Annotated in this window: 194 protein-coding genes, 1 tRNA gene, 5 pseudogenes and 1 riboswitch (1 of these 201 cut by a window edge); of the genes and pseudogenes, 77 read left to right on the forward strand and 123 right to left on the reverse strand. The window is 62.2% G+C overall.

Features of this window, described 5'->3' with window-relative positions; translation table 11 throughout:
• Both H7995_RS01915 and H7995_RS01920 read right to left on the reverse strand, forming a co-directional pair.
• On the reverse strand, positions 1-1046 hold the 5' portion of the coding sequence (locus tag H7995_RS01915; protein ID WP_166591110.1) for an MFS transporter. It extends 181 nt beyond the left edge of the window; the window shows 1046 of its 1227 coding nt (coding positions 1-1046); it begins with the start codon at positions 1044-1046; its stop codon lies beyond the left edge, outside the window.
• 293 nt (positions 1047-1339) lie between these two features.
• Positions 1340-1810, reverse strand: coding sequence for a GNAT family N-acetyltransferase (locus H7995_RS01920; protein WP_166591111.1), 471 nt, complete (start codon positions 1808-1810; stop codon positions 1340-1342).
• Between the two features lie 316 nt (positions 1811-2126).
• Here H7995_RS01920 and H7995_RS01925 point away from each other — a divergent pair, with 316 nt between their 5' ends.
• The 4 genes from H7995_RS01925 to H7995_RS01940 all read left to right on the forward strand — a co-directional run bounded on the left by H7995_RS01925 (position 2127) and on the right by H7995_RS01940 (position 6497).
• Positions 2127-3470 carry a GntT/GntP/DsdX family permease gene (locus H7995_RS01925; protein WP_185817883.1) on the forward strand — a complete coding sequence of 448 codons (1344 nt, stop codon included), beginning with the start codon at positions 2127-2129 and terminating at the stop codon, positions 3468-3470.
• A gap of 38 nt (positions 3471-3508) precedes the next feature.
• On the forward strand, positions 3509-4861 hold the full coding sequence (locus H7995_RS01930; RefSeq protein ID WP_166591113.1) for a D-serine ammonia-lyase: 1353 nt from the start codon (positions 3509-3511) through the stop codon (positions 4859-4861).
• Between the two features lie 56 nt (positions 4862-4917).
• Positions 4918-5865, forward strand: a complete 948-nt coding sequence (gene dsdC, locus H7995_RS01935; RefSeq protein WP_166591114.1) for a DNA-binding transcriptional regulator DsdC — start codon at positions 4918-4920, stop codon at positions 5863-5865.
• 134 nt (positions 5866-5999) lie between these two features.
• Entirely contained in the window at positions 6000-6497 is a 498-nt protein-coding gene (locus tag H7995_RS01940; RefSeq protein WP_166591115.1) for a signal peptidase II, read from the forward strand.
• A 2-nt stretch (positions 6498-6499) separates the two neighbouring features.
• Here H7995_RS01940 and H7995_RS01945 read toward each other — a convergent pair whose 3' ends face one another.
• From H7995_RS01945 to soxR, 4 genes are all read right to left on the reverse strand, one after another.
• The gene (locus H7995_RS01945) at positions 6500-6940 is read right to left on the reverse strand and encodes a hypothetical protein (RefSeq protein WP_166591116.1); all 441 of its coding nucleotides are present in this window, start codon (positions 6938-6940) and stop codon (positions 6500-6502) included.
• Between the two features lie 119 nt (positions 6941-7059).
• On the reverse strand, positions 7060-7350 hold the full coding sequence (locus H7995_RS01950) for a hypothetical protein (RefSeq protein WP_166591117.1): 291 nt from the start codon (positions 7348-7350) through the stop codon (positions 7060-7062).
• 275 nt (positions 7351-7625) lie between these two features.
• Positions 7626-9800: a TonB-dependent siderophore receptor gene (locus H7995_RS01955; RefSeq protein ID WP_166591118.1), complete on the reverse strand. Its 2175-nt coding sequence runs from the start codon at positions 9798-9800 to the stop codon at positions 7626-7628.
• Positions 9801-9942: 142 nt separating this feature from the next.
• Complete coding sequence (soxR, locus tag H7995_RS01960) at positions 9943-10407, reverse strand: redox-sensitive transcriptional activator SoxR (protein ID WP_166591119.1); 465 nt, start codon at positions 10405-10407, stop codon at positions 9943-9945.
• 108 nt (positions 10408-10515) lie between these two features.
• Between soxR and H7995_RS01965 the strand changes: the two genes are divergently transcribed.
• Positions 10516-11979 carry an MFS transporter gene (locus H7995_RS01965; protein WP_185817884.1) on the forward strand — a complete coding sequence of 488 codons (1464 nt, stop codon included), beginning with the start codon at positions 10516-10518 and terminating at the stop codon, positions 11977-11979.
• On the opposite strand, the gene H7995_RS01970 is transcribed toward H7995_RS01965, so the two are convergent.
• Positions 11976-12431, reverse strand: coding sequence for a VOC family protein (locus H7995_RS01970; RefSeq protein WP_185817885.1), 456 nt, complete (start codon positions 12429-12431; stop codon positions 11976-11978). The genes H7995_RS01965 and H7995_RS01970 overlap by 4 nt on opposite strands.
• Positions 12432-12561: 130 nt before the next feature.
• Between H7995_RS01970 and H7995_RS01975 the strand changes: the two genes are divergently transcribed.
• Positions 12562-12996 (forward strand): GFA family protein, encoded by a 435-nt coding sequence (locus tag H7995_RS01975; RefSeq protein WP_182340571.1) that lies wholly within the window; start codon positions 12562-12564, stop codon positions 12994-12996.
• On the opposite strand, the gene H7995_RS01980 is transcribed toward H7995_RS01975, so the two are convergent.
• Together H7995_RS01980 and H7995_RS01985 are read right to left on the reverse strand one after the other, a co-directional pair.
• A complete protein-coding gene (locus H7995_RS01980) occupies positions 12952-13518 on the reverse strand; it encodes a P-loop NTPase family protein (RefSeq protein ID WP_185817886.1) in 567 nt (188 codons plus the stop codon). The two genes, H7995_RS01975 and H7995_RS01980, sit on opposite strands and share 45 nt — an antisense overlap.
• A gap of 199 nt (positions 13519-13717) precedes the next feature.
• Entirely contained in the window at positions 13718-15448 is a 1731-nt protein-coding gene (locus H7995_RS01985) for a SulP family inorganic anion transporter (RefSeq protein WP_185817887.1), read from the reverse strand.
• Between the two features lie 468 nt (positions 15449-15916).
• Here H7995_RS01985 and H7995_RS01990 point away from each other — a divergent pair, with 468 nt between their 5' ends.
• The 4 genes from H7995_RS01990 (at position 15917) to H7995_RS02005 (ending at position 22866) form a co-directional block, all read left to right on the forward strand.
• Entirely contained in the window at positions 15917-16993 is a 1077-nt protein-coding gene (locus H7995_RS01990; protein WP_185817888.1) for an efflux RND transporter periplasmic adaptor subunit, read from the forward strand.
• Positions 16990-20199 carry an efflux RND transporter permease subunit gene (locus tag H7995_RS01995; RefSeq protein ID WP_166592830.1) on the forward strand — a complete coding sequence of 1070 codons (3210 nt, stop codon included), beginning with the start codon at positions 16990-16992 and terminating at the stop codon, positions 20197-20199. Before H7995_RS01990 ends, H7995_RS01995 begins: the two co-directional genes overlap by 4 nt.
• A 1-nt stretch (position 20200) precedes the next feature.
• On the forward strand, positions 20201-21634 hold the full coding sequence (locus H7995_RS02000) for an efflux transporter outer membrane subunit (protein ID WP_166592831.1): 1434 nt from the start codon (positions 20201-20203) through the stop codon (positions 21632-21634).
• A gap of 119 nt (positions 21635-21753) precedes the next feature.
• Complete coding sequence (locus H7995_RS02005) at positions 21754-22866, forward strand: hypothetical protein (protein WP_166592832.1); 1113 nt, start codon at positions 21754-21756, stop codon at positions 22864-22866.
• 111 nt (positions 22867-22977) lie between these two features.
• Here the strand turns inward: H7995_RS02005 and H7995_RS02010 are convergent, their stop codons facing one another.
• On the reverse strand, positions 22978-23433 hold the full coding sequence (locus tag H7995_RS02010) for a methyltransferase family protein (RefSeq protein WP_185817889.1): 456 nt from the start codon (positions 23431-23433) through the stop codon (positions 22978-22980).
• Positions 23434-24282: 849 nt separating this feature from the next.
• On the opposite strand from H7995_RS02010, the gene H7995_RS02015 reads away from it, so the two are divergent.
• Complete coding sequence (locus H7995_RS02015; protein WP_185817890.1) at positions 24283-25812, forward strand: GMC family oxidoreductase; 1530 nt, start codon at positions 24283-24285, stop codon at positions 25810-25812.
• A gap of 170 nt (positions 25813-25982) precedes the next feature.
• On the opposite strand, the pseudogene H7995_RS02020 reads toward H7995_RS02015, so the two are convergent.
• Positions 25983-26270, reverse strand: a pseudogene (locus tag H7995_RS02020) (LysR substrate-binding domain-containing protein); the annotation flags it as partial.
• Between the two features lie 63 nt (positions 26271-26333).
• Between H7995_RS02020 and H7995_RS02025 the strand changes: the two are divergent.
• A pseudogene (locus H7995_RS02025) lies at positions 26334-26489 on the forward strand (transposase); the annotation flags it as partial.
• 379 nt (positions 26490-26868) lie between these two features.
• A tRNA-Phe gene (locus tag H7995_RS02030) sits at positions 26869-26944 on the forward strand.
• 160 nt (positions 26945-27104) lie between these two features.
• On the opposite strand, the gene H7995_RS02035 is transcribed toward H7995_RS02030, so the two are convergent.
• Positions 27105-27911: a glycosyltransferase family 2 protein gene (locus H7995_RS02035; RefSeq protein ID WP_185817891.1), complete on the reverse strand. Its 807-nt coding sequence runs from the start codon at positions 27909-27911 to the stop codon at positions 27105-27107.
• Positions 27912-28125: 214 nt separating this feature from the next.
• Between H7995_RS02035 and H7995_RS02040 the strand changes: the two genes are divergently transcribed.
• Entirely contained in the window at positions 28126-28887 is a 762-nt protein-coding gene (locus H7995_RS02040) for an SDR family NAD(P)-dependent oxidoreductase (RefSeq protein WP_185817892.1), read from the forward strand.
• Between the two features lie 244 nt (positions 28888-29131).
• On the opposite strand, the gene H7995_RS02045 is transcribed toward H7995_RS02040, so the two are convergent.
• From H7995_RS02045 to H7995_RS02065, 5 genes are all read right to left on the reverse strand, one after another.
• Positions 29132-30475, reverse strand: coding sequence for an APC family permease (locus H7995_RS02045; RefSeq protein WP_185817893.1), 1344 nt, complete (start codon positions 30473-30475; stop codon positions 29132-29134).
• 148 nt (positions 30476-30623) lie between these two features.
• Positions 30624-31376, reverse strand: coding sequence for an N-formylglutamate amidohydrolase (locus H7995_RS02050; protein ID WP_166592838.1), 753 nt, complete (start codon positions 31374-31376; stop codon positions 30624-30626).
• The gene (locus H7995_RS02055) at positions 31360-32715 is read right to left on the reverse strand and encodes a glutamine synthetase family protein (RefSeq protein WP_185817894.1); all 1356 of its coding nucleotides are present in this window, start codon (positions 32713-32715) and stop codon (positions 31360-31362) included. Before H7995_RS02055 ends, H7995_RS02050 begins: the two co-directional genes overlap by 17 nt.
• Positions 32712-33356 (reverse strand): cysteine hydrolase family protein, encoded by a 645-nt coding sequence (locus H7995_RS02060; protein ID WP_182340555.1) that lies wholly within the window; start codon positions 33354-33356, stop codon positions 32712-32714. Before H7995_RS02060 ends, H7995_RS02055 begins: the two co-directional genes overlap by 4 nt.
• A gap of 2 nt (positions 33357-33358) precedes the next feature.
• The gene (locus tag H7995_RS02065) at positions 33359-34213 is read right to left on the reverse strand and encodes a MurR/RpiR family transcriptional regulator (protein ID WP_166592841.1); all 855 of its coding nucleotides are present in this window, start codon (positions 34211-34213) and stop codon (positions 33359-33361) included.
• A 305-nt stretch (positions 34214-34518) separates the two neighbouring features.
• On the opposite strand from H7995_RS02065, the gene H7995_RS02070 reads away from it, so the two are divergent.
• Positions 34519-35388, forward strand: coding sequence for a sensor domain-containing diguanylate cyclase (locus H7995_RS02070; RefSeq protein WP_166592842.1), 870 nt, complete (start codon positions 34519-34521; stop codon positions 35386-35388).
• A 16-nt stretch (positions 35389-35404) separates the two neighbouring features.
• Here the strand turns inward: H7995_RS02070 and H7995_RS02075 are convergent, their stop codons facing one another.
• Positions 35405-36319 (reverse strand): LysR family transcriptional regulator, encoded by a 915-nt coding sequence (locus tag H7995_RS02075; protein ID WP_185817895.1) that lies wholly within the window; start codon positions 36317-36319, stop codon positions 35405-35407.
• Positions 36320-36512: 193 nt separating this feature from the next.
• On the opposite strand from H7995_RS02075, the gene H7995_RS02080 reads away from it, so the two are divergent.
• From H7995_RS02080 to H7995_RS02095, 4 genes are all read left to right on the forward strand, one after another.
• Positions 36513-37688, forward strand: coding sequence for a M20 aminoacylase family protein (locus tag H7995_RS02080; RefSeq protein WP_182340551.1), 1176 nt, complete (start codon positions 36513-36515; stop codon positions 37686-37688).
• 46 nt (positions 37689-37734) lie between these two features.
• Positions 37735-38514, forward strand: coding sequence for an ABC transporter substrate-binding protein (locus H7995_RS02085; RefSeq protein WP_185817896.1), 780 nt, complete (start codon positions 37735-37737; stop codon positions 38512-38514).
• Positions 38515-38524: 10 nt separating this feature from the next.
• Positions 38525-39379, forward strand: coding sequence for a phytanoyl-CoA dioxygenase family protein (locus tag H7995_RS02090; protein WP_185817897.1), 855 nt, complete (start codon positions 38525-38527; stop codon positions 39377-39379).
• A gap of 76 nt (positions 39380-39455) precedes the next feature.
• A complete protein-coding gene (locus H7995_RS02095) occupies positions 39456-39785 on the forward strand; it encodes a hypothetical protein (RefSeq protein WP_185817898.1) in 330 nt (109 codons plus the stop codon).
• Positions 39786-39828: 43 nt separating this feature from the next.
• Here H7995_RS02095 and H7995_RS02100 read toward each other — a convergent pair whose 3' ends face one another.
• From H7995_RS02100 to H7995_RS02120, 5 genes are all read right to left on the reverse strand, one after another.
• On the reverse strand, positions 39829-40341 hold the full coding sequence (locus H7995_RS02100; protein WP_182340545.1) for a PaaI family thioesterase: 513 nt from the start codon (positions 40339-40341) through the stop codon (positions 39829-39831).
• 110 nt (positions 40342-40451) lie between these two features.
• Positions 40452-41408 (reverse strand): AraC-like ligand-binding domain-containing protein, encoded by a 957-nt coding sequence (locus H7995_RS02105; RefSeq protein ID WP_182340543.1) that lies wholly within the window; start codon positions 41406-41408, stop codon positions 40452-40454.
• A 97-nt stretch (positions 41409-41505) separates the two neighbouring features.
• On the reverse strand, positions 41506-43596 hold the full coding sequence (gene capA / locus H7995_RS02110) for a caprolactamase subunit alpha (protein ID WP_185817899.1): 2091 nt from the start codon (positions 43594-43596) through the stop codon (positions 41506-41508).
• A 38-nt stretch (positions 43597-43634) separates the two neighbouring features.
• Positions 43635-45380 (reverse strand): caprolactamase subunit beta, encoded by a 1746-nt coding sequence (gene capB / locus H7995_RS02115; RefSeq protein ID WP_166593081.1) that lies wholly within the window; start codon positions 45378-45380, stop codon positions 43635-43637.
• A 337-nt stretch (positions 45381-45717) separates the two neighbouring features.
• Entirely contained in the window at positions 45718-46002 is a 285-nt protein-coding gene (locus tag H7995_RS02120) for a hypothetical protein (protein ID WP_166593080.1), read from the reverse strand.
• A gap of 172 nt (positions 46003-46174) precedes the next feature.
• Here H7995_RS02120 and H7995_RS02125 point away from each other — a divergent pair, with 172 nt between their 5' ends.
• Positions 46175-46762, forward strand: a complete 588-nt coding sequence (locus H7995_RS02125) for a LysE family translocator (protein ID WP_182340535.1) — start codon at positions 46175-46177, stop codon at positions 46760-46762.
• 3 nt (positions 46763-46765) lie between these two features.
• Here H7995_RS02125 and H7995_RS02130 read toward each other — a convergent pair whose 3' ends face one another.
• The 4 genes from H7995_RS02130 to H7995_RS02145 all read right to left on the reverse strand — a co-directional run bounded on the left by H7995_RS02130 (position 46766) and on the right by H7995_RS02145 (position 51846).
• Entirely contained in the window at positions 46766-47599 is an 834-nt protein-coding gene (locus H7995_RS02130; RefSeq protein WP_166593078.1) for an AraC family transcriptional regulator, read from the reverse strand.
• 136 nt (positions 47600-47735) lie between these two features.
• A complete protein-coding gene (locus H7995_RS02135) occupies positions 47736-50216 on the reverse strand; it encodes a TonB-dependent siderophore receptor (protein ID WP_206684446.1) in 2481 nt (826 codons plus the stop codon).
• A gap of 112 nt (positions 50217-50328) precedes the next feature.
• Positions 50329-51315, reverse strand: a complete 987-nt coding sequence (locus H7995_RS02140) for a FecR domain-containing protein (RefSeq protein ID WP_185817900.1) — start codon at positions 51313-51315, stop codon at positions 50329-50331.
• Positions 51316-51321: 6 nt separating this feature from the next.
• Positions 51322-51846 carry a sigma-70 family RNA polymerase sigma factor gene (locus H7995_RS02145; protein WP_166593075.1) on the reverse strand — a complete coding sequence of 175 codons (525 nt, stop codon included), beginning with the start codon at positions 51844-51846 and terminating at the stop codon, positions 51322-51324.
• Between the two features lie 360 nt (positions 51847-52206).
• Here H7995_RS02145 and H7995_RS02150 point away from each other — a divergent pair, with 360 nt between their 5' ends.
• The 4 genes from H7995_RS02150 to H7995_RS02165 all read left to right on the forward strand — a co-directional run bounded on the left by H7995_RS02150 (position 52207) and on the right by H7995_RS02165 (position 56727).
• Positions 52207-53361, forward strand: a complete 1155-nt coding sequence (locus tag H7995_RS02150) for an NnrS family protein (RefSeq protein ID WP_185817901.1) — start codon at positions 52207-52209, stop codon at positions 53359-53361.
• 159 nt (positions 53362-53520) lie between these two features.
• Complete coding sequence (locus tag H7995_RS02155; RefSeq protein ID WP_166593072.1) at positions 53521-53982, forward strand: (2Fe-2S)-binding protein; 462 nt, start codon at positions 53521-53523, stop codon at positions 53980-53982.
• 2 nt (positions 53983-53984) lie between these two features.
• Positions 53985-56147, forward strand: a complete 2163-nt coding sequence (locus H7995_RS02160) for a xanthine dehydrogenase family protein molybdopterin-binding subunit (protein WP_185817902.1) — start codon at positions 53985-53987, stop codon at positions 56145-56147.
• Position 56148: 1 nt separating this feature from the next.
• Entirely contained in the window at positions 56149-56727 is a 579-nt protein-coding gene (locus H7995_RS02165; RefSeq protein ID WP_166592217.1) for a hypothetical protein, read from the forward strand.
• A 175-nt stretch (positions 56728-56902) separates the two neighbouring features.
• Here the strand turns inward: H7995_RS02165 and H7995_RS02170 are convergent, their stop codons facing one another.
• Positions 56903-58846, reverse strand: coding sequence for a DNA topoisomerase III (locus H7995_RS02170; RefSeq protein WP_166592216.1), 1944 nt, complete (start codon positions 58844-58846; stop codon positions 56903-56905).
• 256 nt (positions 58847-59102) lie between these two features.
• Here H7995_RS02170 and H7995_RS02175 point away from each other — a divergent pair, with 256 nt between their 5' ends.
• Both H7995_RS02175 and H7995_RS02180 read left to right on the forward strand, forming a co-directional pair.
• Entirely contained in the window at positions 59103-60428 is a 1326-nt protein-coding gene (locus H7995_RS02175; RefSeq protein ID WP_185817903.1) for an OprD family porin, read from the forward strand.
• Positions 60429-60601: 173 nt separating this feature from the next.
• The gene (locus tag H7995_RS02180) at positions 60602-60817 is read left to right on the forward strand and encodes a DUF2790 domain-containing protein (protein WP_185817904.1); all 216 of its coding nucleotides are present in this window, start codon (positions 60602-60604) and stop codon (positions 60815-60817) included.
• Positions 60818-60992: 175 nt separating this feature from the next.
• Here the strand turns inward: H7995_RS02180 and H7995_RS02185 are convergent, their stop codons facing one another.
• From H7995_RS02185 to H7995_RS02200, 4 genes are all read right to left on the reverse strand, one after another.
• On the reverse strand, positions 60993-61325 hold the full coding sequence (locus H7995_RS02185; RefSeq protein ID WP_166592213.1) for a DUF2790 domain-containing protein: 333 nt from the start codon (positions 61323-61325) through the stop codon (positions 60993-60995).
• A 161-nt stretch (positions 61326-61486) separates the two neighbouring features.
• Positions 61487-64636 (reverse strand): CusA/CzcA family heavy metal efflux RND transporter, encoded by a 3150-nt coding sequence (locus H7995_RS02190; RefSeq protein ID WP_185817905.1) that lies wholly within the window; start codon positions 64634-64636, stop codon positions 61487-61489.
• Positions 64637-64662: 26 nt separating this feature from the next.
• Positions 64663-65868 (reverse strand): efflux RND transporter periplasmic adaptor subunit, encoded by a 1206-nt coding sequence (locus H7995_RS02195; protein ID WP_166592211.1) that lies wholly within the window; start codon positions 65866-65868, stop codon positions 64663-64665.
• A gap of 66 nt (positions 65869-65934) precedes the next feature.
• Entirely contained in the window at positions 65935-67110 is a 1176-nt protein-coding gene (locus tag H7995_RS02200) for a TolC family protein (protein WP_185817906.1), read from the reverse strand.
• A gap of 537 nt (positions 67111-67647) precedes the next feature.
• Between H7995_RS02200 and H7995_RS02205 the strand changes: the two genes are divergently transcribed.
• Both H7995_RS02205 and H7995_RS02210 read left to right on the forward strand, forming a co-directional pair.
• Positions 67648-68322: a heavy metal response regulator transcription factor gene (locus tag H7995_RS02205; protein WP_166592209.1), complete on the forward strand. Its 675-nt coding sequence runs from the start codon at positions 67648-67650 to the stop codon at positions 68320-68322.
• Positions 68319-69725: a heavy metal sensor histidine kinase gene (locus H7995_RS02210; protein WP_166592208.1), complete on the forward strand. Its 1407-nt coding sequence runs from the start codon at positions 68319-68321 to the stop codon at positions 69723-69725. The genes H7995_RS02205 and H7995_RS02210 overlap by 4 nt, the downstream gene beginning before the upstream one ends.
• Before the next feature lie 51 nt (positions 69726-69776).
• Here the strand turns inward: H7995_RS02210 and mgtA are convergent, their stop codons facing one another.
• Together mgtA and H7995_RS02220 are read right to left on the reverse strand one after the other, a co-directional pair.
• Positions 69777-72491 carry a magnesium-translocating P-type ATPase gene (gene mgtA / locus H7995_RS02215; RefSeq protein WP_182340513.1) on the reverse strand — a complete coding sequence of 905 codons (2715 nt, stop codon included), beginning with the start codon at positions 72489-72491 and terminating at the stop codon, positions 69777-69779.
• A 922-nt stretch (positions 72492-73413) separates the two neighbouring features.
• A complete protein-coding gene (locus H7995_RS02220) occupies positions 73414-73632 on the reverse strand; it encodes a DUF4287 domain-containing protein (protein WP_166592206.1) in 219 nt (72 codons plus the stop codon).
• A 131-nt stretch (positions 73633-73763) separates the two neighbouring features.
• On the opposite strand from H7995_RS02220, the gene H7995_RS02225 reads away from it, so the two are divergent.
• The 3 genes from H7995_RS02225 (at position 73764) to H7995_RS02235 (ending at position 77837) form a co-directional block, all read left to right on the forward strand.
• Entirely contained in the window at positions 73764-74285 is a 522-nt protein-coding gene (locus tag H7995_RS02225; RefSeq protein WP_166592205.1) for a sigma-70 family RNA polymerase sigma factor, read from the forward strand.
• Positions 74282-75253: a FecR domain-containing protein gene (locus tag H7995_RS02230; RefSeq protein ID WP_182340509.1), complete on the forward strand. Its 972-nt coding sequence runs from the start codon at positions 74282-74284 to the stop codon at positions 75251-75253. The genes H7995_RS02225 and H7995_RS02230 overlap by 4 nt, the downstream gene beginning before the upstream one ends.
• Positions 75254-75359: 106 nt before the next feature.
• Positions 75360-77837, forward strand: a complete 2478-nt coding sequence (locus H7995_RS02235; protein WP_185817907.1) for a TonB-dependent siderophore receptor — start codon at positions 75360-75362, stop codon at positions 77835-77837.
• A gap of 105 nt (positions 77838-77942) precedes the next feature.
• Here H7995_RS02235 and H7995_RS02240 read toward each other — a convergent pair whose 3' ends face one another.
• Complete coding sequence (locus tag H7995_RS02240; RefSeq protein WP_166592202.1) at positions 77943-79565, reverse strand: MFS transporter; 1623 nt, start codon at positions 79563-79565, stop codon at positions 77943-77945.
• Positions 79566-79642: 77 nt separating this feature from the next.
• Complete coding sequence (locus H7995_RS02245; RefSeq protein ID WP_185817908.1) at positions 79643-81295, reverse strand: GMC family oxidoreductase; 1653 nt, start codon at positions 81293-81295, stop codon at positions 79643-79645.
• 134 nt (positions 81296-81429) lie between these two features.
• Here H7995_RS02245 and H7995_RS02250 point away from each other — a divergent pair, with 134 nt between their 5' ends.
• Positions 81430-82347: a LysR family transcriptional regulator gene (locus tag H7995_RS02250; RefSeq protein WP_166592200.1), complete on the forward strand. Its 918-nt coding sequence runs from the start codon at positions 81430-81432 to the stop codon at positions 82345-82347.
• 88 nt (positions 82348-82435) lie between these two features.
• Here H7995_RS02250 and H7995_RS02255 read toward each other — a convergent pair whose 3' ends face one another.
• The gene (locus H7995_RS02255; protein ID WP_185817909.1) at positions 82436-83539 is read right to left on the reverse strand and encodes a DNA alkylation repair protein; all 1104 of its coding nucleotides are present in this window, start codon (positions 83537-83539) and stop codon (positions 82436-82438) included.
• 87 nt (positions 83540-83626) lie between these two features.
• Positions 83627-85438, reverse strand: a complete 1812-nt coding sequence (locus tag H7995_RS02260; RefSeq protein WP_185817910.1) for a monovalent cation:proton antiporter-2 (CPA2) family protein — start codon at positions 85436-85438, stop codon at positions 83627-83629.
• A 208-nt stretch (positions 85439-85646) separates the two neighbouring features.
• On the opposite strand from H7995_RS02260, the gene H7995_RS02265 reads away from it, so the two are divergent.
• The gene (locus H7995_RS02265) at positions 85647-86720 is read left to right on the forward strand and encodes a sensor domain-containing diguanylate cyclase (RefSeq protein ID WP_182340499.1); all 1074 of its coding nucleotides are present in this window, start codon (positions 85647-85649) and stop codon (positions 86718-86720) included.
• 18 nt (positions 86721-86738) lie between these two features.
• Here the strand turns inward: H7995_RS02265 and H7995_RS02270 are convergent, their stop codons facing one another.
• Positions 86739-87548, reverse strand: coding sequence for a dienelactone hydrolase family protein (locus H7995_RS02270; RefSeq protein ID WP_185817911.1), 810 nt, complete (start codon positions 87546-87548; stop codon positions 86739-86741).
• Between the two features lie 222 nt (positions 87549-87770).
• Here H7995_RS02270 and H7995_RS02275 point away from each other — a divergent pair, with 222 nt between their 5' ends.
• The 3 genes from H7995_RS02275 to H7995_RS02285 all read left to right on the forward strand — a co-directional run bounded on the left by H7995_RS02275 (position 87771) and on the right by H7995_RS02285 (position 89481).
• The gene (locus H7995_RS02275) at positions 87771-88523 is read left to right on the forward strand and encodes a hypothetical protein (RefSeq protein ID WP_166592195.1); all 753 of its coding nucleotides are present in this window, start codon (positions 87771-87773) and stop codon (positions 88521-88523) included.
• 20 nt (positions 88524-88543) lie between these two features.
• Positions 88544-89065 (forward strand): hypothetical protein, encoded by a 522-nt coding sequence (locus H7995_RS02280; protein WP_182340495.1) that lies wholly within the window; start codon positions 88544-88546, stop codon positions 89063-89065.
• Positions 89066-89142: 77 nt separating this feature from the next.
• Positions 89143-89481, forward strand: coding sequence for an FKBP-type peptidyl-prolyl cis-trans isomerase (locus H7995_RS02285; RefSeq protein WP_185817912.1), 339 nt, complete (start codon positions 89143-89145; stop codon positions 89479-89481).
• Positions 89482-89488: 7 nt separating this feature from the next.
• Here H7995_RS02285 and H7995_RS02290 read toward each other — a convergent pair whose 3' ends face one another.
• Positions 89489-90595: a cytochrome P450 gene (locus H7995_RS02290; RefSeq protein WP_185817913.1), complete on the reverse strand. Its 1107-nt coding sequence runs from the start codon at positions 90593-90595 to the stop codon at positions 89489-89491.
• A 79-nt stretch (positions 90596-90674) separates the two neighbouring features.
• Between H7995_RS02290 and H7995_RS02295 the strand changes: the two genes are divergently transcribed.
• On the forward strand, positions 90675-91439 hold the full coding sequence (locus H7995_RS02295; protein WP_182340489.1) for an ArsR/SmtB family transcription factor: 765 nt from the start codon (positions 90675-90677) through the stop codon (positions 91437-91439).
• Here the strand turns inward: H7995_RS02295 and H7995_RS02300 are convergent.
• On the reverse strand, positions 91436-92044 hold the full coding sequence (locus H7995_RS02300) for a LysE family translocator (protein ID WP_166592190.1): 609 nt from the start codon (positions 92042-92044) through the stop codon (positions 91436-91438). The two genes, H7995_RS02295 and H7995_RS02300, sit on opposite strands and share 4 nt — an antisense overlap.
• Before the next feature lie 103 nt (positions 92045-92147).
• Between H7995_RS02300 and H7995_RS02305 the strand changes: the two genes are divergently transcribed.
• Entirely contained in the window at positions 92148-93062 is a 915-nt protein-coding gene (locus H7995_RS02305) for a LysR substrate-binding domain-containing protein (RefSeq protein WP_185817914.1), read from the forward strand.
• A 36-nt stretch (positions 93063-93098) separates the two neighbouring features.
• Here H7995_RS02305 and H7995_RS02310 read toward each other — a convergent pair whose 3' ends face one another.
• The 5 genes from H7995_RS02310 to H7995_RS02330 form a co-directional block, all read right to left on the reverse strand.
• Positions 93099-94118, reverse strand: coding sequence for a branched-chain amino acid aminotransferase (locus H7995_RS02310; RefSeq protein ID WP_166592188.1), 1020 nt, complete (start codon positions 94116-94118; stop codon positions 93099-93101).
• Positions 94119-94360: 242 nt separating this feature from the next.
• Positions 94361-95743: a dihydrolipoyl dehydrogenase gene (gene lpdA, locus H7995_RS02315; protein ID WP_185817915.1), complete on the reverse strand. Its 1383-nt coding sequence runs from the start codon at positions 95741-95743 to the stop codon at positions 94361-94363.
• Positions 95744-95746: 3 nt separating this feature from the next.
• Positions 95747-97030 carry a dihydrolipoamide acetyltransferase family protein gene (locus H7995_RS02320; RefSeq protein WP_182340483.1) on the reverse strand — a complete coding sequence of 428 codons (1284 nt, stop codon included), beginning with the start codon at positions 97028-97030 and terminating at the stop codon, positions 95747-95749.
• Positions 97031-98089: an alpha-ketoacid dehydrogenase subunit beta gene (locus H7995_RS02325; protein ID WP_166592185.1), complete on the reverse strand. Its 1059-nt coding sequence runs from the start codon at positions 98087-98089 to the stop codon at positions 97031-97033. It abuts the gene before it with no gap.
• 1 nt (position 98090) lies between these two features.
• Complete coding sequence (locus H7995_RS02330; protein WP_166592184.1) at positions 98091-99326, reverse strand: 3-methyl-2-oxobutanoate dehydrogenase (2-methylpropanoyl-transferring) subunit alpha; 1236 nt, start codon at positions 99324-99326, stop codon at positions 98091-98093.
• A gap of 186 nt (positions 99327-99512) precedes the next feature.
• Between H7995_RS02330 and bkdR the strand changes: the two genes are divergently transcribed.
• A complete protein-coding gene (gene bkdR, locus H7995_RS02335) occupies positions 99513-100001 on the forward strand; it encodes a Bkd operon transcriptional regulator BkdR (RefSeq protein WP_166592183.1) in 489 nt (162 codons plus the stop codon).
• Positions 100002-100115: 114 nt separating this feature from the next.
• On the opposite strand, the gene H7995_RS02340 is transcribed toward bkdR, so the two are convergent.
• Entirely contained in the window at positions 100116-100979 is an 864-nt protein-coding gene (locus H7995_RS02340; protein WP_182340481.1) for an MBL fold metallo-hydrolase, read from the reverse strand.
• Positions 100980-101141: 162 nt separating this feature from the next.
• Between H7995_RS02340 and H7995_RS02345 the strand changes: the two genes are divergently transcribed.
• The 5 genes from H7995_RS02345 (at position 101142) to H7995_RS02365 (ending at position 108284) form a co-directional block, all read left to right on the forward strand.
• The gene (locus H7995_RS02345) at positions 101142-101948 is read left to right on the forward strand and encodes a sulfite exporter TauE/SafE family protein (protein WP_185817916.1); all 807 of its coding nucleotides are present in this window, start codon (positions 101142-101144) and stop codon (positions 101946-101948) included.
• A 333-nt stretch (positions 101949-102281) separates the two neighbouring features.
• Entirely contained in the window at positions 102282-103466 is a 1185-nt protein-coding gene (locus tag H7995_RS02350) for a porin (RefSeq protein WP_182340477.1), read from the forward strand.
• A 154-nt stretch (positions 103467-103620) separates the two neighbouring features.
• Complete coding sequence (nosP, locus tag H7995_RS02355; protein WP_166591695.1) at positions 103621-104784, forward strand: nitric oxide-sensing protein NosP; 1164 nt, start codon at positions 103621-103623, stop codon at positions 104782-104784.
• Entirely contained in the window at positions 104714-107347 is a 2634-nt protein-coding gene (gene nahK / locus H7995_RS02360; protein WP_166591694.1) for a hybrid sensor histidine kinase/response regulator NahK/ErcS', read from the forward strand. The genes nosP and nahK overlap by 71 nt, the downstream gene beginning before the upstream one ends.
• A gap of 190 nt (positions 107348-107537) precedes the next feature.
• Positions 107538-108284 carry an SDR family oxidoreductase gene (locus H7995_RS02365; protein ID WP_185817917.1) on the forward strand — a complete coding sequence of 249 codons (747 nt, stop codon included), beginning with the start codon at positions 107538-107540 and terminating at the stop codon, positions 108282-108284.
• Here H7995_RS02365 and mapR read toward each other — a convergent pair.
• The 3 genes from mapR to H7995_RS02380 all read right to left on the reverse strand — a co-directional run bounded on the left by mapR (position 108281) and on the right by H7995_RS02380 (position 111661).
• A complete protein-coding gene (gene mapR, locus H7995_RS02370; RefSeq protein ID WP_095168749.1) occupies positions 108281-109690 on the reverse strand; it encodes a GntR family transcriptional regulator MpaR in 1410 nt (469 codons plus the stop codon). The two genes, H7995_RS02365 and mapR, sit on opposite strands and share 4 nt — an antisense overlap.
• A gap of 129 nt (positions 109691-109819) precedes the next feature.
• The gene (gene ccoG / locus H7995_RS02375; RefSeq protein WP_166591692.1) at positions 109820-111232 is read right to left on the reverse strand and encodes a cytochrome c oxidase accessory protein CcoG; all 1413 of its coding nucleotides are present in this window, start codon (positions 111230-111232) and stop codon (positions 109820-109822) included.
• Between the two features lie 195 nt (positions 111233-111427).
• Positions 111428-111661 (reverse strand): DUF3203 family protein, encoded by a 234-nt coding sequence (locus H7995_RS02380; protein WP_185817918.1) that lies wholly within the window; start codon positions 111659-111661, stop codon positions 111428-111430.
• A 121-nt stretch (positions 111662-111782) separates the two neighbouring features.
• Between H7995_RS02380 and H7995_RS02385 the strand changes: the two genes are divergently transcribed.
• A complete protein-coding gene (locus H7995_RS02385; RefSeq protein WP_166591690.1) occupies positions 111783-112283 on the forward strand; it encodes an MgtC/SapB family protein in 501 nt (166 codons plus the stop codon).
• 10 nt (positions 112284-112293) lie between these two features.
• On the opposite strand, the gene H7995_RS02390 is transcribed toward H7995_RS02385, so the two are convergent.
• The 6 genes from H7995_RS02390 to H7995_RS02415 form a co-directional block, all read right to left on the reverse strand.
• Entirely contained in the window at positions 112294-112461 is a 168-nt protein-coding gene (locus H7995_RS02390) for a hypothetical protein (RefSeq protein WP_185817919.1), read from the reverse strand.
• 92 nt (positions 112462-112553) lie between these two features.
• Positions 112554-113267 (reverse strand): AAA family ATPase, encoded by a 714-nt coding sequence (locus tag H7995_RS02395; protein ID WP_166591688.1) that lies wholly within the window; start codon positions 113265-113267, stop codon positions 112554-112556.
• Positions 113267-114010 (reverse strand): ABC transporter permease, encoded by a 744-nt coding sequence (locus tag H7995_RS02400; protein WP_166591687.1) that lies wholly within the window; start codon positions 114008-114010, stop codon positions 113267-113269. Before H7995_RS02400 ends, H7995_RS02395 begins: the two co-directional genes overlap by 1 nt.
• An 11-nt stretch (positions 114011-114021) precedes the next feature.
• Positions 114022-115221 (reverse strand): YcaO-like family protein, encoded by a 1200-nt coding sequence (locus H7995_RS02405; RefSeq protein WP_244647571.1) that lies wholly within the window; start codon positions 115219-115221, stop codon positions 114022-114024.
• Positions 115222-116007, reverse strand: coding sequence for a SagB/ThcOx family dehydrogenase (locus H7995_RS02410; RefSeq protein WP_166591686.1), 786 nt, complete (start codon positions 116005-116007; stop codon positions 115222-115224).
• Positions 116004-116861: an McbB family protein gene (locus H7995_RS02415; protein WP_185817920.1), complete on the reverse strand. Its 858-nt coding sequence runs from the start codon at positions 116859-116861 to the stop codon at positions 116004-116006. The genes H7995_RS02410 and H7995_RS02415 overlap by 4 nt, the downstream gene beginning before the upstream one ends.
• A gap of 1020 nt (positions 116862-117881) precedes the next feature.
• Between H7995_RS02415 and H7995_RS02420 the strand changes: the two genes are divergently transcribed.
• The 3 genes from H7995_RS02420 to glgB are packed head-to-tail and all read left to right on the forward strand — an operon-like array spanning position 117882 to position 125506.
• Positions 117882-119876: an alpha-1,4-glucan--maltose-1-phosphate maltosyltransferase gene (locus H7995_RS02420; protein WP_185817921.1), complete on the forward strand. Its 1995-nt coding sequence runs from the start codon at positions 117882-117884 to the stop codon at positions 119874-119876.
• A 60-nt stretch (positions 119877-119936) separates the two neighbouring features.
• Complete coding sequence (gene treS, locus H7995_RS02425; protein ID WP_185817922.1) at positions 119937-123290, forward strand: maltose alpha-D-glucosyltransferase; 3354 nt, start codon at positions 119937-119939, stop codon at positions 123288-123290.
• On the forward strand, positions 123290-125506 hold the full coding sequence (glgB, locus tag H7995_RS02430) for a 1,4-alpha-glucan branching protein GlgB (protein WP_185817923.1): 2217 nt from the start codon (positions 123290-123292) through the stop codon (positions 125504-125506). Before treS ends, glgB begins: the two co-directional genes overlap by 1 nt.
• 205 nt (positions 125507-125711) lie before the next feature.
• On the opposite strand, the gene H7995_RS02435 is transcribed toward glgB, so the two are convergent.
• From H7995_RS02435 to H7995_RS02495, 13 genes are all read right to left on the reverse strand, one after another.
• Positions 125712-126776, reverse strand: a complete 1065-nt coding sequence (locus H7995_RS02435; protein ID WP_166591681.1) for an autotransporter domain-containing protein — start codon at positions 126774-126776, stop codon at positions 125712-125714.
• A 315-nt stretch (positions 126777-127091) separates the two neighbouring features.
• A complete protein-coding gene (locus tag H7995_RS02440; RefSeq protein WP_185817924.1) occupies positions 127092-127892 on the reverse strand; it encodes an endonuclease/exonuclease/phosphatase family protein in 801 nt (266 codons plus the stop codon).
• Between the two features lie 101 nt (positions 127893-127993).
• On the reverse strand, positions 127994-128752 hold the full coding sequence (locus H7995_RS02445) for a PIG-L deacetylase family protein (RefSeq protein WP_166591679.1): 759 nt from the start codon (positions 128750-128752) through the stop codon (positions 127994-127996).
• Between the two features lie 206 nt (positions 128753-128958).
• Positions 128959-131121, reverse strand: a complete 2163-nt coding sequence (gene glgX / locus H7995_RS02450) for a glycogen debranching protein GlgX (protein ID WP_166591678.1) — start codon at positions 131119-131121, stop codon at positions 128959-128961.
• Positions 131122-131193: 72 nt separating this feature from the next.
• Positions 131194-131472 (reverse strand): DUF2934 domain-containing protein, encoded by a 279-nt coding sequence (locus H7995_RS02455; protein WP_166591677.1) that lies wholly within the window; start codon positions 131470-131472, stop codon positions 131194-131196.
• A 21-nt stretch (positions 131473-131493) separates the two neighbouring features.
• Entirely contained in the window at positions 131494-134265 is a 2772-nt protein-coding gene (locus tag H7995_RS02460; RefSeq protein WP_185817925.1) for a malto-oligosyltrehalose synthase, read from the reverse strand.
• The gene (gene malQ / locus H7995_RS02465; protein WP_185817926.1) at positions 134262-136343 is read right to left on the reverse strand and encodes a 4-alpha-glucanotransferase; all 2082 of its coding nucleotides are present in this window, start codon (positions 136341-136343) and stop codon (positions 134262-134264) included. Before malQ ends, H7995_RS02460 begins: the two co-directional genes overlap by 4 nt.
• Positions 136340-138145: a malto-oligosyltrehalose trehalohydrolase gene (gene treZ / locus H7995_RS02470; RefSeq protein ID WP_185817927.1), complete on the reverse strand. Its 1806-nt coding sequence runs from the start codon at positions 138143-138145 to the stop codon at positions 136340-136342. Before treZ ends, malQ begins: the two co-directional genes overlap by 4 nt.
• A 13-nt stretch (positions 138146-138158) precedes the next feature.
• The gene (gene glgA, locus H7995_RS02475) at positions 138159-139727 is read right to left on the reverse strand and encodes a glycogen synthase GlgA (RefSeq protein WP_182340465.1); all 1569 of its coding nucleotides are present in this window, start codon (positions 139725-139727) and stop codon (positions 138159-138161) included.
• Between the two features lie 554 nt (positions 139728-140281).
• Positions 140282-140716: a YqaA family protein gene (locus H7995_RS02480; protein WP_166591672.1), complete on the reverse strand. Its 435-nt coding sequence runs from the start codon at positions 140714-140716 to the stop codon at positions 140282-140284.
• Entirely contained in the window at positions 140716-141165 is a 450-nt protein-coding gene (locus tag H7995_RS02485; protein WP_166591671.1) for a DUF411 domain-containing protein, read from the reverse strand. Before H7995_RS02485 ends, H7995_RS02480 begins: the two co-directional genes overlap by 1 nt.
• Before the next feature lie 35 nt (positions 141166-141200).
• Positions 141201-142049 carry a copper resistance protein B gene (locus H7995_RS02490; RefSeq protein ID WP_166591670.1) on the reverse strand — a complete coding sequence of 283 codons (849 nt, stop codon included), beginning with the start codon at positions 142047-142049 and terminating at the stop codon, positions 141201-141203.
• On the reverse strand, positions 142046-143782 hold the full coding sequence (locus tag H7995_RS02495) for a copper resistance system multicopper oxidase (protein ID WP_185817928.1): 1737 nt from the start codon (positions 143780-143782) through the stop codon (positions 142046-142048). Before H7995_RS02495 ends, H7995_RS02490 begins: the two co-directional genes overlap by 4 nt.
• Positions 143783-144000: 218 nt before the next feature.
• Between H7995_RS02495 and H7995_RS02500 the strand changes: the two genes are divergently transcribed.
• Complete coding sequence (locus H7995_RS02500) at positions 144001-144189, forward strand: hypothetical protein (RefSeq protein ID WP_166591668.1); 189 nt, start codon at positions 144001-144003, stop codon at positions 144187-144189.
• A gap of 16 nt (positions 144190-144205) precedes the next feature.
• Here H7995_RS02500 and H7995_RS02505 read toward each other — a convergent pair whose 3' ends face one another.
• Complete coding sequence (locus H7995_RS02505) at positions 144206-144586, reverse strand: fe2+ zn2+ uptake regulation protein (protein WP_185817929.1); 381 nt, start codon at positions 144584-144586, stop codon at positions 144206-144208.
• 283 nt (positions 144587-144869) lie between these two features.
• Entirely contained in the window at positions 144870-149621 is a 4752-nt protein-coding gene (locus tag H7995_RS02510) for a dermonecrotic toxin domain-containing protein (protein ID WP_185817930.1), read from the reverse strand.
• 206 nt (positions 149622-149827) lie between these two features.
• Between H7995_RS02510 and H7995_RS02515 the strand changes: the two genes are divergently transcribed.
• Complete coding sequence (locus H7995_RS02515) at positions 149828-150859, forward strand: Ldh family oxidoreductase (RefSeq protein ID WP_182340457.1); 1032 nt, start codon at positions 149828-149830, stop codon at positions 150857-150859.
• 170 nt (positions 150860-151029) lie between these two features.
• Here the strand turns inward: H7995_RS02515 and H7995_RS02520 are convergent, their stop codons facing one another.
• Positions 151030-151347, reverse strand: a complete 318-nt coding sequence (locus tag H7995_RS02520) for an ElaB/YgaM/YqjD family protein (RefSeq protein WP_166591664.1) — start codon at positions 151345-151347, stop codon at positions 151030-151032.
• Between the two features lie 164 nt (positions 151348-151511).
• Here H7995_RS02520 and H7995_RS02525 point away from each other — a divergent pair, with 164 nt between their 5' ends.
• A complete protein-coding gene (locus H7995_RS02525; RefSeq protein WP_019690567.1) occupies positions 151512-151763 on the forward strand; it encodes a hypothetical protein in 252 nt (83 codons plus the stop codon).
• On the opposite strand, the gene H7995_RS02530 is transcribed toward H7995_RS02525, so the two are convergent.
• Genes H7995_RS02530 through H7995_RS02540 form a run of 3 tightly spaced genes read right to left on the reverse strand, consistent with a single transcriptional unit; the run spans position 151746 to position 154340 of the window.
• Positions 151746-152300 (reverse strand): GNAT family N-acetyltransferase, encoded by a 555-nt coding sequence (locus H7995_RS02530; protein ID WP_166591663.1) that lies wholly within the window; start codon positions 152298-152300, stop codon positions 151746-151748. The genes H7995_RS02525 and H7995_RS02530 overlap by 18 nt on opposite strands.
• Positions 152301-152338: 38 nt before the next feature.
• Positions 152339-152812, reverse strand: coding sequence for an LEA/WHy family protein (locus H7995_RS02535; protein WP_166591662.1), 474 nt, complete (start codon positions 152810-152812; stop codon positions 152339-152341).
• A gap of 55 nt (positions 152813-152867) precedes the next feature.
• Positions 152868-154340, reverse strand: a complete 1473-nt coding sequence (locus H7995_RS02540; RefSeq protein ID WP_185817931.1) for a solute carrier family 23 protein — start codon at positions 154338-154340, stop codon at positions 152868-152870.
• 392 nt (positions 154341-154732) lie between these two features.
• Here H7995_RS02540 and zapE point away from each other — a divergent pair, with 392 nt between their 5' ends.
• Both zapE and H7995_RS02550 read left to right on the forward strand, forming a co-directional pair.
• The gene (zapE, locus tag H7995_RS02545; protein WP_185817932.1) at positions 154733-155851 is read left to right on the forward strand and encodes a cell division protein ZapE; all 1119 of its coding nucleotides are present in this window, start codon (positions 154733-154735) and stop codon (positions 155849-155851) included.
• Between the two features lie 108 nt (positions 155852-155959).
• Positions 155960-156451, forward strand: a complete 492-nt coding sequence (locus tag H7995_RS02550; protein WP_166589524.1) for a GNAT family N-acetyltransferase — start codon at positions 155960-155962, stop codon at positions 156449-156451.
• 41 nt (positions 156452-156492) lie between these two features.
• Here the strand turns inward: H7995_RS02550 and H7995_RS02555 are convergent, their stop codons facing one another.
• The 3 genes from H7995_RS02555 to H7995_RS02565 all read right to left on the reverse strand — a co-directional run bounded on the left by H7995_RS02555 (position 156493) and on the right by H7995_RS02565 (position 160971).
• Positions 156493-158739 (reverse strand): TonB-dependent siderophore receptor, encoded by a 2247-nt coding sequence (locus H7995_RS02555; protein ID WP_185817933.1) that lies wholly within the window; start codon positions 158737-158739, stop codon positions 156493-156495.
• Positions 158740-158912: 173 nt separating this feature from the next.
• Complete coding sequence (locus H7995_RS02560) at positions 158913-160652, reverse strand: phosphoethanolamine transferase CptA (RefSeq protein ID WP_166589526.1); 1740 nt, start codon at positions 160650-160652, stop codon at positions 158913-158915.
• A gap of 151 nt (positions 160653-160803) precedes the next feature.
• Positions 160804-160971 (reverse strand): DUF6026 family protein, encoded by a 168-nt coding sequence (locus H7995_RS02565; protein WP_166589527.1) that lies wholly within the window; start codon positions 160969-160971, stop codon positions 160804-160806.
• Between the two features lie 172 nt (positions 160972-161143).
• On the opposite strand from H7995_RS02565, the gene gnd reads away from it, so the two are divergent.
• Together gnd and zwf are read left to right on the forward strand one after the other, a co-directional pair.
• Positions 161144-162226: a phosphogluconate dehydrogenase (NAD(+)-dependent, decarboxylating) gene (gene gnd, locus H7995_RS02570; RefSeq protein WP_166589528.1), complete on the forward strand. Its 1083-nt coding sequence runs from the start codon at positions 161144-161146 to the stop codon at positions 162224-162226.
• A complete protein-coding gene (gene zwf, locus H7995_RS02575; protein ID WP_166589529.1) occupies positions 162223-163743 on the forward strand; it encodes a glucose-6-phosphate dehydrogenase in 1521 nt (506 codons plus the stop codon). The genes gnd and zwf overlap by 4 nt, the downstream gene beginning before the upstream one ends.
• 68 nt (positions 163744-163811) lie before the next feature.
• Here the strand turns inward: zwf and nhaB are convergent, their stop codons facing one another.
• The 3 genes from nhaB to H7995_RS02590 all read right to left on the reverse strand — a co-directional run bounded on the left by nhaB (position 163812) and on the right by H7995_RS02590 (position 167280).
• Positions 163812-165314 (reverse strand): sodium/proton antiporter NhaB, encoded by a 1503-nt coding sequence (nhaB, locus tag H7995_RS02580; RefSeq protein WP_166589530.1) that lies wholly within the window; start codon positions 165312-165314, stop codon positions 163812-163814.
• Positions 165315-165408: 94 nt separating this feature from the next.
• Positions 165409-166707 (reverse strand): delta-60 repeat domain-containing protein, encoded by a 1299-nt coding sequence (locus H7995_RS02585; protein WP_185817934.1) that lies wholly within the window; start codon positions 166705-166707, stop codon positions 165409-165411.
• A gap of 306 nt (positions 166708-167013) precedes the next feature.
• Complete coding sequence (locus H7995_RS02590) at positions 167014-167280, reverse strand: hypothetical protein (protein ID WP_166589532.1); 267 nt, start codon at positions 167278-167280, stop codon at positions 167014-167016.
• A 343-nt stretch (positions 167281-167623) separates the two neighbouring features.
• Between H7995_RS02590 and H7995_RS02595 the strand changes: the two genes are divergently transcribed.
• On the forward strand, positions 167624-168949 hold the full coding sequence (locus H7995_RS02595) for a sigma-54 dependent transcriptional regulator (protein ID WP_166589533.1): 1326 nt from the start codon (positions 167624-167626) through the stop codon (positions 168947-168949).
• Positions 168950-169013: 64 nt separating this feature from the next.
• Here the strand turns inward: H7995_RS02595 and H7995_RS02600 are convergent, their stop codons facing one another.
• The 10 genes and pseudogenes from H7995_RS02600 to H7995_RS28795 all read right to left on the reverse strand — a co-directional run.
• Positions 169014-170327, reverse strand: a complete 1314-nt coding sequence (locus H7995_RS02600; protein WP_166589534.1) for a transporter — start codon at positions 170325-170327, stop codon at positions 169014-169016.
• A gap of 46 nt (positions 170328-170373) precedes the next feature.
• Positions 170374-171129, reverse strand: coding sequence for a hypothetical protein (locus H7995_RS02605; protein WP_166589535.1), 756 nt, complete (start codon positions 171127-171129; stop codon positions 170374-170376).
• A 47-nt stretch (positions 171130-171176) separates the two neighbouring features.
• Entirely contained in the window at positions 171177-171857 is a 681-nt protein-coding gene (locus H7995_RS02610; protein WP_166589654.1) for a C39 family peptidase, read from the reverse strand.
• A gap of 64 nt (positions 171858-171921) precedes the next feature.
• Positions 171922-172899 (reverse strand): heme utilization protein, encoded by a 978-nt coding sequence (locus tag H7995_RS02615; protein ID WP_166589536.1) that lies wholly within the window; start codon positions 172897-172899, stop codon positions 171922-171924.
• A 64-nt stretch (positions 172900-172963) separates the two neighbouring features.
• Entirely contained in the window at positions 172964-173542 is a 579-nt protein-coding gene (locus H7995_RS02620; protein ID WP_185817935.1) for an adhesin, read from the reverse strand.
• A 1-nt stretch (position 173543) separates the two neighbouring features.
• Positions 173544-173990 carry a hypothetical protein gene (locus H7995_RS02625; protein ID WP_166589538.1) on the reverse strand — a complete coding sequence of 149 codons (447 nt, stop codon included), beginning with the start codon at positions 173988-173990 and terminating at the stop codon, positions 173544-173546.
• 356 nt (positions 173991-174346) lie between these two features.
• Complete coding sequence (locus H7995_RS02630) at positions 174347-174871, reverse strand: AAA family ATPase (RefSeq protein ID WP_182340442.1); 525 nt, start codon at positions 174869-174871, stop codon at positions 174347-174349.
• Complete coding sequence (pnuC, locus tag H7995_RS02635; RefSeq protein ID WP_185817936.1) at positions 174868-175431, reverse strand: nicotinamide riboside transporter PnuC; 564 nt, start codon at positions 175429-175431, stop codon at positions 174868-174870. Before pnuC ends, H7995_RS02630 begins: the two co-directional genes overlap by 4 nt.
• Before the next feature lie 85 nt (positions 175432-175516).
• Positions 175517-176251 carry a methyl-accepting chemotaxis protein gene (locus H7995_RS28790; protein ID WP_371927826.1) on the reverse strand — a complete coding sequence of 245 codons (735 nt, stop codon included), beginning with the start codon at positions 176249-176251 and terminating at the stop codon, positions 175517-175519.
• A 171-nt stretch (positions 176252-176422) separates the two neighbouring features.
• Positions 176423-177151, reverse strand: a pseudogene (locus H7995_RS28795) (cache domain-containing protein); the annotation flags it as partial.
• A 292-nt stretch (positions 177152-177443) separates the two neighbouring features.
• On the opposite strand from H7995_RS28795, the gene H7995_RS02645 reads away from it, so the two are divergent.
• Entirely contained in the window at positions 177444-178274 is an 831-nt protein-coding gene (locus H7995_RS02645; protein ID WP_166589542.1) for an undecaprenyl-diphosphate phosphatase, read from the forward strand.
• On the forward strand, positions 178271-178675 hold the full coding sequence (locus tag H7995_RS02650) for a DUF1294 domain-containing protein (protein WP_232534530.1): 405 nt from the start codon (positions 178271-178273) through the stop codon (positions 178673-178675). Before H7995_RS02645 ends, H7995_RS02650 begins: the two co-directional genes overlap by 4 nt.
• On the opposite strand, the gene H7995_RS02655 is transcribed toward H7995_RS02650, so the two are convergent.
• Together H7995_RS02655 and H7995_RS02660 are read right to left on the reverse strand one after the other, a co-directional pair.
• Positions 178672-179016 carry an MmcQ/YjbR family DNA-binding protein gene (locus H7995_RS02655; protein ID WP_166589655.1) on the reverse strand — a complete coding sequence of 115 codons (345 nt, stop codon included), beginning with the start codon at positions 179014-179016 and terminating at the stop codon, positions 178672-178674. The genes H7995_RS02650 and H7995_RS02655 overlap by 4 nt on opposite strands.
• An 11-nt stretch (positions 179017-179027) precedes the next feature.
• Positions 179028-179936: a LysR substrate-binding domain-containing protein gene (locus H7995_RS02660; RefSeq protein ID WP_185817937.1), complete on the reverse strand. Its 909-nt coding sequence runs from the start codon at positions 179934-179936 to the stop codon at positions 179028-179030.
• Between the two features lie 127 nt (positions 179937-180063).
• On the opposite strand from H7995_RS02660, the gene H7995_RS02665 reads away from it, so the two are divergent.
• Both H7995_RS02665 and H7995_RS02670 read left to right on the forward strand, forming a co-directional pair.
• A complete protein-coding gene (locus H7995_RS02665; protein WP_185817938.1) occupies positions 180064-180675 on the forward strand; it encodes an FMN-dependent NADH-azoreductase in 612 nt (203 codons plus the stop codon).
• A gap of 188 nt (positions 180676-180863) precedes the next feature.
• A complete protein-coding gene (locus H7995_RS02670; RefSeq protein ID WP_166589545.1) occupies positions 180864-181913 on the forward strand; it encodes an alpha/beta hydrolase family protein in 1050 nt (349 codons plus the stop codon).
• A gap of 8 nt (positions 181914-181921) precedes the next feature.
• On the opposite strand, the gene H7995_RS02675 is transcribed toward H7995_RS02670, so the two are convergent.
• Positions 181922-183112, reverse strand: a complete 1191-nt coding sequence (locus H7995_RS02675; RefSeq protein WP_166589546.1) for an MFS transporter — start codon at positions 183110-183112, stop codon at positions 181922-181924.
• Positions 183113-183327: 215 nt separating this feature from the next.
• Here H7995_RS02675 and H7995_RS02680 point away from each other — a divergent pair, with 215 nt between their 5' ends.
• The 6 genes from H7995_RS02680 to H7995_RS02705 all read left to right on the forward strand — a co-directional run bounded on the left by H7995_RS02680 (position 183328) and on the right by H7995_RS02705 (position 190329).
• The gene (locus H7995_RS02680; protein WP_166589547.1) at positions 183328-184344 is read left to right on the forward strand and encodes an AraC family transcriptional regulator; all 1017 of its coding nucleotides are present in this window, start codon (positions 183328-183330) and stop codon (positions 184342-184344) included.
• 416 nt (positions 184345-184760) lie between these two features.
• Positions 184761-186419 carry an AMP-binding protein gene (locus H7995_RS02685; protein WP_182340434.1) on the forward strand — a complete coding sequence of 553 codons (1659 nt, stop codon included), beginning with the start codon at positions 184761-184763 and terminating at the stop codon, positions 186417-186419.
• Positions 186420-186435: 16 nt separating this feature from the next.
• Entirely contained in the window at positions 186436-187197 is a 762-nt protein-coding gene (locus H7995_RS02690) for an SDR family NAD(P)-dependent oxidoreductase (protein WP_166589549.1), read from the forward strand.
• A 12-nt stretch (positions 187198-187209) separates the two neighbouring features.
• Positions 187210-188403, forward strand: a complete 1194-nt coding sequence (locus H7995_RS02695; RefSeq protein ID WP_166589550.1) for an acetyl-CoA C-acyltransferase — start codon at positions 187210-187212, stop codon at positions 188401-188403.
• Positions 188404-188412: 9 nt separating this feature from the next.
• A complete protein-coding gene (locus H7995_RS02700; protein WP_166589551.1) occupies positions 188413-189540 on the forward strand; it encodes an acyl-CoA dehydrogenase in 1128 nt (375 codons plus the stop codon).
• 15 nt (positions 189541-189555) lie between these two features.
• Positions 189556-190329: an enoyl-CoA hydratase gene (locus H7995_RS02705; protein WP_166589552.1), complete on the forward strand. Its 774-nt coding sequence runs from the start codon at positions 189556-189558 to the stop codon at positions 190327-190329.
• Between the two features lie 96 nt (positions 190330-190425).
• Here the strand turns inward: H7995_RS02705 and H7995_RS02710 are convergent, their stop codons facing one another.
• Positions 190426-191577: an acyl-CoA dehydrogenase family protein gene (locus tag H7995_RS02710; RefSeq protein WP_095171480.1), complete on the reverse strand. Its 1152-nt coding sequence runs from the start codon at positions 191575-191577 to the stop codon at positions 190426-190428.
• Between the two features lie 5 nt (positions 191578-191582).
• Complete coding sequence (locus tag H7995_RS02715) at positions 191583-192689, reverse strand: enoyl-CoA hydratase/isomerase family protein (RefSeq protein ID WP_182340429.1); 1107 nt, start codon at positions 192687-192689, stop codon at positions 191583-191585.
• 484 nt (positions 192690-193173) lie between these two features.
• Between H7995_RS02715 and H7995_RS02720 the strand changes: the two genes are divergently transcribed.
• Positions 193174-193656 (forward strand): Lrp/AsnC family transcriptional regulator, encoded by a 483-nt coding sequence (locus tag H7995_RS02720; protein WP_166589554.1) that lies wholly within the window; start codon positions 193174-193176, stop codon positions 193654-193656.
• Position 193657: 1 nt separating this feature from the next.
• On the opposite strand, the gene H7995_RS02725 is transcribed toward H7995_RS02720, so the two are convergent.
• From H7995_RS02725 to arnC, 9 genes and pseudogenes are all read right to left on the reverse strand, one after another.
• Positions 193658-194365, reverse strand: a complete 708-nt coding sequence (locus tag H7995_RS02725; protein WP_166589555.1) for an HPP family protein — start codon at positions 194363-194365, stop codon at positions 193658-193660.
• A 249-nt stretch (positions 194366-194614) separates the two neighbouring features.
• Complete coding sequence (locus H7995_RS02730) at positions 194615-195136, reverse strand: GNAT family N-acetyltransferase (protein ID WP_166589556.1); 522 nt, start codon at positions 195134-195136, stop codon at positions 194615-194617.
• Positions 195102-196525: pseudogene (locus H7995_RS02735) on the reverse strand (UDP-glucose dehydrogenase family protein). Before H7995_RS02735 ends, H7995_RS02730 begins: the two are co-directional and overlap by 35 nt.
• The gene (arnF, locus tag H7995_RS02740; protein ID WP_166589558.1) at positions 196522-196935 is read right to left on the reverse strand and encodes a 4-amino-4-deoxy-L-arabinose-phosphoundecaprenol flippase subunit ArnF; all 414 of its coding nucleotides are present in this window, start codon (positions 196933-196935) and stop codon (positions 196522-196524) included. Before arnF ends, H7995_RS02735 begins: the two are co-directional and overlap by 4 nt.
• The gene (arnE, locus tag H7995_RS02745) at positions 196932-197276 is read right to left on the reverse strand and encodes a 4-amino-4-deoxy-L-arabinose-phosphoundecaprenol flippase subunit ArnE (protein WP_166589559.1); all 345 of its coding nucleotides are present in this window, start codon (positions 197274-197276) and stop codon (positions 196932-196934) included. Before arnE ends, arnF begins: the two co-directional genes overlap by 4 nt.
• Positions 197273-198919, reverse strand: coding sequence for a lipid IV(A) 4-amino-4-deoxy-L-arabinosyltransferase (arnT, locus tag H7995_RS02750; protein WP_166589560.1), 1647 nt, complete (start codon positions 198917-198919; stop codon positions 197273-197275). Before arnT ends, arnE begins: the two co-directional genes overlap by 4 nt.
• Positions 198916-199800 (reverse strand): 4-deoxy-4-formamido-L-arabinose-phosphoundecaprenol deformylase, encoded by an 885-nt coding sequence (arnD, locus tag H7995_RS02755; protein ID WP_166589561.1) that lies wholly within the window; start codon positions 199798-199800, stop codon positions 198916-198918. Before arnD ends, arnT begins: the two co-directional genes overlap by 4 nt.
• Positions 199800-201791 carry a bifunctional UDP-4-amino-4-deoxy-L-arabinose formyltransferase/UDP-glucuronic acid oxidase ArnA gene (gene arnA, locus H7995_RS02760; protein ID WP_185817939.1) on the reverse strand — a complete coding sequence of 664 codons (1992 nt, stop codon included), beginning with the start codon at positions 201789-201791 and terminating at the stop codon, positions 199800-199802. The genes arnD and arnA overlap by 1 nt, the downstream gene beginning before the upstream one ends.
• On the reverse strand, positions 201788-202807 hold the full coding sequence (arnC, locus tag H7995_RS02765) for an undecaprenyl-phosphate 4-deoxy-4-formamido-L-arabinose transferase (RefSeq protein WP_182340427.1): 1020 nt from the start codon (positions 202805-202807) through the stop codon (positions 201788-201790). Before arnC ends, arnA begins: the two co-directional genes overlap by 4 nt.
• Before the next feature lie 496 nt (positions 202808-203303).
• Here arnC and H7995_RS02770 point away from each other — a divergent pair, with 496 nt between their 5' ends.
• Entirely contained in the window at positions 203304-204194 is an 891-nt protein-coding gene (locus tag H7995_RS02770; RefSeq protein ID WP_185817988.1) for a site-specific integrase, read from the forward strand.
• Between the two features lie 119 nt (positions 204195-204313).
• Here the strand turns inward: H7995_RS02770 and pmrG are convergent, their stop codons facing one another.
• Positions 204314-204988: a lipopolysaccharide core heptose(II)-phosphate phosphatase PmrG gene (pmrG, locus tag H7995_RS02775; protein WP_185817940.1), complete on the reverse strand. Its 675-nt coding sequence runs from the start codon at positions 204986-204988 to the stop codon at positions 204314-204316.
• A 316-nt stretch (positions 204989-205304) separates the two neighbouring features.
• On the opposite strand from pmrG, the gene H7995_RS02780 reads away from it, so the two are divergent.
• On the forward strand, positions 205305-205658 hold the full coding sequence (locus H7995_RS02780) for a DUF1428 domain-containing protein (RefSeq protein ID WP_166589564.1): 354 nt from the start codon (positions 205305-205307) through the stop codon (positions 205656-205658).
• 7 nt (positions 205659-205665) lie between these two features.
• On the opposite strand, the gene H7995_RS02785 is transcribed toward H7995_RS02780, so the two are convergent.
• Both H7995_RS02785 and H7995_RS02790 read right to left on the reverse strand, forming a co-directional pair.
• Positions 205666-205857: a hypothetical protein gene (locus tag H7995_RS02785; protein WP_182340423.1), complete on the reverse strand. Its 192-nt coding sequence runs from the start codon at positions 205855-205857 to the stop codon at positions 205666-205668.
• Between the two features lie 13 nt (positions 205858-205870).
• Positions 205871-206521 carry an MliC family protein gene (locus H7995_RS02790; protein WP_185817941.1) on the reverse strand — a complete coding sequence of 217 codons (651 nt, stop codon included), beginning with the start codon at positions 206519-206521 and terminating at the stop codon, positions 205871-205873.
• Positions 206522-206698: 177 nt separating this feature from the next.
• Here H7995_RS02790 and H7995_RS02795 point away from each other — a divergent pair, with 177 nt between their 5' ends.
• Both H7995_RS02795 and H7995_RS02800 read left to right on the forward strand, forming a co-directional pair.
• Positions 206699-207919: a MalT transcriptional regulator family protein gene (locus tag H7995_RS02795; RefSeq protein ID WP_182340421.1), complete on the forward strand. Its 1221-nt coding sequence runs from the start codon at positions 206699-206701 to the stop codon at positions 207917-207919.
• A 34-nt stretch (positions 207920-207953) separates the two neighbouring features.
• The gene (locus H7995_RS02800) at positions 207954-208580 is read left to right on the forward strand and encodes a Vgb family protein (RefSeq protein WP_166589568.1); all 627 of its coding nucleotides are present in this window, start codon (positions 207954-207956) and stop codon (positions 208578-208580) included.
• Positions 208581-208605: 25 nt separating this feature from the next.
• On the opposite strand, the gene H7995_RS02805 is transcribed toward H7995_RS02800, so the two are convergent.
• Genes H7995_RS02805 through H7995_RS02820 form a run of 4 tightly spaced genes read right to left on the reverse strand, consistent with a single transcriptional unit; the run spans position 208606 to position 211668 of the window.
• Positions 208606-209265 (reverse strand): glycosyltransferase family 2 protein, encoded by a 660-nt coding sequence (locus H7995_RS02805; RefSeq protein WP_185817942.1) that lies wholly within the window; start codon positions 209263-209265, stop codon positions 208606-208608.
• Positions 209262-209861: a class I SAM-dependent methyltransferase gene (locus H7995_RS02810; RefSeq protein ID WP_185817943.1), complete on the reverse strand. Its 600-nt coding sequence runs from the start codon at positions 209859-209861 to the stop codon at positions 209262-209264. Before H7995_RS02810 ends, H7995_RS02805 begins: the two co-directional genes overlap by 4 nt.
• On the reverse strand, positions 209858-210625 hold the full coding sequence (locus H7995_RS02815; protein ID WP_166589571.1) for a PIG-L deacetylase family protein: 768 nt from the start codon (positions 210623-210625) through the stop codon (positions 209858-209860). Before H7995_RS02815 ends, H7995_RS02810 begins: the two co-directional genes overlap by 4 nt.
• Positions 210622-211668, reverse strand: coding sequence for an acyl-CoA dehydrogenase family protein (locus tag H7995_RS02820; RefSeq protein ID WP_185817944.1), 1047 nt, complete (start codon positions 211666-211668; stop codon positions 210622-210624). The genes H7995_RS02815 and H7995_RS02820 overlap by 4 nt, the downstream gene beginning before the upstream one ends.
• A 146-nt stretch (positions 211669-211814) precedes the next feature.
• On the opposite strand from H7995_RS02820, the pseudogene H7995_RS02825 reads away from it, so the two are divergent.
• The 6 genes and pseudogenes from H7995_RS02825 to H7995_RS02850 form a co-directional block, all read left to right on the forward strand.
• Positions 211815-211985: pseudogene (locus H7995_RS02825) on the forward strand (PAS domain-containing protein); the annotation flags it as partial.
• A gap of 306 nt (positions 211986-212291) precedes the next feature.
• A complete protein-coding gene (locus tag H7995_RS02830; protein WP_166589574.1) occupies positions 212292-213662 on the forward strand; it encodes a flavin-containing monooxygenase in 1371 nt (456 codons plus the stop codon).
• On the forward strand, positions 213662-214072 hold the full coding sequence (locus H7995_RS02835) for a RidA family protein (RefSeq protein WP_003182257.1): 411 nt from the start codon (positions 213662-213664) through the stop codon (positions 214070-214072). Before H7995_RS02830 ends, H7995_RS02835 begins: the two co-directional genes overlap by 1 nt.
• A 10-nt stretch (positions 214073-214082) precedes the next feature.
• Entirely contained in the window at positions 214083-214757 is a 675-nt protein-coding gene (locus H7995_RS02840; RefSeq protein ID WP_185817945.1) for a DUF1028 domain-containing protein, read from the forward strand.
• Entirely contained in the window at positions 214750-215919 is a 1170-nt protein-coding gene (argE, locus tag H7995_RS02845) for an acetylornithine deacetylase (RefSeq protein WP_182340409.1), read from the forward strand. The genes H7995_RS02840 and argE overlap by 8 nt, the downstream gene beginning before the upstream one ends.
• Positions 215920-215992: 73 nt before the next feature.
• Entirely contained in the window at positions 215993-217033 is a 1041-nt protein-coding gene (locus tag H7995_RS02850; protein WP_182340407.1) for an ABC transporter substrate-binding protein, read from the forward strand.
• Positions 217034-217187: 154 nt separating this feature from the next.
• Here the strand turns inward: H7995_RS02850 and H7995_RS02855 are convergent, their stop codons facing one another.
• The 11 genes from H7995_RS02855 to H7995_RS02905 all read right to left on the reverse strand — a co-directional run bounded on the left by H7995_RS02855 (position 217188) and on the right by H7995_RS02905 (position 229743).
• Positions 217188-217748 (reverse strand): hypothetical protein, encoded by a 561-nt coding sequence (locus H7995_RS02855; protein ID WP_166589578.1) that lies wholly within the window; start codon positions 217746-217748, stop codon positions 217188-217190.
• 79 nt (positions 217749-217827) lie between these two features.
• Positions 217828-218625 carry an alpha/beta fold hydrolase gene (locus H7995_RS02860; protein WP_166589579.1) on the reverse strand — a complete coding sequence of 266 codons (798 nt, stop codon included), beginning with the start codon at positions 218623-218625 and terminating at the stop codon, positions 217828-217830.
• 91 nt (positions 218626-218716) lie between these two features.
• Positions 218717-219508, reverse strand: a complete 792-nt coding sequence (locus H7995_RS02865; RefSeq protein ID WP_185817946.1) for an ABC transporter ATP-binding protein — start codon at positions 219506-219508, stop codon at positions 218717-218719.
• Complete coding sequence (locus tag H7995_RS02870; protein WP_166589581.1) at positions 219505-220521, reverse strand: FecCD family ABC transporter permease; 1017 nt, start codon at positions 220519-220521, stop codon at positions 219505-219507. The genes H7995_RS02865 and H7995_RS02870 overlap by 4 nt, the downstream gene beginning before the upstream one ends.
• The gene (locus H7995_RS02875) at positions 220518-221531 is read right to left on the reverse strand and encodes an ABC transporter substrate-binding protein (RefSeq protein ID WP_185817947.1); all 1014 of its coding nucleotides are present in this window, start codon (positions 221529-221531) and stop codon (positions 220518-220520) included. The genes H7995_RS02870 and H7995_RS02875 overlap by 4 nt, the downstream gene beginning before the upstream one ends.
• Positions 221532-221676: 145 nt before the next feature.
• Positions 221677-221868: riboswitch (cobalamin riboswitch) on the reverse strand.
• Positions 221869-221980: 112 nt separating this feature from the next.
• Positions 221981-223258, reverse strand: coding sequence for an OmpP1/FadL family transporter (locus H7995_RS02880; protein ID WP_182344715.1), 1278 nt, complete (start codon positions 223256-223258; stop codon positions 221981-221983).
• On the reverse strand, positions 223258-224730 hold the full coding sequence (locus H7995_RS02885) for a DUF1254 domain-containing protein (RefSeq protein WP_232534529.1): 1473 nt from the start codon (positions 224728-224730) through the stop codon (positions 223258-223260). Before H7995_RS02885 ends, H7995_RS02880 begins: the two co-directional genes overlap by 1 nt.
• Complete coding sequence (locus H7995_RS02890) at positions 224723-226159, reverse strand: DUF1254 domain-containing protein (protein WP_185817948.1); 1437 nt, start codon at positions 226157-226159, stop codon at positions 224723-224725. Before H7995_RS02890 ends, H7995_RS02885 begins: the two co-directional genes overlap by 8 nt.
• Before the next feature lie 94 nt (positions 226160-226253).
• The gene (locus H7995_RS02895) at positions 226254-227786 is read right to left on the reverse strand and encodes an arylsulfatase (protein WP_185817949.1); all 1533 of its coding nucleotides are present in this window, start codon (positions 227784-227786) and stop codon (positions 226254-226256) included.
• A 47-nt stretch (positions 227787-227833) separates the two neighbouring features.
• Positions 227834-228895: an MBL fold metallo-hydrolase gene (locus tag H7995_RS02900; protein WP_182340399.1), complete on the reverse strand. Its 1062-nt coding sequence runs from the start codon at positions 228893-228895 to the stop codon at positions 227834-227836.
• Positions 228896-228921: 26 nt separating this feature from the next.
• Positions 228922-229743, reverse strand: coding sequence for an SDR family NAD(P)-dependent oxidoreductase (locus tag H7995_RS02905; RefSeq protein WP_182340397.1), 822 nt, complete (start codon positions 229741-229743; stop codon positions 228922-228924).
• Positions 229744-229833 lie beyond the last annotated feature (90 nt).

The raw sequence follows: 229833 nt of genomic DNA on the forward strand, positions 1-229833 counted from the left end.
AGCGGCATCCCGCGTTCTACATCCTTGGGCGCGACGACAAACATCCAGATACTGGCGCAGGCCGGGAAGGCGCCGAAGGCGAAGCCCCAGAGCGCGATCAGCATCGCAGCGCCGGTCATGCCGGTGGCGAAGTGGGGGAATAGGGCGGTGCTGGTGCCGATCATCAGGGCCACCAGCAGCAGGGTATGACGTACGCTGCGGTTGGCGGCGAAGCCGGCAAAAATATTGCCCATGACCCCGGCCACGCCAAAGAGCAGCAGCAACGAACCAATGGTCGGTCCGTCGAACCCGGCACTGTGTTTGAAGAAGGGGGCGACGTAGGTGTACGCGGCAAAGTGCGCCAGGCCGATCAGCAATACCGCGATCAATCCGACGCGCGCTTGTGGATTGATAAACAGGGCCGGCAGGTCACTGATGCGGATGGCCTTTTCCGGGGTCAGGCGCGGTAGAAGGAAGATCTGCGCCAGTAACACCGGTACCCCCATCAGCGCGGTGATCAGGAAGGTCATGCGCCAGCCCATCAGGCCGCTGAGCCAGGTGCCTACGGGTACGCCGAGGACGGTGGCCAAGGTCACGCCGACCATGATGATCGAGGTGGCCTGTGCTACGCCAACGCCCTTGGGCGCCAGCCTGCCGCTCAGCGCGATCGCCGTCGCCCAGAAGCCGCCGATACTGATACCCAACAGAACACGACCGAACAGCAGCAGGCTGAAGTCGCTGGCGAAGGCCACGACCGAGTTGGCGATGATCATGATCAGCGTCAGGCCGATCAGTAGGTATCGACGGTCCATGGCGCCAATCCCGACCGACAGCAAGGGGGCGGCCAGGGCGGCCATGATGCCGGGCAGGGTCACCATCAGGCCGGCGTGACCGGCACTGATGCCCAGGTCGCTGGCGACATCGTTGAGTACGCCCACCGGGAGAAACTCACTGGTGACCAGGGCGAATGCACCCACGGCGACGGAGAGAATCGCCAACCACTGCTGTTTGACACTTTGTTGGCTATGTTCAGGGATGTCGCGAGGGGCCTGGCTGGCGCTTGGCATGGTGTTGATTCCAGAGGGACATGTCGCCTGAAGCCAGGCGGGGGGGAAAAGGGAGGCGATTATAGGAATCAGTTCTGGTAATTCAACAGGCGTGCCGCTTGATAGTCATCATCAGCGCAATCAATGCGACGTCGTTGGGGGCAGGCCATAAACGGCAGTGCCGGATATGGCCTCAGCGGGTTCGGTCATCTGCCGATGCTGTTTAAAAGTCGGTGCCTCGCACACTGAGCACTGATGACGATGTTAGTGTCTGCGACCACCCCTGTGGCCGCAGAAACCCAGGCGAGCACCCTTTACGCGCCAGTAGCCAATGGCATTCGGTATTCGATAACGCCAGGTTTTTCGGCAATCCAGTCGTATAACCTTTGGGCGGTTTGATTGGTTTGCTGGGTGTGCCAGTAAAGCCGTTCACAGTTTTTTTCCTGCGCTTGCCTTTGCACATACTCGATAAGTTGTTTACCTATCATCTGGCCTCGTGCGCTTGGGCAGACGTAGAGATCTTCCAGGTAGCAGAAGTCATTGCGGCCCCAGGTCGAGCGGTGAAAGACGAAGTTGACGAAACCGTAGAGGCGTTCGCCGTCGCAGGCGACCGCGCAATGCACAGGTTCGGCACTGTCAAAGAAGCGTGCCCAAGTTATCTTGGTCGTCGCCAAACCGACATCTACCTCGTAAAACGCCTGGTACTTGGCCCAAAAATCGCACCACTGCTCGAAGTCCCTTTGTTCTACTGGGCGAATCGATAACGCCTGTTTTACTGCTGTCATGCTCATCCTTAATGGCGGTGGAAACGCTCACGTTAAATGTCGATGCACTAAGCCTTTCCTGCCCGCTTCGGTGCCGACCCCAAGTGGTAACAGCACCCTTGGTAGCGGATTTATATCGCGCCAATGGCCAAACTCGCCCAGCCAATTTTCGATCTGCGGCCAGACCAGTTGGCGTTCGGCTTAGTCCATAGATGACTCCACGTCATCCATCCATTGAACAACCATCCTTTGTAAGCCCCCCGCCCCCTGGCGCTTAATCGCCGCGGACTGCGATCCGCGCGGTCTCATGCGCTCACTACAATAACAAGGGGATGTCATGCACGAAGAGGCGGGTTTACTACTGATTTTGATGGCGGCCATCGGCTTGATTGTCGTGCTGGTGGTCAAGTTTCGCGTTCATTCCTTCCTGGCGCTGATGCTCGCCAGTTTTGTCGTCGGGGCGGGCGCGGGCATGCCGCTGTCGTCCATCGCCGACTCCTTTGAAAAGGGCATGGGCGGCACCCTGGGGTTTCTTGCGGCGGTGATCGGCCTGGGGAGCATCCTGGGCAAGATGCTGGAAGTGTCCGGTGGCGCCGAGCGCATCGCCCGCTCGCTGCTCAGCACCCTGGGTGAGCAACGTGCCTCCTGGGCGATGATGCTGGTGGGCTGTATTGTCGGCATCCCGGTGTTCTTCGAAGTCGGCTTTGTGTTGCTGATTCCGCTGATCTACGTGGTGGCCCGGCAAACCCGCTTGAACATCCTGTATGTCGGCCTGCCCCTGGCGATTTCGTTGATGACCGTGCACTGCATGCTACCCCCGCACCCGGCCGCCATGGCGATCACCCAACTGCTGGGTGCCGACGTCGGCAAGGTGATTGTCTATGGGCTGATCGTCGGCCTGCCGACCGCCATCGTGGCGGGACCGCTGTGGGTCAAGCTGGTGTGCAAACGTCATGAGCCGGCCAGCGGCCAGGGATTCGCCGCGGCGCCCGCCAGCCTCACGGCGACCCAGGCGATGCCGGGCCTGGGGCTGACCCTGCTGGTGATCCTGCTGCCGTTGCTGTTGATGGTCGGCAAGACCCTGGTGACCATGAGCCTGCCCCAGGGCAGCGGCGTCTATCAATTGATGAACTTTCTCGGCAATCCCCTGACCGCGCTGGCCATTGCGGTGGTGTTCGCCTACGGTGCCCTGGGCTTGTACCGCGGGCTGGGCATGGCCGAGCTGCAGCGCCTGACTGAGCAGTCCTTCACGCCGTTGGCCAATATCCTGTTGATCATCGGCGCCGGCGGGGCCTTCAATGGGGTGCTGATCGACAGTGGCGTGGGCAAGGTCCTGGCCAGTACGCTGTCGCAATGGGACCTCAATCCGATCCTGCTGGCCTGGTTCGTCGCCGGCCTGATGCACCTGGCCGTGGGCTCGGCCACCGTCGCGATGATCAGTGCCGCAGGCATGGTCCTGCCGCTGCTGGACGCCATGCCCGGGCAGAACCGCGAAATCGTGGTGATTGCCATTGGCGCCGGCGCCATTGGCTGGACCACGGTGACCGACTCGGCGTTCTGGGTGGTCAAGGAATACCTGGGGGTGTCCCTGGGCGAGGCGCTGAAAAAATTTACTGTTGGAACCTTGCTGGCCTCGGTCGTGGCCCTGGGTATGACGTTATTGGTATCGCAGTGGGTTTGAGCACACCCGCGATGCTGTCCACTGTCTGGAGTAGAACCATGATTCACAATAAATCCCTGGCTGACTGGTGTCAGAGCCACCCCCTGATTGGCCCGTTGACCCGGGTCGAGCCCGTCACCTGGTTCAACCCGGCCCTGGCGCCGACCGCGCAGGCCTTGGGTGACGTGCCGTTGAGCCTGGCCGACGTGGATGACGCCAGCGCCCGGCTCGAGCGGTTCGCCAGCTACATTCAGTCGGCGTTCCCCGAGACCCAGGCGAGCGCTGGCATCATCGAGTCGCCGCTGATTGCGCTGCCGCGCCTGCAGGCCACCCTCTGCGCCGAGGAGCAACTGCCGGTGCAGGGCGCATTGTGGCTGAAGGCCGACAATCTGCTGCCGATTTCCGGTTCGATCAAGGCCCGGGGCGGCATCTATGAGGTGCTCAAGCATGCCGAGGACCTGGCGCTGGCCGGCGGCCTGATTCAGCCGGGTGCTTGCTACAGCACCCTGGACAGCGATGCCGCCCGGGCCTTTTTTGGCCAGTACAGCATCGCCGTCGGCTCCACCGGCAACCTCGGCCTGTCCATCGGCATCATGAGCGCACGCCTGGGGTTCAAGGCCACCGTGCACATGTCCGCCGATGCCCGGCAATGGAAGAAAGACCGCCTGCGTGCCTGCGGGGTGACCGTGGTCGAGTATCAATCGGACTACAGCGTCGCCGTCGAGCAGGGCCGGCAGCAGGCCGAGAGCGATCCCAAGTGCCATTTTGTCGACGACGAGAACTCGATCAATCTGTTCCTTGGTTATGCGGTGGCGGCGCGTCGCCTGCAGCACCAACTGGTGTCCGCGGGGATTACGGTCGACGCGTTACACCCGCTGTTTGTCTATCTGCCGTGCGGTGTCGGCGGCGGCCCTGGTGGCGTCGCCTTTGGCCTGAAGCAGATTTTCGGCGACGCGGTGCACTGCGTGTTTGCCGAGCCGACACACTCGCCGTGCATGTTGCTGGGGGTGTACACCGGGCTGCACGATGAGGTCAGTGTCTATGACTTTGGCATCGACAACCGCACCGCCGCCGATGGCCTGGCAGTGGGGCGACCGTCGGGGTTTGTCGGGCGCTCGATGCAACGCTTGCTCGACGGCTACTACACCCTCAGTGACGAGCAGATGTACCGCCTGCTGGCCCTGCTGCATGCCGAGGAAGGCCTGAAGCTGGAGCCCTCGGCGCTGGCCGGATTGCCCGGGTTCCTGCGGGTGCTGCAAGAGCAACAGGGGTATCGCCAGCGCTTGGGCCTCGACGCGCAGCGCCTGGCCAACGCCACGCACCTGGTGTGGGGCACGGGCGGCAGCATGGTGCCGGCGCAAGAAATGGACGCGTACCTGGAGCAGGGACGTACACTGTTGGCCGCACATTAGCCATTGCACCCGGGGCCGCGCGGCCCCGGGTTTCTCGCCCGCGGAAAAACGCCCCGATGCTGAACCTGCCTCCTCGATTGAGCTCCCGGCTCAACAGTTCCCAGTTCGCCAACCTGCACACCTTTCTGGTCGCCGCCCGGCACCTGAGTTTTGCCCTGGCCGCCGAAGAATTGTGCGTCACGCCCAGCGCCGTCAGCCACCGCATCGCCCGCCTGGAGCAAGCCCTGGACCTGCGCCTGTTCGAGCGCCTGACCCGTCGCGTACGCCTGACCGGGGAGGGCGAGCGCGTGTTCGCGATCCTCGAAGGGGTGATGGAGCAGTTGTCCGAAGCCCTGCAACAATCGCCCCAGGCCGAGCTCTGCGGGTCGGTGGCGCTGTATGCCCGACCTTCGGCTGCGCAATGCTGGCTGGTGCCACGCCTGGCGGACTTTCACCAACGTTACCCGAACATTGCCCTGGACATCCGGGTCGGCAACGACGCCATCGATTTCCGCACGCAAAACGTCGACCTCGCGCTGCTGTACGCCAACGGCGAATTCCCCGGGCTGGCCAGTCATGCCTTGATGAGCGAGACCATCGCGCCGGTTTGCAGCCCGCTGTATGCCGAGCGCCACGGCCTGCTTGAGGCGCCGCACAACCTGCGCCACTGCACGCTGTTGCACGATGCCCTGGCCTGGGACAACGCGGTCTACGATGCCGAGTGGCAACTCTGGGCCCGGCAGCAGGGGCTGCTCGAGGTCTTGCCGCAACGCGGGCTGACGTTCGATCGTTCCGACCTGTGTGTGACGGCGGCCATCAACCACGCGGGCATCGCCATCGGCCGCCAGCGCCTGGTACAGAGCCGCATCGACCAGGGCGAACTGATCCTGCCGTTCGGTGGATTTTCCCAGCCGGGGCGCTACGACTATTTTCTCGTCCACCCCCACCGTGACCCCATGCCCCCACGGGTGCAGGTGCTGATCGACTGGCTCAAGGAAAAGGCCGGCGAAGGCTCGGCGGCTTGAGCTGCCCGCAGCACGGACCGCGCCAGGTTAGTGGTGAATGGACGACACCCGTCAGCTGCGCTATCTTGCCGCCGCTGCCAAAACGGCGGTGCGTGCCTCCCGTGCAGGCATGAGAGTCAGCCCAAGGATTGTTCATGGAACGAGTCACAACGAATCGCTGGTTTGCCGTCATGCTCGGCCTGGTATTTATCGCGTTCGACCAGTGGATCAAGGTGCTGGCGCTGCTGTCGCTGTCGGCGCAGAGCTTCAAGATCGGCGGCAGTTTCGCCTGGCTGGATATCGCCTTGAGCCTCAACCCTGGTGCGTTCCTGAGCCTGGGGGCCGGCCTGGCACCGGCGGTCAAGCAACTGATCTTCATCGTCGGCGTGGGTGCTGTGGTGTGCTGGGCGATCGGCTGGGCCTTGTCGCGTTGGATCAGTTCGCCAGGCAAGGCGCTGGCGGTGTACTGCATTGCACTGGGTGGGGCGTCGAACCTGATCGACCGGGTGTACCGTGACGGACACGTGGTCGATTACCTGGTACTCAACCTGGGGCCGCTGCATACCGGGGTGTTCAACATTGCCGATATCGCCATCATGGTCGGGGCCGCTGTCCTGCTACTGGCTGAATGGCGCAAGCCGCGCCAGGCCTGACGCTAGTCACAGGTCACGCTGACGGCCTTCGCCGCGCGCTGCAGTTCCTGTTTCACGTCCACGGTGATGCGCTGTTCCATGCGGCGCTGTTCGAGGAAGACCTGGTCGCCCCGGGTGTCCACCTGCGCATCGATCGCCGCCGCCTCGGCCTCGATGGCGGCCGCATGGGCGCCGATCACGGCGTTGACCTCGCTTTCATTGCGGGCAGCGTCGAGCGCCTTGATCAGCGCGGCCACCTTGGCTTCCTCCTCCTGGCTGTAGGCATCCAGCGACAAGCCGGCGGCCAATGCCCGCGCCCGAATCTGCACCTCCTTGAGTGCGTGCCGGGCCTCTGCGCACTGCACCTCGCGTTTGTGCTGGTTGACCAGCTGCCACTGGATCAGCGCGTAACTGGTCACGCCGATAAGCGCCACGGTGAGGCCGGCCATCAGCCGGCGGCTCATGGCCGCCTCCAGGCAGATGATGTGAGGAGGGGGATGCACCCATACATCGTATTAATCCATTCGAAGTAGATCAAAGCGTAGCAGCAGAATCGATCCACTCCGTGTGCTGGCCGCCGGTGTCAGCGGGTTTTGCACTCGGCCAGCACCACTTTGCAGGTGCGCGGCGTGCCCCCGGATCGACCGGCGTAGCGTTGACAACTGGCCAGGGATTTTTGCCGCGCCACGCCCAGGGTCGAGCCCCAGGCCAGGCCGCCTTCTCCGACAGTGGGCAGCGCCTTGGCATAGCAGTTGGAGGCCTGGCTGGCGCTCCCATAGGTGGTCCGACTGGTTTTGCTGCTGCATCCGACCGTCAGCAGCAAGGGCAGGGCGAGCAGGCAGGCCGCCCATTTGCCCACTGTGGTTGCGTTCATCTGGCTTCCCCTGAATGGACGTTGGTTGCCGCCGAATACGCCCATGGTTCACATGGCGCTGGCATCGAGTTCTGACAGCGCGGCCGTGCTCATGGCAGTCACCTGGGCAGAGGAGGGTGCTCTGTAAAAGCGTAGCAGCGCGAGGCTGCGTCGACGGCCGCGAGTGGGGAGATGAAGTGCCATGAATCAGTGTGCGACTCAAACATCAAGCAGCGAGCCCGGTGAGATCGGCTCCTTGCTTGTTTGAGCCGTGCGCGTCCCTGCGCCTGGGGCACCTAGAAGCTGTATTTGGCGGTCAACATCATGTTGCGCGGAGTGCCGTAGGTGTCGCCACCGTAGCTGGTGGAGTTGGAGATGGACGAGTAGTACTCGCGGTCGAAGATGTTGTTGGCGTTGAGTTGCAGGTCCAGGTTCTGGTTGACCCGGTAGCCGGCCATCAGGTCGGTAATGGCGTAGCCACCCTGCTCGAGACGGTAGGTGCTGCCATCTTGCAGGGCGACGTCGTTGTACATGCGGCTCTGCCAGGAGACGTTGCCGCCGACCCGCAGTTTTTCCAGCGGGCCCTGGAAGCTGTAGCGGGTGGTGAGCTTGAACAGGTGCTCCGGGGTGTCAGTGTCGTAACGTTGGTTCTCGTTCTGAGGTTTGGCCGCATCCTTGATGGTGTGCAGGCGGGCATAGGTATAGCCGCCGCCCACCTGCCAGTTCTCGGTCAGTGCGCCTTGCAGTTCGAAGTCGATGCCCTGGCTGCGAATCTCGCCGGAGGCCTCATAGCAGGTGGCCTGCGGGCAGTTGGGCACGTACACCTGCACGGCACGGTTTTCCTGGTCGATGCGGAACACTGCCAGGCTCGCATTCAGCGCACCGTCGAAGTATTCGCCCTTGATGCCGACCTCGTAGTTCTTGCCGACGATTGGCTTGACCGGCGTACCGGAGGTGCCCTTGGAACTCTGGGGGGTGAAGATGTCGCTGTAGCTGACGTAGACCGAGTGATGCTCGTCCAGGTCGTAGATCAGGCCGGCGTAGCGGGTGACGTTACGGGTGACCTTGTAGTCGCCGTCGCCATCGCGGTTGTCATAGTCGTACCAGTCCAGGCGGCCGCCGAGGATCAGCTTCAACGGGTCGGCCAGGCTCAGGCGGGTGGTGAGGTACAGGCCGTCCTGGGTGGTGACTTCGCGGCTGTTGTCGGTGTGCACGAAGTCCGGTTTGCCGGCATTGATCGGCCAATTGGTGTCGTACGGGGAGTAATTGTGGGTGGTCATGTCGTAGATGCGCTTGCTGGCACCCACCACCAATTCATGGCTGCGCCCCAGTGCCTCGAACGGACCACTGACAAACGCGTCGACGCCGGCCTGGTTTTCATCGTGGGCGGACTGGTAGACGGTACGGGCCAGGGTGTTGTTGACCCAGCGCGACTGGTAGGACCCGGTGAACAGTGCGTTCTGTTCGGAGTAGTTGGCGTTGAACTGCAACTTCCAGTCATTGGCCAACTGCTGGCGGACTTCGGCGAACAGGGTGTTGATCTCCTGATCCTTGTTCTCCCAGTCAGTGCCGGGGTTGTAGGAGCGCGGCAAGTCCAGATGATGACCATCCAGGCCGATCATCGAGGCGCCCCAGAAGTAGTTGGTCTTGTCCTTCTGGTTGGAGAAGCCGAGGGTCAGGGTGGTGTCGTCGCTCAGGTCCGCTTCGGTGATCGCGTAGAACAGGCCATGCTGTTCGTCGACATCATCGACGAAGCTGTTGGCGTCGCGGTAGGAGGTCACGACCCGGCCGCGCCAGGTGCCGCTGTCGTTGAGCGGGCTGGAGGCATCGACCTCGCCGCGATAGTTGTCCCACGTGCCGGCCGCGCCGGTGAGGGTGACTTTCTGCTCGTCCAGCGGCCGCTTGCGTACCAGGTTGATGGCGGCCGAAGGGTTGCCCGCACCGGTCACCAGGCCGGTGGCCCCGCGTACCACTTCGACCCGATCGAACATCGCCAGGTTTGGCTGGGCGCCGACGATCCAGCCTTGATAGCCGCTCGGGATGCCGTCATACATCAGGTTGTCGATGTCAAAACCGCGCGCCGAGTAGGACTGCCGGCCGGGGCCGCTGGAATAGTCGAGGAACAACCCTGGGGTGGCATTGACCACATCGTTGATGCTGGTCATGGCCTGGTCGTCCATGCGCTGGCGGGTGATCACGGTGACGGCCTGGGGCGTTTCACGCATGGTCAGCGGCAGCTTGGTCGCCGTGGACATGGCGCCAGTGGTGTAGGAACTCGTGCCCTCGGTGGTGCTGCCCAGGTGGGTGCTGGTGATTTCGGTAGCGCCCAGTTCCAGGGTGGTCGGCCTGGAGGTTTGCTGCACCGCGCCGCTGTCATCGGCAAAGGCGGGCGCCAGGCTAGCCATGCAGATGGCCATGGCCAGAAGGTTTCGGGGCGCATTCAAACAGCACGGCGGGGTAACACGCGACATGGGGGGCTCCTGGATTGTTAATGATATAAATAGAGCTATTGAGAATCATTAGCAAATATTCTCTCAGGAATTGCCGCGGTGAAAAAGCCTGTAATGAAAAAAATCTATGGGAGCGTGACAAGTGTGGAGCAGGTTGCCGCATTCAGTCCTGGGCCGGCGGCTCCTGGTCGAGCAGGACCGCACCGCGGCCCTGTTGACCCAGGCGATCAGCGGGGTTGCGCAGCGGGCAGTCATCCATCGACAGGCACCCGCAGCCGATACAGCCGTCGAGTTGATCGCGCAACTGGCTGAGGCTATGAATTCGCACGCTGAGCATGTCCCGCCAGATCGTCGACAGGTGTTTCCAGTCCTGCGCCGTCAAGGTGCGCCCGGCCGGTAATTGGTCCAGTGTCGCCTTGATGGTCGCCAGGGGGATGCCCGCGCGCTGGGCGATCTTGATAATGGCTACCCGGCGCAGTACTTCCCGTGCATAACGCCGCTGGTTGCCGGCGCTGCGCTCGGCGTGGATCAAGCCCTTGGTTTCATAGAAGTGCACGGTGGCCACCGTCACGCCGCAGCGCCGGGACACTTCTCCTACCGAAAGAGGCACGCGAACATCGATCGACATGGCAGCTTTCTCTTGACCTCATCTATGGATGAGGTTTTATAAGGAGGTCGGCTTGTCGTTGCAAGCACCCATTCGCGGTGGCGTGTGGGACCACTGACTGGAGCTGACATGGACACGTGTGAAGGACCCGCTGACGATCATTTGCAATCTGCGCCACAGGCAGGCACTGGCTGGGCCGACCTGCTATCGGGGGCCAATGGCGTGCGCTCGCTCGCACTCGCTGGGGGCGTGGTGCTCCATGCGATCAATGTCTATATCGCCACCACCATCCTGCCCTCGGTGGTCAAGGACATCGGCGGCCTCGACTATTACGCCTGGAACACCACACTCTTCGTCGCGGCGTCGATCCTCGGCTCGGCGCTGTCGGCGCGCTGGCTGACGGGCATGGGACCACGGGGCGCGTACATTGCCGCGACACTGGTGTTTGCCTGCGGTGCGCTGATCTGCGCATTTGCCCCGTCCATGGCCGTCATGCTCACGGGCCGGCTTATCCAGGGGCTGGGTGGCGGATTGTTGTTCGCACTGTCCTACGCCATGATCCGGCTGGCCTTCGCCCAAGCCTTGTGGCCGCGGGCGATGGCCCTGGTCTCCGGCATGTGGGGGGTGGCCACCCTGGTCGGTCCCGCCGTCGGGGGGATCTTTGCGCAACTGGGCGTGTGGCGGGCGGCGTTCTGGTCGTTGATCCCGGTCGCCATACTGTTCGCGGTGCTGGCAGCACGCGTACTGCCCAAACGCAGCGCGGACCAACCGCCGCGCGTGCCATTGCCTTTGGCCCAATTGGTGTTGCTGACGGCGGCGGTGCTCTGCGTGTCGGCCGGCAGCGTGGCGTCGAGGCTGTCCTGGAATATCCTCGGCCTTGGCGCGGCCGCGATCCTCACCGCCCTGCTGATCTACATCGAAAGCCGCACCCGCCAGCGCCTGCTGCCGGCCGGTGCATTTTCCATCACGTCGGCGCTCGGTGTGCTCTACGCAACGATGTCGTTGCTCGCGGTCGCGGTCACCAGTGGCGAGATCTTCGTGCCGCTGTTCCTCCAGGTTCTCCATCAACAGTCGCCACTGATGGCCGGTTACCTGGCGGCACTCATGGCCGCGGGCTGGACGCTGGGTTCGATTGGCAGTTCAGGCGTAAGTGGCCGGGCCGTGGGGCGGGTGATTCTCGCCGGTCCGTTGCTTGGATTCGCCGGCATGGCAGCCCTGGCCGTTCTGCTGCGCAGCGAAAGCAGCGGTGACTGGCAGGCACTCCTGCCGATCTGCCTGGCGCTGGTCATCATCGGCCTGGGCGTCGGCCTGGCCTGGCCCCATCTGCTGACCCGGATATTCCAGGTAGCCCCGGCGGGAGAACAGGACCTGGCGTCGGCGTCGATCACCACGGTGCAATTGTTCGCCACGGCGCTCGGTGCGGCGCTGGCGGGAATGGTGGCGAACCTCGCTGGCCTGACTGATCCCGGAGGCGTCGCGGGCACAGCGAATGCCGCAAGCTGGCTGTTTGGCGTGTTCGCCCTCGCGCCGCTGGTGGGCATCCTGACGGCCCGGCGGGTGGTGCGGGGGTATGCAAAAGCAACGGGCGGCTAGGCAAAGGCCGCCTCGATAAAGGCTTCCAGCGCCTGCTCTTCGAGGATCTCGATAGAAAAGTGGCCAAAGCGCTTGGGCAGCCAGATGATGCGCGTCCCGGAAGGGGACTGCAGGTTGGCGCGAGTCAAGGGTTGGCCATTTTCATCCTCTGGCTGGACCCCGCGGGCCAGCAGGTCGTCATAGGCCTGTTCGATGTCCGGTGTTGAATAGCAGTAGCGATAAATCATTCCCTCGCCCGCGGTGTCCAGCAGCTCCTTCAGGTTCCCCGCCAACGGTTGGACCAACATGAAGCGTTCCTGGCCGATCAGCGCAATCGCGTAACGCACGTGCAGGCCTCCGCGCTCCCAGACCAGAGTCCGGGAGATCCTGGCCTGCAGTATCTGAGTGTAATAATCACAGGCTTGCTTGAGGTCGTTGACCAGTACATCGACATGACTGAATTTCAGTTCCATGGCAGGGCTCTTCCGGTAGGGGGAACCCATCGTAGCCACGTCAGTCGTGGAGTTCGACCGGTGTTTTTTCTGGCCCTCGCCCAGTCCAGCCTGTAGAAATGCCGATTATCGTTGTGCAAAGGAGCTATCCATGACATCCGGGCAATGCCTGTGCGGGGCTGTACGTTTCTCCCTGGAGGTTGAACCGCGCTACTTCTATCGCTGCCATTGCAGCCTGTGCCGCAAGCAAACCGGGGTCGGCCATAACCTCGCCACGCTGGTCAAGGCGGATGAATTTCGTTGGCTCGCAGGACAGGCGCTGATCAGCAGTTGGCAAAAACCCAGCGGCTACAGGAACGACTTTTGCTCTTCATGTGGCTCCACGGTGCCTAATCCTCTGCGCCAGACCCCGTACTTCTGGATTCCCCTGGGGCTGCTGGACGTCGAACTGAGCAGTGTGTGCATCGGCGATTTCTGCACCGATGACGCCATGCCCTGGGATCAGCACCGCTCGCCGAACAGTCACCGCGCGGCGCCGGAATCACTCGGGTTTATTTTGCAGGCATTGCAGGTCGACGCTGATTGATGGCGGCGTTGCCGGCAGGCTGTCGAGAAAGGCGCGGATCTGCCGGGAACCGCGCAAGTGCAGGGTAGGGATCTGCGGGCCGATGGCCTGGCGCACCGCCTCGATGCCGGGACGGTAGCCACAGTCGAAGTTCCACACGAAGTTCAGGAAGGTCAGGAGCGCCCGATCGATTTTCTCGCTACAGCCTGCTGCAAGGTCGGGGCGAGGGCGGTTCATGACGCTGCGCCGGATCACCCGGGTGAGGCAGGTGAGCCGCCCAGTGTCGAGCCAGATGATCAGGTCGGCACCGGGGAGGCGCAGGTCGAAGGTGCGCCGGGCATAGTTGCCTTCACAGACCCAGGCCTCTGGCGCAACCGCGGCCCTGACGCGGGTGCGGAACTGCTCGGCGTCGGGCTCGACCCAACCAGGCTCCCAGAACAGCCTGTCCAAATGCACCACGGGCAGTCCAAGGCGGCTGCCGAGGGCGCGGGCCAGGGTAGATTTGCCGCTACCGGCGTTGCCGAGAATTACAATCCGTTGCATGGTCCCACTGCCTGTCGCGAAAAAAGCCGGCGATTGTGCAGGATTCTGCAGCAACTGGCAGCTAAAAAACGAGGCAGGCGTCAGATCGCCTTTGCCGCTTGGGCCGCTCAAGCATCGCTGGCGAGCGGTGCGCGGATAATGCCGGGGGGGAGGGGGTTGATACAGGCGCCGCGCCCACCCCAGCACACAGCCTTGGCCCCTATTGACTCGTCTGGTAATTCGCAACCGCTTGCTCAAGGTTGAAGAACATTCGTGTGCGGCTCAATTCCGCCAAGGGTGAATGCATCATCATCGCCAGTACCGTTGGGTTCATGCCTACGAACAAGAGTGTCACGCCTTCATCGCGAAGTCGGCGCTCACCATCGGTCAGCATTTTGAGTGCGGTGTATTCCAGGTCGAACACACCACTGAAATCAAGCGCCACAAAGCGTGGTCTCGCCTGGTCGATCAAGGTGCGCATTTTTTGCCCGATCCTCTCAGCATTCGCGAAGAAGATACGGCCTTCGGGGCGCAATAGAAGTAAATCCGAGAAATGCTCATCAAGAGGGTTGGCATCACTCTCTGGACGAAAAACATTAGTGCCTGGCTTGCGAACGATCACATACACCGGTGGGTCGGAAACTTGATGAGCCAAGGCCAGGAGAGAGACGATGATGGCCACGAGGATACCTTGTAATGTGCCAAGCATCATGACGCCCAACGTCGCGACAAGAGCCCAAACAAACTCTGTGCGGCGGACCTTGAGAATTTCTCGAAACTCGGAAGGGGCAACCAGCCCAACTGAATAGACGATCACCACGGCAGCCAATGTGGCGTTGGGCATCAAGCCAATATAGGGGGCCAATAACAGAGCGGCCCCCAACGCCAGAATGGCGGTGATCAATCCCGCCAACTGAGTGTGGGCCCCCGCCAGGCGGTTCACCGCCGTCTGCGTCGTGCCCCCTCCGGCAACCATGGCACCCAGGAAGGCTCCCCCTATATTGGCCATGCCTGTTGCGATCAACTCCCGGTTTGCTTGAGGCGAGGGTTCATCACTGCGATCAAAGGCACGCCCCGCAGCGATCGTTTCCGTAAAACTCATCAAGGCAATGCCCGCAGCAGAAGGCCAGAGCGTTGCTACCAGTTCCCACTTGGGCAACGTCAAGGCAGGTAAGCCGGTGGGAACATAACCGACTACCGAAAGACCATGGGTATCCAGCCCTAACCAGCTCACCCCCAGAATCCCGATGGCCACTGCTGCCAATGGTGCTGGTATGGCCGGCGTAAAACGCTTCATTGTGATCAGGATAAGCACCATGAACAGCCCGACTGCAACGGTAATCAACGACGCATCGGGGAGCCCCTGTAACGTGGCCCAACAGTTATGGAAGAAGTTGCCCTTATCAATATGGATGCCGATGAGTTTGGGCACTTGGTCAAGCACTATCACGATACCGATTCCTGCCTTGAATCCTACGAGTACAGGTTCGGAGATAAAGTTGGCGACAAAGCCCATGCGCGAAAGTCCCGCCAGCGCGAGGAATCCCCCTACCAGCAAGGCCAATGTGGCTGAACCTGCCATCAAGGCTGCCGGATCGCCGGACGCACCGATCTGATCAAGTGCCGAACCCGCCAGGATGGCGAGTGTCGTTGTCGTACTCACGCTCAGTGGCCGCGACGAGCCGAGCACGGCATAAATCAGCATGGGCACCATCACGGTATAGAGCCCTACCTGAACCGGCAGACCCGCAATGGTGGCGTATGCCAGTGCTTTGGGGATGACCACGGCCGCGGTGGTCAGACCCGCGACCGTATCGCCTCTGAGCCAGCTCTGCCGATAGTTGCGTATCCATTCCGGCAATCGTTTTTGCGAGCGGCGGGACTGCTCGTGCGCGACGTCCGGCGGGGCAGTGTGTGGGGGGGACTCTGATTCAGAGGGGCGCGGACTCATTGAAAACTCCAGGACGAGACTCACTGTTTTCAGCAAATGCACTCGAATAAATCAGTATGAAAGCGCGGCGGTCGTCGTGGTCTGCTTTAAATCAACTATTCTTCGCCAATCCAGGCCATCCAGTTCAATGTCGTTTGTTTGCCAAACCTTCAACAGTGGCGGTTTGTACCGGTTTGCTCATCGCGCTTCGCAGGGTTTGAGTGCCAATCGATGGGTGGCAGGGCTGTCCTGGCACTTGCATTGATTTTTGTCAGAAATGCCAATGTCGGCTGGTGTTAGCGTTTAGCAAAAAATGGCTACGCATCGGCTCGAGTATCTGTTCCGAAGCCGGGGAGGGGGGGGAACATGAACAATGCTAGAAAGGGTGCCGTGATGGCATTGGTCCTTTTGTCAGGGGTTTTGAGCCAGCTTTACGGGTGTGACAAGGCACCGGTTTCCCCGGCTCGCAAGCCGCCTGAAGTGACGGTCATGACAGTCACTGCCCGCGACACCCCAGTCACCTTCGAATTCGTCGCTCAGACCCAGAGCTCCCGCGAGGTGGAAATCCGTGCTCGCGTGGCCGGCTTCCTTGATCAGCGGCTGTACACCGAAGGTGATCTGGTGAAAACCGGGCAGAAGCTGTTCCAGATGGACCGTAAACCTTTTGAGGCCGCGCTGCTCTCGGCCCAGGGCCAACTGGCCCAGCAACAGGCCCGCTGGGAAGTGGCCAAGGCTACGTTGGCTCGGGTCCGGCCCCTGGCCGCGCAAAATGCGGTCAGCAAGATGGACCTGGACAATGCCGTGGGCAACGAGCGTGAGACTCGTGCCGCCGTGTTGGCCGCAGAGGGGAATGTGCGCACCGAGCAACTGAACCTCAGTTACACCACCATCGTCTCTCCCCTCACCGGGCTTGCAAGCTATTCCAAGAAGCAGGAAGGCAGTTATGTGACGCCAGGCGAGTCGGGACTGCTGACGTCGGTGTCACAAATGGACCCGATGTACGTCAACTTCAGCCTCTCGGAAAACGAAACCTTGAAGTACCGCGACGATGTCGCCGCCGGCCATCTCATTTTTCCGCCGCGCAGTGAGTTGATCGTAGAGGTCGTCATGGCGGACGGCACCGTGGTGCCCAACACGGGCACGGTGAACTTTCTGGCGCCTTCCTATAGCCAGGGCACGGGCACTTTCCTGGTCCGCGCAGTGCTCGCCAACCCCAATGGCCTGCTCCGTCCCGGCCAGTTTGTGCGGGCCCTGGCCAAAGGCGCCTCCCGGCCCAACGCCATTCTGGTGCCGCAAAAGGCGGTATTGGAGGGGGCCAAGAGTCACTTCATATGGGTCCTCAATGCCGAAGGAAAACCCGAGCAACGGGTGGTTGAAGTGGGCGACTGGCAAGGTGACAACTGGTTCATCAATAAGGGCCTGCGGTCCGGCGAGCGTATCGTGGTCGATGGCGCGATCAGGGTCACGCCGGGCGGGCCATTGAACATCGTCGACGCCCCCGGCGCCGCATCCACAGGCGCCGCCGATGGGCAACCGGCAAAAGCCAATGGTGGGAAAAGCCAATGAGTATTTCCCACTATTGCATCGACCGGCCCATCTTCGCCTCGGTGATTTCCATCGTTATCACCTTGGCCGGTGCTGTGGCCATGCTCAAGCTGCCTGTTGCGCAGTACCCGGACATCACGCCGCCGCAGATCACGGTGGCCGCGACTTACCCCGGTGCCGATGCCCAGGTCGTTGCCAATAACGTGGCGGCGCCCATCGAGCAGCAGGTCAACGGTGCCGACAACATGATCTACATGAACTCGTCGAGCTCCGCGACGGGCAACATGACCCTCAACGTGTTCTTCGAAATCGGTACCGATCCATCCCTGGCCCAGGTCGACGTGCAGAACCGGGTGAACCTGGCCTTGCCGCAACTGCCCTCCGCCGTGCAGAGCCAGGGCATCCAGGTACAGAAAAAATCCTCGGCGTTCATGATGGTGCTGGCCGTGTATTCCGCCGGCGATCGCTTCGACAGCACCTACGTCGCCAACTACGCCAACCTTTATATCCTCGACGCGATCAAGCGGATTCCGGGGGCGAACCAGGCCAGCATCTTCGGCACGCCCGACTACGCCATGCGGATCTGGCTCAAGCCTGACCGCATGGCCCAGTTGGGCATCACCGCTGCCGATGTGCAGCAAGCCGTCGCCAATCAGAACCAGCAGTTCGCCGTCGGCCGGGTCGGCCAGTCGCCAACCGGCAAACCCGTCGAGCAGTCTTTTGCCGTGACCACCAAGGGACGCCTGACCGAGCCTTCGGAGTTCGAGAACATCATCTTGCGCGCCAGCAATGACGGCGCGGCCATCGTTCGACTCAAGGACGTCGGTCGCGCCGAACTCGGGCAAAAGGACTACTCCCTGCGTAGCACCTATCAGGGCCGGCCGGCGACGCTGATTGCCGTGTACCAGCAGCCCGGCGCCAACGCTCTGGACGTTTCGGCGGCGGTGACCAAGACCCTGTCGGACATGAAGGCCACGTTTCCAGAAGGCATCGAATACAAGATCGTGATGGACACCACGGCCTTTACCCGGGCTTCGATTTCCGAGGTGATCCACACGTTCTTCGAAGCCCTGGTGCTGGTGGTCATCGTGGTCTTCATCTTCCTGCAGAGCCTGCGGGCCACGCTGATTCCGGTGCTGGCAGTGCCGGTGTCGATTGTCGGTACGTTCATCGGCATGGCCGCCCTCGGGTTTTCGGTGAACATGCTGACGCTGTTCGGCATGGTGTTGGCCATCGGTATCGTGGTGGACGACGCGATCGTGGTGATCGAAAACGTCGAGCGCAACATGCATGTGCACAAGATGACGCCCAAGGACGCGGCCAAACGGGCGATGGATGAAGTCGCCGGCCCGGTGGTGGCCATCGTCCTGGTGCTGTGCGCGGTGTTCATCCCGGTGGCGTTCATGGGCGGTATCACCGGTCAGCTCTACAAACAATTCGCGATCACCATCGCCATCTCCGTGGTGATTTCCGGCCTGGTCGCCCTGACCCTGTCCCCGGCCCTGGCCGCCTTGCTGCTCAAGCCGCAGCACGGTGAAAAGAACGCGTTTTTCCGCTGGTTCGAACGCAGCTTCGAACGGATGACCGAAGGCTATTCCCGCTCCGTGGCCTTCATGATCAAGCGCTTCGTCCTGGCGTTGCTGCTCTTTGCCGGGATGATCGTGCTGATGCTGTTGATGGCCCAGCGCATCCCCAGTGCGTTCCTGCCGCCGGAAGACCAGGGTTACTTGCTCGGTGCGGTGATCATGCCTGACGCCGCCAGCCTGGATCGCACCGGTGAAGTGGGCAAAGTGGCCAGTGACTTCTTCATGAACGACGAGGCCGTCGAAGGCGTCGCGATTGTCAACGGTTACAGCCTGCTCGACGGCCAGAACAAGAACAATGCCAGTGCGTTTTTCGTCGGCTTCAAGGATTTCGAGGGGCGCTACAAGGATTCTGAAACCATCAAGGCACAGAGCGCCCCTGCGGTGATCCAGAAAGCCACGCAGGCGTTTTCCACCGTTCAGGGCGGGATCATCCTGCCGCTCAACCCTCCATCCATTCCCGGCCTGGGGACCACCGGCGGCATGGAAGTCTGGATTCAAAGCAAGGGGGACGGCAGCGTCGATCAACTGGCTGAAGTGGTTGGCAATCTGGTGGCCAAGGCCAAGGAACGTCCGGAGCTTGGCGCCATTACCTCCACCTTCAATGTGTTTTCCCGGCAGTTGATGGTCGATGTCGACCGGGAAAAAGCGGAATCGCTGGGGGTGCCGGTCGAAGATGTCTACAGCGCCATGCAGACCATGTTCGGTTCGCTGTACGTTTCGCAATTCAACAAGTTCAGTCGCCTGTGGCAGGTGATTTTGCAGGCCGAACCGGCTTATCGCTTGAAGGCCGAGGACCTGCAGGAGATCTTCGTGCGCAGCAAAAACCTTGAAATGGTGCCGCTCAAGGCGTTGCTGACCACCCGCTACGTCACCGGCCCCGACCTGCTGACCCGCTTCAATAACTTTCCAGCGGTCAAGCTCACGGCGAATCCGGCGCCGGGCTACAGCTCCGGCCAGGCACTCAAGGCCCTGGAAGAGATCAGCGAGCAGGTCATGTCCAACGACTACGCGCTCGCCCTGAGCGGCGAGGCGTTCGAGGAGAAAAAGAGCGGCGGCGCCTCCTCCCAGGTGTTCATCTTTGGCCTGGTGATGGTGTTCCTGATCCTCGCCGCACAATACGAAAAATGGTCGCTTCCCGTGGGTGTGCTGCTGGCGGTGCCTTTCGCCTTGTTCGGCGCCTTGCTCGCAGTCCTGCTTCGGGGGTTGAGCAACGACGTCTACTTCCAGATCGGCTTGACCATGCTGGTGGCGCTGGCTGCCAAGAATGCCATCCTGATCTTCGAGTTTGCGGTGTTGAATCGGGAAAATGGCATGTCCGCCTACGATGCCGCCATGACCGCCGCGAAAGAGCGACTGCGCCCGATCGTGATGACATCCCTGGCGTTTATCCTCGGCTGCGTTCCGCTGGCCATTGCCGTCGGTGCGTCCGAGAACAGCCGTCACTCCATCGGTACCGGGGTGATCGGCGGCATGCTGGCGGCGACGGCGATCGCGATCTTCTTCATCCCGCTCTTCTATTACCTGGTGGAGCGTATGTTCGGGGAAAAGGACACCGCCCAAAAGGCTGCCAAGCCGGCCGAATTGACTCAGGCTGCGCAGATTCCCGACGGCGCGGCACAAAACCGACAGGAGGGGGATTGAGATGGCTAAGCCCTCTTTTGCTCTGTTGATGTGCCTGGGCCTGGCGGGTTGCATGGTGGGGCCTGACTACCAGCCCCCGAATATCGACACCCCCGCGGCCTACCGCTACGCGGACAAGGAAGCCAGGAATCTGTCGAACACGCTATGGTGGGAGCAGTTCCAGGACCCTGTCCTGAATGAACTGATCCGCACCGCGTTGCTCGAAAACAAAGACATCAAGATTGCCGCCGCGCGGGTCGAAGAGTTCCAGGGCCGATACGGCCAGACCCGTTCCCTGCTGTTTCCACAAGTCGGGCTGGGCACCCAGGGGCAGCGGTCCCGCTCGCCGCGCGACTCCGGTCCGGTGCCTTTGGATTCATCGGTGGACCCGGTGTACAACAACTACCAGGCCATTCTCAGCGTCAACTGGGAGCTGGACATCTGGGGCCGTTTGCGCCGCCTCGACGAATCCGCCCGTGCCGATTTGCTGGCTTCGGAGGAGGGCCGTCGAAGCGTCATCTTGAGTCTGGTGGCTTCGGTCGCATCGAGTTACGTGACCTTGCGCGATCTCGACCGGGAACTGGAAATCGCCCGTACGACCGCCAAGGTGCGCGGTGACTCCTTCGAGATATTCAAACTACGCTTTGGTGCTGGCACCATTTCCGAAATGGAGTTGGCGCAGAACCAATCCGAATTCGAGCGCACCCAGGCCTCGGTTGCGCAATTCGAACCCTTGGTCGCGCAACAGGAAAACGCCTTGGCCGTGCTGCTTGGGCGCAACCCGGGGCCGATCATTCGCGGGCGTGAGCTGGCCCAACTGAATCTGCCATCGGTGCCTGCCGGCTTACCGTCGGATTTGCTCGAACGTCGACCTGACCTGCGTCAGGCCGAGCTGAACCTGATCTCGGCCAATGCCCAGATCGGCGCAGCCAAGGCCCAGTACTTCCCGACCATTTCCCTGACCGGGCTGTTGGGCTCTGCCAGCAACCAGCTGTCTAACCTGTTCACCGGGCCCGCTTCGACCTGGTCCTATGGTGTTGCGGCGAGCATGCCGATCTTCACGGCCGGCGGTATCGCCGGCCAGGTGCAACAAGCCGAAGCCTTCCAACAACAAGCGCTGCTGATCTACCAACAGTCGATTCAATCGGCGTTCAGGGATGTGGAAAACGCCTTGGTCGCGTCGAGCAAATCCAGAGAGCAGATGGCCTACCAGGCCAGGCAGGTCGAGGCACTGCGTACCTACGCTCATTTCGCTCGGCTGCGTTACGACAACGGCTACACCAGCTACATAGAGGTGCTGGATGCCGAACGTAGCCTGTTTGACGCCGAGTTGAACTACACCCGCACCCGTGGCTCGGTGTTCACCAGCATGATTGATCTGTACAAGGCCACTGGCGGAGGTTGGGTGAATCAGGCGGACCAACTGACGGCAACCACCGCCGCAAAGGAACCCTGATCGGGGCGCATCAACACGTGAGAGAAGAACACTGATGAAGCCGATCCAGCGCAGCAGTTACCTCGCATGCTGAACCCCAATGCCAGGTGCAACAGCACACTACGTTGTGAGGCAAGGTCATGGACCACGATCTTTCAATGGCGAAGACCCGGCTATTGCCGGGTCATATTCGTCATGTAGCGCTCTTGTGGGTGGCGTGCTGTGTCGCCGGGTGCACAACGATGGGACCGAACTCGATTCAGCGTGACCGTACAGACTACAGTGCGGTCATCGCCTCGACCTGGAAAGAGCAGACACTGCTCAACATCGTCAAATTGCGCTACGCAGATGCGCCCGTGTTCCTCGAGGTTTCCTCGGTCATCGCCTCCAGCGCGATGCAGAGCCAGGTCAACCTTGCGGCGAGTTGGTATTCGGGACTTCCCAGCGATGGAAACAACCAGGCCATAGGGGCTTCCGGGGTGTACACGGATCGTCCGACGATCAGCTACACCCCGCTTTCCGGGGAGAGATTTTCTCGTTATTTACTGCAGCCCCTGTCGCCGGCCGCGGTGTTCTCCTTGATTCAGGCAGGCTACCCCATCGATCGTGTCCTGCAATTGACCACCAGCGCCGTTAACGGTGTCTACAACCGATCCACATCCCCCTCACGCTTTCGAGCAGCCGATCCGCGTTTCTACGAGTTACTGGAGGCCTTCAGAAGGATCCAGCGCTCTGAGTCGCTGGGCATGCGCATCAGTCAGCGAAGCAGCGATGAAAGCATGCTCGTCTTGATCTCGCGTGATGTCTCCGACGATGTCGAGAACGATCGCCAAAGGGTGCGCGAACTCCTTCACTTGAGGCGCGGTGCCAGTGAGCTGAATCTAACGTTCGGCATGGTGCAACGGCACGATACCGAGGTCGCGCTACTGACTCGTTCCATGTCGGAAATCTTCGTGGAACTGGCCGCAACCATCGAGGTTCCACCTGCACATTTGCAGGAAGGGCGTGCAAACCCGGCACCTGCTGCGCCTGCGCATCCCAGCCCATGGGACGAACCATTGGTGCGTATTTATTCAAGCCGGGAACAACCCAGCGATGCCTATGCCGCTGTTCGCTATCGCGACTATTGGTTCTGGATCGATGACCGTGACATGAAATCAAAGTCGGAGTTCTTGTTTGTGCTCGTACTGTTTTCGCTGGCCGAAACGGGCGTGGCACCGCAGACGCCGGTGATCACCGTGCCCGCAAACTAAGCCTTCGCGTCGCAACCTGGCTGACACTCGAGAAGAGGGCCGCACGCCAAAGGAAAAGGCGACGGATTGGTGTTGGCCCTGGTCCAGCACGGTGCTGCGCCGTGCTCCTTTCTAGAGCCAGCGCCTGACCTGGCTGCAGTACTGCGCGAACTCACGCCCGAAAAGCCTGGCAAGGGCCCGCTCCTCAGGCCCGATCTGGAAGCGGTTCATATACATCACGAAGCCCAGCACGCCGAGGAGTGCCGGTGGCCAGGCGAGGAGGATTGACCAGGCTATCAGGACTGTGGCGAAGCCCAGGTACATGGGGTTGCGTGTGTATCGGTAGACGCCCGAGCTGACCAGGGCCGACGCTGTTTCCGGCTTCAGCGGGTTGACCGTGGTATGGGCGCGGCGCAAGGACAGCACACCGGCTAGACAAATGGCGACGCCTGCCAGCAACACCACCAGCGCCAGGCCAATGCGCCACTCGATAGTCAACGCCACGGCGCCCGGTAAGTATCGAGCTGCGCACCACATCAACAGACCGAACAGGGCAGCAACCAGCGGCGGAGGGATGCGGTTGTCCATGATCAATTCCTATTAGAGACGAACGGGCGATCAGTGTGAGGGTTATAGCCACTAGAGGGTCAAGCACTGGGTGGCGCTTTCTCGGGAGGCCGCTTTCAGCCGATTCTGTTGAAAAAGTCGGTACTTCCAGACTGCCTACGTACTGACTGCTCAACATGCCTTTTTGCGCGTCGCTATGCGAAATCTGAGCCGCGAATCCTCTGCTCAACGTGAAGATTTCAATCTCAAGCGCATACTTCTCTACCGTGGAAACCATGGCCGACTTTTTCAACAGAATCGGCCAATAGCGGACGTTCAGACGGGGTAGGGCTGTCGCCGTTGGCGGCCTTTTTTGATTTTTGCCATTCGCAGCATTGATTACGTGCCTCATCTATACCAATCCCGTAACCAACGGCTGCTTTTGGTTGAACAGTTGCTCCTGAAAACCAGCCATGATGCGGGTTGCCTTTGGCGCGCGTCGCGACCTATTATTCAAATAGACCATCTTTTCCCCCAGCGTGCCCCCATGAGTCAATCGCTACACAATCTCCCCATTGCTCTTGAAATCTGCGCTCAATGCTGGACGTTCAGGCAGGCGGGAATTGTGTTGCTTCGACGTCGCCGCAGTACGCTCTTCGCTCTTACTTTCTCACCTCCTGCCGCCTTCAACTGATCGGGCGCTTCGCATCGCCCCACTAGACCTGCGGCCATCGTGATGATGATCCGCATCGCCTCAATGGCCGGTCTCCTATTGATGATCAAGGCAAGACCCGCTCGGTTTTCGGGCGGGGAGGAAGAGTAATGAATAGCGTATTCAGCAAAATCGATATGCACCCTGTTCGGCCCTGAAGCACAGGGACGTTTCTTGACATGGAGGGCATCATTTTGATCAAGACTATTCGTAACGCTGATGTGGTAGTGATCGGTGGAGGCTCGGCAGGCTGTACCATCGCGGGCCGGCTTGCTGCGGCAGGCCGTCAGGTACTACTGATCGAGGCGGGACCTGACTATGGTTCGCGGACTTCACCCGATTGGCCCGCCGATCTACTCAACGCACGCACGCTGCCCACATCGCACGACTGGGGCTACACCGGTCCCGGAAGCGCCGGCCAGCCACTCGCGCTGGACCGTTGCCGTGTGATCGGTGGCTGTTCAAGTCACAATGGCACGACCCAAAATGTCGGCTGGGCCGGCGATTATGACCAATGGGCTGCCCAGGGCTGTCCCGGCTGGGATGCGGCGTCTCTTGCACCGCTGTTTGAATCGGCGTTAGACCGCTATTGGGCCAGACACTATCTGCCCGACGAGATCCAGCCCTTTCACCAAGCGGTCCTGGGGGCCGCTTCCGCTCAGGGGTTGCCGCTGGTAAGCGACTTCCATTTGCTTGCCGGCGGTGCCGGTGCGGGTTGTGCCCCGATCAACAGCTCGCTGGAGGGTGTTCGCCTCAATGCGGCATTCGCCTATCTGGACCCTGTCCGTGACAGTGGGCATTTGCAAATGCTGTGCGACACGCTGGTGGAGCGAATTTCATTCAAGGACGGGATCGCTCAAGCGGTACACATCATTCATCAGGGCGTTGAACAACGCATACCTGCCAAGCTGATAGTGCTTTGCGCGGGAGCCTATGGAAGCCCGGAAATATTGCTTCGTTCGGGCATCGGCCCCAAGGAACATTTGGCCGATCTGCAAATCCCCGTGACCCTGGATTTGCCGGGTGTTGGACACAATCTGCACGACCAGCCAACCGCCAATCTGGAGTATGAGGGCACTCAAGCGTTGGCCGAGGCGCTTACTGCATTCGAAGCCGATCGGGTGCTGATGGAGGAGCAAACCATCATCAAATTGCGTTCTCCTTACGCAGGGAGCGCCCCGTATGATTTGCACGTGTTTCCCTGGATTGAACGCGATCCTTCCCTCGAACAGGGTTGGCGCTGTGTTTTTCCGGTCGGTCTGCTACGTCCCAAGTCACGCGGACACCTACAATTGACCTCCAGTGACGCAAACGTTGCCGCTACTATCGACACGGGCTTCTTCGCTGATTCCGACGATATTCCGCCAATCTTGTTCGGGATTCAGTGGACCCAGGAGCTGATCCGCTCACCGGCCATGGCTGCATTCATCGGCGCGCCCTTGGCCATCCCGCCCCAGCAGCAAACGGAACGGATCGAGTGGGTACGGAACAACCATCGCCACTACTGGCACCCGGTTGGCACCTGCCGCATGGGTCCTTCGTCCGACCCCTACGCAGTTGTTGAATACACCGGCAAGGTACATGGACTGGAAGGACTGCATGTCGCCGATGCCTCGGTGTTTCCTGAGGTGCCGCGCGGTACGACGGCACTGCCCAGCGCTGTCGTCGGTGAACGCATTGCGCGTTTCCTATTGAATGGAGTCTGCTGAAGATGCTGATTCCACAATACGGCAGCCTTTTTATCAATGAGCAATGGACGCCTCACACAGGAGAGTCCGTTTGGCCTGCACAGGTGAACCGGGCTCGAATGGCAAAGGCAGCCTGTCGCTGGTTGTGATGGGCATAAATAGACTGATGAATGGGCATGTTTTTCGCTGTTTCAGCGTCGCGCAGACAGCTGTCGCGGGGCCAAAAATGAATCGTGGAAACAGTTACTAAACGCCTGCATCTCCGGGCCAAATTTGCGCTCGCGATGCCACGCCAGCCCGACACTCATGGGCGTCACCTTGTCGGTGACGGTCAGGGTTTCGATGCGATTGCCTTCCAGTGACCAGAGGTGGAGCAGCAGATTCGAGAGGATTGCCACGCCGCTGCCATTGGCGACCATGCTGCACACCGGTTCGACTGAACTGGTGACAGCTTGGTTTGGCGCCACCACATTGGGTCTTGCGTTGATGTTTTCCGGCGGCGGCCTGATGAATCGCCCGTAGCGTCCATGAGGCGGCACGCAATGTTGTTCGCTCACCTCAAACGAATCCTGAAACTGGATCGATTAAGGCTACGAGGAATGACCGGTGCAAACGACGAATTTGCCTTGGCCGCTGCGGTACAGAATTTAAGAAGACTGGCGAAACTGACCTCACAAGGGCCGCCGGCCACGGGATAGGTACGCCCGGAATCAGCAAAAACCCTCAAATTAACCCACTGACCAAGCTGCAAAGATCAACGCAGAACCCAGAAACCACCCAGCGTGGTGAACAGGTTCTGAAGTGACGGCCAAGCTTAATGTCTTCCAGTCTGAAATTTCGACTTTTTCAACAGAATCAGCCAACCGCGGACGTTCACTTTAAACGGCAGAGCGATTCCGTTTCCTGGCTGCAATAGGGTATTGGCGCATGACCTGAGCCAAGTGCCGACTTCCAGTTCACGGCTTTTTAGGTAATGCGTCTTCACCTCAAAGACAGTCATAAGCATAGGTATTCATTAAGTTTTTTTTGCTTTCGTGCTTGACGCCCCAGTGGTAAAAAACGTTTAATTGCGCCGCAGCCCAGATAGCTCAGTCGGTAGAGCAGGGGATTGAAAATCCCCGTGTCGGCGGTTCGATTCCGTCTCTGGGCACCACCTTTTGTTTTCTGGTGGTTCCAATACCATCCGAAACACCCAAAAAACCCGCCTAGTGCGGGTTTTTTGTTGTCTACGGTTTCCTGCCGTTGTCGTGTCAGGCACAACATTCAGCTACCCCCCTTCGTTCCGCCCAGCCGATAGCCGGGAGGAGCGAAGTTCAGGCGATGGGCGAGTTCAACGTATTGAACCGTTTGAGAATACTCTCGTACATTTTTGTGCGTCGGTGGTGCTGACCATAACCTCCGGCGGCGGCGACTGTTCCCGCCTGGATGTGGTCCAGATACTTGAAGATTTTTCGCGGTGAAAGAAACACAACGTTGTAGCCGATATCCGTCAGCCAGTCCTGCAATGCATAACCAGGGACTCGATCATCGAGCTGAAAATGCAAGCCGTGCTGCTTCATGATGTTGATGTTCCAAAGCGTGCAAAAGCTCTTCAGGTGAGTTTCCCTGTAAGGTTTCGGTTCTCTGGATCGCAAACCCAACGACAACTTCAGACGTCTGAAATGGTGTTTCAACAGGCGCGAAGTGAAGCGCCAAAGTGTCCTGGGCACGCCTCGATTGAGTTGTTCGGTGCAACCGACGGCGACGACGGCCGGATCTTGACGGCAGTGCTCCATCATCATCGTAAATACGTGCGGATCAAAGACGAACGTGTCGGTGTGCATCAGAAACAAATAATCGCTATCAACCTTTTCCAGCGCCATATCCAGGGCGTTGCCATGGGCAATGTGACCTGGCTCTGGGGTGAGCGACTTGCGTTCAATCAGGTTGATCCAATCGAGTGAGCGCAAATAGTCAGTGCTGGCATCCGCCGATCCGTTATCGACTACCCAAACAGGAATGCCGGCTTTTTGTGCATGTGCATGCAAAAGCTCCAGGCATACCCTGGTCAAATCGAGGGTTTTATAGTTGACCAGAACGATGCTGAAAGGTGGTTTCGACTCCGCGTTAAAGGTGCCCATGCTCGAAATGCTCAGATCCCAAAAAATCCCAAGATAAGGGGCCAACCTTATTTCAAACTTAATTTCTCCCGGCGCGGGTTGGCCCACGATCGTCAGGACTTCCAGGCGTCCCTGATTTGCAAATGGAGACCGGATGATCGTGGCCGCCTGATGCCGACATTGCCCGCTTGGTGCTACGGTGATGGCTTTCTAGCATCCCATTCGAGATATCCCAATGAACCCCAATCCGACAATCGACAACGTATTACGCGTTGCGTTGGTGACAGGATCCACTTCCGGTATCGGCGCAGCCATTGCACGTGTACTCAGTCAGGCAGGCTATGCGGTGGTGCTGCATTCGCGAAATTCTGCGGACACGGGACGCGCTATGGCGGCCGAAATGAAGCAGGCTGTTTACGTGCAAGCGGATATTGCTTGCGAAGCTGACAGGGTCAGGCTTATTGACGAGGCGATTGCCGCGTGGGGGCAGCTCGACGTATTGGTCAATAACGCCGGTATTAGCAGAGTCATTGCGCACGACGACCTGGCCTCGGCCAACTCGGCGGTGTGGCACGAGCTCAACGAGGTCAATGTCGTGGCGCCGTTCCACCTGGTCGCATTGGCCGAGTCGGCATTGCGCGATGCCGCCCGTTATCGTCGAGCAGGTTGCGTCGTGAACATCAGCTCCCATGCCGGTGTCCGTCCCAAGGGGGCATCGATTCCCTATGCGGTCAGCAAAGCGGCGCTCAATCACATGACCCGCTTGCTCGCGGTAACGCTGGGACCGGAAATTCGCGTAAATGCAGTGGCGCCTGGCTTGGTCGACACGCCTATGACCGCCGAGTGGACAGGTGCCCAGGAGTTGTGGCGAACTCGCGCACCTATGCGCAGGGCCGCTAGCCCAGACGACATCGCAAAAGCGGTTGTTTTGCTGGTCGAGTCGGACTACTTAACCGGCGAGATACTCCTCTCGGACGGCGGGTTGAACCTGACCTAGGTTTAGCGGGCTCCTGTGTAGCAGGGGAGAAGACGAGTCACAGTGTTTCGTCGACTTGCCCAAAGGCCGGGTACCGGCTGCCAACGCATCGGGCGGATGCATGGGCCTGGTCATTGAGCCGACATCTCGCTCTGATCCCAACGCTGGGGGCACTGTGTGACCCCTCGCAGGGGCCCGCACGGGTGGCGGGCTTGATCAGTGTGATTGCGCCGTTTCTCATCCTGCAGCGCACCGCGCAGGTGCATCAAATCTCTTTGGATAACACCAGGTTTGCACCTCTGCGGTTGAGGATGCACAAGTAGACCAGGCCGAGAGCAATCCAGGCGCCGCCGAGTTTTTGTGCGTCCAGGCCCATGTTGTACATGATTGCACTGGTGATGATTAACCCCGTCAGCGGGAATATCAGGTGGGCGAGGATTCTTCCGGTTTTCTGGCGGCGCCAGTAGTAGTTGATGACGGTGATATGAAGAATGATAAAGCCGCTTAAAGCGCCGAAGTTCACCAGCGACGTCAACGTGTCGACGGCATTGATGAACAAGTAGCAAATGCCCACTGACAGTATCGCCACCAGATAGATGCTGACGTGCGGCGTGTGGTATTTGGGGTGAACGTTCGCCAGGACCTTTGGCAGCTTGCCGTCCCGGGCCATGCCAAACAGCAACCGCGAAACGGCGGCTTGCGAGGTAATGGACACCGCCACCCCCCACGACAGCGCTGTTGCGATGGCGGCCAGGGAGGCCAAGCGATCACCCCCGGCGATGGCGGCTATTTCGTAGAACGCGGTGTCGGCCGAGGTGAAGCCCATGCCCGCGGCCAGGTCCGCAGCGAGCCAGGTTTGTGCGACGAAAATGCCCCCCATGATCAGCAGGCTGATCAGGGCTGCGCGGCCAACACTGCGCCCGGCATCGCCCTTGGTTTCTTCGGCCAGCGTGGAAATCGCATCGAAGCCCAGGAACGAAAGCACCGCAATCGACACCGCCTGCATCATCAACCCAAAGTTGAAGTTCGCCGGGTTGTACAGGGGGGCCAACGTGAGCTGCCCGTTCCCGCCACCGGCGTGCAGTGCCTGCCAGGCACAGGCCAGGAAAATACCCAGGACCGTGAGCTGGGCAAGTAGAAACAGGATGTTCATGCGGGCCGTGAAAGTGATGCCACGCAGGTTGACCAGGGTCGCGCTGATCAGAAAGGCGAAGATAAAACCGAACTTCGGAATATCAGGGTAGAGGTGGTTGAGCGCCATGGCGGCGTAGATGTACAGCAACGGTGGAATCAGCAAGTAGTCCAGCAACAGCAGCCAGCCTGCAATGAACCCAAGGTTGGGGTGCACGCCCCGTTGCGCATAGGAATACACGGAGCCGGCGATGGGAAAGGCCCGCGCCATGTTGCCGTAGCTCAATGCCGTGAACAGCATCGCAACCATGCCAATGATGTAGGCCAACGGAACCATTCCGGGGGCTTCCTGGTTGACATAGCCGTACACGCCAAAGGGGGCGATGGGAATCATGAAGATCATTCCATAGACCACCAGGTCGGCGAGCGACAAACTGCGTTTTAATTCTTGTTTATATCCAAAATTTTCGACGGCCATGACAGGGTACTCCGTAAGCGAGTAAGGCGGATGTCCAGTCACTGCCGGGCAACGGCGGTGACTGAAGCAAGTTTTTGAACCCGGCAGGTTTAAAAGCGCCCAAGCGGTGTTTTTATAGTTGTATTACCGATTTACCAAGCAACAGCGTTCAGAGCAGTGGAGCCAAGGCATCCGACCAAGCCTTTACGGCTTGCGGGCTGCGTAGCAGGTCGTTCCTGACCTCGATCAGCACAGCCTCAATGCCGCGCCGGTCGCCGTGAAAGGGGACGGTCATGTCCTCCAGAGGGTTGATTTCATACGGCTGGTTCGCCGCCACCTTGAGGCCCTGGGCCGCGAGCCCATCGAGCAAACGCTGGGCATAGGCCTGGGCGCGGGCGTACAGCACGCCGATTTCCAGGGGGCGTGGCTGGCCGAAGTAGATCGGGGTGAAGCTGTGAATCCCCACGACCCGTACGGCGCGACCCGCGGCGAGCCTGGCGTCGATCAGGGCACTGAGTCGTTGATGAAAAGGGCTGAACAGGCAGTCCCGTCGATACTGGCGCGTGCGCTCGTCGAGGTTCTGGTTGCCGGCCACCGGATAGATCTCACTGCGCGCTGGAATGCTGTCGGGGGCATCGAGGGGGCGATTCAGGTCAATCAGCAGGCGTGAGTAACCCGCCGAAATCAGGGTCGCCCCCAGGGCTTTTGACAATTGTTGCGCCAGGTCCAGGGCGCCGATGTCCCAGGCAATGTGCTCGCGTGCCGCCTCGCGACTGAGCCCCAGGCGCTCCAGTTGCTGCGGGATGTAGGGGCTCGCATGCTCACACACCAGAATCACCGGATGCCCGGAATCCTCTTGGCTCAGGGTGTAAGCCGGCTCGCTGTACAAGCCCAGCTCCGGGGTTTCAATAGATGCGGGCATAGTGGTCACAGAGTTCGGTAGGGGTAAGTGAATCTGTCGACTTGAGCTCCTGGGTCTTGATCGCGAGGTAAGTCTCCATCATCGGTTTGGGCAGCGCGTCGAACAGCTCATCGTGGTGGCGCAGGCACTCCAGAGCTTCGCCCAGGGAGCCCGGCAGCGCGACGATGTTGCGCGCCTGCCGTTGTGCTTCGCTCAGGGTGTCGGGCTCTTCGTCGGTGGTGGCGTTCAACGCCAGTTTCTGCTCGATGCCCAGCCGGCCGGCCATCAACACCGTTGCCATGCTCAGGTGCGGCGAAGCGGTGGCGTCCAGCGGTCGAAACTCAAGGTTGTACTGGTTTGCCGGTGATTTGCCGCCAATGGTGATCGTCGGGCAGATGCGCAGCGAGGCTTCACGGTTGCGTTGCCCCAGGCAGGCGTAAGAGGCACTCCAGTGATGGGGTTTCAAGCGCAGGTAGGAGATCGGCGTCGGCGCGCTGAAGGCGCACAAGGCGGGCAAGTACTTCAACACGCCGGCAGCCCAATGCTGGCCCAGTGTCGACAAGCCATTGCTGGTGTCGGGGTCGTACATCACCGGGTTGCCCTGTTGGTCCTGCAGGCTGATATGCAGGTGCACCCCGTTACTGACGCCATCCTCTTGCAGCTTGGGTGAGAAGCTGATGGCCAGGCCCATCTGGCGAGCGATTTCGCGGGTGATTTCGCGCACGTTCACCGCCCGGTCGGCCGCGGCAACGCCTTGGGTCGGGCGGCAAGTGATTTCGTACTGTGCCTTGCCGTACTCGGGCAGGAACATTTCAGGCTCGACCCCGCCGGCCCTCAAGGCACTGAGCAGCCAGCCACCAAAGCTGGCCGCGTGGTGCTGGGCGCCAAGCGAGAATGCCCGGTGCGAGAGCGGCGCATCCAGCTCGCCGAGGTTGAACTCGTGTTCGAAAGCGGCCGTGACCTCCAGGCCCAACTGCTCGCGGTAGCGTTCGACTTCATTGCGCAACAGTGTGCGCGGGCATGCCGCCCAGGGCCGACCATCGGTTTCGCAGATATCGGCGTGAATGAAATCCAGGCCCGGTGCATTGGCGTCGGGACCGTTAGGTACCTGCACGCGAGTGTGCATGTCCGGGATCAGTCGCAAGTCGCCGTAAGCGCCCCAGGGATTGTTGTCGGCCACTGCATCCTGTGGGGTCAGTGCGCTGTTGGCGGGCACCCAGCCACAGCCGCTGGCTTGATAGCTTGCAAGTTCGTCGGTGGGAAATGAGCGACCGCGGGTGATGCCGATCAAGTCGGTGGTGACGATCGTGGTCATCGCAACAGGGCCGATCATGCCCGTGTCAGCTGTGGGCCGGCTCATGCTTGCATCTCCTGCAGGCGCTGGACCACGGTCTCGGTGTCAGTGATCCAGCAATAGCCTTTGATGGCTTGCAGGCAGGCCTGGTGTCGGGTCGATGTGTAGGTGGCGCACGCATCCTCGACCAGCGTCACCAGGTAGCCGCGATCCGCCGCATCGCGGACCGCCATGTCCACGCATTGATCGGTGACGATGCCCGCGATGATCAAGTGCCGGGTCTCAAGGTTGCGCAGCACGTAATCGATGTTGGTGGAGTTGAAGACCCCGGATGAGGTCTTGGGCAGGATCACTTCGTTTTCACTGGCGGCAAGCTCATCGATGATGCCAGCGGGGTAGCTGCCCTTGGGCAAGTGCATTTCCGACAGCTTGTGGTCCAGGGAGCGGTCACGCCCGTCGGCCGTGAGGCTTTCGATGATGGTATGAAGCACATTCTGCCGGGCGTCGCGCATCGCCTTGAGGAGCCGCTGCTGGTTGGGGATGACCTCGGCCTGCGTGCGCGTCAGGAAATACTGCGCCTCAGGGCCGTGCAAATGTGGATCGAACTGCGGGTCCAGCCAGGCACGTTGCATGTCCACCAGCAGCAGGGCGGTGTGGCCGTGCACGTAGGGAAGGGCGCGTGGCGAATGATGAGGGAGGGTGAACATTGTTATTTTTCCTCAAGCAGGTGGGCGGCGAAACGGGTGCGCAGTTTGTCGATGCCTTCCAGGCGATCTTCCAGGTCCGTGGTGCGCAGTGTGAGAGCGGCAATCAGGGCTTCAACCTGCGCCAGGGCCGGGACCATCGTGTCGAAGGCCGAGATCGACTCAACGGGGGCGCTGATGACCAGGTCGGCCAGCTCGCGCAACGGCGAGGCATAGATGTCGGTGAACAGGACGACGCGCGCACCACGGGCCTTGGCTGCATCGGCCACGCGCAGGGCCTGGGTCTGATAACGGCGGTAGTCGAACAGCAGGACAACGTCCTGGCGTTGGACGTCGTACAGGCGGTCCGGCAGTTGAGCGTTGTCTTCCAGTGCATGGCAGCCTGGGCGCAGCAGACGCAGGTGACCGACCAGGTAGCCGGCCAGGAAACTGCTGAGGCGTCCACCGAAGCAAAAAAGCTGGTGACGGGTATCGAGTATCAGCTCAACCAGTACGCGCACATCCTCAGGTTGGGTCAGGGCCTGGGTTTCTTGCAGGCTGCGACTGCTCTCATCCAGGTACTTGGTCCAGGAGTCGTCCTGGGAGGAGTGCGCGCGTGGTTGCAAGAGGGTGACGGGGGAGCGCAGGCGATGGTCCATCTCACTGAGCAACGCCTCCTGGAAGTCGCCATAACCACCGAACCCCAGCTTCTTGACCAGGCGCATGATGGTGGGATCACTGACGCCGGCATGCCCAGCCAGTTTGGCCATGGGCCCCAGGCCGCTGCGCGGATAGTGGTCGAGCAATGCGCGGATCACCTTGCGTTCAGAAGGCGTTGGGTTCAGCGCAGGATCGGTGAGGCGTTCTCGCAAATTGGTCATGTGTGCAGTTCTTATGGGTTTGTTTGATTTGCTTCACATTGTCGCTATCGAGTGTATGTGTAGTGTTTACTACAGTCTAGTGTTTTTGTAGTGCGCCCTGAAAACCGTAAAAGGTCGTCATTCGAGCTGTCTCTGTCCATTGAATGCAGGAGACTTTTCCAGAGGGGTTGCCGCGTGGCAGGTGCCCGACCCGCGTACGCCCGGGGTAGGTCATCCGTGCGTGAATCTGTCTGCTCAAGGATTCCTAGCCGGCGCCCCGGATGATCGGGCATGATCAAGCGATTCGAACCAAGTTGCACTGACCTATGCCCTTAGACCTGCAAGCGCTCTATCCCAAACTGATCCACCTGATGCTGGACACCGTGTTTGTCGTTGACCGGGATAACCAGATTGCGTTTGTCAGCGATGCCTGCGAGACGCTGCTCGGTTACCGGGCCGACGAGATGATCGGCACACCGATCACCGGCTATATGCACCCTGACGACCTGGCGGCCACGCGGGCTTCGATTGTCCGGGTCATGAATGGTCAGCCCCATGTGGATTTTCGCAACCGCTATGTGCGCAAGGATGGCGCCATCGTCCACATCCTGTGGGCGGCGTTCTGGTCCGAGGAGGTGGGGGCACGGATCGGCGTGGCTCGGGACGTGACAGCCCTGTGGCAGGCCGAGCAGGAGTTACGGTTCCTCGCCCATCACGATCCGCTGACCCAACTGACCAATCGCTCGCTGTTCAATGATCGGCTGGACGCCGCGCTGCACGCCGCCCACCGGCACCAGAGCACACTGGCGTTGCTGTTCCTGGATATCAATGACTTCAAGCAGATCAACGACATCCACGGCCATGCCGCCGGCGATCGGGTGCTCTGTACGGTTGCCCGGCGGTTGCAAGCCTGTGTCCGCGAGACGGACACGGTGGCCCGGATGGGGGGCGATGAGTTCACGGTGCTGTTGACCGACATCCAGTCGCCGGACGCGGTGGCGCACAAGGTGGCGCAGATTCTCGCGGTCATGGCCGAGCCGCTGGGTGCCGAGTTTGGTGCGATCGACATGCCGTCGTGCAGCATTGGCGTGGCCTGCTATCCCGCTGACGGCCAAGATGCCGATACGTTGCTCAGTCATGCGGACGGCGAGATGTACCGGGTCAAAAGGCACAGGTCTGCAACGGGCATCACCTGATTCCCTTTGAGCCGCCTCAAACCAGCAAATCGACGGTCTGCAGCATGCGTCGATACGGCGAGTGGGCGTGGCCCATCTCGAAGTGAATGGTTTCGATCAGGCATTCCAGGAACCGCTCCGCCGCTGGCCGCAGGGGTTGTCCGCTGCGGCTGATGGCGCCGACCGAGGCGCTGCCCACCGGCTCGCGCAAGGGCAGGGCGCACAGGCCTTCGCGTTGAGCGCAGAGCTCCACCAGCGGCCAGGGAAAGACACTGAGCATATCGGTTTCGCGCAGCAGGCTGAGGATGATCGACAGCGAATGGGCAAAGTGCACATGGCCCTGGGTGGAGATCGTGCCGTCCTGCTGCGACGCCATGATCCAGTCGGCCGCCGCCAGGTCCTCCATGCGTCGGCTGTCCGCCAGCGGGTGTTCCCGGCGGGCCACCACCGCACAGTCGGCGGTAAACAGCGGCAGGTAGGTCAGGTCGGAGCTGGAAAAACGCGTGTCCAGGCGCCCGATGAACAGGTCGACGCTGGCATCGCGCAGCAGCGGGCACGCTACCGACGAGAGCCCCTCATACAGCTCCAGTTGCACCTGCGGGAACAGCTGGCGAAAGCGCACCACCGCCTTGGGCATCAGCGTCATCGCCAGCCAGGGGGTGACCGCCACCGACAAGCGTCCCACCAGTTCGCCGTTGCTGTCGGCCAGCACCTGGCGTGCGTTGAGCATCTGCGCCACCAGCAGGCGGGCCTGGATCAACAGCTTCTTGCCCAGTTCGGTGAACACGATCCCCGAGGTGTTGCGGATCAGCAACTGGGTCGCGGTGTCGGCCTCCAGTTTCTGGATCGCCTTGGTCACCGCCGCCGGCGAGGTGTCCAGGCGCTTGGCGGCACCACGGATGCTGCCCGCGTCGGCCACGGCCACCAGTGCATTGAGTTGATAGAACTTCATGGTGTCCACCGCTGTTAACCCTGGGTTGCCCTGTTGACTTTCGATTGCCTGTTGGCGCCGGCTCCCTGGCTCTAAGCTCGGACCCATAGCGCCCAAGCCCTGCACCTGTGCCAGGGAGCTGGAGGAGCTGGCAGAAAACGCCTTGGCACTGTGCGCAATCCCGGCCTGACGTTCAACAAGGAAATTGCTGACCATGACCCAGTCCCTGCCGCTGTTGCAAGAGATCGAACAAGAGATGCGCGCGCTGCGCCATCAGATCCACGCCAACCCCGAACTGGGCTACCAGGAAGTCGAGACCAGTGCCCTGGTCGCCGAGCGCCTACGCCAGTGGGGGTATCAGGTGACGCGCGGGCTGGCGGAGACCGGGGTGATCGGCACCCTGAAAAAAGGCACCAGCACGCGGGTGATCGGCATCCGCGCCGACATGGACGCGCTGCCGATCCTGGAGAAAACCGGCCTGCCGTATGCCAGCCGGATCCCGGGGAAGATGCACGCCTGTGGGCATGACGGGCACACGGTGATGCTGTTGGCGGCGGCCTATGCCCTGGCCCATGACCACCCATTCGACGGCACCGTGCATTTGATTTTCCAGCCGGCCGAGGAGGGCCTGGCGGGTGCCCGGCGGATGATCCAGGAAGGGGTGCTGGAACAGTTTCCCTGTGATGCGGTGTTCGCGGCGCACAACATGCCCGGCTACCCGGTGGGCAAGATGGGCTTTCGCGCCGGTCCGTTCATGGCTTCCGCCGACCAGGTCACGGTGACCATCCACGGCGTGGGTGGCCACGGTGCGATGCCCCACCTGACCGTGGACCCGGTGGTGGTCTGCGCGAGCATCATCATGGCCTTGCAGACCATCGTCTCGCGCAATGTCTCACCCCAGGACATGAGCGTGATCACCGTCGGCTCGATCAACGCCGGCAAGGCCTCCAACGTGATTCCCGACAGCGCGCAGATGCTGATTTCGGTGCGAGCGCTGAACAACACCGTCCGCGACCGCCTGGAAAGCCAGATCAAGCAACTGATCCACGCCCAGGCCCAGGCATTCGGCGCGACCGCCGATATCCACTACAGTGCCGACTACCCGCTGCTGGTCAATGATCCGCAGATGACCCGCTTCGCCAGCCAGGTGGCCACCGACTGGCTGGGTGAGGACGAAGTCCTGAACGACATCGTGCCCTTCAACGGCAGCGAGGATTTCGCCTATTTCCTGCAGCAAGTCCCTGGTTGTTACCTGATCATCGGCAACGGCGATGGGGAGAAAAGCTGCATGGCCCACGACCCGCGCTACGACTTCAACGACGACATCCTGCTTCGGGGTGCCGGTTTCTGGGTCAAGCTGACCGAGGCCTTTTTACCGCTCAACCCTTGAATGACGACCTGCCCAACCGTGAAAACCAATAAAAGACGAGGTCTACATGCAACTCTTGAAACTTCGCTACCGCGCCCTGTTGCTCGGCGTACTGTTCGCGCCCCTGGCCCAGGCCCAGCCGGTGATCAAATTCGGCGTCGACCCCAGCTACCCACCGTTCGAACAAAAGCAGCCGGACGGCTCGCTGAGCGGCTTTGATATCGACCTGGGCAACGCCCTGTGTGCCGAACTGCAGGTCAAGTGCATCTGGGTCGAGCAGAATTTCGACGGCATGGTCCCGGCCTTGAAGGCGCGCAAGTTCGACGCCATCCTGTCGGCCTTCAGCGCCACCGCCGCGCGCCGCCAGCAGGTGGATTTCAGCGACAAGATCTACACCGCGCCGTCGTCGCTGGTGGCCCGGAAAGACAGCGGGCTGTTGCCCACCGCCGCCTCCCTCAAGGGCAAGTCCGTGGGGGTGGTGCAAGGCACCCTGCATGAAGCCTTCGCCCGCGCGCAGTGGGGCAACCAGGGCGTCAACATCCACACCTACCAGACCCAGGACCAGGTGTTTTCCGACCTGATCAACGGGCGCCTGGATGCCACCTTCCAGGCGTCGGTGCAGGCCGATGCCGGGCTGCTGCAAAAAACCCAGGGCCAGGACTTTGCCTTCGCCGGCGAGCCGATCACCGACAAAAGCATCATTGGCGATGGCGTGGCTATCGGCATCCGCAAGAACGAACCCGAGCTCAAGCAGCAACTGAACACCGCCCTGGCCAGCATCCGCGAGTCCGGCGAGTACCAGCAGATCGCCAAGAAGTACTTCAATTTCGACATCTACGGTGAGTGAGGCCAACGTCATGAACGAAATGACCCGATTTGCCGACGCCGGTTTTACCTGCCCCATCAGCGATGAGGCGGTGCAGACCTACCAGACCCAGGGCGCCGTGTGCATCCGCAACGCGTTCACCCCGCAGCAGATCAGCCAGTTGACCGCGGGCATCGAGGCCAACCTGGCCAATCCCAGCCCGCGGGCCAAGGTCGCCAGCAGTGCCAGCGACCCGGGCTGGTTCTTCGAGGACTTCTGCAACTGGCAGGAGAACCGCGACTACCGGGACTTCATCTTCAGCTCGGCCCTGGGGTCGATCGCCGGGGCCTTGCTCGGCAGCCAGCAGGTGCGCCTGCACCATGACCACTTGCTGGTCAAGGAGCCCAACACCCGCCAGCGCACCCCCTGGCACCAGGACCAGCCGTACTACAACATCAGTGGTTCGGACACTGTGAGCTTCTGGATTCCCGTCGACCCGGTGCCCAGGGCTTCGACCCTGGAGTTCATCGGCGGCTCCCACAAGGGCCCGTGGCTGATGCCGCGCTCGTTCATGGACAGCCAGGCCAAGTGGTTTGCCGAGGGCACCCTGGGCGAACTGCCGGACATCGAAAATCATCGCGAGGACTTCCCGATCCTCGGCTGGGAACTGGCACCGGGGGACATGGTGTGCTTCAACATGCTGACCCTGCATGCGTCCTCAGGTGTGGGCGGAAACAATCGGCGTCGGGCGTTCTCGGTGCGGGTCATCGGTGATGACGTGCGCCATGCCCCGCGACCCTGGGCGACGTCCCCGGAATTTCCGGGCCTGCGCGAGGTGCTGGCCGCCGATGTGCCGATGGAGCACGAACTGTTTCCGCCCCTGTGGCAGCGCCCGCTTCAGCGATAAGGCAATTTGCTGGCCCCTGAGCATTCGATGTGTCGTCAGAATCGCCGAAATTTCAGGCGGTTAGGCGGAATACTTAATGCGAAATCTACTGAGCGCGCTGATCCCGGTTGCCCTGGTCAGCGTCGCGGCACCGGCACAGGCCAAGGAGTTGCCGGCCAACGACCGGTATGTCTGCAGTTGGGGGGCCGGCACTGCGGCCAGGGCCCAGGAGCTCAAGCTGTCGGGGGTTTCCCTGTATGCCGCGCGGAAGAAGATCCAGACCTACACGTTCAACAAGTCATGGATGCGCATGATGGCCCTGGGCATTACCGAGCAGACCTACGACAGCCCGTCGCGCTTCAAGCCGGCAGCGGTGCGCGAGAGCTTCTACAAGGATTGCGTGCGCTACAAGATGGCGCACAAGTAACGCCAGGGGCGGGCATCGCCATCGCGCTGCCCGCCCATCCTCCTCAGGTGTCCGAAGCGCTCTCGCGGCCGTGGGCGGCAGCGGCCAGTTGTCCGGCGTCGACCCGCACGAACACCGAATCGCCGACGGCGGTGAGCACCTCGCCGGCATACACCTCGCAGATCACCCGGGTCTTGCGCCCGACTTCACCTTCGACCCGCGCGCGCAGGGTTAACGGTACGCCCATGGGAGTGGGCTTGATGAACTTGATGCCCAGGTTGCCGGTGACGCAGTTGATGCGCGGCAGGCTGTCGGGTTCACGCTGTTCGGCGCGGTAGTGGTAGGCCATCACCGCCCAGTTGGAATGGCAGTCCACCAGCATGGCAATCAATCCGCCGTAGACCAGGTCCGGCCAACCGCAATACTTCGCGTCGGGCAAGTGCTCGGCCACCACGTGCACGCCATCCTCATGCCAGCGGCTCTTGATGTGCAAGCCATGGGGGTTGCGGCTGCCGCAGCCATAACAAACCCCTTCAGGGGCGGCGGAGTCTTGCAGGGAGGTGTCGAGCACGGGCATACCTGGGTCCATCCTGGAGATAAAAAAACCAAGCCTAGCGGATTTCGTCCTGAAGCAGAACCGGTTGGGGCGGGTGGGCTTGAGGGTGCCTCCCGCCAGCGCCCGGAGGATCAGGTGGGTCGGCTGGCGCGGACTTCGCTGGCGGTGCAGGCGAAGTGCTGGCGGAAGCTGCGGGTGAACTGCGCCTGGTCGCTGAAGCCCCAGCGCATCGCCAGGGCACCGATCGCCAGGTGACAGTTGGGGTCGAGCAGGCCCCGGTGTACGGCTTCGAGCCGGCGCCGGCGAATCCACTCGCCCAGGCTGTAGGGGGTGTTGCTGAAGAGTTTGTGCAGGTAGCGCACCGACACCCCACACGCCTGGGCGATCTGCTGCGGGTTGAGGTCGGGGTTGCCCAGTTGTTGTTCAACGTAGCGTTCGATGCGTTGCAGGTGCAGGGCGGCGAGGTTCGAACTCTCGCTGTTGAGCACGCGCTCATCGTCGCGCAGGGCCATCAGCAGGGTCGAGAGGGCCTGCTCCAGCAGCATGTGGCGCGCGCTGGCGTCGCATTCGTCAAAGCGCGCGGCGCACATTGCCAACTGATCGACGAAGACCCGTCCCAGGGCCCGCCGGGCGTCGAAGCAAAAGCGCGTGTAGCGTTCGGCGCCGCGCAGTTGGCCGTGCAGCGCTTGCTCCGGCAGCTTGAACACCCACAGGTCGTTGTCGCTGGCGTAGTGAAAGCGATAGGGCGCATCACCGCGCTCGAAAATGAACCCGCCAGGCTGGCAATGCAGGGCGCGGCCGTCCTGCTCGAAATGCACTTCACTGCGCCGCGGCACGGTCACCAGGTAGCAGGCTTGCTGGTCTTCGCTGACCTGGGCCTTGCTGCGCGAATAGCCGAGCTGACTGGAACGCAGGCGCGACAGGGTCAAGGGGGTGCTGGCGGTTTCCCAGATCTGCAGGTTGCCGCTGAAACGGTCGCTGGCGGCAAACTCCAGCGACAGCGGGAAATAGGCACTGCCGATCGCTTGCGCCCAGCGGGGCTGGCGTTCGCTGTCGGACCAGTGGCGGGTGGAGACGGTGTGTGCCATGGCTGCCCTCGTGCTGTTGTTATTCTGAGGGCGGCGCCGCCAGTCAAGGACCGGCGGCGCCGCTGGGAGGCCATCATTTGCCAATGTCTACAGGGGGTCAACCGCCACGCGTCAGCCGGTAGGTGGCCGACGGCGCGAGCGTTGCGCGCCAGCCCGGCGGGACCACGATGTTGGTGGTGGCTTCCTCGATCACGCAGGGCCCCTCGACCGTCTGCCCGGATTGCAGGTGTTCACCGTTGTACACCGGCGTCTGCTGCCAGGCCGCCTGGTCATCGAACAGCATCGAGCGGTGGCTGCTGGCCTGGGCCGGGGTGTCGTCGGTGGCTGGCGGCAACTCGGGCATGGGCGGGCGTTGCAGGCGCGCAATCACCGAGCATTCGAGGTTGACCAGTTCGATCGGGCTCTGCGGTTCGCTGTAGGAGAACAGCGCCTTGTGCCGGGTATGGAAAGCATCGCGCAAGGCAGCCAGTGCACCTGGGTCGAGCTGGTCGCAGGACAGTTCGACGCTGCATTCGTGGATCTGGCCCAGGTAGCGGATTTCCAGGTGGTACTGGCACTCGACATTGTTGCCAGCGCCGAAGCCGTCTTCACGCAGGTTGTCCATGCCCCGTTCACGCAGCTCGCGCAGGGTCCGGTTGAGCAGGGGCAGGTCGACCCGGTCGTCGTCCAGGCGCATGGGCAGGGTGGTCAACTGGTCGTAGCGGATGTCCGAGAGAATCTGCCCGTAGGCACACAGGCCCGAGGCGACTTTGGGGATCAGCACCACGTTGCTGCCGATCTCCTCGGCCAGGCGCATGACGTGCATGCCTGCCGCGCCCCCGGCACCGATCAGGGCGAAGTCCCGTGGATCGTAGCCGCGTTCCACCGAGACCCGGCGGATGCCGCTGACCATGTTCAGGTTGACCAGGGTGATGATGCCGGTGGCCGCCCGCTCCACGCTGATGCCCAGGGGCTCGGCGATCTTGCTGCGGATCGCCTCGATCGCCGCCTGGCGGTTCAAGCGGATGCTGCCGCCAAGCAACGCGCCATCGGCCAGGTAACCGAGGGCCAGGTTGGCGTCGGTGACCGTCGGCTCGACGCCGCCCTTGCCGTAGCACACCGGCCCCGGATTGGCCCCGGCGCTGCGCGGGCCGACCTGAAGCATGCCGAAATCGTCGAGGAAGGCAATCGAGCCGCCGCCGGCGCCGAGGGTTTCAACCTGGATCATCGGCACGCCGATGCGGTAGCGCAGGAAGTCGGTGTCCTTGCTGAAGTTAGTGCGCCCGGCTTTGCTCAGGGTGATGTCGAACGAGGTGCCCCCCATGTCCACGGTGATCACGTTGTCGATGCCGAACGGTTGGGCCACGCACAGGCCGGCCTGGGGCGCGGAGGCGGGGCCGGAGTTGATGGCGTTGACCGCGCGCTCGCGCATGACCAGGCCGGGGGCCAGGCCGCCGTTGGACTGGAAGTAGCGCGTCGGCTGTCGCGCCCCCAGCTCTTCGAACAGTGCGTCGATGCGCTCGATGTAGCGGCCCATCACCGGGCTCAGGTAGGCGTTGACCACGGTAGTGGAGGTGCGGGTGTATTCGCGGATCTGCGGGAACACTTCATTGCCGGTGCAGACGAACACGTCCGGCAGCGCTGCGCGGACCAGTTCGGCGGCGCGTTGTTCGTGGCTGGGGTTGCGCACCGACCAGACGAAGGAGATCGCCACCGCCTTGACCTGCTCCTGGCGGAAGTACTCGATGGCCGCGTGGATCGCCTGCTCATCCAGCGGCGTATGCTCGCGGCCGTCGCTGATGATCCGGCCGCCGATGGGCCGGCGCAGGTGGCGCGGCACCAGCATATAGGCGGGCGGGTAGCTGGCGTCGTAGCGGTGCCCGTCCTCCTTGTGACCGAGGCGGATTTCCAGGCTGTCCTCATGCCCTTCGGTACACAGCAGGCCGACCTTGACCCCGGTCTTTTCGATCAGGGCGTTGAGGGCCACGGTGGTGCCGTTGATGCACAGGTCGCAGTCGGCAATGATCTGGGCTGGCGTGCGGCCGATGGCATCGGCGATCTGCGCCAGGCCGTTGCGGATCGCCAGCGTGCCGTCCTGGGGTGTGGAAGGGGCTTTGAACAACTGCACGTTGCCCTGGCGATCGGCGAGGATGAAGTCGGTGAAGGTGCCGCCGGCGTCGATGCCCAGGCGATATTGGGGTTGGCTCATGGTGTCGGATTCCAGATGGCTCAAGGGACTGGGCGTGATCAGTGGGTGGTGCGCAGGGCATGGGTCGCGGCGTCGTCGACCTGGCCATTGCCGTCGATGGCCACGCCGTATTCGCGACGAGCGCCTTCGGGGGACACCAGGCCGTTGCGCACATCCTCCAGCACGCTGCTCACGGGCCGGCGCAACGGGTTGCCGTAGCCGCCACCGCCGGGGTTGATATTGATCACCCGTTCGCCCGGCTGGGCCGTCAGTTGCGCGTTGTAGGTGAAGTGGTCTTCTGCGCCATCGACCTTGCGGTGGATCAGCCGCCCCAGTTTCGGTTCCAGCAGAACGTTGCGGGCACCTGCCGCGCCTGCCGTGGGCAGTTGCCGGCCTTCGCCGAAGCCGACCACCGTCATCCCGTGGTCCAGCGGTTCGATTTCAATGCGGGTCCCTGAGCCGCCGCGAAATTCACCGGCGCCACCGCTGTCGGTCATCAGGCTGTAGCGATGGATCAGGATCGGGTAGGAGTACTCGAGCAACTCGATGTCACCGGACATCAGCGCGCCGAAGCAGCACAGCGGCCCGCACGCCGGCCAGCCGTCCATGGCCTGGTTGGCACCCGCGCCGGAGATGATCGAGGCGAGGACCATGGTCACGTATTCGGCATTGCCATTGCGCGGGTCATGGCCGGCAATGTTGATTCCGCTGGCGTGCCCCCAGGACGCGGTGACCCGCTCTGGCGCCGCTTGTTCCAGGGCCTGGCGCACCGCGTCGGCGAGGGTTTCCATCGGCGTGGTGGTGCTGTTGACGTGGGGCGCCGGTTCCGCGGCGTTGCACAGGGTGCCGGGCGGCCCGAGGTCCACCGTCACGCAGCGGTACAGGCCTTCGTTGTAGGGCGGCGGTACCTGGGCAAACATCATCAGCCCCAGGTACACCCCTGACACCGAGTTGCCGGCATAGGAATTGATGAAGTACGGCACCTGCGGCGGGCTTTCGATGAGCACGTGGGCTTCATCGCCGCGAATCTCCACCCGCGCGGTGATTGCCAGCTCGCCCAGGCCGTGGCCGGAATCCTCCAGCACCGCGGTGCCACTGTAGAAACCGTCGGGGACTTCACGCAGCAGCGCGCGCATGTGCCGGTCGGCCATGTCCTTGAGTTCAGCGATGCAGGCCCGCACCTGCTCCACGCCATAGCGTTCGAGCAATTGCAGCAAGTGCCGCTCGCCGACGGTGCAGGCGCCGTATTGAGCGTTGAGGTCACCTTCCTGGTAGGCGCGGGCGCGCATGTTGGTCAGCAGCAGGTTGATCACGTCCTCGCGACGTTTGCCCTGGGACCAGAGCTTGACCGGTGGAATGCGCAGGCCTTCGGCGTAGATCTCTTTGGCGTCGGGGTTGTAGCCGGCGGGCACGGGGCCGCCGATGTCGGTCAGGTGGCCTTTGCACACGGCCCAGAACACCAGTTCGCCCTGGTAGAACACCGGTTTGTACATGCAGCAGTCGAGAATATGGCTGCCTTTGTAGGCCGGGTCGTTGTGGTAAATCACATCGCCTTCGAGGATGTCGTCGCCGAAGAACCCGGCGACGCATTTCATGGCCGGGATGAGCGAACCGAGGTGGATGGGGATGTCCTGGCCTTGCAGGATCATTTCCGGGAGGTGGTCGAACAGGGCATTGGAATAGTCGTGAGCGAGGTTGAACACGCTCGAGCGACCGGTCTTTTCCAGGGTCAGGGTCATTTCCCGCTGCGCCGTCTCAAGCGCGCCGCGCACCACCGCCAGGGTGATCGGATCTACTGTACTCATGGGTCACCAGAGGTCTTGTTGTTATTGAGGTTGGAGCGCCTATCGCGTCGTTCGCCCACACCTCCAAGCTACGCCGGCGTGCGGGTGGCTGGCTTGTCGGGCAGTGCACTGGTAGTTGACGCAGAGGGTACTTGTAGGTGCAGGCCTGGCGGCCCGCATAAATGTGGTGGCTGTATGCAGGATCTGAGAGCAGCCAGAATCACCGTGGGAGCGGGCCGGGCGGCGCTCCCACAGGTGTGGAGGCCGTACGCAAAATGTGCGGGCAACCAGATTGACTGTAGGAGCGAGTGCCCGCTTGCGGCTTGCTCGCGATGCTCGTCAACGATGACGCCGCGCTTTAAACGAACGGCTGTCCGCTGAATCCCCTTGGTAGGCGTTGTCGGCCGGGCAGGTCGCTCAGGCGTTGTACCCAGGCGGCGCGCCAGTTGAGGGCGGCAGGGGCCACCTTGGCCTTGCGGGCGGCGCGGCGGGCGGCGTTGCGTGCTTCTCGGCGGGCGTCCTTGAACGCATCGGTGTTGCGGCAGCTGCGGCATTTGACCCGGGCAAACTCGGTGGTGGAAACCAGGTTCTTGCCGTGATGACCGCAGGCAAGGTGCCCGGCGGTTTTGTAGTGAGTCACCATGGGTGGCCCTCCTTCGTGTAACGGTATCCCCATACTGGTAGTGACACCACGGTGCGGTAGGCGTTCGCCGGTGAGTGAGGTTTACCGTGGGGTGTTTTTCTTCAATACAGACATTGGCCCGGCTTTTACCTTGCACATCAGGGATGTTCCCCAGTGAGTGGAGAAAAGTGCAATGAGTCTGATTATGTCCATGGCCGCGTTTGCGCTGGCTGCGTCTATCACGCCGGGGCCGGTGAATATCATGGCCTTGAGTTCGGGGGCGCAGTATGGCTTTCGTGCCAGTCAACGGCATGTGCTGGGGGCGACCTTGGGGTTTGTGCTGTTACTGGTGTTGATGGGGTTGGGCCTGCATGAGCTGCTCAAGCTCTGGCCGGCGTTGACTCGGGTGGTGCAACTGGCGGGGGTGGGGTTCCTGTTGTTCATGGCCTGGAAGCTTGCCACCGATGACGGGCGCCTGGGCACCGCCGATGCCAGGCAGGCGCCGACCTTTTTTTACGGCGCCTTGATGCAATGGCTCAACCCCAAGGCGTGGCTGGCCTGTGTCGCGGGAATGGGGGCGTTTGTCGCGGACGGCGAGACGCGGCTGGTTTGGCAGTTTGCCGCGGTGTACCTGGTGGTGTGCTACCTGTCGGTGGCCTGTTGGGCCTATGCCGGGACCTTCTTGCGCCAGTACCTGAGCAACGCCGGGGGCCTGCGCCTGTTCAACCGGGTGATGGCGCTGTTGCTGGCAGTGAGTGCCGGCTACCTGCTGCTGCCCTGAGGGTTAGCCGCGATACTGCCCGGGTGTCGCGGCCAGGTGCTGTTTGAACACCCGTTGAAAATGAGCCTGGTCGGCAAACCCGGCGTCCAGCGCCACGTCGGCGATCAATCTGCCCTGGCGCAACTGCTGGCGGGCGAACTGGATACGGCGGTTGACCAGGTAGGCATGGGGCGTCATGCCGTACTGCTGCTTGAACGCGCGGATCAGGTACGAGGCTGAAAGCTCGGCGGCCGTGCAGATGTCTTCGAGCTTGAGCGCCTGGGTGCAGTGTTCGCGGATGTATTCGGCGGCACGCTCCAGTTTGCTGTTGGGTTCGTCGAGCATGACCTGGGCCGGGTTGAGGCGGATCTGCACCTCGGTAAAAAACGCCACTGCGCCGCTGTGCTTTTGCAGGGTCGAGGCCTGGGCGTCGAGCAACAGTTCATACAGCTGGTTGAGGCCGTCGAACAGCGTGCGGTCGGCGGTATGGGTGCAAGCGAACGGACGATAGTCCAGCTCGGCGGCAAAGCCCAACTGATGCTGCAGGTCGGTCAGCCAGGGCGTGTCGACATACAGCATGAGGTACGACCAGGGTTGATCGTCGATGGGGTTGCAGGCGTGCACGTCGCCAGGGTTCATCAACACCACGGTGCCGGTCGCCACTTCGCAGGACGCCTGTTCGTGCACGTAGGTGCTGCGTCCGGCGGTGATTGCACCGATCGAAAAGTGTTCGTGGGAATGGCGGGTGTAGCAGACTTCGCGGCCATCGGCGATGGAACGGGCCTCGATGAAGGGCAGGGCCGCATCACGCCAGAAGCGCGGGGCTTTGTCGGCATCTTTGGCGATGGCGTGCTTCATCGGTCAACGTCCTTTGCTCATCCGGTGGGCCAGTGTAATGGCTGGCGGCGGCAAAGGCTCGTGGTTGTGCGGGGATAATGACTGTCGGCAGACCACACACTGCCCGGGGAGCGGGCAGCGTGCGGGTGTCAGGGGTTTAGAAGTCCCACTTGGTGGTGAGCATCAGGTTGCGTGGCTCGCCGTAGTAGGTGGTGTCGAAGTTGCCCAGGCCCGTCAGGTACTTCTTGTCGAAGACGTTGTTGGCATTGGCGGTAAAGCTCAGGTGCTCGTTGAACTGGTAACGGGTCATCAGGTCGACCAGGGAGTAGCCGCCTTGCTTGATCCGGGTGTAGTCGCCGACGCTGGCGCTGTAGATATTGCCGTAGAACGCACTCTGCCAACTGATGCCGCCGCCGACGGTGACCTTGTCCAGCGCACCCGGCAGGCGGTAGGTGGTGAACGTGCGGAACACGTGCTCCGGCTTGGAGGTGGTCAGCGGATAACCAAAGATCCGTTGCTCATCCTGGTCACGGGTACGGGCATAGGTGTAGCCGGCCATCAGGTTCCAGCCGTCTTGCAACTCGCCGGCCATTTCCAGCTCGATGCCTTGGGTCGTCGCGCCGTCGATGGCCTTGTAGATGCCTTCGTTGGTCACCGGATCAGTGCCGATCGATTCGGCGACGTTGTCCTGTTCGATGCGGAACAGGGCCAGGCTGGCGTTCAGCTTGCCGTCCAGGTAGGTGCCTTTGATGCCGGTTTCGTAGCTGTCGCCTTCCACCGGTGCCAGGGTCTTGCCGTTGATGTCCTTGAAGGTCTGCGGCTGGTAGATCGAGGTGTAGCTGGCGTAGACCGAGTAGGTGTCGTTGAGGTCATAGACCACGCCGGCGTAGGGGGTCACGACCCCGTGTTCCTTGTAGCTGGCGTGGGTGTCGTCAAGGCCCGCGCCTGGGTAGTACGAATAGTCTTCGTTGTACTTGAAGGTGCTCACGCGGCTGCCGAGGATGAACGACAAGTTATCGGTGGGACGCAGGCGGGTGGCCAGGTACATGCCGTTTTGGCTCTGGGTGCGCTCGTACTTGCCGTTTTTCGGGAACTCCTGGTACGGCAGGTCGCCGTCCCAGTCATAAATGCTGCCCGGTACCTGGCTGAAGGCACTGGTGTCGAAGGTCGAGCCGGTCTGGCGCGAGTGCGAAGTCATCACGCCGGCCACCAGGTCATGTTCACGCCCGCCCAGGGTAAACGGCCCCGAGACATTGGCGTCGGCCGTGTTCTGCACGCGGTGACCTTCCCAGCGACCCCAGTACAGGAACATGCCTTCACCGGTGGCACGGTCCGGGCTGCCGCCGCTGGCCGAGGCCAGGCGGGTGTCGTGGTCGGTGGTTTTCTGGTCGAGGCTGACCTTGAACTGCCAGTCGTTGGCCAGGGCCTGTTCCAGGGAGGTGAAGTAGGTGACGTCGTCGAAGTCGCGACGGCTCCAGTCGGCACCCGGGTTGAAGTGGCGCGGGAAGTCGGTGCGGCCACCGTCGGCGAAGTAGGTCGGGTTACCGGTCCAGGAGGTGCCGCGCGGGGTCACGCTGGACTTGTCGATGCCGAAGGTCAGCAGGGTGTCGGGCGTCAGGTCGGCTTCGAGGATGCCGTAGAACAGGTCCTTCTTCTGGCTGTAGTGGTCCAGGTAGGAATTCTTGTCCTGATAGGCGCCGACAAAACGCCCGCGTACGCTGGCGCTGTCGTTCAGGGGGCCGGAGATGTCGCCTTCGGTGCGGTAGGCGTCCCAGGAGCCGGCCGTGCCGCTGACCGAGGCCTTGAATTCCTTGGTCGGCTGCTTGCGGACCAGGTTGACGGTGGCGGACGGGTCGCCGGAGCCGGTCATCAGGCCGGTTGCGCCCTTGACCACTTCGATGCGGTCCAGGGTGGCGGCGTCGACGTTGGTTGCCGCTTCACCGTAGACACCGTCATAGGGACGGTTGATGCCGTCGTACTGGTAGTTGGTGATGGCAAAACCGCGGGAGGAAAACTCCATGCGGTCGCTGTCGTAGGCCTGTTGGCTGATGCCAAGGGTATTGCGCAACACATCGCCGACGCTCTGGGCGCCACGGTCGTCCATTTGCTGGCGGGTGATCACCGTCACCGATTGCGGGGTTTCACGCAGCGACAGCGGCAGGCCGGTGGCGGTAGAGGTGGAGCCAGTGGTGTAGGCGTGCGTGTCTTCGGTGGTCGCGCCCAGGCCCTGGCCGGAGATGGTGGTGGCGCCCAGCTCCAGGGTACCGTCACCTTTGGGGGCCGCTTGCAGGATGTAGCCGCCGTTGTCCAGGGCCTGGGCCTGCAGGCCGCTGCCTTGCAACAAGCGCTGCAGGGCAGCGGCAGTGGTGAAGGTGCCGTTGAGCCCGGGGCTGCGCTTGCCGCTGGCCAAGTCGTTGTGCCCGGCGAGGAACACCCCACTTTGCTCGGCGTAGCTGTTCAGGGCCTCAACCAGCGAGCCGGCGCCGATGCTGTAGGGGCGCTTGCTGCTGGAGTGTTCGCTGGCGGCGGTTTCAGCGGCGTGGGCGACTGCCGGGGCGAGGCTCAGCAGGGCGGCCGGCAGGGCCAGCGCCAGGGGACGCAAGGCAAATCGAAAACGGGCAGCGACGTGGTGCGGCATGGGGGTCCCTTTGGATCGAGTCGATCGGCAATTGAAGTACGTGTGCAGGGTTATCCGAACGAAAACCCCAAAAGGGAACCGCGAATCAAAATAATTCTCAGTATCTTGGTTGTCAGCTTCTGGCGCCGACGTTGACCCACCACGGCATGGGTTTTTCCACCCTGATCGGCAGCGCAGCGGCCAGCAGGCGCAGGGCCTGGTCGGTGTCCTTGAGCGGAAAGGAGCCCATCACCGGCATCTGCGCCACGCTCGGGTCGCAGGCCAGATGGCCATGGCGGTAGCGGCTCAGCTCCTCGAGCAACTGGCCCAGGGGCAGGTTGTCCGCCAGCAGCACGCCACGGCGCCAGGCTTCGCGCGCGGGGGAGACCGGGAGTTGGGGCTCGAAGCGCTCCTGGCTGAAGGCCATTTGGCGGCCCGCGGGCACCACTTGCACCTGAGCGTTGGCCAAGCGCACCTGTACCGCGCCTTCGAACACACTGAGCAAGGTGCGATCCGGGTCCTGGCGCACACTCAAGCGCGTGCCCATGGCCTGTAGCAGGCCGTGGCGGGTCTGCACCCGCAAGGGTCGGAGGAGGTCCTTGGCGGTGTCGATCAGCACTTCGCCGAGTTGCAGGTCGAGCAGGCGCTGCTGGCTGTCAAAGCGCACATCCAGAGCGCTCAAGGCGTTGAGCCAGACCCGGCTGCCATCGCTGAGCCGGGTTTCGCGTATTTCACCGGTGCCGGTGGAAAGGTCGGCGGTCCAGCGCTCCAGGGTGGCGGGCAGCGAGGTCTGGCGCCAGGCACTGAAGCCCAGCAGGCTGCCCGAGGTCAGGATCAACAACGACTTGAGGGTCTGGCGGCGCGTGACGCTGGTGCGTCCGGTGCCGCGCAGGACCTTGCTCGCCGCTTGGGAGTCGGCGGCGCCCTGCAGCGGGGCAAATCGCTCTCCGACCCGCTGCACATACCGCCAGGCGTTCTGGTGCTCGCCACTCTGGGCCAGCCAGGCTTGCCAGCGCAGGCGCTCCTGCTCGCCGACCTGTTGATCGTTGAGTTGCACGTACCAATGGGCCGCCTGCTGCAGGCTGGCGTGGCTGAGTTTGTTCACGGTGCTGGGAGGCAAGGGCGGTTACTCGATCAACAGGCCGTCGAGTTCGGCCTCGAGCATGGCGCAGTGCATCAGGGCCTGGGCCAGGTACTTCTTGACCATGCGCTCGGACACACCGATCTCAAGGCCGATCGCCTTGTAGGGCATGCCGTGCAGTTGGGCGAGGATGAACGCGTCGCTGACCCGCTGCGGCAGGCGCTGCAACATGGCATCCACTTCGTGCAGGGTTTCGACGATGATCGCCCGTTGCTCGGGAGAGGGGTGCATGGCCTGGGGGCGTTCGCTCAGGGCCTGCAGCCAGGCCTGTTCCAGTTGCCGGCGGCGCCAGTGATCAATGCACAGACCCCGGGCGATGGTCGCCAGGTAGGAGCGTTCATGGACTTCGCCCTGGAATTCCTGTGGGCGCTTGAGCACCCGGATGAAGGTGTCATGGGCCAGGTCTGCGGCATCGAAGGCGTTGCTCAGGCGACGGCGCAGCAGCTCGTACAACCAGCGATGGTGGCTGGTGTAGAGGTTCTGCACGAGTGAGGGTTCGACGACCATCATAAAGAGCGCATTTCCATACGGCGTGATGGCACCAGAGGTGCAAATGGGAATTGGTCGCGATTAAAGCAAAAGGTGTGTCAGGGTGCAAATGATATTGGTTTGCTTTTAGGCGCTGGCTTGTGGCGCCTGGCGAGCGTTTTTGTCCGGGTATTGTGTTCAAGAAGTCAATATGACTCATTTTGGTGTCATTACGACCTCATTGCCTTGCAGTCAATATGACTCTATGGCCGTCAAGCCCGCGGATTACCAGAGGGTGGAGCTGGCACGGGACTTGATAGCTATCACGGACAACGCACGGGTGAAGGGAGAAAAAAACAATGTTCGGCAGCAATCAATGGCTGATGGAAGGGGGCGCCTGACATGCCTTCAATCAAGGACGTACCCCTGTGGAGCCTGGGCTTTCGCCCGTTTTTCCTCGCCGGCGCCGGGTTTGCCTGTGTCGCCCTGGCGATCTGGAGTCTGTGGCTGTACGGGCGCTTGCCTGCGGCCCAACCCCTGGGTGGGATGCTGGCCTGGCATCGCCACGAAATGCCCTTCGGTTTTGCCACGGCGATCATTGCCGGGTTCCTGCTGACGGCGGTGCCTAACTGGACCGGGCGTCGCGGGCTGTGTGGCTGGCCGCTGCTGGGCCTGGTGCTGGTATGGCTGCTAGCGCGCCTGGCGTGGCTGATGCCGATCGACGCGGAGGCCTTGCTGGTGCTGCAGCTGCCATTCCTGCCGTTGCTGGCACTGTTGCTGGGACGGGACCTGGTCGCGGCGCGTAAAACCGAGAACTACCCGATCCTGTTGATGATCGGCTTGCTGGCCGGTTGTCAGTGGCTGACGCTGTGGGGCATGGCCCACGAGGACCTGGCCTGGCAGCGTCGTGGCGTGTTGGCGGCGCTGTGGTTGGTGGCGGGGTTGATGAGTGTCATTGGCGGGCGGGTAATTCCCTTCTTTATTCAACGCGGCCTGCAGCGCGCGCCAGGCGCGCCGGCCAGCCCGCTGCCGACCCGGGTGCTGCTGGTCAGCAGCCTGCTGGCAGCGTTGTTGATCGGCGTTGGTTTCAACGACCTGCCACGGCCCTGGCTGGCGGCGCTGTACCTGTTGATCAGTGGCCTGCACCTGGCGCGCCTTTGGCGCTGGCATGATCGGGGTATCTGGCGCGTGCCACTGCTCTGGTCGCTGTACCTGGCTTATGCCTGGCTGCTGGTGGCCGCGCTGGCCATGGCGCTGTGGCAGCTGGGGTTGCTGGGGCAACAGAGCCTGGCGACCCACGCGCTGGCGGTCGGCGGCATTGGCGGCCTGGTGCTGGCGATGATTGCCCGGGTCAGCCTGGGGCATACCGGGCGCCCGCTGCAGCCGTCCAAGGGGGTGGTGCTGGGGTTCGCCCTGGTGCTGTTGGCCGGTCTGTCCCGGGTATTGCTGGTGCCGTTCAGCAGCCACGGCCTGGGCATTTCAGCCCTGTGCTGGTGCCTGGCGTTTGCCCTGTTTCTGCAGGGTTACACGCGGATTTTGAGCGGGCCCAGGATCTAGGGCGTTTGCGCCGATGCCTGACCGGTGGTCGCACCACGCCAATTTTGGGGGGAATTGCGCTTAGCTCAAGGGACAACCACCAGCGCGCGTAGGCACTCGATGCCACAGCGACGCTGACCCAGGACTCCTTGCGTCCTGACCGTCCCTGAGGAGATTGCCGTGCTGACGTTCAATATCAATGGCAACGATCAACCCCTGGAAGTGCCCGGCGACATGCCGCTGTTGTGGGTGTTGCGCGATGTCGCGCACCTGACCGGGACCAAATTCGGCTGCGGCATGGCGCAATGCGGGGCCTGTACCGTGCATGTCGACGGTGCGCCTTTGCGCTCATGCATCACCCCGGCTGCGGCGGTGGCCAACGGGCAGAAGATTGTCACCATCGAAGGCCTGTCCAGCGACGGTTCGCACCCGGTGCAGCGGGCCTGGGCCGAGATCGACGTGGTGCAGTGCGGTTACTGCCAGTCCGGGCAGATCATGTCGGCGGTGGCCCTGCTGGCGAAAATCCCCGCGCCGACTGACAGTGATATCGATCAGGCGCTGTCGGGCAATATCTGCCGTTGTGGCACCTACCCGCGTATTCGGGCGGCGATCAAGCGTGCTGCGCACATCGGGGAGGCCTGAGCATGAGCGTACTCACCGAAAGCTCGCGCCGCTCCTTTCTCAAAGGCAGCGCCGTACTGGGCGCTGGCCTGGTGGTGGGGTTTTTGATCCCCGGGGCCAACCGCTTTGCCCGCGCGGCCACGGATTCGGGCTTTGCGCCCAACGCTTTTCTGCGGATCGCCCCGGACAGCCGCGTCACCATACTGTTGGGGCACGCGGAAATGGGCCAGGGCATCTGGACTGGCCTGACCATGCTGATCGCCGAGGAACTGGACGCGGACTGGAGCAAGATTCGCGTCGAACACGCCCCGGCGTCGGCGGCGTTGTACGGCCTGCCAGCCTTTGGCGGCATGCAGATCACCGGGGGCTCGACTTCGACCTGGATGGAGTTCGACCGCTATCGCCAGGCCGGTGCCGCGGCACGTCTGATGTTGATCGAAGCCGCTGCCAAGCGCTTCAACGTCGCGCCATCCCAGGTGCGCACCGAAGCGGGGGTGGTGATTGCCGGCGACCAGCGGGCCACCTATGGCGAACTGGCCAATGAGGCCGGGCAACTGCCGGTGCCGGATCCGGCATCGATCAAACTCAAGGACGCCAAGGACTGGACCCTGATCGGCAAGCCGACCAAGCGCCTGGACTCCCCGGAGAAAATCACCGGCCAGGCGAAGTTCGGCATGGACGTGCAGTTCGAGGGGCTGCTCACCGCCATGGTCGCCCGTGCGCCGGTACTGGGCGGCAGCGTGCGCTCCTTCGACGCCCAGGCCGCGCTGGCGGTGCCCGGGGTGCACAAGGTACTGCAGGTGCCCACGGGCGTGGCGGTGGTGGCCGATCATTATTGGGCCGCCAAGCTGGGGCGCGATGCGCTGAAAATCGACTGGGACCTGGGCCCCAATGCAGGCCTGGACAGCGTCACCCTGCTGCAGGACTTCCGCAAGCTGGCCACCACCCCCGGCACACCGGCCAGCCAGGCCGGGGATGTCAGCGCCGCGTTGGCCAAGGCGACGAAGACCGTGGATGTCGAGTACAGCGTGCCGTACCTGGCGCATGCGCCGATGGAGCCGCTCAACTGCACGGTGCGCATTACCCACGCGCAATGCGAGATCTGGACCGGCACCCAGTTCCAGACCCTGGACCAGATGGTCGCGGCGAAGATCACCGGGCTCAAGCCGGAGCAGGTGGTGATTCATACCCAATTCCTCGGTGGCGGCTTCGGTCGGCGGGCCAACCCGACCTCGGATTTTGTCAGTGAGGCGGTGCAGGTGGCGCACGTCGCCGGTGCGCCAGTGAAGACCGTCTGGTCGCGCGAAGACGACATCCGTGGCGGCTACTACCGCTCGGCCTTCCTGCATCACGCGCGGATCGGCCTGGGGCCGGATGGCTTGCCCTTGGCCTGGCAGCATGTGCTGGTGGGGCAGTCGATCATGGCCGGGACCATGCTGGAGGCGAGCATGATCAAGGATGGCATCGACAAGACCTCGGTCGAAGGGGTGGCGGACAGTCCCTACCTGGCCAGCCTGGCCAATCACCGGGTCGACCTGCACTCACCCAAGACCGGCATCAGTGTGCTGTGGCTGCGTTCGGTGGGGCACACCCACACCGCTTTTGTCATGGAATCCTTGATCGACGAACTGGCTGCGGCGGCAGGCAAGGACCCGGTGGACTACCGGCGGACTTTGCTCAAGGACCATCCACGGCACCTCGGGGTGCTCAACCTGGCCGTGGAAAAGGCCAACTGGCAGGCACCCTTGCCGGCGGGGCATGCCTTGGGGGTGGCGGTGCACGAGTCCTTTGGCAGTTATGTCGCGCAAGTCAGCGAAGTGTCCCAGGACAACCTGAAAATCCGCGTGCACCGGGTGGTCTGTGCCGTCGATTGCGGGATTGCGGTGAACCCGGCCAGCATTGTCGCGCAGATGGAGTCGTGCATCACTTTCGGCCTGGGTTTCACCTTGCACAGCAAAGTGACCTTCAAGGACGGTCAGGTGGTGCAGTCCAACTACCACGACTATCAGGTGCTGCGGCTCAACGAAATGCCTGAGGTGCAGGTGCACATCCTGCCCAGCACCGAGAAGCCGGGTGGTATCGGCGAGGCTGGCGTGCCGCCCACTGCACCGGCGGTGGCCAATGCGGTGTATGCCCTGACCGGGCAACGCCTGCGTGAGTTGCCGTTGCAGCTGGAGGGGGTGTGAGATGAGACGCCACCTGTTTTTGGCCACGCTGCTGTTGCTCGGGGTGGGCGGCTACACCTCGGACCTGTTCGCCGACGAGTCGCCGGCGCTGAGTGCATTCGGCACGGTGCAGAAGGTGTTCCAGAGCCCGCGCTGCCAGAACTGCCATATCCCCGGGGATGCGCCTTTGCAGTTCGATGCCGGGCTGACCCACGGCATGAGTGTGGTGCGTGGGGTGGAGGGCAAGGGGGCTGCCGGATTGCCCTGTGCCACCTGTCATGGCGAGTCCAATCCACCGGCCAGCTATGGCCCCCACGCGCCACCGGGCGCCCCGCACTGGAGCCTGCCGCCGGCGGCACACAAAATGGCCTGGATCGGGCTGCCGGCCGATCAGTTGTGCCAGATGATCAAGGACCGTTCGAGCAACGGCGACCGCGACTTTGCCGCGTTGATCAAGCATGTCAGCGACGACAAGCTGGTGCTCTGGGGCTGGAACCCCGGCGGCAACCGAGCCCCGGTACCGGTGCCCCACGATGTGTTCGTCAGCCAGTTCAAAGTGTGGGCCGAGGCGGGTGGGCCTTGTCCGGTGGTGGGGAGTTAGAGGGCTGTTGATCTTGGTTCTATCCCGGGCAAGCCCAGTCCCACACATGTGCTGGGTGTACGCGAGACCTACGGCCAGCCAAAAACACTGTAGGAGCGAGCTTGCTCGCGATGGGGCCAGTGCATTCAACATCGCTGGCACCTGACCCACTGCCTACACGTTCAGCAGTTGCCATTCAGGCCTTGGGCTTGGCCTTGCGTTTGCCGGTCGTTGCGGCTTTGCGTGAGGGGCTCTTGCGTTTGCCTTTCCAGGGTGTCGCGCCTTTGCCGGCCGGGCTTGCCGGGCCGCTGATGGTCAGGCGCAGGCCGGTGCAGCGGCCCACTTGCTTGCTCATCCAGGCGGCCTGCTTGGCGACGAACTCTTCCAGGCTCATTTCACCGCTCTGCACCATGTCCAGGGCTTGTTCCCAGATGGCCGTGGTGCCGGGATCGGCGATGGCTCGGGGGACGGCGTCGATCAGGCTGAAGGCCGCCGGTGTGGCAGCCAGCGCCTTGCCGTGCTTGACCAGGTAACCGCGGTCCAGCAGCCCCTGGATGATTCCCGCGCGGGTGGCTTCGGTGCCGATGCCGGTGGTGTCCTTGAGTTTTTGCTTGAGCAGCGGGTCCTGCACCAGCTTGGCCACGTTTTTCATGGCCTTGATCAGGTCGCCCTCGGTAAACGGCTTGGGTGGTTGGGTCCACAGGTCCTTGAGATTGACGTCGGCAACCGGATAGTCGCTGCCCTGGGTCAGGGGCGGCAGGTTTTGCGGGGCGGCGGCTTCGCGTCCCTTGGCGGCTGCCAGAGCCTCGGGCATGGCGCGTTTCCAGCCCGGCTCCACCACCTGCTTGCCCACTGCGCGCAGAGCGTGGCCGGCACAGTCGAAGTCGGCCTGGGTGCGGTCGTACTCATGGTTGGGCAGGAACTGCGCCAGGTAGCGCGCGCGAATCAAGGTGTAGACCGCCCGGTGCTTGCCGCTCAGGCGCTCGAAATTGTGCGCGGCGGCGGTGGGGATGATGCCGTGGTGGGCGCTGACCTTGGCGTCGTTCCAGGCCCGGGAGCGGCGTTGCGGCTCCAGGTGCTGGAGCAACGGCGCCAGGCTTGGGTCCGCGCGGCCCAGGGCCTGCAGAATCGCCGGTGCTTCGCCGTGCTGGCTCACGGGCAGGTAGCCGCAGTCGCTGCGTGGGTAGGTGATGACTTTATGGGTTTCGTACAGCGCCTGGGCCACGTCGAGGGTTTCCTGGGCCCCCAGGCCGAGTTTTTTCGAGCAGATTTCCTGCAGGGTGCCAAGGTCGAAGGGCAGTGGCGCGACCTCCCGCACCCGCTCGGTGCGCAGCTTGACCAGGCGCGCACTGGCGGCAGTGCGCATGGCTTGCGCCGCTTGCTGGGCCAACGCTTGATTGAGGCAACGGTCCTGTTCATCGCACAGGTCCGACGGCGCCCGCCATTGGGCGGTAAACGGGGTCGCGTCGTGCAGCAATTGCACGTCGATCGCCCAATAGGGCACTGGCACGAAGTCGGCGATGCTGCGGTCGCGGTCCACCACCAGGCGCAGGGTCGGGGTTTGCACTCGACCCACCGGCAGGACGCCCTGGTAACCGGACTGGCGCCCGAGCAGGGTGAACAGCCGGCTCATGTTCATGCCGATCAACCAGTCGGCCCGCGAGCGACCCAGTGCCGAGTGATACAGGCTGAAAGTCTCCGCTCCCGGCTTGAGGGCCGCCAGGGCCTTGCGGATCGAGGCATCGTCGAGCGCCGACAACCACAGCCGCTGGATCGGCCCGCGGTAGCGACAGTGCTCCACCAGTTCGCGGGCAATCATTTCGCCCTCACGGTCGGCGTCGGTGGCGATCACCAGTTCCTGGGCCTCACCCAACAGCCGCTTGACCGCCTTGAACTGGCTGGCGGTCTTGGGCTTGACCAGCATCTTCCACTTTTCGGGAATGATCGGCAGGTCTGCCAGCACCCAGCGTTTATAGCGGGCGTCGTAGGCATCCGGTGGCGCGGTTTCCAGCAGGTGGCCGATGCACCAGGTGACGGTGATCCCCGTCCCCAGCCAGCAGCCATCGCCACGCCGGCTGGCGCCGAGCACCGCGGCAATGTCTTTGGCCTGGGAAGGTTTTTCACACAGATACAGACGCATATCGACCATCAGTCTTCAGGTAACAAGCTGCACAGCATGCGCGGTGCGGCGGCCTGGATCAATCTTTATCTGTATGGATGTACAGTCAAAGGCGTTGCCGGCCATTGCGCCCGACACCACGCCCGTGCATGACGAAATTGTCATTCGCCCATCATCTTCACGTTATCTCGTGCTTGCCACGATATCGCTCGGCGGACCTGGGGCGCCCGGCCCCGCACTACAACAAGACTTTGCGCCAAACATTCAGGAGCGAAAGATGAATAACAACACAACATTGACCCTGGCGGCGATAGCCGCGCTGGCCGGTTCCGGCGCTTCACTGGCGGTGGCCGAAGAGAAGCCCGAAGGTTTTGTCGAGGGCAGCAGCCTGACGGTGCTCAACCGCAACTACTACTTCAACCGTGATCACCGCAACGGCCAGTCCAGCCCTACGGGCAATGGTTATTCCGAGGCCTGGGCACAAGGGATTATCAGCAAGTTCGAATCGGGATTCACACAGGGCACCGTGGGTGTCGGGGTGGATGCCTTCGCCATGATCGGCCTGAAACTGGACACCGGCGACGGGCGCAATGGCGCACGCAGTTCGTTCGATGTACTGCCGGTCGACGCCCGGGGCGAGGCCCGCGATGAATACTCCAAGCTGGGTGGCGCGGCGAAAATCCGGGCGTTTGATACGGTGGTCAAGGTGGGCGATGTGTTTCCTGCCACGCCGGTGGTGGCTGCCGGGGATTCGCGACTGCTGCCGGAAAGTTTCACCGGGGTCACGGCCAGCAACACCAGCCTGGAGGGCCTGACGCTGCAGGGCGGTCGTCTGCACGCAATGAGCCAGCCGGTTTCGAGCAACATGCGCGACAACTTCGCAACCTTTTATGCCGGGCCGGTCAACTCGCCTTGGGTGGCGTACTTCGGCGGCGACTACAGCCTCAACCGGCACGTCAGCGTCAGCCTGTATTCCAGCCGACTGAAGGACGCCTGGAATCAGTACTACGCCGGTACGACCCTGAGTTATCCGCTGGGCGAGGAGGTCTCGCTGTTCGGTGGCTTGAACTATTACAAGGCGGTGGATGAGGGCCAGCAGTTGCTGGGCCGGTTCGACAACAACATCTGGAGTGCCAAGGCCGGGGTGAAGTTCGGTGCCCACAGCCTGGCGCTGTCCCACCAGCGCAATAACGGCAACGATGACTTCGACTACCTGCGGCAGTCGGACTCGATCTTCCTCGACAACTCGATCCAGTACAGCGACTTCAACTCGCCCAAGGAGCGTTCGTGGATGGTGCGTTATGACCTGGACATGACCACTTACGGAGTCCCGGGCCTGAGTTTCATGACCCGTTATGGTCGCGGCAGTGATGCCGACTACTCCAACGCCAACACGGTGTACATGCGCCGCGATGCCGAGGGCAATCCGTTGACGGACCAGAAGCGCTGGGAGCGGGATATCGAAGTCAAATACGTGGTGCAGTCCGGTTCGCTCAAGGATCTGTCGTTGCGCGTGCGCCAGGCGAACACCCGGGCCACGGCATTCGAGTCGGACCTGGACGAAGTCCGGCTGATTGTCGAATACCCTTTGGCAATTCTTTGATAGTGGGGCATGGGATGAGCCGTATAGGGCCGTTTGAATAGCCAACCTATCAAGAATGTAATGTCCCGCCCATGCTCCTGTTAACTTGGCTTTTTTATACTTGTCGGCAAGCCAAAGACTTGAAGGCCAATAGGTCGGCGAGTCATTCCGATGATGGTAAGAGGAAGCCTGTCATGAAACTTGTGAAGTTCGTGTTTATTACGGTAGTTGCCGTGGCCAGCAGCAGTGTATTTGCCGAAGGGGGCGCCGAGCGTTCTCAGCAATACCTGGCAGCGTTCAAACTGAGTCAGCAACAAGTGCACGGTACTTCGAGCACGGTTGATGTCCAGTCGACGGCCAACGCGGACTCACAGGATGAGGGCAAGCAGGGCAAGAACTCGGAGGGTTGATCAGCGTTCACAGTGTCCATTCACCTTGGTAGCGTCTTGCTCCTTTGGAAGAGGTGAATTTTTCAGCGTCCTTCGGGACGCTTTTTTTTGCTCTGCGGATTGTTGCGGCTGCCATAGCCGCTGGAGCGAGTGCGCTCGCTCCAGCGGCGGGCGGACGTTGCCGGGCTCAGTGGGGTCAACCGCCGCGACGGCTGCAGTCGCCGGCGATGGTGTAGCGCAGGGTATTGAGTTGCCCGCGGGTGTCTTCATAGGTCATCTGCGCCGGCACGGGCCCGCAGGACTTTATCGGGGGAGTGACATTCACCACTTTGGCCACATCCAGTTTCATGCCATAGGCATATTCCTTGACGATGGGTTGTTCCTTGCCTTGTTGGGCGGCATAGCGCTGCATGGCCATCTGATTGTTCTGCATCATCGTTTCAAATCGCCTGTCGCCGCCACTTTCGGCGAGGGCGTTAGTGGAAACAATCAGTGCCGCGGTGAGGCTGATAAGTTGGCTGAGTTTCATGTCGATGACCTCGGTTAAATAAAGCGGAATATTATCAATGCCGACCTTTCGTCGACGTGGCGATGCGATGACAGATCAGTCATGTAAATATCTCGAGCACTAAAAAACCCGCAGCCATTAATGACTGCGGGCAAGTAAGCACAAACGGATTAGTGCACGGGTTATTCGCTCACTGCCTCTTCATCCCGCCGATGGGCCCAGTGATACAGCGCCGGCAATATCAATAACGTGAGGGCCGTCGACGACAGGATTCCACCGATCACCACGGTGGCCAGGGGCCGTTGGACCTCGGCACCGGTACCGGTTGCCAGGGCCATGGGAATGAAGCCCAGGGACGCCACCAGCGCGGTCATCAACACCGGACGCAAGCGCGTCAAGGCGCCTTCGTTGACGGCCACACCAAGGGATAGACCTTGCTCGCGCAGGTTGCGGATGAAGGCGATCATCACCAGGCCGTTGAGCACTGCCACTCCGGACAGGGCGATGAATCCCACGCCGGCGGAGATCGACAGTGGAATGTCCCGCAGCCACAGCGCCATTACGCCACCGGTCAACGCGAACGGAATCCCGGTGAACACCAACAAGCCATCCTTGAGGTTGTTGAACATCATGAAGAGCAGCGCGAACACCAGCAGCAAGGCCACCGGCACCACAATCTGCAGGCGCTTGGCTGCCGACTGCAACTGCTCGAACTGGCCTCCCCAGGTGGTCCAGTAACCGGCAGGAATCTGCACCTGCTGCTCGATCCGGGCACTGGCCTGCTGCACGAACGAACCGATATCGCGGCCACGCACGTTGGCACTGACAATCACCAGGCGCTTGCCATTCTCGCGACTGACCTGGTTTGGCCCGAGCACCAGATCCAGGCTGGCAACGTCCGCCAGGGCGATGAAGCCGATGGTGTCGGCGCTGCCGTTGAGCAGGGCGGGTACTGGGATCAGCAGCTTCGACAGGCCCTCGACGTCCTTGCGCATGGCGTCGGACAAACGCACCACCATGTCGAAGCGCCGATCACCTTCATACAGGATGCCGGCCTGGCGTCCGCCAACCGCCACCGCAATGGTGTCTTGCACATCACCGACGTTGAGCCCGTAACGCGCGGCCTTGTCGCGGTCGATATTGATGGTCAGTACCGGCAGGCCAGTGGTCTGTTCGACCTTGACCTCCGAGGCGCCATCGATGGTTTGCAAGGTCGCCGCAATTTTCGTCGCGGTGCTGTTGAGTACGTCCATGTCGTCACCGAAGACCTTGACCGCGACGTCGCTACGCACCCCGGAAATCAGCTCGTTGAAGCGCAGCTGGATCGGTTGCGACAACTCATAGTTACTGCCCGGCAACAGCGCCGTCACCCGCTGGATATCGGCGATCAGCGCCTCGCGGCTTTTGTTCGGGTCGGGCCACTGTTGCTGCGGCTTGAGCATCACGTAGCTGTCGGAGATGTTGGGCGGCATCGGGTCGGAGGCGATCTCGGCGGTGCCGGTGCGGGCGAACACACGCTGCACTTCGGGGATCTTTTCCAGCAGCAGTGTTTCCAGGCGCTGTTGCATGTCCACTGATTGGCTCAGGCTGGTGCCCGGTACGCGCAAGGCTTGCAGGGCGAAGTCGCCTTCGCTGAGGCTGGGCACGAACTCACTGCCCATGCGGCTGGCGACCACCGTGCAGACGCCGATCATCGCGAGCGCCAGGGCGAACGCCAGTTGGCGGTGCCCCATGACCCAATCCAGCGCCGGCGCATAGGCCCGGCGCGCGCCGCGCATGACCAGGTTCTCGCCTTCCTTGACCTTGCCGGTGACAAACATCGCGATGGCCGCCGGCACGAAGGTCACCGAGAGCAGCATGGCGCCGAGCAGGGCAATCACCACGGTGAACGCCATTGGATGGAACATTTTGCCCTCGACCCCGGTCAGGGCGAAGATCGGCAAGTACACCACCATGATGATCAACTGGCCGTAGATCAGCGGCCGTCGTGCTTCCCTGGCTGCCGCGAAGACTTCATGAAAGCGCTCGGAGCGCGTGAGAATACGGCCATGTTGCTGCTGGGCGTGGGCCAGACGGCGGATGGCGTTCTCGACGATGACCACTGCACCGTCGACGATAATGCCGAAGTCCAGCGCGCCGAGGCTCATCAGGTTGGCGCTGACCTTGTTGGTGAACATGCCGGTGAAGGTGAAGAGCATGGCCAGGGGGATCACCATGGCGGTGATCAGCGCAGCGCGGATATTGCCCAGGAACAGGAACAAGATGGCGATCACCAGGATCGCGCCTTCGATCAAGTTTTTCTTGACCGTGGCAATGGCTTTGTCGACCAGCGTGGTGCGGTCATACACCGTCACTGCGACCACGCCCTGAGGCAGGGTCCGGTTGATTTGTTCAAGCTTGCTGGCCACCGCTTGCGACACCGTTCGGCTGTTTTCGCCGATCAGCATGAACACCGTGCCGAGTACCACTTCCCGGCCGTTTTCAGTGGCAGCACCGGTGCGTAATTCACGGCCGATGTCGACACTGGCGACGTTCTTGATCCGGATCGGTGTGCCGTCGACATTGGCCATGACGATGTTGGCGATGTCATCGAGACTCGCCACCTGGCCGGGAGCGCGAATCAGCAACTGCTCCCCACTGCGCTCGATGTACCCGGCACCGACGTTGGCGTTGTTGCGTTCCAGTGCGCTCACCAGGTCAGTCAACGTCAGCTTGTAGGCGGCCAGGCGCTTGGGGTCGGGGGCAACCTGATACTCCTTGGCAAAGCCGCCGATGGTGTTGATCTCCGCCACGCCGGGCACATTGCGCAGTTGCGGCTTGATGATCCAGTCCTGGATCACCCGCAGATCGGTGGGGGTGTAGGCGCTGCCGTCCTCCTTGCGTGCATCGGCCGTGGCTTCCACGGTCCACAGGAAAATCTCCCCGAGTCCCGTGGAGATGGGGCCCATGACGGCCTCGACGCCCGGAGGCAGTTGCTCCTTGGCCACCTGCAGCCGTTCATTGACCAATTGCCGGGCGAAGAACAGGTCGGTGCCTTCCTTGAAGATCACCGTCACTTGCGACAGCCCGGAACGTGACAGCGAACGGGTCTGTTCCAGCGCCGGCAACCCGGCCATGGCCGTCTCGATGGGGAAGGTGATGCGCTGCTCGGTTTCCAGCGGCGAGAACCCGGCGGCCGCGGTGTTGATCTGCACCTGGACGTTGGTGATGTCCGGCACGGCGTCGATCGGCAACTTCTGGTAGCTGGCGATACCCAGGCCAGCCATGAGTAGAACCGCGAGCAGCACGATGATGCGCTGCTCGATGGCGAATTGGATCAGGCGTTCGAACATGAGGACCTTCTTGTGCCGATAGCGGATCAGTGAGCGTGCTCGGCCGAAGCCTTGCCCAGTTCTGACTTGAGGATGAAGCTGCCCGCCGTGGCGACGCGCGCCCCGGCATCCAGCCCCTGGATGATTTCCACCTGGCCTGCGGAGCGGCTGCCGAGCGCTACCGTCCGGGCCTCAAAGCCGTCGTCCGTGCGCACGAAAACACGGGGGCTGTCCTCAATGGTCTGAATCGCGGTTTCGGGGACGGTGACCGAGGCCTGGCGGGTATCGGTGGTGACCCGCACGGTCACGAACAACCCCGGACGCCAGGCGCCGTCTGGGTTGGCGAGGCTGGCCCGGACCGTGGCCGTGCGGGTTTGCTCGCCCAGCAGGCTGCCGACGTAGGACACGTTGCCCGCCACTTCGGCATTCAGTTCCGGGGCATTGACGTTGACCGACGTGTCGACTCGTACGCTGTCCAGGTCCTTGGGTGAAACCCCAAACGTTACCCAGACCCGCGACAGGTCGGAGAGGGTAAACACGCTGGTGGCGTCGTTGACCACTTCCCCCAGGGTCAGGTGTTTTTCCACCACCATCGCGTCGAAGGGCGCCCGCAACTCATAACGATTGCCACCACCGGTGGCGCTGCTGCCACTCAATGCGCTGATTTTCTGGCGGGCGTTGTTCAGGGCGATCTCGGCTTCTTGCAGGGCCTGGCGCGCTTGCAGAAAATCCTGCTCGGCGGAAATCTGCTCCTGCCACAACTGGCGTTCACGCTCAAAGGTGCTGCGCGCCAATTCAACGCGACGCTGGGCGGCCGCCTGTTCACTGCGTTGCTCGGAGATTTGCGGGCTGGCAATCACCGCCAGCAACTGCCCCTTTTTCACCGCTTGTCCGAGGTTGACCAGCACCTGCTCGACCACCCCGGGGGCGCGGGGAACGATGTGAGCAGTGCGGTCTTCGTCAAAACGTACTTCGCCGGGGAACGCCAGCGACAGCGCCATGACCTGTGGCCGCGCCTCGGCCAATTGAATGCCGGCGGCATTGATTTGCTCGTCGCTGAGCGTCAGGTGACCTTCGGCTTCCTCCGGTTCTGCTTCAGCGGGTGTGTCGGCCGTGATCTGGGCGGGTGTGCCGTGCTCGGCGTGCGACTGCTCTGCGACGGGCGCCGACGTGGCGCGGGTGGTCAGCAATGAACCGAGGCCGATGCCGGCGATCAGGGTCAAAGCGATGGCCAGGATGGCTTTTTTGTCCATGGATACTCCAGGCACCGTTGGGTCAGTACGACCGGACGGGTGCGCAATACGGCTATAGATAGGATTTCAAGGGGTGGGGAGGAGGGCGCGGGTGTCGCCATAGATGCGTTCGATACGCACCCAGGCATCGGTGGAATCGGCCACGGCCTGCAGGTATTGGCTGCGCGCCTCGAACAGGGTGCGCTGGGCATCGAGCACGTCGAGGAAGTTGAATTTGCCCATTTCAAAGCCACGGGTGGCGGTGTCGACTGCACTTTGGGCCGCCGGCAGGATCACCTGGTTGAAGGCGTTGACTTCGGTGTTGGCAGTGGCCCATTGCTCCAGGCCTGACTGGACCTCGGAGCGCAGGCGCAATTCGCTGGCGTTGCGCAGGTCCCGAGCCTGGTCGGTGCGGCGCGCGGCGGCCAGCACATTGCCCTGGTTGCGATTGAACAATGGAATCGGCATCGACACGCCCAGCAGGTTGACCCGTTCGCGATCGGTCTCGCTGTACTGGCTACCGATGCTCACCGTCAGGTCGGGGATGCGCAGGGCCTTTTCCAGGCCTAGCGAGGCTTCCTTCTGGTTGATCTGCAAGCGCGCCAGGCGCAGCTCGGCGGTAGTGGGGAGGCGATCAAGCAGGGTCTGTGGCGAGGCAATGGCCGGCAATGCGGTTGTCGGTTCTTCGACGCGGGTAAAGGTGGCCTGTGGGGCCCCGGTGACCTGTGCCAGCTGCTGATAGGCGGTGGCCTGGTCACGTTCGGCGCGACGCAGTTCCAGGCGCACCTGGGACAGTTGCACCTGCGCGCGCGTGGCTTCGACCGGCGCCGCCTTGCCGGCGTTGATGCGTCCCTGGGCTACGCGCAGTCCGCGCTCGGCCAGTTGCAAGGATTGCTCGGTCAGTAACAAACGTTGCTGAGCGATGGTCGAGTTGTAGAAGGCCTGGAACACATCCGCGCGCAATTCATTGCGTCGACGTTCCAGTTCGATACCCGCCGCGTCCTGCGTTCGCTCGGCCACTTCGATTCTGGCGCCGCGTTTTCCACCCAGCTCCAGCGGTTGGCTGAGCATCAGCGTGGTGGTTCGCGAGCGGCGTCGGGTGTCTTCGGCCTCCCAGGACACTTGCGGATTGGGGATCAGCCCGGCTTGCTGGCGATCACCCTCGGCGACGCCGATTTCCCATTGCGCCGCAGCCAGATTCGGGTTGTGGGCAAAGGCACTCTGCAGCGCTCGCTCCAGGGTCAATGGTGCGGCCTGTACCATGGCCGGCAAGGCACTGGCGGCGATTGCCAGACTGAGCAGTAAAACAGCAGGGCCAGTGAGTAACTTTCTGATCCTGGGTGGACTAACGACGCATTGATAACCCTGCACTGTGGACGTTCCTTAAATGCGAAACAGGCGATGGCGTTAATCTAGAGGTCGGTGCTTATCAGTAAGGTGGCTGGATAATTACAAATACGTTATCCGCGGTTTGCGTAGGAACTTGTGTATTAGGATGGAAAGTGTCGGAACGTTATAGGCGTCGCCATAGAAATATGACGATACAAACACCGATGGTTTATCCGCTCAGATGCACTTGTTGATTTTGTTTGTTCGTGAATTACCCGGGCTGTTAGTTGCGGCATTTTGTCGCGCTTGTGGATTGCAGCACTCAAGGCCGCGGATTCCGGTTGACCCTGAAGCCACTACAGACATTAGCGTGGTGCACGAGCGGCTCATTTTGAACCACGGAGCCGTATGAAAACATCTTTGTCGTGCTCTGAATAAATCCATGCGTTATTTGTTTAAAGGTGAACAACTATGCGAATCCTTGTGATCGAGGACGAGCTGAAAGCTGCCGAATATTTGCACCAGGGGCTGACCGAAAGTGGCTATGTAGTGGACTGTGCGAACAATGGTGCAGATGGACTTCACCTGGCCCGGCAACAGGCCTATGACTTGGTGATACTTGATGTAAACCTTCCTGAGGTAGATGGCTGGTTCGTGCTGGAACATATCCGCAAGAGTGGCAACACCCTGGTGATGATGCTGACCGCCAGAGGGCGGCTTGCCGATAAGGTCCGTGGGCTGGATCTGGGGGCTGATGACTACCTGGTCAAACCCTTCGAGTTTCCCGAACTGCTGGCGCGGGTACGCACCTTGCTGCGGCGCAGCGGGCAGATTCCGTTGCCTCAGGTGTTGAAGGTGGCCGACCTGGAGCTGGATCAGGGGCGACATCGGGCGTTCCGGGGTGAGCAACGTATCGACCTGACCACCAAGGAGTTCGCGTTGCTGCACCTGCTGATGCGCCAGTCGGGTGAAGTGCTCTCGCGGACCCAGATCATTTCCCTGGTGTGGGATATGAACTTCGACTGTGACACCAACGTGGTCGAGGTTTCGATCCGCCGCTTGCGGGCCAAGATCGACGATCCATTCGACCGTAAGCTGATCCACACCCTGCGCGGCGTCGGTTATGTGCTGGAGGCGCGCGAATGAAACCGGCCAGCCTGTCGATGCGCTTGGGGCTGACGGTCAGCGTACTGGGCGCACTACTGGTGGTGGTGTTGGCCATTCTCGCGTTCCTGGCGCTGACCCACGAACTGGACGCCCTGGCCAAGGGCGGCCTGGAAAGGAAAATGCAGCAGATTCGCCACAGCCTGGCACTGGAGCAGCGCGCCAGCGACCTGTCGCTCAAGCCGCACTCATTGCTGGACCAGGTCATGGGGCATGACAACCTGAACCTGACGATCCTCGATCAAGGCGACCCGACGGCACCGTTGCTCAGTGTCGGCAGCCCACTGCCGTTACCGGCGCAGGCTCGTCGTGAGGTGGCCGCGGCGAGCCAGGGCAAGGTCAGCTACTTCAGCCGCTCGGATGATCAGGGCAGGCACTTTCTGACGGCCACCCAATTGATGCCGCTCAACGATGGCCAGTCGGTTGTGGTGCTGTTGTCGATTGACCGATCCAACGATGAGGCCTTGCTCAGTGCCTACCTCAGCTCGACCCTGATTGCCTTGCCGTTGCTGTTGATCCTGATTGGCCTCAGTGCCTGGGCGGTTGTCCAGCGCGGCCTTGCCCCGCTGCGTGAGTTTCGCAAAGTCGCGGCGATGGTTTCGGCCCAGGACCTGAATCATCGACTGTCGGAAGCCAATATGCCCCAGGAGCTTAGCGAACTGGCGCATGGCATCAACTTCATGCTGCACCGGCTCGACAACGGTGTGCAGCAACTGTCGCAATTCTCCGACGATCTGGCGCACGAACTGCGTTCGCCCATCAGCAACCTGATGGGCAAGGCCCAGGTGACCCTGTCGCGGGAGCGTCCAACCGAGGAGTACAAGGCGGTGCTGGTATCCTGCACCGAGGAACTGGCGCGAGTCACGCGGATCGTTTCCGACATGCTGTTCCTGGCCCAGGTCAGCCACCCGGCGGCGCTGGTGCCCTTTGAGGTGATTTGCCTGGAGGATGAAGCGCTGAGGGTCGCCGATTTGTTTAGCCTGGCGGCGCAGGAAAAACACATCACCCTGCAGGTTTCCGGCAGCGGACGAGCCCTGGGCGACCGGCTGATGATCCAGCGCGCGATGTCGAACTTGCTGTCCAACGCGATTCGCCATTGCCCTGACGGGCAGGCGATTTCGCTGGTTATCGACAGTCACGGCGAACACGTGTCGGTGCAGGTGAGCAACCCCGGCGCGGGCATCGAATCCCAGCATCTGCCGCACCTGTTCGACCGCTTCTACCGCGTCGACAACAGCCGCTCCCGCGCTCAGGGCGGCACCGGCCTGGGGCTGGCCATCGTGCGCTCGATCATGAGCCTGCACCAGGGCTTGGCCCAGGTGGAGAGTTCACCTGGGCGTGTGACGGTGTTTCGCTTGGTGTTTCCCAATGGCCGTAACGGCTAGGACAATGGGAATGCTTCTTCGACAGCTACCCGGCCGGGAGGCCTCAACCCCTCAGAACCATTGCTTGAAGCGCCGGATGTAGAGGGTCTTCATCACTTGGGCGACCACGCAGTAGCTGAGCAGGGTGCCCACCAACCACGGGAAGTAGGACCACGGCAGTGGGGTCAGGCCCACCAGGTTGCCCAGTGGCGAGAACGGAATGTAGATGCCCAGCACCATGACCAACCCGGTCATCAGGATCACCGGCAGCGCCGCGGTGCTCTGGAAGAACGGGATCTTGCGGGTGCGCAGCATGTGCACCACCAGGGTCTGGGACAGCAGCCCTTCGATGAACCAGCCGGACTGGAACAGGCTCTGCATTTCCACGCTGTTGGCGGCGAACACGTACCACATCAGGGCGAAGGTGGTGATGTCGAAGATCGACGAGGTCGGCCCGATCCACAGCATGAATCGCCCAATGTTCTGCGCATCCCATTTGCGCGGTTTGCTCAGGTACTCCTTGTCCATCTTGTCCCACGGTAGGGCCAGTTGGGAGATGTCGTACATCAGGTTCTGCAGCAGCAGGTGGATCGCCAGCATCGGCAGGAAGGGAATGAACGCACTGGCCACCAGCACCGAGAACACGTTGCCGAAGTTGGAGCTGGCGGTCATGTTCAGGTACTTCATGATATTGCCGAAGGTCTCGCGGCCCTTGAGCACGCCTTCTTCGAGCACCATCAGGCTTTTTTCCAGGAGGATGATGTCCGCTGATTCCTTGGCAATGTCGGTCCCGCTGTCCACCGAGATGCCCACGTCGGCATCGCGCAGGGCCGGGGCGTCGTTGATCCCGTCGCCGAGGAAACCGACGGTGTGGCCGTTGGCTTGCAGCGCCTTGAGCACCCGGGATTTCTGCAGCGGTGTCAGCTTGGCAAACACCGTGCGCGTCTCGACCTGTTGTTGCAGGGTCGAATCGTCCATCGGCTCGATGTCCTGGCCGAGCAGCGGGGTGCCGGGTTCAAGGCCGACCTCACGGCAGATCTTGCAGGTCACCACGGGGTTGTCGCCGGTCAGCACCTTGACGGTCACGCCCATGTCCCGCAGCGCGGCAATCGCCGGGCCGGCAGTTTCCTTGGGCGGATCGAGGAAGGTCAGGAAGCCGCGAATCACCAGGTCGTGCTCGTCGCCCGTGGCGTACTGGGCTTTGCTCTGGGCCTTGGGGATGTGCCGGGTCGCCAGCACCAGCACCCGGAAGCCGTCTTCGTTGTATTGGTTGGCCAGGCGCAGCAAGGCTTCGCGTCGCGGCTCATCGAGGGGCACGAGCGCGCCGTCCTCGTGCAGGTGGCTGCTGATGGCGAGCATCTCCTCGACTGCCCCCTTGCACACCAGCAGGTGATCGGCGCGGTTGTCTTCGACGATGATCGACAGGCGCCGGCGGATGAAGTCGAAGGGCAATTCATCGATCTTGCGGTAGGCCAAGGGCGCCTTGAAACGCGGGTTCTGCTGGGCGAATTGCACCACCGCCTGGTCCATCAGGTTTTTCATGCCGCTTTGGTGGTGACTGTTGAGCCAGGCCAACTCCAGCACCGCGTCGTCGCGCTGGCCGGCGCTGTCGAGGTGATGTTCGAGGATGATTTTGTCCTGGGTCAGGGTCCCGGTCTTGTCGGTGCACAGCACGTCCATCGAACCGAAGTTCTGGATCGCATTGAGGCGCTTGACCACCACTTTGCGCTTGGCCATCGCCACCGCGCCTTTGGCCAGGTTGGCACTGACGATCATTGGCAGCATTTCCGGGGTCAGGCCGACCGCCACGGCCAGGGCAAACATGAAGGCTTCGCTCCAGTCGCCCTTGGTGAAGCCGTTGATCAGCAACACCACCGGCACCATCACCAGCATGAAGCGAATCAGCAGCCAACTGACACTGTTGACGCCACGGTCGAAGGCGGTTTGCGTGCGCGAGCCGACGATGGCCTTGGCCAGCGAGCCAAAGTAGGTGCGTGGGCCCGTGGCGACCACCACGGCGCGCGCGGTGCCGCTGACCACGTTGGTGCCCATGAAGCAGATGTTGGACAGGTCCAGCAGGTTGTTCTGCTCGCTGGCCACGCTCGCCGCCGATTTCTGCGCGACATCGCCCAGGGTGTCGTATTTCTCCACCGGCAAGGCTTCACCGGTCAGCACCGCCTGGCTGATGAACAGGTCCCGGGATTCGAGCAGGCGGATGTCCGCGGGGATCATGTCGCCGGCCGACAGCTGTACGATGTCGCCTGCCACCAGTTCACGCATGGGCACTTCACGCAGGGTCGGCGTGCTGCCCGGCTGGTCGCGGCGCAGTACGCTGGCGGTGGTGCGCACCATGGTCTTGAGGGCTTCGGCGGATTTGCCCGAGCGATACTCCTGCCAGAAGCGCATCAGGCCGCTGGCCAGGACCATCACCAGGACGATGATGACGCCGGTCAGGTCGGTGTCTTCGCCGTCGCGCAGCGGGATCCAGAAGTCGGTGATGAAGCTGATGACCGTGAGGGTCAGCAGCACATAGATGAAGGGATTGTTGAAGGCCTTCAGCACTTGCACCAGGGCGTGGGGCGGCTGATCGTGGGCCACCTCGTTGCTGCCGTCGCGCAGCAGGCGGCCTTCGGCGTCAAGTTCGGTCAGGCCAGCGCTGCTGGTCTTGAGGTTGGCGAGGGTCACGGCCAGGCCGTTCTGCGCTTCACGGGCGGCGCGCATTGACAGTTTGCCCGTGTCGCGCGGGCTGCCCTTGAGGGTTTTTTTGGCGGTTTTTACGGTGTTCATGCTGGGTGCTCCTGCCGCTGGCTGGCGGCACGGCACAGCAATCACTCAACTAACTAACGGCGAGTGAAAGTGCGTCGAGTCGCCCGGCAGCGATCGATTCTGGGAGTTGTTGTCGTGCTGTTTTAATGTTCGCCGTACACCGCTGGAACACAGGCATACAGCGAACCGTCTACTGGCGTCTTCCATGGGGGTTCTCGCTCTTTTAATGGTTTAACGGGCAATAGAAAGTTGCCGAGTTCCTGAGTAAGGAACACGTCGATCAAGAGTGCCTGGGGAACTTTCAGATCAACTGAAAGTGTGCGCCCCGAGAAACCGGCCGAGCATCAACGCGGCCGGTTGCATCCGATGCGCGAAGCCCCGCCCCGGAGGTTCCTGGCCGTCATCGAGGCTCCAGCGCTGCGCGAGCTGGCCGCTTGCCGGGCAGACGTGCCAATGCCCCAGCGGGTGTGGGCGCAGGCGTGCAGGTGGGGACTTGAGCAGCGGGCGTGGGAGGGCTGCTGGCGGGCGGCGCAGCAGGGCGCGCGCCGCTTTGGCGAGGGGCCGAGCCCCTGGGATGCAGGTGCAGATGAAGTTCATAACATGCCTCGCAACCGGACGGACGCCGGCGAGGCAGGTTACGTTGGAGCCTCAGGCTCTAGCGCAGCATGCCCGACCGAGGTCGAGTCCCATCGATGACTGGGTAAGTGGCCCGACCTGGCGTATACGCATCGGTCGGGCAGCGTCTAGATACTGTGTCCATTGAGTTCTTTTGTAAGTTGAAATAAGGGCCGGGCTGACCGGCCCGGGGCAATCTACGCAGACGACTATTTGAAGTCAACCTTGAATTAACGGTTGTTTAGCAATTAGACAGGAAACAGTTGTTGTCACTGCAAGTTAATGATTAACGGTTGTTTATAGATGACAGTGCTATGACCGTCGACCCTCATGACTCTTTACCTTTGAGCAATGCATAGATGGCCATGGAGTGGCCGTGACCGAGGTCAAAGTCGGTTTTCAACCATTCGATGATCTGGCCGGCCTTGACTCCAGCTTTCAATTTGCCGTCTTCGGCGAACCCTTTGTCGTTGGCCAATTGCTTGAGGTCAGCCGGTGATTTGCCGGTCTTGGTCTGGATGTTGTCCAGATAGGCTTGGAAAGACATGGTGTGGCAGCTCCTGGATGCACGTAGAGGTGGCTTCAAGCATAGACCAGGCGAATGGAAACTGCCTATTGCCAAGCCCACCCGCGCCACATGACAATGCGAAACATTATCAATCACGAACCTGCGCCGTCATGTCTGCCAACGATCTTTCCCTGCGCAGTGCCGTTCACGACCTGTACCACGAGCATCACGGCTGGCTCCAGGGCTGGCTGCGCCAGCGCCTGGGCAGTGCGTGCGATGCGGCTGACCTGACGCAGGACACCTTCGTGCGGGTGCTCAAGGCACGTAATGCACTAGAGATTCGGGAGCCGCGGCCGTACCTGTCGCAGGTTGCCAAGGGCCTGCTGATCGATCTGTTTCGCCGGCGCTCGCTGGAGCACGCCTACCTTGAGGTCCTGGCCAGTGCCCCGGAATCTCAGCAACCGTCGCTCGAAGAGCAGGCGATCATGCTGCAGGCGCTGCTGGACATCGACCGCATGCTCGACGGCCTGGGCAAACAGGTCAAGCAGGTGTTCATCCTGTCGCAGTTCGAAGGCCTGACGTATCCCCGCATCGCCGAGCGCCTGGGCATTTGCACGCGCACCGTGAATAACCACATGGCCAAGGCCATGGAGCATTGCTGCCTGATGCAACTGCAGTTGCAGCTGTCATGAGTCACCTCAAGTCCAGCTTGTCCGGCCCTGAACTGCAGGCGCTGAGTGCGGCCGCGCAGTGGTATGCGCGGCTGCAGTCCGGTGAGGCAAGCGACCAGGACCGACAGGACTGGCAGGCCTGGCAGGCAGCCGATGAGCTGCACCGCCAGGCCTGGCAGCGTATCGAGGCGGTACGCCAGCAGATGGACCGGGTGCCGGGCAGTTTGGTCGCGCCGACGTTGCACGGTGTCCAGCGCTCGCGCCGCCAGGTAGTGCGCAGCGTTGTGCTGCTGGCGTCGGCCGGCTCCCTGGGGTGGTTGGGTTGGCGCAGCGAGACCAGCCAGAACCTGCTGGCCGACTACCGCACGGCCGTGGGCGAGCGGCGTGAGGTGCGTCTGGCGGACGGCAGTTCATTGCTGCTCAACACCGACACCTCGGTCAACGTGCGCTTCGACGGTGCGCAGCGGGTGCTGGAACTGCTGTGGGGCGAAATGCTGGTCAGCAGCGCCCTGGACCCGTTGAAACGGCCGCTGCGGGTCAGTACCCGACACGCTCAGGTCCTGGCCCTGGGGACGCGCTTCATCGTGCGTTCCCAGGCTGCTGGCGGCGAGGTGGCGGTGCTGGAAAACGCCGTGCAGGTCAGCCTGGCGCAGGGTGGGCCAGCGGTTCATCTCGACGCTGGGCAACGCCTGGATTTCACCTCCCAGGCCCTCGGCGCGATTCGCCGGAACGATGCCACGGTCGGTGCCTGGCAGCAGGGCAGCATCATCGCCATCGACCGGCCGCTGGGGGAGTTGCTCGCCGACCTCTCGCGCTATCGTCCCGGGGTACTGCGCTGCGACCAGCAGATTGCGCGGATGAAGATCTCCGGCGCCTTTCCGGTGGATGACACTGACCGGGCACTGGCTGCGTTGCACAGTGGCTTTGGCCTGAAGATCCAGCACTACAGCCGCTATTGGGTCAATGTTTCCGGGCCTGCGGCGGTCTGAAGCGCGGCGCCTGAAAAATTAATTGATTCTCATGTGCATTTTTTATCGACGTCATTCGGCTCATCCCTCAGTGATTTCAATTGGATGGTTCTGGGGGAGGGTAAGCATGTCTTTTGTGTACAAGCCGGGTGCGGGTCGGTTGGCGGGCGCGGTGAGAATTGGCCTGTTTGCGCTGGCCGCCAGCGGCGTGGGTGTGGCGACTGTCCAGGCCGCGACGCCGGCGCAGCACGCGGTGCAATCCTACGATATCGCCGCCGGCAGCCTGACCGAGGTGCTGAGCCGATTCGCCAGTGCGGCGGGCGCGGCCATCTCGTTCGACGCCCGGCAGACCGCAGGCCAACAATCGCCGGGGTTGCAGGGGGCCTATAGCGTCGGCGAAGGGTTTGCGCGGATTCTCGCCAACAGTGCTTTGCAAGCCGAGCCCCAGGCCAACGGCAGCTACGTGCTGCGCCCCCGTCCATCCGCAGGCTCGGCCCTGGAGTTGGCGGCGACCAACGTCAATGCCCAGGCGCTCGGGGCGACGACCGAAGGCAGCGGTTCGTACACCACCGGTGCGGTGACCATCACCAAGGGCGCTCATTCGCTCAGGGAAACCCCGCAATCGGTGACCGTGATCACCCGCAAGATGCTCGACGACCAGAATCTCACCACCATTGACCAGGTCATGGAAAAGACCCCGGGCATAACCGTCTATGACTCGACCATGGGCGGCAAGTACTTCTACTCCCGGGGCTTTCGCATGTCCGGGCAGTATGAGTACGACGGAGTGCCGCTGGACATGGGCAACTCCTATGTCCAGGCCGACAGTTTCAGCAGTGACATGGCCTACTACGATCGGGTCGAGGTGCTGCGCGGGGCGGCCGGCATGATGAAAGGCTCGGGCGGCACCGCCGGCGGGGTCAACTTTGTGCGCAAGCGCGGGCAGAGTACCCCCCAGACCCAGTTGAGCCTGTCCGGCGGAACCTGGGACAACTACCGAGGCCAGGTCGATACCGGCGGTCCGCTGAACGAGTCCGGGACTCTGCGTGGCCGCGCGGTGATCGCCGAGCAGAGCAAGCATTACTTCTATGACGATGCCAGTCGCAAGGACCAGGTCTACTACGGCGCCCTGGATTACGACCTGTCGCCCGACACCACCTTGGGCCTGGGCATTGCCTATGAAGACGTCGACGCCAACCCGTGCTGGGGCGGCATGCCGCGTTATCGCGATGGCAGCGACCTCAAGCTCAGCCGCTCGACCTGCCTGGACCCGTCCTGGAATACCTGGCGCAGCCAGCGCACCGCCACCTTCAGTGACCTGGCGCATCAGTTGAATGACAATTGGGCGCTGAAAGTGGCCGGGGTCTACAGCAAAAACACCCAGGACATCAAATACGCGTTCCCGTCCGGCGCCGTTACCCCAAGCAACAGCAACGTGCGCATGCTGGGCAGCATGTACGACTACGATCAGGTCGACTATGGCCTGGATGCCTACCTGGACGGCAAATTCGAGGCGCTGGGCCGCGAGCACCAACTGATCGTCGGCCTCAATGGCAGTCGCTCCAACAAGAACGACTTCTACTCCGTGGCCTTTCTGCCGCAGACCCAGGACGTGTTCAATCCCGACAAGCATCTGCCCAAACCCGATGACAGCTATTTCATCGCCAACTCGACCCGCGGCGGCCCGGTGGACAGCGTCACCAAGCAGTACGGGGTCTACTCCACGGCACGCCTGAAACTGGCCGATCCCTTGACCTTTGTCCTCGGTGGGCGCGTCAGTTGGTACCACGCCGAAACCGATTCGCTGTTCATCAACTCGGGTACTTCAGAGACGGCCGAGACCAAGGAAACCGGGCAGGTCACACCGTTCGCCGGGCTGCTGCTGGACCTCAATGACAACCTCACGGCCTACACCAGCTATTCGGAAATCTTCACCCCCCAGGGCAACCTGCGCTCCGAAAGCGGTGCGGCGCTCAAGCCGCTGGTAGGGCAGAGCTATGAATTGGGGATCAAGGGCGAGTGGTACGGTGGCCGCCTCAACAGCTCGTTCAATCTGTTCCGCACGATCCAGAAAGACCAGGCCCAGACCGACTACAACTCGTCCTGCCCATCCTCGGACGGTTATTGCTACGTCAACGCCGGCAAAGTCCGGGCCCAGGGCTTTGAAGCGGAAGTCAGCGGTGAATTGATCGAGCGCCTGCAACTGCTTGCCGGCTACACCTACACCCAGACCAAGACCCTCGACGACATCGACACCAGCCTCAACGGCGAAGCGTTCAACAGCTACGTGCCACGGCACGTGCTGCGTATGTGGGGCGACTATGCCCTGGAGGGTGCATGGGAGCGCTTCACCCTGGGGGCCGGGGTCAACGCGCAAAGCGACAACTTCCGCGTGTCACCCTTGAGTGGGGAAAAGATCAGCCAGGGCGGGTACGCCGTGTGGAATGGCCGGGTCGGCTACCGCATCGATGACACCTGGTCGTTGGCGCTCAACGGCAACAACCTGTTCGACAAGCGCTACTACAGCACCATCGGCACCGAGACCTTCGGTAACTACTATGGCGAGCCGCGTAACTTCATGGTGTCGGTCAAAGCCGACTTCTGAAATTGATGCAAAACCTTGTGGGAGCGAGCAGGCTCGCTCCCACAAGGTTTGCGGTGCCTACAGGGCCCGATTTACACAGGACCTGTAGGAGTGGGCCCTTCGGGCTCAGTTCTTCTCCAGATCGACGTCCTTGGTTTCCCGCAGGCACAACAGGCCCACCACCAGGCTCACGCCGGTGATCAGCACCGGGTACCACAGGCCGTAGAAGATATCGCCGGTGTACACCACCAGGGCAAACGATACCGTGGGCAGGAAGCCGCCGAACCAGCCGTTGCCGATGTGGTAGGGCAGGGACATCGAGGTGTAGCGGATGCGGGTCGGGAACAGTTCGACCATCAAGGCCGCCAGCGGCCCGTAGCACATCGCCGAGATGATGATCAGCGCCACGATCAGGGCCACGATCATCGGTTTGTTGACCTGCTGGGTATCGGCGGTCTGCGGATAACCGGCCAGGGTCACGGCACCGCGCAGGGCGGCTTCGTCGTAACCGTCGATTTTCACCTCGCCAATGCTCACTTGCACACCACTGCCGGCCGGTGCGGCCGCGCTGCTGTAGGGCAGGCCCTGCTTGACCAGGAAGGTCTTGACCTTGTCGCACGGGCTGTCGAAACGCGCTTTGCCGACCGGGTCGAACTGGAACGTGCAGGTGGCTGGATCGGCCAGCACGGTAATCGGTGCCTGTTGGCTGGCGCGGTCGATGGCCGGGTTGGCGTAGTGGGCCAGGGTCTTGAAGATCGGGAAGTACAGCACGGTCGCCAGCAGCAGGCCGAGCATCAGGATCGGTTTGCGCCCGACCCGGTCCGACAGCCAGCCGAAGAAAATGAAGAACGGCGCGCCGATCACCACGCTGACAATCAGCAGGGTGTTGGCCAGGGCCGGGTCCATCTTGAGGAACTGGGTGAGGAAGAACAGCACGTAGAACTGCGCCGCGTAGAACGTCACCGCTTGCCCGGCGTTGATGCTGAACAGCGCAATCAACACCACCTTGAGGTTTTCCCAGTTGCCGAAGGACTCGCGGATCGGCGCCTTGCAGGACTTGCCTTCTTCTTTCATTTTCAGGAAGGCCGGTGACTCATGCAGGCTCAGGCGGATCCAGGTGGAGATGCCCAGCAGCACGATCGACAGCAGGAACGGAATGCGCCAGCCCCAGACTTCGAACTGGTCGCCGGTGAAGTAGCGGCACCCCAGCACCACCAGCAGCGACAGGAGCAGGCCGAGGGTCGCGGTGGATTGAATCCAGCTGGTGTGGAATCCGCGTTTGCCCATGGGCGCGTGCTCGGCGACGTAGGTCGCGGCCCCGCCGTACTCACCGCCCAGGGCCAGGCCCTGGAGCATGCGCAGCACCACCAGGATGATCGGCGCGGCGATACCGATGCTGGCGTAGGTCGGCAGCAGGCCGACGCAGAAGGTTGCCACACCCATCAGGATGATGGTGGCAAGGAAGGTGTATTTGCGTCCGATCATGTCCCCCAACCGGCCGAACACCAACGCGCCGAACGGCCGCACGATGAAACCGGCGGCGAACGCCATCAGGGCGAAGATGAACGCGGTGGTGTCGTTGACCCCAGCGAAAAACTGCTTGCTGATGACCGCCGCGAGGGCGCCATAGAGAAAGAAGTCATACCATTCGAAAACGGTCCCCAGGGATGAGGCGAAGATGACTTTCTGGGTTTCCTTGCTGGTGCCGGTGCTCAACGTTCCTGCCACGGCAGTTGCCTGGTCTGACATACGGGTATCCCTCACAGTGTTTATTTATTGTTGTTCCACTGTCGGCACCGGCCTTGCGGGCTGGTGCGTCTGCTGTCCTAGAGGTGCGGTACGGTTGCTCGTTCTGTGGGTATGGCGTTGCTCCTTGTCGGTGAGGCGAGAATCAGCTGTGCCGCCTTCTCGGCGATCATCAGCGTGGGTGAACAGGTATTGCCCGAGGTGATGTAGGGCATGATCGAGGCATCGGCGATGCGCAGGCCGGGAATGCCGTGAACCCGCAGTTGGGCATCGACGACCGCATCGCCATCCTGGCCCATGCGGCAGGTGCCCACCGGGTGGAAGATGGTCGTGCCGATCCGCGCGGCGGCCTCGTGCAACTGCTCCTCGGTGTGCAATTCGGCCCCCGGCAGATACTCCACCGGCTTGAACGGTTGCAGGGCCTTGGCGCTGACGATCCGCCGGGTCAGGCGAATGGCCGCGGCGGCCACGCGCAGGTCTTCGGGGTGGCTCAAGTAGTTGGGCTGGATCAGCGGCGCCTGCTGTGGGTCGGCCGAGCTGATCTCGATCCGGCCACGGCTTTGCGGACGCAGGTCGCACACCGAGGCGGTGAACGCCGGGAACGCGTGCAGCGGCTCGCCGAAGCGCTCCAGGGACAGCGGCTGGACATGGTATTCAAGGTTGGCCGAGGTCTGTTCGGGCCCTGAACGGGCAAAGGCGCCGAGTTGGCTGGGGGCCATCGACAGCGGACCGCTGCGGTCGTACAGGTAGCGCAGGCCCATGCCCATCTTGCCCCACAGGCTGCCGGCAATCTGGTTCAGGGTGCGGGCGTTTTCCAGCTTGTAGATCAAGCGCAGTTGCAGGTGATCCTGCAGGTTGCCACCGACGCCATTGAGCTCATGGACCAGGTTGATGCCCAGGCGCTTGAGCAGGGCGGCCGGGCCGATGCCGGAGCGCTGGAGAATGCTGGGCGAGCCGACGGCGCCGGCGCTGAGGATGATTTCCCGGCGCGCAGTGAAGGTGCTGGCCTGGCCTTGCCAGCGCGCGGTGACCTTGCAGGCCCGGCCGTTCTCCAGGAGCACGCGGTCGACATCGACCCCCGTCAGTACCGTCAGGTTTGGCCGATGGGCGACAGGTCTGAGAAATGCCTTGGCGGCGTTCCAGCGCACGCCGGCCTTCTGGTTGACCTGGAAATAGCCGCAGCCTTCGTTGTCGCCCTGGTTGAAGTCGTCGATGTTGGCGATGCCGGTTTGTTCGGCGGCGCTGCGAAAGGCGTCGAGAATCGGCCATGACAGGCGCTGGCGTTCAACCCGCCATTCGCCGCTGGCGCCGTGAAAGTCGTCGGCGCCGGCAAAATGGTTTTCGCTCTGGCGAAACAGCGGCAGTACCTCGTTCCAGCTCCAGCCGGGGTTGCCTTCGCTGGCCCAGCGATCATAGTCGCCAGCCTGGCCGCGCATGTAGATCATGCCGTTGATCGACGAACTGCCGCCCAGCACTTTGCCCCGTGGGTAGCTCAGGCTGCGGCCCTGCAGGCCGGCTTGGGCCTGGGTCTTGTAGCACCAGTCGGTGCGCGGATTGCCGATGCAGAACAGGTAGCCGACGGGGATATGGATCCAGGGATAGTTGTCGCGCCCGCCGGCTTCGAGCAACAGCACCCGATGTTGCGGGTTGGCGCTCAGCCGATTGGCCAACAGGCAGCCGGCGGGCCCGGCGCCGACCACGATGTAATCGTATGCATCAACGACTGGTGACATCCATGACCTCGCAGCGTGTTGTTCTTATTGCGCTTCATCCTAGTTGTTAGTTTTCGATAAAAGAATGTTAGTTTTTGCTCAGCCGCTGTGCGTTTATAAACAGCGACAAGCCCAACGTTAAACAAGGAAGACCGATGTTCGACTGGAATGACCTGCGGTTTTTTCTCGAACTGCAACGCAGCGGTCGCTTGCTGACCGCCGCCAAGCGCTTGAAAACCACCCATGCCACGGTGGCGCGGCATATCGAGGCAATCGAACAGAGCCTGGGCACCGCGTTGTTTGTCCAGCAGGCGCAGGGTTACCAGTTGACCCCGGCTGGCGAAGCGCTGCTTAAACATGCCGAGGCCATGGAAAATGTCGCCTTGCTGGCCCAGGAAGAAATCACCCAGTCCAGCGCGCCCTTGGGCAAAATCCGCGTGGGGGTCACGGAAGGGCTGGGCATCATGTTCCTCGCCAGTCGCATGAAGGGCCTGTTTGACCGCTACCCGGGGCTTGAGGTGGAACTGGTGGCCGTGCCGCGGTTCGTCAGCATCCTCAACCGCGAAGCCGAGATCAGCATTCACCTGGAGCGGCCGTCGGCGGACATGCTGGTCACCCGCAAACTCACCGACTACCGTCTGGCGCTGTATGCCAGCCAGGACTACCTCGATCGCGCGCCGCCCCTGCGCAGCCGCGAAGACCTGGGCCGCCACGCCTGGATCGGCTATGTCGACGACCTGTTGTTCAGCCAGGAACTGATGTTCCTCAACAGCTTCTGCCGCAGCCCCCAGGTGGTGTTCCACAGTACCAGCGTGATCGCCCAGCAACAGGCCGCGCGCGCGGGCCTGGGGATCGCCGTGTTGCCGTGCTACATGGCCAGCGGCGATCCGGGCCTGGTGCCGCTGCTGCCGGCCGAGAGCATCCAGCGCAGCTACTGGATCAGCACCCGGCGCGAGCTGCACAAGTCGGTGCGGCTGCGGGTGTTGTGGGATTTTGTGGTGCAGTTATGTGAGCGCGAGCAGGCCCTGTTGCTGGGGCGGGTGGATCAAGATCAAGAGCAGCAGGCGAGGTAACGTTCGGCCTGTTGAGTGGTAAGGGCGGGCGAGGCGGCCTACCGGCCGCCTGTTTTTTCGGATATCCGCACGCTAGGGAAGCATGGGTTTAGGAAGTGATTTCGAAGGCCGTGCTCGCCAGTCGCTCGCCATTGACCATGATGTGTACCGCGTGGGTGCCGGGGTAGTGCTTGCGGGTGGTCATGTCGCGCACGTGCTGGGCGCGGCTGAGTGTCTGTCGGTTCCGGGCGGGCAGGGTGAGGCCCTTGAGTTTGAACACCTTGGCCGACGTCGCCCCCGAGGCCTTGACGTATTCGATGGCGTAATCCACCACCAGGCGCTGCTCGGCATCGGCGGTGGACTGCAGCTCGAACGACAGGCTGATGCGTTGCCCCAAGGCGATCACGGCGGGTTCGACGGTCAGTTGATGAATCTCGACCTCAGGCTTGCCACCGGCGCCGATCAACGTCAGTGCCCGCTGATTGCCCTGCTTGATCAGGCTACGCAGGGCGTGGCGGGCTATCCAGGCCGTACGCGGATCCTCCAGCGACCAGCCCTCGAGGGTGTCCAGCACCCAGTCCGGGTGGTCCTTGGTGATGTCGTTGAGGTGGTTGGCCACTGACTTGCGCACGTACAGGCTGCTGTCGGCCTTGAGGTTGTCGATGATCTTGGCGGCCAGGCGCGGGTCGGCCTGGACCTGCTCCAGGCGGAACGACCAGGGCAAACGTGGCCGGCTGCCTTCGCTGGCGAGCCGGCGCACGTGTTCGTTGGGGTCCAGCGACCAGTCGTGCATCAGGGCCAGGGTGCGTTCGAAGTCGCTTTGCAGGAAGTGCCGCACCGCAAACTCCGAGGAGCCGAAGCGGGTGAAGTGCTGCAGCGCGTCCATCGACAGTTCGAAGGCGTGGCTGCCGTAGCGCGCAACGTAGTGCGCCAGGAACATGCTGACGAAGCCACTGTTCAGGCGTGGTGCCAACCGGCGCAGGACCTCCAGCGACTGCTCGTAGTCCAGGCCCAGCACGGCGTGCAGGCACTCGGCGGTGTGGGCCATGCGCTGCATCACCGACAGTGGTTCGAGTCCGTCGCAGGCCATGGCCAGGAACGCCTGGTGATCGAACGCCGGGTACACCGCACGCAGTTCACTGGCGATGTGGGCAAAGCGCTCGGCGTTGAAGATTTCCTTCAGGGCCGGGGAGGATTGCTCGGTGCTGCTCATTCAGAGCTCCTTGAAAAGGTTGGACCGCGTTATCGTGCTTCGCCGCCTTGCCCGCGAAGGTGCCAGTGTCGGCTGCAAGCCATGTCCCTAGACCACCTTGGGGGACTCTTCCTGCAATTGGTCGGCCTCGAACAACCGGGCCAGTTCCTCCCGTGCCTCCTGGGCGGTCTGCAAGACTTTGACGGCATCGTCGTAGATCGCGCGCTGGGCTTCGAGCACCTGTTCGTCATGCTGCTTGAAGGTTTCGATGCGCGCTGCGGCCTGAGCCTTGCTCAGTCCCAGGCCGATCAGGGTCATGCGGCTCATTTCCAGGCTGGAATGGAAGGTTTCCCGCACCGCCTCGGCGCCCAGGTCGACCAGGCGATGCACGTGCTGGCGGTTACGCGCGCGGGCGATGATCTTCATGTGGGGGTAGAGCCGGCGCACCAGTTCCGCAGTCTTGATGTTGGTGTCCGGGTCGTCGGTGGCAATCACGAAGAACTCCGCCTGCTCGACCTTGGCCGCGCTGAGGATCTCCGGGCGCATCGGGTCGCCATAGAACACCGGGACCCCGCCAAAACTGCGGGACAGTTCGATGGTTTCCACCGAGGTGTCGAGGGCCACAAAGCGGATTTTCTGCGCCCGCAGGATCCGCGCCACGATCTGCCCCATGCGGCCCATGCCAGCAATCACCACGCGCGGGGTGTCGGTGTCGATCTCACGCAGGTGCGGCGGCACGGCCACCGGTTCGACCTTGGGTTTGGCCAGGCGCGCGCACAGCAGAAGCAGCAGGGGAGTGACGGCCATGGACAGGGTAATGGTCAGCACTTGCAGGTCATACAGACGGGCATCGAACAAGCCTTGGTCGCGACCGATCTTGAACACCACGAAGGCAAATTCACCGCCGGCGGCCAGGACAATGCCCAGGCGCACCGCACTCACGCGGTTGAGGTCCCCGGCCATGCGTCCGACCAGGTACAGCAGCGGCAACTTCAGTGAAATCAGCAGCACCGTCAGGCCCAGCACGGCGACCGGGGCGCTGAACAACAGGCTGATGTTGGCGCCCATGCCCACGCTCATGAAAAACAGCCCCAGCAGCAGGCCCTTGAACGGTTCTATCTGCGCTTCCAGTTCGTGGCGGTATTCGGAATCCGCCAGCAGCAGGCCGGCGAGGAACGCCCCGAGGGCCATCGATATCCCGACTTCGTCCATCAACCAGGCGGTGCCGATCACCACCAGCAACGCGGTGGCGGTGGACACTTCCGGCAGGCCGGACTTGGCGACGATACGAAAGACCGGGCGCAACAGGTAACGCCCACCCACGACCACCACGGCGATACTGCCCAGCACCTGCAACCCATGGTTGAGGTCTTCGGCGGGGGTGGTGGTGGCATTGCCCCCGGCCAGTAGCGGCACCATGGCAATCAGCGGGATTGCGGCAATGTCCTGGAACAGCAGGATGGCAAACGCCAGGCGCCCGTGGGGGCTGGTCAGTTCCTTGCGTTCGGCCAGGCTTTGCAGGCCGAAGGCGGTGGACGACAGGGCCAGGCCAAGGCCGAGCACGATGGCGCTGTTGAGCTTCTGGCCAAACAGATAGAACGCCAGCACGCCGATCACCGAGGCCGTCAACAGCACCTGGGCCAGGCCGACGCCGAACACCGCCTTGCGCATTACCCAGAGCCGGCGCGGGGACAGTTCCAGGCCGATGATGAACAGCAGCAGGACCACGCCCAGCTCGGAAATATGCATCACGCTTTGCGGGTTGCCGATCAGTCCCAGTACGGCGGGGCCGATCAGGACCCCGGCCAGCAGGTAGCCCAGCACGGCCCCCAGTTGCAGGCGTTTGGCCAAAGGCACGGTGAGCACCGCCGCAAACAGAAACACCACAGCGGCTTGCAACAGGTTGCCTTCATGGGGCATGAGTCACTCCTGGACAGAAAAAAAGGCTAAACACGGGTCTGACGCCGTCTGATTCGACGCGCAGTGTAACGGTGGGGAACGCTGACTGCATCGTTGGATCAGCCGGGGCCAGTCTGACAACAGAGTGTTACGCCGAGGAGCGCCTGGAGTAATATAGCGAATCGCCATTACTGCCCAGGACGTCAAGCGCTATGACGCCAGCCCTTTGATGAACTCGATCTGGTTCGGCCTGGGTGCCGTAGGGGTGATCCTGCTCCTGATCGCCGTGCTGGTGCTGCGCGAGCGGCAATTGCGCCAGCTCCGGGCGCAGTACCGGGCGCTGCTGGACAAGTGGCCGGCCATTCACTCCGCGAATCTCGGCGCCCCGGGCACCCAACCCGAGGATGTCGAGCGGTTCAAGCGCAGCCAGTATTTCGCGCGGATCGGCACCTGGGACTGGGACGTCGACACCGAACAGCTGTATTGGTCCGACGCGATCTACGGCATGTTCGGCTTCAAGGTCGGCGAGGTGACGCCCAGCTATCAACTGTTCTGCTCCTGCGTGCACCCCGACGACCGCGCGCAAGTGCGTGCCGGCGAACTCCGTTGCCTGGCCACCGGCGAAAACCATGACGAAGAGTACCGAGTGGTCTGGCCGGACGGCAGCATCCATTGGCTGCGGGAAACCGGCAATGTGGTCAAGAGCGCCGATCGCTCGGTGGTCAAGATGATGGGGGTGGTGCGCGACATCAGCGAAGAGAAAGCCAGCGCCAGGCAGCTACAGACCCTGGCGCATGCGGATCCGCTGACCGGGCTGCCGAACCGGCTGGTCCTGGAAAAACGCCTGGCCAAGGCGCTGGAGTTGGCGCGCCTGAGTGCCACGCGGGTGATGCTGGTATTTGTCGACCTCAACGGCTTCAAGGCAATCAATGATGTTTATGGGCATGCCGCCGGCGACCGGGTGTTGAGGACCACCGCGACTCGCCTGAACACCATCCTGCGGGCGGGGGATACGGTGGCGCGCATCGGCGGCGATGAGTTCGTGGTCATTATCGAAGGCTTACCCCAGGGCAAGAGCCTGCAGGACGAAGCCCACAGCATCTGCCAGAAGATCTTCATCGAGCTGTCGCCCCCGATCAGCATCGGCGTGGACCTGTGCCACGTCGGCAGCAGCCTCGGCGTCGCGGTGTTCCCCGACCATGCCCCGAGCATGGACACCCTGCTGCACATCGCTGACCTGGCCATGTATGAGGCCAAGCGCAGTGGCAATAATCAATACCGGCTGGGCAAGCAGATGGCTTAGTGCCCAGCCTGGGTGACGCTAGCTCAGGTGCACGCGCAGAAATTCGATGACCCGCTGCAAGGCAATGCGTGTCGGGTCGGTGTCCGAAGGCTCGGCGTTGGCGTATTCCTCGGTCAGCACGGCATGGGGGTGGGCCACGTGCGGTGTTGGCGAGGGATACTCGTGCAGTTCGGCCTGTTGGTCGAAACGTTCGGCGATCAGTTGGACCCGGGCTGCCGGGCATAACCGATCATCGATGAAGCGTTGAACCAGGATGTGCTTGTCTTTGTCCGCAGCGCAGTCAGCGGCGTCGAACAGGTCCTGGTCGGATACGTTCATTTCCCGCATCCAGTCCCCTTCACCCAGCCCGGTCGCGCGGTAGACAGCCGAAAATGGAATCGAAGGCTGGGAGACTACGCCAGTCACCACGGCGTCCTCAAGGATCAGCGGGATGACGAATGCTCCCGTCACGCACATGCCGATCGCCCCGACTCGCTCTGTGGCGGGCGTTTGCTGCTGAACCTCGCGCGACAGGGCGCGCAACCAGTCGCAGACGGGGGCCGTGGTGCCCGCCTTGAGGTGGCCGAACTCCTTGCTGATGCACAGCTTCGCCAGGTTGCCCACTGGCGCATCGTCCAGCAGCTCTCCGAACAGCAGCGGCAGGTACACGCGAAAGCCGGCGGCGATCAGCCGGTCGGCAAAGTCCAGCACCGTATGGGTCAGGCCGGGCAACTCATGCATGACGATGACTTTTGGCCCGTGGCCTTTGTCGTAGACAGGATGGCTGTAATGGCCGTCGCTGAAGTCAAAACGGGTGAAACCCTTGGCTTGCATCACGATGTCGGTCATTGCATCTACCTCTGGAGCCGCAGCGCAGTGCATTCATGCTGGGACATAGCTGCTGGCTAAGGTTCAAGTTGCACGTTCGGGCAGTGAGTGGTGATCAGCATAGTCGCTGTTTTAACAGGCATACGGGGCAAGCAAACCTCCAGGCAGCAGCCATCCGCATCACTACTAGACTCCATAGACTGAAGGCCGGTTTGCCAATAATTCCCTGAAGAGATTGGCTTTATGTCGAATCAGACTAACGCGCAACAGCCAGTTCCGGAGCGCCAGGTGGGCACGACCGAACAGTTGTCGGCACACTTTGGTGGTCCGGCCCTGCTGCTGGGGGCTTATCTGTTTTTCTATTCGTGGTTGTTATTGTTCTATTACTTCAGGACGTTCGGTATTTCCCTGGTTTCCCTGGATATACCGGTGTACTTCTACCTGACCTTCGCCTGGACCGCGGTCGAGTATTTTGGTGTCGGGGTCCTGCTGGCATTGACCCTGGGGGCCATCTGCTACGTCTGGCTCAACGGCGCCTGGGCCATGGACCGTAAGCCCTGGGTGCATTTCCTGCATAGGTCGGCATTTGCTGTGTTTTTGATGGTGGGCCTGTGGAGCACGTCGTTCCTGGCGCAGCAGCAGGGTGAACTTCAGGCGCAACAAGTGCGTGACGGGGGCGTATTGGCACCCATCAGGCTGGTGTTCGGCAAAGACCAGGCGGGCATGTTTCCAGAGGTCCTGACGACAGCCAAAGTCACCCCCGATCAAGGCGTTAAAGAAGCCGTACTGCTGGTTGAAACCACGGCGGCTTATTACGTACTGGTGCAAAAGGTCTTGCGCGATCAACAGACATCGGTGACGCAGTATGACGCCATGGGGGTGGTTTACCGGGTGCCGAAGAAGTACGTCACTTATGCGCAAATGGATGTGATCAACACGCAACGCGTCGAACGACTTTTTCCCAAACTACCGAGCTGGAAAACACTCTTCAACTAACCACTGTTGCAGGAGGTCCTATGTTGCGCAACTGGGTTGGCATGGTTGTGGCGCTACAGGCATCGAACCTGTTTGCCGAACAGATACTGCAACTCAATAGCGGGGATCGCTACTTGGGGCGGCAAACCGCGGACAATTCAGGGGTCTTTGTCGATTGCCAGAAGAAGGAGCATAAGTTGGCCGATGGGGTGATCCTGCCCACGGCACAGACCTGTGCACCCTCCAGCACGCCCAATCCGTCACAAGCCTCGTTGATTACCCTCTCTCCTCTGGAGGTGGTGGCGGTGGATGCCTTGGGCAAGACCATCGACGTTGAGCGAAATGCGAAGGTGCAGACCCTGGATTTGCAGAAGTTTCCGCACATCGACTTCTCGGTGTTTGGCATTGGCAAGAAGATCGGCATCGTCACCGACAAAAAAAGCCAGTACGCCGAATGGATCAGCCCCGATGCCATTTTTGATTCAAGCTTTGCCGCTGAAGCCAAGGCCGCACAGGCTCCGCCAAAAAACGAGGGTCCGCCGCTGTTCGACAAAGGCTCTTGAGGTTGCCAAGCGCGCGGTTTTCTGGGAAAAACCTGGCCCCAACGCCCAGTCGGGCCCGTGAACAGACGAGAGCAGCAATGAACGATGAATTACAGGTCACCGACCTGCTGGTGGGCAACGGCAAAGCGGCAGTCAAAGGTGCGTTGATCACCACCCAGTACCGCGGCTGCCTGGAAGACGGCACCGAGTTTGATTCCTCCTGGAGCCGCGGCAAGCCCTTCCAGTGCGTGATCGGCACCGGGCGCGTGATCAAGGGCTGGGACCAGGGCATCATCGGCATGCAGGTCGGTGGCAAACGCCAACTGCGGGTGCCCGCGCACCTGGCCTACGGCGAACGCAGCGTGGGCAGCATCCCGCCCAACTCCAACCTGGTGTTCGAGATCGAACTGCTGGAAGTGTTGACGCGGGACGACTGACGGTCGCTCATTTTTCGCTGAACAGTGGAATCCGCCCGTTCAGCGAAGGGCGGTAGTGCCAGGTCAATCGGGCGAAGTGCTCCCTGTGCGTCAGCAACTCACTCAGCGTGGCACTGGCGATGCTCATGGCCAGTGCCTGGCCGGGGCAGTGGTGGCGTCCGGCACCGAAACTCAAGCTGCGCCGGGCCGGGCGCTCCAGCACAAAGCGCTCGGGGTGTGGGTTAAGTTGCGGGTCGCGGTTGGCCGAGGCCAGCAACAGCAGCACGGTATCGCCGGGGGCCAGGCGCACGCCCTCGATCTCGCAGGGGGCGCTGACAAAACGCCGGGTGTTTTGCACTGGCGGGTCAAAGCGCTGAACCTCAGCCACAAACGCATCGACTCGCCCTGGCTCGGTCAGTAGCCCCGGCTCGCGGATCAGCGCCAGTACAGCGTTACCAATCAGGCCGGCACTGGCTTCATAGGTCTGGGAGAGCAGGCCGATCAGGTTCGCCAGCAGGACTTCGCGATCAGTCAGGCCCTGGCGCAGGCTTTCCAGCAGGGGGCTCTGAGGGGCTTGGGCGCTCAGCCGCTCGATGAAATAGCCCTTCAGTTGCTCGGCGGCCTGGTGGGCCGCGACCCGTTGCGCGGCAGTGCTCAGGGGCGAAAGGCAGGCGACGAAGTCTGCGGTCAACTGGCTGAGGGTCCTGCCTTCAGAGGGCGCGAAGCCCAGCAATGCGGCGACGACCCACACCGGCCCCATGAACATGGCCTGGTGCAGGCCTTCGGCGTTTGCCGTGATCAGCCGCGCACGCACCCGCTCGCCGACCTGCTCGGTGTCGATCCGCTCCAGCACCGGCGCCATGGCCGAACGCGGGCAGCGGTGGGGTTCGCCCTCGTTCATCCGCATCAAGCGGGCGAACACTCGGCCGGCCTCGCCCTGGGCAATCGCGGTGGGCACCGGTTCGTGTGCCGGGCGCACCCGGCAGTCGGCATGGGCTAGCACAGCTGCCACCGCCCGGGCGCTGCTGGCCACCCACAGGCCCAGGTTCTGGTCGAAGGCAAACCCGCCGGCGGCGCGCAGACTGGCGTAGTAGGGATAGGGATCAGGGTGAGTCGCAGCGATGATCGGGTCCATGGGACGCGCCTTATGGGTAGTGACAAGTCTTGTTACTATCCGGGGTTCGGCAGGACGACGATTCGTCCGGGAGCGAAATATGAGTGCAGAACAACACGATGTCGGTGTCTCGCAGGTGGCGGCGGCGATCGCCGAGCCGGCGCGGACCAAAATCCTCTGTTCGTTGATGGATGGTCATGCCCGCACCAGCACCGAGCTGGCGAGCATTGCCCAAGTCAGCACGTCGACGGCCAGTGCCCACCTGGCCCGGCTCAAGGAACTGGCGCTGGTGCGACTGCACGTACAGGGCCGGCATCGGTATTACAGTCTTGCCGATCAGCAAGTCGCCCAGGCCCTGGAGGCGCTGATGGTGATCGGCCAGAACGCCGCGCCAACCTTCACCTCGCGCACCCCGGATCGCCTGCAATTTGCCCGCACCTGCTACGACCACATGGCCGGCACCCTGGCAGTGTTGCTGCACGACCGGTTGCTCGAAACCGGCTGGCTACTGGTGACTGAGCCGCAGTCGTATCGATTGAGCGCGAGCGGCGAGGCGGGGTTCCAGCAGTTGGGCATCGAGGTCAGTGAGCTGAGCGCACTGCGTCGACGGTTTGCCTGCCCGTGCCTGGACTGGAGCATGCGCCGCCCGCACCTGGGTGGAGCCCTGGGCGCGGCGTTGTTGGCAACGGCGCTGCAGCGCAGATGGCTGACCCAGGATCTGGACAGCCGGGCGCTGGCATTGACCGCCACTGGGCGCAAGGAATTCGGCCGCCGGTTCGCCATCGAGTTGCCGGCCCAGCGATTGCCCGCGTCAGGTGAAACCCGCCAAACCGCGCGCCGAGCGCTCGCAAGCCCTGGGCCCTAGCGGCTGGCCGAAGCCATCAACAGGCCGAACCCAGTGAAGGTCACGCCCGAGATCTTCGCTGCCAACCAGGCGCCTTTGGGGCTCGACAACCAACCTCGAGCGGCATTGGCAAGCAGCGCATAGCTGGTGTGTACAACAATCACCACCACGCCGTAGGACGCCACCAGCTTGAAAAACTGGCTGTAGAAGTGCGCCGAAGGGTCAATGAACTGCGGGAAGACCGCGAGAAAGAAAAACACCGCCTTGGGGTTGAGGAGCTGGATCGACGCCGCTTCCAGGTAGCGATAGCCGGGACTCGATGGCGTGTTGTGCAGTCGCGTACTGATACGGTCGGAGCGCCAGCTTTTATACCCCAGGTACAACAGGTAAGCGGCACCTGCATATTTCAGTACGCTGAAGGCCTGCGCCGAGGTACTGAGAATCAGGCCGACGCTGGTGGCACTGATTGACGCCACCACGAAGGCCCCCGAGGCGATACCGAGAATGCCTGGCAGGGCGCCGGTCCAGCCGTGTTGCAGGGCATTGGACAGGGTCAGCAGCACACCAGGCCCGGGACTGAGGATGGTCAGGGTGGCGAACAGTAAAAACAGTCCATAGGTGTGCATGTCGTGCTCCGTCAGAAGGTGTTGGCTGGGTGCCAAGGTAGGCGGGACGCGGAGCACGTGACAAACGCTTTAATTGCCGCGCATATGTGACTAAATTAGACACATGATCACTCAACTCCCACCCTTGAACGCTGTTCGCGCCTTCGCCGCTGCCGCTCGTCACCAGAGCTTCAGCCTGGCGGCCGAGGAACTCCATGTCAGCCACAGCGCCGTCAGCCGGCACATCAAATTGCTCGAAGAGCACCTGGGGGTGCTGCTGTTCGAGCGCCGAATCCGCCAGTCGGTATTGACGCCGGCCGGGCAGCACTTCTTTGAACAGGTCAGCGCTGGCCTGGCGCAGATCGCCAGCGCCGCCGCTGAGCTGAGGCGACAGGCCTCACGGCCTGCGGTGAAGATTAACGTGCGCCCGTCCTTCGCCTTGCTGTGGCTAACCCCCAGGCTCGCTGAGTTCAACGCCTTGCACCCGCAGATCGAACTGCAGGTGGTCACCCAGACCCAGGCGCCGGATCAGGCGCGGGATGGCTTCGACGTCGTCATTCGCCGCGGACGTGACGACTGGGCGCCGGCCATTGAGGCACAGGCGTTGTTCGAGGACGAGTTGGTGCTAGTGGCGGCGCCTTCGCTGATCGAACGCCTGGGCCTCGACGACCTCGACGCGCTGGCTGCGCATCGGCTGTTGATCGCCAAGGCGCGGCGCGAAGACTGGCACAACTGGGCCATGCACTTCGGTCAGACCCAATCGGCCAATCAACCGACACGCCAGTTCGAGCACATGCATCGGGTGCTGGAAGCCGCCGTGGAGGGGCAGGGTGTTGCCTTGTGCCCGACGTCACTGCTGGGCAGCCATCTGGCGAGTGGGGAATTGATCTGTCCGTTGCCCGCGTTGCGCATTCCGTTGCCGCGTTACTACTACGGGCTGGCTCCGCAGGTGTCGGAGCAGACGCAGGTGTTCCTGACATGGTTGCGCGCCCAGTGCGCTGGACCGACGCCCACAAAAAAGGCCCAGCCGACGCGCTAACGCCGGCTGGGCCTGTTCAGTGCCTGGAACGCGGGATCAGACCTTGACGATCCAGCCTTCTGGCGCTTCGATGTCGCCGGTCTGGACACCGGTCAGCTCTTTGTAGAGCTTCTGGGTGATCGGGCCGACTTCGGTCTCGCTGTGGAACACGTGCAGGTGGTCTTTGTAGCTGATGCCGCCGATCGGCGTGATCACTGCGGCAGTGCCGCAGGCACCGGCTTCCTTGAAGTCCGCCAGTTTGTCGATGAACACGTCACCTTCCACCACTTCCAGGCCCAGGCGCGACTGAGCCAGCTCGATCAACGACAGACGGGTGATGCCCGGCAGCACCGAAGGCGACTTCGGCGTGACGAACTTGTTGTCGTGGGTGATCCCAAAGAAGTTGGCCGAGCCGACTTCTTCGATTTTCGAGTGAGTCATCGGGTCCAGGTAAATGCAGTCGGCGAAGTGCGCCTTCTTGGCCTGGGAGCCGGGCATCAGGCTGGCGGCGTAGTTGCCACCGACCTTGGCCGCACCGGTGCCTTGCGGGGCGGCACGGTCGAAGCTGGAGATCAGGAAGTTGTGCGGGGTCAGGCCGCCCTTGAAGTAGGCACCGACCGGGATGGCGAAGATCGAGAAGATGAACTCGGGGGCGGTGCGCACGCCGATGTTGTCACCCACGCCGATCACGAACGGACGCAGGTACAGCGCGCCGCCGGTGCCGTACGGCGGAATGAAGCGCTCGTTGGCGCGGACCACGGCCTTGCAGGCCTCGACGAACTGCTCGGTGTCTACCTGTGGCATCAGCAGGCGGGCGCAGCTGCGCTGCATGCGCAGGGCGTTCTGGTCCGGGCGGAACAGGTTGATCGAGCCGTCCTTGCAGCGATAGGCCTTCAGGCCTTCGAAGCATTGCTGACCGTAGTGCAGGGCGGTGGAGCCTTCGCTGATGTGCAGCACGTTATCTTCGGTCAGGGTGCCTGCGTCCCACTCGCCGTTACGCCAGTGCGACAGAAAGCGCTTGTCTGTCTTGATGTAGTCAAAACCCAGCTTGTCCCAATTGATGCTTTCGTTACCCATGACACCCTCTATCACTTAACAATCGCCTGAACGGTTCAAGGCTTCTGACGTTTTTCTGGATGGGCACAACAATACTTCATTCCGGGCCGGTTTCGCAGCCCAGACGATCGGACGAGAGGCAGATTCATCGTGTTGGCCTCAAGAAACCGCGGGCAAGCCCGCTCCCACAGTACGTCTAACCCTTGTGGGAGCGGGCTTGCCCGCGAAGAGGCCATCACCGATGACCACCCATCTCCCTTGGTTTACAGGTGCAGCGCATGCCCCAAGGCCCGCAATGCAGCCTCTTGCACCGCCTCACCCAGTGTCGGGTGGGCGTGGATGGTGCCGGCGATGTCTTCCAGGCGAGCGCCCATTTCCAGGCTCTGGCCGAACGCGGCGGACAACTCCGAAACCCCGACTCCGACCGCTTGCCAGCCCAGGATCAGGTGATTATCCCGGCGAGCCACGACCCGCACGAAGCCGCTTTTCGATTCCAGGGTCATCGCCCGGCCGTTGGCGGCGAACGGGAAACTGGCGACGATGCAGTCCACGCCCGCGGCCTTGGCTTCGTCCGGGGTCTTGCCGACCACCACCAGTTCCGGGTCGGTAAAGCACACGGCGGCGATGGCGGTGGGGTTGAACTCGCGGTTTTTGCCGCTGATCAGCTCGGCGACCATCTCGCCCTGGGCCATGGCTCGGTGCGCCAGCATCGGCTCGCCACTCAAGTCGCCGATCGCCCAGACGTTGCGCATGCTGGTGGCGCAGCGGTTGTCGATCTTGATCGCCGCGCCGTTCATCTGCAGGTTCAGGGCCTCCAGGTTCCAGCCCTGGGTGTTGGGTTTGCGCCCGACGGCCACCAGGACCCGATCGGTTGCCAGGCGTAGGGTGCCGCCGTCCGGCTCGGAAACCTGTAGCGTATTTGCTTCAGAATCAAAGCCTTGCACGCTGTGTTTCAAGTAAAGCTTTATGCCGAGCTTTTTCAGCTCTTCGTGCACTGGCTGGGTCAGTTCGGCGTCGTAGGCGGGCAGTATGCGCTCCTGGGCTTCGACCACGCTGACGTCGGCGCCGAGCTTGCGGTAGGCAATGCCCAGCTCCAGGCCAATGTAACCGCCGCCGACCACCACCAGGTGTTTTGGCAGGCTTTTGGGGGCCAGGGCTTCGGTGGAGGAGATGATCGGCCCACCAATGGGCAGCATCGGCAGGTTGACACTGTTCGAACCGGTGGCCAGCAGCAGGTGCTCGCACTGGATACGGGTGTCACCGACGTCCACGGTCTTGCCGTCGACCACCTTGGCCCAGCCATGGATGACCTGGACCTTGTGCTTTTTCAACAGCGCCGCGACGCCAGTGGTCAGGCGATCGACGATGCCATCCTTCCACTCGACGCTTTTGCCGATGTCCAGGCTCGGCGCGGCCACCGAGATCCCCAGGGCCGAGTGCTGGCTGTGCTGGCGGGTCTGGTGAAACTGTTCGGCGACATGAATCAGCGCCTTGGATGGAATGCAGCCGATGTTCAGGCAGGTGCCACCCAGTGCCTGGCCTTCGACCAGGATGGTATTGATGCCCAGTTGCCCGGCACGAATGGCCGCTACATAACCGCCAGGGCCGCCGCCAATGATCAGCAGCGTGGTGTTCAGAGTCTGCATGTCTTACTCCACAAACAGCGTAGCGGGTTGTTCGAGCAAACCACGCAGGGCCTGGATGAATTGTGCTGCGTCCATGCCATCGACCACCCGGTGATCGAAGGAGCTGGAGAGGTTCATCATTTTGCGGATCACGATCTGGCCTTTGATCACCATCGGCCGCTCGACGATCTTGTTGACCCCGATGATCGCCACTTCCGGCAGGTTCAGCACCGGGGTGCTGACAATGCCACCCAGGGCGCCGAGGCTGGTCAGGGTGATGCTGGAGCCGGACAGTTCGTCGCGGCTGGCCTTGCCATTGCGCGCGGCCGTGGCCAGGCGGGCGATTTCCCCGGCGCTGTCCCACAGGCTGCGGGCTTCGGCGTGGCGCACTACGGGCACCATCAGGCCGATGTCAGCCTGGGTGGCGATGCCCACGTGTACGGCGCCAAGGCGGGTGATCACCTGGGCTTCGTCATCGTAGCGGGCGTTGATCTGCGGGAAGTCGCGCAAGGCAACCACCAGGGCGCGCACCAGGAACGGCAGCAAGGTCAGCTTGCCGCGGCTCGCGCCGTGTTTTTCGTTGAGGTGCGCCCGCAGTTCTTCCACGGCGGTGACGTCGATTTCTTCGACATAACTGAAGTGCGCCGCGCGCTGGGTAGCGTCCTGCATGCGCTGGGCGATCTTGCGGCGCATGCCGATGACCGGGATCTGCTCTTCGTCATGCCGTTCGCGGTAGGCATTGCCGGCCGCGCTGGAGGCTCCAGGCCCCTGTGCCAGGTAGGCGTCCAGGTCTTCGTGAAGAATGCGCCCGGCAGGGCCGGTGCCCTGAACCAGACGCAACTGGATACCGGCGTCCAGGGCATGCTTGCGCACGGCCGGCGAGGCCAGCGGACGTTCGTCTGCGGTACGTGCAACGGGCGCCACGGGCGCTGGACGGCAGGCGGCTGCAGGTTTGCCGGGGGCCACGGCCTCGACCTTGGGGGCGGGTGCTGGCGCCGCCTTGGCAGGCTCGGCCTTGACCTCGGCCACGGCCGCCGGCTGTGCGGATTCCTTGTAGTTGCCCGCGCCTTCGACTTCGATGCTGATCAGGATGCTGCCCACGGCCATGACTTCACCGGGCACACCGCCCAGGGAAATGACCTTGCCGTGCACCGGCGAAGGAATGTCGACCATCGCCTTGTCGGTCATCACATCGGCCAGTACCTGGTCTTCGACCACCAGGTCGCCCACCTTGACGTGCCATGCCGACAGTTCCACTTCTGCAATGCCTTCACCAATGTCCGGCATTTTAATAACGTGCGTGCCCATTCAGACCTCCATGACCCGTTTCAACGCCGCGCCCACACGGGACGGCCCTGGGAAATACGCCCACTCTTGCGCGTGCGGGTAGGGGGTGTCCCAACCGGTCACACGTTCGATCGGCGCTTCCAGGTAGTGGAAGCAATGTTCCTGCACCAGCGCCACCAGCTCGGCGCCAAACCCGCAGGTGCGGGTCGCTTCGTGGACAACCACGCAACGGCCGGTCTTTTTCACCGAGTTGACGATGGTTTCCAGGTCCAGCGGCCACAGGCTGCGCAGGTCGATGACTTCGGCATCGATACCACTTTCTTCAGCCGCCACCTGGGAGACATAGACGGTGGTGCCGTAGGTGAGGATGGTCACTTCCTTGCCCGGACGGGTGATTGCCGCGACGTCCAGCGGCACTGTGTAGTAACCGTCCGGCACTTGTGCGGCCGGGTGTTTCGACCAAGGGGTTACCGGGCGGTCGTGGTGGCCGTCGAACGGGCCGTTGTACAGGCGTTTAGGCTCGAGGAAGATCACCGGGTCATCGTTTTCGATGGAGGCGATCAGCAGGCCCTTGGCGTCGTAGGGGTTGGACGGCATCACGGTGCGCAGGCCGCAGACCTGGGTGAACATCGCTTCGATGCTCTGGCTGTGGGTCTGGCCACCGTAGATGCCACCGCCGCACGGCATGCGCAGGGTCATCGGGGCGGTGAACTCGCCGGCCGAGCGATAACGCAGGCGGGCGGCTTCGGAAATGATCTGGTCGGACGCAGGGTAGACGTAGTCGGCGAACTGGATCTCAGCCACCGGACGCAGGCCATAGGCGCCCATGCCGACGGCGACGCCGACGATCCCGCTTTCCGAGATCGGTGCATCGAACACCCGCGAGGTGCCGTATTTGGTCTGCAGGCCTTCGGTGCAACGGAACACGCCACCGAAGTAGCCGACGTCCTGGCCGAACACCACTACGTTGTCGTCGCGCTCAAGCATCACGTCCATGGCCGAGCGCAGGGCCTGGATCATGGTCATGGTGGTCGTGGTCATGGCGGTTTCCAACTCGATTTTATGGTTGTGATCGTTCATGTCAGATCCCCAACTCCTGGCGCTGGCGCTTCAAGTGCTCCGGCATCTCTTTGTAGACGTCCTCGAACATGGTCGCGGCGCTCGGGATCTGGCCACCGGCCAGGGTGCCGTACTGCTCGGCTTCTTTTTGCGCGGCAATCACTTCGGCTTCCAGCTCGGCGCTCAGGGCCGCGTGTTCCTCGTCGGACCAGTGGCCGTTTTTCACCATGTGCTGCTTGAGGCGGGCGATCGGGTCACCCAGCGGGAAGTGGCTCCAGTCGTCGGCAGGGCGGTACTTGGACGGATCATCGGAAGTCGAGTGCGGGCCGGCGCGGTAGGTGACCCACTCGATCATGGTCGGCCCCAGGTTGCGGCGTGCACGCTCGGCAGCCCAGGCGGACGCGGCGTAGACCGCGATGAAGTCGTTGCCGTCGACTCGCAGCGAGGCGATGCCGCAGCCCACGCCACGACCGGCGAAAGTCGTGGCTTCACCGCCGGCAATGGCCTGGAAGGTGGAGATCGCCCACTGGTTGTTGACCACGTTGAGGATCACCGGTGCGCGGTATACGTGGGCGAAGGTCAGGGCGGTGTGGAAGTCCGATTCGGCGGTCGCGCCGTCACCGATCCAGGCCGAGGCAATTTTGGTGTCGCCCTTGATCGCCGAGGCCATGCCCCAGCCCACGCCCTGGATGAATTGGGTCGCCAGGTTGCCGGAGATGGTAAAGAAACCAGCGTCCTTGACCGAGTACATGATCGGCAGTTGCCGGCCCTTGAGCGGATCGCGCTCGTTGGACAGCAGTTGGCAGATCAGGTCCACCAAGGGCACTTCACGGGCCATCAGGATGCTTTGCTGGCGGTAGGTGGGGAAGCACATGTCGTCGATGTTCAGGGCCAGGGCCTGGGCGCTGCCGATGGCTTCTTCGCCGAGGCTCTGCATGTAGAACGACATTTTTTTCTGACGCTGGGCGACCACCATGCGGTTGTCATAGATCCGCGTCTTGAGCATGGCGCGCATGCCTTTGCGCAGGATCTCCACCGGCACGCCTTCAGCCCACGGACCCAGGGCATTGCCTTGGTCGTCGAGCACGCGAATCAGGCCACGGGCCAGGTCGGCGGTGTCGGCCGGTTCTACGTCGATTGGGGGTTTGCGCACAGTGCCCGCATCGGTCAGATGCAGGTAGGAGAAGTCGGTTTTGCATCCAGGACGGCCCGATGGTTCAGGCACGTGCAGGCGCAGCGGTTCATACGCTTCTTTCATGGCTTCTACGCTCGATCTTGTGAATTTCTTGTAGTGAGCTGACGTTCATCCTTCGGGTCGAAGAAATCTTGTCCTACAACAATCATAGGCCCGGAGCAGAAGAATATTTCTCTCTGTTTCGTTGCGCTTGAGATCATTTGAGGATAAAAAATCTGCATAAACATAAAAAACAGGTGGTTTTGTCTCATGCGCAAACTGGACCGTACCGATATCGGCATTCTCAACAGCCTTCAGGAGAACGCGCGCATCACCAATGCCGACCTTGCCCGCTCGGTGAACCTGTCGCCCACGCCCTGTTTCAATCGGGTCAAGGCCATGGAGGAACTGGGGCTGATTCGCGAGCAGGTGACGCTGCTGGATGCGGATCTGCTGGGGTTGCATGTCAATGTGTTCATCCACGTCAGCCTGGAGAAGCAGGTGGAGGAGGCACTGCAGCATTTCGAAGAGGCGATTGCCGATCGTCCGGAGGTGATGGAGTGTTATTTGATGGCCGGGGATCCGGACTATCTGATTCGGGTGCTGGTGCCGACCATTCAGTCGCTGGAGCGCTTCATGATGGATTTTCTGACCAAGGTGCCGGGGGTGGCCAACATCCGCTCCAGTTTTGCCCTCAAACAGGTGCGGTACAAGACGGCGCTGCCGTTGCCGGCGAATGGGTTGACGCTGGGGGTTTGACGGGGCGCGGATCGCCTCCCCGAAGGAGCATGGCTTGCTCGCGATGGCTGCCTGCGCCACACCATGGCGCTGGGCAACACCCCAATGCCCTGTAGCAGCTGGCCATCCACCGGTTCAGAGTTGGTTGATCGGAATTTTCAGGTACACCACGCCATTGTCCTCCGGCGGCGGCAGGTGGCCTGCTCGGACGTTGACCTGGATTGCCGGCAACAACAGGGTCGGCATGTCCAGTCCGGCATCGCGTTTGGTGCGCATGGCGATGAATGTGGCGGCGTCGATGCCGTCGCGCACGTGGATGTTGTGTGCGCGCTGCTCACCGACGGTGGTTTGGCACTGCGGCGTGCGGCCGGGCGGTGGGTAGTCGTGGCAGACGTAGAGGCGGGTGGCGGGAGGGTGGGCCAGCAGGCGCTGGATCGAGGCGAACATTTGTGCGGCGTTGCCGCCGGGGAAGTCGCAGCGGGCCGTGCCGACGTCTGGCAGGAACAGGGTATCGCCCACCAGGATCAGTTGTTCGTCGATCAGGTAGGCCATGTCTGCCGGGGTGTGCCCAGGCACATGCAGGGCCCTGGCCGACAGGTTGCCGATGGCAAACACCTCGTCTGGCGCAAACAGATGATCGAACTGCGAACCGTCGACCGCAAATCCCGGTTCCAGGTTGAACAGTGCCTTGAACACCGTCTGTACCTGACTGATAGCCCGGCCGATGGCGATCTTGCCGCCCAGTTCGCGGCGCAGGTAGGGCGCGGCGGACAGGTGATCGGCGTGGGCGTGGGTTTCCAGCAGCCACTGCACCTGCAGTTGGTGGTCGCGCACGAAACGGATGATCCGCTGGGCCTGGACCGTCGAGGTTTTTCCGGAGGCGGGCTGATAGTCGAGCACCGGGTCGACGATCGCGCAGGCACCGCCACAGGCTTCGTAGATCACGTAGCTGTAGGTCGACGAGGCGGGGTCGAGGAAGGCTTCAATCAAGGCAGGCATGGTGGCCGTTTCTGGCGGGACAGGCCTTGAGGGTAGTGCCATATTCCCTGGCTTGACCAGCCCCCGGACAATTCAATGCAGGAAAAAAGCCGCGCGCGCTCTATCCTGTCAGGCATCGATACCGGGCGTTCCCGGCTTTTTTTCGCGGACCATGAGTGTTTTATGTTGCTGGCGAGTGTGTTTGGCGTGGTGATGGGGCTGGTGCTGGGTTTGACGGGGGCAGGGGGTGGCATTCTGGCGGTCCCGGCGCTGGTACTCGGTTTGGGCTGGAGCATGACCCAGGCGGCTCCGGTGGCCCTGTTTGCGGTGGGCAGCGCCGCGGCGGTGGGGGCCATCGATGGTTTGCGCCACGGCCTGGTGCGCTACCGCGCGGCGCTGTTGATTGCGTTGTTGGGGGCGATATTTTCCCCGCTGGGCATTTATTTCGCCCATCAGTTACCGGAAAAAATCCTCATGCTGCTGTTCAGCCTGCTGATGGTCATGGTGGCCGTGCGTATGCTGCGCCGCGAACGCCAGGACGCCGGGCCGAGCGATCACGGTCACGCCAACTGGGGGCAGAAGAACTGCATGCTCGACCAGCAGACCGGGCGCTTTTCCTGGACCGCCAAGTGCACCGCGACCCTGGCGGCGCTCGGCGCGGTGACCGGGGTGGTGTCGGGGTTGCTGGGGGTGGGTGGTGGGTTCCTGATTGTCCCGGCGTTCAAGCAACTGACCGACGTGCAGATGCGCGGGATCGTCGCCACATCGTTGATGGTGATCAGCCTGATTTCGCTGATTGGCGTGATCGGTGCGTTCCACGCGGGAGTGCGCATCGACCGCCAGGGGGTGGCGTTCATCGTTGCCAGTATCCTCGGCATGCTGCTCGGTCGCAGACTCTGCGCCCATGTTCCGGCCCGCGCCTTGCAGGTCGGTTTTGCCAGCGTGTGCGTGGTGGTTGCGCTGTACATGCTGGTAAAGGCCCAGGCCTGACGATTAGAAGCCTGCACACCACGTTGGTGGGTGTATGCAAAACCCGCGAGCACCCAAAATCCCTGTGGGAGCGAGCTCGCTCGCGATGAGGTCGGTCCTTTCCACATCGACGACGCCTGAGACACCGCCATCGCGAGCAAGCTGTGCTCCTACGGTAAAAGAGACGTACGCCCAAAGTGGTGGGCCTTGGCCGGGGCCGGTCTTACGCCGTATTTGCTGAGCATCACCCGCCAACCCAAAGCACCTGGCAACCGCCTCCAAGGCAGCGTATGACGCCGCCGGGCGGCTTTCGATAATCGCCTCCGACATCAAGTCCCCGTTGCGGAGCGCGCCATGCACAACAATAAGAACTTCCAGCACCGTTTCTTGCCAGCCTTCATCGCCAGTCTGTCCACCCTGGGCCTCAGTTCGTTCGCCGAGGCCGAGATCATGCTCTACGACAAGGACCAGACCACGTTCTCCACCGACGGCTACGTCAACGCCTTCTACGTCAACAGTGACGTCGACCGCGCGGGCGATCAGTACGACCGCCGCCAGTCGCGGGTGAAGATGGGGTTTTTGCCCAACTACCTGGGCTTCAACATGGGCAAGCAGGTCGATGACCTGAAGCTCGGCGCCCGGGCCTCGTTCTGGGTGACCATCAACGACAGCGAAACCAACGGCACCGACACCGCCATCGACGTGCGCCAGTTCTACGGCACGGTGGCCAACCCGGAGTGGGGCGAGGTGCTGATCGGCAAGGACTTCGGCCTGTTTGCCCGCTCCAACATCCTGCTCGATGAATTGCTCGCCGGTTATGGCCAGGTCAGCGACACCCTGGGCCTGGTGGACGGCGGCGGTGTGTCGTTCGGCAACATCGGCACTGGCTACCCGTACCCGTTCCCGACTTCGCAAATCACCTACCGCACGCCAGTGATGGACGGGTTGCGGGTGGCAGTGGGGATCATGGACCCGGTCGACACCAACGACAGCAGCCCGACCGGCAAGGCCTACCAGGAAAATCCGCGGACCGAGAGCGAGATCACCTACCAGTTCGACCTCGCCGGGGCGAAGATCTACAGCTGGGTCAACGGTAGCTACCAGACCTCCGACAATACCGACTCGAGCGTCGATTCCATCACCTCCAAAGGCGTCGGTTACGGCGTGCAGGCCAAGATGGGCGGGTTGTCGCTGACCGGTTCCGGGTTCCAGGCCAAGGGCATCAACCCGTTCTATACCAACAACGCTGGCGAACCCACGCTGCGCAACGTCGACAGCGACGGCTACCTGCTGCAGGGCTCCTACAAGCTGGGCAAGAACCGCCTGGCCCTGTCCTACGGCAAGACCAACGACGATGGCAACGGTGTGGTCGGCAGTGGCGCGGACTACGAGACGCGCGGCGTCGCGCTGTTCCACGACGTCAACGACAACCTCAAGCTGGTGGCCGAGTACAACCAGTTCGAACTCAACGGCCACGACAGCAGTGAGCAGAACGAAGACACCGACACCTTTGCCGTAGGTGCGGTCCTGACCTGGTAACCTCCCCGGTGTGACGCTGGCTGTGCGCATCACGGCCGGCGTCGCACCCCTCTCATCCCATCGAAGCGCCAGACCGCTACCCAAGTAGCATAGGTCGCGGTGCGTCGCCTTCGTACACTCAAGCCTCAACCATGCGCACCTGCCGGAGGCGACGATGCAGCAGGTCCAGAGTGAAGGGGTCGTCAGTGCCATGTCCCAGGCCAGTGACGCGCAACAGGTGGCTCAGGAGTTGGCGCGGCAGTTGCTGCATCCGCACCTGGGGTTCGTGCTGTTTTTCTGTTCCGCCGAGTACGACCTGCAGGCGCTGGGCCAGGCCTTGCAGCAGGGCTTCGGCGGCATCCGCCTGGTGGGTTGCACCAGTGCCGGGGAAATCACTCCCCAGGGCTACGGCCGAAACTGCGTGACAGCGGTAGGCTTCGACCACCGGCACTTCTCCATTTCCACCGAACTGATCGACGAGATGGAGCACTTCAGCCTGATCGACGCCCAGCAGATGGTCGAGCGCCTGGTCAGCGGCTGTCGCAGCAACACCCTGGCGCCGATCAAGGGCAACAGTTTTGCCCTGACCCTGCTCGACGGGCTGTCCAGCCGCGAGGAGATGGTCCTTGCCGCCCTCAGTGCAGCCTTGGGCGACATCCCCCATTTCGGTGGCTCGGCCGGCGACGACAATTACCTGACCCACACCCATGTGTACTTCGGCGGCGCGTTTCACAGCGGCGCGGCGGTGGTGGTGCTGGTCAACACCTGGCTCGACTTTGAAGTGTTCACCACCCACCACATCCTGCCGCGCGCGGAAAAGCTGGTGGTGACCGGTGCTGACAGCCCGTCCCGGCGGGTATTCGAACTCAACGCCGAGCCGGCCGCCGAGGAGTACGCCCGGCATATCGGCGTGCCGGTGGCCGAGCTCGATCACCGGATTTTTGCCGCCCACCCCTTGGCGGTGCGGATCAACGAGCAGTACTACGTGCGGGCGATCCAGCAGGTACACCCGGACCTGAGCCTGAGTTTCTACTGCGCCGTGGAAAACGGCATCGTCCTCACCGCGATGACGCCGGGGCCGATGCTGCCGAACCTGGAGCGCCTGTTCGACGGCCTGCAGGAGCGCCTCGGCGAGCTGCTGTTGACCATCGGCTGTGACTGTTTCCTGCGGCGCCTGGAGCTGGAAGACAGCGGCAAGCTGGAGCAGATCGGCGGGTTTTTGCGGGACCAGCGGGTGATGGGTTTCAACACCTACGGAGAACAGTTCAATGGCATGCACATCAACCAGACCTTTACCGGGGTTGCCATTGCCCGTGGCCGATCCCCAGCAAAACGTTGAGCTGCTGGCGCAGATCGCCAGCTTGCAGCGCGACAACCAGAAGCTGGCGCGCATCAACAGTGCCTTGATCGAGCGCATCGAGTCCGGCGTCACCCGCGGCAACGACCCCTATGCGGCGTTCCAGCATTCGGTGGTGCTGGCCGAGCAGGTGCGTGAGCGGACCGATGCGCTGAACCAGGCGATGGCCGAGCTCAAGGCCGGCAATCACCTGCTCAGTGACGCGCGGCTGCGGGCCGAGACGGCGCACCAGCACCTGATCGATGCCATCGAGAGCATTTCCGACGCCTTCGTGCTGTTCGACGCCGACCAGCGCATCGTCCTGTTCAACAGCCGCTTCAAGGCGTTCTGGAGCAACAGCCGGGTGCGGATCATCGCCGGCATGCGCCTTGGCGAGGTCAAGCGCCTGATGACCGGGACCGGGCTGTTTACCGAAGAGCCCCGGGGCAGCGCCGACGAAAGCCTGCTGTACCGCCTGCAAAACGGGCGCTGGCTGCAGGTCAGCGAGCGGCCGACCCAGGAGGGCGGGCGGGTGATCCTGTTCACCGACATCACCGAGGTCAAGCAAAGCGAGACCGTGCGCCGTGAGCAAGCGGTGGCGCAGAAATCCCATTTGCTGCAACGGGCGGTGGACAACCTGTCCCAAGGGGTGGCGATGGTCAACGCCGAGGGTGTGCTGGAGCTGTGGAACCGGCGCTTTCTGGAACTCAGCGGGCTGGCCCCGGTGGCCGCCCATCGACCGTTCAGCGAGGTCATCGGCGACAGCGAGTTGCAGCTGCTGACCCCCGCCAGTCGCGACGCCAACGGCCGCCCCGTGCAGGAGTGCGAACAGCGCCTGTACGATGGCCGGGTCCTGGAGATCCGCACCCATCCGTTGCCCACCGGCGGTTTCGTCAACACCTTCACCGACATCACCGAGCGCTACCAGCACGCCGAAGCGCTGAGTGAAAGCGAGCGCTGGATCCGCCTGATCACCGACCACGTGCCGGCCTTGATCGCCTACCTCAATGCCGACCTGGTCTACGAATTCACCAACAAGGTCTACGAAGAGTGGTACTGCTGGCCGCGCGGGGTGATGCTCGGCCAGAGCCTGCGCGAGGTCCACAGCGAGCAGCACTATCAACGCCTGGAAGCCTATGTGGCGCGGGCGCTGGCGGGTGAGAGCGTGACGTTCGAGTTTGCCGAGACCAACATCAACAATCAGGAGCGCTACATGCTGCGCTCCTACGTACCCAACCGCCTGGCCAGCGGCGAGGTGGTGGGGATCTTTGTGCTGATCCGCGACATCACCGAGCGCCGGCGCACCGCCGAGGCCCTGCACCAGGCCTATCAGAACCTTGAGTTGCGGGTGCGCGAGCGCACCACGGAGCTGACCACCCTCAACAATCAACTGCGCAGCGAGATCGACGAGCGCCGGCGCGTCGAATCGCGGCTGCGCGAGGCCAAGCTGGAAGCCGAGCGGGCCAACCTGTCGAAAACCAAGTTTCTCGCCGCCGTCAGCCATGACCTGCTGCAACCGCTGAACGCTGCCCGCCTGTTTACCGGGGCCTTGCTTGAGCGTCGCGAGCCCCAGGCCAACGAAGTGCTGGTGCGTAATGTCAGCAACTCCCTGGAGGACGTGGAAAACCTGCTGGGCACCCTGGTCGATATTTCCAAGCTGGATGCCGGGGTGATCACCGCCGATATCGCCCCGTTCGCCTTGAGCGAGCTGCTCGAGAACCTCGCCGCGGAGTACACCCAGGTGGCCCGCAGCGAGGGCCTGGAACTGCACTTCGTGGCCTGTTCGGCCTTGGTGCGCAGCGATATCCAGTTGCTGGCGCGGATCCTGCGCAATCTGCTGAGCAATGCCATTCGCTACACCTACAGCGGCCGCGTGGTGCTGGGGTGCCGGCGTCAGCACCAGCGGTTGTCGATCGAAGTCTGGGACAGCGGCATGGGCATCGCCGAAGACCGCCTGGAAGAAATTTTCCAGGAGTTCAAGCGCGGAGACGTGCAGCGCCCCGATCAGGACCGAGGCCTGGGCCTGGGCTTGGCAATCGTGGAGAAAATCGCCGGGATCCTCGGGCACCGGATCCATGTGCGTTCCTGGCCGGGTCGCGGTTCGGTGTTTTCCGTGGAAGTGCCCCTCAGCGCCACCGCGCCCAAGGCCCTGCCAAGCCTGGTCATCAGTGAGCCGATGCTTGAGCGCCTGCGTGGCGCGCGGGTATGGGTGCTGGATAACGACGCGGCGATCTGCGCCGGCATGCGCACCCTGCTCGAAGGCTGGGGCTGCCGGGTGGTGACCGCGTTGTCCGAGCAGGACCTGGCACGCCAGGTGGACAACTACCACGCCGAGGCCGACCTGCTGATCGCCGACTATCATCTGGACGACGAGCAGAATGGTGTGGACGCCGTGGCCCGGATCAACGCCCGGCGCGCCTGTGCGATTCCCGCGATGATGATCACCGCCAACTACAGCAATGAACTCAAGCAGCAGATCCGCGAGCTGGGCCATACCCTGATGCACAAGCCGGTGCGGCCGATGAAGCTGAAGACCGCGATGAGTCATTTGCTCGGCCGGCTGTAGGCCGTGGCTCCGGCGTCTTGGGGTAAGCGACGCCTACCATTGTAGGAGCGGGCGCTCGCTCCTACGCGCTTAACCGATCTGCAGAAAAGCCTGCGGCTAACCCCCGGCTGTTCGTGCCCATGCAAAACCCGGCTGTGGCGGGTATCCTTGCCACGCGAGGTTACACGTCTGAATTGGGGAGCACGCAAACATGGATAAAGTCATCGTCATCACCGGTGGCGGTCGCGGTATTGGCGCGGCCACGGCGTTACTGGCCGCAGCGCAGGGGTATCGCATCTGCATCAACTACCAGGCGGACGAAGAGGCGGCCCATCAGGTCCTGGCCCAGGTCCGTGCCCTGGGGGCCCAGGCGATCGCGGTGCGTGCCGATGTCAGCATAGAAGACGAAGTGATCAGCCTGTTCCAGCGCGTGGACAATGAACTGGGGCGGGTCACCGCGCTGGTCAACAACGCCGGCACGGTCGGGCACAAGTCCCGCGTCGAGGACATGTCCGAGTTTCGCATCCTGAAAATCCTGAAGACCAACGTCCTGGCGCCGATGCTCTGCGCCAAGCACGCGCTGCTGCGCATGTCGCCCAAACATGGCGGGCAGGGCGGCAGCATCGTCAACGTCTCGTCGGTCGCCTCGCGCCTCGGCTCTCCGGGGGAATACGTCGACTACGCCGCCTCCAAAGGGGCGCTGGATTCCTTCACCATCGGCCTGTCCAAGGAAGTTGCCGGCGAAGGCATCCGGGTCAACGTGGTGCGTCCCGGCTACATCTACACCGACTTCCATGCCCTGAGCGGCGACCCGGACCGGGTCAGCAAGCTCGAATCAGGCATTCCCATGGCCCGTGGCGGGCGTCCCGACGAAGTGGCCGAGGCCATTATCTGGCTGCTTTCGGACAAGGCATCCTATGCCGTCGGGACCTTCATCGACGTGGCGGGTGGGCGCTAGAACGAGCGCACGATGCGGCCCAGGGTCTCCATGGCCTTTTCCGTGTCCTCGGTCCAGGGGCTGCCGTAGTTGAGGCGGATGCAGTTGCGAAAGCGCCGGGTCGGGGAAAAGATCGGCCCCGGCGCGATGCTGATGCCCTGGGCCAGGGCCATCTGGAACAACTTCAACGAGTCCATCTGCTCCGGCAACTCCAGCCACAGGAAGTAACCGCCGGCCGGTTGGCTGACGCGGGTCTGCGCCGGAAAGTAGCGGGCGATCGCCGCCAGCATGGCGCTTTGCTGTTCTTCCAGGGCATACCGCAACTTGCGCAGGTGGCGGTCGTAGCCGCCGTGCTGCAGGTAATCGGCGATCGCTGCCTGGGCCGGCATCGAGGCGCACAGCGAGGTCATCAGCTTCAGCCGCTCGATCTTCTGCGCGTAGCGTCCGGCGGCCACCCAGCCAATGCGGTAGCCGGGGGCCAGGCTCTTGGCGAACGAACCGCAGTGCATCACCAGGCCTTCGGTGTCGAAGGCCTTGGCCGGTTTCGGCGCTTGCTGGCCGTAGTACAGCTCGGCGTAGACGTCGTCTTCGATCAAGGGCACCTGATGACGGCGCAGCAACTCCACCAGTTCCTGTTTCTTGGCCTCGGGCATGGTGGCGCCCATGGGGTTCTGGAAGCTGGTCATGCACCAGCAGGCCTTGATCGGGTGGCGTTCGAGGGTTTGCGCCAGTACCCCAAGGTCGATGCCATCACGCGGGTGCACCGGGATTTCCACAGCCTTGAGCTTGAGTCGTTCGAGCACTTGCAGGCTGGCATAGAAAGCCGGGGCCTCGATGGCCACCAGGTCGCCGGGTTCGGTGACGGCTTGTAGGCAGAGGTTGAGGGCTTCCAGCGCGCCGTTGGTGATCAGCAGTTCTTCCATGGGCAGCATCAGCCCGCCGACCATGTAACGCAGGGCGATCTGCCGGCGCAGTTGTGGGTTGCCCGGCGACATGTCGGTGACCACCATGCGCGGGTCCATCTCGCGGCTGGCACTGGCCAGCGAACGGGCCAGGCGTTGCAGCGGAAACAGGGTCGGGCTGGGGAACGCCGAGCCGAACGGCACGGTGTGCGGGTCCTTGATCGAGTCCAGTACCGAGAACACCAGTTCGCTGACGTCAACTTCGGTGGACTCGTTGACCTGGCTGCTGATCACCGGCTCGGAAAACGGGCTGGGGGCGTGGGTGTTGACGAAGTAGCCGGAGCGCGGCCTGGCGCGGATCAGGCCCCGGCGCTCCAGCAGGTAGTAGGCCTGGAACACCGTGGACGGGCTGACCCCGTACGTCTGGCTGGCATAACGCACCGAGGGCACCCGCTGGCCGGGGCCCAGGACGCCTGAGCGGATCAGCTCGGCAATGTCGTCAGCGAATTTTTCGTAGCGTTTCATCGAAAGCCCGATAGATGTCATTCAGAAAAATCGAGGTGAGTGTGTCGCGAGCGGGCTCGCTCCCACAGGTATTGCACTGTTCCTGTGGGAGAGGGGCTGCTCGCGATGACAGCACCGCAGTGTAAAGGCTCAGCGGTTCATCGGTGCAACAAAGCGGCTCTTCGCCACGCTGTAGACCTGTGGCTCGTCGCTGTCGCTGACCTTGAAGCTCAGGGTCTGCGAACTGCTGGCGGGCTTGTCGGTGGTCATGGCGACCGACACCGGCACATCGAGAATCTCCCCGGGCGCCAGGCTCAGCTCGGTCTTGCCCTGCAATTGGAAACCCTCGCCATCCACCAGTGACAGGCGATAGTCCTGGCGCTGCTGGGTCTTGTTGATGACCTTGAGGCTGTAGATGTTTTCGATCTGGCCCTGGCTGTTTTCGCGGAACAGGCCACGGTCCTTGCTCACGTCCAGGGACACCATCGGCCGTTCCATCAAGGCCAGCACCAGGGCGCCGATCATCACCAGCAGCACTGCGGTGTAGCCGATCAGGCGCGGACGCAGCAGGCGGGTCTTGCCACCTTGCAGTTGGTGCTCGGAGGTGTAGCTGATCAGGCCCCGGGCGTAGCCCATCTTGTCCATGATCGAGTCACAGGCGTCGATGCAGGCGGCGCAGCCGATGCACTCCATCTGCAAGCCGTCACGGATGTCGATCCCGGTGGGGCAGACCTGCACGCACAACTGGCAGTCGATGCAGTCGCCCAGGCCCACCTCGGCCGGCTTCACCTCACGCTTGCGCGGGCCACGGTGTTCGCCACGGGCCGTGTCGTAGGAGATGGTCAGGGTGTCCTTGTCGAACATCACACTCTGGAACCGTGCGTAGGGGCACATGTGCATGCACACCGCTTCGCGCAGCCAACCGGCGTTGATGTAAGTGGCGGCGGTGAAAAACAGCACCCAGAACAGGCTGACGCCGCCCATCTGCCAGGTCAGCAGCTCTTCGGCCAGTGGCCGGATTGGCGTGAAGTAACCGACAAAGGTCAGGCCGGTCAGCACGCTGATCGCCAGCCACAGGGTGTGCTTGGCCGAGCGACGCAGCAGTTTTTCCAGGGTCCAGGGCGCGGCTTGCAGCTTGATCCGCTGGTTGCGTTCGCCCTCGGTGACTTTTTCACACCACATGAACAGCCAGGTGAACGAGCTCTGCGGGCAGGTGTAGCCACACCAGACGCGCCCGGCAAACACGGTGATCGCGAACAGGCCGAAAGCGCAGATGATCAACAAGGCCGAGAGCAGGATGAAATCCTGGGGCCAGAAGGTCGCGCCGAAGATGTGGAATTTGCTTTGCGCCAGGTCCCAGAGCACGGCCTGGCGGCCACCCCAGTTCAGCCACACGGTGCCAAAAAACGCCAGAAACAGAAAACCCGCACCACTGACACGCAAGGTGCGGAACAAGCCGGTGAAGCTACGGGTGTGGATCTGGTTGTCGCTGGATTTGGCCTTCATCTTTGAACGCGAAGGCTCGAATGTTTCTACTAATCGGACGGGGATTTTTTCGCTCATGGTCTTTCGCTCATCAGCCTCCATCAGGCCAATGAACTATGCGCGGGCAACTGTTTGCATAACAGACTCAGGTATTGGATTAAAAAGCGGATCAGATGCGCCGCTGAGCCGCCCCTGCGACAACTTGATGCACCCCGCCGGGCGTGGCGCAGGTGCCTATCCCAGGCGCCTGGCGGGGGGCTTGATAGCGATCAGTCAAATCACCGAATCACTGTCGGTGACCTTCAAGTGCCGCCGCCCATCGACCGCACCTGCTACGGTCAATGCGTCGGCTTCTGCTTCGGTGATGTACACGCGCTGACCGTCCAGGTCCACGGCTGACATCGACTTTTCACTGTCGGTGAGGATGGTCACGTCGGCGGCCAGGCGGATCTCTTCGCCGCTTTCGGTGATGAAAAAGCAGGTCTGGTTTTCGATGCGCACGCTCATGGGGCTCTCCACTGTTTACGGGGCTTTCACGTTAGGGGCCTGGGGCCGCCCATCGTTCGCTGCAACCGATTAGCGGTCAGCGCGGTCCATGTCTTATCAACCTTCTTTTCAGGACTGCCTCATGGACGCTTGGTGGCATGAAGTCTGGATCACCCTGCAAGCGGAGTTCGCCGACATCGGCGACGCGTCGCAGTTGACGCGCATCACCGTGCGCTTGCTGATCGCCGCGTTGTTGGGGGCGATCCTGGGGTTTGAACGCGAGCAAAAGGGCAAGGCCGCCGGGGTGCGCACCCACATGCTGGTGGCCATGGGTGCGGCCCTGTTTGTGTTGGTGCCGCAGATGTCCGGGGCCCAGGCCGATGCCATGAGCCGAGTGGTGCAGGGGGTGATTGCCGGGATCGGTTTTCTCGGCGCCGGGACCATTCTCAAGGGCAAGGACGGCGACGACAGCCACGTCAAGGGCCTGACCACCGCCGCCGGCCTGTGGATGACCGCCGCCATCGGCGTCGCCGCCGGCATGGGCCGCGAGTCGACGGCGGTGCTCAGCACCTTGCTGGCCTTGGCGGTGTTCAGCGTGATGCCGTGGATCGTCAACCGGTTCGATAAGGACAAAGAACCGTAGGGACAGATTTTTATGCCGGGCCGACAATCACCGGCGGCATCGGCTTCGGTGGCTCTTCCCGCGGTGGCGGGTTGGTGCCAGGCGGGTCCTGCTCGGGAACGGGCTGCGGATCGGTCTCGGGGATCACCGGATGATCGATGTTCGGGTCCGGGGTTTCTCCTGGGAAGGGAGTGGTCATCGGTCTAACCTCCAGTGGCACGTGGCGTGGGTCCTGCTTATGTGGGTTGACCTCCCGCGTGTGGATTTGATTCCAGGCATCGAGCGCAACGGTTAGGGAGCAGAGGTCGTGGCTGCCCGGATAAATGCTTCGTCAAGGCTATCGGTCTCGTAGTGGCTAATAAATTCAGCGCCGGATTGAAAGGGTTTGAAAGTGCATTCACTAATCATATAAAAACGATCGCAGTGGGCAGACACTTCTTCAATGTTGTGTGACGAGACTAAAATGGCGACCCCCTCTCGAGCCGCACCCGTTAAACATTTCCAGATGTAGTGGCGGAACTCCGGGTCAACCCCGGCACTGGGTTCATCCAGGATAACCAGGTCGGCACTTAGTGCGAGTAAGGTTAATGTGAAGAACCAGCGCTTCTCACCGTAACTACAGAGAGTGGATTTTTTATTCCATAGCGCCTTGTATCTATCAATGATTTCGGGGCTCCATGCCCGGAGTTTATCAATTGCACACTGTTGGCTAATATTTTTTGATGAGCAGAGGGTCGTAATCAGCTTGAAGACATCAGACATGCGAAGTGTGTGTGGGGTTGTTAAAGATTGAGTGAGGTACAGTGGGTGTTTGAATGTGCTATTCACTCCAAGATTTCTGTCGTTCAATAATCCGCATATCATGTCGAAAAATGTGGTTTTCCCGCTGCCATTTGGGCCTAGTAAACCCACGATTGAACCGGCCTCTACAGATATTGAGGCGTTGACGAATATTGGCCTGTTTGGATAGCTGAAACAAATATTGTTGACTGATAGTGATTTCATTAGTATCTGCTCCATACCGGGTTGACTCTTAAGAAGCGCAGGGTAAGAAGAAAGGTGATGGGGAATAACGTTAATATGATTATTAAGTGTGGCAGGTTGCTCTGTGTACCGTTCAAGATTATGTTGTAAGCCATGGCTAGCGGGTTGATGTTGTATAGAGAATACGAGGTTGATGGCGTGATGTTTGCGCTGTAAATACCTAGTGTGAGCATTGAAAAAGAGATGATTGAGAAGGTGGTGTTGGCGTTTTGAAACGTAAGGGGAGGGAGTGTCAGTAAGAGACCGGGTATGCTGAAAAGGAGAAAGCAGAGGTAGAAGCGACCAACGATGAACGTCGCTTCACTTATGGAGTAGGCACTGAAAGCGGGGCGTGTAAGCAAGTAAAACGCCAGACAGTAAAATACCGATATTGATGAATAGGCCAGGAATTGACCCAGTAAGAAAATGGTTCTTGCTTCAAGTGTGTAGATAAAAGATCGTGTAAATCCGCTTTCTCGGCGTCCGATGATGTAAAAGGAGAAACCAAAAAAAGCGACGCTTGAAGATATGTAGGCATAGAACCAAGACGTCGCCTCCATATAATTCGCCTGGTAGGGGGGAGTAATGCCTTTGGAGTAGTTCAGTAAATAAAATAGCGCCGTTGGCGAGAGTATTGTCCAAAAAAAAGCGGTAGGTTCTTTAAGCTGTTCTTTTATGAAGACAGTACTGATTTTTATGGTGCGATAAGTTATTGTGCTAAGCATGGGTGTTCTCTTTATGGGAAAGGGACCATGAATTTTTTACGATCTTCGTAGATTTCGTTCAGAAACTTTTCCGAGTATTTGTTTCGGAGGTTTATGTTTGCTGAGTTGTTCATGTGTAAAAACAGATCTGGAGATATGTATTTGCTCGCGTAGCATGTGGAGTTATTGATGGTCATTGGCTTTAAGTAGATGAAGCCTTTGATGTGCTGATTGTCGAGTGCGGCAAGTAATCCTTGTTCGTTAAATTCGAATGACTTGCTGGGTTGCGGTGGTGGCTGAATGAGCGTGGTGGTAATTGTTCTGTAAGTTGTATAGTTGTTACAGTTCAGAAAGTACTTCAGGTAGGGGTCGTCAATGTCAGAGTGCGCGCTGTCGGTGGCAGTAAAAACATCTATGAAACGGTACGTCTGCCAAAGTTCGTTAATAGACTTTTCTATTGCTTCCTCCACGCTTGCCGCATAAGCCATGCCGGCACAGTAATTTACGTGCCTTCCTTTTTTGTGGTTTCCGTAAACTGTCAAGATGCAGGATCCTGGGAAGTTGGCGTCTGAGATGTCAATAATCGTGCTTTCTCCAGCTCGCAGTAGGTGCTTGTATAGTGCGCACGAATTGGATTTGCGTAACATATTAACAGTGTCGGTGGGTGAGATTATCTTGTTGCATCTTTTTGTAAGCCAGAATTTAGCTAAAAACTGTCTTTCAAGTTTTTCTTTTAGCGAGCCAAATATAGCAGTCGTGGGGTCCCAGTGAAAACTGCACCCGCATGTATCACGTTGCGGGTATAATAAATTGTCGCTCTCAATTTTGTGTGAGCTAAGTGATATGCACGCGGTTGGGATGTGGCAACTGGAAAAATCGTCGCTTCTGTAGACTTCAGATAGATTAAAAGTGTGCTCTTCAATCTTTTCTGGTTGATGTGCTTTTTCGGACGTTTGACTCAGCGCCACTGCGAAACTGATTTTTTCTTCTGGGGTTAATGAATACCCAAGAGGGCCTTGCTGGTCGGGCATGACCTCCATATAGAAGTGGCGTCGTTCAAAGTACTCGCCGAGCGCAGACTGTATGGCTTTTGACCCGGCGCCGATACCTGACCCACCATTGCCCCATCTATCATTAACTTCTGCTGATGTAGGTATGGATTTAATCCCGCAGGGCTGACAGGTCAACATTGTCGGTAATGAGGATATGTTGTTCTGGTTGTATGTATTCATTTATTCTCCTACAAACTGCACTGAGAGAGGTAGGAATAACGCCGGATTCAATCCGAGCGATTTACATAGCATTGAGTCTGTGTAAGCAGACCAAAGCCGGCTTTGAAGATTGAGATTTTTAGCTTGAAGGTCGATTAGCATATAGATAGAACCCGCCTCCATAAGTGCTAGGCGATATCCTCTGTATCTGTACTTGAACATCGTTTTTGGAAGGTATGCGATATATATTATGGCGAGGCTTGGTGTTCCAATAGTTCCTGAGGTAGACAAAATTGCAGAGCGTAATTCGTTTGTGCATTCAGAGTTCTGGACGATTTCGAATTTTGCAGATTGAGGGAGTAGGTGTAATATTTTTTCTGGGCACGGCCATGTTGGCTCGTCACTCATTAATGAGCAAATAAATACCTCGATTGGGTAAAGCGCACCACCGCTAGGGTAACCTCTTTTGTAATGGTCTGTATTTTTAGAGATCAAGGGGCTGACCAGATCTTCAATAAGATCGAACGTTATGTTGGCTTTGGTGAATTTTTCGCATGACTCATTTCGATTGAGAGGGCTGGATGTTTTATTAATTCTCGTCGGTAGGCAGATGTCCATGTCTGGATAAAGTCTAAGCTCATTGCCTGTTAATCTTTCTAGATGTTTTTCGTCAATAAAATGAAGGGCGGTTGATGGCTGGAATGCAGGGTGGAGGATGTAATTTCCTTTGCTGTGAAAGTCAAGGACGTCGTCATAAACTATTGGGTCGAGAAACCTAAGGTAATAGTCGTGAGGAACACTATTCATTTGATATTCCTCAGGCAGTCACACATGCACCAATGTGAAACTGAAGACTCTGAAACTTGCCCGTTGCTGAGGGAAATATTGGTTTCTTGAAGAATGTTTTCTTGATAGCGGCAAGCACCGTTTGTACCGGTCAAGAATTTTATCTTTTGGACCAATGCGCCAATAATTAAAGCCTTTTGATAAAGGGTTGGTAGTGCTGATGGGGTTGGGATATATCGGCTTTGACAAAAATTGAGCAAGTTTGACCATGTATTTTTGCTGGGTTTATAGGTTTCATGACTAATCACTCTATCTATAGAGCAGAAGTGACAGGCATTGCCTAGTGCTTGAACGTGGGGTTGCCCTATTACGTAGGATGCTCCTGCAGGGTAGCAAATTATAATTGCACTTTCAGGTAGGGTGGCCGCAAGTTGGAAGTAAATACTTTTTAACTCGTTATAGTCATAATTCTGATAGGTGATTGCTATGAGATATCGCGTTTCATTATTTACGGTTATGGTCAGTTCCGATATTGGGCAAGTGATTGTCGAGTCAGGTAGTTCGTCTGCTAGAAGTGATTCGAGGTACTCACGGTCCTCCCAGTCGTGGGCGACGATTATTTTTTCAAAAAATAGAGGTCTGTCAGATTTTAGACCTACTGATTTTTCAAGCGATCGGTAGGCGTCTTCGTAATCAAGGTGATGTTCGCTTAATAAGCTAGATAGATCAGCTTCTGAAATGCTTGTTCGATTTTGTAGTTTTTTTAATACGTCTAAAAGAGACGGAGATGTCACTCGGGATACACCTTTTGGTGAGATTATAATGCTGTCATTGTTGAAGTTAAGAAGGTTGTAGTTTTCGATGCTTAGTTTCATGGCTGTCCTTGTGTTGGCCTTTCAGAACGTATCGAAAAGGCCAACTCTCATTTTAGAGTTTAAGTAGGCTATTTAGATTGCTCATTGTCTGGATGGGTTGAGATCGCGTTACCACCGGATCCGCCGGAACCGCCACTTCCACCACTGCAACCGCCACCACCACCGCAACCACCACTTCCACCACAGCCACCGGCTCCGCCAGAACCTCCCGCGATTTGCGGTACTGAGGCTTCTCCAAACTCACTTTTGAAACTGAAGACTGTTTCGATCAAATTTCCTGGTTTCATTTTTGTACTCCTGATCGGTTGAGAACCACTTCCTATCAAGTGGCTCTCAACTTTTAGTCTGGCGGGGCGCGTGTTGCAAATTGATTGGGTTTGTAGCTGTAGGAGGTTTCTCTCGAATATTTGAACATTTTCTTGCGAGTTTAAGATTGATTTCTGATTGTTTTGTTTTTGATATAAACCAGGGCGAAAGAGTGACTTTTCTACGGTTTGTCCTGATTTTATGGGGGTGTTAATAGATGGCCTGTTGTAATCCGTTTTGTTGAGGCGCTGAAGCTTCTTAAGATGTTTGTAGTGCGTTTCTTAAGCTCACGTAGGTTGCGTATTTTTATTCGCACTAACCGGCCAAGAAAAACCGACGAGCGGTATGTGTTTCACAGGGTTGTCATGGTGACCATTCAATACTGAGGATTGCTGGAGGTTTATTAGCGAGTTTGCCTCTACTGCAGCACCGATCTCGATAGCGACGTGCTCGCCGGCAGAAGTGCTGGATTATCGATACCCACTGCTGCTGTCGGGAGTGGATGGGGGATTTTCCAACCCCCAGTGGCATCTGGCCTGAGTCGTGCTTAAGTAGGTTGACCACGGCGCCGAGGATTCGGATCCAGCCAATTCCCTATGAACTTTTGCCGGTGCCTGTCGCTCGGAACCTAAGTGAGCTCATTCGGTGCGGGACTACCTTGCCGACGACACCCAGACACATGAGCGTCCTTGGGGCGTAAAGGAGAGAGGCTCGATGACGGCTGCGAAACCTGATGAGTTGAGCTACAACCCCCACATTCCACTGTCCCAGGCGCTGCTGCTGCCGCGCATCGTGATTGAAGGCACCATGCCGATCCTCGAAGGCGGGCAGTTTGCCGTCAAGGCCGTGGTGGGGCAGGACGTAGAGGTGACCAGCAACGTGTTCGCCGACGGTCACGACAAGCTCGCGGTACGCCTGCGCTGGCGTGGCGAGGGTGATGCAGTGTGGCGCAGCGAGGTGATGGCCGACCTGGGCAACAATGCCTGGCAGGGGCGTTTTCGTGTGCCGGCCCAGGGTCGTCATGTGTTTTGCATCGAAGCCTGGATCGATCACTTCGCCAGTTATTGCTACGAACTGGACAAGAAGCACGTTGCCAATATCCCCGTCAGCCTGGAGCTGCAGGAAGGCCGGCTGCACGTCCAGCAGGCCGCCGAGCGCGCCGAAGGGCCACTCAAGGCGCAACTGACGGCGCTGCACCAGCAATTGTCCGGCCTGCTCGAAACCGAGCAGGTCGCTTTGTTCCTGCACCCCGATAGCGCCGAACTCATGGGCCAGGCCGATCACCGTGCCTACCTGAGCCTGAGCCCGGAGTACCCGGTGGACGTGGAGCGCGAGCTGGCTCAGTTCGCCAGTTGGTATGAGCTGTTTCCGCGTTCGATCACCGACGACCCCGCGCGCCATGGCACCTTCAATGACGTGCATGCGCGCCTGCCGATGATTCAGGACATGGGCTTCGACGTGCTGTACTTCCCGCCGATCCATCCGATCGGTCGCCGCTATCGCAAGGGGCCGAACAACGCCCTGACGGCCGGGCCGGACGATCCGGGCAGCCCCTATGCCATCGGTAGCGAGGAGGGCGGCCATGAGGCGATTCATTCGCAATTGGGCAGCCGCGAAGACTTCCGTCGGCTGGTGGCGGCTGCGGCCGACCACGGCCTGGAAATCGCCCTCGACTTCGCCATCCAGTGTTCCCAGGATCACCCATGGCTGCAGCAACATCCGGGCTGGTTCAACTGGCGTCCGGACGGCACGATCAAATACGCGGAAAACCCGCCGAAGAAGTACCAGGACATCGTCAACGTCGACTTCTATAGCAGTGAGGCCATTCCCAGCCTATGGCTGGAGCTGCGCGATATCGTGGTCGGCTGGGTCGAGGAGGGGGTGAAGATCTTTCGCGTCGACAACCCGCACACCAAGCCGCTGCCGTTCTGGCAATGGCTGATCGCTGATGTGCGGGCGTTGTACCCCGAGGTGATCTTCCTCGCCGAAGCCTTCACCACGCCGGCGATGATGGCGCGCTTGGGCAAGGTCGGTTACTCCCAGAGCTACACCTATTTCACCTGGCGCAATACCAAGCAGGAGCTGGCCAGCTACTTCAGCGAACTGAACCAGTCGCCCTGGCGCGAATGCTACCGGCCGAATTTTTTCGTCAACACCCCGGACATCAACCCAGGCTTCCTGCACGAATCAGGGCGTGCCGGGTTTCTCATCCGTGCGGCGCTGGCGACCATGGGCTCGGGATTGTGGGGCATGTACTCGGGGTTCGAGCTGTGTGAGTCGGCAGCGGTACCGGGCAAAGAGGAGTATCTGGATTCGGAGAAGTACCAGATCCGCGTCCGCGACTTCAATGCCCCCGGCAACATCATCGCCGAGATCGCCCAGCTCAACCGCATCCGCCGGCAGAATCCGGCCTTGCACAGCCATCTGGGCTTGCAGCTGTACAACGCCTGGAACGACAACATCCTGTACTTCGGCAAACGCAGCGCCGATGGCAGTAACTTCATTCTGGTGGCCGTCAGCCTGGATCCGTTCAACGCCCAGGAGGCGCATTTCGAACTGCCATTGTGGGAGCTGGGCCTGGCGGACGACGCAGTGACCCAGGGCGAAGACTTGATGAACGGCCATCGCTGGAGCTGGTACGGCAAGACCCAATGGATGCGCATCGAGCCCTGGCATCAACCGTTCGGCATCTGGCGGATATCGCTGTAGCGCGGGCTCACAAGGCCCGCACGACCGGTACTGCCACCCCCCATTGAACAGGAGATTGTAATGGCGAAGAAACCCAGGTCAGCCACCTTCAGCGATGACCCGCTCTGGTACAAGGATGCGGTGATTTACCAGGTTCACGTCAAATCCTACTTCGACTCCAACAACGACGGGATCGGCGATTTCCCCGGGCTGATCGCCAAGCTCGATTACATCGCCGACCTTGGCGTCAACACCATCTGGCTGTTGCCGTTCTACCCTTCGCCACGGCGTGACGATGGCTACGACATCGCCGAATACCGTGGCGTGCACAGCGACTACGGGACCATGGCCGACGCCAAGCGCTTCATTGCCGAGGCCCACAAGCGCGGGTTGCGGGTGATCACCGAGCTGGTGATCAACCACACCTCCGACCAGCACCCCTGGTTCCAGCGGGCACGCAAGGCCAAGCCCGGATCGGCGGCGCGGGACTTTTATGTGTGGTCCGACGACGACCAGAAATACGACGGCACCCGGATCATCTTCCTCGACACCGAGAAGTCCAACTGGACCTGGGACCCGGTGGCCGGCCAGTATTTCTGGCACCGGTTCTACTCCCACCAGCCGGACCTCAATTTCGACAACCCGCAGGTCTTGAAGGCGGTGCTGTCGGTGATGCGCTACTGGCTGGACATGGGCATCGATGGCCTGCGCCTGGACGCCATTCCGTACCTGATCGAGCGCGACGGCACCAACAACGAAAACCTGCCCGAGACCCATGACGTGCTCAAGCAGATCCGGGCCGAGATCGACGCCAATTACCCGGATCGCATGCTGCTGGCCGAAGCCAACCAGTGGCCGGAGGACACGCAGCTGTACTTTGGCAACAAGAAGAGCGGCGATCCCCACGGCGACAGCGGCGACGAGTGCCACATGGCGTTCCACTTTCCGCTGATGCCCCGCATGTACATGGCCCTGGCCCAGGAAGACCGCTTCCCGATCACCGATATCCTGCGCCAGACCCCGGAGATCCCGGCCAACTGCCAATGGGCGATTTTCCTGCGCAACCACGATGAGCTGACCCTGGAGATGGTCACCGACAAGGAGCGCGATTACCTGTGGAATTACTACGCCGCCGACCGTCGGGCACGGATCAACCTGGGTATCCGCCGGCGCCTGGCGCCCTTGATGGAGCGTGACCGACGCCGGATCGAGCTGCTCAACAGCCTGCTGCTGTCGATGCCTGGCACACCGACCCTGTACTACGGCGACGAAATCGGCATGGGCGACAACATCTACCTGGGCGACCGGGACGGTGTGCGCACGCCCATGCAGTGGTCGATCGATCGCAACGGCGGTTTCTCCCGCGCCGACCCGGCCAGCCTGGTGCTACCGCCGATCATGGACCCGCAGTACGGCTACCTGTCGGTCAACGTCGAAACCCAGGCGGGCGATCCCCACTCGTTGCTCAACTGGACCCGGCGCATGCTGGCGGTGCGCAAGCAATCCAAGGCGTTCGGCCGCGGCACGCTGAAAATGCTGTCGCCGAGCAATCGCCGGATCCTGGCCTATACCCGTGAATTCACCGGGGCCGATGGCCGCCACGAAACCATTTTGTGCGTGGCCAACGTGTCGCGCAGTGCGCAAGCGGCCGAGCTGGATCTGTCGGCCTACGTCGGCATGGTCCCGGTGGAGATGCTGGGGGGCAACGCCTTCCCGCCCATCGGCCAGCTGAGCTTTCTCCTGACCCTGGCGCCCTATGGGTTCTACTGGTTCGTGCTGGCGGCGGAAAACCAGATGCCGAGCTGGCACGTGGAGCCGGCGCAAAGCTTGCCTGACTTCACCACCCTGGTCCTGAAAAAGCGCATGGAAGAGTTGCTTGAAGCACCATCGCGCACCCTTTTGGAGCAAAACGTACTACCCAGCTGGCTGCTCAACCGCCGCTGGTTCGCCGGCAAGGATGCCAGCATCGAATCGGTGCACATTGCCTATGGGGTGCGTTTTGGCGATGCCCAGCATCCGGTGTTGCTGAGCGAAATCGAGGTCAGCAGCCAGGGCCAGACCAGCCGGTATCAATTGCCCTTCGGTTTTCTTGGCGAGGACCAGGTGGGGGCGGCGTTGCCCCAGCAACTGGCACTGTCGCGGGTCCGGCGTGGGCCGCAGGTCGGCCTGGTCACCGATGCGTTCAGTCTCGACAGCTTTGTGCGGGCGGTGTTGCAGGCGATCCAGGCACAGACGGTGCTGGCGTCCAGCGACGGCGAGATTCGTTTCGAACCCACTGGCCAACTGGCTCAGCTGGGGCTTGGGGCCGAGTCCGAAGTGCGTTACCTGTCCGCCGAGCAGTCCAACAGTTCAGTGGTGATCGGGGGCAGCCTGGTGCTCAAACTGATCCGCAAAGTGGCCGGTGGTGTGCACCCTGAGCTGGAGATGGGCGCGTACCTGACGGCGGCGGGCTTCGAACATATTTCGCCGCTGCTCGGCTCCGTGGTGCGGCGCGACGCCCAGGGCGTGGACCACCTGCTGATGATTGCCCAGGGGTACCTGAGCAACCAGGGCGATGCCTGGGAGTGGACCCAGAACAACCTTGAGCGGGCGATTCGTGACGAACTGGCCGATGCCATGTCCGAACAGGACCAGCACTACAACGCCCTCGGCGAACTGCAGGATTTCGCTGCCATGCTCGGCCAGCGCCTGGGTGAAATGCACCTGTTGCTGGCAGCTCCCGGCAAGGACCCGGCGTTCGGCAGCGAAGTGACCACCGCCAAGGATCAGCAGGTGTTGTATCAGTCGATCGCCGCGCAACTGGAACGCGCCTTGCTGTTGCTCAAGCAGCACCAGGCTCAACTGGGAGCTGGCGATCAGCAGCGGGTGGCCCGTTTGCTGGAACACCGCAAGGTCATTCTCAAGCACCTGCAAGGGTTGGCCGAACAGGCCACGGGCGGCCTGCGTATGCGAGTCCACGGCGACTTGCATCTGGGCCAGGTGCTGGTGATCAAGGGCGATGCCTACCTGATCGACTTCGAGGGCGAACCGGCGCGGGCATTGCATGAACGTCGGGGCAAGCACAGCCCGTACAAGGACGTCAGCGGGGTCCTGCGTTCGTTCGATTACGCCGCGGCCATGGCGCGCAACGGCCAGGGCGTCGACAGCACCGAGCAAGCGGATGTCGCACGCGCACGGGTCACTGAACGGTATTTACGTGAGGCACAGGCCGCTTTTGTCCAGGCATATCGGCTGGCGACAGCTAGTCTTGCTCATGCCTGGCAGATGCCTGGGGCGCAAGACGCCGCGCTGGCCTTGTTCAGTCTGGAGAAGGCTGCTTATGAAGTGCTGTATGAAGCCGAAAATCGTCCCGCCTGGCTACCCGTGCCGTTGCACGGGCTCTATGGGTTGTTAAGTGGACTTGAACCCTTTTCCGAGATAGGTGGAGAGCAGTGATGAAGGAACGGGGACTCAAAGAAGCGCTGCTGCCGGCAGCGCGCGACATCGAGGCGCTGGTGCGTGCCGAACATCCGGATCCGTTTGCGATTCTCGGGCCTCACGGGGATGACGCCGGCGGCCAGTTCATTCGGGCGTATCTGCCGGACGCCTTGAGCGTCCAGGTGCTGGCCCGTGACAGCAGTGCAGTGCTGGGCAGCCTGACGGCCAGCGAGGTGCCGGGGTTGTTCGTCGGTCATTTCCCCCAGGCCCAGGCGTACGTCCTGCGGACCCAGTGGGCCGGTGGCGAGCAGACGGCCGAGGATCCTTACAGCTTTGGCCAGTTGCTGGGCGAGATGGACCTGTATCTGTTCGCCGAAGGCAACCACCGTGACTTGAGCGCCTGCCTGGGCGCCCAGTTGCAGAACGTCGACGGAGTGGACGGGGTGCGCTTTGCCGTGTGGGCGCCGAATGCCCGCCGGGTCTCGGTGGTGGGGGACTTTAATATCTGGGACGGCCGCCGCCACCCGATGCGCCTGCGTCATCCCTCCGGGGTCTGGGAGTTGTTCATCCCGCGCCTGCAGGTGGGGGAAGCGTACAAGTACGAGATTCTTGGCGCCCAGGGGATCCTGCCGCTGAAGGCCGATCCCATGGCCCTGGCCACCCAGTTGCCGCCGGACACCGCGTCGAAAGTCGCCGGCCCCTTGACCATCGACTGGCAGGACCAGGCCTGGATGCAGACCCGCGGTGAGCGTCACCTGCCGAGCGCGCCGTTGTCGATCTATGAGCTGCATGCCGGTTCCTGGCAGTGCGAGGTCGACGATGTCGGGGAAGTGGCGCGCCAGTACCAGTGGGGCGAACTGGCCGAACGTCTGATTCCCTACGTGCAAAACCTGGGTTTCACCCACATCGAATTGATGCCGATCATGGAGCATCCCTTTGGCGGCTCCTGGGGTTACCAGCCGCTCTCGCAGTTCGCACCCAGTGCGCGCTACGGTTCACCCAGTGACTTCGCTGCCTTCGTCAATGCCTGTCACCTGGCCGGGATTGGGGTAATCCTCGATTGGGTGCCGGCACACTTTCCCACCGACACCCATGGCCTGGCGCAGTTCGATGGCACCGCGCTGTACGAATACGGTAACCCGCAGGAAGGCTTCCACCAGGACTGGGACACCCTGATCTACAACCTGGGGCGCACCGAAGTGCACGGTTTCATGCTGGCTTCGGCGTTGCACTGGCTCAAGCACTTCCATATCGACGGGCTGCGGGTCGATGCCGTGGCCTCGATGCTCTATCGCGACTACTCGCGCAAGGCCGGTGAATGGGTGCCCAACCGCCATGGCGGACGGGAGAATCTGGAAGCCATCGATTTTGTCCGCCACCTCAATGACGTGGTCGACCTCGAGGCGCCGGGCGCCCTGATCATCGCCGAGGAGTCCACCGCCTGGCCGGGCGTCAGCCAGAGCACCCAGCAAGGCGGGCTGGGCTTTGACTACAAGTGGAACATGGGTTGGATGCACGACTCCCTGCACTACATCCAGCAGGACCCGGTGTACCGCGCGCACCATCACAAGGAGCTGAGTTTTGGTCTGGTGTACGCCTGGTCCGAGCGTTTCATCCTGCCGATCTCCCACGACGAAGTAGTACACGGCAAGCATTCGCTGATCGACAAGATGCCCGGCGATCGCTGGCAGAAGTTCGCCAACCTGCGGGCCTACCTGAGTTTCATGTGGGCGCATCCGGGCAAGAAGCTGTTGTTCATGGGCTGTGAGTTCGGCCAGTGGCGCGAGTGGAACCATGACCAGCAGCTCGATTGGTACTTGCTGCAGTACCCGGAACACCGGGGCGTGCAGAAGCTGGTCAGCGACCTCAACCAGCTGTACCGCGAAGAGCCGGCGCTGCACGACCAGGACGATGTGCCGCAAGGGTTCCAGTGGTTGATTGGCGATGATGCGATCAACAGCGTCTATGCCTGGCTGCGCTGGAGCAAGGATGGCCGACCGGTGCTGGTGGTGGCCAACTTCACCCCGGTGCCGCGTCCTGCCTATCGGGTGGGCGTACCGTTTGCCGGGCGTTGGAGTGAGTTGATCAACAGCGACGCGGGCATTTATGCCGGGTCCAATTATGGTAACGACGGTGGCGCAGAGACCGAAGACGAAGGTAGTCACGGGCAGCCGCAGTCACTGGTGCTGAATTTACCGCCGTTGGCGGTGTTGATGTTGCGTCCGTTTGGGTAGAGGCCGGCCTGATGTATCGATGGCGGCTGACATACCGCCATCGCGGACAGGCTCGCTCCCACACATGTGCTGGGTGTATGCGAGATCTACGGGCAGGCTAAAGCACTGTGGGAGCGAGCTTGCTCGCGATGAGGCCAGTCCATTCAACATCAATGGTGCCTGACGCACCGCTATCGCGGGCAAGCCTTGTTCCTCCAACATAAGCTCACCAGCGCATCCGCACGCCGAGGCTGCCGATCAGACCGTTGAGGTCGTTGTCGTCGACGTCGCTGCTGTAGTCGGCACTGACGTAAAGGCTGACGCTGGGGCTGACTTTGGCGACCAGGCCCAAGCCCAGTTCGACGGTGGAGGAGTAGCGGCTGCTGCTGATCTTGTCGACCTGGTCCAGGGTCACGGTGTCGCTGGTGTTGATCCGGTGCCACAGGTTGGTGCGGACGTAGGGTTCGACCGGCAGGCCGTTGATGTCGTAGCTCCCTTTCAAGCGCGCCCCGACCCGGCCACTCCAGCTGCTCAGTTCATTGGCCTGGGCGTTGCCGTTGGCGTAGGGGGTGTCCAGGGAGATGCGCTGGTTGATCAACTGCGCCTGGGGTTCGATCACCCAGTTCTTGCTGATCCCGATGGGGAACCCCCCTTCCACCGACAGCGTCACCGCGCTGCCTTCTGTGGCTTGGCGCTCGCCCTGGGCGTTACGGCTGAAGCCGCTGACCCGGCCGCCACTGGCGCTCAGGTCGACGTGCCAGCCGTTGGCCCCGGTCAAGCTCCAGTACGCACCGAGACTGTCGCCCTGGACGTTCAGGCTGTCGGTGCCGGGGTTGGCCAGGGCCGGACCAACCAGCGTACCGTTGCTGTTGCCCTGGATCTGGTTGCTACCACCCAACAGGCCCACTCGTTGGGTACTGCCGCCATTGCCGTGCACGGTCAACAGGGCCGGGCCCTTGGCCAGCGCCGCACCTACGGTGGAGAACTGTGAGTTGAGGACATCCTGCTCGGCCTGGGTGGCGGCGTGTCCGTAGACCTGTTGCCAGGCCGAAGGGGCGGCCTGTTGGATGGTCAGTAACTGGTTGTCGAGTCCGGGCTGGCGCATGAACTGGCCGGACGCAGTGATAGGGGGGGCAGGGAAGGCGAAGGTCGGTACGTCCTGGCGATACCAGGGAATCGCCTCGTCTTCGGCAGACGATGCCACAACCTCCATGGATGTACACAGCAGCAGCGAAGTCGACAGGGTGTATAGGGTGACGGATATCTCGTGTTGGATAAGGGAGGTGTTCATGGAGGTCTACCTTGCTGCATACGCATGCCATGTCTGGTCTTGGCGTCTCTCCTACCCCGAATGAGGGGCGACCGATTTCGTTGGGGCAAGCCCCGGCGGCCCGCAGGAACGGGAGCTTTCGGCCTGCCCCAGGAGTTACTTCCGGGGGTAGTAAGGGTTAGCTAAGAAGACCCGGAGCCCTGCGTCAAGAAATTGAACGATGAGCGGTATGGCTAATTTAGGTCACGTAAATGCCTGAAAATTGACGAGTCTCTAAGCTGTTGTTTCACCGGAAAATCATCCGGAAACGGCTCTGCATTACCCTTTTGGCACGAATCACAGATGCACCTCGACCGCCAGCGGCAAGTGGTCGGAAAGATGGCTCCAGGGTTTATTGCCGAGGATTCTGGGGGCGTGGCTGCTGGCGTTGCGCAGGTACACGCGGTCCAGGCGCAGCAGCGGGAAACGTGCCGGATAGGTCTTGGCCGGCCGCCCGTGATGGCGTTCGAAGGCCTCATGCAAGTCATCGCGCTGAGCAAGGGTGACGTTGCCCTGCAACTGCCAGTCATTGAAATCGCCGGCGATGATCACCGGAGCGTCTGCGGGCAGTGACTCGATCAACTGGCAGAGCAGCGCCAGTTGCAGTTGGCGATGGCTTTCCAGCAGGCTCAGGTGTACGCAGATGGCGTGGACCTCGGCGTGGCCCGGTACATCCAGCACACAGTGCAGCAAACCACGGCGTTCGGGCCCGGTGATCGACACGTCCAGGTTGCGGTGATGGCGGATCGGGTACTTGGACAGCAGGGCGTTGCCGTGGTGGCCGTCGGGGTAGACCGCATTGCGTCCGTAGGCGAAGTCGCTCCACATGCTGTCGGCGAGGAACTCATACTGCGACATCGATGGCCAGTTGCTGTGGCGCGAGGCGTGGCGATCATGCTCACCCAATACCTCTTGGAGAAACACCAGGTCGGCGGACGTACTACGCACGGCCTCGCGCAACTCGGGCAGGATGAAACGCCGGTTGAGGGCGGTAAAACCTTTGTGGGTGTTGACGGTCAGCACCCGGAGCCGATGCACGGCCGGGAGGGTGTCCTGCGGCGGGACGGGGCCGGGTTGACGTTCTGGCTCGGGGTTCACGTGCACTCCTGGAAAGTCGCGGCGGGATATCCATGCGACTGATGTGGCGGCCAGCAGTTCAGAGTATCGCCGCCGATCATCGACATCTGTGGGCAATGGCCTTACACAAAGACAATCTCATAGGGTTGGCGCAAGCGTTCCAGGACCACCTTGGGCAACAGCGGCGCGATGCCCATTTCCGGATCGCCATCCAGTTGGCTGGCATAGGCGTGGATGGCATGGCGCTTGCGAGCGGTCGTCCAGCTGTCCAGGCGCACCTTGCGCGCGCGATGCCAGGGGATCTGCCCTTGGTCGCGCACCGGCCAATGCCAGGCCCAGAAAGGCAGTTCGCACAGACGGGCACCGACCATCTGGGCGGCCTTGGCACTGGCGCGACCGACGGTGTCATGGTCGACGACGCCGTCTTCGCGCCAGGTGCTGAACAGCACATCTTCGGGGCGCAGGTAGCGGGCAATGAAGTGCGCCAACTGGGTCTCGCGCTCGGCCAGTGCGGCGTCGGTGAAACCGCCACGAATCCACTTCAGGCTGTGCATGGGCAGCCCCAGCCTGCGCAGGGCCTCGACACTTTCCTGGGGGCGAAACACGCTCAGGCGTTTCTCCGGCCACAGTTGCGAACCCGGGTAGCTGGCGCTGCCGTCGGTGACGGATATCAGTTGCAGGGGATGCCCCAGGTTGGCGAACAATTGCAGCAGGCCGCCGCAGGTCACCACTTCATCGCCGGGGTGGGGGGCGATCACCACGGCGCGGGCGCCGGGTGCGATGAGCGACTGAGTGTTGATGACCGGCAGGTTGTCCAATTGGCGGGCGCCATTCCAGATCTGCGCGGGCAGGTTGCTGTCCAGAAGCGAGGTGCTTTTCATGTTGACACGTCCTTGTACGCGTGAGCTGTCGGTCGTCTCCCGATGCCTGACCGACAGGCTGAGTGTCTTGCTCCGTCCATGCGCCCGGAACACCCTGGGGGCAGTTCCTCAAGGGCAGCGGGCAGAGTATTGCCCATGGTTCAGGGTTCGTCGCGTGCGCGGCGTGGTCCCCCAGGTTTTTTTTGTGGTGCACCTGGGGGAACTCCTCAGTCTTCGTCGTGGTGCTGCAATTCGAACAGCAGCAGCGAGCGGCCGGTGACTGAGTATGAGTGCTCGAACTCGAAGCGCTCCTGGCCGCGGATCGAGGGCTGGTTGGTGTCGATCATGCAGGTCCAGAAGCCACCGTCCGGAACCGCGGGCAGGCTGAAATTGACGATGTCGTGGTGGGCGTTGACCACCAGCAGCAAGGTCGCATCGGCGCCCTTGCGGCGGATGCCGGTTTCCTGGGCGCGGCCGTCGAGCAGCATCCCGAGGCAGCGGCCATGGCTGTCTTCCCACTGTTCGGTGGTCATCTCGCTGCCATCCGGGGCCAGCCAGGTCACGTCCTTGACCCCGATGTCTTCGTTGTAGCTGCCCACCAGGAAACGCCCGCGACGCAGGATCGGGTAGGTCAGGCGCAGTTTGATCAGGCGTTTGACGAACTTGAGCAAGGCCTTGCCGTCGTCACTCAGGTCCCAGTTGACCCAGCCGATCTCGCTGTCCTGGCAGTAGGCGTTGTTGTTGCCGTGTTGGGTGCGGGCGAATTCGTCACCGGCCACCAGCATCGGTGTGCCCTGGGCCAGCAGCAGGGTGGCGAAGAAATTGCGCATCTGCCGTTGGCGCAGTTCGTTGATCTCGGGATCGTCGCTCGGGCCTTCGACGCCATGGTTCCAGGACAGGTTGTTGTTGCTGCCGTCCTGGTTGTCTTCGTCGTTGGCTTCGTTGTGCTTGTCGTTGTAGGACACCAGGTCGTTGAGGGTGAAACCGTCGTGGGCGGTGACGAAATTGACCGAGGCGTAGGGCCGGCGCCCGCGCTGGTTGAACATGTCGCCGGAGGCGGTCAGGCGTCCGGCGAAGTCGGCCAACTGGCCGTCGTCACCTTTCCAGAACGCGCGCACGGTGTCGCGAAAACGATCGTTCCATTCCACCCATCCCGGCGGGAATCCACCCACCTGGTACCCCCCGGGGCCGCAGTCCCAGGGTTCGGCGATCAGCTTGACCTGGCGCAGCACCGGGTCCTGGCGGCAGGCCACGAGGAAGCTGTGGCGCTCGTCGAAACCATCGTGGTAACGCCCGAGGATGGTTGCCAGGTCGAAGCGGAAACCGTCGACGTGCATCTCCGTGGCCCAGTAACGCAGGGAGTCGGTGACCATCTGCAGCACGCAAGGGTGGCTCAGGTCGAGGGTGTTGCCGGTGCCTGAGTCGTTGATGTAGAAACGCTTGTCGTCCGGCATCAGGCGATAGTAGGAGGCGTTGTCGATGCCGCGCATGGACAGGGTCGGTCCCTGTTCGTTGCCTTCGGCGGTGTGGTTGTAGACCACGTCGAGAATCACCTCCAGATTGGCTTCGTGCAGGTGCGCGACCATCTCCTTGAACTCGGCGATCTTGCCGCTGGCCAGGTAGCGTGGGTCGGGAGCAAAAAAGGCGATGCTGTTGTAGCCCCAGTAGTTGGTCATGCCTTTGTGCAGCAGGTGCTGGTCGTTGACGAAGGCATGGATCGGCAGCAGTTCCACCGACGACACCCCCAGCTTGCGGATGTGCTCCAGCAGGTCATCGACCATCAGCCCGGCGAAGGTGCCGCGCACCGCCTCCGGAACCGCCGGGTGGCGCATGCTGATGCCGCGCACGTGAGTCTCATAAATGATCGTTTTGTCCCAGGGCACACTGACTCGGTGGTCGTGGCCCCAGGTGTGCGCCGGGTCGATCACCTTGCACTTGGGTACGAATGGCGCACTGTCACGTTCGTCGAAGCTGAGGTCGGCGTCCGGGTGGCCGATGGTGTAGCCAAACAGCGCTTCGGACCATTTCAGCTCGCCGACCAGTTGCTTGGCGTAGGGGTCGATCAACAGTTTGTGATGGTTGAAACGATGACCGTTCTGCGGGTCGTAAGGACCATACACACGATAGCCATAGATCAGCCCCGGATGGGCATCGGGCAGGTAACCGTGAAAGATCTCGTCGGTGTACTCGGGCAGTTCGATGCGTTCGAGTTCGACTTTCCCGGCATCGTCGAAGATGCACAGTTCGACCTTGGTCGCGTTCGCCGAGAAGATCGCGAAGTTGACCCCCAGACCATCCCAGGTCGCGCCCAGCGGGAAGGGCAGCCCTTCACGAATCCGCGAGGTTTCTGCGCCATGGGCTGGTTTTGCGGTGTTGTCGGGTGAGGTCATAAAAACTCCTGTAGCGCATGACCGGCATCGACCTGAGGTGGTCGATGCGGTTGTCGTAGCCGCTGTCGTGGGTCAACTGGCCGGTTTGCGCGGGGCGCGGGGCTTTTTCGCGGCGACGCTTTTTTCCCCTGGCGGGGTGACGACCTGGGCGGCGCCGGCCTTGGCCTTGGTTTTCGTTGCGGGCGGGGCCTTGGCTTTTGGCGTTTTTACCGGCTTGGCCGGTGCCAGGGCTTCGGCTTCCGCCAGTTTGCGGGCCATCTCCCAGTGGCGCGCTTCCTGTCCTTGGGGTTGACCCTCGGACTCCCAGATCTGATAGGCAAATTCACGAACGCGTTTTTCATCGGTACTCATCGCAATGCTCCTGAGTTGAACTCAAGTCTGGATAAACAGATTGACCGGGAAATCCCCCAGCGCGGCGCTGATCAGCAACTCTGTGTGATGTGTGACTTGCACCGTGGAAAAAAGTCCCTTCAGTTTTCCCCCGCGAGGGGTGAACGGTAGAGTGACCCGGGTATCGCCCCACTGAGGGGCAGGAACCAACGGTGTGGCACTGCTTTCCAGCAGCGCGGCGACCCGGACCGGCACCAGCACAATCGCCCACTGGCCCTGGTGCTCGCGGGCAAACGCCAGCACACGTGGGGCCTGGCTGCCTGACACCGGCAAGGGCAGGTAACGCCCGGCGCGAAACAGTTCGGCATGCTCGGCGCGTACTGCCAGGGTGCGGGCGATCAAGGCTTGCTTGATGTGCCCGTCCTGCCAGGTGTCGAGCAACCGGGCCGGATCTGGTTGGTGCTCCAGTGCCTGCATCCGTGCCTGGAAATCCACCGGCCGCCGGTTGTCCGGGTCCACGAGGCTGAAATCCCAGAACTCGTTGCCCTGGTACAGGTCCGGGACCCCCGGCACTGTCATGCGCAGAAAGGTTTGCGCCAATCCATTCAGGCCGCCACCGCTGGCAATCACCGCTACGGCGTCGGCGATACGGGTGCGCAGCGCGAGCCCCTCGGGGGCGAGCAATAGGCGCTCGGTAAAATGCCGGGCGCTCTGTTCGTAAGCGTCGTTGGCAGCACTCCAACTGCTGTGCAGCTTGGCTTCGCGCAGGGCTTTTTGTTGCCACTGCCACAGGCGCTCACAGTAATCGGTCAGGGCCGGCAGGTCGTCGCAGCGCAAACCCAGAGGCCAGCTGCCGAGCAGCGCCTGGTAGAGAATCAGTTCGTCCCCGGCTGCCGGCGCCTGGGCGTCTTCACGTAGAACCGCGGCCTCGGTGCGCCAGGTGTCGACCTGTTGCGCATACCAGGCGCTGCGTTCGCTGAGTACGGCCAACCGCGCCCGGCTGTCTTCACCGCGCTTGTGGTCGTGGGTGGCGCTGGTCAGCAGATTGTTCGGGAAGGCTGCCAGACGCTGGATGCAGGCGGCATGGAAATCGGAAAAGGGCGCACTGAATTGCTCGGTATCAAACCCGACATCGTTGCGCGACAGCAGCACGCCCGAGCGATAGAGCGCGGTGTCCTCCACGGCCTTGGCCGCCGCCGGTGATGTCAGTTGCTGGAACCGCACGCAGGCGTGCTTGAGCAGCTTGCGTTGGCGCCCCACCGGACGCTCGCGCCAAGGCTGGCCGCCCAGCCACAGGGCAATGTTGTCGAGCACCGGCCAGTCGGCTTCGCCCAGGGTCTGGCGGGCACCGTCCATGGCCTGCTGGAAAAACACCTGGTCCTCGGCGGAGCGTCCGCGGGGGCTGATGTAGGTGCGGTACACCGGGAAATGCACGATCAGTTCCTGCAGCGCCCGGCGAATGGCACCGAGGGTCAGGTCGCGGGTCATTACGTCATCGCGGGCCACTTGCAACAGGGCCTGGGCGACGCTTTCAAAATCGCCGGCCAGCGAGCCGTTGAGTATCTGCTGGCGGGCCAGGTGCGCTTCCTCGATGAACGCCTGTGGACGTTCGCTGTGCCGTTGCCACAGCTCGCCCAGGGCTAACGCGCCGTGCGGGTCGTGCTGCAGCAACGACAGTTGATTCATGAACTCATAGCCGGTGGTGCCATCGACCCCCCAGTCGCGACGCAGGGTTTCCCCGGGGCCGAGAATCTTTTCCACGTAGATCGGGATGTGCCGTGACGGTACCAGGGCGTCGACCCGGCGCCGCAGTTTGCGGCAGTAACCCCGTGGGTCGGCGAGCCCGTCGATGTGGTCGATGCGCAAGCCGTCCACCAGGCCGTCGGCCAGCAACTCGAAGAGTTTGCCGTGGGTGGCTTCGAACACGGCAGGGCGCTCGACCCGCAGGCCGCCCAGTTCATTGACGTCGAAGAAGCGCCGCCAGTTGATGTCGTCCGCCGCCGTGCGCCAACTGGCCAGGCGATAACTCTGGCGCTCCAGCAGGTGGTGCAGGCGGGTGAAACCTTCGGGCTGGCGAGCGTCATGCAGCGCCAGGTTGTGTTCGATGCAGCTGGCCAGCGCGGGCTCCCTGGCCAACTGCGCCAAGGCCTGTTGCAAGGGGCCGGCCAGCGAATGGGCGGCGGTCTGGTGACGCAGGTGGGTAAAACCCTCGGCGAGGGTTTTCAGTGCGCCGCTGTGTTCGACGCTCAGACGCTCGTCGGGCATCAGCAGCGTTGCATAGTCCATTGGACAGATCGGGAAGTGGTGTTCGTAGTGCTCGGCATAAAACCGCCCCTGCGCCGAGTCAAAGCGCAGCGCCAGGCTACCGTCCTGCAAGGCGCTGCCATAGTCGCTGCCCAGGAACGGCAGGAGCAACTGGCCTTCGAGCAGCGGGTCGGGCGAGTGCCACTGGATATCGAAGAACTCGCCATAGGGGCTGAGTCGTCCCCACTCCAGCAGGTCCTGCCACCAGGGATTGTCGGCGCCACCGACGGCCATGTGATTGGACACGACGTCGAGAATCAGGCCCATGTCGTGGGCCCGCAGGGTCTTGACCAGGCGCCGCAGCGCCGCTTCACCCCCCAGTTGCGGATTGACCTGGCCAGGGTCGACCACATCGTAGCCGTGCATCGAGCCGCTGCGGGCCTTGAGCAGCGGCGAGGCATACAGGTGGCTGATGCCGAGCCGGGCGAAATAGGGCACCAGCGGCACCGCGTCATCCAGGGTAAAACCGTGATGAAACTGCAGCCTGACGGTGGCCCGCAGACTACTCATCGATCACGCTCGCTGGCTTGCAGGCGTGCGCAGGCGAGCATTTCCAGGCGCCGCGCGGCGTCGGCATCGTCCAGCAGTTGCTTGCTGTCGGCGGGCAAGCGTCGCCGCCAGTTGGGGTGGGTGTCGACGGTGCCCGGCAGATTGGGCTGTTCGTCCAGGCCCAGGGCGTCTTCCAGCGGTAGCAACACCAGCGGCGCCCGGGTATGCCCGAGAAAACGCACGCTGGCATCGAGCACTTGGTCAGTCTCGTGCTGCTCTTCACGAAAGTTCTGCGGGTCCTGGCTCAGCGCGCTGCGCAGGCTGTCACGCTCGCGCTGGCGGTGGGCGCGCCAGTGGGTTTCGTCGTCGCCGGTCACCAGCCCGAGACGGGCGTTCCATTCGATGTCACGGCCATGCCACCAGCCGTTGAGCGTAGGCAGGTCGTGGGTGCTGGTGGTGGCCAGGGCGTTGTCGGGCCAGTCGAGAATCGGCCGGAAGCGCGTGCTGTGATCCTGTTCGAACAGCAGCACGCGCATGCCGAGGATCGAGCGGGCGATGAGTTTTTCCCGCAGGCCATCGGGCACGGTGCCGAGGTCTTCGCCGAGGACGATCGCCTGGTGCCGGTGCGACTCCAGCGTCAGCAGGCGCAGCAGGTCGTCCACCGGGTAATACAAGTAGGCACCGTCACAGGGCGGCGCGCCGAGGGGGATGACCCACAGTCGTTGCAGGCCCATCACATGGTCGATACGCAAGCCGCCGGCGTGGGCAAAGTTGGCCCGCAGCATTTCGATGAAGGCGCGAAAGCCATTGCGTACCAGGCCTTCAGGTGAAAACGCGGAGATCCCCCAGCCCTGGCCGGCGCGGTTGAGAATGTCCGGTGGCGCGCCAACGGTGAGCGAGGCCAACAGTTCGTCCTGGCGACTCCAGGCTTGACTGCCACCGCCGTCCGCCCCGACCGCGAGGTCGGCAATCAGGCCGATGCCCATGCCGCTGCTGCGGGCGACGTTTTGCGCACGCTGCAGGCAGCGCGCGATCAGCCATTGGCAAAACGCGTAGAAGCCGATGCGTCCGGCATGCTGTTCGGCGAAGGCCGCCAGTTCCGGGCTGCGCGGGTTGCGCCAGGGCTCGGGCCAATGGCGCCAGTCCAGGCTTTCGCCACGGGCGGCGCAGACCTCTTGCAGGGCTTCGAAACGGCAGTGGTTTTCCAGGGCTTCGCCACCGCTGTGGCGGAAGCTGCTGAAGTCGGCGTGCAACGGATGATCACCGCGGGCAAAGCCTTCGTACAGGGCCTGGTAGAGTTTCTGCTTGGCCTGGGCTGCCGCGGGCCAGTCCACCAGGGGCTGGCTTTCCAGCTGGGCGAGCTCGTCGGCCAGCTCGGTGGCCTCGATGGCCATGCGCAGGGCGCGTTCGCCAAGGATCTCGCCGGGCGCGGCATACAGGCTGTTGAGGAACAGCCGACTGGACGGTGAGTAGGGGCTGAAGCGCTGGGTGTCGCAGCTGAACATCGCGTGCATCGGGCTGATAGCCAGCGCTTCAGCGCCGCGTTCACCGGCAACCCGGGCCAGCTCTTCGAGGGCCTGGGTGTCACCAATACCGCCGTCGCCGGGGCGGCGCAAGGCGTACAACTGCACGCTCAGGCCCCACGCTCGCGGGGTGTCGCTGTCCACGGCCGAGGCGACGCTGTGACAGTGCAGGGGCGCCACGGCCAGGGTGAAGTAGCGGCCAGCGATGCTGACTTCCTGGTAACCCACCGGGATCAGCCCCGGCAACTGCGCCTCGCCGTCGAGTTTCAGGTTGAGGATGGCGCCGTCCTCCAGATGAATCTCGCAGGGGCTGTGCGGTTCGAAGTAACGCGCCAGGTCAAGCCGGGCCCCGACATCCACGGTCAACAGCGGTGGCAACTGGCTGCGCGCCTGGCTCTGCTGTACCTGCAACAGGCTGGCGTCGATTTCCTGGGCACTGCCGGCCGGGTGGCCGAGACCGTTGAGGACGGCGCGCAGAACTGCCGGAGCCACTTTTTGTGCGCGCCCATTGGCGTCGATCCAGTCCACGGCCAGGCCGGCCCGGCTGGCGAGAATTTCCAGTTGCGCATCGCTCATTGGCGCTCTCCTGCGGGGGGTAGCATGGATGCCGCTGCCGTCAGGCTGACCAGCGCGCAATAGGGAGCCAGGGTGCCTTGCTGTAAGCGGGTGCTCGCCTGTGGCGGGCACGCGAACAGCAGTTGGGCCTGGGCTTGCGGTATATGGGCAACAGCCTTGGCGCTGAGGTTCAACTCAATGTGCAGCACGCTGCCGTCCCCCAGTTGCCAGCGCGCGCTGATCGCCCCCTCGCCGAGCACCGAAACACCCAGCGCGTGGGCGCCGGGCAGGCGTGGGATGATTTCGCGGTGGCGAATCAGCAGCAGTTGCCGGTAGAGCGCCTGGGTGCTGTGGCGAATGCCGTAATCCCCGGGCGTGAGGTTGGGCCGCGAGTCTTCGAAGGTCTGTGGGGCATTGGGGTCGGGAATGCGTTCGCGGCTATGGGGGTCGGCAAAGGCTTTGAAGGAGGCGAACTCATTGCGCCGGCCCTCGCGTACCAACGGTGCGAGGTCGCCGTGATGACTGGTGAAGAACAGGAAGGGCTGATCGGCGGCCACTTCGTCGCCCATGAACAGCAGGGGAATCATGGGCGACAGTAGCAACAGCACCGTGGCGGCGTGCAGGGCCTGGGGCGGGCACAACTGGTGCAGGCGTTCGCCAAAGGCGCGATTGCCGATCTGGTCATGGTTCTGCAGGAACAGCACAAACGCGCTGGGGGGCAGGTGGCCGCTGGGCTCACCGCGGGTCTCGCCATGGCGGTTGGTGTGGCCCTGGTAGACAAACCCCTGGCTCAGGCAGCGGGCCAGTTGCTCGGTGGGGTTGTGGGCGAAGTCGGCGTAGTAGGCATCTGTTTCCCCGGTCAACAGGACGTGCAGGGCGTTGTGCCCGTCGTCGTTCCATTGGGCGTCGAACCGCTGCTCCAGCAGGCTGGCCTGGTTGTGCTCGTTTTCCACGGTGAGCCACACATGTCGCGCCGGATCGACCTGTTGGTGGACCCGCTTTGCCAGCTCCTGGAGAAAGTCCGGGTCGTCGATGGCGTGCACGGCGTCCAGGCGCAGGCCGTCGAAGCGGTACTCGAGCAACCACATCAGGGCGTTGTCGATGAAAAAGTCGCGCACCTCGCGGCGCCGGAAGTCGATGGCGGCGCCCCAGGGCGTGTGCCGGTCTTCGCGAAAGAAGCGCTTGGCGTAGTGGTGCAGGTAATTGCCGTCCGGCCCGAAATGGTTGTAGACCACGTCGATGATCACCGCCAGGCCCAGGCCGTGGGCGCAGTCGATCAGTTGTTTGAGGTCTTCGGGCGAACCGTAGGACGATTGCGGGGCATAGGGCAGCACGCCGTCATACCCCCAGTTGCGCTCGCCGGGAAACTGCGCCAGGGGCATCAGTTCAATGGCGGTGACGCCCAGCTCTACCAGGCGCGGCAACTGGTGCTGGACCTGCGCGAACCCGCCGAGCAGGCCGACGTGCAACTCGTAGATCACCGCTTCGTGCCAGGGCCGGCCCTGCCAGGAGAGGTGTTGCCAGCGGTAGGCGAGCGGGTCGACCACCACGCTGGCCGACTCAGGCCCCGCCACCTGGGCACGCGAGGCGGGGTCGGGGACGTCGTGTTCGCCATCGATGTTGAAGCGATAGCGGGTTCCGGCCGGACAGCGGGTCTTGAGGACAAACCAGCCGTCGGCCTGGGGCAGCATGGGCAGCGACGGCCCCTCGTCCAACTCGACACTCACATAAAATGCATCGGGTGCCCACAGCGCAAACCGAGTGTGTTGCGCATCCAGCATGACAGCGCCGTGGGGCCAGGTTTCCATAGTCCGTAACGGCATGCACAGTTCCCTCTTATAACTTGACCGATTTCCCCAGCGCCTTGGCCACCAGTTGTTCGTAGAGTTCAGCGTAGGGTTCGACGGCCTTGCACCAGTTGAACGGTGCCGCCATGGCCCGGCAGCGCATGGCATTGAGCAGGGCAGGGAAGGCAAAGACCTTGAAGGCCCGGCTCAGTGCCTCTTCGTAGCTGGCCACAGTGGACTCGTCGAACAGAAAGCCGGTGACGCCATTTTCGATGGTGTCGGCCAGCCCGCCGGTATTACGTGCCACCGGCAGGGAGCCAAACCGCTGGGCGTACATCTGGCTCAGGCCGCAGGGCTCGTAGCGCGAGGGCATCAGCAGGAAGTCACTGCCGGCGAACATGCGCCGCGCGTCGGTTTCATTGAAGCCGATGCGCACGCCGATCTGCCCGGGGAAGCGCAGGGCCAGGTTGCGCATGGCTTGTTCTTCCTCCGGTTCGCCGCGGCCGATGATTGCGATCTGCCCGCCGGATTTGACGATGTACTCGGCCACCCCTTCGGTCAGGTCCAGGCCTTTCTGGTAGACCAGGCGCGAGACCACGGCAAACAGCGGCCCCTCGCTGTCCTGCAGGCCGAACAGTTCGCGCACCTGGGCGGCATTGGCGGCCTTGCCGTCCCAGTCGCCGATGGTGAAGGGGCAGGCCAGGTGCGGGTCGGTGGCCGCGTCCCAGCTTTCATCGATGCCGTTGGGGATGCCACTGAGCAGGCCCTGTTGGGTCTTGCTGGCCAGGAAACCGTCGAGGCCGCAGCCGAAGGCCGGGGTGGTGATTTCCTGGGCGTAGGTCGCGCTGACCGTGGTGATGTGGCTGGAGTAGGCCATGCCGGCCTTGAGAAAGGACAGTTTGCCGTAGAACTCCATGCCTTCTTGCTGCAGGGCGTGTTCGGGAATGCCCAGCTCCGGGCACGAGGCCAGGCTGACCACCCCCTGGTAGGCCAGGTTGTGGATGGTGAACAGGGTTGGGGTGCGCTGCCCACGCCAGTGCATGTAGGCCGGGGCCAGGCCCGCGGGCCAGTCATGGGCGTGCACCAGATCCGGGCACCAGTGGATTTGCGCCAGGTTGGCGGCGATGTCGGCGGCGGCCAGGCCCAGGCGGGCAAAGCGGATATGGTTGTCGGGCCAGTCTCGACCGTTATTGGCGCCGTAGGGCGACCCTTCGCGCTCGTACAGTTCGGGGCAGATCAAGACGTAGATCACCAACCCGTCGGGCATGTCCATGCGTCCGATCTTGCACGGCGGCAGCGCGGCATGACCGCCCAGTTCGCCAATGATGTGGATCGGGTTGTCGCTGTGCATCACTTGCGGGTAACCGGGAATCAGCACGCGGACGTCGTGCAGGTGGGCCATGGCCCGAGGCAGTGCAGCAGAGACGTCACCCAGGCCGCCGGTCTTGACCAGGTCGGCGATTTCCGACGTCACGAACAGGACTTTCTTTTTGTTCGGATTCTGACGTGGAGTGGGCAGTACCGTCTTTGCACCGGGGGCCAGGATCGACATCGACGTCGACTCGCCGATGGCCTGCTGAGTACGCTCTCCCTGGATTTCTAAAGCGGCACTGTTCATGTGTTTCTCCCGTTTTATTGATCTGTTTCAGGCATCTCACCCGTACATCAAGCGGCCGGTTCCTGTGGCCAGGCGCAAGCGCGCCACGCGTCGTGGCGCAAGCGCGACCCGATGCGTTGGAGCTCCAAGGCTGTTGTGAACATTGCAAGGATTGCACCAGCGGCCGTGACCCCTCTAATCACCTGACCTGTCGCTATAGCGGAAAGTTTCGAGTTTTTCGCCGTTTTATGACCCGACGGTCTGACCCTGCGAAACCCAGTCTAGGCCAGAACCTAGAGCGGGGTAGGCCGGTTTTCGGATTGTTCGACAATCGGTTTGGATCAGGAGAAGACAACCGAAAAATTGTGACAATTGCACCGACGAAGGGCAGGTTTTCAGCAATGGGCGAACAAAAAGAGGCAGGAGGTGTAAGTCTGTGGCGCGAGGGGAGGCAGGTAAGCGCACCAAATAAGTGCGCGACAGGGAGGGTGTTGGCTTGTGATGCACATGTCATCGTTGAAGGCCATCGCCGGCAGGCCGGCTTCCACAGGGTTGGTTGTGTCCGGGGGAAAAGGTCAGCCCTGCCAGCCAAGCGTGGCCAGGGCGAGCACAGCGTACCGGGCGCCTTTGGCCAGGGTCACGATCAACAGGAAACGCCCCAGTGGCTCGCGCATGACGCCGGCCACCAGGGTCAATGGATCGCCGATCACCGGCAACCAGCTCAGCAGCAGCGACCAGTGGCCATAGCGCTGATAATGCCGGCGGGCCCTTTCCAGGTTGGCCGGGCTGACCGGGAACCAGCGGCGGTCCTTGAAACGTTCGACGCCGCGCCCCAGCCACCAGTTGACCAGCGACCCGAGGACGTTGCCCAGGGTCGCGACGGCCAGCAGCAGCCACAGCCAGTGCTGGCCGTTGAGCAACAGGCCCACCAACACCGCCTCGGACTGCAGGGGCAATAGGGTGGCGGCGCCGAATGCCGCCGCAAACAGCCCGAGGTACGCCAGCAGCACTACTTGGCCGGGTAGTCGGCGATCACTGTTTGACTGCCATCTTTAGACACGCCGATTACTTGGTACGGGTCGACGGTATCGCCCATTTCCATGCCCGGCGAGCCGGTGACCATGCCCGGTACGGCCATGCCCAACAAGTCGTCACGCTTGGCCAGGGCCAGCACCTGTTCGGCCGGGACGTGGCCTTCGACAAATTTGCCGTTGATCAGCGCGGTATGGCAGGACGCCAGGCGCGGTGCCACACCCAGGCGCTGCTTGACCTCGCTCATGTTGGTTTCGACGTGGTCGGTGACTTTGAAGCCGTTGTCCTGCAGGTGGCTGATCCAGGCTTTGCAGCAACCGCAGTTGGCGTCGCGGTGGACGTCGATCGGGATCAGTTCGGCTGCCAGGGCCTGGGTGCTGATGAACAGGGCGCCCAGGGCGGCCAGGCGAAGTGCTGTGGTGTGCATGGGAAGTCTCTTTGTCGATCGTTGCGTTGATGGGCTCAGAACCAGAGCCGCACGCCGGCGACGAAGCGCGTCTGGCTGCGCTGTTCGTCATCCTCGCCAGTGTAGTCGGCGGTGTTGCCGTAGGTGCTGCTCCAGGTCACGCCAATGTACGGGGCGAACTCGGGAACGATTTCATAACGCAGGCGCAGACCGGCTTCGGTGTTGGCCAACCCCGCGCCGATCCGCCGTTCGGGGTCGTTGCGGCTGTACAGGTTCAGCTCGGCGCTGGGTTGCAGGATCAGCCGGTTGCTCAGCAGAATGTCGTACTCGCCTTCCAGGCGGAGGGCATTTTGCCCCTTTTCACCGACGAAGAACGTGGCTTGTGTTTCAAAGTTATACAGGGCCATGCCCTGCACCCCGAATGCGGCCCAGGTTTGCGGCGAGCCTGGCTCGAAGTCCTGGCGCAGGCCGGCGACCAGGTCCCACCAGGGACCGATGGCATGCCCCCACAATGCCTGTACTTCGGCTTTTTCGGTGTGGCCATTGGTGCGTTCACCTTCGGTGCGCAGCCACAGACGGTCGATATCGCCGCCCACCCAGCCACTCATGTCCCAGGCCAGGGCGCTGCCGTCGGTGGCATCCTGGTACTCCAGTTGGTCGATCAGCCAGAAGCCATTGAGCGCTTTGTCGTGTACCCCATGCCCCTTGACTGCCGGGAACGCTGCCCGGCGGTCCGCGTCGCTCGGCACGGGGATTGGCGTGCGGCTCTGCAGCGCAGGCATCTGGCTGTGGTCCATGGCCGGCATCGTGCCGTGGCCCATGGCCGAATGGTCGATGCTTTCGGCCGACTGGGTCGGGCTCAGGTAAAAACCGCCAAGTGCGGCCAGCAGCAGGCGAATGTTCATGTCGGGCTCCCCGGTTCATCGACGCGCACTTCACGGAACATGCCCATTTCCATGTGCAGCAGCAGGTGGCAGTGAAAGGCCCAGCGACCCAGGGCGTCGGCGGTGACCCGATAACTGCGGCGGGTGCCGGGTGGCATGTCGATGGTGTGCTTGCGCACCTGAAAGCGCCCGTGCTCGTCCTCCAGATCACTCCACAGGCCGTGCAGGTGAATCGGGTGGGTCATCATCGTGTCGTTGACCAGGGTGATGCGCAGGCGCTCGCCGTAGGTCAGGCGCAGGGGGTGGGCGTCGCTGAACTTGATGCCGTCGAATGACCACGCGAAGCGTTCCATGTGCCCGGTCAGGTGCAGTTCGAGGGTGCGCGAGGGTTCGCGCCCGTCGGGGTCGGCGAAGCGGCTCCGAAGGTCGGCGTAGGTCAACACCCGGCGGCCGTTATCGCGCAGGCCAATGCCCGGGTCGGCGAGCCTGGCGCTGGGACGCTGGGTCTGCATGTCCACCAGCGGATTGTCGGTTTCCGACGCCGGATGGCTTTGCCGTGGGGCGCTCATGCCGGGCATGTTGCTGTGATCCATGCCGGCCATCTGGCTATGGCCCATGCCCGCCATGCTGCCGTGGTCCATGCCCATGTCGGCCATGCCGATCAACGGGCGCGGGTCAGGCTTTGGGACCTCGGCGCTGAGCCCCAGGCTCGTGGCGAGCGTGCCGCGGGCATAGCCACTGCGGTCCATCGATTGGGCGAACAGGGTGTAGGCGCGGGCGCTGGTGGGCTGGACGATGACGTCGTAGGTCTCGGCGACGGCGATGCGCAACTCGTCGACGGTGACCGGCTGCACGTACTGGCCGTCGGCAGCGACCACGGTCAGCTGCAAGCCGGGAATGCGAAAGTCGAAGTAGCTCATGGCCGAGCCATTGATCAGCCGCAGGCGCAGCTTTTCCCCTGGCTGGAACAGGGCGGTCCAGTTGGTGTGTGGCGTCTGGCCGTTCATCAGGTAGTGGTAGGTCTCACCGCTGACGTCTGCCAGGTCGGTGGGGCTCATGTTCATCTCGGCCCACAGGGTGCGGTCCGCTACGGTGGCCGCCCAGCCGTCGCGGCTGACATCGGCAATGAAGTCGGCGACCGTGCGCTGGTGCCGGTTGTAGTAGTCGGACTTCTTTTTCAGGGTGTGCATCAGGTGTTCCGGGGCCTGGTCGCTCCAGTCACTGAGCATCACCACGTAGTCCCGGTCGTAGGCGAACGGTTCGGGTTCGCGAGCGTCGATCACCAACGGGCCATAGACGCCGGCCTGTTCCTGCAGGCCGGAATGGCTGTGGTACCAGTAGGTGCCGTTCTGCTTCAGGGTGAATTGGTATTCGTACAGGCCATCGGGGGCGATGCCGTGGAAACTCAGGCCGGGCACGCCGTCCATGTTGGCGGGCAGGATAATCCCATGCCAGTGGATGGAGGTGTCCTGTTTGAGCCGGTTGTGCACGCGCAACGTCACCGTGTCGCCCTCGCGCCAGCGCAGCAAGGGGCCCGGAATGCCGCCGTTGATGGTCATGGCGGTGCGTGGGCGGCCACTGAAGTTGACCGGCGATTCGCCGATCCACAGGTCGAAGCGGCTACCGGTCAGGGTCGAGGAGGGGGTGTCAGCGGTCACGGCCCAGGTGCTTGGGCGCCACAGGCCTGCACCTGCCAGGACTGTGCCGGCGGCCAGGCTTTTGAGCAAAGAACGTCGTGAGGGTGTTGAAGGCATAAAAAAGTCCCGTCAATCCTGAAGCTTCAGGTTTGGCAGGACCTTAAACGGCCCGCGCTGTCAGTAGACTGAGGCGCGGATTACCGATTTGTCAGTTGCGTGGCGCGCCCGGCGAAACATCTTGGGTGTACCATGTGGCCCGCGCGCTGCTGGCTCCCCGAACAGGGAGGGGGCAGCGCGCCGCAGGACTCACACATTCACAGGTTCAGGAACCCGCAATGACCCAGTCGCAACGTTTGAAATACTCGATTCTGATTTCCCTGGTGGTGCTGGCGATCATGCTTGGGCTGTCGTATCTGCAGAATGCCGGGATCATCAGCGAAACGCTGTTCCAGTACATCGCGATCGGTGTGGCCGTGGCGGTGGTGGTAATCAACGGTGTGATGCGGCGCAAGGTCAAGCCCTGAGCGAGGTGGGCCCGCGTCAGTCGAGACGCTGGAGCACGGCGGCAGCCTGCGGATGCAGGCTGTAGCTTTTGTCCGGTTTGAGCACAATTACCCCCTCGCTGCACAGACGCTTCAAGACTTCGCGCACGCTGAGAAAAGACAGCGGTATGTCCAGTTCCAGCAGGTGGTTGTGCACCCCACGGACGCCCAGCGGGTGGTCGTTCTGCGCGGCACTGAGCAGTGCGTCGATCACTTTCAAGCGTATCAGGCTGGTGCGCAGACCGAAGCTCTTGAGCAGTTGGCGGATACGTTCGTTACTGTGACGCTCCACCGGTTTGCCGAACACAGTGACTTCCTGACCCAGTGAAACGCCTTGCGGCGCGGGTTTGCCATCCGTTGGCATTGGCGAGTTGTACATGCAGAAAACTCCTTTTCAGAGCCTGATCAGGAAAATGTGATTTGTGCTCTCTGTCATTAAGACGAATGAGCGGGGCAAATCATGAAGCTCTGAATGTAGAAATTTTGTCGAAAGTACGTCATCGAAGGGTCAGACGCCGATATTTTGGGCCAGTGGCCTGTCAATTATTTTCCGCCGATTTTTACCCATGACAAGGCCCATTACGCGTTTGCCGCCATCATCCCGGTGCCAGTGTCGGACAGCAGCACCGGCCGCCGAGACCAGCCGTCATGGCGATTAAACATCAATGAATGGCTTTTTCGTCCATTCCTGGAACCGGGTCGAGGCGCCGGCCCATTTCACATACCAGGCGTGCCACCGAATCGGCATTACGCAGGATGGTGTCGGTACGTCGATCGGGCGAATCGGGATTGAAGAACGCCGTGCGTGCCTCCTGCATGTTTGCGGCGCCGGTGGCTGACCTGACGGCGTTGCGCAATTGCCTGGCCTCCAGGGCGTCGTCAAAACTTTCCCACGTCTGTTCTTCGCGGTTCCAGTAGGCGAACAATTCCTCGGCCGGCGTGCGCAGGGACAGCGCTTCACGCTGGAACGTCTCATGCGTGGCCTTGAGCAGGCGGTGAGCGTGAGTGAGGGTCGAGATGAGGTCACTGAAGGGTCTGCGGGACTCCACTGTGGCGAAGTCATACGTATTGGAAAACAGGTGCGAAAACTCGTGGATCAGAGTGGCGGCCTGGGCGTGGGCGGTGATATCGAATGTTTCGGTCAAGGCCCCCTCATACATGTCCAGTTGCTGGTTGAAGAAGTGCTCGGTGAAATGCACCGCACGCTGTGCGTCTTCACTGACGACAAACGCGATCACGCCCTCGGTGGGATAGAGGTTGGAGCCCACCACAAACCGATCGTGGTCGAGTGAGTCCAGGCTCGGATCCACCAGGGCTTTGCACAGGGGCACAATGGCCTCTTTGATTTTCCGAAGCAGGCTTTCATTGAGGCTGTCGACGTCAAACATTTCCTTGAAGAGTACCTCCAGGCGTGCGCCGCGCTGGGTGCTCTTGAGCTGGGCCAGATTGTGCAGGCTGTTGAACGCGTAGAAGCGCGCAAGGTCGAGTGCCTGCACGATCTGCCTGGCTTTTTCCGGGAACAGTTGGCGGATCTTCTCCATACCCCGGGCTTCGATGTTGATGAGCCGGCGTACCTCCTGCCGGGTGACCAGTTTGCTGTGCAGTTTCGACAGCGCCTTGCCGTAGTGAACACTATGCACGTCAGGGTCCAGCAACCATTGGGTACCCTGGTTCAGCAGGTAGGGCCCCTGGCGCTGGGTCTCGACGATGCGTGGTGCGATGGCTTTCTTGCTGATGGGGTAGACCTTGCCCGCCACCGGGGCATAGTGCTGCCCGACAGCCATGGGGTAGCTGCCGTCGGCAGCGCGTTCGCCGGAGAGGGCCAGTTGCGTGGCTTCGAAGGGCTGTAGCCGGGTCCGCGCGGGCGCACAGAGGTCGATGGCCCTGGTGTCGCGGCTCACCCCGACGGGGACATGCAACAACCTGCCCAGCCTCACCAGTTGCGCGATACCGTTGATAAAGCTCGGCAACACGGTCTTCCAGTGGTGATCCTGCAGGGCCTCGGCCGACTGCTTGAAGGAGGTGTAGCTTTGCCAGAGCGCCAGGGGAATCGCCAGTTTGCCCGGCAAAAAAGCGCCGCCATACTTCATGCCCTTGGCAAACAGCGCCTTGAGCGCGTCCCAGTCCGCTGCTGCACTGCGCTCCAGATGACTGCCCAGCAGGTGTGACAGCAGAACGCTGTTATCGGCGAACAAGCGATGCAGCAGGTTGCCTTCAATCGGGTGGCAGGCGAGTTGGATATCGGAGTCGGGGCCACTGCCCAGCAGGTTCTGGTAGGTTGCCTGGTGGGGGGCGGGCAAGCGGCGCAGCAACAGATCCTGCAATGGCCCCGGATGATTGATCGCGCTCACCACGCTGGCCGTGTTGGCGTACTCGGTAATACCCAGGTGTTTGTCGTACGGCGCATAGAGCACCTGCGGCCCGTTGACGTGCTCGCCGATCAGGTACAAACCCAAGGCCTTGACGGTTGCGGCGCCCTGGGTGGCGATCAGTTCCAGGGGCCGGACGATCGCCTTGGCCCCGCTGACACTGGCACGCGCCAGGGCATCCGGCATGTCCAGCACTTGCTCAACCAGGGCAAGGCCCTGCTCCGAGAGGTTGCCCTGCAGGTTCAGGGCGTGGGCGTGCAGCCGCAACTGCCAGGGCAACTGCCGGACGAAGCGTTGCTGGCGCTTGAGGACCGCACGGGTGTTGCCGGTGAGGAGCCGGGTCAGTTGCTCGCGGTAGGCGGTCTTGATGTCCAGTTGCAGCAACAGCTTTCTGACTTCACTGGCAGTGACCTGCGCGGGGAGCTCCAGGGCACTGCCCGAGGTGATCGCGAAACCGGCGCTATGCAGCACATGGGTGGGGTTGAGAGCGAATTCAGTGAGTGTCTGAACTGGGCCGTTCAAAGCCAGTGTCGGCGTCACCTGCATTTGATCGGGGTCAAGCTCAGCCCCAGGAAAACGCGCGCGCAGCAGTTGCTTGAGGCGCTCGGCGACGTAGCCTGAAAGGGGTTGCACGTCATGCAGGTAGTCACCGCCTGGTTCGAGGCTGAGACGAAATTGCTCCAGCAATTCGGCATGCTGCTGCATCTGTCCCGCAGAGGCCGCGCCGAGCCAGGCCGGTAACGAGCGCTGGGTGATGATGCCCCGGGCAATCTGCATGGCATGTTCGAGATTGAGTGGCGTGGGCGACGATTTATGCCGTAGCCAATCCGCGCGTAGGCTCGCGTCCGGCAGGCCGAGTGAGCGGGTGAACCGGCGTGCGGCAATGAAGTGGTTGATCGCCGATTGCTGACGCTCCTGCAGTACATGGCCTTCAATCAGGCGAAACGGCCCCAGCGTATAGCTGCGATGAGGGCGGTAGAGGTCACGCGGGAGGTTTTCCAGCAGCTCCAGGCGTGCGCCTTCATCCAGCAAGCGCTTGTCCAGTTCGAGCCGGGCGTGGGTGATGGACGCGAAGGCCTCCAGACCCTGTGCCGGCGTCCAGAGAATGGCCCGTCCCGAGTGTGACGGGTCCAGGCCGCCGCGTTCGGTCAGCAGCAAACAATTGGCCAGTGGCATCAGGTTGGGCTCACCCGAGCAGAGCAGGGTCAATGACCAGGCATCGGGTCGGAAACCGCGCAATGCGTTGCGTTGCCGGCGGGTCGGGGTATCGGGATTGAGGGCAGTGTCGACGATGGCCTTGTCATGCGCACTGAACGTACGGGGCAGTTGGCGCAGAGCAGCTTCGCCGCGAATACCGACCGCCATGGCGTGGCCGAGGTCGGGCTTGAGACCCTCGAGGAAGGTTTGCTGGAGTGCCAGGTTGTCCGCGGGCAGCGCCGCGAGTTTTTCGGCCAGGGAGTCTCGTACGCTTTGCAGGGACTTGAGGTGCAGCTCGGCCCTGTCCGTCGCCCGTATGGAGGGGTGATGTTCACCGCTGATCAACGGCCGCAGACTCCAGCGCTGCTGATCGGCCGGCTCCAGCAACGCGCTGTCGAGCATGGCCCGCACGTCCAGTGACTGATCGAACAACGCCGGCAGATCGATAGCCCCTTCACTGTTGCGAAAGACATCCAGTGCGTGGCTGATGCTCTGCTGTTGCTTGCTGATGATGTCCGACACCAGGCGCTGGAACAGGTTGCCGAATACCGGTTCGCCGGATACCTGGGGCTCGTCCAGGCGCAGCAGCAGGTTGCGCTCCGGCAGGCTCAGCAGGCTGTAGACCTGATCTTCATGGCCGCTGCTGGTGACCATGCGTTGCACGGTCTGTTTCAGCTGGGCGTAGTCGCTCAGGACTTGCACGCCCTGGGACTGGCTATACAGGTAAGCGCTGTTGCGGTTGCTCAGCAGCAGTGTGCTGGCCGGCTCGACATACTGCTCAGGCTGCTCCCACACGCGCACGGTTTCGGCTTGCAACTGGTCGGCGTCATAGCCGGCGGGGGCGTTCCCACGCTCGAGCAGCGCGAGCAGGACCTGGTGCTGCTCGGGGCTGAGGATTTGCTCCTGGCGTTTGCGTAGCAGGTCGAGGCGCGCCTTGTCACTCATGGCCTGGGCAAAAAAAGCCAGGCGCGAACCGACGACCCCGGCGTCAGTTGCCCAATAGCTGCGCAATCGCTCGGCCAACAAGGGCGCCAGGCCTTGCGCGATGCCCTTGACGGCGTTTTCCCAGGGGGCAGGGTCATCGGCAGTGGGTACCAGGCGCGGATTGGCAAACCGTCGGTTGAGGCCCGCAGGCCATGTGCGATGCAGGAAAAAATCCAGTAGCGCCTGGGTCAAGGGTTTGCTATCGACCTTGCGCCGTTCACCCTCTGGGTCGAGCGCGAAGAATTCGACACGGCTTTGTCGTTGGTCCAGCCCGGGAAAGGAGCGCCCCAGCTCACGGTCGAGTAGCTGTTCAAGCAAGTGGCTCAAGGTGGGCAGTTGTTCGAGTTGTTCGCGCATCAGGCTGAGGTTGTTGCGCTGGCTGGCAGCGAATTGTCGCCCCTGGTGCTCGAACACCGGCTCGTCGATGACCTCATGGCTCAGGCTGAAGCTGTTGTCGTCGGGCCATGAATGACGCCAGGCGATGGGCAGCAAGCGCAACAGCTCCAGGCGCTTGCCGGGGTCCTTGAGCGACGCCTGTAGCGTCTGAATCGCGGCGCCCGGGTTGTCGAACTTCTGCAGCCCGCCGTAGGGCGTGTACAGCACTGCCTTTTGATCGACCGGTGTCGGGTGCAGCATGAAGCTGCCGGCCAGGGGCTCTGGCTGGCTGTCCTTGACCCTGAGGGCGATGGATTCGACGGTCATGGGGTCAGGCTGCGCGGCACGGTGTGTGTGGCTGGCGAGTTCAACATTGCGCAACCAGGCCAGGTCCGCGAGCGAGAAATCCAGGGCCCGTAACCTTGGGGTGAGGACTTTCAGGTCTTGCAGGGCTTCAGGGAAAAACAGCGGTAGGGGCTGGTCTGTCATGGTGTTTGTCTCGGTGGGGCGCGACGATTGTGAGTCGCTGGGGAGGCTCCAAGGCTAAGTGGGCCGAGACGGCGCAGCGCGGTAGATAGTTAGTGTGCTGTGGGTCGCCTTTCGACAGTTGACAGCGGGCGCGTCAAGGGGGGTTTAATCAGCGCCTCGGGATCCCCGCGCTGTTGCCCCCTCCAATAAAAAACCTGGAGCTTCAGATGTCTGTGTCACACGATCAAGCTGCCTCACATACGGTGTCGTACCCAACACTGGTGAATCTTCTCGAAGGGATTTTTCTGCGCCACGGCACCCGTCCCGAAGTCGCCACGGTGCTGGCCAACAATTGTGCCGGGGCCGAGCGAGATGGTGCCCATAGCCATGGGGTGTTCCGCATTCCGGGGTATGTCTCGACGCTTAAAAGCGGCTGGGTCAATGGCCAGGCGGTGCCGGTGGTGGAAGATGTCGCCTCTGGGTTCGTGCGGGTCGATGCGCAGAACGGCTTCGCCCAGCCGGCGTTGGCTGCTGGCCGCGCATTGCTGGTAGAGAAAGCCCGCAGTGCCGGGATCGCGGTCATGGCGATTCGCAACTCCCACCATTTCGCCGCGCTCTGGCCGGACGTCGAGCCCTTTGCCTATGAGGGGCTGGTGGCACTCAGCGTGGTCAATAGCATGACGTGCGTGGTGCCCCACGGCGCCGACCGTCCGTTGTTTGGCACCAACCCCATTGCGTTTGCCGCGCCACGGGCAGACGACGAGCCGATTGTCTTTGATCTGGCCACCAGCGCCATTGCCCATGGCGATGTGCAGATCGCTGCGCGCAAGGGCGAGCGCTTGCCGCCGGGTATGGGGGTGGACAGCCTGGGCCAGCCGACCACGGACCCGAAAGCGATCCTCGAGGGCGGGGCGTTGCTGCCGTTTGGCGGACACAAGGGCTCGGCGTTGTCGATGATGGTCGAGTTGCTGGCGGCGGCGTTGACAGGGGGCAATTTTTCGTTCGAATTCGACTGGTCCAATCACCCTGGTGCCAAGACCCCGTGGACCGGGCAGTTGTTGATCGTCATCGACCCGAGCAAGGCGGCGGGGCAGAACTTCGCGCAGAGAAGCCAGGAGTTGGTGCGGCAGATGCATGCCGTCGGTTTGCACCGACTGCCGGGTGATCGCCGTCATCGCGAGCGGCGTAAAGCTGAGTCAGCAGGCATCGTGCTGGACGATGAAACCCTGGTGCAGTTGCGCAGCCTGGCTGAGGGCTGACCTGCCGATGTGCAGGCGCCGGCTTGCCGGCGAGGGTCGTCAACGATGAGGTGCAGTGGCTGGATGGACGCGTTGTCCTTGAGTGCATTGCGAGCAAGCCGCAAGCGGGCACTCGCTCCTACAAGTCCTGCGTCCACCAGACCCCAGTTGTTCCTACAGCGATGTGGGGCTCAACGGCGCCCCAACAACAACCCCACCACCAGGCCAAACCCGGCAGAGATTGCCACGGTTTGCCAAGGGTGCCCGCCGATGTAGGTTTCGGTGGCATCGACCACCGGTTGGGTGCGTTCGCGCACGCTGGTGACCGAGTCGCGAGCCTGCTGCAGCTTCAGGGCAATTTGCCCGCGCAGGGTCTCGGCTTCCTCGCCCACCAGGGCGGCGCTGCTTTTAAGGAGCTTTTCCGACTCTTCGATCAGCGCTTGCAGCTCACTGAACGCCTGATCCTTGATTTGCTCTTCTTGAGCCTGGGCGGCAGTTTTTCGGGCCATCGGGTAACTCCTTGCAGGGAAAGGGACAGTGAACAATGGAGTGTAGGCGGCGGGTAAAAGTTGCAGATTTTTTCTGCGATGCTCCCTGGTCTGGGTAAATCCATCGCCGGAGATTTCTACCTACAGTGTAAGATGTCGCCTATTTTATGCAGCAGGTAACTCCCATGAGCTTCAATCTGGCCGACAAGCCCCTTGCCGAGCGCGCCGCGCTTGAAGATGAAAAGTCCCGTCTGTTCGACCTCTGGCAGAGCAACCTGGGCAAATCCAAAGGTGAAGCGGCCCGTCTGTTCGGTGAGCGTTCCAAGCGCAAAGGCAAATGGGCCGAATGGGTCCGCTCGGAGCTGGACGCCATGTCACCGCCGGAATACGCCAACATGGTGCGCAGTGAAGTCAATCGCCTAATGGCGGCGAAGTAAGCGCTGCCACTGCTCGCGGGTGATTTCCCAGGTTTCCTGGGCGTAGCGGCCGCCGACGAAGTTGCCTTCGTCGACCCGGACCAGGTGCATGCCGCTGCGTTCCGAGAGTCGGCGTGACGCCAGGTTGGGCGAGGCCTTGGGCACACGCATGAGCTCGCGCCCAAGGTCCTGGAACCAGTAGCGGGTGACCTCGGCCGAGGCTTGCGCCATCAGCCCCTGGCCCTGCCACGCAGGGCCCAGCCAGAAACCACGGTTATTGTCCTGTTCGTCCATCAGGCTGATGTTGCCGATCAGTTGCTCGGGGGCCGACTTCAAGCGGATCGACCAATGCCATTCCTCCCCCCGGGCAATCGCCGGCAGGGCGATGTCGCGCAGGTAGACCAGGGCACCGTCCGGCGGATACGGCCAGGGCACCAGGGCATTGAGGTAGCGCACCACGTCCCACTGGGCGAACTGCTGCTGGATCGCCTGGGCATCGGCGAGTTCCAGCGGTTTCAGGATCAAGCGCTCGGTGTACAGCGTGGGGTATGGGGCCATATCTGAATCCACCTCCTTGGCGTGATGGGCGCGCGGCGTCAACGGGCGCCGGCAGTTGGGCCGGCCAGGCTCAATTGGCCGCTGTCGACAAAACGCTGGGTGCCGAACAGGCCGCCCGCTAATTTACCTCGTAGCACGTAGGGCAGGTTGTCCAGGGACTGGGTCTGGCTCAGTCCCAGGGTCTGGCGCATCACCGAGAACGCCGAAATACTCACCGGCACGCTGATCAGCGCCTCGCTGAAGCGCGGGATCGAGCCTTGCTGGTCACTGACGCCGGAGGCCAGAGGCTGGCCGTTGACCTCAAGGTTCAGGGCCACGCCGTGGTAGTCGATGGCGTTGTCGTTGGGGTTCTGCAGACGGATCTTGACTGCGAATCGCACCTCCAGGCCCTGGCTGGGCAGCGGCTCGAGGCCGACCACGTTGACGTTCAACGGGTCGCGATCGGGAAACAGCGCGCAGCCATTCAGGCTGAGCAACAACAGGGCAAGGCCGGCAAAGATGAATCGGCGCATGTAGGGGCTCTCATCAACAGGGTTCGAACCGCCAGCGGCTCGACCCACCCGCGGATTAGCGCTTCAAGGATGGGACCGCCGAGGGCTTGAGCGGTTCGCCCGAGTGGCTGACGTCGGGGTTTTCCATGACCTGGAGAATCGAGGCCTCCGGGTCAAAGTCGTCTTCTTCCAGCTCGATGAACTCCTCGGGCAAAAAGATATTCAGCACGATAGCGCACAACGCGCCGACGGTGATCGGTGACTCGAAGATGTTGTGCAACGCCTTGGGCAACTCGCGCAGCACTTCCGGTACGGCCGCCACGCCCAGGCCCATGCCCAGGGAGATCGCCACGATCAGCATGTTGCGCCGGTGCAGCCCGGCCTCGGCGAGGATCTTGATCCCGGCCACGGCCACCGTGCCGAACATCACCAGTTCAGCGCCGCCCAGCACGGGCTTGGGCATCAGTTGCAGCACCGCGCCGATCATCGGGAACAGCCCCAGCAACACCAGCAGGCCGGCAATGAAAAACGCCACGTAGCGGCTGGCGACGCCGGTCAGCTGGATCACTCCGTTGTTCTGGGCGAAGGTCACCATCGGCATGCTGTTGAATACGGCGGCCATCGCCGAGTTGAGGCCGTCCGCCAACAGTCCGGACTTGATCCGGCGGATATACAGTGGGCCCTTGACCGGTTGTTGCGAGATCATCGAGTTGGCCGTCAGGTCGCCGGCGGCCTCCAGGGGCGAGACCAGGAAAATCACCGCGATCGGAATGAACGCCACCCAGTCGAAGTTAAAACCGTACTTGAACGGCACCGGCACGCTCATCAGGGGCACGGCGGTCATGTTGGCGAAGTCGACGTCGCCCATCAACCAGGCCACCAGGTAACCCAGGGTCAGGCCGATGACGATGGCCCCCAGGCGCAGGAATGGCACGTCGACCCGGTTCAGCGCCACGATAGTGCCCAGCACCAGGGCGGCCAACAGTAGATGGTGGGCGCCGCCCAGGTCAGCCGCGCCAAAGCCGCCGGCGATGTCGGTCATGGCGACCTTGATCAGCGACAGACCCATCAGGGTGATGATGGTGCCGGTGACGACCGGGGTGATCAGCATGCGCAGTTTGCCGATGAACTGGCTCAGCACCACCTCGATGAATGCGGCAAAAAAACACACGCCGAAAATCGTCGAGAGGATCTCGTCGGTACCGCCACCCCGCGCCTTGACCATGAAGCCGGCGCTGAGGATCACGCTGATGAACGAGAAACTGGTGCCTTGCAGGCACAGCAGGCCGGAACCGACTGGGCCGAAGCGGCGCGCCTGGACAAACGTGCCGAGGCCGGAAACGAACAGGGCCATGCTGATCAGGTAGGGGATTTCACTCTGCAGCCCCAGGGCGCTGCCCATGATCAGGGTCGGGGTGATGATCCCGACGAAACTTGCCAGCACGTGCTGCAGTGCGGCAAACACGGTCGCGGTGAAGTGGGGACGGTCGTACAGGCCGTAAATCAGGTCGGAACGCGGGGCAGTTTTTGCGTGGTCAGATGAGGTCACGGGGAGGGTGCCAATAAGGCCAGGTCAGAAAATGGAGGCGCAGGATGCCAGAAAGGTGGACCTGCCAGAAGCGTCAAGCCACTAAAGCGTCGAAAGTTGGTTGGGTGGGGAGGGTTGGGTGGGTGTATCCGTTGCTGCGGTGATGGCTACTTAGGGTTGCGCACTACGGCGGGTTACTTGGGAATACGGAACGTCGCCCGACCCCAAGTAACCAAGGGCTCTTACCCCTGTGGGAGCGAGCTTGCTCGCGATGGCGATATTGGCCACACCGTCTGCTTCGGTAATACCCTAATCCTCTGTCGCAGCAGTCCTTGCTCTGCACCAAGGCATCTGGCGGATTATCCGTGAGGGCATGCGATACTTCGGTTTTTGCGTATTGACCCCGGGGCCCCATGACCTTCGATTCTCCTCTCAGCGCTTATCAATCGGCCATCAGTCAGCAGGGCTTTGTTGTCGATGCCGCTCAGGAGCGGGCGGTGTTGGCGTTGCAGGCGTGTCACGAGGCTTTGCATCAAGGCCGGGCGCCGATCGCTGGGGTTTATCTGTGGGGGCCGGTGGGGCGGGGCAAGACCTGGTTGATGGATCAGTTCTACCAGACCTTGCGGGTAGCGGCGCGGCGGCAGCATTTTCATCATTTCATGGCCTGGGTGCATCAGCGTTCGTTTCAACTGACCGGCACCGCCGACCCGCTGCGGGCGTTGGCTCGGGAGTTGAGTCGGGAGGTGCGGGTGCTGTGTTTTGACGAGCTGTTTGTCAATGATATTGGTGACGCGCTGATTCTCGGTCGTTTGTTCCAGGTGATGTTCGATGAAGGCGTGGTACTGGTCTGCACGTCCAACCAGCCGCCCGAGCAGCTGTACGCGGACGGTTTTAATCGTGACCGCTTCGTCCCGGCGATTGCCGCGATCCAGGCGCATATGCAGGTGGTGGCGGTGGACGGCGCTGAGGATCACCGCTTGCATCCGGGGGTGAATCTGCAGCGTTATTGGGTCAGCAAAGCAGGTGAGCCCGGGGGGCTGAGTCAGGTCTTCGCCGAGCTGACCGCCGGCCAGCCGGTGTCCAGCGCGCCGGTGAACATCGGTTACCGTTCGGTGGCCGTGGTCCAGGCCAGTGACAAGGTGCTCTGGTGTCGTTATGCCGACCTCTGCGAGCAACCGTTGGCGGCCATGGATTTCATGGCGCTGTGTGATCGCTTCAGCGCTATCCTGATCAGCGAAGTGCCCAATCTCAGCGCCCAGCAACGCCCCGGACGGATTGCCCGCGGCACCGAAGATGGGAGTGCCCGTGTTGCTGCCGGTGACCGCGAGTTGCCGCAGTTGTCGGTCCACGACGACAGCGTGCGGCGCTTCATTGCCTTGGTCGATGAGTGCTATGACCGCAAGGTCCCGCTGTATCTGGAAGCACAGGTGCCGATGGATCAGTTGTACACCGAGGGTTACCTGGAATTTGCCTTTCGCCGCACCTTGAGCCGTTTGAAGGAGATGCAGTTGCGGCGTTTTGCTCCAGCCTGAAACGCTACCCCAGCCGTCACGGTTGTCCGGTCGCGCGCCACAGGTTAATGTCGATTGCCCCAGGCGATACCCGCAGGGATAGCGCTTACCGTTAGATCGAGGAAGGAAATGGAACCCGCAGACATCCTGGTACTCCAGGCCAGCTACAGCAACCCGACTCATGCCGAAGCCATAGGCGTGGTGCTGGACCACTATGCGCAAGACCCGATGGGCAGCGGCACACCGTTGCCGGCCGACGTGTTGCAGCAATTACCCGGCGAATTGGCCAAGCGTCCCCATGCATTCAGCGTCCTGGCTTTCGTCAATGGCGAGCCGGCCGGGCTGGTGAATTGCTTCGAGGGGTTTTCGACCTTTGCCTGTCGCCCGCTGGTCAACGTCCATGACGTTGCGGTGGTCGGCAAGTATCGCGGTCTTGGGCTGAGTCAGAAGATGTTGCTCAAGGTCGAGGAAATTGCCCGTCAGCGTGGCTGCTGCAAGATCACCCTGGAAGTATTGGAAGGCAACGCCGTCGCACAGGCAGCGTACGACAAGTTTGGTTTCGCCCCCGGCATGTTCGATCCGGACCACGGGCGGATGCTGTTCTGGACCAAGCCGCTGTAACGTGAAGGAGCGCCGGACGGCGCTCCTTCAGTTCCTGAGGGTCAGAGCTTGTAGTCCAGGCTCAAGGTGACGGTGCGTGGGTCACCCCAGAACACGCCGTTGTAGAAGCCGACGTTGTCGTAGTACTTCTCGTCGAACAGGTTGTCGACGTTCAACGAGGCGGTGAGGTGTTTGTCGAACTCGTAGCGCGACATCAGCTTGACCACCGAGTAGTTGTTCTGGTTGATCCGCGTTTCCTTGGTCACGATGTCGCCATCGGCGTCGCGTCCGACGGGGCGGCTGGCGAATTCGTAGATGTCGCTCTGCCAGTTCACCGCGCCGCCCACCGTCAGCGCATTCCATTCACCCGGCAGGCGATAAGCCGTCGAGATGCGCAGCATGTTCAACGGCTGGTTGGTGTTGTTGCGCTCACCTTCGCCGTTTTTCGAATGGGTGTAGGTGTAGCCGGCCGTCATGTTCCAGCCCGTCATGACCTCACCCGATACCTCGGCCTCGAAGCCGTTGACCTTGTTGCCCTTGCCGCCGGACTTGTAGAAGTCTTCGCCGGTGGTCGGGTCCGGTCGCACCGAGTCATCCAGTTCGGCGACGTTGTCCTGCTTGCTCCAGAACACCGCGGTGGCGACGTTCAGGCGCTCATCGAGCAAGCTGCCCTTGAGCCCCAGTTCATAGTTCTGGCCGACAATCGGGTCCAGGTACTTGCGGCTGGAATCGCGCTCGGTCTGCGGCTTGAAGATGTCGGTGTAGCTGACATAAGCCGTGTACTCAGGGGTGATGTCGTACAGCAAGCCGGCATAGGGGGTGAAGACGTCGTTTTGGGTCTGGCTGCTGTGGTCGTTGCCGGTGCGCTGGTACTGGTCGTTGAAACTGTAGTAGTTGCTATCGGTTTTCCAGCTGCCATAACGGCTGCCCAGGACCGCATGCCACTTTTCGGCCAGGCTCAGGCGGGTGGCCAGGTAACCGGCTTTTTGCTTGGTGCTGTCGTTCGAGCCTTCGATACCGGTGTCGGTGTCGCGGAACTTGCCGATGTTGCCCATGTACTTCCAATCAGGAATGTTGTCGTAGCCCGGTGGCGTCGGTGCAGACACCAGGTACGGGTTGGACGCGCTGCGCTCGGCTTCACCGTAGCCGACCATCAACTCGTGTTCGCGCCCAAGCAACTGATAGGGGCCGGCGAAGTTGAAGTCATAGACTTCCATCTTCTGCTCGCCCTTCATGTGGCTGCGGTAGGCGACCATGCCGCTGCGGTCGTCGTTGGGGTAACCGCCACCGCCGTAGTAGACCTTGCCGTCGGTGTCACTCTCCCGGTAGGTATAGGCGCCCTTCATGTGCCAGCCGTTGCCCAGGTTCTGGTCCAGGTTGGCGAAGGCGGTCTTGTCTTTCAGGGGCCAGGAGCTCCACTTGGTCGCCATGTTGGTCGAGCGCGACAGGTTGGCCTTGTCACCGTTGGATTTCCAGTACGGCACCGTGCCCCAGGACGTGCCCTGGACCTGTTTGTCCTGGTAGTCGTAACCGACCGCCAGCACGGTGTCGTCGGTGAGGTCCGCTTCGAGGATCCCGTAGCCGACTTCCCGTTGCAGCTGGTAGTGATCGCGGAACGATTTGCTGTCGCGGTAGGCCAGCACGCTGCGGCCACGCAGGCGGCCGTCGAACGCCAGCGGGCCACCGACATCGACGTAGCTGTAGTAATCGTCATAGCTGCCGCCGCTGACGCCGGTCTTGGCTTCCCATTGGGCGGTCGGACGCTTGCGCACCATGTTGATGGTGGCCGAAGGATCGCCCGCGCCGGTGGTCAGGCCGGTGGCGCCGCGAACCACTTCGATGCGGTCGTAGATGATGGTATCCGAGTCGGACTTCATGCGCCCGAAGGTGTTGAGCATGCCATCGATCTGGAAGTTGTTGATCGAGTAGCCGCGTGAGGAATAGCTGACCCGGTCGGAGTCGTTGTGCTGGACGACCACGCCGGTGGTCTGACTCATGGCTTCGGAAAGCGTGGTGAGCTTGAAATCGTCCATCTGCTGGCGGGTGACCACCGAGACCGACTGCGGGGTTTCCTTGATGGAAAGGTTGAGCCGGGTCGCCGTACTCATTGCACCGGTGGTGTAGGACTCGGTGTTTTCAGTGGTGGTCCCCAGACCCACCGCATTGATGTTGGTGGTGTCCAGTTCGAGCGCCTTGGCGGCAGGCTCCTGCTGTTTATCCGGCTCGGTGTCCGCATGGGCGGAAGGGCACAGGGCGAGACTGCACAGGCCCAGGGTCAAGGTCATGGAACGGGTAATAGGCGCGAACATCGCAGCCGACTCCTTGTCTTCGATGGAAAAATTCCGTTTGCTCAAAGACGAAGGTGAATCAGGATATTTAGCCTAATTGCGAATAATTATTAATCTAATTTTTTCGAGGGGGATTTTGCGTGGGCTCAGGGCCTGCAGAAACGGGGGCCGGAACCGGCCCCCGCAGGGTTTGCTTATTGAGTCACGACGGCCGTGGCAGGCGCCTTGGGCTTCATCAGGCTGAAGTCGATCAGTGCCTTCTGCTCACGTTCGTAAGGGTTGCCGATCAACAGCGGGCGCGCCTTGAAGCTGTCGCTGACCAGGCTCTTGCTGTGGTCCAGTTCGTCGAAGCTCAAACCGGCCAGGTCAGCCCAGGTGTGGATCAGGTGCGAACTGCTGTAGGGCCGCTGCAAGTCGCCGGTAAAGTCCCAGCCGTGGTTTGCCCGCCATTTCGGCGAGGCCCAGGCCATGAACGGAATGGTGTACATCGGCGCGGTGGGCTTGGCTTCGTTGCGACCCAGAGTGTTGTGGCCCGCCGAGTCGAACACGTCTTCGCCGTGGTCGGAGAGGTACAGCAGGAAGCCGTTCGGATCGGTCTTGGCGTAGTCCTTGATCAGGCTCGAGACCACGAAGTCGTTGTAACGCACCGCGTTGTCGTAGCTGTTGTAGGTCGGCAACTGATCATCGCTGACCCCTGGCGGTACGCCCTGACGGTCCTTGAAGGTGTCGTAGGTAGGTGGATAGCGGTACTGGTAACTCATGTGGGTGCCCAGCAGATGCACCACGATGAATTTACGCGGCGCACTGTCGGCCAGGGCCTTGGTGAACGGTTCCAGCACGTCGCCATCGTACTGACGGGCGTTCTGGTTGCGGTTGTTGTTCAGGTAGACCTGCTCATCCGCCTGCTCGGAGAAGGTGGTGAGCATGGTGTTGCGCTTGGTCATGGTCTGCTGGTTGGTGATCCAGTAGGTCTTGTAGCCGGCCTGCTTCATCACACTGACCAACGACGGCGTCTTGAGGTACAGGTCCGGGCTCTCTTCGTCGGCGAAGGTCAGAACCTGTTGCAGCGCTTCAATGGTGTAGGGGCGTGGGGTGATGACGTTGTCGAACACCGCCAGTTGGTCCTTGAGCTTGTCCAGCTCCGGCGTGGTTTGCCGCGGATAGCCGTACAGGCTCATGCGCTGACGGTTGGTCGACTCACCGATCACTAGGACCAGGGTCGCGGGCTGGCCGGCCATCGCGTCCTTGAAGTTGTGCAGCGGTGGGACCTGGCTGGCGTTGTCGAGCATGCCCTGCATGCTGGCCAGGGTTTCGCCGTAGCGACGATAGGCAACCAGCATCTGCCATGGCACCGCCGGTTCGATCCGGGTTTCGAATTTTTCGTAGCCGGCGGCCAGGCTGCCGGTGCGCGCGGTCTGTTTGACCAGCGGGTAGCCGATGACCGCGACCAGAATTGCCGTGGCTGCCAGCAAGGCCTTGCCGCGCGGCAGGTAGACCGGGCGCAGGCGGGTCCAGAGGAACAGGGCTACAGCGGTGTGCGCGATGAACGCAGCCACCATCCACCAGGCAAAGTACTGCGTCATGTACTCGCCGGCTTCCGAGACGTTCGACTCGAACATGATGAAGATGACGCTTTGCGAGAACTCCTGCTGGTAGATGAAGAAGTAGCCAAGGCTTGCCATCGAACAGGCCCAGAGCACCACCCCAATCACCGCCGCGAGCAGGCGTGTACGGGCGGGGAACAGCAGCATCGGCGCGAGCCAGATGGCGGACATCACGAAGGCCTGGCGAAAACCGGTGAACCCCGAGGTGCCGGTCAACAGGATCAGTAGCTGGGTAATGCCGGAAAAATACCAGAAGAACAGGAACAGCCAGCCCAAGCCTGCCCAATCAAACCCTTTTGCAGGCGTACTGCTGCGTTTAAACATCGCCATTCAGCGCTCCAGCCGATTAATGACGCGGAGACTGGAGCGTTTCCAGGCATCCACGGTTCACGCGCGCGCGAGCGGCGTACTAAAACGGCGAAGTATCCCTAGGCGGATGTGAAAAAATTGTTAGTTTTTGTTTGCGCGGTGCAAGGCAGCTTCAGCGGGTCACTGAAGGCTCTGGCAGTTGCACCTGGGCCAACTGCAAGCGCAGTTGCGCGACCTGTTCGAGCAATTGTTCGCGGTCGGCCTTGAGTTGGCGCAGTTCGTCACGACGAACGGTGACGTACAGGGTTTGTGTCGGCAGTGCGGTGACTACTGTGCCCATTGCTCACCTCGTAAATGGCGTCTGACAACAGTGGCCGGCATGGAAAAGCGTGCGCGCGGCCACTTTGGACGGCGATTTTGATTTCTTTTGCCGCTCAATGGAACTTTTTTATTTTGCGCTGTCCCTGTGTCTTCGCCATTGTTTGGGACGTTATCCCTATAGTTCAGGCAAAATGCCCGGAAACTATGTAGCAACGCCCTGGACTAAGCTTGACTTGGTTCGTGGCGCTATCGACTTTTGGCACACTTTTTTTCGCAGTAAGGAGCATCAGCACATGCAATTAGGGATCATTGGACTGGGCCGCATGGGCGGCAACATTGCACGGCGCCTGATGCTCAACGGGCATAGCACTGTGGTCTACGACCGCAACACCGCGTTCGTTGATACCCTGGCCCAAGAAGGCGCAACCGGCGTTGCCGACCTGCCCGCACTGGTGGCTGGCCTGGCCAAGCCGCGCGCGGTCTGGGTCATGCTGCCCGCTGGCGCACCGACCGAAGACACCATCGAAACCCTGAGCGAGCTGCTGGAAGCCGGTGACGTGATCATCGACGGCGGCAATACCTTCTATAAGGACGACATCCGTCGTGCCAAGACCCTGGCACAAAAAGGCCTGAAATACATCGACGTCGGCACCTCCGGCGGCGTGTGGGGCCTGGAGCGTGGTTATTGCATGATGATCGGCGGTGACGCCGACGAAGTGAAACGTTTGGACCCATTGTTCGAGGCGCTGGCCCCGGGCATGGGTGACATCCCGCGGACCAAGGACCGGGTGTCGGAAGATGACCGTGCCGAGCGCGGTTACATCCACGCCGGCCCTGCTGGTTCAGGGCACTTTGTGAAGATGATTCACAACGGCATCGAATACGGGATGATGCAGGCGTTTGCCGAAGGCTTCGATATCCTCAAGACCAAATCCTCGGAAATCCTGCCGGAAGACCAGCGCTTTGAGCTGAACGTCGCCGATATCGCAGAAGTCTGGCGTCGTGGCAGCGTGGTTTCGTCCTGGTTGCTGGACCTGACCGCCGATGCGCTGGCCAGCGATCCGAAGCTCGAAGGTTACTCCGGCTCCGTCGCTGACAGCGGTGAAGGGCGCTGGACCATCGAGGCCGCCATGGAGCAGGCGGTACCGGTACCGGTGTTGTCCAGTTCCTTGTTCTCCCGTTATCGCTCGCGCCAGCAGGGTGTTTACGGTGACAAGATCCTTTCGGCCCAGCGCTTCGGTTTTGGTGGCCACGTCGAGACGCCGAAAAAATGACCTCGATCCGCAAGAAGTCCAAGGCACAACCAGCACCGCCGACCACGCTGTTTCTGTTCGGTGCCCATGGCGACCTGGTCAAGCGTTTGCTGATGCCAGCGCTGTACAACCTCAGTCGCGACGGGTTGTTGGGGGACGGCTTGCGGATCATCGGGGTGGATCACAACGCCATCAGCGATGTCGACTTCGCGAAAAAACTCGAAGACTTCATCCGCAACGAGGCGGCGAGCAAGGTCGGCAACGGCCATGACTCCCTGGACCCGGCGCTCTGGGCCAAGCTGGCCAAGGGCATCAGCTACGTCCAGGGTGACTTTCTCGACGCCGGCACCTACCAGGCGCTGGCGACGAAAATCGCCGAGAGCGGCACAGGCAATGCGGTGTTCTACCTGGCCACCGCGCCGCGTTTCTTCAGCGAAGTGGTGCGCCAACTCGGTTCGGCCGGGCTGCTGGAGGAGGGCCCGGAGGCTTTCCGTCGGGTGGTGATCGAAAAGCCTTTCGGTTCCGATCTGCACACCGCCGAATCCTTGAATGCGTGCCTGCTCAAGGTGATGACGGAAAAGCAGATCTACCGGATCGACCACTACCTGGGCAAGGAAACCGTGCAGAACATTCTGGTCAGCCGGTTTTCCAACAGCCTGTTCGAGGCGTTCTGGAACAATCATTACATCGACCACGTACAGATCACCGCCGCGGAAACCGTCGGCGTTGAAACCCGTGGCAGTTTTTACGAGCACACTGGCGCCTTGCGCGACATGGTGCCCAATCACCTGTTCCAGCTGTTGGCCATGGTTGCCATGGAGCCGCCGGCGGCGTTTGGCGCCGATGCGGTCCGCGGTGAAAAGGCCAAGGTGGTGGGGGCGATTCGTCCCTGGTCAACGGCTGAGGCACGTGCCAATTCGGTCCGTGGCCAGTACAGCGCGGGAGACAGCGGCGGCCAGCCGGTGGCCGGTTATCGCGAGGAGCCGAAGGTGGCGCCTGACAGCACCACGGAAACCTTCGTCGCGCTCAAGGTGATGATCGACAACTGGCGTTGGGTCGGCGTGCCGTTCTACCTGCGCACCGGCAAGCGCATGAGCGTGCGTGACACGGAAATTGCAATCTGCTTCAAACCTGCGCCCTACGCGCAGTTTCGCGATACGGAAGTCGATGAACTCGAACCGACTTACCTCAGAATTCAGATCCAGCCCAATGAAGGCATGTGGTTCGACCTGTTGGCCAAGCGCCCGGGACCGGCGCTGGACATGGCCAACATCGAACTGGGGTTTGCCTACAAGGATTTCTTCGAAATGCAGCCCTCCACGGGCTATGAAACCTTGATCTACGATTGCCTGACCGGCGACCAGACCCTGTTCCAGCGCGCCGACAACATCGAAAACGGCTGGCGTGCGGTACAACCCTTCCTCGATGCCTGGCAGGAAGATGCCAGCGTCCAGGCCTATGCCGCCGGCACCGACGGCCCAAGCGCCGCGGACGAACTGCTGGCCCGCGACGGCCGGGTGTGGCACAGCCTGGGCTAACCCCTATGCCACGCCCCCTGTAGGAGCAAACTCGCGCCTACAGGGGGCGTGGCATTTGTCCGCGAAAGCTACAGCCAGTAACTCACCGCATACCAGCCCAGTCCACCCATCACCACGGTGTAGGGCAATGCCATCCACACCATGCGCCCGTACGACAGGCGAATCAGCGGGGCAACCGCTGAGGTCAAAAGGAACAGGAACGCGGCCTGACCGTTGGGAGTGGCGACGCTGGGCAGGTTGGTGCCGGTGTTGATGGCGATCGCCAGGGTCTCGAAGTGCTCGCGGCTCATGTGGCCGGCGAGGAACGCCTGCTTGACCTCGGTGATGTAGATGGTCGCCACGAACACATTGTCGCTGATCGCCGACAACAGGCCGTTGGCGATGAACAACATGCCCGGTTGCTGCTCGGCAGGCAGGGCCAGCACCCACTGGATCAACGGGGTGAACAGTTGCTGGTCGTGAATCACCGCCACCACGGCAAAAAACGCCACCAGCAGTGCGGTGAAGGGCATGGCGTCCTTGAAGGCATTGCCGAGGCGATGCTCATCGGTAATCCCGGTCAGCGAAGTGATCAGCACAATCACCATCAGGCCAATCAAACCCACTTCAGCCACGTGCAGCGCCAGGCTGACAATCAGGATCATGGCCGCCGCGCCTTGCACCAACAAGGCTGCGCGCTGGCGGGCAGTCCGTTCAGCGTTGTCCTGCGCCGCGTAGTCGGCCAACACCCGGCGTACGTTGTCCGGGAGCAGGGTGCCGTAACCGAACCAGCGCAGTTTCTCCAGCAGCACACAGGTCACCAGGCCGGCGGCCAGTACCGGCATGGAGACCGGCGCGACCTTGAGGAAAAACTCTGCGAAGTGCCAGCCCATTTCATGGCCAATCAGCAGGTTCTGTGGTTCGCCGACCAGGGTGCACACACCACCCAGGGCGGTCCCCACCGCGCCGTGCATCAGCAGGCTGCGCAGGAAGGCGCGAAATTGTTCGAGGTCTTCGTGGTGCAGTGCCGGCAGGTCGTGGTCTTCAGTGAACGCACTGTTCTGGCGCGGATCGTTGCCCGAGGCGACGCGGTGATAGACCGAGTAAAACCCCACGGCCGCGCTGATGATCACCGCCGTCACGGTCAAGGCATCGAGAAACGCCGAAAGGAAGGCGCAGAGAAAGCAGAACAGCAGCGCCAGTACGGCCTTGGAGCGAACGCCCAGCAACAGCCGGGAAAACAGGAACAGCAGCAGGTCCTTCATGAAATAAATCCCGGCCACCATGAACATCAGCAGCAGGATCACCGGGAAGTTGTGTTGCAACTCGTCATACAGCGCCTGGGGCGTAGTCATGCCCAGCAGCAGCGCCTCGACCATCAGCAAGCCGCCTGGCATCAAGGGGTAGCACTTGAGCGCCATGGCCAGGCAGAAGATGAACTCGGCAACCAGCAACCATCCAGCGACTACCGGGCCTGCAGTCCACAGCAGCAAGGGGTTGAGTATCAGGAAAGCGAGAATGCTCGCCTTGTACCAGCGCGGCGAATGCCCGAGGAAATTATGCGCAAACGCCTGGGCCATTGAACCGGACATCGGCTGCTCCTTTGATTAAGAAGCGCGCAACTTGCCGTAACACTCGGACAAGATCAAGTTCTTGAATTTTATTGTTGTTCATGAGCGCCCAGGATCAAGCCCGGTAGCGCACCAGCACGGCCCGATAATGACCGTCCAGCGAGTAGCCGCCGACCACGATACCTTCGTCCGCCTGCACCACCACTGAGGTCGCCGTGTCCAGGCTATTTCCCAGGCGGGTGCGAACCCAGCCGTTACCTTGCCCGAAATCCAGGTCCGGGCGGCCGTCGGCCAGGTGCCGCGCGATCAGGAAATCTGCCTCGACCCCGCCAATGGTGGCGCCCACGCTGAGTACCCGGCCATCCGTGCAGGTCGTTGCCGCGGTCCATTGGCTGGGGACATTGGCGATCTGCGTGAGGCGGGCATGGCCGGCGTTGTTCGTCGTGTCTGGACGGCCATCGCGACGTACCTTCAGGGACAGGCAGTGCATCGGGTCGCGACTGCTGCCAAAGCACTGCAAGTGGCCGTCCAGGTGTTGCACGACCTGGCTGACCTGGGCGCTGCGGCCCTGGGCGCGGAAACTCAGGAAGCCGTGTTCGGCAAAACTGCTATCCAGGCGGCCATCCTTGTCGAAGCGTGCCAGTAAACCTTCTTGGGGCAGGTCGATCGAGCCGGCAACCACAATCGCGCCATCGTGCTGCACCAGGATGCTGGACAGCCAAGTGTTGAGCAGTAGGTGGCGGACCATGACAAATCCCCGGCCATTGAACGAGGTGTCCAGGCGGCCGTCTGGCTCCAGGCGAATCAGCACGCCTACATGATCGGCAAACTCGAAATGGTGATTGGCCAGCAGCAGGATCCGCCCATCGGCTTGTACCTGAACGTCGCAGGCTTCCGCGCCGGGTACGCCAGGAGGCAGCCAAGCGTCGCGCAGCCCCTGGGACAGGTTGCCCGACAGGCGCACCACCTGCACGCCGCGGTCGCCGAACGTGGGGTCCAGACGACCCTGGTGATCGAACAAGGCGAGGGCAGGGAGTGTGCGGTGGAGGCTTTCATACACATGGCCCGATAACAGGATGCGTCCATCGGCCAAGGCAAGCACCTTGCCGCCGGTGGACTCCAGGCCGGGCGCGAATTGTCCGACCCGGCTGCCCAAGGTGCCAAAGCTCAGGTCCGGCGAGCCGTCTGCGTGCAGGCGGGCCAGGCCGAAGTGGCAGCCGTGGTCCAGGCCGACCTTGGCCGCGACCAGCAAACGGCCCTGGCTGTCGACGGTCACGTCATTGGCCAGGCTCCACAGGCTGCCGGGGAAATCGACCCAGGCTTTGCCGGCGCAGGCAAAACGGCTGTCGAGTTGGCCGGCCGTATCTGTAGGGATACGGAATGCCAGGGCGCTGTGAATGGCGTGGATGGACATGTCGCTTCTCCTTGCGAGTCGACCTGATCCGGAGCTGAGGAGGAGGACTTCATGAAGGAAACATTCAAGCGCTGATTCAAATAATGCACAACTGTCAGAAATTACAGGCGGAGCGGCGTTATGTGCCAGAACAGTGTCTTTGCGAACCGAAGTTGGGTTTGACCCTGAAAAGCGACCGCTCATCGTTAATTAAGCAGAGTTTTTCTGACTAACTAACGAGGACTAAACCGAGATAGCGGCAGGGGAGGCCAGGAAGTTATCTCGATAAACAGGCGGGCCACCGAGGACGGTGACCCGCGCGCTGTTTTATTGCGGCATGGTCCAGGATTGCAACTGGTAGCCTTCTTCGCTCAATTCGGCACGCGCTTGCTTGAGCAGGGACTCGAGTTGTACCGGGTCGGTGTAAATGCTGCACGGCACTTGCTTGCGTTCGATCGGGGTGCTGGTACGGTCGATCACGGTCAGCGTCAGCTCGCCAGTGCCATCCTGTGGGGCCCAGGCCACGCATTGGAAAGGAGTAAATGCGTGGTCGGCAATCAAAAGAGCTTCGTTGAGACGGAGCGGGGCGTTCATGGGGTCTTCTCTCGTAGTGCCCAATCAAGTGATGTGCCGTCGGTTGGGCTTACCGTTCGGCTGGTTACTTGTACTGATGCGCGCAACCATCAGGCAGGTCACACATAATTGAAAGAAATTTAAACTTTCTTCCATATGCTCGGTATTGGCGGACACTTTGAAAGCTGAATGAAAGGTTGGGAGTAGATAGGTTGCTAAGCAACAGGTTGCTTATAACTAAAACGTAATTAACCTTATAGTTAAACGATACAAGACCCTGTCAAGTTCTTGCTAATGTTACACCCAGGTCCGCCAAACGACTGTTTCTAATAACTTTTCCATAATTTGGCGCCAAGGAACAGTCATGCTCGAAGCCCCTGCACTACGCCGTCTATTGGTGGTGGATCCCTGTGACGATTGCCACCAGTTGTTGCCCGGTCTGCGTGCCATCGGCTGGGATGTCGACAGCTGTAGCCTGGAAAACGCCGTCGACCGCAGTTGCGACGTCGGCCTGCTGCGCCTGCAACCCTTTCACCTGGAGCGGCCCGAAGCGGTCAAGGACCTCATCAGCCGCAGCGGCACCGAGTGGATTGCCGTATTGAATCAGGAAGTGTTGCGCCTGCAGAACGTCGGCGACTTTGTCTGTGAATGGTTCTTCGACTTTCATACCTTGCCGTTCGACGTCTCCAGGGTCCAAGTCACCTTGGGCCGGGCCTTTGGCATGGCGCGCTTGCGCGGCCAGGGGACGATCCATGTCGACCAGCCGGCGCACGAACTGCTGGGCGACAGCAAGCCGATTCGGGAGCTGCGCAAACTGCTCAGCAAGCTGGCGCCAACCGAGTCGCCAGTGTTGATCCGTGGCGAAAGCGGCACCGGCAAGGAACTGGTGGCCAGGACCCTGCACCGTCAGTCGCAACGCCACAACAAGCCTTTTGTGGCGATCAACTGTGGGGCGATCCCCGAACATCTGATCCAGTCCGAGTTGTTTGGCCATGAGAAGGGCGCCTTCACCGGCGCCCACCAGCGCAAGATCGGGCGCATCGAGGCCGCCAATGGCGGTACGTTGTTTCTCGACGAAATCGGCGACCTGCCGCTGGAGTTGCAAGCCAACCTGTTGCGCTTCCTCCAGGAAAAGCACATCGAGCGGGTAGGGGGCAGCCAGCCGATACCCGTGGATGTGCGGGTCCTGGCGGCCACTCACGTCAACCTCGAGTCGGCCATCGAAGCCAAGCGTTTTCGTGAAGACCTGTATTACCGGCTCAATGTCCTGCAGGTGGTGACCGCGCCTTTGCGTGAGCGCCATGGCGACTTGTCGATGCTGGCCAACCATTTCTCCCACTTCTATAGCCTGGAAACCGGACGCCGGCCCCGCAGTTTCAGCGAGGACGCCCTGGTGGCCATGGGCAAGCACGATTGGCCGGGCAATGTCCGTGAGTTGGCGAACCGGGTGCGTCGCGGCCTGGTGCTGGCCGAAGGCCGGCAGATCGAGGCGCGGGACCTGGGCTTGATCAGCCACCAGGCGATCGCCACGCCCATGGGCACCCTTGAGGACTACAAGACCCGGGCCGAACGCCAGGCCTTGTGTGATGTGTTGAACCGGCACAGCGATAACCTCAGTGTCGCCGCCCGGGTGCTGGGGGTGTCCCGGCCAACGTTCTACCGATTGCTGCACAAGCACCAGATCCGCTAGGGCGCGGTGAAACGCCAGGGCCCGCTGCGAAGTAGATCGCAGCGGGCCCTGGCGTTTGCGGGGCTTAGAAGTAGTAAGGGAATTTCAGGCTGAAGGTGAAGTCCGGCGCATCGTCGGTGAGGCCGATCGACAGGTTGGGGACGATGGTCAGGTTGTCGCTGGCCGCCACGGTCATGCCGACGTTGAAGTAGCCGGCGTTGGCGTCGCTGGACGTCACCGACTGCCAGTCACCGCCATCAGGCTTGAGCTTGCTCTTTTTTTGCACCAGATCGGAGACCGAGAACGACATACTCATTTTTTCGTTCAAGGCAAACGCGATACCGGCGCCAATCTGGAAGCTGTCGCCCAAACGGACCTTACCCGGTGTATCGACGTTGACAGTAGAGCTGATGTCGTCAAACGATTCCTCCAGGTTGTGGGTATAGGACAGGGAGCCGAACAGCACGGCCGGGTCGAAGGTCTTGACCAGGGAAATCCCCGGGGTAATCGACCACACACCGTTCCCGGTTGGCAGGTCATCCGGGATGAACAGATTGTTGTTGCTGTCGACCTGACGCAACTTGATGCCGAATGGCTCCTTGCCGGTCGGCGTCTTGACGCGCAGGGTCAACACCGCATCTGGAGAGTTGACCGACTCGTCGAGGAACTTGTAGGCAACACCGAAGTTGACGTCACCAATGGTCGGATCCTGGGTCACGGTTTCCTCGGATGTCACGTTCGCCGCGCCGCCCGAGGCACCGCCGGACTGGTAGGTCGACTCGCGATAGACCACCGGCACGTTGACGTCGAATTGCCAACGGTTGTCCAGGTTATAGCGACCGGTCAGGTCGAAGGTCCAGTTGTCCGCCTTGATTCGGTCCAGGTTGATGTTGCCGAGGAAAATCGAGTCCAGGGCCAGGAAGCCGTTGAGAATCAAGGTGCGTGTGTCATAGCGGGCATAGGTCACGCCGGTCTCGAAGCTGAATTTGCCGCCCCCGAAGAAGCCGCTGGCTTCGTCATAGAGGTTCGACACGCTCTGGGCCGGTTGGGTGTCGTCTGCCAGCGACTGGCCGTAGGAACTGCCCTTGGCACCACCGCCCCCTGCGGCTCCGCCCGAAGCTGCCCCGGCGCCTGTACCGGCGACCTGGGTATTGCCGCGCATGTCGGCGGGCGATTTGGCCAAGCGTTTGGGTGGTGGCTCGGCCGGTTGCTCTTCAACCTGGCGGACTCGCTGTTCGAGTACCGCCAGGGCTCTTTGCTGGACTTCGTAGCGTTGCTTGAGCTCCAGAAGTTCCTGTTTAAGGGTCTCTACGTCCGAGTTGGGCGCCGCTTGCAGTAGCGCAGCGGGAAATAGAGTACTTAGGCAAACAACTGCGCGTAATGACACCGATCGATACATGAAATAAGCCGTCCCTTTGAGCCCAATGGTCGAAAGTCAGCGTAGTTCAATATCCCATGTTGCGTAGGCCTTTGAGCTGGCTGAGGTTGCAATCCAATGCGCCAGGACTTGGCCCGTTGTTATTGAGAACTACGTTGAGTTGAGTCAAGTTGTTCACCACGTTGCTGTTGCCCAGCAGCCGGGTGTTTTGCAGCAGCCCACCCTGGGCGACCTGCTGCAGGGCGTTGCCCTGATTGTTGTTGGCCGAGATGGCCATCTGAATGCCGCCGCTGGCGGCTGTCACGGCGATCGAGCCGGCACCGTTGCTGGCATTGATGGTGTTACCAGCGGTCAGTACCTGGCTGCCCGCAGGCGCAGTGAGCGGCGCCGGGGCGCTGGAGGCTTCTTTGACGTTGATGCCGATATCGTTGTAGGCACTGTTACCATCGCCTGCTGCACGCACGGTCTGGGTGATGCCCTGGGTGGTGCTCAAGGCGCTACCACCGATCACGTTGCCGGTGCCTTGTTGTGGCGTATGACCACCTTGGCCCGGCACATTCACGGTAGACACATAAAACTCGGGTTTGACCGTCGAGGACTGAATCTGAAGGGTGCTGGAAGCACCGATGATGTCGCCACTGGCATTGCGCCAGGTACTGCTCATGACCACGCCAAAGCTGATAATCCGACCGGGCATGACGTAACGGCCGCGTAGCTGCGCCAGTTCTGAGTCTTTGATCTCTATCGGGGTAAAGCTTGCGTAGGTGAGCGTCGGAAAGCTCGCAGCCAAGCATGCGGCGACCACCCAATGTGAAGTTTTCATCTTCGGCTCCTGGAGCGTCCAGCTGCTCCTTTATCTTTTTTGAGCGCCTAGAAGAAATCGCTCTGAATAAACCCGAAATCCATAAGTTCGGCATCTTTGACAGGGTTGAAGTTATCCAGTTTGTTCTTGGCAGTCAGCGGCGTCGGTGGGTCGAGCAAGGCGTTGGCCTTGTCGTAGCCGGGGCCGATGATGGCAAACACAATGCCGTTCCAACCTTTGACAAAGTCTTCGTGTGCGTAACGTTTGTGGCCCAGGACCGGATCACCGATGTACACCCAGTCTTTTTCTGCCCGCTGTAACACCACGAAGTGCTTGTAACCACGAATGTCCATCAGAACCACTACGGGAATCGTGACCGCTTCCAGTTTTTCCGGAGGGATCCGGTAGCCCCGGGCACGCATGCCGATGCTTTCTATGTAGCGCTTCATGTCCAGCATGGAAAAGCCCTGGGTTCTCACCAGGTCCTGGTCAGCGTTGACCAACATGCCTTTGATGACGTGCTCTTCATCGACATCCAACCAGTAAGCCTGGCGTAACACCGTTGCCAGCGCGGCAGCGCCACAACTGAAATCGGTTTTTTGTTGGACCAGGTCGGCGAATTTGCGCTCGCGCAGGCTTTGCACGTCCTTGTAAACCATAACGCCGCCGGGAAGGGCGGCCACTGGCATCTGTGCGGCCTGAGTCAGGCCAGACAGGCAAAGCAACAGTGAGAGGGCAGCAACACGCATGGTCGATACGCCTTGTAGGGTCTGAAGAAAAGCCCCGTTGCCGGGGCTTCCTTGGTCTTCGCAGTTAGAAGCTGTTGCCGCCTGGGCAAGCTTTGCAGCCTGCAGCGATGGACAGCGAGTTGCTTTGTTGGTTGCCCACGCCTGCTGCAACGTTGGCACCGCCGTTACCCGAGAAGCCGTTCATGGAACCGGTCATCGAAGCATTGTTCACCACTGGGTTTTTCCAGCCATCTTTGGTCAGCACTTGCTGAGTCCAGTAGCCAGCCAGCTCGATACTTCCTTGTTCTTTGAAGGTGAATTTCTGATCTTTGTTGCCGCCGCCGCCATAGCGATCGTCGTCGTCATGACCACCTTTGCCACCGTCAATGGTGCCGTAGCCGGTGCCTTTGTAGCTGCCGTTGGCTTTGAAGCTGCCTTTGAGGTCAACCACTTTGGTCACGCGATCAGCTTTGTTGTCGACATCCAGGCCGGTGGAGGTCTGGTTGGCCGCAGCAGCCGCGGTGGCTATACGACCGGCCGATACAGCAATGGCCAGGTTGTTTTTCTGTTGGTTGAAGTCGCCAGCAGCCACGTTGACACCAATGTTGCCGGAGCCGTTGTTGGCTGAGTTGTTAAGCGTAGCGTTGTTTTGGGTGGAGTGGTTTTTTACATAGTTGTCGGTATTGGTTTGCGTGGCGCTGGAGATTGCAACGGCGCTGCCGAAGATGAATTTTTCATCGGCGGTGGCGATGGCCGCAGCGTTGTCTTGTTGGTTGCCAGTACCGGCTGCAACGTTGGCGCCCATGTTGCCGTTGGAGCCATTGAGCGAGCTATCGGCCTTGGCGTTGTTTTGGGTGCCTTGGTTGAGCACGCTGTTGTCGCTGCTGTCCTGTACGTCCAGGATCGCGGCGCCAGCACCGGCGGTGATGGACAGGATCTGATCCAGGGTTGGACCTTGTGGTTTAGTAGGATGATGACGTTTGCCGCCATCGGCCTGAGCCGCCATTGCCATGACCGCTGCCAGAGCGAAAACCAGTGGTTTCAGAGCTGTTGTAGGTTTCATGGTGTTTCTCCGTGCTTATTAGTTGGTTAAGTGTTGGTACTTGTCTAATCGCACTGCGGTTGGGTCAGTCAGCGACCCGGATGCTCAGGGTGTTAGCCATTCGGTTCCCCACCCCTGCACTCTGGTTCACCTGAATCACTCCTCGGCTGCCGGTGAAGGCCTGGTCGCTGGTAACGACCTGGCGGCTGCCTTGCGAAGTGCCAGTTGCTCCTGAGTCTGGTAACAGCGCCACGTTCTGTTGGGACAGGACGCTGTCGTCGATGCTTTGCGGTACTGCGCTAACGCTGATCCGCATGGCATTGATCATCTGGTTGTTGGCGCCGGCCGACTGGTTGACTCCCAGTGCGCCGTTGCCGTTACTGAATGCGTTGCCGGTGATGGCACTGGTTGCGTTCATCGAGCGGTCGGCAGGCGTGGTGATGGTCTGGCGCAGGTTGCCGCTGGCCGAAGCCTCGGTACCGATCGCAATGGCGCGGCTGTTGACCTGTTGTTGCTGGTCACCGGCGGCCTGGTTCATCATCATGTTGCCTTTGTAGTTCGCCCCGGAGTTGCTCAGGGTCGCGTTGTTCACTGCATTGACATCGGAGTCGGCCATCGCACAGGTACTGCCCAGCAGGGCAATGAAGATCAGGGTGCGCTTCATCTCATTTCCCCATGTTGGTCAAAGGCGACAGGCCGATATTGATGGTGCGAGTGATGGTGCCGGAGATCGCATTGCCACTGCCGCCGCCGTGTCCGGCTGACATGCCGGGCAGACCATTGGGGTTGGTCAGCACGTTGATCCCGGCGCCACTGTTGGGGTTGGGTACAACGTTTTGATTGATGACCCGGTAGCCACTGTTGATGCCGGCAAAGTCGCCGTCACTCAGTTCGTGGTTGGTGGCCTGTACCACTCGATCGGACGGGTTGGCGTTGACGGTGGTTGGGTAGGGGTCTTTGGCGAAAGGTTGTCTGCCGATGGCGCGAGGCTGGACGTCACGTTGAAGCACGATGACGCCATTACCCTCAGCCTGGACCGGCAAGCTGAGCACGGAGCTCAGTGCGCATCCGAACATCAGCAGGCGGGTAAAGCCTTTATCGTTGTGCTCCATGTCGGCGCTCCTTCTCTTTTATGCGCTGGCTCTGTCAGCGTTGTCAGGGAGAGAGCAGAAGCCGTGCCGCTTTTGGTTTTCTACATAGATTCAACGACTTGGCGATTCGAGCGGACAATGACCGGTCAGCACTGTATCAAGCGTGAGACAGAGGACCCTGCCGGCGCATGGCAGCAGGCGTTGTAACGCTCTGGAACAAGGGGTGTGGCGCAGCTGTATCAGCGGTGTAACAGTGCGCGTGACAAGGCCGTGAACCCCCTGATACCGGCTGTTACGCCGTATGGATGTGTTTCAGGAATGGACACTTGTGCCCCGAAACCGGGGTGAAACGGGGGAGAGAAGGCTGGTTCAGGGGGTCAACTCTTGAGCAATTGCTCTACCGCCGCGAATGCCAGGCGGCGCCGTTGGGCCCAGTCGCCCTCGACAATCTGCAGCGTGCGCTCGTGCTGCTGCAACCAATTGCGAGTGGCTTCGAAGAACGCCAGGCGTTGCCCCAATTGTGGTTGGCAACGTTGGCCGTCGTCGGTCCAGGCCACGACTTCCGGGGACAGCAACAGGTGCAGGTCGTAGTGGCGGGCGAGCAATTGATCCTCGATCCAGGGCGGGCAGTCGCCAAACAGGGTCTGGCTCCAGAGCATATTGCTCAGCAAGTGAGTATCGAGAATCAACAAGGCCGGCTGTTGCGCGCGGGCGCCATCCTCCCAGTCGAGTTGCCCCCGGGCAATCTGCGGGATGTCGGCCAGGCAGGTATCACGCGGGTTCTGTTCGATGAAGTAGCGCACATACTCACCCACCAGCAGCCCGCCGAAATGCCTGTGCAGCTCGGCCGACAACCAGCTCTTGCCGCTGGACTCGGGGCCGGTCAGGACCAGCACCTTCATGTGCGCAGCGCCGGATCGGCTCGCCATTCGCGCAGGCCATGGACCGCCAGCAGGGTAAACAGCGCGTAGAGGGCCGCCGTCAGGTACAGGCCCTTGTAGAGGAACAGCCCGACGAAGATCACATCCACGGCGATCCACAACGGCCAGCACTGCACGCGCTTTTGCGCCATCCACCACTGGGCCACCAGGCTGAAGCCGGTCAACGCGGCATCCAGCCAGGGCTGCGCGGCATCGGTCCAATGGGCCATGGCCGCACCCAGCAACAGACTGCCAACGGCCCCCAGGGCCAGGTCGCGCACCACTCTGGGAGTGCCCAGGCGTGTGACCTTGCGCCCTTGGTGGCTGCCGCCGCCGCGGGTCCACTGTCTCCAACCGTACAGCTGCAAACCGGCGTAGATCACCTGCAGCAACATGTCCGAGTAGAGTTTGACCTCGAAAAAAATCCAGCTGTAGAGCAACACCATGACCAGGCCGATCGGCCAGCACCAGGGATTCTGTTTGACTGTCAGCCAGACGGCGATCACGCCCAGCGTGGCGGCAAACAGTTCAAGCCCGGACATGGCGGTTCCTTGGGGAAGTCGGAGAGGGCGCCGATTGTACAGCAGGGCCGCACATCAAGGGCTCTCTCCCACAGGATTCACGCCACTACACCCGAAACTGCCTGAGCAGCCCATTGAGCTGCTCGCTGAGTGCTTTCAGGTGCACGCTCGCCGCACTCGATTGCTGCGCCGCCAGGGCGGTGCTGTGGGAGAGGCCGGCGGCCTGGGTCACGTTCTGGTTGATGTCTTCGACCACATGGGCCTGCTGCAGGGTGGCGCTGGCGATGGACGCGTTGAGGCCATTGAGGTTGTGCAGCGCCTGGCCGATGGCATGCAGGCTGGCACCGGCAAGCCCTGCCTGTTCAATGGTCAACTGGGAGGCGCGGCTGCTGTCGCCGATCACCTGCACGGCCGCCTCCGAATGGTTCTGCAGGCGCTCGATCATTGCCTGGATCTGCGCGGTGGATTTCTGCGTGCGCTGCGCGAGCAGGCGCACCTCGTCGGCCACCACGGCAAAACCGCGGCCCTGCTCGCCGGCCCGGGCCGCTTCGATGGCGGCGTTGAGGGCCAGCAGGTTGGTCTGCTCGGCGATGGAGCGAATCACCTCCAGCACGCTACCGATCTGTGTGCTTTCGCTGGCCAGGGTACGAATCACTTGCACCGCCTGTTCGATGGTGGCGGACAACTGGTCGATCTGCTGCAGACTGCCGTCAATGTTGACCTGGCCCTGTTGCGCCTGCGCCTGGGCGTCGCGCATTTCGCTGGCCGCGTGCTCGGCATTCTTGGCGACATCCTGTACGCCGTAGGTCACTTCATTGATGGCGGTTGCCACCAGTTCCATCTGTTGCGACTGCTGCTGGCTGCGGGACTGGGCTTGCGCTGCGTTATCACCCAGGTCCGTGGAGGATTGGTCCAGGGCACTGGCCGAGACCTGCAGCTGGCTGATCACCCCGCGCAGTTTGGTGGTGAAGGCATTGAAGTGCCTGGCCAACTCGGTCACTTCGTCCTGGCCGTGGGTGTCGAGGTTGCGGGTCAGGTCGCTTTCGCCGCTGGCGATGTTGGCCATGGCGTCCACGGCCTCCTGCAGCGGCCGCACAATGCTGCGGGCAATCAGCATCACCAGCAGGGCCATCAACGCCGCAATGCCCAGGCCCACCAGCGAGGCTTCTGCTACCTGGCTGCGGAACTCGAGCTGCATGTCGTCGATGTAGACGCCCGAACCGATCACCCAGCCCCAGGGTTCGAACAGTTTGACGTAGGAGGTTTTCTGCACCGGGGTACTGGCGCCAGGTTTGGGCCAGCGATAGTCGACCATCCCCGCGCCCTTGGCCTTGGCGATGGCCACCATCTCGTTGAACAGGGCAAAGCCGTCCGGGTCCTTGATCGCCGACAGGTTCTGGCCGTCCAGCTTGGGGTTGGTGGGGTGCATGACCATCACCGGGGTCAGGTCATTGATCCAGAAGTAGTCACTTTGCTCATAACGCAAGCCACGGATCACGCTCAGGGCCTGCTGCTGCGCTGCTTCGCGGGTCAGGGTGCCGGCGGTTTCCAACTGCCGGTAGTAGTCCAGCACGCCGCTGGCCGCTTCAACCACATGGCGGGTCTTTTCTGCCTTGGCCTGATACAGGTCGTCGTGAATCTGCTTGAGCATCAGCAAACCCAGGGCCAAGAGCATCAGCACAGCCACTACCAGGATGAGCCACAACCGCCGGCTGATCGACATACTGCGCAAGCTGTTCATAGTGCGTCACTCCAGGTTCTTATTCTTGTCATCAACCAGCGCCAGCATAAAGACATGCTTTTGCCACTACGCCAATGCGACTGAAGTCCTATGACGGCGCAGCGCCGAGCGGGCATGTCTGATAGGATTTCGGCCGCGCACGGTAAAACCTGAATCCGTGCTGATTTTTCACAGGATTTTTACCGGTTCCGGTAGATCCTGTACGCCTTGCCATTCAGCTACGCTGAGCGCAGTGAACACCAAAAAAACTAGATAACGTGGCATGCCTGGGGCATCGCTTCATGGGGGATTGATGGATCTTTGGACGGCCATACAGGCGTTGATTCTTGGGGTTGTAGAGGGGCTGACCGAGTTCTTGCCGATTTCCAGTACCGGGCACCAGATTATCGTGGCGGACTTGCTCGATTTTGGTGGCGAGCGGGCGATGGCATTCAACATCATCATCCAGCTCGGGGCGATTCTGGCGGTGGTCTGGGAGTTTCGCCGCAAGATCCTCGACGTGGTCATTGGCCTGCCGACCCAGCGCAATGCGCAACGCTTCACCGCTAACCTGCTGATTGCCTTCCTGCCGGCGGTGGTGCTGGGGGTGATTTTCGCCGACCTGATTCACCATTACCTGTTCAACCCGATCACCGTGGCCACGGCCCTGGTGGTGGGCGGGGTCGTGATGCTCTGGGCCGAGCGTCGCCAGCACAGCGTGCGCGCCGAGACGGTCGATGACATCACCTGGAAAGATGCACTGAAAATCGGCTTCACCCAGTGCCTGGCGATGATCCCGGGGACCTCGCGTTCCGGCTCGACCATTATCGGCGGCCTGCTGTTCGGCCTGTCGCGCAAGGCGGCTACCGAGTTCTCGTTCTTCCTGGCCATGCCGACCATGGTCGGCGCCGCGGTGTACTCGGGCTACAAGTACCGTGACCTGTTCCAGGCCTCGGACCTGCCGGTGTTCGCTGTGGGTTTTGTCACTGCGTTCATTTTCGCGATGATCGCGGTCAAGGGCCTGCTGAAATTTATCGCCAGCCATAGCTACGCAGCGTTTGCCTGGTACCGGATTGCCTTCGGTTTGTTGATCCTGGCGACCTGGCAGTTCGGCTGGATCGACTGGGCGGCGGCCAAGGCGTGAACGCTCACAGCAACGGCGGTGCCATCCAGCATCCGCGGCTCAAGGGCCTGATCTTCCTGGCCCTCTGCGCCTTGCCGCTGTTCGGTGCCAGCCTGCTGTGGCTGCGCGGTGGGTCGCCATTGGCGCTGGCAGCCTACGGCGTGGTCAGCGTCGTGGCGTTCCTGCTGTACTGGGCCGACAAGCGCAAGGCCCGCGCCGAGCAATGGCGTACCCCGGAAAACGTCCTGCATGCGGTGGAACTGGCGGGCGGTTGGCCGGGGGCCTTGCTTGCCCAGCAAGTGTTCCGCCACAAGACCCGCAAGGTGTCGTTCCAGGTTGTGTTCTGGATCATCGTGCTGGCGCACCAGGTGTTCTGGATCGACCAGTTGTTTCTCGGTGCCGGTTTTTTCCGCCTGTTTTAAAGGAGCAAACCGACCTGCAGCCGCTTGGGCAATTTGCTCACCACCAGTTGGTGGGAGCGTTGCAACAAGCCCTGCAGCTCTGCGGTTCCTAGCGGGTAGGGGAGCTGCATGATGATCCACTGGGCGCGCGCCAGATAGGGCGCCGGCCCTATCCCCGGGCGGTCGACGTGGCCCAGGAACAGCTCCTTGTCCACCTTGAACGCCAATGAGTCGCCCCGCAGGTTCTGCAGGGCGAACATCTTGTTGCCCGCGACCGAAAACACCCGCACGCCACCCCATTTGTAGTCTTCCCGGGCCCCGGGCAGGGTCAGGCAGAAATCGGCGACCTGTTGTTCGCTCATCACCTTGGCCTTCATAGCAGTCGGTCTCCACAGCTTTTGAATGATTCAGTCAGATGGTCGATCCAGGCCCGCACCGCCGGCAACACGCCGCGCCGATGGGGATAGACCGCCTGCAGCCAGCCACCGGGCAGCGACCATTGAGGCAGCAGTTGCACCAGCGTGCCGTCGGCCAGTTCCTGTTCGCAATACAGCATCGGCAAAATGGTGAAGCCCAGCCCGGCGAGGGTGCAGGCCTTGCGCACGACAAAGTCATCGATGCCCAGGCGCGCCTCCAGGCTCAAGTCGCAACTGTGCCCGTGCTCGTCGAGCATGCGCAAATGCACCAGGCGGTCGGCTTCCAGGGCACCGAGCACTGGCACATTCTTGAGGTCGTCTGGGTGGTTGATCTGGCGCTCGCGCAAGAACGCCGGGGTCGCGACGATCACCGTTTGCGCCTGGCGCAGGCGGCGGGTCACGAGGAAGGGGTCCTCGTCGCCCAGCTCGCGGACCCGCAAGGCCACATCTATGCCTTCGGTGACCAGGTCGACCCGGCGGTTGAGCAGTTGCATCTCCAGTTGCACCTGGGGGAAGCGCTCCAGAAATGTGCTGATCACGCTCGGCAGGAACTCATGGGCCAGGCCCACCGGGCACGACACCCGCAGGCGGCCACGCGGCTCGCTGGTCATGCTGGCCACGGCTTCGTCGGCCATCTCCGCTTCCAGCAACATGGCCTGGCAGTGGCGCAAGTAACGTTCACCCACTGCCGTCAGCTTCAGTTGTCGAGTCGTACGCTGCAGCAGGCGCGCGCCCAGGCGCTCTTCAAGCTCGGCGATGCGCCGCGACAGCCGCGACTTGGGAATCCCCAGCAACCGCCCGGCGGCGGCGAAACCGCCGGCTTCGACCACTTTGGCAAAATAGTAGAGGTCATTGAGATCTTGCATGGCGGGCTCGATTGTCCTATCAGTGGGACGAACTATCACATTGTTGCCGACTAATCGTCCATTGGATTCACCTGTAGGATTGTCTCAACTTGATCGCCCAGTGGCGATCCTCACTTGGAGATCCCACATGAAACTTCTGCATATCGATTCGAGCATTCTTGGCGACAACTCCGCTTCCCGTCAGTTGAGCCAGGGTGTGGTCCAGGCCTGGTTGGCCGCCGCCCCGGCCACCCAGGTGACCTACCGCGACCTGGCCAGCGATACCATCAGCCACTTTTCCGCCGCGACCCTGGTCGCCGCCGGCACCTCCGCCGAACTGCGCAACGCCGCGCAACAGCACGAGGCCGAGCTGAGCGCTTCGACCCTGGCCGAATTCCTTGCCGCCGACGCGGTGGTGATTGCCGCACCGATGTACAACTTCACCATCCCCACCCAGCTCAAGGCCTGGTTCGACCGTATCGCCGTCGCCGGCCAGACGTTCCGCTACACCGAGGCCGGCCCTGAAGGCCTGTGCGGCAACAAGAAAGTGGTGGTGGTGTCGACCGCCGGCGGCCTGCATGTCGGCCAGCCAACCGGTGTCGGCCATGAAGAGTACTTGAAGGTCATGCTCGGTTTCATGGGCATCACCGACATCGAGTTCGTCCGTGCCCACGGCCTGGCCTACGGCGATGACGTACGCAGCAAAGCCATGAGCGATGCCCAGGCACACATCAGTGAGCAGCTGTTCGCCGCGGCGTAAAGCTTGCGTCAACCACTGGACTGCGCGCTTTGATCGAGAGTAAAACGGTCAAGGCGCGCAGTTTTTTTGTGTCCGCTTAAAAAAGGGCTCGTGCAGCGTGACACTGGCCCGGGTTATGCAGCGTTGGTTTACCAGCAGCGTGCTGAGTACGATATTTCTACCAATCGGGTAACAAGGTGAGGCCTGCCATGTCGCGTCTGTGGGCGCTGTTACTGATTTGCCTGCTGGGCAGCCTGAATTCAGTGCACGCCGCACCTGGATTGACGCCACATTGGAGCGTCGGTTACCACTCCTTGAGCTTTCTCGACCCGCTGGACCTGCAACCCATGTCCGCCATCGCGTTTTATCCTTCGACGGGCATCGAGCACCCCAGCTTGCTGGAGGGTTATCAGATCCAGGCAACGCAGGATGCCCGGGTCGCCATCGGCCGTTTCCCGCTGCTGATGTTGTCCCACGGCAACACCGGCACCCCCCTGGCCCTGCACGACCTCGCCACGGCGCTGGCGCGCAAGGGGTTTGTGGTGGTGGCGGTGATTCACCCCGGCGACAACTCCAAGGACCACAGCCGCCTCGGCACCTTGAGCAACCTGTACGGGCGCCCGATCCAGATTTCCGAAGCCATCACTGCCACGCTGGCCGACCCGTTGCTGGCGCCGTTCGTCAATCCCGGGCAGGTCGGGGTCATCGGCTATTCGGCGGGCGGTGAAACCGCATTGATTCTGTCCGGGGCCACGCCCGACCTTGATCGCTTGCGCCGCTACTGCCTGGAGCGCCCAGAGGATCGCGACGCCTGCAACACCCAGGGCGAACTGATCGTCGACCGTGACGACCTGCAGCCGGTCGCCGATCCACGGGTCCACGCCTTGATGCTGATGGCGCCTTTGAGCCTGAAGTTCGGCCGGCACACCCTGGCAGGAGTGCATGTGCCGGTGCTGCTCTACAGCGGTGATGGCGACAAGCTGGTGGCTGTGGACAAGAACGCGGCGGCCCTGGCACGCAAGCTGCCGGTCGCGCCGGACTTCAAGCTGCTGGCCGGTGCCGGACACTTTGTGTTCATGGCGCCGTGTAGCGCCGAACAGCGGCTGGCCATGGCGGCCCTGTGCACCGATGCCGATGGCGTCGACCGCGAAGACATTCACCGCAACCTGATCAGCGAAGCGGCCGCATTTTTCTCCCGCACCCTGGGCAAACCCAGCCGGGCCGGGCTACAGACTGTCAGCGAGGAACATGGGTCCTGACGCCGTGGCTAGCCCTGCAGGCTCCTGCGCTTGAGCAGCAAGGTCAGGCCCAGGCCGCTGATCGACAACAGCGCTGCACCAAAGAAGATCCACGAATACCCCAGGTTCAACGCCACGGCCCCCATCAAGGGACCGGCGATCGCCAGCGCCAGATCGAAGAACACCGCGTACGCGCTCAAACCGGCACCGCGACTGCTGCTCGGCACCTGCTTGATGGCCTCAACGCCAAGGGCTGGATACACCAGCGACAGGCCAAACCCGGCCAGTCCGGCGCCAATCAGGGCCACGGTCGTCGAAGGGGCCAGCCACAGCAGCGCCAAGCCTAGCGTCTCGATGCTCATGCAGGCAATGGCCGAACGGTAGCCGCCGAAGCGGTTGATGCAGGAGATGAACAACAGCCGCGCGAGAATGAAACACAGGCCAAACACCGTCAGGCAGTAGGCCGCGCCGGTCCAGCCGCGACTGACATAAAACAGGGCGATGAAGGTGGTCAGGGTGCCGTAGCCGATCGAGGCCAGGCTCAGGCTGGCGCCAAAGGGCGCGATACGGCCGAACACCGACCAGAAGGGCAGGCGTTCGCCACGAATCACCGGCACCGAGGGTTTGTTGCGAATCAGCAGCAAGGCGGCCGCTGCCAGCACGGCCAGGGCAATTCCCAGGCTGGCGAAACCCCAAGCGTCGATCATCACCACCCCGAGTGGGGCGCCGATGGCAATCGCGCCATAGGAGGCAATGCCGTTCCAGGAAATCGAACGCGCCGTGTGTTCCGCGCCGACCTGGCCCATACACCAACTGATGGTGCCGACGCCGATCAAGCCCTGGGCGACCCCCAACAACAACCGGCCGCCGATCAGGATGCCCAGGCTTAGCAGTGGCAGACTCTGCAACAGGGTCGAGGCCAGGGTCAGCAGGCCGCTGAGCAGGATCCCCAGCAGTCCATAGACAATGGCGCGCTTGGTGCCGACGCTGTCGCACATGCGCCCGGCCATGGGCCGGCTGAGCAGGGTGGCCAGGTACTGCGAGCCAATGGTCAGCCCGGCCACCACCGCACTGAACCCCAGCTGATCGTGGACATAACCCGGCAGCACCGCAATTGGCAGGCCGATGCAGATAAAGGCAATAAAGGTGTAGAACACGATGGAGACGATCTGCAGGGTGATCGCCATGGAACTGACGGGGGGTGTTTGCTGCGCAGACATGGGAGCTCGTTCGCGGGCGGGCAGTACCCTGCATCATGGCGCGCGACTGAGATAAAAGAAAGCAGGCTAACGGTATAGGTGTGTGGGGTTGAGCTTGCTCGCGAAGGCGCTGTGTCAGGCACCTTCGATGTTGCCTATTCTGGCGCCATCGAGGGCCAACTGGCCGGCCGGTACGTTAAGATGGCCGTCAAATAAAAACCGGGTCGCCACGCTTTATGTCGGAAAAAGACACCATCTCCATTCACCTGGTGCGCGAAGCGCTGTTGCAAAGCTGTGAGCCGGGTGCCGCCAGTCACGAAGTGCTGCTCAAGGTCGGCATCGAGCCGCGGTTACTGGAGGAGGCTGACGCCCGGGTACCGGCCACCGCATACGCCCGGCTGTGGCGCCTGCTGGCTCGCCGCCGCGACGATGAATTCTTCGGGATGGACCCGCGCCAGCTGAAATCCGGCAGCCTGGCCTTTCTCTGCCAGTGCGCCATGGCCCAGCCGACGCTGGCAGCGGGACTGAACAGCGGCCTGGGCTTTCTGTCACTGATGCTCGAGCGCCTGCCGGCGCAACTGGTGCACCAGCAGAGCCTGGCGGAAATTGTCCTGCTCGAAGACGACCCGCAACCGCGCCGCGCCTTCACCTACTTCACCTACTGGATGATCGTCCATGGCGTGGCCTGCTGGCTGGCGGGGCGGCGGATTCCGATCCTGGCCATTGAACTGCGGTGCGCCGAGCCGCCGTTCTGCGACGACTACAAGGTGATGTTTTCCGAGAACCTGCGATTCGACCGGCCACGGACCCGGATGATCTTCGCGGCCGACTGCCTGGACCTGCCGCTCAAGCGCAGCGTGCAAGAGCTGCAGCGCTTCCTGGCCCATGCTCCGGCCAACATCCTGGTCAAGTACCGCGACCCCCAAAGCCTGGCCAGCCGCATCAAGCACGACTTGCGGCACCTGCCGGCGCACACCTGGCCGGAAACCGAAAGCCTGGCGCAACAGCTGTGCATGTCGGCCTCGACCCTGCGCAGGCGCCTGGCGGAGGAGGGACAGACCTACCAGGGCTTGAAAGACAGCGTGCGCAAGGAACTGGCGATCGTCTGGCTGGCCGAACCCGCCATCAGCTTCAGCGATATCGCCGCCCGCCTGGGGTTTGCCGATACCAGCTCGTTCTACAAGGCGTTTCGCAAGTGGTCGGGGTCCAACCCGGGGCACTACCGCAGCCTGATTCTCAGCGATGCCGATTGAGTCGGTTCTAGCGTGTCCTTATATGGCTATCGCGGTGGGGGGATTAGGTGGAGTACATATCCGGTTCTTTGGTAACGGCCTCCTATGGTTCCGCTTTTACAGCGGCTCACTTTTGAGAGCGCAAAAGTGAGCCGCTGTAAGAGCGGAACCCCTATCGGCCATTACCGCAAAAATGGATATGTACTCGGTCCAATCCAACTTCCTGGTCGGCCCACAGGCGCAACATCGCACCACAGTTGTGTAGATGCCTATGCCGGCCGCGATAGCGCCGTCAAGTCACACAGAACCGCCCCCTTGGCCAAAGCAGTCAAGCAACTTGAAGGCTTTGACCATTGTCCCGCGCCGCCTGCGGAGCGAGTATTTCGAGGATTTTGTAGGTTCCCCCAACCCAATAAAAACACCAAGGGATTCTGGCAATGCGCGATTACCTGTCTGCGACTTCACAGTTCAACTATCAGCACACGGTCGATGCGGCACTTCATGGTTCGCTGACGGCACTCAATGCCTGTGTCGAGTGCTGCGACCGGCATGCCTTACCCGGGCGCATTGCCTTGTTCTGGGAGGGGCGCGACGGCGCAAGCGCCACCTACACCTTCAGCGACTTGCAGGACAAGGCCGCGCGCTTTGCCAACTTCCTCAAGGCCCAGGGCGTGAAGCGGGGCGACAAGGTCGCCGGGCTGTTGCCGCGCAACGTCGAACTGCTGATCGTAGTGCTCGCTACCTGGCGCATCGGCGCGGTCTATCAGCCATTGTTCACCGCCTTCGGCCCCAAGGCCCTGGAACATCGCCTGGGCACTTCCGGCGCGGCCGTGGTGGTGACCGATGCGACGAACCGGCCCAAACTCAGCGAAGTGCCCGACTGCCCGACCATCGTCACGGTCACTGGCACCAAGGGCCAGGGCCTGGTCCGCGGCGACTTCAGTTTCTGGGCGGAACTGGCCAATCATTCCAATCAGTGCGAACCGGTGTTGCTCAGCGGTGAAGACCCGTTCCTGCTGATGTTCACCTCGGGCACCACCGGCCCGTCGAAAGCCTTGTACGTGCCGCTCAAGGCCCTTGTCGCCTTCCAGAGCTACACCCGCGACGCCGTGGACCTGCGCCCGGAAGATGCTTTCTGGAACGTCGCCGATCCCGGTTGGGCCTATGGCATCTACTTTGGTGTGGCCGGCCCGTTGGGCATGGGTCACCCGATCACGTTCTACGACGGCCCGTTTACCCTGGAAAGCACCTGCCGGGTGATCAACAAGTACGGGATCACCAACCTGACCGGCTCGCCGACCGCCTACCGCCTGCTGATTGCCGGCGGCGACGAATTCGCCCGTAGCATCAAAGGCAAGCTGCGCATTGTCAGCAGCGCCGGCGAACCGCTGAACCCGGAAGTGATCCGCTGGTTTGCCGACAACCTCGGCGTGGTGATCCACGACCATTATGGCCAGACCGAACTGGGCATGGTCCTGTGCAACCACCACGGCCTCGAACATCCGGTGCATGTCGGTGCCGCCGGTTTTGCTTCGCCGGGCCACCGCATCGTGGTGCTGGACGACAACTACAACGAATTGTCCGTTGGCCAGCCCGGGATCCTGGCGATCGATCGCAGCCAGTCGCCGATGTGCTGGTTCCCCGGCTACGACGGTGCGCCGACCAAGGCCTTTGTCGGCAACTACTACCTGAGCGGCGACACGGTGGAGCTGAACCCGGACGGCAGCATCAGCTTCGTCGGTCGCAGCGACGACGTGATCACCACCTCGGGTTACCGGGTCGGCCCGTTCGATGTCGAAAGCGCATTGATCGAGCACCCGGCGGTGATCGAGGCGGCGGTGGTCGGCAAACCCGACCCGGAGCGCACCGAACTGGTCAAGGCCTTCGTCGTGCTCGGTGGCCAGTACCTGGCTTCGCCGGCGCTGGCCGAGGAATTGCGCCAGCATGTGCGCAAGCGCCTGGCCGCGCATTCCTATCCCCGTGAAATCGAATTTGTCAGCGACTTGCCGAAAACCCCAAGCGGCAAATTGCAGCGCTTTATCTTGCGCAACCAGGAAATCGCCAAGGCTCAAGAGGCCGCGGTCAACAAGGCTTGAATCCAAGGAAACAACGATGCAGATCGAAAACAAGGTTTTTATCGTCACCGGCGGTGCGTCGGGACTGGGTGCGGCCACTGCTGAACTGTTGGTCGCCGCTGGCGCCAAGGTGATGCTGGTGGACATGAACGCCGCGGCAGTCGCAGCGCAGGCCGAGCGCCTCGGCGCCCACAGTGTGGTCGCCGACATCAGCAACGAAGAAGCTGCCCAGGCTGCGGTACAGGCCACGGTAGCGGCGTTCGGCGGGCTCAACGGCCTGGTCAACTGCGCCGGCATCGTGCGGGGCGAAAAGATCCTTGGCAAAAACGGTCCACACGCCCTGGGCAGTTTCAGCCAGGTGATCAACGTCAACCTGATCGGCAGCTTCAACATGCTGCGCCTGGCGGCCGAGGCGATTGCCCAGGCCAGCCCGGACGCGGACGGCGAGCGCGGTGTGATCATCAACACCGCCTCGGCGGCCGCCTTCGACGGCCAGATCGGCCAGGCCGCCTATGCTGCATCCAAGGGCGCGATCGCCAGCCTGACCTTGCCGGCGGCCCGTGAACTGGCGCGCTTCGGCATCCGTGTGATGACCATTGCCCCGGGCATCTTCGAAACTCCGATGATGGCCGGCATGACCCAGGAAGTGCGCGATTCGCTGGCCGCCGGCGTGCCATTCCCGCCACGCCTGGGCAAACCAGGCGAGTACGCAGCGCTGGTCAGGCATATCATTGAAAACAGCATGCTCAACGGTGAGGTGATCCGTCTCGACGGTGCCTTGCGCATGGCCGCTAAATAAGGAGTCATGAACATGACCACTCACAACGATCCGATTGTCATCGTCAGCGCCGTGCGCACCCCCATGGGCGGTTTCCAGGGTGATCTCAAGAGCCTGACGGCGCCCCAACTGGGCGCCGCCGCCATTCGTGCGGCGGTCGAGCGCGCGGGCCTGTCCAGCGACGCCGTGGAAGAAGTGCTGTTTGGCTGCGTACTGCCTGCCGGTCTCGGCCAGGCCCCGGCACGCCAGGCCGCATTGGGCGCGGGCCTGGACAAATCGACCCGCTGCACCACCCTGAACAAGATGTGCGGTTCGGGCATGGAGGCGGCGATTCTGGCCCACGACATGCTGCTGGCCGGCAGCGCCGAGGTGGTGGTGGCCGGTGGCATGGAAAGCATGTCCAACGCCCCGTACCTGCTGGACCGCGCCCGTAGCGGCTACCGCATGGGCCACGGCAGCGTGATCGACCACATGTTCCTCGACGGCCTGGAAGACGCCTACGACAAGGGGCGCCTGATGGGCACCTTTGCCGAGGATTGCGCCCAGGAACACGGCTTTAGCCGCGAGGCCCAGGACGCCTTTGCCATCGCCTCGACCACCCGCGCCCAGCAGGCGATCGAGGACGGCAGCTTCACGGCCGAAATCGTCCCGCTGCAGGTCATGGTCGGCAAAGAGCCAAAAACCATCACCAACGACGAACAACCGCCCAAAGCCAAACTGGACAAGATCGCCAGCCTCAAGCCGGCCTTCCGCGAAGGTGGCACGGTGACCGCTGCCAACTCCAGTTCGATTTCCGATGGTGCCGCGGCCTTGGTCCTGATGCGGCGCAGCGAGGCGCAAAAACGTGGGCTCAAGCCCCTGGCCGTGATTCATGGCCATGCCGCGTTTGCCGACACCCCGGGGTTGTTCCCGGTGGCTCCGGTGGGCGCGATCCAGAAGCTGATGAAAAAAACCGGCTGGTCGCTGGATGAGGTTGATCTGTTCGAAATCAACGAAGCCTTTGCGGTGGTCAGCCTGGTCACCATGACCAAGCTGGACATTCCCCACAGCAAGGTCAACGTGCATGGCGGAGCCTGCGCCCTGGGTCATCCAATCGGCGCTTCGGGCGCGCGGATCCTGGTCACGCTGCTCTCGGCCCTGCGCCAGAAAGGCCTGAAACGTGGAGTGGCGGCCATCTGCATCGGCGGCGGCGAAGCCACGGCCATGGCCGTTGAATGCCTGGATTAAGGATTCCCTATGCTGCCCAATGACGAACAACTACAGATCAGCGAAGCGGCCCGGCAGTTTGCCCAGGAACGCTTGAAACCGTTCGCCGCCGAGTGGGATCGTGAACACCGTTTCCCCAAGGAAGCCATTGCGCAAATGGCCGAGCTCGGGTTCTTCGGCATGCTGGTCCCCGAACAGTGGGGCGGCTGCGACACCGGTTACCTGGCGTACGCCATGGCCCTGGAGGAAATCGCCGCGGGCGATGGCTCCTGCTCGACCATCATGAGCGTGCACAACTCGGTAGGCTGTGTACCCATCCTCAAGTACGGCACCGATGAGCAGAAGGCGCGTTTCCTCACGCCACTGGCCAGCGGGGCGATGCTTGGCGCCTTTGCCTTGACCGAACCCCAGGCCGGCTCCGACGCCAGTGGCCTGAAAACCCGCGCCCGACTCAATGGCGACCACTATGTGCTCAACGGCTGCAAACAGTTCATTACCTCCGGGCAGAACGCCGGGGTGGTGATTGTGTTTGCGGTGACCGATCCGAGCGCCGGCAAGCGTGGGATCAGTGCCTTTATCGTGCCCACTGATTCGCCTGGCTATAAGGTTGCACGAGTCGAGGACAAGCTCGGCCAGCATGCTTCCGACACCTGTCAGATCCTGTTCGAGGACGTCAAGGTGCCCGTGGCCAATCGATTGGGGGAGGAGGGCGAGGGTTACCGCATTGCCCTGGCCAACCTGGAAGGCGGCCGGGTCGGGATCGCTTCGCAGTCTGTGGGCATGGCCCGTGCCGCGTTCGAGGCCGCCCGTGATTACGCCCGTGAGCGGGAAAGCTTCGGCAAACCGATCATCGAGCATCAGGCCGTGGCGTTCCGTCTGGCCGACATGGCCACGCAGATTGCCGTTGCCCGGCAGATGGTGCATTACGCCGCCGCCCTGCGTGACAGCGGCAAGGCAGCCCTGGTGGAAGCGTCGATGGCCAAGCTGTTTGCCTCGGAAATGGCCGAAAAGGTCTGTTCGTCCGCCTTGCAAACCCTCGGCGGTTACGGTTATCTGAGCGACTTCCCGCTGGAGCGTATCTACCGCGATGTGCGGGTGTGCCAGATCTACGAAGGCACCAGCGATATCCAGCGCATGGTCATTTCGCGCAATCTTTGAACAAGGAACCCTTGCATGAGTTACGAAACGATTTTGTTGGAAATCCAGGGCCGCGTGGGCCTGATCACCCTCAATCGCCCACAGGCATTGAACGCCCTCAACGCACAGATTGTCAGTGAGCTGAACCATGCGCTGGACGGCCTGGAAGCCGACCCGCAGATCGGCTGCATCGTCCTGACCGGCTCGAAGAAAGCCTTCGCCGCCGGTGCCGACATCAAGGAAATGGCTGAGCTGACCTACCCGCAGATTTACCTGGACGACCTGTTCAGCGACAGTGACCGCGTGGCTAACCGCCGCAAGCCGATCATCGCCGCCGTCAACGGTTTTGCCCTGGGTGGCGGTTGCGAGCTGGCCTTGATGTGCGACTTCATCCTGGCAGGCGACAACGCCAGATTCGGTCAGCCGGAAATCAACCTTGGCGTCCTGCCGGGCATGGGGGGCACCCAGCGCCTGACTCGCGCGGTGGGCAAGGCCAAGGCGATGGAAATGTGCCTCAGCGGTCGCCTGATCGATGCGGTGGAAGCCGAGCGTTGCGGCATCGTGGCGCGCATCGTGCCGTCGGATGAGCTGCTGGATGAAGCGCTGAAAGTCGCGACCCTGATCGCCAGCAAGTCGCTGCCGATTGCCATGATGACCAAGGAGAGCGTGAACCGCGCCTTCGAAGTCAGCCTGTCCGAAGGCGTGCGTTTTGAACGCCGGGTCTTCCACGCGGCCTTCGCCACCCAGGACCAGAAAGAAGGCATGGCGGCGTTTATCGCCAAGCGTGCGCCGGAGTTTGTCGGTCAGTAATCCTGGGTTTTGACGGTCACCATCGCGGGCAAGCCCGCTCCCACAAAGCATTAAAGAGCTTGTGGGAGCGGGCTTGCCCGCGATGGGTTCAGGGTTTTACAGCAGGTAGTTCTTCAATTCCCGCGCAATCACCATCCGCTGGATCTCACTGGAACCTTCGTAGATCTGGGTGATCCGCGCATCGCGGTAGTAGCGCTCCACTGGATAATCTTCCAGGTAACCATAACCACCGTGGATCTGGATGGCCGAGGAGCAGACCTTCTCGGCCATTTCCGAGGCAAACAGCTTGGCTTGCGAGGCTTCGGACAGGCAGGGTTTGCCGGCGCTGCGCAGGCGTGCGGCGTGGAGGATCAACAAGCGGGCGGCGTTCAGCCGGGTGTGCATGTCGGCCAGCAGGTTGGCGATGCTCTGGTGCTCGATGATCGGCTTGTCGAACTGCACCCGGTCGCGGGCGTAGGCCAGGGCTGCTTCAAAGGCTGCGCGGGCAATGCCCAGGGCCTGGGCAGCGATGCCGATGCGCCCACCTTCGAGGTTGGACAGCGCAATCGCCAGGCCCTTGCCACGTTCACCCAGCAGGTTGGCTTCGGGGATGACGCAGTTGTTGAGCGTCACCGCGCAGGTGTCGGACGCACGAATGCCCATCTTGTGCTCGCTGCGGTCGACGATGAAGCCCGGGTTGTCGGTGGGTACCAGGAACGCCGACAGGCCTTTCTTGCCCAGCTGCGGGTCAGTAACCGCAAACACGATCGCCAGCTTCGCCCGCTTGCCGTTGCTGACAAATTGCTTGGCGCCGTTGATCACCCACTGGCCATCGCGCAGTTCGGCGCGGGTGCGCAGGTTGTGCGCCTCGGAACCGGCCTGGGGTTCGGTCAGGCAGAAGCAGCCGATGGTCTGGCCGCTGGCCAGGTCCGCCAGCCAGGTCTGCTTTTGGGCCTCTGTACCGTAGTTCAACACCGGCCCGCAGCCCACCGAGTTGTGGATGCTCATCAAGGCCCCGGTCGCGCCGTCGCCGGCGGAAATCTCTTCCACTGCCAGGGCATAGGCAACGTAGTCGACATAGGTGCCGCCCCATTCCTCGGGCACCACCATGCCCAGCAGGCCCAGTTCGCCCATCTTCGCCACCAGGGCGTCGTCGATCCAGCCAGCCTTTTCCCACGCCTGGGCATGGGGTGCGATCTCGCCGCGGGCGAAGTCCCGGGCCATGTCGCGGATCATCACTTGTTCTTCGCTCAGTTCGATGTCGTGCATGAGAATCAGCTCCCGCTCTGCTCAAAGCCTGTGAAGAAACTGGCCACGTGCTCGGCGTCCAGGGCCTGGACGGAGGCAGGGTTCCAGCGTGGATTCTTGTCTTTATCGATCAGCAGGGCGCGCACGCCTTCGATCAGGTCGCCGCGGGCGAACCATTGGCGGTCCAGGTGCAGCTCCAGGGCAAAGCAGCGTTCCAGGCTCAGTTCGCGGCCGCGACGGAGCATTTCCAGGGTTACGGCCATCGCCAGCGGGGAACGGGTCTGCAGCAGGTTGGCGGTGTCCAGCGCCCATTGATGACTGTCGGCCACGGTCACGCTGCGCAGTTGTTCGATGATGCTCGGGACGTCCGGCAGGGCGAAGAAGTGGTCAATGACCGGGCGCAGGGCATGCAGCGGCGGCTCGGGCAGGTGCTGCACCGCCAGTTGGGCCAACAGCCCTTGCAGGTCCTTGAGTGGCGTATCGTTCCACTGGAGGCTATCCAGGCGCCGGTCCAGCTCGCTCAGTTGCTCGCTGGCCATGTACCAGTCGGCCAGGCCGCAATACAGCGCATCGGCGGCGCGAATCTGCACCCCGCTGACCCCCAGGTAGATCCCCAATTCGCCCGGGATGCGCGGCAGGAAATAGCTGCCACCCACATCCGGGAAATAGCCAATGCCGACTTCCGGCATCGCCAGGCGGCTGCGCTCGGTGACCAGCCGCAGGTCAGCGCCTTGCACCAGGCCCATGCCGCCGCCCAGGACAAAACCGTCCATCAGCGCCAGCACCGGTTTACGGTATTGGTGAATAGCCAGGTCGAGGGCGTATTCCTCAACGAAAAAATCTTCGTGCAGGGTGTCGCCGGCCTGGTAGCTGTCATACAGCGAACGGATGTCGCCGCCGGCGCAGAAGGCTTTTTCGCCGGCGCCGCGCAGCACCACGGCATGCACCTGCGAATCCCGGGCCCAGGCCTCGAGTTGGCGGTGCAGGGTGCGCACCATGTCCAGGGTCAGGGCATTGAGGCCGGCGGGGCGATTGAGGGTCAGGTGGCCAATATGGTTGCGGACCTCGGCCAGGACTTCGTTTTGCGTGGCATCCATGGCCTTTACCTGCGTAGATAAAACCTCAGCAGTCATCGGTAACTCCCTGCTTTTATTGTTCTTTATGGAAATGCCCGGGCGCGGGCGATCGTCGATCGTAACAGTGCAAATTTGCCATGTACAACCCGGATGAATGCAGGTTAGGTGTGCATTTTTGTAATATCGAAACGGCCGTCGGCGATATTTTTGAGTGAATAGGGCATTCGCGACAGAATCGGCTGTGAATCGGCCGATGTCAGCCGATCTGCGCTGTTTGCTCAGCCCTTAACGACACCTCGAAGGCAACGTCTGTTGGCATTCTGGCCACGGGTTTGAAGCCGTCAGCGTCGAGGGTTTCAGGTCGACAGAGGTGCGCGGCCAGGGGTATTTCCTGTACAAGTTCACCGTTGAAAATCTGTATGAACGTTTTGACTTGGAACAGGGGCGAGCAGTTGGGGGCTGCGACTATTCTCGACCGGCCAATCAGCGTGAACGTATGCAGTAATTTCTATCGGGCCGTTTGAAGTGAGGCAAGACGTACATGGCGGATATCCGCGATCTGTCGATTGTGCTTGATCGTATCGACCAGGCAATTATCGAGGTGCTGCGCCACGATGGGCGCATCACCTATCAAAAGCTGTCCGAGCTCGTGCACCTGACACCCAGGCCCTGCCTTGAACGGGTGCGTAAACTCGAGCAGTTGGGGGTGATTCGTGGCTACGGGGCGATTCTCGACGAGAAAAAACTGACCCCCGGCCTGTCATTGCTGGTGCTGGTGGCATTGTCGAACCAGAGTGGCCGCGCCGCGCAAAAGGCCTTCGAAGCCAAGGTCCGGGCCTGCCCACAAGTGCTGGAATGCCAACTGATCAGCGGCGCCTTCGACTACAGCCTGCGCATGCGTTGTCGCGACATGGAGCACTATCGGGTCCTGACCGAAGTCTGGTTCGACGACCCGGAGTTGCACATCGACAAACTGGTCAGCCACCCCGAACTGGCGATGGTCAAGACCTCGACCCTGGGCTGATTCAGCCTTGGCCGCTCAGTACCTGGCCGATGCTGCGACGCTTGGCGTGACGCTCGCTGGCATGGATCAACTGTTCGAGGTCTTCGGGGGTGACGTCGAAGAAGGCCTCAAGCTCGGCCAGCGCGGCCTTCAGGTCTTCGGCGGTGATGGCCTGGCTGTCGGTGGGCGGGTGGTCCGCCGGGATCATTGGTACAGGCTCGGCGGGGCGCTTGGGGTAACGAATGCGGGTCAGGTTGTTGTACCCCAGGGCGCTCAGCAGCAGGGTCGATGCGCCCAGCATCACCGGGGCCAGCGCCTGCCAGTCAAGGGCGATGGTTGCCGGATCCGCCAGCACCATCAGCAGTGCCAGGGCCCCGGCCGGTGGGTGCAGGCAACGTAACCAGCACATCAGGATCAAGCCCATGCCGGCCGCGAGGCAAGCACTGGCCAGGGTTCGTCCCAGCACGTGAGCCACCAGCAACGCCATCACGGTGGCACACAGGTAGCCACCGATGATTGACCACGGCTGGGCCAGGGCACCGGATGACACGGCGAATAACAGCACTGCCGACGCTCCCAGGGGGCCGATCAAGTGCAGGGCAATCGGCATGCCGAAGACCTGGGCACAGACCCAGACACTCAGCAGCGTGCCCAGCGACATGCCGATGGCCGCGCGGCTCCATTCGGTCGGGCGAGTGTTGATGGCAGCAGGAATCCAGCGAGCGAACATGGGCAGAACGGTCCAGTGGTGAAGGGCAGGCAAAAAGAAGGGCTTGGCTGGTTCTCCAGCAAGCCCTTTAAGCGTTCCAACATTTGGGGGAGGAACCGGCACAGTGTGCCGGCCAACGTGCCGCCTGACAAATTCATATTAATGAGCTTTAAGTTCATTAATGTTGAAGTTAAATCCCCCGGCGTGCACTCAGGCCACACAGGCAACCGCCGATTACGGCCGGTGCGCCGAGCCTGCAACGGTTTGTCGCTAGAGGCGCAAGTCCAGGCGCATGGCGCAGCGCCGATGACGGGGCAGGCCGTGGGCCGCTTCCGCGTCCAGCCGTTGCTGCAGGTGGGGATCGATCTGCTGTGCTGCCAGGGTGGCAAAACCACAGCGCCGATAGAACGGCTCGTTCCAGGGTAATTCACGGAAGGTGGTCAGGGTCACTGCCAACAACCCCTGGTCCCGGGCATGCTCGATCGCCGCCTGCAACAGCCGGCGACCCAAGCCCTGGCCCTGGGCCGAACGTCCGACCGACAGCTCCTGGACATGCAGTTGGCGGCCCTCCACAGCCGCGCTGAGAAAACCGACAATACCCCCATCCGCCGCCTCGACCACCCACACCGGGGATGTTGCGATGTGCTGGCGATGTTCAGGGCCACTGATCACCGCGGCGTCGACCAGCCAGGCCAGCTCCGGGTCTTGGGCAAACAGGCGTGCCGCTGAGCGCTCGATGTCGGGTAGGGCGTCGGCATCATCGACGTGGGCTCGACGCAGGGAATAGGTCATGGCGACGGCCTAGGCGATGGCCGCTGCAGCGGGCCACTGCTGCTGCGGCATCGGCAGATGGCAGGACTCGCCGCGCCCCATCGGGAAGTACTTGAAGCCATTGCGCGCCAGGCGTTCGGCGTCGTACAGGTTGCGCCCGTCGAAAATCACCGGCGCCTTCAGGCGCTGCTGGATCAACTCGAAGTCGGGGGCCTTGAACTGCTGCCATTCGGTGCAGATGATCAACGCGTCAGCGTCCTTGAGGACTGATTCTGGCGTGCCCATCAGCATCAGCCGGGTCTCGTTCGGGTACAGCTTCTGGGTTTCCTGCATGGCTTCTGGGTCGAAAGCGCTGACCGATGCGCCCGCTGCCCACAACGCCTCCATCAAGACGCGACTCGGGGCGTCCCGCATGTCGTCGGTATTGGGCTTGAATGCCAGCCCCCAGAGGGCGAAAGTCTTGCCGGCCAGGTTGCCGTTGTAGAACGCGTTGATCCGCTCGAACAGCTTGTGTTTTTGCCGTTCGTTGATCGCTTCCACCGCTTGCAGCAGGTCGCTGGAGCAATTGGCTTGCTGGGCGCTGTGAATCAAGGCCCGCATGTCTTTGGGGAAGCACGAGCCGCCATAACCACAGCCGGGGTAGATGAAGTGATAGCCGATACGCTGGTCGGCGCCGATGCCCAGGCGCACCGACTCAATGTCGGCCCCCAGGTGTTCGGCCAGTTCGGCGATCTGGTTGATGAAGCTGATCTTGGTCGCAAGCATGCAGTTGGCGGCGTACTTGGTCAGTTCGGCGCTGCGCAGGTCCATGAACAGGATGCGATCGTGGTTGCGGTTGAACGGCGCATAGAGGTCGCGCATCACTTCGCGGACTTCGTCACTGTCGCAGCCGACAATGATCCGGTCGGGACGCCGGCAGTCGGCGACCGCCGAGCCTTCCTTGAGAAACTCGGGGTTGGAGACGATATCGAACTTCAGGCTGCGCCCGCCTGCGTGCAACTGGCGTTCAATGTGCGCGCGCAGCGTGTCGCCAGTGCCCACGGGCACGGTGGATTTCTCGGCGAGGATCAGCGGCTGCTGGCGGTGGCGGGCCACTGCATCGCCGACTGACAACACATAGCGCAGGTCGGCCGCACCCTCGTCGTCGGACGGCGTGCCCACGGCGATGAACAGCACCCGGCAGTGCTCGATGGCGAGTTTTTCGTCGGTGCTGAAATGCAGCCGTCCAGATTCCAGCCCTTCACGTACCAGGCTGGCCAGCCCCGGTTCGAAAATGCTCACATGCCCTTGCTGCAGCAGCGCAATCTTTTGCTCATCGATGTCCATGCAGACCACATCGTGGCCCACTTCGGCCAGCACGGCAGCCTGGACCAGGCCCACGTAGCCACTCCCGATTACACTGATTTTCATGAGGCATTCCTGAGGTCTGAAGTACGGTTGCTGCGCGAATTGATGGTAATGACTCCGAGGATGACCAGGGCCACCCCCAGGGAGCGGGACAGGCTGAAGTCTTCGTTGAACAGTGGCAGGCTGGCCGCCAGCAGGTAGACCAGGGCGTAGCTGATGCTCAGCAGTGAGTAGGCGCGTCCCAGCGGTACGTCACGCAAGGCCAGCAGCCAGCAGAGCATCGACAGCCCATAGGCGAGGATGGCGCTCAGCACCACTGCCACCGCGAAGGGGTCGACCGTGCCGTCGTGCAGGGCCGTCCACCACTGCGATGGCAGGGGCAGATGGCTCATGCTCCAGCGCATGCCCAACTGGGCCGTGCTGACCAGCACCACGCTGGTCATCGCAAAACCCATTCCACGACCCAGGCTCATAGTTGCCTCCCGAGCAGAATCACCCCGGCGATCACCAGGGCGACGCCGATCCAATGCTGGCGGTCGATCGCTTCATGGAACACGAAGCGGGCCACCAGGGTGATCAGGACAAAATTCAGGCTCAGCATCGGGTAAGCCACCCCGACATCGAGCTGTTGCAGCACCAGCAACCACACCAGCAGGCCCAGGCCCAGGCTCGCCAGCGCCAGCCACAGCCAGGGCGAACGCAGTTTGTCGAGCAGTGCCGAAGGCCGGTCACGCCAGCTTTCCACGGCGTATTTCTGCGCCACCTGGCCCAGGCAAGTCAGCAGGCAGGCGACCCCGATCAGTATCAGGCTCATGGCTGACTCTTGGGGAAAATCAGGATCACCAGATTGCCTTGGTCATAACGTTTGAAGTCCTGGGGCAACATGTCGATTTCGTAGTGCTCCTGGCCATTGATCCGCATGACGACGCCCACCTGGCCTTGCTGGCGGGCTTCGCTCATCCATTGCGGGACCTTGAGGAAGTCCACCCGGCGATGCAGGGTGTCAGGATAAGCCAGACCATATTTCACTTCGCCTACGGTGTTGTACAGCGCCACGTCCGGGCGGTTGAGGCGCCAGGCCAGGGCCGAGGCGGCGCCCAGGTCGTTACTCAACAGGCGGGTACTCTGGCTGAGCTCCTGCAGATGGTCGTTGATGAACTGGTCCGGGGTCTTGTTGTAGACCACCGAGTTCGGCAGGCCGGCCGGCAGCAGGGCGACGAACAGCCAACTGCCCAGTACCGGCGCGGCCCACAGTCGCAAGGGTCGCAGCGCCTGCAGGGCGTTGCACAGCAGCCAGCCGATCACGGCAACGCTGACCAGCGCCAGGTGCTCGGGTTCGTTGTTGTACAGCGGTTTCTTGATCTGGAAATACACCAGCGCCAGCAGCACCAAACCACCGAGTGCCAGATTGAGCGCAGCGTTGATGCGGATGACCCGGGTCTGGCGGTTTCTCAAGCGATCCACCAGGGCATCGCCCATCAACAGCGCCAGCGGCAACAGGCAGGGGAAGATGTAACTCGGCAATTTGCCCTTGGCCAAGCTGAAGAAGGCCAGTGGTAGCAGCAGCCACAGCAGCAGGAAGCCGATGCTGGCCTGGCGCCGGTTTTGCCAGGCCTGGCGCAGGGCGACCGGCAACAATGCGACCCACGGCAGGCTGAACGCCAGCAACAGCGGCAAGTAGTACCACCAGGGCTCCGAGTGCTGGGCATCGGCACCGGCAAACCGGCGGATGTGTTCATGCCAGAAGAAGAAATTCCAGAAGTCCGGCTCCTGGGCATGCACCGCCAATGCCCAGGGCAAGCTCACCAGCACCGCGACCACCACGGCCACGCCGCCGTAGGTCAGCAGTTCACGCAAGCGCTTTTGCCAGGCCATGTAGGGTAGGGCGATCAGCACCGGCAGCAGCCAGGCGAGGAAGCCCTTGGTCATGAAACCCATGCCGCAGGCCAGGCCGGTCAGGGCCCAGTAGCCCAGGCGGGCGCGGGGTGTCTGGCTGTCAAAGGCCAGCCACAACGCCACCAGGCTCAGGTTGACCCAGAAGGTGAATTGCGGATCGAGGTTGGCGTAGCCACCCTGGCCGACCACCACACACAAACTCATGTAGAGCAAGGCGCAGGTCAGGCTCTTGCGTGGGTCGCTCCATAGGCGCCGGGCAATCAGGTAGGTCAGCACGATGCTCAGGCCAGTGCTCAGGGCCGAGGCCACGCGCACACCAAACAGGTTGTCGCCAAACAGCGCCTGGCCCAGGGCGATCATCCAGTAACCGGCCACCGGTTTTTCGAAATAGCGGATGCCCATGAAATGGGGGGAGGCCCAGTTCCCGGTCAGGAGCATTTCCTGGCTGATCTGGGCGTAGCGGGTTTCGTCGGGAATCCACAGGCCGTGGGACGTCATCGGCAGCAGGTAGAACAGGCCGAAAGCCAGCAACAATAACGGCAGTATCCAGCGTCTGCTCATGCGCCTTGCACCCCCAGCCAGCCTTCACGGCCGGCCAGCGTGCCCCGCAGGACCCGCCCCGCAGGCAGGGTGTCCAGCGCATCGGGCAGCAAGTTGCCCAAGGGCTGGAAGTCGATGTCGCGCATGCGCGCTTGCACCAGCAATTGACGGAAATGCTCAGCCATCAGAATCCCTTCTACCTCTGCATGTACGGTGTAGACGTTCAGCTGCGAGGGGCTGAATCGGTCCAGAATGAATGGGTTGAACCCGTCGGCGGCCACCAGCGGGCCGACCACTTCGTCGAACGTCGGCAAATCCACCGGAATCTGTGGGGTGCCGAGACTGCCGTCGGCCAGGCGCGGACGAAACAGGCTGTGCCCCCGGCAATCACTGTTGTAGCGAAAAGCAAAATCCTGCTTGGCCGCAATCACCCGCTCATCGGCACGCCAGCCGGCGGCGGCCGAACAGTCCACGGCCTGGCCGAGAATATCGCTGAGGCAGTCGACGCCTCGGCGGATCTGCTGGCTCAACTGTGCATCGCTCCAGCGCCCGGCATTGGCCTGCCAGCCGTGGTGGTCCCAGGCATGCAGGCCAATTTCATGGCCGGCGTCCGCAGCCCGGCGCATCAGGTGCCCCAGGTCACGACCGATGGGCTTGCCGGGCCAGGCGGTACCCGCCAGCAGAATGTCCCAGCCGTACAGGCCGGCGGCATTGGAACGCAACATTTTCCAGAGGAACTGTGGGCGGATCAGGCGCCACAGGTGGCGCCCCATGTTATCCGGGCCAACGCTGAAGAAAAACGTCGCCTTGACCTGCGCCTCATCCAGCATGTCGAGCAACCGGGGCACGCCTTCGCGGGTGCCCCGGTACGTATCGACATCGATTCGAAGGCCTGCCTGCATCAACGCTTGTCCGCGATTTCGAGCATGGCTTCACGCAGGAAGAAATCCAGCGTGTTGCCGATGGTTTCGCGCATGTGCACGGTCGGGGTCCAGTCCAGCAAGCGCTTGGCGTTCTTGATGCTTGGCTTGCGGTGCGCCACGTCCTGGTAGCCGGTGCCATAGAACGCCTTGCTCTCGACCTCGCGAAAGCCAGCGAACGGCGGGAAGTTGCCACGCAGCGGGTGTGCCTCGAACTGGCGCAGCAATTCCTCGCCCAGTTGGCGAATGCTGGCCTCGTTGTCCGGGTTGCCGATGTTGATGATCTGGCCAGTGCAGGCGCCATTGCGGTTGTCGATGATCCGCGCCAGGGCTTCGATGCCGTCGGCGATGTCGGTGAAGCAGCGTTTCTGCTCGCCGCCGTCGAACAGGCGGATCGGCGTACCTTCCACCAGGTTGAGGATCAGTTGGGTGATGGCTCGGGAGCTGCCGATCCGTGCGGAGTCCAGGCGGTCCAGGCGCGGGCCCATCCAGTTGAACGGCCGGAACAGGGTGAAATCCAGGCCTTGCTGGCCGTAGGCCCAGATCACCCGATCCAGCAACTGCTTGGACACCGAGTAGATCCAGCGCTGCTTGTTGATCGGGCCGACGACCAGATTGGAGGTGTCTTCGTCGAAGTTCTCGTCCTGGCACATGCCATAGACTTCCGACGTCGACGGGAAGATCACGCGCTTGTTGTACTTGACGCAGTAGCGAACCAGTTTGAGGTTCTCTTCGAAGTCCAGTTCAAACACGCGAAGTGGGTTGCGGGTGTATTCGATGGGCGTGGCGATGGCCACCAGCGGCAGGACCACATCGCATTTCTTGATGTGGTACTCGATCCACTCGGAGTGAATGCTGATATCGCCTTCGACGTAGTGGAAATTGGGGAGGCTGCGCAAGCGCTCGATGGCGTCGGAGCCAATGTCCAGGCCGTAGACTTCGTACTGGTCGTCGCGCAGCAGGCGCTCGGACAGGTGATTGCCGATGAACCCGTTGACGCCCAGGATCAGCACCCGGGTGCGCCGTGGGCTGCGCCCGGATTCGGCGCCGCGCAACACGGAGCCCTCGACCAGGCCCAGTTCGTCTGCCAGTTGCGGGCCACTGAGGAACAGACCGTTGTCGTTGCGTTGGCCAAAGGTGATCACCAGCGAGTCTTCGCCGCAGGCAATGCGCAACGGGTCGACACTGATCACGCGTCCGGGTGCCAGGCCCGCATTGCCCTTGGCCACCTCGGCACTCCAGACAATCAATTTGTGCTCGCCTACGGCGCAGAAGGCGCCAGGGTAGGGCTGGGTGACGGCGCGCACCAGGTTGAACAGTTGCTCGGCCGGTTGTTGCCACAGCAGTTTGCCGTCCGCCGCGGTGCGGCGCCCGAACACGGAGGCGCGGGATTCGTCCTGGGCGGTTTCGCGGGTTTTGCCCTGGAGCATCAGGGGCAAGGTGTCGCGCAGCAGAGTGGCGGCGGCTTCGCGCAGCTTGCCGTGCAGGCTCAGCGCGGTGTCGTTGCGTTCAATGGCGACCGCTTGCTGGGCGACGATGGCCCCGGCGTCGGCGCGCTTGACCATGCGGTGCAGGGTGACACCGGTCTGGGTTTCACCGTTGACCAGCACCCAGTTTGCCGGTGCGCGGCCACGGTAAGCCGGCAGCAACGAACCATGCAGGTTGAACGCACCCTGGCGGGCGGTTGCCAGCAGCGGCTCGCTCAACAGGTTGCGGTAATAGAAGGAGAACAGGTAGTCAGGGTTGAGCTTGGCGATGCGCTCGATCCACAACGGATGGTTGACGTCCTCCGGCGCATGCACGGTGATGCCCTTGCGTGCGCAGAGTTGCGCGACCGAACCATAGAAAGTGTTTTCCTTGGGATCGTCGGCATGGGTGAACACCGCGCTTATCCGGACGCCCGCTTCGAGCAGGGCTTCGATGCCGGCGCAACCAATGTCGTGGTAGGCAAAAACAACAGCGTTTGAACTCATGGCGAAACCTGATCAGTTGAAGTGGAAGTCAAACCGTCGACAGTGACAACGGGAGCCGGCGTGGCGGCTTGGTTGCGCAAAACTTTCTCGATGAAGAACCGTGGCCGGGCCCTGACATCACCGTACATCCGTCCCAGGTACTCGCCCAACAGGCCCATGCCGATGAACTGGCCACCGGTGAACACGAACAGGATGGCGAACAACACGAACATGCCGTCACCGGCCCAGTCGGCACCAAAGGCCAGGCGCAAGACAATCAGGGTGAGGGCGAAGAGCATGCCCAGCGCCGCCATGCTGAAACCGATGATGCTCAGCAGGCGCAGCGGGGTGGTGGTCATGCAGGTGATCAGATCGAACATCAGGTTGATCAGGCGCATGGTGCTGTACTTGGACTCGCCGTGCTCGCGCTCGGCGTGCTGCACCAGGATCTCGGTGGTGTGGCGCGCAAAGCTGTTGGCCAGGATCGGAATGAAGGTGCTGCGTTCGCGGCAGGCCAGCATCGCGTTGACCACGGTGCGCCGATAGGCCCGCAGCATGCAGCCGTAGTCACTCATGGCGACCCCGGTGGAGCGCTTGACCGCAAGGTTGATCAACTTCGAGGGATAGCGGCGCAAGGCCGAGTCCTGGCGATTGTTGCGCACGGTGGCCACCACGTCGTACCCCAGTTCGGCCTGGGCCACCAGGCGAGGAATTTCCTCGGGCGGGTTCTGCAGGTCGGCGTCGAGGGTAATCACCAGATCGCCCTTGCACTGTTCGAAGCCGGCCATGATCGCCGCGTGCTGCCCATAGTTGCGGTTGAGGATCACCGCCACCACGTTGCTGCCGTCGCGGGCGGCGGCCTCTTCGAGCAGTTGTGCGGAGCTGTCGCGGCTGCCGTCGTCGACCAGGACTATTTCATAGTCCTGCTTGAGTTGGCGGCAGGCCGCTTCGGTGCGGCGCAACAACTCGGGCAGGCTGTCTTCTTCGTTGTAGACCGGGATAACGATCGACACGCAATGGATTGGATAAGGCTTCAAAGGCTTGGGTCCAGGGTCTGTGCAATGGCGCCCACTACGGGTTTGACGTCATTGGGAGTCATGTCAGGGAACAATGGGATCGAACACCGAGGTGTCGAGTTCCGTGGAAAGCTCGGCTTAAATGAATAAATTGTCACAGAGTAACTCAAGAAAAATATTCCATATCAAACGGTTAGCCGGTAATGGTGAAAAACCCCATGAATTGACTTTTCTCCCAGGGACCGGCAGCTTGGCTCAGGCAGAACCTGATTCGGAAGCGCTGAGAGTAAGCGCGGAAATGTAAAAGTGACATGAAAAATCGGTGTCCGGATCGTTTAACTTAGACGCTTACAGCAATTGTTCAGGGGGCTGCCAGGGATGCAGCTTTTATCAGAAACTTCCTACAGGTTTAGCCTGTCTGACCCCTCTTTGTTGAGCAATTTTCATTAAAGGTCCTTTCAGTTTGTTCGATTTACCCGATACCCCACCGACACCCGACGTGCAACGCCCCAATCCACTGACGCTGTATCTGGCGCGCCTGGCACCCTCCAGCCAGTTGACCTTGCGTTATGTCTTGCAGGACGCGGCCGACCGCCTGGGTTTTGATGAATTGAACATGGAAGACATCCCCTGGCACCAGTTGCAGCCCGAGGATGTGATCGCGCTGGTGGCGGCGTTGCGCAGCGATGGCTACGCGCCCAACACCTCGTCCCTGTACGTCAACGCGGTACGGGGGGTGATGAACGAAGCCTGGCGCATGAGCCTGATCAGCCATGAGCACCTGCTGAAAATGCGCTCGGTCAAAGGCATCGCCGGCACGCGCCTGTCCCAGGGGCGCAACCTCAAGCGCACCCTGATCCACGACCTGATGGCGGTGTGCGCCGCCGACCCTCGGCCCCAGGGCCTGCGCGATGCGGCGATCATTGCGATCCTGTACGGCTCGGGCATGCGCAAGTCGGAGTCGGTCAACCTCGACCTGGCGCAGGTCGACTTCACCGAACGCAGCCTGCAGGTCACGGGCAAGGGTAACAAGCAGTTGATCAAGTACGCGCCGAGCTGGGCCTTTGCCAAGCTCGAGGCCTGGCTGGAACTGCGGCGTTCGTTTCTCGAAGAGGGGCAGGCGGACGATGGCTTCCTGTTCAACCGCATTCGCCGTGGCAGCCACATCACCCGCGAGCGGATAACCAAGCACGCGATCTACTACATTGCCCGGCAACGCGGAACTCAGGTAGGCGTGAAGATCATGCCCCATGACTTCCGCCGCTCATTCATCACCCGGGTGATCGAGGAACACGACCTGTCGATCGCGCAGAAACTGGCGCACCACAGCAACATCCAGACCACTGCCAATTACGATGTGCGCGACGACAATGAGCGGCGGCGCGCGGTAGATCGCTTCGATCTGTAATTAAATCCTTATCAAACAATACGATATCGACGATTTATAAAGTAATTTAGAGGATTTGGCAGGGGTGGATAATCTTGACTGCCTGGGCGCCACTCACCCCAAGCGCGGGACACCCTGTGCTATTGCTCTGCAACTTGATTGTTCAGCACGTCCGGCCAATCAGCATCATTCACCGTGCCGAGTATGTGCAACTTCCCATCTGGACCCGCTGCCGCAAACAACGCGCTGGTGTACTCGGCTTTGCTGGCATGCTTGAAGCCGTTCTGTGCTTCGAAATCGCTGATGCAGCCACTGTGGGTCACCAGCACCAGATTGCGCTGCGCCGTCTTGTGCGCCAGCACCTCGGCGCCCATGGTCTCGCCGCAGGCTGCCAGCCATTCCTGCTGGGGAATCTCCTGGGCTGAGAGGTAGTGCGCGGTTTGCACCGTGCGGGTGGCCGGGCTGGTGAGCAGGTCGGTGTGGGCCAGCCCCAGGGCGTCCAAGGCCTGGCCTACATGCCGGGCCGCGTCCCGGCCGACTTCGGTGATGCCGTCGGCAGGGCCCAGGCAGGGGTTGCTCGACTGGTCACAGCGTTCGGCATGGCGCACCAGCACCACGATTTCCCCGGCCTGCCAGCGTTGCAGCATACCGGCCTTTTGCACCTGGTCGCCTTGCGCCAGGAGCATCGGCGAGACTGGCCAGGCGACGAAACCCATGACCAAGGCCGCCACCAACAGGGCCAGGGTGACGAGGGCCACCTTGCGTAGGGGGTGTTGAGCGGAACGTGCACCGGATGACTTCGGTGTTCGGGACATAACCACAGTGTTCACCTGTAGACCATCAATCCAATACTGAAATGATCCTGACAAGGCGCGTGCAAGGCGCTCGCAGGACAAATGATGTCGGGCACTCTAGGCGTCGGCAGGTGGCAGGGGAGTGAAACCAATGTGAAAAATTCGCTTCGGCCCAGTAGCGAGTATTAGCGGATCCAAATCATTGCCGCTAAGTGGCCGGACAATCGTTACGCCTGACCGTCGGTCGCTACCGTCCCCGGGCCTGTCGATCATTGGCCGGGCCAGTCGACTAGTGCATGAGCCGTTCCATCAGCCAATGTGCAACAGGAGTCTGAGCATGTCCTATGTCGATGGTTTTCTAGCCGCTGTACCCACCGCCAAGCGCGAGGCGTTCCGCCACCATGCCGAAACCATGGCGCAGATCTTCAAGGAGTTTGGCGCACTGAACGTGAGTGAGTGCTGGGGCGACGATGTGCCCGAGGGCAAGCTGACGTCGTTTCCCTTGGCGGTGAAACTGCAGGAGGGCGAAACCGTGGTGTTTTCCTGGATCCTGTGGCCCGACCGACCAACCCGCGACGCCGGCATGGCCAGCTTCATGGCCGACCCGCGCGTGCATGAGCAAGGCAACCAGATGCCGTTCGATGGCCAACGCATGGTGTTCGGCGGTTTCCAGCGGATTGTCGACGTCTAGCGCGTGTTCATTCGTGAGGCGTGATCCGGCAACTCTTACGGTTACGGATCTCGTCCTGCGAAGGCCGTTGCTTGACGAATTCAAACCGTGGTTCGCCTTCGTTGTAAGTCACCAGCCAGCCCCATTCCAGCTCTGACTCGTCCTGCCCTTGCCGGGGGGGCTTCGCCCACCAGGGTTCTTTACTGACTATCTGGCGCATGACGCCCTCCCGCTTATCCAGTGGGTTCGAGGGTGCACCTCAAGGGTGCGCTGGCCGGGCGCTGCAGCAGCGCCTGGTTGCCGTTCTGGGAAAAACTGTAATAGCCGCGAGCGTCCTTGCCGCTGTAGCGCTCCCCCGAGTCACTCGGCACCTGGGTGAGGGTGATCGAGGTCGTGGCCCAGCGCAGATAGAGCACATCCGGGCCAGCCCTGAAGTAGGTGGCGGCCACCAGCGCGTCCAGCCCGTCGCAATGAAACGCCAGCGGTCCGTCGGTCAGCCGGCTGGGGTCCTTGGTCCTGACGATGGCGGAGCCCTGGCGCAACTGATGGGCCCGTTCGGCATAGGCCTGGCGGATGCAGGTCTTGGGCTCGGCGGTGGAGGCGCACTGATTGCGGGCCAGGGTCCAGAAGCGCTGGTCGGTCATGACCTTGTCCGGGCGCGGCACCGAGCGCTCATCGGTGAGGGCCAGGCGATACAGGCGGTACAGTTCGAGGTCCATACGTGCCAGCTGCGGATCGCGGCAGATCAGCTTTTCCACCACCAGGCTGGCCTGGGCACACTCGAAGCTGGTGTTGTACAGGGCGCCCGCCCAGGCCAGCTCGCTGTGCACCGCGCAGGCGCCGGTGGCGAGGAGGGTGGTGCACAGGGTCGTGAGCGTTTTCATGCTGGCTTCACTCAGATCATCAGCGACTGCCCGGGCAACGGTGAGCACCATGATCCGCGTTATGGGTCTTTCAGTGTAAGTCAGTGGGAAAAACTTGCCACAGGCCTCGCCTACCGCAGGGCCAGTGGCCGCTGAGATAGACTGCAGGGCCAGAGAGCATGCGTGGGAGCGGTTGACATGGATTCGCTGATCACCGCCGCCGCCCGGGCACTGGCGGTCGGCGACCCGTTGGGGGCACTCAAGCACGTCGCCTTGCGCGACGACCCGCCGGCGCTCGCCCTGCGCGGGATTGCCATGGCGCAGTTGGGCGACTTTGCGCGGGCCAAGGCTCTGCTGCGCCGGGCCAGCCATGACTTCGACCCCAAAGAGCGGGTGGCGCGGGCGCGTTGCGTGGTGGCCGAGGCGGAAATTGCCTTTGCCGCGCGGGACCTCGGCTGGCCACAACCGGCCCTGGAGGCCGCGCGCGAGTGCCTGCAACGGCACGGCGACCGGATCAATGCGGCCCATGCCCGCTACCTGCAGATCCGGCGGCTGTTGCTGATTGGCCAACTCGACGCGGCCGAGGGTCAACTCGCCACACTGCAGCCAGGCTCGCTGCCAGCGGGATTGCGCACGATCCATGGGCTGATTGTCGCGGGTCTGGCGATCAGGCGCCTGGATGCCCCGGCGGCCCGGTTGGCCTTGGCCGACGCCGAGCAGGCTGCGCGGTTGGCCGCAATCCCGGCGCTCAGTGCCGAACTGGCAAGCGCCCGGCAGGTACTCCAAGCCCCGGCCGCGCGATTGCTTGGCCAGGGCGCAGAGCGACTGCTGGACCTGGAGGCCGTCCAGGCGCTGCTGGGGTCCGGGGCGCTGGTGCTGGACGCGCGGTGTTATCGGGTCCAGCAGTATGCCACGCAGATTTCCCTGGCGGGCCGCCCGGTGCTGATGGCGCTGCTCAGCCTTCTCGGCGAAGCCTGGCCGCAGGCGGTGCCCAGGGCTACGCTGATCGCTCGGGTGTTCCGCCTGACACTGTGCGACGACTCCCTGCGGGCCCGTCTGCGGGTGGAAATCGGCCGCTTGCGCGCGGTGTTGCGGCCCCTGGCCCAGGTCACCGCAACCCAGGGCGGATATGCCCTGGTGCTGCCTGCACCGGGCACGCTGGCAGTCCTGGCCTGGCCTGTCGAAGCTCCCCACAGCGAGGTGCTGGCGCTGTTGATGGACGGTGAGTCTTGGTCCAGTTCGGCCCTGGCGTTGGCGTTGGGCATCAGTCAGCGCAGTGTGCAACGGGCCCTCGAGGCGCTGGCGGCAGAGGGCAAGGCACAGGTGTTCGGCCGAGGCCGGGCGGCGCGCTGGACCCGCCCACCGATTCCGGGATTCGCGACCACTTTGTTACTCCCGCTGCCCTGGTCCGGTGATTAGGCTGCAGGTTCCCAACCCATACGAGGATGTCGCGATGAAACAGTCAGCCGCAAACATAGTGCGCGAGTACGGGCCCTTTCCCGGGGTCGACAGTGTGCACGGCGTCACCTGGGACGGTGAGCGCGTGTGGTTCGCCAACAACCTGGGCCTGATCGCCCTCGACCCGGACAGTGGCGAGACGCTGAATACTTTCGCCATGGCCGCGGATGCCGGCACCGCTTTCGACGGCCAGCACCTGTATCAGATTGCCGGGAATCAGATCCACAAGATCGACCCTGCCAGCGGACGGGTGCTGGGCAGCATCCCGGCCCCCGGAGGCAGTGATTCGGGGTTGACCTGGGCTGAAGGGTCGCTGTGGGTCGGCGAGTACCAGGACCGGCAGATTCACCAGATCGACCCGGCCTCGGGGAAAATCCTGCGGACCCTGCAATCCAACCGTTTTGTCACGGGCGTGACCTGGGTCGACGGCGAATTCTGGCACGGCACCTGGGAAGGTGAAGAGAGTGAGCTGCGGCGGATCGACCCGCAGAGCGGCGAAGTCCTGGAGACCCTCGACATGCCCGCTGGGGTCGGCGTCTCGGGCCTGGAGTCCGATGGCGCCGAGCAGTTCTTCTGCGGCGGAGGCAACAGCGGCCGCGTGCGGGTGGTGCGCCGGCGCTGAGACGCTTGCATTCACTGGGCCCGGCTCAGCCCCCACCCGCCAGCGACTTGAGATAGTCACCGAACCCGCCTCGCGCACGGCAGTCCACGCGGCTGCTGGTGCGCACTCCGTTGAGGGCAGTCCAGACAATGCTGGCACCGCTGCGTTGCAAATCCTTCACCAGGCACACGTCCTCATGGGCCGGCAGGGGGCGGAAGCCGCCCACGCGCCGGTAGGCTTCCGCGCACACCCCCAGGTTGGCGCCGTGCACATGCCGATGGCCTTCCCGGGATTGATACAGCGCCTGATAGCGCTGGCGCGCCGCCGGGCAATGGTCGGGGTGCCAATCATCGACGCTGACCGTGCCACACACCGCATCGGCCTGGAATGCCAACTGCTGACGCAGCCAGTTGCGGGGCACCCGGCTGTCGGCATCGGTGCAGGCCAGCCAGCGCGCGCCCCGGTCCAGCATGTAGGCTGCACCGGCCCGGCGGGCGCACCCGACGTTAGCGTCGTTGATGACCAGGGTCTGCACGCCACAGGCCTGGGCGATGGCTAACGAGCGGTCGGTGCAGGCATCCAGCACCACCAGGATCGCCACCGACTCTCCACCGCGTTCGACGGCGTGGGCGGCGCAGGCCAGTGCGTCGAGGCAGCGTTTGAGCAGGGCCTGTTCATTGTGAGCCGGGACGACGACGCCGATCATAGGGCTTGTTCTTCGAGATCAGGACGGTAGGGGCCTCGGCACCAGAGCTCGAGGATGAAGTCGGGTTCCTGGTGGTGCACGGCACGCGGCAGGTGCAGATGGGCCTCGAGCATGCCGTGGACCTGCGCCCCGGTTTGCGGGCAGTCCGCTATCGGCCGCAGCCAGTGGCAGGCCAGGATCGCCCCTTGGGGACTGAGGCTCGCGCGGGCCTGGTCGATCACCTGACGCCAGTCGTCACTGTCCAGGTAATAGCCCAGTTCACTGAGCACAATCAGGTCGAACAGGCCTTCGGGCCACTCTTCAGGCAAGCAGCCTTGCACCACCTGCACTGTGGGATACCCGGCCAGGCGCTCAGTGGCCAGGGCCACGGCGGTGGGGCTCAGGTCCATGCACAGCAAGTGCTCGCCGCGCTCGGCCAGGCCCAGGCTCAGCTCGCCATTGGCGCAGGCCGGCTCGAAGATTCGCCCGTAGCGTTGGCGGGGCAACAGGGCGAGGGTCAGTGCCCGTTTGCGTTTTTCGTACCAGCGGCTGCGGAACGCCCAAGGGTCCGGATTGGCACTGAACAGTTGTTCGAAGTAGGGCGCGGACAGGCTCATAGAAACACCAGTTCAAAAGGTTGCAGCAGGCGCTCCAGCGCTGCCGGGGGGAGAATGGCCGGCTGACCGGTGCTCGGGTCGGCCAACAGTTGGCTCTGGTGCGCAGCAATCGCCCGGCGCTTGCGCACCAGGAAACGCGGCGCCACCAGCAGTTTGCGTGCCCGCAACCACGGCAGGCGGCGATCCTCCGGTTCAGCCCAGTGCCAGGCCCACACGGGCACCTCCAGCAGATGGGCCTGGCGCGCGCGGCAGGCACTGGCACAGGCGCGGCCAACGGCTTCGTGATCACAATGACCGTCGTGGCGCCAGGTGGTGAGCACCTGGTCGCCGGGGCGGATCTGCGCGCAGAGTTGCCGCACCAACTGTGTTTCGCTGTCGGCGACCGCGGAGTCGGCGAACCCCAGGCGCAACCAATCGAATCGTTGTGCATCCAGGCCCAGGTAAGCCAGGGCCCGGGCACTCTCCCGAGGCCGCTCGGCGCCCAAGCGCTCGGAGGGCCAGAGGCTGGACCCCGGGTGACTGCCTTCACCGTCGGTGACCGAAATCAACAGCAGGCAGGGCGAATCGCTGGCCAGGCTGGCCAACAGTCCGCCACACATCAGCACCTCGTCGTCCGGGTGCGGGGCGACCACCACCAGGCGCCGGCCCATGGGCAGGATCAGTTCCCGGGGCAAGGACGGCACGGCGTGCAAGGCGCGCGATGCCTGCCACTGGGCCAGTGAGGTGCCGGCACCTTGAATCAGTTGGTCCGGGTCCTGGCTCATAGGCACCAGCCTTGCGGATCACGTCCGTGCAATTGCCGGCCGAGTTCGGCCAGGTCGCGCTCGGCATGGCTCTGCCGGATAAACACTGGCAGGTCCGCGCTCAGCCGGGCGAACCGTGGATCACGGCAAAAGGGCGTGGCGCCCAATGCCCGGCCGACGTGCCATTGCACCTGGACCACTGCAGCCTCCACCAGGGCGCGGGTACGGCGCACGTTAAACTCGGCATCGGCCCGGGGGTGGGCATCGATCCACGCCGCGCACTCGCGCAACCCGGCCGCTGCGCTGGCCAGGGCGGCATCGACGGCACCCAGGTGCGCCTGCGCGTGGGGGTCGTTGCGTGGTCCGGCGCAGGCTTGGCGCAAGGTCTCGGCCAGGGTCCGCGCGGCGCCGTACCAGCAGGCGGCGATGCCGGCACCGCCATGCCAGAAACCTGGGCGCTGCACATACGCACCGCTGGGCCCCACACAGTGAGCGCGGGCGCCGTCGAGGTGGACACTGACGCTGGCGGTGGTCGCCATTCCGCGGGCCTGCCAGTCGTCACTGTCGATTCGCAGATCGCCTTGGGTCAGTGCCAGCGCCACCAGTTGCGGGCGGTCGTCTTCGTTCCAGGCGGTGAGCAACGCATGGTCGATCTGCAGGGCGCCGGAGCACCAGGCTTTGGTCCCGCTCAATTGCACCGCCCCGTGTTCCCGACCGACGATGCGCACCCTGGCCGTTGGCGGCTCGGCGGCCCATACACCCCAGATGCCCGGGCTGTCCAAGTGCAGGGCACCCAGTTCGGCAAGAATCGCCTTGGCATCGGTGTGGCCTTCGAACAGCTTGAGCAGCGCCAGGTCGTTGCCCGCTACCTGCGCCAGGGCGCGCCAGCGTTGCAGCGTCTGGCCCTGGCCGGGCAGCGGCAGGTCGGCCTGGCCGTCTGCCAGGCAGCGGCGCATGACCTCGGGCAATTGGCGATCGAGCTCCAGCGGCGCGGCACGCTGGCCAAAGTCCTCGAGGATCTGCTCAAGCGAACGCCCCCCGTCCTGCGCTGTCGACCTGTTCACACTGACTACTCCCTGCGCTGGATGGCGAGTACCGCCGCCTTCATAGCATTGTGAGAGATCGGCATATAAGGAGTTCAATCTGCTTTGCCCGGTGCCGATGCCATCTAGGATCAACAGATCCAGAACAACCCATGCAGCGTGCCAAACCCGAGGCTATCGTCGCCAGTTGGAATGCCGCTGCGGCGCGGATCAAAGGCTATGACGAGGCCGAGATCCTCGGTGCGCATTTTTCCAGGTTCTACACCCAGCAGGATCGCCAGGACGGTAAGCCCCAACAGGCGTTGCGCACGGTCATCGAGGAGGGGCGGTTCGAGGGCTGGTTGCACGATCGTTTGCGCTGACGCTGTTGATCGGGGTCCGGACGCAATGTCCCAACCCCCACCCAATTCCCGTAGCAACTGCCGAAGGCTGCGTTGGGTTGCGTAGCGGCCCCCGGCGGTTGACGCAGCCTCGCGCTGCTCAACAGCGGCTACGGGGGGGCGTACGGGCACGCTTTTTCCTTGCCCACGACTACATAAAACATCATTTCGCTAATCCCCTGCGCATCACAGAATGCGCCCAACACCCGCGCACAGTCAGCCGTATTCGCAGCACCACGATGATCCGCATCAGAGGCGCCAGCCATGACCGATCTGAACCCGTCCAACTTTCAGAAGTGCACAGACATGACCGTTGAAAAAATTCAAATTGATACGCTTGTTGTGGGTGCCGGTCAGGCCGGCGTGGCCACGAGTGAGCACTTGAGCAAACTTGGGGTGCCGCACCTGGTGCTGGAGCGCAACCGTATCGCCGAAGCGTGGCGCACAGGGCGCTGGGATTCGCTGGTCGCCAATGGGCCGGCCTGGCATGACCGCTTTCCGGGCCTGGAATTCGCAGGCCTTGACCCGGACGCCTTTGCCCCCAAGGAGCAGGTGGCGGACTACTTCGAAGCCTATGCGAAAAAATTCAATGCACCGATCCGCACCGGGGTCGAAGTGCAGAGCGTGGAGCGCAATAGCGATCGTCCGGGCTTCACGGTCAACACCAGTGCCGGGCTGATCGAAGCCCGGCACGTGGTGGTCGCCACCGGTCCGTTCCAGCGCCCGGTCATCCCACCGATTGCGCCGGCCATCAGCGGCGTCCAGCAGATCCACTCGGCCGACTATCGCAACCCGCAGCAACTGGCGGCGGGCGCGGTGCTGGTGGTGGGCGCCGGATCCTCTGGGGTGCAGATCGCCGATGAACTGCAGCGCGCCGGCAAGCAGGTGTACCTGTCGGTAGGAGCTCACGACCGGCCGCCACGTGCCTATCGCAACCGTGATTTCTGCTGGTGGTTGGGGGTGCTGGGCGAGTGGGATGCCGAGGCCATGCAACCCGGCAAGGAGCACGTGACCATTGCCGTGAGCGGTGCCCGTGGGGGTGAAACCATCGATTTTCGTCGGCTCGCCCAGCAAGGCATGACCCTGGTCGGCCTGACCGAATCCTTCAACGGTGCAGTGGTGAATTTCGCCGCCAACCTGGCCGACAACATCGCCCGTGGCGACGAGAACTACCTGGCCTTGCTGGATGCAGCGGATGCCTACATCGCCCGCAACGGTCTCGACCTGCCGCTGGAGCCCGAAGCCCGCAGCCTGTTGCCCGATCCGGCGTGTGTCAGTCAGCCGATCCTGCAGCTGGACCTGGTCAAGGCCGGAGTCGGCACCATCATCTGGGCCACCGGTTACACGGTCGACTACAGCTGGTTGAAGGTCAATGCCTTCAAGGACAACGGCAAACCCCAGCATCAGCGCGGCGTGTCGAGCGAGCCGGGGGTGTATTTCGTTGGCCTGCCGTGGCAGTCGCGGCGCGGCTCGGCATTCATCTGGGGGGTTTGGCATGACGCCAAACACGTCGCCGATCACATCGTCAAACAACGCACCTATTTCGCCTACCGGGATGCCGCACAACGCCAGGCCGATGCCGAACAGGCGTGCGCGGCACCGCTCCAACCAGCCAGCTGCATGGGAGTTCGTTGATGCCTACTCATACCCGCATCCGCATGTTCAACACCAAAGACACCTACCCCAACCAGACGCTGGACAACGACCTGTGCCAGGCCGTGCGCGCCGGCAATACCGTGTACGTGCGGGGCCAGGTCGGCACCGACTTCGATGGGCAACTGGTGGGCCTGGGCGACCCCCGGGCCCAGGCCGAACAAGCCATGCGCAACGTCAAGCAACTGCTTGAAGAGGCCGGCAGCGACCTGAGCCACATCGTCAAGACCACCACCTACCTGATCGACCCGCGCTACCGCGAGCCGGTGTACCAGGAGGTCGGCAAATGGCTCAAAGGGGTGTTCCCGATTTCCACTGGCCTGGTGGTCAGCGCCCTCGGCCAGCCGCAGTGGCTGATGGAAATCGACGTGATTGCCGTGATCCCCGAGTAAGGAAGCGAACATGACCTTTTCCATCGTTGGACGCTGCGCCGAGACCGGCCAGTTGGGCATCGCCATCAGCTCCTCGAGCATCGCCGTCGGGGCCCGTTGCCCCTGGCTGCGGGCCGGCGTCGGCGCGGTGTCGAGCCAGAACATTACCCTGCCGGCCCTTGGCCCGCAGATCCTCGACGGCCTGGCCGCCGGAGCCGCGCCGGCCCAGGCCCTGGACCAGGCCCTGACCCGCAACGGCTACAGTCAGTACCGCCAGGTGGCGGTGGTGGATGCCCAGGGCCGGACTGCGGTGTTCAGCGGCAGCCAGGCCCTGGGGACCCATAACGCCCTGGCCGGTGAACAGTGCGTGGCCGCTGGCAACCTGTTAGCCAACACCGGGGTGATCGAGGCCATGGTCAGCGCCTTCGAACACAGCGAAGGCTGCCTTGCCGCCCGCTTGCTCAGCGCGTTGCAAGCTGGCCAGGCGGCCGGTGGCGAAGCCGGCACGGTGCACTCGGCGGCGCTGTCGGTGGTCGACGACCTGACGTGGCCGATCGTCGACCTGCGGGTCGATTGGGCCGAACACCAGCCCATCGACGAACTGGGCAAATTGTGGCGCGCCTACCAGCCACAACTGCAGGACTACCTGATCCGCGCCCTCGACCCGACACAGGCCCCCAGCTATGGAGTGCCGGGTGATGAGTGAGCCGCGTAGCCGCGCCTTGTTGGCCAGTCTGGTGGGGTTTGCCACGGTCAGTCGCGACTCCAACCTGGCGCTGATCGAGTTCGTGCGCGACTACTTGCAGGGCCTTGGCGTTGACTGCGAACTGATCTACAACGCCGAGCGCAGCAAGGCCAACCTGCTGGCGTCCATGGGCCCGCAGGTGGCCGGCGGCATTGTGTTGTCCGGGCACACCGACGTGGTGCCGGTGGACGGCCAGGCCTGGACGGTCGAGCCGTTTTGCCTGAGTGAGGCCGACGGCAAACTGTTCGGGCGCGGCACCGCTGACATGAAAGGCTACCTGGCCTCCGTCCTGGCGGCGGTCCCGGTGTTCCTGGCAAGCGACTTGCGCCGGCCGGTGCACCTGGCGCTGTCCTATGACGAGGAGGTCGGTTGCCTGGGCGTGCGCAGTCTGCTGGAACGGTTGCCCCAGCGAATCCCGGCGCCGGCCTTGTGCCTGATCGGCGAGCCCACCGAGCTCAAACCGGTGCTTGGCCACAAGGGCAAGCTGGCGATGCGTTGCCATGTGCGCGGTGCCGCCTGCCATTCGGCGTACGCCCCCTCTGGGGTGAATGCCATCGAACAGGCCGCGCGCCTGATCGGCCGGCTGGGTGAGATCGGCGCCACCCTGGCAGAGCCAGAACTGCAGGACCCACGTTTTGATCCGGCTTACTCCACCGTGCAGGTCGGGGTGATCCAGGGCGGCACGGCGCTGAACATCGTGCCGGCCGATTGCCGTTTCGATTTCGAAGTGCGCGCCTTGCCCGACTTCGCCCCGCAAGCGGTGGTCGATGAGTTGCAGCACTACGCCCAGACCACACTGCTGCCGGCGATGCAGGCGATCAAGCCCGAGACGTCGATCCGCTTTGAACAACTGTCGGCCTATCCGGGCCTGGCAACTGCGCAGGACAGCGCCGCCGCGCGCCTGATCGCCCAGCTCTGTGGCAGTGATGCCTTCAGCACCGTGGCCTTCGGCACCGAAGGCGGGTTATTCGATGCGGCCGGTATCGCGACCGTGGTCTGTGGTCCCGGCAGCATGGAGCAAGGACACAAGCCCGACGAGTTTGTCAGCGTCGAGCAGTTGCACGCCTGTGACCGCCTGATGGATCGGCTGGCGGCCTGGCTGAGCGCCCCCGACGAACAATAACAAGGCCTTGCGGCCGCCCATGTGTGTCCCGCCGCCGCCTCAGTGCGTACCGGCATTCTCGAGGAACAGATCCATGTCCAGATCCTTGCGTTGCAGTCTTCCGTTTGCCCTGGCCCTGTTGAGCGGCGCTGTGTGCGCCGCGCCCCAGAGCCTTACCGTGATTTCCTTTGGCGGGGCCACCAAGCAGGCCCAGGACAAGGCGTATTTCCAGCCGTTCAACGCCAGCGGAGCGGGCAACATCGTCGCCGGCGAGTACAACGGCGAACTGTCGAAGATCAAGGCCATGGTGGCCGCCGGTCACACCAGTTGGGACGTGGTTGAAGTGGAAAGCCCGGACCTGCTGCGCGGTTGTGAGGAGGGCCTGTTCGAGAAACTCGACCTGAGCGCCCTGGGCGACCCGGGGCAATTTGTCCCCGGGGCATTGACCGAGTGCGGGGTCGCCACCTATGTCTGGTCGATGGTCCTGGCCTTTGACCAGGGCAAGTTGGCCAAGGCGCCGCAGAACTGGGCGGACTTCTGGAACGTCAGCGAATTTCCTGGCAAGCGCGGGTTGCGCAAGAGCGCCAAGTACACCCTGGAAATCGCCTTGCTGGCCGACGGGGTGAAAATGGACGAGCTGTATCAGGTCCTCAACACCCCACAGGGCGTGACCCGGGCCTTTGCCAAGCTGGACCAGATCAAGTCCAGCATCCAGTGGTGGGAGGCGGGCGCCCAGCCGGCGCAATGGCTGGTGGCCGGCGACGTGGTGATGAGCGCCGCTTACAACGGGCGCATCGCTTCGGCTCAGGAGGAGGGCATGAAACTGAGCATCGTCTGGCCGCAAAGCCTGTACGACCCGGAGTACTGGGCCGTGGTCAAGGGCACGCCGAACAAGGCCCTGGCCGAGAAATTCATCACCTTCGCCAGCCAGCCCCAGGCGCAGAAAGTGTTCTCGCAAAACATCCCTTACGGGCCGGTACACCGGCAGACCCTGGCCTTGTTGCCCGCATCGGTGCAGGCGCAACTGCCCACCGCCGAGGCCAACCTGGCCGGCGCCGGCGCGGTGAACGCCGAGTTCTGGGTCGACCATGGCGAGGAGTTGGAACAACGCTTCAATGCCTGGGCCGCACGCTAACCCCCACCCGCACCGCAACACGGTGGGTATGTATGAGCGAGCTTGCTCGCGATGGTCTCCAGGGCGCCGCGTCCATCCTGAATGGGCGCGTCATCGTTGACGGCCATCGCGAGCAAGCTCGCTCCTGCGGTGTGATCCGCATCCACCTACCCGCCTAGTCGGTCAGTGAAATCACCGTGTCGATCGCGCTGATGGGAATGTAGAGCAGGGTCAGCGCCGAGTAGGCCGTGCGCGACCTGGCTTTGAATGCGCAGAGCGGCAGCACAATCATCAACACATCCAGGCCCCCCCACAGCGCGATGGGCGATGCCTGGAAAAACATCACATTGACGAGCAGCCCAAGCGCCAGATAAGCCGACAGCGCCAGCAGCGCGTAACGGCCGTCTTCTTCGAAGTAGGTGCGCAGGCCGTTCTTTTCATCTTCAATGCGGCTGGGCAACAACAAGGCAGCCGCGACAAACAGCGACAACGCCAGCAGCACCAGCAACAGGAACTCCAGGAAGGAAAACGTCTGCTTCACCGCCGGCAGCGAATTGACCGCCCACCAGAAATCCAGCTGTATCGTGAACAACATGACGGCCCACACCAGCGGGACCCAGTCCGGTTTCGCCGAACGACGGATGCGAAACACGGTCACCAGCCCCAGCAACAGGCGAGTGACGGACAGCCCCAGAATCATCGAGAGTACCGTGGCCACGATCGGGAAATTGTTCATGCCATCTCCTGCTCCTGCTATGGCGGATTGCGCAAGGGTAGACCAGCCTGGCGCTTATCGTCAGTGGTAAAGGGGGGGGTTAGTTCACGTTGGAAAGTTGACGGCAGACGGCGTCGATCACGGTTTGAGGCTGTTCCCGGTGGGGAACGTGCTGGCAATCTCTGATCAACAGCAGCTCGCTGCGTGCGCCTGTCAGGCTGGCGTATCGATAGGCATGTTGGGTCGAACCAAACTCGTCGTCTTCACCGTGGATCACCAGGTGCGGGCAACTGATCGCCGGCAGCGTCTGCTCAATGGCCCAACCCGCGTAGGTCGGGCTAAGCCAGGTTTGGGTCCAGGCATTGAGCACCCACGGGGCCTTTTCACCGTGGTACTTGCGCAGACGCTCGATCTGTCCCGGTTGTTGGAACTGCTCTTTGGCAAGCTGCACGCCCAGGACCGTGCGCTCCTCGACAAAGGCCTGGGCCGACTCGGTCACCAGGGCCAGGCAGTGCTGGGGAAACAACCCGGCGCAGTGGGTCGCCATGGCACCACCGACGCTATGACCAAAGGCGATGAAGCGGTCGATACCCAGGCTTGCGCGCACGAGCGGCACATAGCGCTGGGCTTCCTGGCGGATGAAGTCATTGGACCAATCGCCGGGATGGGGATCTGAACGACCAAAGCCCAAGCGGTCATACGCCACGACAGTGCGCTGGGTCGCACGTGCCAGCAGGGAAGGGAAGTCACGCCACAGCTCAACACAGCCGAGCGAGTCGTGGAACAGGATGATCGGGGCCAGTGGCTGGGGTTGATTGTTCGGATACCAGCAGCGTGCGAATACCTGACCGTAGGGCGTAGTCAGCGAAAAATCTTCGTGGTTGATGGGTGCCGGCATTGATGATCTTCCTTTTCACGCGGGATGTCTGGCGTTAGCGAGCCGAACGCAGTCTATCCCGCTCTGCCGCGTCGATCACCCCATGAGCGAATCAGGAGGCGCGCAAGCGCAGGATCTGCGAGCCGTCAAAGGGGTCCGTGAGGTAGTGCCCGTGGACCCCGAAGGTGTGCAGCAGGCGCTCAGGGGTCAACACTTCAAGTGGTGTGCCCAAGGCGACCAGGCGCCCCCGTTCCAGCACCGCCAAACGATCACAGCCCAGCGCCTGGTTGAGGTCGTGCAGGGCAATCACCGTGGTCACGGGCAAGGCGTGAATCACATTCAGGATCGCCAGTTGGTGCTGGATATCCAGGTGATTGGTCGGTTCGTCCAGCAACAGGATCTGCGGGCGTTGCGCCAGGGCGCGGGCGATATGCACGCGCTGGCGCTCGCCGCCGGAGAGGCTGCGCCAGGTGCGGCGGCTCAGATGAGCCGCATCGACGTCACGCAGCGCTTGCTCGACGATCGCCGTGTCCGCCGCCGACCAGGGGCTCAAGGCCGACAGCCAGGGTGTGCGGCCCAAAGCCACTGCCTCGAACACGCTGATCGTATCCAGGGTGTCCGCCTGCTGTTCGACCACCGCCAGGGTTTGCGCGATGGTGCGCCGCGACAGGGTCTTGAGGCCTTGGCCGTTGAGGTGGATGGCGCCCTGACTCGGCGAGCGCACGCCGGCCAGCAGCTTGAGCAGGGTGGACTTGCCGGAACCGTTGGGGCCGACCAGGCCCAGGGTCTCGCCGCGATGAATGGCCAGGTGCACGTCGTGCAGCAACTGCGCATCGCGAACGGCAAAGCCCAGGCCGGAACAACTCAGCACACAGGGCTCGGCAACAGACACCGCCGCCGTCATCGGGCATGCCTCCGACCCACCAGGATCAGCGCGAACACCGGCGCCCCGACCAGCGCCGTGACCACGCCGACCGGAATCACCTGGCCCTTGATCAGCGTACGGGACAGCACATCGGCGGCGATCAGAAACACCGCGCCCCCCAGCGCGCTGGCCGGCAGCAGGCGGGCATGCCCCGTCCCGAGCAACAGCCGGGCGGCGTGGGGAATCACCAGGCCGACAAAACCGATGGAGCCGACAATCGAGACCATCACCGCCGTGACCAATGCGGCGCAACTGATCAACAGCAACTGCACGGGACGCACCGCAATCCCGAGGGAGGCCGCTGAGTCGGCGCCAAAGGTGAAGGCATCCAGCGCGCGGCGGTGCCACAGGCACACCGCGAGCCCGGCCAGCGCCACCGGTACGGCCAGCCACACCGATGGCCAGCGCACGCCACTGAGATTGCCCAGCAACCAGAACATGATGCCGCGCGCCTGTTCGGAGCTGGCGGACTTGGTGATCAAAAACGCCGTGAGCGCGTTGAACAGTTGTGACCCGGCGATCCCGGCGAGGATGATCTGCCCGGTTGCACCCGGTACACCGCTGGCACGGCCGAGCAACACCACCACGGCGAAGGCCACCACCGCCCCGGCAAACGCCCCGACCGACATTGAGATCGCGCCGGCGCCCAAGCCCAGCAGCGCCACCAGCACCGCGCCTGTCGAAGCCCCCGCGGAAATCCCCAACAAGTAGGGATCGGCCAATGGGTTGCGCAGCAGCGATTGCAGGATCACCCCGCACGTCGCCAGGCCCGCACCGCACGCCGCGGCCACCAGCGCACGGGTCAGGCGGTAGTTCCAGACGATGCCCTCGTCGATGGGGTCCAGGGCGTAACCGGCGGCCCAGAGTTTGTTGGCCAGGACCTGAAACACCACCGTGGGGTCGATATGGGTTTCGCCGATCGCCACGCCGGCAATCAGTGCGATCAGCAGGGTCACCAGTGCCCCGGAGGTGCGCAGTAGCATCGCCGTCATTGCGCCAGGTCGTAGCTGTTGAGGGCGGTCGCCAGGGTTTCAAGGCCCTCGAACATCCTCACACTGGCCTGCAGGGCCATGGCGTCGAGGACAATGATGCGGTTGTGTTTCACCGCGTCCATGTTGCGGGTCACCGGGTCGCTGCGCAGGAATTCCAGTTTCTTTTGATAGTCGTCGGCCGGAAAACGCCGGCGATCCATGCGCGCGATGACCAGGAAGGTCGGGTTAGCCTTGGCGATGGTTTCCCAGCCGACGCTTGGCCACTCTTCGTCGGACTCCACCACGTTGCGCACGCCCAGGGTATTGAGCATGAAGTCGGGAATGCCCTTGTGACCGGCGACATAGGGATCGATATCCAGGCTGGCACTGGAGAACCAGACCAACGCGCTGGTGTCCTTCAAGTCCTTGTTCTGCACCGTGGCCACGGACTTGGCCAGGCTGGCCTGGAGCTGCGCGTTGAGCTGCTGCGCACGCTCCTGGACATCAAAGATCTGCGCCAGTTGGGTGATGCTCTGATAGATGCTGTCGATCCGGAACGGCGCCAGGCGAGTCCCGTCGGCTCCCACCAGATTGTCCTTGGACTCGCAGTCCGAGGGCATCAGGTAGGTCGCAATCTTCAGCTCATCAAACTGCTCGCGGGTAGCCACCACCCCTTGCGGGCCAACCACCCACTCCAGCTCGACGGCGACCAGCTCCGGGCGCTTGCCAATCACCGACTCGAAACTCGGCTCGTTGTCGGCCAGGCGTTCGATCCCGGCGTTTTGAGCCTGGTACTGGGGCAACACATCGTTGAACCACAGGGAGGTGCCGACCAGTTTGTCGCCCAGCCCCAAGGCAAACAGCATTTCGGTGCCGGCCTGGCCAATCGTCACGGCCCGAGCCGGCGCGTGGGCGAAGGTCTGCGTGCTGCCACAGTTTTGCAGCGTCAGTGGGTACTGAGTCGGCGCAGCCTGGGCCACAGAACAAAGACCCAGACCCGTGGCGAGGGCGACAACGCGGGGCAGCAGCATGATGCAATCTCCATTTGAACCGTACACGGAGCGAGGGTGTCGGGCCTGGAAACACATCAACGAGCGCTGCCGAGAAACCGGGCAGGGGTCGATCACCAAAGTGACGCACGCGCAAGGATGCCCCTCCCGGACACCCCGCCGGTTAGTGATTGTTGCGTTGCCGGCAGGTCTCCTGACTGGTGCGTCATGGCGTGCTCCAGCCTTCCCGGGTCATCCCAGTGGCAGTTCAGGAGCAGGCTCGGCACCTACAGTTGCGGGGGCAGTTCCGTTTGATGCGGAGCGCGCATCACGGATTCCCTATTATTCCCATGTGGAAACCGGCGGCGGCATGGTAGTCGATCGCGGGGTTGGAGGCGAACCTATCTGGGGCTTGCCAGCGATTTTAACGGGGGCGCGCGTCGATCCCGCGTTAAAACGATTGCGCCCGGCAAGCCCCTGCAAGGGTTGAATCAGAAACGCCAGGTCACCCCGCCGCCAATGATGTGCAGAGCGCTGTTGGGGTATTGGCCGCAGAGTGTTTCACCGGAGCGCTTGCTCTGATGCACGTCCATGTCACCGAGCCAGGCCAGCGAGTAGTTGACGTTGAGGTCCATGTCATCGGCGAGTTCATAGTGCAGGCCGGTGGCCAGGCGCCAGGTTTCGTTCATCGGGTTATCCACGGTGCGGTCCTTGTCCTTGACCGCCGAGCTGTCGTAGGCCACGCCCATGTTCCAGCGCAGCTTCGGGCTGAGCAGGCGCTGTGCACCCAGTGACAGGTGCCAGGTGTCTTGATACTGGCGGCTTACCGTGCCGATGGCCGATCCGGCGGCCGTGTCCAGCGAGACACCGATATCGCCGAAGTCGCTCCAGTCCTGCCAGTTCGCCGAGCCCAGCAGGGTCCATTGTTCATTGAGCTGGTGGGCCACGCTCAGGGTCAGCGTCTGCGGAATACTCATCTGCAGCTCAAGCCCATTGCCTTGCAGGCCGGACAGTGCCTGATTGAGCAGTGGATTTCGAAGGCCCTGGACCTGCGGCGAGTCCTCGAAGTCGAGCTTGACCTTGCTGGTGTAGGCCAGGCCCAGGGTGGTGCGTGCGTCCAGTTGATAGCGCAGGCCCAGGTTCAGGCCGACCCCGGTGGTGCTGTCCTTGTACTGCACTTGCCCATCCTCCTTGAACGGGCTGACCGGCAGCAGCGCGTTGTTATCGACGGCCATTTCGGTGTTGTAGTAACCGACCACCAGGCGCGGACCGATGCCCACTGACACCTTGTCATTGATCGCGTAGGCAAAGGTCGGCTGCAGCGAGATGCCGAGCAGCGTCGACTTCTGGGTGAAATAGCGCCCGGCCCAGTCATCGTCATAGTCCGCGCTCAGGCCGAAGTTGCCGTACAGGCCGAAGCCGACACTGGCGCGCTCGTCGATCTGATGACTGATGAAAAAACTGCTGCCCGGCAACATGGGCAGGGGGTTGCCGCCTTCGTTGCCAGCAAAGTCGTTGGCGCTGTCGCGCCGAAAACCAAGGTCGCCGAGCACCGCCTGGCCGTTGAAGCTGACCTGGGTGCCCTTGAGCGCGGCAATGCCGGCGGGGTTGCTCATCAATACGCTCGGATCGCTGGCCAGCGCCGCGGAACCGGCATTGGCCAGGCCGGCGCCTTCCTGGCCGACTTCGTAGAGCTGGATGCCGCCCGCCAGCACTTGGCCGGCAGCGCCGGTCAGGGCGAGGAAAATCAAGGATTTAATCGACCTCATCATCTTTTACCCATTACCAATGGTGGTGGGGTCCAGTCGCCTTTGATCAACGCCTGGGAAGGGCCGTAGGCGCGAATGGTCAGGGCAAACTCGCGCTCTGGCGCCGGCAGCCAGTTAGCCACTTTGTCTTGCGCCGGGCGCTTATGCTGGATGTACAGGGTGAGCGAACCGTCTGCGTTGTACTTCAGATCCTTGTTCTTGGTGCCGGTCGAGTGCCGATTGATCTCGTTGGCGGCAAAGAAATGCAACGAGTCATACAGGGTCAACGACCAGAAGCCAGACACCGGTGGTGTCTGGCCGGCCGGGAAGGTCAAGGTGTAGTCGTGCAGGCCGCTCAGGCGTTGACCCGCGCCGTCTTCTTCGCGGAACAGGTAGGTGGTTTCGTTGACATGGTTCTCGAAAATGTTCGACTTGGCGATCGCCAGGCGTGTCAGGTAATCGGTGCCAAAGGCCGCATTGTTGAACGGGCGATTCCAGCCATTGGCGATGCGCACACCGTTACTGCTCAGGTTGAAAAGCGGGTCGACCAGTTCCTTTTCGCTCTGTTGTGCGGTGTCTTGCAACACCTTGGCAATCGCCGGGTTCGCTTCTGCGGCGCCGATCAATGCGCGAAATTGCCCATACAGCGATTCTTCGCCCGGCAGTGGCGGTACTTCGCTCAGCACACGCTTCAATTGCCCGAAAAACCGTTCCGGGGTCACCCATTGGGTCTCGCCTGCGGGTTGGTCGGCAGCCGCTTTGGGCAGCGGCAGCTTGGGCAGGTTCTGCCAGTCAATGGTCTTGACCTTGCCGTCGAACGCCGAGAGCGGGTACATGGCGATCTGACTGAGGACCGGTTGGATCGCCTTGCGGTCCTGGGCGGTATCGGCCATGAAGACACGGGGAATCACCACACCGGTATGGGTCGGCGAGCGCAATACGGCTTCGACGCCCGCAGGTTTTTCGCCTTTCCAGTCCGGCCCGACGATCAGGTAGAAACCAGGCGGGGTGCCATAGATCTTCGCCACCTGCGCAAAACTGTCGGTGCGCTGGTCAGCCAGTTCGAACATCCAGAAACGGTCACCAAAGTCGGGGACTTGCAGGATCACTGGCTCCTTGTCCAGCGCCAGGGCGCCAAACCCGTAGACCACGTCCTGGTTGGGATGGGCAACGACGCGGATGGTTGGGTCGATATAGTCCGACAGCATTGCCAACTGATTGACCGGCGCCACCGGGGTCGGGCCGAGCAGGCCGATGATCGGCACTTGCTCGTACATCATGCGTCGGGTTTGCAGGTTCACCAGGGGCCAGCCCCAGGCATAGGCCATTTGCGCCACGGCATGGGCATAACCGGGGGGCATCACGGTGTTGGCCACCGGCCCCTGGGGCAATGTGGTTTCGCCGGCGGTGGCCGGCAGGGCGATCAGCAGGCCGCCGAGGGTCATGGCGGTGAGGGTCAAGCGCATGACCCTGGGCGTGTTGAGCTTACTCATGGATTTGCACCTGGGGCAGTTCGTATTGACTCTTCAGCACTTCGTCCTTTGGCTGATAGAGCCGCAGAATCATGTAGAAAGGCCCTTTGGGCGCCGGCAACCAGTTGGCCGCGAATTCGCCGTTCGGTTGTTCCGCTTGCAGCGGCACGTCGAACGAACCATCGGCGCGCACTTTCAAGCCTGGGGTATCGGAGCCTAGTTTGTAGCGGGCGATAGGGTTGTCGACCAACATCTTGTCCACGGCGTTGTAGACCGTCAGCGACCAGAAGGCGTCCACCGGTGGCGTACTCTTGAAGTGCAGTACATAACGTTTGGCGCCCGTCAGTTGTTCTCCCTTGGCGTCAGTGGAACGCAGCGGGTACATCGCTTCCTTTTCACCCTGGCCACCGAGATAAGGGCCGCTGACCAGTGCGCGCAACGGGTAGTTGCTGCCGAAACTGTCCAGGCCGGTGGCCCAGGTCCAGCCATTGCGCTGAGTCCCCGCCGTAGCCATCGCAGAAACCGCCACTTTCGGGCCATCGGCCAGTGCGCGCAGCAAACCGGCCTTTTGCGCTGGCGTCAGGCGCGAAGGATCAAAGCCCCGGGCGGTCAGGCCGAAACGGGCGAACTGGGCAAACAGAGCTTCGTCACGGGGGGGCACCGGGTTGTCTTTGAGGGCTGCGGCCAGTTCGCGGAAAAAGTCCAGTCCATCGTTGCTCGCTGCCGGTAGCGCCGACAACGATTCGCTCTTTGGCTGATAGTCCGGGTTGTTGCGTTGCGACAGTGGGCGCAGGGTGAACTGTTTTTGCAAGCTATGCAGCGGCGCCAGATCTTCGCCGTCCTTGACGTGCAGGCGGCCCCAAAGCCAGGCCTTGCGGGTGCTCACATCCAGGCGCTTCAAGCCTGCGGGCAGCGTGCCCTGCCAGCCCGGCGGAACGAGTACGTAATCCCCGGCAGCGGTGCCGGTGGTGCGGCGACCGACGTAGTGCTCCAGTTCCTGCCACAGGTTGAACACGTTGATCACGTAATAGCGGTCGGCAGTGTCGGGCACATGCAATACGTAGGGCTCATCCAGCTGTACCACGGCGCTCAGGTACAGCGTGTCGTTGTTGGCCGTCGGCATGTCCTTGGCCGACGGCGTGGCCAGGCTCTCGGCCCAGCCCAATTGATTGAGCGGGGCGCGGTAGCTGGTGGGCGGACGCGGGCTCGGCACCTTGGTGTAGTCGCGCATCACACGCTCCATGCGCACCAGCGGATAACCCCAGACATAGGCGTTGATCCCGTTGGCGTAGGCGTCGGCCTCAAGTCCGGCCACGATGTTTTCCTGGCTGGTGGGCATGCTCAACAGCGCATCGGGCTGGCCTTGGGCGAATCCTGTGGTGCTGAGCAAGCCGCTGCCTAGTAGGAGGGTGGCAATGGCACAGCATTGCGATAACGTGTTTTTCGGCATGAAAACGCTCCCATGTGCTCGCCGGACGCCCCCGAAGGAGCGTCCGGTCTCACCTGTGTGGACATAGAGTGAAAGACGGTAGAACAGCGGGGCCTCAGTTCGACATCGAGGCCATTCCGATGCCACCGGCACCTTTCTGCGAGGGCGGGAAGTCCTTCATGCTTTTGGCAAAGGACTGCATGTAAGGCGCGATGATCGGAATGATCCAGCTGCGCTGTTGCTGCCAGCGGAAGTGGTCGCCGGCCTCAGGCGAACGCTCGTACGGGTCGACCTTGATGTCGATGACCAGCCCACCGGGGATCTTCTTCGCTTCCTCCATCCACTTGTCCTTGACGGCGGTGTGCACTTTCCACTGATCAACCCGTACCGCGTTCATGCTGGTCTCGGCAAAGAAGAAAAACTCATGGCGGTTCGACTTGCCGTTGGGCTTGGTCAGCATGTCCAGTTGGTTGTAGCCGTCCAGGTGGTTCTTGAAGGTCTCGCCATCGAGGTGCAGGCCGGTGAGTAGTTTTTCTTTGACGTCGCTCTGGCCGACCGCCGCCATCAGAGTTGGCACCCAGTCTTCGGACGTCATGAACTCACCGGTCCAGGTGTTCGGCTTGATGTTCCCCGGCCAGCGAACCAGCATCGGTACGCGGAAACCACCATCCCAGGTCAGGCCTTTTTCGCCACGGAACGACGCCGCACCGGAATCCGGCCAGTGGGACAGGTTGACGCCGTTGTCGGAGGTGAACAGCACGATGGTGTTCTTCGCCAGCCCCTGGTCATCCAGGGTTTTCAGCAGTTTGCCTACCAGCGAGTCGAGCTGCAGGATCGCGTCGGTGTATTCGGTATGGCCACTCTTGCCCAGCCACTCGTCACTGACGTGGATCTTCTGGTGCATGCGCGAGGGGTTGTACCAAAGGAAAAATGGCTTGTCGGCGGCTTTCTGCTTCTTGATCCAATCAATCGACAGGTCGGTGAACTGGTCATCGACGCTCTTCATGCGCTCGATGGTCAACGGCCCTTCGTCGGTGATTGTCTGCTTGCCGACACGACCCCAGCGCGGGTCGACGGTCGCATCGTCATTGGCGGTGGCCACCGAGTGGATCATGTTGCGCGGGATTCCCGGGAAGTTCGGGTCTTTGGGGAAGTTGGTCATTTCGGCGATTTCCATCACGTTCAAGTGATAGAGGAAACCGAAGAACTCATCAAAACCATGGACGGTCGGCAGGTATTCGTTGCGATCGCCGACGTGCGACTTGCCGAACATGCCGGTCGCATAGCCCTGAGCCTTGAGCAACTGGGCCAACGTCACGTCGCTGTCCTGGATACCGACTTTGGCGCCCGGTTGGCCGACAGCGGTCAAACCGGTGCGGATCGGATACTGACCTGTGATGAACGCTGCGCGACCAGCGGTGCAGCTCGGCTGTGCGTAGTAGTCGGAAACCATCATGCCTTCCTGGGCAATCCGGTCGATGTTGGGGGTGGTGACGGCGCCAAGCCCGCGGTTGTAGGCCGAGATATCCATGGGGGCCATGTCGTCGACCATAATCACCACGATATTGGGTTTCTCGGCAGCCTGGGTAACGCCCATCGCCGCAAGGCTCAGGCCGAGCCCCAGCAGGGCAGTTCGAATGAGGTGCATGTTAATTCCTGTGCATTACGGGAGCGGCAAACGTGAGCCGGTGTGGACTAGGCGCCTGGACGCCGCGCAAGGGTGCCGTGCCGGGCGTGACCGACATAGAACGCCGGTCGGGTGCCCGGGAACATCCAGAACGCTGTCATTTCGGACGATGGAAAGACATTCGGGAATCGCGGGTCACGCTTGGAGGGGCCAGCCACCGTGGCTTCCTGAACCATTGAGATGTATTGGTCGACGGCGTTTTCCAGGGTATTGCCGTTGATGATCACTTCCGTGCCGATCATCTGTGCGTACTCGGCCACTCCCGCGGCCGTGGACAGCAAGGGCGCGTAGGCGTCGACGCTGACGCCGTTTTCACTGGTCACCCACAATCCTTCGTCGGTGTGCACGACGATCGAGTGGTTACCCTCCGTGTGTCCCGGTGTATGCATCAAGGCAACGCCATCACCAAGCATGATCGAGCCGTCGAAGCAGATCACCTTGTCTTGCGGCACGCCGGCAATCCCACTCGGGCAGTACCAGTCGGCCTGGTACGGATTGAGGTCTTTGGTGGATTCCCATTCGCGCCAGTGCACCAGCAACTTGGCGTTCGGGAACAGACCGGGTGCGTTATCGGTGCCGAGCCAGCGGCGAATGTCCTGGGTGTGCAGGTGATCGTAGGTGATGTAGTCGATGTCTTCGGGATTCAGGCCCAGGCGGGTCAGGACCTCGGGCACGGTGTTCTGGCGGTTGATGAGGATCTTGGTCAGCCAGTTGGCCGTGCGGTCCTGCAGGCGGCGAAAGAACGGCGTTTCACCATTGCGCTCGTGATCCGAAGGCGAGGTGAGCATGGTCTTGAGGCCTTGCGGGGTATCGAACTGAACGACGAACAGACGGTTCTGGATGTGCATGTACTCGACCAGCCGTTCGCGGGAAAACGCATTGCGCAGGCCGTAGCGAACGGGGTAGGGCACCTTGACCAGATTGAAGGACTCAAAGTAACGGGCTTTGGGGCCGCTCAACATGTCCTGGCGAAATTGCAGCGCGGCCAAACGGGTGTCTTCGACGCGCGCCTGTTGTCCGGCCGCAGCGCGGGAGTCTTCGAAATGACGAATTTGTTCAAATGCACTCATGTGGGAGCGTCCTGTGATTGTTGTTATCAGGTATTGCGGCGAATGCTCCTGGCCAGGTTGCGGTCGACGATCCAGCGTTGCAGCGATGTGCATTTGCGCGCCAGGGCACGGATCAACCGGGCCTTGAACCCCGGGGTGATCATGAACTGCCGGCGCTGGATGCCACGCAGGATGCCCACCACCGCCTGATCGACCGTCAGTACGCCGGCCACGGCGTTGAGTGAGCGGGTGACGGGGCTGCCGTGCTGGCGTTCGTAGTCGAGCAATGGCGTCTGGATTTCACCGGGGCAGACCACCGACACATCAATGCCGCAGAGTTTCTGCTCGGCGCGCAACACTTCCGCCAGACCGACCACGCCAAACTTGGAGGCGGCGTAGGCGGCTTGGGTGTAACTGCCAACCACACCGGCCAGAGAAGCCATGAACACCAGGTGGCCCTGGGGCGAAAAGTGCTTGAGGGCGCTGGCGGCGAAGTTGCGGCTGCCCATCAGATTGACGTCGATCACCTGGCGGAAGGTTTCATAAGCCAGCTCGGTAAATACCGCGTTGCGCATGAGACCGGCGCAATTGAACGCCAGGTCCGCCGTCCCCTGTTGGGCATGAGCGCTGGCCATGGCCGCGTCCACCCCTACCGGATCGGTGATGTCCACCGGGTAAAAAACCACGGATTGACTCGGTGCTTTGCTCATCGTCTTCAGGCGAGTCAACACTTGCTCGGGGATCTGCAGGTCGAAAATCGCGATACTGCAGCCTTCTGCAATCAACGCCTGGGCGAACCCCAAACCGATGCCGCTGCCAGCACCGGACAGGTAGGCTACCCGGGGAACGCGATACTTCCAGTCAGTCATGATTCGGCCTGCAGGTGGGAGGTGACAGTTGTCCGGCGCAGTGGCGTTCACGGGCAACGCATAGGCCACCAAGTTATCGCTCCACGCCGC

Origin of the sequence: Pseudomonas kielensis (assembly GCF_014236655.1) — a bacterium.
Lineage (GTDB): Bacteria > Pseudomonadota > Gammaproteobacteria > Pseudomonadales > Pseudomonadaceae > Aquipseudomonas > Aquipseudomonas kielensis.

Excerpts from the sequence above, each read along its gene's own strand:
- H7995_RS01920 (WP_166591111.1), bottom strand. The coding sequence starts at position 1,810 with ATGACAGCAGTAAAACAGGCGTTATCGATTCGCCCAGTAGAACAAAGG.
- H7995_RS01925 (WP_185817883.1), top strand. The coding sequence starts at position 2,127 with ATGCACGAAGAGGCGGGTTTACTACTGATTTTGATGGCGGCCATCGGC.
- H7995_RS01930 (WP_166591113.1), top strand. The coding sequence starts at position 3,509 with ATGATTCACAATAAATCCCTGGCTGACTGGTGTCAGAGCCACCCCCTG.
- dsdC (WP_166591114.1), top strand. The coding sequence starts at position 4,918 with ATGCTGAACCTGCCTCCTCGATTGAGCTCCCGGCTCAACAGTTCCCAG.
- H7995_RS01940 (WP_166591115.1), top strand. The coding sequence starts at position 6,000 with ATGGAACGAGTCACAACGAATCGCTGGTTTGCCGTCATGCTCGGCCTG.
- H7995_RS01945 (WP_166591116.1), bottom strand. The coding sequence starts at position 6,940 with ATGAGCCGCCGGCTGATGGCCGGCCTCACCGTGGCGCTTATCGGCGTG.
- H7995_RS01950 (WP_166591117.1), bottom strand. The coding sequence starts at position 7,350 with ATGAACGCAACCACAGTGGGCAAATGGGCGGCCTGCCTGCTCGCCCTG.
- H7995_RS01955 (WP_166591118.1), bottom strand. The coding sequence starts at position 9,800 with ATGTCGCGTGTTACCCCGCCGTGCTGTTTGAATGCGCCCCGAAACCTT.
- soxR (WP_166591119.1), bottom strand. The coding sequence starts at position 10,407 with ATGTCGATCGATGTTCGCGTGCCTCTTTCGGTAGGAGAAGTGTCCCGG.
- H7995_RS01965 (WP_185817884.1), top strand. The coding sequence starts at position 10,516 with ATGGACACGTGTGAAGGACCCGCTGACGATCATTTGCAATCTGCGCCA.
- H7995_RS01970 (WP_185817885.1), bottom strand. The coding sequence starts at position 12,431 with ATGGAACTGAAATTCAGTCATGTCGATGTACTGGTCAACGACCTCAAG.
- H7995_RS01975 (WP_182340571.1), top strand. The coding sequence starts at position 12,562 with ATGACATCCGGGCAATGCCTGTGCGGGGCTGTACGTTTCTCCCTGGAG.
- H7995_RS01980 (WP_185817886.1), bottom strand. The coding sequence starts at position 13,518 with ATGCAACGGATTGTAATTCTCGGCAACGCCGGTAGCGGCAAATCTACC.
- H7995_RS01985 (WP_185817887.1), bottom strand. The coding sequence starts at position 15,448 with ATGAGTCCGCGCCCCTCTGAATCAGAGTCCCCCCCACACACTGCCCCG.
- H7995_RS01990 (WP_185817888.1), top strand. The coding sequence starts at position 15,917 with ATGACAGTCACTGCCCGCGACACCCCAGTCACCTTCGAATTCGTCGCT.
- H7995_RS01995 (WP_166592830.1), top strand. The coding sequence starts at position 16,990 with ATGAGTATTTCCCACTATTGCATCGACCGGCCCATCTTCGCCTCGGTG.
- H7995_RS02000 (WP_166592831.1), top strand. The coding sequence starts at position 20,201 with ATGGCTAAGCCCTCTTTTGCTCTGTTGATGTGCCTGGGCCTGGCGGGT.
- H7995_RS02005 (WP_166592832.1), top strand. The coding sequence starts at position 21,754 with ATGGACCACGATCTTTCAATGGCGAAGACCCGGCTATTGCCGGGTCAT.
- H7995_RS02010 (WP_185817889.1), bottom strand. The coding sequence starts at position 23,433 with ATGGACAACCGCATCCCTCCGCCGCTGGTTGCTGCCCTGTTCGGTCTG.
- H7995_RS02015 (WP_185817890.1), top strand. The coding sequence starts at position 24,283 with ATGGAGGGCATCATTTTGATCAAGACTATTCGTAACGCTGATGTGGTA.
- H7995_RS02035 (WP_185817891.1), bottom strand. The coding sequence starts at position 27,911 with ATGGGCACCTTTAACGCGGAGTCGAAACCACCTTTCAGCATCGTTCTG.
- H7995_RS02040 (WP_185817892.1), top strand. The coding sequence starts at position 28,126 with ATGAACCCCAATCCGACAATCGACAACGTATTACGCGTTGCGTTGGTG.
- H7995_RS02045 (WP_185817893.1), bottom strand. The coding sequence starts at position 30,475 with ATGGCCGTCGAAAATTTTGGATATAAACAAGAATTAAAACGCAGTTTG.
- H7995_RS02050 (WP_166592838.1), bottom strand. The coding sequence starts at position 31,376 with ATGCCCGCATCTATTGAAACCCCGGAGCTGGGCTTGTACAGCGAGCCG.
- H7995_RS02055 (WP_185817894.1), bottom strand. The coding sequence starts at position 32,715 with ATGAGCCGGCCCACAGCTGACACGGGCATGATCGGCCCTGTTGCGATG.
- H7995_RS02060 (WP_182340555.1), bottom strand. The coding sequence starts at position 33,356 with ATGTTCACCCTCCCTCATCATTCGCCACGCGCCCTTCCCTACGTGCAC.
- H7995_RS02065 (WP_166592841.1), bottom strand. The coding sequence starts at position 34,213 with ATGACCAATTTGCGAGAACGCCTCACCGATCCTGCGCTGAACCCAACG.
- H7995_RS02070 (WP_166592842.1), top strand. The coding sequence starts at position 34,519 with ATGCCCTTAGACCTGCAAGCGCTCTATCCCAAACTGATCCACCTGATG.
- H7995_RS02075 (WP_185817895.1), bottom strand. The coding sequence starts at position 36,319 with ATGAAGTTCTATCAACTCAATGCACTGGTGGCCGTGGCCGACGCGGGC.
- H7995_RS02080 (WP_182340551.1), top strand. The coding sequence starts at position 36,513 with ATGACCCAGTCCCTGCCGCTGTTGCAAGAGATCGAACAAGAGATGCGC.
- H7995_RS02085 (WP_185817896.1), top strand. The coding sequence starts at position 37,735 with ATGCAACTCTTGAAACTTCGCTACCGCGCCCTGTTGCTCGGCGTACTG.
- H7995_RS02090 (WP_185817897.1), top strand. The coding sequence starts at position 38,525 with ATGAACGAAATGACCCGATTTGCCGACGCCGGTTTTACCTGCCCCATC.
- H7995_RS02095 (WP_185817898.1), top strand. The coding sequence starts at position 39,456 with ATGCGAAATCTACTGAGCGCGCTGATCCCGGTTGCCCTGGTCAGCGTC.
- H7995_RS02100 (WP_182340545.1), bottom strand. The coding sequence starts at position 40,341 with ATGCCCGTGCTCGACACCTCCCTGCAAGACTCCGCCGCCCCTGAAGGG.
- H7995_RS02105 (WP_182340543.1), bottom strand. The coding sequence starts at position 41,408 with ATGGCACACACCGTCTCCACCCGCCACTGGTCCGACAGCGAACGCCAG.
- capA (WP_185817899.1), bottom strand. The coding sequence starts at position 43,596 with ATGAGCCAACCCCAATATCGCCTGGGCATCGACGCCGGCGGCACCTTC.
- capB (WP_166593081.1), bottom strand. The coding sequence starts at position 45,380 with ATGAGTACAGTAGATCCGATCACCCTGGCGGTGGTGCGCGGCGCGCTT.
- H7995_RS02120 (WP_166593080.1), bottom strand. The coding sequence starts at position 46,002 with ATGGTGACTCACTACAAAACCGCCGGGCACCTTGCCTGCGGTCATCAC.
- H7995_RS02125 (WP_182340535.1), top strand. The coding sequence starts at position 46,175 with ATGAGTCTGATTATGTCCATGGCCGCGTTTGCGCTGGCTGCGTCTATC.
- H7995_RS02130 (WP_166593078.1), bottom strand. The coding sequence starts at position 47,599 with ATGAAGCACGCCATCGCCAAAGATGCCGACAAAGCCCCGCGCTTCTGG.
- H7995_RS02135 (WP_206684446.1), bottom strand. The coding sequence starts at position 50,216 with ATGCCGCACCACGTCGCTGCCCGTTTTCGATTTGCCTTGCGTCCCCTG.
- H7995_RS02145 (WP_166593075.1), bottom strand. The coding sequence starts at position 51,846 with ATGATGGTCGTCGAACCCTCACTCGTGCAGAACCTCTACACCAGCCAC.
- H7995_RS02150 (WP_185817901.1), top strand. The coding sequence starts at position 52,207 with ATGCCTTCAATCAAGGACGTACCCCTGTGGAGCCTGGGCTTTCGCCCG.
- H7995_RS02160 (WP_185817902.1), top strand. The coding sequence starts at position 53,985 with ATGAGCGTACTCACCGAAAGCTCGCGCCGCTCCTTTCTCAAAGGCAGC.
- H7995_RS02165 (WP_166592217.1), top strand. The coding sequence starts at position 56,149 with ATGAGACGCCACCTGTTTTTGGCCACGCTGCTGTTGCTCGGGGTGGGC.
- H7995_RS02170 (WP_166592216.1), bottom strand. The coding sequence starts at position 58,846 with ATGCGTCTGTATCTGTGTGAAAAACCTTCCCAGGCCAAAGACATTGCC.
- H7995_RS02175 (WP_185817903.1), top strand. The coding sequence starts at position 59,103 with ATGAATAACAACACAACATTGACCCTGGCGGCGATAGCCGCGCTGGCC.
- H7995_RS02180 (WP_185817904.1), top strand. The coding sequence starts at position 60,602 with ATGAAACTTGTGAAGTTCGTGTTTATTACGGTAGTTGCCGTGGCCAGC.
- H7995_RS02185 (WP_166592213.1), bottom strand. The coding sequence starts at position 61,325 with ATGAAACTCAGCCAACTTATCAGCCTCACCGCGGCACTGATTGTTTCC.
- H7995_RS02190 (WP_185817905.1), bottom strand. The coding sequence starts at position 64,636 with ATGTTCGAACGCCTGATCCAATTCGCCATCGAGCAGCGCATCATCGTG.
- H7995_RS02195 (WP_166592211.1), bottom strand. The coding sequence starts at position 65,868 with ATGGACAAAAAAGCCATCCTGGCCATCGCTTTGACCCTGATCGCCGGC.
- H7995_RS02200 (WP_185817906.1), bottom strand. The coding sequence starts at position 67,110 with ATGGTACAGGCCGCACCATTGACCCTGGAGCGAGCGCTGCAGAGTGCC.
- H7995_RS02205 (WP_166592209.1), top strand. The coding sequence starts at position 67,648 with ATGCGAATCCTTGTGATCGAGGACGAGCTGAAAGCTGCCGAATATTTG.
- H7995_RS02210 (WP_166592208.1), top strand. The coding sequence starts at position 68,319 with ATGAAACCGGCCAGCCTGTCGATGCGCTTGGGGCTGACGGTCAGCGTA.
- mgtA (WP_182340513.1), bottom strand. The coding sequence starts at position 72,491 with ATGAACACCGTAAAAACCGCCAAAAAAACCCTCAAGGGCAGCCCGCGC.
- H7995_RS02220 (WP_166592206.1), bottom strand. The coding sequence starts at position 73,632 with ATGTCTTTCCAAGCCTATCTGGACAACATCCAGACCAAGACCGGCAAA.
- H7995_RS02225 (WP_166592205.1), top strand. The coding sequence starts at position 73,764 with ATGTCTGCCAACGATCTTTCCCTGCGCAGTGCCGTTCACGACCTGTAC.
- H7995_RS02230 (WP_182340509.1), top strand. The coding sequence starts at position 74,282 with ATGAGTCACCTCAAGTCCAGCTTGTCCGGCCCTGAACTGCAGGCGCTG.
- H7995_RS02235 (WP_185817907.1), top strand. The coding sequence starts at position 75,360 with ATGTCTTTTGTGTACAAGCCGGGTGCGGGTCGGTTGGCGGGCGCGGTG.
- H7995_RS02240 (WP_166592202.1), bottom strand. The coding sequence starts at position 79,565 with ATGTCAGACCAGGCAACTGCCGTGGCAGGAACGTTGAGCACCGGCACC.
- H7995_RS02245 (WP_185817908.1), bottom strand. The coding sequence starts at position 81,295 with ATGTCACCAGTCGTTGATGCATACGATTACATCGTGGTCGGCGCCGGG.
- H7995_RS02250 (WP_166592200.1), top strand. The coding sequence starts at position 81,430 with ATGTTCGACTGGAATGACCTGCGGTTTTTTCTCGAACTGCAACGCAGC.
- H7995_RS02255 (WP_185817909.1), bottom strand. The coding sequence starts at position 83,539 with ATGAGCAGCACCGAGCAATCCTCCCCGGCCCTGAAGGAAATCTTCAAC.
- H7995_RS02260 (WP_185817910.1), bottom strand. The coding sequence starts at position 85,438 with ATGCCCCATGAAGGCAACCTGTTGCAAGCCGCTGTGGTGTTTCTGTTT.
- H7995_RS02265 (WP_182340499.1), top strand. The coding sequence starts at position 85,647 with ATGAACTCGATCTGGTTCGGCCTGGGTGCCGTAGGGGTGATCCTGCTC.
- H7995_RS02270 (WP_185817911.1), bottom strand. The coding sequence starts at position 87,548 with ATGACCGACATCGTGATGCAAGCCAAGGGTTTCACCCGTTTTGACTTC.
- H7995_RS02275 (WP_166592195.1), top strand. The coding sequence starts at position 87,771 with ATGTCGAATCAGACTAACGCGCAACAGCCAGTTCCGGAGCGCCAGGTG.
- H7995_RS02280 (WP_182340495.1), top strand. The coding sequence starts at position 88,544 with ATGTTGCGCAACTGGGTTGGCATGGTTGTGGCGCTACAGGCATCGAAC.
- H7995_RS02285 (WP_185817912.1), top strand. The coding sequence starts at position 89,143 with ATGAACGATGAATTACAGGTCACCGACCTGCTGGTGGGCAACGGCAAA.
- H7995_RS02290 (WP_185817913.1), bottom strand. The coding sequence starts at position 90,595 with ATGGACCCGATCATCGCTGCGACTCACCCTGATCCCTATCCCTACTAC.
- H7995_RS02295 (WP_182340489.1), top strand. The coding sequence starts at position 90,675 with ATGAGTGCAGAACAACACGATGTCGGTGTCTCGCAGGTGGCGGCGGCG.
- H7995_RS02300 (WP_166592190.1), bottom strand. The coding sequence starts at position 92,044 with ATGCACACCTATGGACTGTTTTTACTGTTCGCCACCCTGACCATCCTC.
- H7995_RS02305 (WP_185817914.1), top strand. The coding sequence starts at position 92,148 with ATGATCACTCAACTCCCACCCTTGAACGCTGTTCGCGCCTTCGCCGCT.
- H7995_RS02310 (WP_166592188.1), bottom strand. The coding sequence starts at position 94,118 with ATGGGTAACGAAAGCATCAATTGGGACAAGCTGGGTTTTGACTACATC.
- lpdA (WP_185817915.1), bottom strand. The coding sequence starts at position 95,743 with ATGCAGACTCTGAACACCACGCTGCTGATCATTGGCGGCGGCCCTGGC.
- H7995_RS02320 (WP_182340483.1), bottom strand. The coding sequence starts at position 97,030 with ATGGGCACGCACGTTATTAAAATGCCGGACATTGGTGAAGGCATTGCA.
- H7995_RS02325 (WP_166592185.1), bottom strand. The coding sequence starts at position 98,089 with ATGAACGATCACAACCATAAAATCGAGTTGGAAACCGCCATGACCACG.
- H7995_RS02330 (WP_166592184.1), bottom strand. The coding sequence starts at position 99,326 with ATGAAAGAAGCGTATGAACCGCTGCGCCTGCACGTGCCTGAACCATCG.
- bkdR (WP_166592183.1), top strand. The coding sequence starts at position 99,513 with ATGCGCAAACTGGACCGTACCGATATCGGCATTCTCAACAGCCTTCAG.
- H7995_RS02340 (WP_182340481.1), bottom strand. The coding sequence starts at position 100,979 with ATGCCTGCCTTGATTGAAGCCTTCCTCGACCCCGCCTCGTCGACCTAC.
- H7995_RS02345 (WP_185817916.1), top strand. The coding sequence starts at position 101,142 with ATGTTGCTGGCGAGTGTGTTTGGCGTGGTGATGGGGCTGGTGCTGGGT.
- H7995_RS02350 (WP_182340477.1), top strand. The coding sequence starts at position 102,282 with ATGCACAACAATAAGAACTTCCAGCACCGTTTCTTGCCAGCCTTCATC.
- nosP (WP_166591695.1), top strand. The coding sequence starts at position 103,621 with ATGCAGCAGGTCCAGAGTGAAGGGGTCGTCAGTGCCATGTCCCAGGCC.
- nahK (WP_166591694.1), top strand. The coding sequence starts at position 104,714 with ATGGCATGCACATCAACCAGACCTTTACCGGGGTTGCCATTGCCCGTG.
- H7995_RS02365 (WP_185817917.1), top strand. The coding sequence starts at position 107,538 with ATGGATAAAGTCATCGTCATCACCGGTGGCGGTCGCGGTATTGGCGCG.
- mapR (WP_095168749.1), bottom strand. The coding sequence starts at position 109,690 with ATGAAACGCTACGAAAAATTCGCTGACGACATTGCCGAGCTGATCCGC.
- ccoG (WP_166591692.1), bottom strand. The coding sequence starts at position 111,232 with ATGAGCGAAAAAATCCCCGTCCGATTAGTAGAAACATTCGAGCCTTCG.
- H7995_RS02380 (WP_185817918.1), bottom strand. The coding sequence starts at position 111,661 with ATGAGCGTGCGCATCGAAAACCAGACCTGCTTTTTCATCACCGAAAGC.
- H7995_RS02385 (WP_166591690.1), top strand. The coding sequence starts at position 111,783 with ATGGACGCTTGGTGGCATGAAGTCTGGATCACCCTGCAAGCGGAGTTC.
- H7995_RS02390 (WP_185817919.1), bottom strand. The coding sequence starts at position 112,461 with ATGACCACTCCCTTCCCAGGAGAAACCCCGGACCCGAACATCGATCAT.
- H7995_RS02395 (WP_166591688.1), bottom strand. The coding sequence starts at position 113,267 with ATGAAATCACTATCAGTCAACAATATTTGTTTCAGCTATCCAAACAGG.
- H7995_RS02400 (WP_166591687.1), bottom strand. The coding sequence starts at position 114,010 with ATGCTTAGCACAATAACTTATCGCACCATAAAAATCAGTACTGTCTTC.
- H7995_RS02405 (WP_244647571.1), bottom strand. The coding sequence starts at position 115,221 with ATGAATACATACAACCAGAACAACATATCCTCATTACCGACAATGTTG.
- H7995_RS02410 (WP_166591686.1), bottom strand. The coding sequence starts at position 116,007 with ATGAATAGTGTTCCTCACGACTATTACCTTAGGTTTCTCGACCCAATA.
- H7995_RS02415 (WP_185817920.1), bottom strand. The coding sequence starts at position 116,861 with ATGAAACTAAGCATCGAAAACTACAACCTTCTTAACTTCAACAATGAC.
- H7995_RS02420 (WP_185817921.1), top strand. The coding sequence starts at position 117,882 with ATGACGGCTGCGAAACCTGATGAGTTGAGCTACAACCCCCACATTCCA.
- treS (WP_185817922.1), top strand. The coding sequence starts at position 119,937 with ATGGCGAAGAAACCCAGGTCAGCCACCTTCAGCGATGACCCGCTCTGG.
- glgB (WP_185817923.1), top strand. The coding sequence starts at position 123,290 with ATGAAGGAACGGGGACTCAAAGAAGCGCTGCTGCCGGCAGCGCGCGAC.
- H7995_RS02435 (WP_166591681.1), bottom strand. The coding sequence starts at position 126,776 with ATGAACACCTCCCTTATCCAACACGAGATATCCGTCACCCTATACACC.
- H7995_RS02445 (WP_166591679.1), bottom strand. The coding sequence starts at position 128,752 with ATGAAAAGCACCTCGCTTCTGGACAGCAACCTGCCCGCGCAGATCTGG.
- glgX (WP_166591678.1), bottom strand. The coding sequence starts at position 131,121 with ATGACCTCACCCGACAACACCGCAAAACCAGCCCATGGCGCAGAAACC.
- H7995_RS02455 (WP_166591677.1), bottom strand. The coding sequence starts at position 131,472 with ATGAGTACCGATGAAAAACGCGTTCGTGAATTTGCCTATCAGATCTGG.
- H7995_RS02460 (WP_185817925.1), bottom strand. The coding sequence starts at position 134,265 with ATGAGTAGTCTGCGGGCCACCGTCAGGCTGCAGTTTCATCACGGTTTT.
- malQ (WP_185817926.1), bottom strand. The coding sequence starts at position 136,343 with ATGAGCGATGCGCAACTGGAAATTCTCGCCAGCCGGGCCGGCCTGGCC.
- treZ (WP_185817927.1), bottom strand. The coding sequence starts at position 138,145 with ATGCCGTTACGGACTATGGAAACCTGGCCCCACGGCGCTGTCATGCTG.
- glgA (WP_182340465.1), bottom strand. The coding sequence starts at position 139,727 with ATGAACAGTGCCGCTTTAGAAATCCAGGGAGAGCGTACTCAGCAGGCC.
- H7995_RS02485 (WP_166591671.1), bottom strand. The coding sequence starts at position 141,165 with ATGCACACCACAGCACTTCGCCTGGCCGCCCTGGGCGCCCTGTTCATC.
- H7995_RS02490 (WP_166591670.1), bottom strand. The coding sequence starts at position 142,049 with ATGAACATTCGCCTGCTGCTGGCCGCACTTGGCGGTTTTTACCTGAGC.
- H7995_RS02495 (WP_185817928.1), bottom strand. The coding sequence starts at position 143,782 with ATGCCTTCAACACCCTCACGACGTTCTTTGCTCAAAAGCCTGGCCGCC.
- H7995_RS02500 (WP_166591668.1), top strand. The coding sequence starts at position 144,001 with ATGACCCAGTCGCAACGTTTGAAATACTCGATTCTGATTTCCCTGGTG.
- H7995_RS02505 (WP_185817929.1), bottom strand. The coding sequence starts at position 144,586 with ATGTACAACTCGCCAATGCCAACGGATGGCAAACCCGCGCCGCAAGGC.
- H7995_RS02510 (WP_185817930.1), bottom strand. The coding sequence starts at position 149,621 with ATGACAGACCAGCCCCTACCGCTGTTTTTCCCTGAAGCCCTGCAAGAC.
- H7995_RS02515 (WP_182340457.1), top strand. The coding sequence starts at position 149,828 with ATGTCTGTGTCACACGATCAAGCTGCCTCACATACGGTGTCGTACCCA.
- H7995_RS02520 (WP_166591664.1), bottom strand. The coding sequence starts at position 151,347 with ATGGCCCGAAAAACTGCCGCCCAGGCTCAAGAAGAGCAAATCAAGGAT.
- H7995_RS02525 (WP_019690567.1), top strand. The coding sequence starts at position 151,512 with ATGAGCTTCAATCTGGCCGACAAGCCCCTTGCCGAGCGCGCCGCGCTT.
- H7995_RS02530 (WP_166591663.1), bottom strand. The coding sequence starts at position 152,300 with ATGGCCCCATACCCCACGCTGTACACCGAGCGCTTGATCCTGAAACCG.
- H7995_RS02535 (WP_166591662.1), bottom strand. The coding sequence starts at position 152,812 with ATGCGCCGATTCATCTTTGCCGGCCTTGCCCTGTTGTTGCTCAGCCTG.
- zapE (WP_185817932.1), top strand. The coding sequence starts at position 154,733 with ATGACCTTCGATTCTCCTCTCAGCGCTTATCAATCGGCCATCAGTCAG.
- H7995_RS02550 (WP_166589524.1), top strand. The coding sequence starts at position 155,960 with ATGGAACCCGCAGACATCCTGGTACTCCAGGCCAGCTACAGCAACCCG.
- H7995_RS02555 (WP_185817933.1), bottom strand. The coding sequence starts at position 158,739 with ATGTTCGCGCCTATTACCCGTTCCATGACCTTGACCCTGGGCCTGTGC.
- H7995_RS02560 (WP_166589526.1), bottom strand. The coding sequence starts at position 160,652 with ATGGCGATGTTTAAACGCAGCAGTACGCCTGCAAAAGGGTTTGATTGG.
- H7995_RS02565 (WP_166589527.1), bottom strand. The coding sequence starts at position 160,971 with ATGGGCACAGTAGTCACCGCACTGCCGACACAAACCCTGTACGTCACC.
- gnd (WP_166589528.1), top strand. The coding sequence starts at position 161,144 with ATGCCCGGAAACTATGTAGCAACGCCCTGGACTAAGCTTGACTTGGTT.
- zwf (WP_166589529.1), top strand. The coding sequence starts at position 162,223 with ATGACCTCGATCCGCAAGAAGTCCAAGGCACAACCAGCACCGCCGACC.
- nhaB (WP_166589530.1), bottom strand. The coding sequence starts at position 165,314 with ATGTCCGGTTCAATGGCCCAGGCGTTTGCGCATAATTTCCTCGGGCAT.
- H7995_RS02585 (WP_185817934.1), bottom strand. The coding sequence starts at position 166,707 with ATGTCCATCCACGCCATTCACAGCGCCCTGGCATTCCGTATCCCTACA.
- H7995_RS02590 (WP_166589532.1), bottom strand. The coding sequence starts at position 167,280 with ATGAACGCCCCGCTCCGTCTCAACGAAGCTCTTTTGATTGCCGACCAC.
- H7995_RS02595 (WP_166589533.1), top strand. The coding sequence starts at position 167,624 with ATGCTCGAAGCCCCTGCACTACGCCGTCTATTGGTGGTGGATCCCTGT.
- H7995_RS02600 (WP_166589534.1), bottom strand. The coding sequence starts at position 170,327 with ATGTATCGATCGGTGTCATTACGCGCAGTTGTTTGCCTAAGTACTCTA.
- H7995_RS02605 (WP_166589535.1), bottom strand. The coding sequence starts at position 171,129 with ATGAAAACTTCACATTGGGTGGTCGCCGCATGCTTGGCTGCGAGCTTT.
- H7995_RS02610 (WP_166589654.1), bottom strand. The coding sequence starts at position 171,857 with ATGCGTGTTGCTGCCCTCTCACTGTTGCTTTGCCTGTCTGGCCTGACT.
- H7995_RS02615 (WP_166589536.1), bottom strand. The coding sequence starts at position 172,899 with ATGAAACCTACAACAGCTCTGAAACCACTGGTTTTCGCTCTGGCAGCG.
- H7995_RS02620 (WP_185817935.1), bottom strand. The coding sequence starts at position 173,542 with ATGAAGCGCACCCTGATCTTCATTGCCCTGCTGGGCAGTACCTGTGCG.
- H7995_RS02625 (WP_166589538.1), bottom strand. The coding sequence starts at position 173,990 with ATGGAGCACAACGATAAAGGCTTTACCCGCCTGCTGATGTTCGGATGC.
- H7995_RS02630 (WP_182340442.1), bottom strand. The coding sequence starts at position 174,871 with ATGAAGGTGCTGGTCCTGACCGGCCCCGAGTCCAGCGGCAAGAGCTGG.
- pnuC (WP_185817936.1), bottom strand. The coding sequence starts at position 175,431 with ATGTCCGGGCTTGAACTGTTTGCCGCCACGCTGGGCGTGATCGCCGTC.
- H7995_RS28790 (WP_371927826.1), bottom strand. The coding sequence starts at position 176,251 with ATGGAACTGGTGGCAACCGCCATCAATGAAGTGACCTACGGCGTACAG.
- H7995_RS02645 (WP_166589542.1), top strand. The coding sequence starts at position 177,444 with ATGGATCTTTGGACGGCCATACAGGCGTTGATTCTTGGGGTTGTAGAG.
- H7995_RS02655 (WP_166589655.1), bottom strand. The coding sequence starts at position 179,016 with ATGAGCGAACAACAGGTCGCCGATTTCTGCCTGACCCTGCCCGGGGCC.
- H7995_RS02660 (WP_185817937.1), bottom strand. The coding sequence starts at position 179,936 with ATGCAAGATCTCAATGACCTCTACTATTTTGCCAAAGTGGTCGAAGCC.
- H7995_RS02665 (WP_185817938.1), top strand. The coding sequence starts at position 180,064 with ATGAAACTTCTGCATATCGATTCGAGCATTCTTGGCGACAACTCCGCT.
- H7995_RS02670 (WP_166589545.1), top strand. The coding sequence starts at position 180,864 with ATGTCGCGTCTGTGGGCGCTGTTACTGATTTGCCTGCTGGGCAGCCTG.
- H7995_RS02675 (WP_166589546.1), bottom strand. The coding sequence starts at position 183,112 with ATGTCTGCGCAGCAAACACCCCCCGTCAGTTCCATGGCGATCACCCTG.
- H7995_RS02680 (WP_166589547.1), top strand. The coding sequence starts at position 183,328 with ATGTCGGAAAAAGACACCATCTCCATTCACCTGGTGCGCGAAGCGCTG.
- H7995_RS02685 (WP_182340434.1), top strand. The coding sequence starts at position 184,761 with ATGCGCGATTACCTGTCTGCGACTTCACAGTTCAACTATCAGCACACG.
- H7995_RS02690 (WP_166589549.1), top strand. The coding sequence starts at position 186,436 with ATGCAGATCGAAAACAAGGTTTTTATCGTCACCGGCGGTGCGTCGGGA.
- H7995_RS02695 (WP_166589550.1), top strand. The coding sequence starts at position 187,210 with ATGACCACTCACAACGATCCGATTGTCATCGTCAGCGCCGTGCGCACC.
- H7995_RS02700 (WP_166589551.1), top strand. The coding sequence starts at position 188,413 with ATGCTGCCCAATGACGAACAACTACAGATCAGCGAAGCGGCCCGGCAG.
- H7995_RS02705 (WP_166589552.1), top strand. The coding sequence starts at position 189,556 with ATGAGTTACGAAACGATTTTGTTGGAAATCCAGGGCCGCGTGGGCCTG.
- H7995_RS02710 (WP_095171480.1), bottom strand. The coding sequence starts at position 191,577 with ATGCACGACATCGAACTGAGCGAAGAACAAGTGATGATCCGCGACATG.
- H7995_RS02715 (WP_182340429.1), bottom strand. The coding sequence starts at position 192,689 with ATGACTGCTGAGGTTTTATCTACGCAGGTAAAGGCCATGGATGCCACG.
- H7995_RS02720 (WP_166589554.1), top strand. The coding sequence starts at position 193,174 with ATGGCGGATATCCGCGATCTGTCGATTGTGCTTGATCGTATCGACCAG.
- H7995_RS02725 (WP_166589555.1), bottom strand. The coding sequence starts at position 194,365 with ATGTTCGCTCGCTGGATTCCTGCTGCCATCAACACTCGCCCGACCGAA.
- H7995_RS02730 (WP_166589556.1), bottom strand. The coding sequence starts at position 195,136 with ATGACCTATTCCCTGCGTCGAGCCCACGTCGATGATGCCGACGCCCTA.
- arnF (WP_166589558.1), bottom strand. The coding sequence starts at position 196,935 with ATGAGCCTGGGTCGTGGAATGGGTTTTGCGATGACCAGCGTGGTGCTG.
- arnE (WP_166589559.1), bottom strand. The coding sequence starts at position 197,276 with ATGAGCCTGATACTGATCGGGGTCGCCTGCCTGCTGACTTGCCTGGGC.
- arnT (WP_166589560.1), bottom strand. The coding sequence starts at position 198,919 with ATGAGCAGACGCTGGATACTGCCGTTATTGTTGCTGGCTTTCGGCCTG.
- arnD (WP_166589561.1), bottom strand. The coding sequence starts at position 199,800 with ATGCAGGCAGGCCTTCGAATCGATGTCGATACGTACCGGGGCACCCGC.
- arnA (WP_185817939.1), bottom strand. The coding sequence starts at position 201,791 with ATGAGTTCAAACGCTGTTGTTTTTGCCTACCACGACATTGGTTGCGCC.
- pmrG (WP_185817940.1), bottom strand. The coding sequence starts at position 204,988 with ATGTCCCGAACACCGAAGTCATCCGGTGCACGTTCCGCTCAACACCCC.
- H7995_RS02780 (WP_166589564.1), top strand. The coding sequence starts at position 205,305 with ATGTCCTATGTCGATGGTTTTCTAGCCGCTGTACCCACCGCCAAGCGC.
- H7995_RS02785 (WP_182340423.1), bottom strand. The coding sequence starts at position 205,857 with ATGCGCCAGATAGTCAGTAAAGAACCCTGGTGGGCGAAGCCCCCCCGG.
- H7995_RS02790 (WP_185817941.1), bottom strand. The coding sequence starts at position 206,521 with ATGAAAACGCTCACGACCCTGTGCACCACCCTCCTCGCCACCGGCGCC.
- H7995_RS02795 (WP_182340421.1), top strand. The coding sequence starts at position 206,699 with ATGGATTCGCTGATCACCGCCGCCGCCCGGGCACTGGCGGTCGGCGAC.
- H7995_RS02800 (WP_166589568.1), top strand. The coding sequence starts at position 207,954 with ATGAAACAGTCAGCCGCAAACATAGTGCGCGAGTACGGGCCCTTTCCC.
- H7995_RS02805 (WP_185817942.1), bottom strand. The coding sequence starts at position 209,265 with ATGATCGGCGTCGTCGTCCCGGCTCACAATGAACAGGCCCTGCTCAAA.
- H7995_RS02810 (WP_185817943.1), bottom strand. The coding sequence starts at position 209,861 with ATGAGCCTGTCCGCGCCCTACTTCGAACAACTGTTCAGTGCCAATCCG.
- H7995_RS02815 (WP_166589571.1), bottom strand. The coding sequence starts at position 210,625 with ATGAGCCAGGACCCGGACCAACTGATTCAAGGTGCCGGCACCTCACTG.
- H7995_RS02830 (WP_166589574.1), top strand. The coding sequence starts at position 212,292 with ATGACCGATCTGAACCCGTCCAACTTTCAGAAGTGCACAGACATGACC.
- H7995_RS02835 (WP_003182257.1), top strand. The coding sequence starts at position 213,662 with ATGCCTACTCATACCCGCATCCGCATGTTCAACACCAAAGACACCTAC.
- H7995_RS02840 (WP_185817945.1), top strand. The coding sequence starts at position 214,083 with ATGACCTTTTCCATCGTTGGACGCTGCGCCGAGACCGGCCAGTTGGGC.
- argE (WP_182340409.1), top strand. The coding sequence starts at position 214,750 with ATGAGTGAGCCGCGTAGCCGCGCCTTGTTGGCCAGTCTGGTGGGGTTT.
- H7995_RS02850 (WP_182340407.1), top strand. The coding sequence starts at position 215,993 with ATGTCCAGATCCTTGCGTTGCAGTCTTCCGTTTGCCCTGGCCCTGTTG.
- H7995_RS02855 (WP_166589578.1), bottom strand. The coding sequence starts at position 217,748 with ATGAACAATTTCCCGATCGTGGCCACGGTACTCTCGATGATTCTGGGG.
- H7995_RS02860 (WP_166589579.1), bottom strand. The coding sequence starts at position 218,625 with ATGCCGGCACCCATCAACCACGAAGATTTTTCGCTGACTACGCCCTAC.
- H7995_RS02865 (WP_185817946.1), bottom strand. The coding sequence starts at position 219,508 with ATGACGGCGGCGGTGTCTGTTGCCGAGCCCTGTGTGCTGAGTTGTTCC.
- H7995_RS02870 (WP_166589581.1), bottom strand. The coding sequence starts at position 220,521 with ATGACGGCGATGCTACTGCGCACCTCCGGGGCACTGGTGACCCTGCTG.
- H7995_RS02875 (WP_185817947.1), bottom strand. The coding sequence starts at position 221,531 with ATGCTGCTGCCCCGCGTTGTCGCCCTCGCCACGGGTCTGGGTCTTTGT.
- H7995_RS02880 (WP_182344715.1), bottom strand. The coding sequence starts at position 223,258 with ATGAGGTCGATTAAATCCTTGATTTTCCTCGCCCTGACCGGCGCTGCC.
- H7995_RS02885 (WP_232534529.1), bottom strand. The coding sequence starts at position 224,730 with ATGAGTAAGCTCAACACGCCCAGGGTCATGCGCTTGACCCTCACCGCC.
- H7995_RS02890 (WP_185817948.1), bottom strand. The coding sequence starts at position 226,159 with ATGCCGAAAAACACGTTATCGCAATGCTGTGCCATTGCCACCCTCCTA.
- H7995_RS02895 (WP_185817949.1), bottom strand. The coding sequence starts at position 227,786 with ATGCACCTCATTCGAACTGCCCTGCTGGGGCTCGGCCTGAGCCTTGCG.
- H7995_RS02900 (WP_182340399.1), bottom strand. The coding sequence starts at position 228,895 with ATGAGTGCATTTGAACAAATTCGTCATTTCGAAGACTCCCGCGCTGCG.
- H7995_RS02905 (WP_182340397.1), bottom strand. The coding sequence starts at position 229,743 with ATGACTGACTGGAAGTATCGCGTTCCCCGGGTAGCCTACCTGTCCGGT.